Genomic DNA, 223,142 nt, shown 5'->3' on the forward strand with positions numbered 1-223,142 from the left:
TGTACACCGCGGACGCCTCCGCCTCCGCCTCTTCCTGACGGACGACGGTCCCGAAGCGCGCCGGTGATCCCGGCGCGCTTCGCCGTCCCCGCCATCCCCGCCGTGGCCGGCCGTACGCTCAGCCTGCCCGAGCAGGCGAGAGCCGCCCGGCCGCCGCAAATTGACCTATATAAGCGTGAGCTGCGAGCCTTGCGGCATGCACGCGTTCGACGTCCTCGGCGATCCGGTGCGCCGCCGCATCCTGGAGCTGCTCGCCGAGGGCGAGCGCTCCGCCGGGGAGATCGGCGCGATCGTGCAGGAGGAGTTCGGGATCTCCCAGCCGGGGGTGTCCCAGCACCTGCGCGTGCTGCGGGACAGCGGCTTCGCGACGGTCCGGGCCGAGGGCACCCGGCGCCTGTACGCCGTCGACCCCGCGCCGCTGCGCGAGGTCGACACCTGGCTCGACCACTTCCGCCGCTTCTGGAACCAGCGCCTGGACGCCCTGGGCACCGAACTCGCCCGCGGCAAGAGGGAGCGCCGACTGGGTGACGGCGCTCGCCCGTGAATCGTGGCGCACGTGACGTGCCGCGTCATGCGGACGAGGGTCCGTCACCGCGGTATCCCGGCACTGCCGCGTCACCGGCTCTCGGTCACACGTCCCAGGTGACGGGGAGGCTCTTGACCCCGTAGATGTCGGCGGTCTCCGGGCGCAGCACGACCTCCTCGGCCGGCACGGCCAGCCGTAGCGTGGGGAAGCGGTTGAGCAGTGCGGGGAGCGCGACGCGCATCTCGACGCGGGCCAGCTGCTGGCCCAGGCACTGGTGGATGCCGTGGCCGAAGGCCAGGTGCCCGCCGTCCTGCCTGCGCAGGTCGAGCACGTGGGGGTCGGTGAAGCGCTCCGGGTCGCGGTTGGCGGTGTTGTAGGACAGGATCAGCGTTGTGCCGGCCTTGATGGTGTGGCCGCCCAGCTCGACGTCCTCCAGCGCCGTTCTCATGAACGTCTTGGCGACGCTCAGATACCGCAGCAGCTCCTCCACGGCCCCGTCGGTGAGCGCGGGATCGGCGCGTAGCGCGGCCAGTTGCGCGGGATTTCGCAGCAGCGCGAAGGTGCCCAGGGCCAGCATGTTGGCGGTGGTGTCGAACCCGGCCGACAGCAGGATCAGGGCCATGCCCCGCAGCTCCTCGTCGGTCAGGTCGCTGTCGGTGAGATCGCCGAGCACGTCGTCGGTGGGGTTGGCACGCTTGGCGGCCACCAGCTCCGCGAGGTAGTTCTGGACCGCGGTGTAGGCCGCGATCAGGTCTTCGTCGCTGGTCTCCCCGCCGAGGAACTTGTCGATGTGCTCCTGGAAGGAGCCCCGGTCCTCGTACGGCACGCCGAGCAGCTCGCAGATGATGACGGCGGGGACGGGCCTGGCGAAGGCGGTCACCAGGTCGGTCGGCGGGCCGGCCTTCTCCATGGCGTCCAGGTGGTCGGCGGTGACCTGCTCGACGCGCTCGGTGAGCATGCGCATCCGCCGTACGGTGAACTTGCCCATCAGCGGTTTGCGATAGCGGCTGTGCTGCGGCTCGTCCATGAGGAGGAACTCGCCGGGCGGCGCCGGGGGGACCTCGATCTCGCCGTAGTCGACCAGCGGGTGGTGGCGCATGAGCTCCTTGCGTGAGCTGAACCGCGAGTCGGCCAGGACGGACCGGACCAGGTCGTAGCCGGTGACCAGCCAGCCCTGGTGTCCGTCGGGGAAGGGGAAGCGGCTGATCGGGCCGTGCTCGCGGGCCTGGATCAGCTCCTTGGGCGGGTCGAAGGGACAGCCGGGCTGACGCGCCGCCGGCATCGTCGTGACAGTGTGGAGAGATTCAGCCATGACCTTTCCTTGTCTCGCGATAGGACGTGTTTCATGGGGCCCGCAGCTCGTCAGGGAGGACGACCCGCCACGCTGAGCTGGCCTAGGAGATCTTGCGGCGGTAAGTGTTCATGGCGAAGACGTACGCGACGATGAGGATGCCGACACACCAGGCCAGGGCGATCCAGATGTCGGTGCCGACCGGCTGCTGGGTGAACAGGGCGCGGATGGCGTTGACGATGGACGTCACCGGCTGGTGCTCGGCGAAGGCGCGCACCAGGCCTGGCATGGTGTCGGTGGGCACGAACGCCGAGCTGAGGAACGGCAGGAAGATGAGCGGGTAGGAGAATGCGCTCGCGCCTTCCATGGTCTTCGCGGACAGGCCGGGGATGACGGCGATCCACGTCAACGCCAGGGTGAACAGGATCAGGATGCCGGCGACCGCGAGCCACGCCTGCGCTCCCGCCCCCGAGCGGAAGCCCATGAGCAGGGCGACGAGCACGACGACCACGAGCGAGATCAGATTGGCGACCAGCGAGGTCAGCACGTGCGCCCACAGCACCGACGACCGCGCGGTCGGCATGGACTGGAATCGCTCGAAGATGCCGCTCTTCATGTCCGTGAACAGCCGGTACGCGGTGTAGGCGATGCCCGAGGCGACCGTGATGAGCAGGATGCCGGGCAGCAGGTAGGTCACATACGAATCCGAACCTGTGTTGATCGCGCCGCCGAACACGTAGACGAACAGCAGCATCATGGCGATCGGCATGACCGCGGTCGTGACAACGGTGTCCACGCTACGCGTGACGTGGCGCAGGGATCGTCCCAGCAGGACGGCGGTGTCGCCGAAGAAATGCTTGGTCATCGTTGTTCCTTACGCGTCCGTGCCGACGTTGCGGTCAGGGCCGTTCTTGCCGTTGTCACCGACGAGCGCGAGGAAGACGTCCTCCAGGGTCGGCTGCTTCTCGACGTACTCGACCTTGGCGGGCGGGAGCAGCCGCTTGAGCTCGGCGAGGGTGCCGTTCACGAGGATCCGGCCCTCGTGGAGGATTGCGATCCGGTCGGCGAGTTGTTCGGCCTCGTCCAGATACTGGGTTGTGAGCAGCACCGTCGTACCCTGGGCGGCGAGTTCCCTGACGGCCTGCCACACCTCGATGCGCGCCTGCGGGTCGAGCCCGGTCGTCGGCTCGTCGAGGAAGATGACCGGCGGGTCCCCGATGAGGCTCATCGCGATGTCGAGGCGGCGGCGCATACCACCCGAATACGTCGACACCTTCCGGGCGCCCGCGTCGGTCAGCGAGAAACGATCGAGCAGTTCGTCCGCGATCTTGCCCGGGTTCTTGAGGTGTCGCAGCCGGGCGACCAGCACGAGGTTCTCCCGCCCGCTGAGGATCTCGTCGACGGCGGCGAACTGTCCGGTGAGGCTGATGGACTCCCGTACGTCCGCCGCCTGCGTGGCGACGTCGAAGCCGTTGACGCTGGCGGTGCCCGCGTCGGCCTTGAGCAGCGTGGAAAGGATCTTCACGGCCGTGGTCTTGCCCGCCCCGTTCGAGCCGAGCAGGGCGAAGATGCTGCCCCGCGCCACGGCGAAGTCCACGCCGCGCAGCACCCGCAGCTCCTTGTACGACTTCTCCAGGCCTCGCACATGGATCGCCGGGGCTTGCTGTGTCGTCATCAGACTGTCCTGTCTTCTCTTCCGGGCTCTTCGCCGACGGCGCGCTCGATGGCGCTGGTGAAGCGGTTCCGCTCCCGGCTTCTCCACTGTCCGACCGGGTAGTTGGCCACGAACGCCTCCACGAACTCCACGGGGTCTTTCCCGAAGAGGTCGCGGATCGGGGTTCCGTCCGCCGCGCTCTGTTCGAACAGATCGGCAAGGTCCTCGTACATTGAAATCGCGCCGGCGCCGTCCGCCGGCCCGAGGAGCATCAGGTAGCGCTCCATCGCCTCGGCCGCCGTGCGGTAGTTGAGGGGAAGCTGCTTGATGCGCGCCTTGTACTGCCGATAGCGGCGCTTGTCCTCCAGCGATCCTGTGACAATTTCCAGGTACTGCCGGTAGCGGCTCTTCGGCTCGTTCGTCCCTGTGGCCATGTCTAGTTACCTCCTTCGCGGAGCTGTTCGAGCCTCTCGGCCAGGAAGCTCCAGGTCCGCCAGAACTCTTCGAGGTACTCCCGCCCCTGAGCGTTGAGGGAGTACACCTTGCGCGGCGGCCCCTTCTCGGACGGGACCTTCTTCACGTCGACCAGGCCACGCTGCTCGACCCTGACCAGCAGCGCGTAGATGGTGCCCTCGGCGATGTCGGAAAAGCCCTGATCGCGTAGCCACGCCGTGATCTCGTAGCCGTAAGCGGGCCGGCCGGACAGGATCGCCAGGACGATGCCCTCCAGCGTTCCCTTGAGCATCTCCGTCACGAGCTTGCCCATGGAACACCTCTCCTCTCAGCTACTTCGTGACGCTAACTACCGGTACAAAGTAACACTGACTACCGGTACATAGCAACACCGAATAGCTGAGGCGCTAGCCGAGAGCGCAAGCGTGTGGGTGCCGGCGACCTGATCACTGCCGGGACCTCCGCCGGACTGGCACGCCGCCCGACCCGGTACCGGCTCACCCGCTTGACGCGAGCAAGGGCGCCGGCACTCGCCGCTCGCTGGGCATTGCTTCACTACTTTGTAGTACCGTGTAGTGGTACTTGGTAGTACGAAGTACCAGGAGCACCGAAGAGGACCCACGATGGACGACCTGACGGAGATGCTGAAGGGCACGCTTGAGGGCTGCGTGCTTGAAATCATCGGCAGCGAGGAGACCTACGGGTACGCCATCACGCGTCGGCTGAACGAACTCGGCTTCGCCGACGTCGTCGAGGGGACGGTTTACACCATCCTGCTGCGGCTGGAGAAGAACGGGCTCGTCCAGGCGACGAAACGACCGTCCGGGCTGGGCCCGCCGCGCAAGTTCTATGCGCTCAACGACGCGGGGCGCGAAGAACTCGCGACGTTCTGGGCTAAATGGGAGTACATCACATCACGGATCGACAAGCTCAAGGAGGGTGGGAGATGAACTTCTGGGAGACCATGACTGGCAGCGATCTCACCAGAGAATGGAAGGCGTTCGAAGCCCGGGCCGAGGCATTGCCGGCCGACTACCGGGCGGCGTGGGAAGAGATCAAGGGTCATCTTTCTCCCTACTCGGACTTCACAGGTCGAAACCTGATGCCGATTCTCGACAATGCTCTGGGACTGCTCGAAGAGACAGCGTCCGATGGGCAGAGCATTCACGAGGTGCTGGGTGACGACGTCGAGGGCTTCTGCGCGGCGCTGGCCGGCGGAGAAGGGGCTCGGAGCTATCGCGACCGGTGGCGCGAGCAGTTGAACAGGAACGTCGCAAAGAAATTGGGCCGGTTAGGAGGCTGACGTGGGCATCCAAGACATCATCGAAGGCAAGAAGCAGTGGCGGGCGCACATGGCGCGGGTCAAGGCGCTTCCGCCGGACTATCAGATCGTCTACAAGGAGATTCAGAAGTACGTCTTCAAGGTTGGACCGGTCGACTTGCTTGACGGGCCCCTGCTCTCAGGGATCGTCGATTTCTTCGAGGAGGGCGTCGCGGCCAACAGAGGAGTCCTGGAACTCATCGGCAACGATGTCGCTGCCTTCTGCGACGACCTGATCAAGGACTCGCGCACCTACGCGGACATCTATCTGGAGTCCATCAGCGGGAAACCCGGCACGGCCGAGAAGTAACACTGGTGCTGGCGGAGTTCTTCGATGGGTGAGCCGAAGGAGAACATCGGGCCCCTGACCGTCGACAGCCTTCTTGCCGCTGCGCGCGCCGAGTTGCATCGGTTGTCTCCCGCCGAAGCCACCGTCGCGGTCGCCCGCGGCGCTCGGCTGGTGGACACCCGCCCGCACTTCCAGCGGGCGGCCGACGATGAGATCCGGGCGCGATCGTCATCGAACGCAACCATCTGGAATGGCGTCTCGACCCTGCCAGCCTAGCTCGCATCCCCGAGGCGACCTGCCACGACGCCGGCATCACCTGGGACGAGCTCGCGCCGGTGCCGCGGGTCGGCGACCGCCGCGCCGCCCAGGGCCGCCACGCCCGCCTGCTGCTCCGGCCGCCGGCCGCCGCACTCCACGCACGTACGAACCGCGCTCACACGTTCGATATCCCCATGCCCAGCGACCTGGACAACCATCCCGAAAGGAAGATCGCGATACCTGCTCTCGGGCGCCAGGGAACACGAGATGATCCGCCTATGGCGGATGTGGTCTTCTTCGATCTGGATGGCACCCTGGTCGATCACCGAGGCGCAGTCCTGGAAGCGATCGGCCAGATCGTCCAGACCGCGCCGAACGCGACGGCACCACCGGACGAGCTGGTGACGTTGTGGTGGACGCTGGAGGGGCGGCACATGCAGGAATACCTGGCTGGCCAGTGCTCCTTCGCTGAGCAACGCCGACGCAGGCTCCGTTCCTTCCTGCCAATGCTCGGCGAGCCGGTTCCTGAAAGTCCCGGCTTATTGGACGCCTGGTTCGCCGAGCGCTACCTCACCGCGTTCGAGGAGTCCTGGCGGAGCTACCCCGATGTCCAGCCATGCCTGGAGACCCTGACACGGCTTCCCGGAGCACCGCGTCTGGCCGTTCTCACCAACGGGGACCCCGAGCAGCAGCGCGCCAAGCTCGCCCGCTTCGGCCTCCTCGAATACTTCGAAGCCGTCCTGACCCCGACCGAGCTCGGTGCGGCCAAGCCCGACCCCGTCGCCTTCGCCACCGCCTGCCTCCGGATGCGGACGGACCCCGTGCGGGCGGTCAACGTGGGCGACATGCTGGAAGGCGACGTGAACGCAGCCGCCCTCGCCGGGCTCACCGGCATCTGGCTGGACCGCGGCATCGACTTCATCACCGGTGGACCACCGCCAACGGCAGACGAGACGGTGCTCCGCATCGAACGGCTAACCGACCTCCCCGACCACCTATCACGCACGAGCGCCTGACCAGCTCTCACAGCCGTCGTAAGTGAGTGACCCGGATACCTTGATCCATAAGCAAGCGAAACGGGGCAGGAGCGTGGAGCGGGAGCAGCATTGGACGCGATCCGGGGTAAGGCTGCGTCAGGTCGGGTCCCGCAGCGGGCGCTGGAACTGGCTGCTCGTGTGCCCCGCCCACGGTCAGAGGGGAAGCGCGGCGGCCAACTGACGGATCACCTCGGCTTCGCCGGCATCGCGGGCGCCGTCGGGTGGCGCGTGTTCCGTGATGGCCGCGCCGACCACGTTGTCCAGGCGTGAGACCAGCTTGGCGAGCCGTTGCGGGTCCACTCCGTCCGGTTCGGGATAGCAGACGGAGCCAAACGCTCCGGGGTCGAGCACGTCGAGGTCGATGTGCACGTAGACGGGGCCGGTCAGACCGTCGAGCACTCTTTCGAGGTCGTCGACGCCGTACGTCCGAAGGGGGGCCTTCTCGATGTAATCGCGTTCGACGACGTCGCCCGCCCGGAGCCCCGCGATGATCACCTGCTCGGGCGCCAGCGGCTGCTCCGGGACGAGCGGCGCCGGTCCCTCGCCGAGCAGAGTGCGCAGCACCATCGCGTGGAAGGCGCCCGAGCGCAGGGAGTGCGGAAGGTACAGGTCCGGGTGCGCGTCGAACCACAGGAGCGTCAGGCGGTCGCCGTAGCGGGCGCGGGCGGCGGCGATCGGCGCCAGGTCCACCCCGCAGTCTCCACCTGTGGTGATCACGGCATCGTCGATGCCGTCCAGGGCCTGCTGAGTCAGCCGCAGGTTTTCGGTCAGCACGTCGAGCGCGCGTACGCCGGCCTGGAGATCCCCGTCCGCCTCGAGCACCGGCACGGTCACCAGAGAATCCGCCGAAATCAGCTCCGCGGTCCGCCGGGCGCCCGTCACGAGCCGCGGCGCGTCGCCGGAGCCCGATCCCTGCCACTGAGGTACGCACAGTACTGTCGTCACGTCTCGACGATACAAACGCGCGAACTCGTTCGCTGATCTTCGATACGAAACGTCCCTAACGAGCCGGGCCGCGAACGCCCGTCGTGCGGTCCCGACCGCAGGCCCTGCCAGCCGTGGCGGAGCTGGTGCAGGCGCAGTCCGTTGCCGTAGCCGGCGAGCAGGAGGCGGGCGCGGCCGCAGCCCAGCCGGGCCGGCCGGTCTCCCCAGGTTGACGCCGTCGCGCCCGAGTTCCAGCGCGATTGCGCCCCCGGTGCCGTAGCCGACGGCAGCGATCCGGTCGGGGTCGGTCCGCGGTTCGGCGCACAACACGTCGAGCGCCGCGTGGCCGATGCCCCGCATCCGGTCGGGGTCGGCGAGCAGGGGGGGTCGTGTGCGCCAGCATCTCCTCGGGGTCGGTGAACCAGCGCCCGCCGTTGATGTCGAAGGCCAGCGCCACGTACCCCAGCTCAGCCAGGGTGTCGGCCCGGCGGCGCTGGAAGTCGTTCAGCCCCGGCCCCTCGGGCCCGACCAGGACCGCGGGCCGGCGGTCGACACCGGTCGGGAGCGCGAGGTGCCCGATCATCGTCAGGCCGTCGGCCGGGTATTCGATGGGGTCCCGGTAGCAATGAAGAAATTTCCAACGAAGTAGTGCCTGACCTGCTCAAACGGATGCATTTGACTGTTTAGTGATCACTGCCGCTACGTTCGTTCCGGATTCGTCCGGTACGGCAGGTAGAGGTGGTGCGTTGTCCGAGAAGATGTTCTCCGATGAGCAGCTGGAGCAGCTGCGCTCGTACCCGGAGATCACCGGCGATGAGTTGATCCGGTATTTCACCCCGACGGCGGCGGACGTGGCGTTCGTGAGTCCCAGTGGTCGGGGCCCAGTTGATCGGCTAGGCATGCTCAGTTCGGCGGTGGTGTAGCTGCGGTAGAAGTGCTTGGGGTCGGCGAGCATGCGGCCGACCAGCCAGACCATGGCGTCGACGAAGGAGTCGGTGTCGCCGGGCCAGGCGGTGATGTCGAGCATCCAGTCGCGGATGCCGGGCGGCGGTGACACCTTGCCGTCGCGGATCAGCGACTTGGACAGCTTGGCGCCGGTGTCGGTAGAGCACCATCGGGGTGAAGACGCGCGGCGGCGGGGCCAGGCCGGGCAGCAGCGCGAAGGTCTCATCGACGAGCCGGCAGCCGTAGGCCCAGTCGCCGCCCTTGACCATGACCGACAGCGTGACCACATCGCGGATCGATGGCGAGGTGGGTGTTGGGCAGGGCCGGGGTAAGGGTGTCTTTTTCGTAGATCGAGGTGATTCGCGTGATGCGCCAGACGCCGTCGTGGCCGCGCTCGGCCCGGTACTGCGACTGGCAGGAGGAGGCGAGGTCGGCTTGGACGCCGTCGATGTCCACCGCCCCCCGATGACCAGGGGCACTTCGGCCAGCGCGCGGTCTGCGTTGAGGTGGACCGTCGGCGGGCTGAGACGGTGGACAGCGTAGTCGCCACGGCCGACCATGGCGCCTGTGGCGCCCACGAAGTCCGCGCCGCTGCCCTGAAACCAGCTCATCTCGACGACGGAGTCCTCGGCGAAGCAGTCGGCCATCCGGTCATACCGGCTGCGATCGCGGCTCTGCCGCTCACAGTGAGGCAACTCGGCCGGACTTTGAAGCGTGTCGTTGTCAGCGGGTGCCCGCCTCGGCGCGCGCGTCGAAGGCGGCGAGCTCGTGGGGGTTCTTGGTGTAGACGTCGATCTTGCGCACCGTGCCGTCCTCCACCTGGTGGATCTCGACCATGGTCAGCGGGAACTCCTCACCGGTGGTGTGGGCCGTGAGCGTTCCGATGACGCCGGCCGGGCCCTCAAACACCTCGGCATCGGTGATGGCGACGTTGGCGTAGCCCATCATCGCGCCCAGGATCGACTGCACGAACACCTCGCGGCCCTGGTGCACGCCGCCGTAGGGGAGCTGGTCCGGTTCGTCGACGATCACCTCGGGGTCGAGCTTGGCCAGGGCACCGGGCACGTCGCATCCATGCTCAGCGCATCATACAGCCCTCGCACGACATCCGCGGGGCTCTCCGGCACCGTCTCGATCTGGTTGCTCATCGTGTGCCCTCTGGTCCTGTTCAGGTACTCAAGCCCTCATGCGGAGCTCGGTTTCACGCTCCCAAGGGTGTGGGCACAGGGTACGGCGCCCAATTCATCCCTTGTGCGGTTCGACCGACGAGCCGGTTTGGTCGCTCGTCGTCGCGCTCCATAAATCTGTCAGACCGGGACTCGGCCGTGGTATCCGTCAGCCGACTGCACCTCGGCAGTCGTCAGCTTGCGGTCGTCCATAGTCGGCTCTCAGCCCTGAACGCCGGCACCCGACAGGGTGCCTTCGACCACGTCGCGGAGTTGTGACCGTGCGGTGATGCCCAGTTTGGGGAACACCCGGTAGAGGTGGGAGCCGACCGTACGCGGCGAGAGGAAAAGTCTCTCTCCGATCTCACGGTTCGTCAGGCCGCGGGCCGCGAGCTGGACGATCTGCTGCTGCTGGGGACTGAGTTCGATGAAGGCACTGGGCACTACGCTGCTGGCGGCCTCGATGCCGGCGGCTCGCAGTTCTGCCTTCGCCCGCTCGATCCATGGCCGCGCGCCAAGCCGCTGGAAGGTGTCGAGTGCCGTGGTCAGCAGCGGACGGGCCTCGGCGATACGACGTTGCCTCCTGAGCCACTCACCGTAGTCCAGCCGTGTCTGTGCCCGCTCGAACGGCCACTGCTCGCCCGTGTCGTCCGCCAGCGCCGCCTGGAAGTACGGTTCCGCGTGGTCCGGTTCAGCGAGCAGGGCGCGGCCTCGGTTGAGCAGTGCGGTGATCCGTGCCGACATGCCCGTGCCGAGGCGCCGCGCCGATCGCTCCAGCAGCTCGGCGGCGTCCTCCCGTCGCCCCCGGCGGACGGCCGCCGCGGCGAGTTCGGCCAGCACGGTGTAGGAGACGTGGTAGTGAACTGGATCGCCGTCGTCGGTGAAGGCGGAGCGGAACTGCGCGTACGCGGTGTCGTAGTCGCCCTCGGCCACTGCCGCCAGGCCCAGGGCCCGACGTGCGAAGACCGCGATGGAGCGGCTCTCCAGCGGGTCGACAAGGACCAGCGCCTGCTCGGCACCGCGTCGCGCTTCGGTCGCCTCGCCGAGCAGCGCGAGCACCGTCGCGTCGAGCGCGTGCGCACACGCCTCGGCGTGGTCCAGCCCGGCCGCTGACGCCACCGCCGAGATCTCGGCGGCCACCGAGCGGGCCTCGGCCCACCGGCCCTGCTCCAAATAGGCCCAGCCGACGGCGCATCCCAGGCCGTCCGGCAGTGAGCCACGGGCCTGCCACCGGTCGTACGCCTCGTCGAAGGTCCTGGCGGCCAGGGCGGTCTGGTCCAGGATCCAGGCCACGATGGCGAGCGCGGTCAGACTGCAGGCGTCGTCTTTGGCCTCGGCGATGAGTCCGGGCAGCGCCGGGGCGAGGGATGCTCCCGCGCCGTTGGGGTCGGAGACGGCCAGCACCCAGGCGCGCAGGGCGCCCGTGATGGTGGAGTCCGGTATGGCGGAGAGCAGGTTCTCGATCTGTTGTTGCTGGGACTCCTCGCCCGAGTAGTAGCGGACCGCCGCGGCTGCGGCGAGCGCATCCAGCACGCGGGGCGAGCGGGCGGCCGCCGCCTCGTCCGCGATGCGTGTCAGCAGGGCGAAGGCCGCCGCATGGTGCCGACGCAGGGTCATGAGCTGCCCGGTGGCCAGCGAGGCCCTGCTGATCAGTGCCGGGTCGTCACTGTGCTTGCGGACTTCGGCGGCCAGGCGTTCCACCCAGCCGAGCTGACCGGTGAAGACGGCCATGACGGCGGCCTCGGTCAGCAGCCGCGCCTGGTCCACGCGGTGCGGGCTCAGCTCCGCGGCGCGCTCCAGAGCGGCGGCAGCGGCAGCATAGCCACCCCGGCGCCGCGCTCGATCGGCCGTCTGCTGCAGGGCGGCCGACACGTCCTCGTCGGGACGCGTGGTCGCAGCGGCGAGATGCCAGGCACGGCGGTCGGGCTCCTCGCTCAGCTTCGCGAGAGCGAGATGTGCCTCCCTGCGTTCCTGGAAGGACGCGGCATGGTAGACGGCCGAGCGAATGAGCGGGTGGCGGAAGGAGATCCGGGGGCCGTCCTGGCGTACGAGACCGGCCCGCTCCGCGGGCGCCCACGCCTTGTCGTCGGTCTCGGGGAGTCCACGAGAGGCTGTCGGCGCGTCCGTCGCATCAGCGGCCGCGAGCAGCAGCAGGGGGCGACGGGTTGCCTGCGGCAGGAACTGCGCTTGTTCCGCGAAGATCCGCTCCAATCGGTCGGTGACGGGCAGCGGGCCCTCCACGCTGCTGCCGTCGGAGTGCCGGGTCGCGCTGGCGCGGGCGAGTTCAACCAGGGCCAACGGATTGCCGGCCGCCTCCTGCAGGATCCGCACACGGGTTCGGCCGGTGGGTGGCGTCGGCTGCTGGTCGAGCAACCGGTTCGCCGCCCCACCGCTCAGCGGACCGATCTCCAGGCGCTCGTATCCCTTGTCGAGCCCGGGCAGCGCAGCCGCGGCGCGCACACCCACCAGCAGCGTGACGGGTTCGCTGTCCATGCGCCGGGCCACGAAGGAGAGAACGTCCAGCGATGCGCGGTCGATCCACTGGGCGTCATCGACCACCACGAGCAGCGGCGCCGGCTCCGCCAGTTCCGACACCAAGGTGAGAACGGCCAGACCGACGAGCACGCCATCGGGGACCTCGGTGCATTCGCCCATCCCCAGGACGGTCCGGAGCGCGGAGCGCTGCCGCGGCGGCAGGCTGTCCAACTCGCCGAGCACCGGGCGGAGCATCTGATGAAGGCCCGCGAATCCAAGGTGCGCCTCGGACTCGCTGCCGACCGCTCGCAGCACCCGTCCGCCCTCGCGCCTCGCGCGGTCGGCCGCGAAGTCGAGCAGCACGCTCTTGCCGGCACCGGGGTCGCCCGTGAGGATCAACACCTCGCTGTGGGACCGGTCAGCGGCGACCCGCCGCATGATTTCCGCGATCTCGGTTTCCCGGCCCACCATCGAAAGATCAAGATCGCATATCGAGCCCTGGTTCCCTTGAGCCCTTCCACCATTTTCCACGGATGCTCCAGGAATTGAGATTTGCTCAGATAATAGCGTGGGTTTCGGTCCCGCCTATGGCGGCAGGGCACCGGTCCTGAACTGTGTGTTTGAACCGGCCTTCAACGTATGCGCCGCCCGGGACATTCCGGCCGTCCGATGTCTGTTCGGTACCGTGCCCGTCTCGTTCCCCCTGCCACACGGCCGGCCCCCGGCCTGGCCGACGTCGGCCACGGCAGCGAAGAACATCGGCGCGGCGGTAGCGGGTGGCGACGGGGCGCATGCATCCCGCCACCGTGGGCCACATCACGATGCTATGACAGCCGTAATACGGTCTGGGCCATTGCCTCATGACCGTCAGTAGGCGGTCGACTCCGCCGCGACTTCAACGGCGGCACTCTCAGTCGAGTGACTGATACCGGTCGGCGCTTGCAAAGCGCAGGATGGTGGGTATCCGGCCGTGGCCATCCAGAAAGCGGCCTATCACGGTCCTGGCCTTACTTGATCTCAGGCGACGCAGGACGTGATGAGTGATTCCATCGGAGTGCAAAAAATGGACAGCGTAAATCCTTCACGTTCCCTGAGCCGGCGCGGTTTTGTCGGAGTTACAGCGGGCATCGGCGCCACTGGGCTGCTGGGCAGCCTGTTGGCCCAGCCAGCCAATGCCTCCGCCGCGGCCTTCACCAAGGCCGAGAGCCGGACACGCGTCGAGACGATCCAGCTGGGCAAGGTCACCGTCACCCGCGTCCTGGAGTTCAGCGGCCCCGTCGGCCTGACGTCACGCCAGTTCTTCCCCGAGAGTCCGAAGGAACTGTGGGAGGAGAACAAGGACTGGCTGAGCCCGGACTTCTGGAAGCCGAGCACCGACATGGTCAACTCCGCTCTGCAGACCTGGGTCCTGCGCAGCGAGGGCAGGACGATCCTGATCGACACCGGCGCCGGGAACGACAAGTTCCGTCCGTACGCCAAGCAGTGGCAGTACATGGACACGGACTTCCTGCGCCGTCTGTCCCGCGCGGGAGTAAGGCCGCAGGACGTCGACGTCGTCGTCAACACTCACCTGCACAACGACCACGTCGGCTGGAACACCCGGCGCGAGGACCGTGACTGGGTGCCCACCTTTCCCAACGCCACCTACCTGATCCCGAAGGTCGAATTCGACTTCTGGAACCCTGAGAGCCCTGTGCGGCCGAAGTACTGGCAGGGCAACCAGAACGTCTGGGAGGACAGTGTGCTCCCGGTGCATGAGGCGGGCTTGGTGAAGCTGTGGGAGGGCTCGTACACCCTTGACTCCAGCCTGAAGCTGAACCTCGCCGCCGGGCACACGCCCGGCTCGTCCGTGATCCGGCTGGAGTCGGGAAGCGACAGAGCGGTGTTCATCGGCGACCTGCTCCACACCCCGCTGCAGCTCGAACACCCCGAGTTCAACAGCTGCTTCGAGGAGGACGAGAAGCAGGCGCTCACGACCCGGCGCCGCGAACTGGAGTGGGCCGCTGACCACAAGGCCCTCATTCTGCCCGCGCACCTTCCGGGCCACGGCGCTGCCGAGGTGGAGCGCAGCGGCAGCAACTTCAAGATCAAGGACTGGGCGGGTTTCAGCCGCAGCTGACCCGGCCGCAGGACGGCCCGGCCTCGCAAGCGCCCCGCCGTAGTCCGAGGACCTCTCGCTCGACCGCTCCACCGCACCCTCAGCGAGCCAGTCACCTGACGTATACCGGACGGATTGCCGAGCGCCGAGACTGGTACGCGGCATCGGCCCGTCGAGGGCCTCCGATGCCCCCTCCCCATCGGCATTCGGCTTGCCGCGGCGACGGAGGACCCCGGGCGGACACCACGGGGGCCGACGGCTCCACGCCGTCGGCCGGCGATCGCCTCGTTCGCTCACGGAAGGATGTACGGAGACCGTCATGGTGGCAAGGAAGACGGCGTTGCTGTGGGACCGCTTCGCCGCCGTCGACCCCGGGCTGATGCGTCTGGCCTCCGCGATGCGCGCCGTCCTCGGCGCCGCCGCGTCCCTGACTGTCCTGGCGGCCCTGGGGCAGTCCGACACGGCGTTGCTGGTCGGCGGGTTCACCGCGATGGTGACCTCGCTGGCCATCAGCGACCTGCACCCGCGCAACCAGCTCATCACGCTGGGACTCGGGGCTCCGCTGTCCCTCGCGGCCCTGGCCGCCGGAGCCGTGCTGACGCCGTACCCAGTCACGGCGGGGATCGTGTTCCTGCTGCTGATCTACCTCGCCGTCGACGCCCGCCGGTACGGCGCCAGAGGGCAGGGCGTGGGCGTCTTCGGCTTCATGGCCTTCTTCCTGGCGCAGTTCACCGGGGCACGAGCGGTCCAGCTGCCGCAGATGGGTACGGCTGTGCTCGTCGCGTTCGGTGCCGTCGTGGCCGTTTGCTACTGCCCGGGATTCATGACGTCGTCCCGTGTCCTCGCCCGGCTGCGGCGCACCTTCAACGGGCGGCTGCGCGACGTCCTGCGGGACACGGCCGCCCTGCTCACCGCCGGACAGGACGCCGACGCACTGAGTCTGTCGTTGGAGCGCCGTCTGGACAGGCTCCACGCGGCCGTGCTCCTGATCGAGGACTTTCTCGGTGAGCGCGCGGTCGACGAGGCCACCGACGGCCAGATCCTGCGGCACATCTCACGCGCGGAGGTGGCTGCCCAGCGGCTCACCGTACTCACGGTCCGCGCGGCCCGTACACCACCGGCCGCCGACGATCTCGCGGATCTGGCCGCACGGCAACGGCTCGCGGCACAGATCCGAGTTCTCCGCCACCAGCTCATCCTGGGAACGCCTACCGCCCCCCGGCAGCCGAAGCAGGAACGTGAAGACGACCCGGCGATCCTGCCGGCCGCATCCGCCTCGTTGCAGGACTGTCTCCAAGGGATGGACGAACTGGCCGCGGCCATGCGCCTTCTCGGTCCGTGCGTCAGCGCCCCGACGGCAACCGGGGCGGCTCCGCACGAGCCCGCCACACCGCAACCACGGGCGTTCAGTGTCAGGCGGTACCGCGAAGCGGACTCCGAAGACCGCAAGCGGGGAACGACCCGGCAGGCCCTCCAGGTGACCGCCGCCTCCGCGCTGTCCATCCTCGGCGGTCACCTGTTGTCCCCGGACCACTGGTACTGGGCCGTTATGGCCACGTGGGTCGTGTTCATCAACACCGAGAGCACCGGCGAAGTCCTGCTGCAAAGCGTGCGCCGACTGGCCGGCACAGTTCTCGGCGCGGTGTTCGGCTACGGCCTCGCCACCCTGGCCGGACCGTACGGCCCGCTGCTCCTGGTGCTGCTGCTGGTGTGCATGTTCGGGATGTTCTACACCCCGTCCGACGCCTACTGGGCGGTGACGTTCTTCATCACCGGCATGCTGAGCATGCTGCTCGCGCTGCTGGACACATTCTCGACGGACGTGCTCGTCCTGCGCGTGCAGGAGACCGCACTGGGAGTCTCCTGCGGCGTCCTTGCCACCGTAGTCGTACTGCCCATCACGGTCTGCCGGGCCAGCGACGAGGAACTGGTTCACTTCCTGCTGGTCCTCAGACGCCTCCTGTACGCGACGACGCGGAGCCTGAGCACAGACGCCACGACGAGCCTGATACGCGCGGCCCATGATCTCGACCAGGCACTGGAGTCCTTCCGCAAAGCCTGTCTGCCGCTCACCCACCCGTTCAATCCCCAGCGCGGCCGTCGTGATCGCGCCCGCTACCTGCTAGAACTGTTGGAAGCCGGTGCCTACCACGCACGGAGTCTGGCCGCCGTAGCCGGGCGTCTCGCGCAGGGCGACGACGCCGAGTATGCCACACGGGTCACCGCGGCGGCCGACCGCGCGCAGGAGAGGGTGACGCACCTGATCCGCCTCGCGAGTCGTCGGCCGGGCACCGCCTCCCAATCGGCACGCCCCAAGATCACCAGAGCACTGTCCCTGCTCTCCGGCGAACGGCGTATGCCTCGCGGGCGACCGTCGCCGCAGCAGCGCCTGCTGCTCCACATCGACCGTCTCGACATGACTTTAATGGCGCTCACACGAGCCTTGAACCCGCCAGTGCCGGCTGCTGCGCACCCGCGCCCGTCGGCCAGGACCTGCCCGGCCGATCGCGCGGTGGACGCCGCGGACCCCGCGCCCAGCCCGGGACGAGCAGCCGCCTGCTGAGCGGGTCGATGCCGGCCGGTAGTGATGAGTCCAGCTTTCGCGTTGCCTTCGGACCAGCGCGAGGACCGTTGCGGTCCAGATGCAGTCACGTGACTCATACCGCAGCACGCCCCGGCCGACGCACCATGGTTGAGCAGGGTCGTCCACGGAACGGACGCGTACCGGGCGGCCCTTTTTCCACCGGCGAAGACCCCACGGTCTGATGCCCGCATCCGACCTCGGCGGCGGGACCGCCCGAGGCCGAAAGACGCCGCGGCCGCGGTCACAGCGCCACCGGTGCTCTGCCCCCGCAGGGGCGTGGCACCCCCGTATCCGGCATGAGCGGCCGCTCATCCGTGTCTCGCCCGCGCCTGTGGCCCGAGCACGCAGAACCGATTTAACTGGAGAGAATCGTGGACACCATCACCCTGGGCGATGTCACGCTGACGCGTGTCTGGGAGTACTTCGGTCCTGTTGACATGACGCCCGAGGCGTTCTTCCCGGAGAGCCCGGCGGAGGCGTGGGAGGCCCACCGTTCTTGGCTGGTTCCGGACTTCCTGGACGCCGAGACCCGGATCGTCAACTCGGCGATCCAGACCTGGGTACTGCGCAGCGAGGGCAGGACCATCATGGTCGACACCGGCGTCGGCAATCACAAGGACCGCCCGTACGCGCCCGTGTGGAGCCGGCTGAACACCGACTTCCTGGGCAACCTCGCCCGCGCCGGGGTCCGCCCCGAGGATGTCGACATCGTGATCAACACGCACCTGCACATCGACCACGTCGGCTGGAACACCTACCTCGACGGCCGGACCTGGGTGCCGACGTTCCCCAACGCCACCTACCTCATGCCCAAGGCGGACTTCGACTTCTGGAACCCCGCCAACGAGCACAAGCCCCTGCTGGGCCGCGGCAACCAGAATGTCTTCGAGGACAGCGTCGCCCCCGTGCATGAGGCCGGCCAGACCCAGCTCTGGGAGGACAGCCACCGGATCGACGGCAATCTGCGCCTCGACCTCGCTCCCGGCCACACGCCGGGCTCGTCGGTGCTGACGCTGGAGTCCGGACCGGACCGGGCCCTCTTCGTCGGCGATCTGCTGCACAGCCCGGTCCAGATCCACGAGCCCGACACCAACAGCTGCTTCTGCGAGAACCCCGCCGAAGCCCGCGCCACCCGCCGCAAGCTCCTGGGCTGGGCGGTCGACAACAACGCCCTCGTCATCCCCGCGCACCTGGGCGGCCATGGCGCCGCCGAAGTCGTCCGCGAGGGAGACAAGTTCGCCATCAAGGGCTGGGCGCCCTTCGCCCCGTACACCGAGCAGGTCTGAGCCCCTGCGGAAAGGCACCGCCGTGAACCACCACCCCGACCCCGTCGTAACCACCGCTCAGGGAGCCGTCCGCGGTCTGCGCCAAGGCGCCACCCTCACCTTCCTGAACATCCCCTACGCCGCCCCGCCCCGCGGCGCCGGCCGGTTCGCGCCGCCGCAGCCGCACGAGCCGTGGGACGGCGTGCGGGACGCCACGGTGCCGGGGCCCAACGCGCCGCAGTCCGATCGCAAGCTCGGCAGTGTGGACATGTCCCCCTACTTCGGCGCCGGTTGGAGCCGCGGGGAGGACTACCTCACCGTCAACGTCTTCACGCCCGCCGTCGGCGGTGACGACCTGCCGGTCATGGTGTTCGTCCACGGCGGCGGATTCGTCGCAGGCTCGACGAGGTCCGCGATGTACGACGGCTCCGCGTTCGCCCGCGACGGCGTCGTCCTGGTCACCCTCAACTACCGGCTCGGCATCGCCGGGTTCCTCGACATCCCCGGCGCGCCCGCCAACCGCGGCCTGCTCGACGTCGTCGCCGCGCTGCGCTGGGTGCGGGAGAACATCTCCGCCTTCGGCGGTGACCCGCACAACGTCACCCTCTTCGGCCAGTCGGCCGGGGCGACCATCGTCGGCGGCGTCCTCGCCACCCCCGAAGCCGCCGGCCTCTTCCGCCGGGCGATCGTGCAGAGCGGCAGCGGCCTGGGCGCGTTCACCACCGAGCAGGCCGCCCGCGTCACCAAGGCGGCAGCCGAGGCCCTCGGCGTCGAGCCGCACGTGGACGCCTTCGCCGACATCTCCGACGAACGCCTGGTCGAGGCCGCCTCCCGGCTCGCGGGCATCGACCTGCGGACCGAGACCCACGGCGACCCGCTGATCGGACTCAGCCCCTTCAGCCTTGTCCTCGACACGCAGCCCGCCGAATCCGTCGCCGCCGGCCTCAGCACCGACATCGACCTGCTCATCGGCACCAACACCGAAGAGGGAAACCTCTACCTGGTCCCGGTGGGCAAGTACGCCACCTCGACCGCCGCCGACGTCGACGAGGCAGCGGCACGCTCGCACCCGAATCCGGCGCAACTCGTCGAGACCTATCGCAAGTCGCGCCCCGAGGCGTCCTTCGCGGAACTGCGCTCCGCCATCATGGCCGACGCCCTGTTCGGCGTGGGCAGCCGCGCTCTGGCCAGCGCACACGCCGCCCATCCCGAGTCTGCCACCTACGCCTACGAGTTCGCCTGGCGCTCCCAGGCCCTGGACGGAGAGCTCGGCGCCACCCACGCGGTCGAGCTGCCCTTCGTTTTCGACCTCGCGGACCGGCCCGAGCTGAACGGCCCCAACGCCCTGCTCGGCCCCGACAAGGCCCCAGCGGACCTCGCCACCCGCGTACACGAGACCTGGATCCGGTTCGCCAGGACCGGCGATCCCGGCTGGGACCCGTACGACACAGAGCGCAGGGCGACCATGCGCATCGACGCCGAGTGGACCCAGATCGACGACCCCCGCACCCAGGAACGCCAGGTCTGGAGCTGACCCCTCACCTGTGTTCCGCCTGCTCACTCCTTCAAGGAACACCATGACCAGAACCGTCATCACCACCGAGAACGCCCCCGTCCTGGCGGCCCCGCTGTCCCAGGGCATCCGCAAGGGCCCCGTCCTGCAGGTCTCCGGGCAGCTCCCCTTCGACCCGGACACCGGCGAGGTCGTCGGCACCACGGTCGCCGAGCAGACCGCGCAGACCCTGCGCAACGTGAATGCCGTGCTCAAGGGGGCCGGCGCGGGTTTGGAGGACGTCGTAATGCTGCGCGTGTACCTCACCGATCCCGCCCACCTGGCCGAGATGAACGAGGCGTACGCGGCGGCTGTTGGCGAGCCCTTCCCCGCCCGCACCACCGTCTACATGCAGCTTCCGCCGGGACTACTCGTCGAGGTCGACGCCCTGGCAGTGCTGGACGACTGATCAGAATGGCCGGTCGTCTGACACGGGCGTGCACCAGCCTGAGGGTTCCGCCGGCGCACCTGCTCGACGCCCTGTGCACACTGGTCGGACGACCGGCACCTCCCCGCGGGCCTCATCCCGTACGTCGCATCCACGAGCGGGTCCTCCAGGCAGCGGGGTCGGTGCCGACAGGCGTGCTGCAGCCAGGCGATGTGAGCGCCGCCACGGACGTGCGCGCGGGCCTCTTGAACGCCGAAATCCCGGCCCCCTCGGACACGGCAGTCCTCTGCATCCGGCGCACGGTCGACGACCTCGGACCGGCCGACCTGTGGGAACTGGCCCGCGGCACCGCGATGACCCGGGACGATCTCTCGCGAGGCGCTGCCGCCGTCCTGGCGGAAGGAGATCCCGGCGCCGGAGACCTGCTGGACGAACTCGCCGCGCATACCCTCGCGCAGGAGGTCGCCGAACGGACCCCGTGCCACTGGGGCCGAGACCACACCGAGGTGGTACGAGCCGCGCTGTACCGGATTCTGGCCGACCTCGCGGACGCCCTTCTGGAGGTGTCGGAGTCGACCCCGACACCCCTGGACTGGACCGTTCACGACAACGGCGGGAGGCATGCCGCCACCGCAGCGGGCGGCGGGGTGACATACGACGTACTGGTCCAGACAGCGCGGAACGCTCCCCCGACTGCGGCACCCGTCTGGCATCACCCCTCACGCCCCGCCGCACACACCGCCTGGCAGTGGCGGATCACCAGCGGACCGGCCGACCCCGCCTCTCGCAGCTGTGCACCCTTCCCCTCCGCACTCGCGGCACGGCACGCCGCCGAGTGCGCAATCACCGCACTCACCGCCGGGAGATGTGGCCTGTGAGCAGCGTCGGCACGTGGACCTGTGCCGAACACCGCGCTGTGTCGCCGACAGGGCGTTCCGGCCTTCTGGGATCTCCCTGGTATCCGCCGAACATTCAACACATTTGCCTGGCGAGTAGCCGGGGGCATCTCAGCCCCCGGATACTCGCCAGAAAGGTATTCTCACTTCAACTCACCGACACTCTCCTGCTCGTGCTCGCGCTGACCGTCGCCCGAGTGCGACCGGCGCAGCCCGTCCAGCACGAGGGTGATGACACCGTCGGCCTCGGCCCGCCAACCGGGGCGGTCATGGGCCGCACCGATGCCATGCAGCGCCATCATCACGGCACCGGCACCCACGTCGTCGCGAACGGCGCCGTCCCGCACGGCGGCGGCCACCAGGTCGGTGACAGCTTGCTCCAGCGCCCGGCTGCCCTCGGCGAGGGCAGCCGAGCGGCGTAGACCTGCTCATCGTCGAACTGGACGGCCGGGTGATCGGCGACCTGACACTGAAGGTCCAGGACGGTTGGGCCCAGGAAGAGGTCGCTGACCAGGCGGAAAGCGTCCAAGGAGAGCTCGGGTGGACGCTCGATCCCTCCTACGGCGGCAAGGGCTACGCCACCGAAGCGGTACGCGCCCTCATCGAGATCTCCTTCAAGAGTCTTGGCCTGCGCCGCCTGCACGCGGACTGCTTCTACGACAACGAATCCTCGTGGCGGCTGATGGAGCGGGTCGGGATGCGCCGCGAACAGCACACGGTGAGAGACTCACTCCACCGCACCAAGGGATGGCTCGACGGTCTCTCATACGCGCTCCTGGCCGAGGAATGCCCCGCCCACGAGTGATGACGGCGGAGACGCTTGGGAGCCCTCGCCGGGACGAAGATCACGCTGTCACTCATACACGCGGCCGCTCTCCTACCGGCGCTGCGGCTGGAACCCAAGGACGCCACCGCGCCGGCACGGCTCAGTGCGTGGGGTGAAGCGCGGTGAGAGGTGCCGGACTTGGATCTCGAAGAGTCCATGACCGGTCACAGGGTCAGGGGCCGGCCAAAGCAGTGATCAGCTTGCGGGCAGCGGCTCTCGACAAGCGCCGCAATGCCTGGCCGGTCCTTTCGTCGGCTCCGCGCGGCGCGATCTCAGTGCCGTGGACCACCGCGTTGTACGCGGTGTCGAATCGCTCGCGCCCGACCCTGCCGACCAGCGTGGTGAGGTACTTCACCTGCTTGTCGGTGGCCGGGCCGGGCTCCGCTTCGGGGCGACGTTCGCGCCGTTTGGCAGCGGTGGGGGGCGCCGGTCGTTGAGGGATCGCTGGGGTAGCCTCGCCCCGGTCGATGACCTTCACCGGCTCCGGCCAGCCCAGGCCGGGTTTGCCGGTGACGGCCTCCCAGAGGGCATCGGTGGTCAGCGCGGATTCGTCGACGTCCTCGGTCAGGCCCGGGCCGATCAGGGCAACCCAGCCGGTGCCGGAGCGCACCACGGTGAATCCGGCCGGTTCGGCGTGCTCGGTGACCCAGTTCAGGCCGCACCTGCAGTGGGTGTCGTGGTAGCGGCGCCACTTCGAGCCGAGCGCCTCGTACACGAGTTTGTCGCCGTAGCGCTTGGTGTCGCGCGTAAATCCCGACATCACAGCAGCGTTCCACGAGTTGCCGACAGTTTCGCCCTGCTCGACCGACGCTGTGCCTTGGACTGGCGATCGCCTTACCGTGATTGCACTGAGACATCGGTCGGACGGCGCTCCATTACCGCAGGTCAGGCACTACTTCGTTGGAAATTTCTTCATTGCTACCGGGACCCCTCGATCGTGCGCGTCGTAATCGTCGTCATGACTGGACCGTAATGATCACCGAGCTCCGGTCGGGCCGGCGTTCACCGCTGGCAGAACAGTGCGGGTGTGCCTCTGAAGTGCGGCGATGGCTCACAAGATCCGTCACAAACCCCGTTCCCGCGGCAGCGTTATCGGATCACCTGCCCTGGCCACGGTGCTGGAGGTGGACTTGCCGGGTCTTCCGCCGGGGGTACACCTCGCGCTGGACGAGCAGGTCAACGGCCCCACCACCACCGCCGAGCGACGACACACCAGCTCGCGGACCCGCGACTTCCCCTTAGCGGAATTTCCGGCCACATATCATCACGACCCCGGGCCGGTGGCTTCCAGGTCGGCGATGCGGGTGATCGCGGCGACCGACCGGTCCACGTCCGCCTCGGTCGTGGTGGCGTTCGACACCGAGATCCGCATCAGTCGCCGTCCCCGCCAGGTCGTGCCACCCGCCCAGCAGGTGCCGTCCGCCTGCACCGCCGCCACCACCCGGTCGGTGCGCGCGTCGTCGCCGAAGCCCACCAGCACCTGGTTGAGGACCACCTCGTTGACCACCTCGAACCCGGCCGAGGTCAGGCCCTCGGCGAACCGGCAGGCCAGCGAGCAGCAGCGGTCGACCAGTGCCGCGACCCCGTCGCGGCCCAGTTCCCGCAGTCCGGCCCACACGGCGAACCCGCGCGCGCGACGCGAGGATTCTGCGGTGAGATCCGCTCCCGCATGTGCGCCGCCCGAACCGGTCAGGTAGGGGGCGGCGTAGGACATCGCCGCCGCATGCACGGCGGGCCGTGCGCAGAACGCGAAGCCCGAGTCGTACGGAAGATTCAGCCATTTGTGGCCGTCGCAGGCCCAGGAGTCGGCCAGTTCCACCCCGTCCACCAGGTGCCGGGTCGTGGGGCTCGCCGCGGCCCACAGCCCGAACGCCCCGTCGACATGCACCCACCCACCGTGCCGGTGGACCAGTTCGCACGCCTCCCGCAGCGGGTCGCAGGCGCCGGTGTTCACGTTGCCGGCCTGGAGGCACACGATGGCGGGGCCCGGGGGGCCGGCTCGCAGCACATCCCGCAGCGCCCCGAGGTCGATGTCGCCGTTCGGCCCGGCGGGCACTGGATCCAGCACGTCCGTCCCGAGGCCGAGCAGACGCAGCGACCGGTCGATGGTCCCGTGTCGCTCCTCCCCCGCGATCACCCGGATCGGCGGCGCTCCGATCAGCCCGCGCCGTTCCACGTCCCAGCCCACGTCCGCCAGCACCTGGTGCCGGGCGGCGGCGAGCCCGACGGTGTTGGCCGCTTGGCCGCCTGTCACGAAACCGGCCGACGCCGACGGCGGGATCCCCAGCAGCTCCTTCAGCCAGGCGCCGGCGGCAGCCTCGGCCGCGATGGCCGCCGGCGACGTGACGGCGTTGGTCGCGATCTGGTCCCAACCGGCGGCGAGGATGTCGGCCGCGGTCGCGGCCGGCGACGCGCCGCCGACCACGAAGCCGAAGTATCGCGGGCCGGCGCTCGCGACCAGGCCGGGCTCGGCCGCGGCGAGCAGGTCCGCCAGCACCTGTTCCGGCGGGGAAGGGGCCGGGGGCAGCGGGCCGGAGAACGCGTCGGCCAACGCATCCTGGTCGATCGGCACTCCGACCGGCCGGTCGGGCAACGACCGCCGGTAAGCGGCCGCGTGGTCGGCGGCCGAGCGGAACAGACGACTCAGTTCCTCCACCGACGCACCCTATCTCCCGAGATTCTCCCGAGATCCTCCCAATCCCTCTGATCCCCCGGACCGCATAGCCCCGGGCCCCGCCTGCCAGGACCTCGGCGGCGGCCCGGACCGGCCCGTACGCCCGCCGAAGCGGGCCCGCGCCCGGTCTGCTGGGTCAGGCGCCGACGTAGGCCGCGAGGTGCTCGCCGGTGAGGGTGGAGCGGGCGGCGACGAGATCGGCCGGGGTGCCCTCGAAGACGATCCGGCCACCGTCGTGACCGGCGCCGGGACCGAGGTCGATGATCCAGTCGGCGTGCGCCATGACCGCCTGGTGGTGCTCGATGACGATGACCGACTTGCCGGAGTCGACCAGCCGGTCCAGCAGGCCGAGCAACTGCTCGACGTCGGCGAGGTGAAGGCCCGTGGTCGGCTCGTCGAGGACGTAGACGCCGCCGTTGGCGCCCATGTGCGTGGCCAGCTTGAGCCGCTGCCGCTCACCGCCGGACAGCGTGGTGAGCGGCTGGCCGAGGGTGAGGTAGCCGAGCCCGACGTCGGCGAGCCGCTTGAGGATGGCGTGCGCGGCCGGTGTGCGCGCCTCGCCGGCGCCGAAGAACTCCTCGGCCTCGGTCACCGGCATCGCGAGCACCTCGCTGATGTCGCGGCCGCCGAGGTGGTACTCCAGCACCGATGCCTGGAACCGCTTCCCCTCGCACTCCTCGCAGGTGGTGGCGACCCCCGCCATCATCGCCAGGTCGGTGTAGATGACGCCGGCGCCGTTGCAGGTGGGGCAGGCGCCCTCGGAGTTGGCGCTGAACAGCGCAGGCTTCACGCCGTTCGCCTTCGCGAACGCCTTGCGGATCGGGTCGAGCAGCCCGGTGTACGTCGCCGGGTTGCTGCGCCGCGAGCCCTTGATCCCGCCCTGGTCGATCGAGACCACATTCGCGCCGGCCGGGATCGAGCCGTGGATCAGCGAGCTCTTGCCGGAGCCGGCGACACCGGTCACGACGCACAGCACGCCGAGCGGGATGTCGACGTCGACGTCCTGGAGGTTGTTGGCCGTCGCACCGCGGATCTCCAGCGCACCGGTGGGCTTCCGCACGGTCTCCTTGAGGACGGCTCGGTCGTCGAAGTGCCGGCCGGTGACGGTGCCGCTTGTCCGCAACCCCTCGACGGTGCCCTCGAAGCAGACGGCGCCGCCCGCCGTGCCGGCGCCGGGGCCGAGGTCGACGACGTGGTCGGCGATCGCGATCATCTCCGGCTTGTGCTCCACGACGAGCACCGTGTTGCCCTTGTCCCGCAGGCGCAGCAGCAGGTCGTTCATCCGCTGGATGTCATGCGGGTGCAGGCCGGTGGTCGGCTCGTCGAAGACGTACGTCACGTCGGTGAGCGACGACCCGAGGTGGCGGATCATCTTGACGCGCTGCGCCTCACCGCCCGACAGCGTGCCCGACGGCCGGGCGAGGCTCAGATAGCCCAGCCCGATCTCCACGAACGAATCGAGGGTCTGCTGCAGTGTGGCGAGCAGCGGCGCGACCGACGGCTCGGCCAGGCCGCGCACCCACTCGGCCAGGTCGTTGATCTGCATCGCGCAGGCGTCGGCGATGCTGATCCCCTTGATCTTCGAGGACCGGGCGGGCTCGCTGAGCCGGGTGCCGTCGCACTCGGGACAGGTGGTGAACGTGACCGCCCGCTCCACGAACGCCCGGATGTGCGGCTGCAGCGTTTCGACGTCCTTGGACAGGAACGACTTCTGGATCCGCGGGATCAGCCCCTCGTAGGTGAGGTTGATGTTGTCGACCTTGATCTTGGTCGGCTCCTTGTGGAGCAGGTCGTGGAGCTCCTTCTTGGTGAACTCGCGAATCGGCTTGTCGGGATCGAAGAAGCCGCAGCCGCTGAAGATGCGGCCGTACCAGCCGTCGATGCTGTAGCCCGGGATCGTGAGCGCGCCCTCGTTGATCGACTTGCTGTCGTCGTACAGCTGGGACAGGTCGATGTCGGTCACCGATCCCATGCCCTCGCAGCGCGGGCACATGCCGCCGGTGATGTTGAACTCGCGCCGCTCCTTCACGGTCTTGCCGCCGCGCTCGAGTTTGACCGCGCCCGCTCCGCTGATCGAGGCGACGTTGAAGGAGAACGCCTGGGGCGAGCCGATGTGCGGCTCCCCGAGCCGGCTGAACAGGATGCGCAGCATCGCGTTGGCGTCGGTGGCGGTGCCGACCGTGGAGCGGGGGTTGGCGCCCATCCGCTGCTGGTCGACGATGATCGCCGTGGTCAGCCCGTCGAGCACGTCCACCTCGGGCCGCGCCAGCGTCGGCATGAACCCCTGCACGAAGGCGCTGTACGTCTCGTTGATCAGCCGCTGCGACTCCGCGGCGATCGTGTCGAACACCAGAGAGCTCTTACCCGAGCCGGAGACGCCGGTGAACACCGTCAGCCGGCGCTTCGGGATCTCGATGCTGACGTCCTTGAGGTTGTTCTCGCGCGCGCCGTACACGCGAATCAGGTCGTGGGTGTCGGCGACGTGCAGCTCAGGGGACTGCGCGTCCGTCCTCGTGGCCATGCTTATCGTGTTCTCCATGTGTTCAGGCGGGGGCCGCCTTCGCGGTCTTCGCCGGCGTCGCCAGGCTCGATTCAAACAGCTTCGAGCGGTACGTCTGGTCCTCTCGCCGGCACGGGGCAGACGCGGCACCAGCGGTGCGGCGTGGCGGTTCAGCGCAGTTCGTTGATGCGGATCATGTTGCCGGCGGGATCGCGGAAGGCGCAGTCGCGAACCCCGTACGGCTGCTCGGTCGGCTCCTGCACGACCTCGGCGCCGCGGGCCCGCAGCCGGTCGAAGAGGCCGTCGAGGTCCTCGGCGGCCAGGGTGATCATGGCGTAGGTGCCCTTGGCCATCATCTCGGCGATCGTGCGGCGCTCGTCGTCGGTGATGCCGGGGTTGCCGTCCGGCGGGTACAGGACGATGGACGTGCCGGGCTGGTTGACGGGGCCGACCGCGATCCAGCGCATCCCGCCGTAACCGACGTCGCTGCGGACCTCGAAGCCGAGGGCGTCACGGTAGAAGGCCAGGGCCGCGTCAGCGTCGTCGTGCGGGAGGAAGGTCGAGTGAATGGTGACGTCCATGGTAGTCACGCTAGCTGCGGCTCTGCGACTCGCGCTTCTCGATTCCTGACCGGCCTGGTCACCTGTTTCGCCACACACGGCGGCATCCCGGCCGTCGCGCTCGCCGCCTGGCGCCGGTAGGTGCTGGGCGGCACACCGACCAGCTCGGTGAAGCGGGTGCTGAAGGTGCCCAGCGACGAGCAGCCGACCGCGAAACAGACCTCGGTGACGCTCAGGTCGCCACGACGCAGCAGCGCCATCGCGCGCTCGATCCGCCGCGTCATCAGATAGCTGTACGGCGACTCGCCGTAGGCGAGCCGGAACTGGCGGCTGAGGTGCCCGGCGGACATGTTCACACCGCGGGCGAGCGCCTCGACGTCCAGCGGCTGGGCGTACTCCCGGTCGATCCGGTCACGGACGCGGCGCAGCAGCGCGAGATCGCGCAGGCGCTGTGCCGAGGCGGGTTTGCTGCTCACGCGGGAATCGTATGTCGCGCCACCGACAATACAGCATGCCGGTAACCCACACCCATCGCCTGACCTGCGGCGCGTCGGGGGCCGCCGTTCAGTCCCCCGTCCTGCGGTAACCGTCCAGGAAGGCCCGTACGCCTGCGGTCACCATGTCCGTGATCTGCTCGCCGGTGAGCGGTCCCTCGGCGGACCGGGTGGATGCCTCGAACGTCGCCAGAGCGATGAAGTGCAGCGCCGTGCGCTGCGGGTCGGCGATCCGGAGCAGGCCCTCGAAGGCCAGCTCCCCCAGGCGGCGGACGACCTCGCCCCGTACGCGCAGCGGTCCGGCCTCCTGCCACTCCTCCAGCAGGTGGCGGGGGAAGTGCGGCCCCTCCACGTTGATCATCTGGACGAGCGCGAAGTGCTCGGGAAAGTCGACCCGATGGGCGACCAGCGCGCGACCGACGGCGACGAGCCGCTCCTCAGGCCCGGTGGCCTCGCGCAGCCCGCGCTCGACGTACTCGGCGAAGCCGTCGGCGACCCGGGTCGCGCTCTCGGCGAGCACCACCGAGAACAACTGCTCCTTGCTGCCGAAATGCTTGTAGAGCGTGCGGGTCGAGACGCCCGCCTCGCGGGCGATGGCGTCGGTGGTGGTGCGGGCGTACCCGTCGCGGCCGAAGACGGTGCGGGCGGCCCGGGTGATGGCCTCGTTCTTGGCCGGCCGTCCACGCCTCGGACCGTCCGGCCGATCTGACCCGTCCACTTGCCCTCCATCGGGGTTACGCTAATTTTTGCCGTACACGGTTTACTTTACCCTCGGAGGGGACGTCATGCAGTCCGAACTCACCGTCGCCGTCATCATGGGAAGCGTCCGGCCGGGCCGCCGGGGCGAGGCCGTCGCACACTGGGTGCAGGGGCGTGCCGCGCACCGGAAGGGCCTCGCGGCCGAGGTCGTGGACATCGCCCACTACAACCTGCCGGTGCTGGACGAACCCTGGCCCGCCGCCCACGGACGGTACGACAGGCCGCACACCAAGGCGTGGGCGGACGCGATCGCGCGCTTCGACGCGTACGTCTTCGTGACCCCCGAGTACAACCGGTCGATCCCCGGCCCGTTGAAGAACGCGATCGACTACCTGTACCGGGAGTGGCACAACAAGGCCGCCGGTTTCGTCAGCTACGGCATCGACGCGGGCGGCGCCCGCGCGGTCGAGCACCTGCGTGTGGTCATGGGCGAGCTGCAGGTCGCCGACGTCCGGGCGCAGGTGGCGCTGTCGCTGTCGGCGGATTTCGACGGAGAGGCCTTCACCCCCGGCCCCCGGCGCGATCGGGAGCTGGACGTCCTGCTCGACCAGCTCACCGCCTGGGGCGGGGCGCTGCGGGCCCTCCGGCGTCCGGCGGCGGCGTGATGACCGCTCCCGCCGCCGCCGGCATGAGGGCCGGCGACGCGCCCATCCCCTGGCCCGTCTGGCGGCTCGCCCTGGTGATGGCGTTCGGCGCGTTCATGAGCCAGCTCGACACCTCGGTCGTCAACGTCGGCCTCGGCACCATCGCGACGGATCTGCGCGCCGGCCTCGGCGACGCCCAGTGGGTGGCGAACGCGTACCTGATCGCCCTGGGCCTGTCGCTGCCCGCGTGCGGCTGGCTCGGGCGGCGGTACGGCGCCGGGCCGGTCTGGCTCGCCTCGCTCGCCGGGTTCACCCTCACCTCCGGGTTGTGCGCCCTCGCGAGCGACATCGGCTGGCTGGTCGCGTTCCGCGTCGCGCAGGGGCTCACCGCCGGCCTGCTCCTGCCCGCCGGGCAGACCGTGCTCGGCCTGGCGGTCGGCACACACCGCCTCGGCCGCGTGATGGCGACCCTCGGCATCGCGGTCACGCTCGCGCCCGCGCTCGGCCCCGCCCTCGGCGGCCTCGTCCTGCACCTCGGCTCCTGGCCGTGGCTGTTCCTGGTCAACCTCCCCCTGGGCGCGCTCGGCCTGTATCTCGGCCTGCGTCACGTGCCGCGCGAGCGGCCACCCGTGCGGCCCGGCCGTCTCGACTGGCCGGGGCTGCTGCTCGTCGCCGCCGGCGTCCCGCTCCTGATCTACGGTCTGAGCGCCTGGGGCGAGCGCGGCGCCTCCTCCAACGGATTCGGCGGCGGACTGGGCCCGGTCGCCGCCGGCGCCCTCGCTCTCGCCGCGTTCGCCTGGCACGCGCGCCGCACCGCCCATCCGGTGCTCGACCTGCGACTGTTCGCCAATCCGGCGTACGCCGCCGCCACGGTGACCGCCGCGCTCACCGGGGCCGCGATGTTCGGCGCCACGCTGCTGTTCCCGCTCTACTTCCAGGTCGGCCGGGACACCGGGGTGACCGGGACCGGGCTGGCGCTGATTCCGCTCGGCCTCGGCACCGCCCTGCTCCTGCCGGTGAGCGGCCGGCTCGTGGACCGCTTCGGCGGTGGCATCGTCAGCGTGTACGGCGGCCTCGCCGCCGTGGCCACCACCGTGCCGTTCGCGCTGCTCGACTTGGACATGAACACGATCGCGGTGGAGGGCCTGCTGCTGCTGCGCGGCATGGCGCTCGCGGTCGCCGTGACGCCGGCCGGCATCGCGGCCTATCAGGCGGTCGCCCCCGAGCAGCTCGCGGACGCCACGACGCAGGTCAACATTCTGCAGCGGCTGGGCGGCGCGCTCGGCGGGACCGTGTTCGCCGTGGTGCTCACCGCCCGGCTGCCCCACGGGGTGGAGGGCGCTTTCCACGCCGCCTTCTGGTGGCTCACCGCCGCCTCCGTGCTCGGCCTCGCGGCGGCGGCCTGGCTCACCGCCGCGCAGCGCCGTGATCGGCGGGCGGAGGGAGGCTGACCGCCTCGGAGGCGGCGCTCGCGTACAGGATCTCGCGCATGCCGGGGAGGGCCTCGCGGTCTTCCCGCCACACCAGGCGCAGGCTCAGGCCGGGGACGTCGAGCGCGAGCCGGGCGAGGGCGCTGGCGGCGACCTGGTCGGCGACCGCGAACCACGGCAGCAGAGTGATCCCGAGCCCGCGCTCGGCCCACGCCCGCATGACGGGCACGCCGCCCGCCCGCACCCGCTCCACCCGGTCGCCCAGCAGGCGCTCCCCCGCCAGCCAGAACGAGCACGCGGGCACGTTGACCAGCAGCCGCTGGCCGTACAGGTCCTCCTCCCGCAGCCGGGACGAGGCGGCCAGCGGATGGTCCGGCGCGGAGACCAGCGCGAGCGGCACGGGATCGAGGTCGAGGAAGGCCAGCGGCGCGGCCGGCGCTCCGAAGCCGAGCCCGCCCAGATCATTCCCGGTGTCGAGCAGCAGCGCCGCGTCGAGGTCCGCGGCGGCGACCGCGTCCAGGAGCCGGTCGCGGACGCCGTCCGAACGCACCTCCACCACGAGGTCGGGACGGCGCTCGGCCAGCCGGGCCAGGACCGCGGGCACGTACACGGCCGCGATCGTCTCCAGCGCGCCGAGCCGCAGCACCGGGCGGGCCTCCACGACGTCGCGCCGGGCCTGGTCGGCCTGGTCCAGCAGGCGGCGCGCCCAGCCGCGCAGGCGCTCGCCCGCCGAGGTCAGGCGCATCCCCCGGGGACCCCGCTCGAACAGCGCGACTCCGAGGTCCCGTTCCAGCGTCCTGATCTGCTCCGACACCGACGACGGCGCGAGATCCAGTGCGACGGCGGCATCGGTGACGGTCCGATGTGTCACAACCGCCTCGAAGGTGCGCAACTGCCGCAGTTCCATGCCCCACCGAACGGGCCCGGAGCGTTCGGTTATTCCGAACTCTCCCTGCGGCCGGGCCGGTGGAGCCGCACAGTCGGGGGCTCCACAGTGAACCCAGGTCGTCTACCTCCTGGAGATTCCCTGATGACATCCCCCGTTTCCGCCCCGGCCGCGCCGCCCGTACGGCCCGCACCCGCCCGGGCCCGCGCGCTGGCCGGGATCGCTCTCGGCTATTTCATGGTGCTGCTCGACACCACCGTCCTGTCGGTCGCCGAGCCCGACCTCGCCCGGTCCTTCGGCGGCGCGGGCGTCGCCGGGCTGCAGTGGACCGTGACCGGCTACACCCTCGTGTTCGGCGCCGCGCTGCTGACGGCCGGGTCGGTGGCCGACAGGTACGGCGCGCACCGCGTGTTCCGGGTGGCCGTCGCCGCCTTCGGCCTCGGCAGCCTGCTGAGCGCGTTCGCGCCGTCGCTGTGGGCGCTCGTCGGGCTGCGGGCGCTGCTCGGCCTGGCCGCCGCGGGCTGCGTCCCCGCGTCGATGGCCATGATCGCCCGGTTGTACCCGGTGCCCGCCGAGCGGGCCAGGGCGGTGGCCGTCTGGGCGGCGACCAGTGGCGCAGCGCTCGTGGCCGGTCCGGTGGCCGGCGGGGCGCTGACCGACCTGGCGGGCTGGCGGGCGATCTTCCTGATCAACGTCCCTGTCGCCGCCGTCACCCTCGCGTTCACGGCCGGAGCGGCCGTACGCTGCCCGCGCGGCGACCGGCGTATCGACTGGGGCGCCCAGATTCTGGCCTGCGCGGCGGTGGCGCTGCTGACCGACACGCTGATCGCGCTCGGCGCCCACTCCTTCGTCCACGCCGCCTGGTCGGCGGGCGCCACTGCCGTGGCGGCGTGCGCCTTCGCCGTACGGGAGCGGCGCGGCCATGCACCGGTCCTGGCGCCCGCCGTGCTGCGGACACCCGGTGTCCCCGGCGCGCTGCTGGCGGGGGCGGCGGTCAACTTCGCGATGAGCGGGGTGTTGTTCGTGCTGCCGCTGCTCTTCCAGCAGGCGCTGGGCCTGACACCGGGACAGATTGGGGCGGCGCTCCTGCCCATGACGCTGCCCTTCGCCGTCAATCCGCTGCTGACCGGCAGGATCGTCGTCAAATCCGGGCCACTGCCGCCGGTGCTGGCGGGGCTCGGCCTGCTCGCGGCCGGCGGCGTCGCGTTCGGCGCGGCCGTCTGGGCGGGCGCCTCCTACCCGTTCCTGCTGGCCGGGCTGGTGGCCACCGGCTTCGGTGTGTCGTTCGCGCTGCCCGCCCTGGCGACCCTGGTCGTGACCGCGGCTCCCGAAGGCACCGCCGGCGCGGCCGGTGGACTGCTCAACGCGGCCCGGCAGTGCGGCGCCACGATCGGCGTCGCCGTGACGGGCGCGTTCGTGACCGTCGGCGTCCCCGATCAGGGACACCACGGCGCGGCGTACGCGCTGGTCGTGCCGTCCGTGGTCTGCGCCGCGGCGGCCGTCGCCGTCGCCCGTACGGCCCGGCGCCCGGCCGGATGAGGCACCGCCGACAGACGGTCGTCGTGATGGCCGCGGGCGCGTTCATCGCCATTTCCGTCGCCCGTTCGGGGGCTTATCCCGTTGACCCGCGGCCTCGCGGGAATGGGACACAGCACGGCCGCGGTACGGACGGCCGGGAGTCGTGCCGACTGCGGGGGCTGGAATACGGGGTGCGAGAAGGGCACCGTGGTCATGTGGTCAGAGATCGACTATGAGGCGGTGTTCAGGGCCGGCCAGGCCCCCTCGATGCTGCTGACCCCCGATTTCGTCGTGCTCGCCGCGAACGACGCCTGTCTCAACCTGGCCGGGCGCAGCGCGCGGGACGTGCTGGGCCGCAATCTGTTCGACGTCTTCCCGCCCAACCCCGCGGCGCCGCAGGACGCCGAGCAGCAGGGGGCGCGGATGCTGCGAGACTCCCTGGAGCAGGTGGTGACCACCCACCGCCGGGACTTCATGCCCCTGCAGAGGTACGACGTCGAGGCGGCGGGCCGGCCCGGCGTGTTCGAGGAGCGCTATTGGAGCACGGTCAACACTCCCGTGCTCGGCCCGGACGGCGAGGTCCGGTGGATCGTCCTCAGCAGCGAGGAGGTCACCGACTTCGTCCGCGTGCTGCGGCGCTCCGGCGTGGGTGGCGAGCAGGACTCCCTGACCATGCGCCTGCAGACCCTCAACGACCAGCTCAGGCAGGCGCACCGGGAGCAGCGCGAGACGACCTCCGCGCTGCGCGAGGCCATCGAACGGCAGCGCCGGCTGGTCCACGACGCCTCCCACGACCTGCGCAACCCCAGGACGGGCCTGCTGACCGAGTTGGAGGTCGCGCTGTCCGAACCCGGCATCGACCTGCAGCCGATCTTGCGCAAGCTGCTGCGCGACGCCGAACGGCTCAACGACATCGTGGCCGACCTGCTCGACCTCGCCCGGCCGGACAGCGAGACGCACGAGGACGAGCGCCTGATCGATCTCGGCGAGTTCGTCAGCGAGGAACTGGACCGCCGCACCCCGCGCGCCGCCGTCCTCACCCGCCTCGACCCGCACGTGTACGTACGCGCCGCGGCGATCCGCCTGGCCCGCCTGCTGGGCAACCTCATGGCCAACGCCGAGCGGCACGCTCAAACCAAGATCGAGGTCGTCGTCACCGCCGACCCTCCCGACGCCGTCCTGGAGGTCCTCGACGACGGACCGGGCATCCCGCCGGAGGACCGCGAACGCGTCTTCGAGCGCCACTACCGGCGGGAGGAGGCCCGCGTACGGGATCCCGGCGGGTGTGGGCTCGGCCTGCCCATCGCGCGGGAGATCGCCCAGGAGCACGGCGGCCGGCTGTACGTCGCCGAACACCACGACGGAGCCCGTCTCGTCCTGCGTCTTCCCCTCGCCAACGAGCGAAGCGCCTGAAAAGATGCCGCAGAAAAGACGCCGCTGAGGAGGCGTCGCGTCATCCGGGGGGCTTTCCGTCCGACCCAGACCTGCCAACCGGCCTGCTCAAGACGCGGCGAGCACCTGCTCGGCGCCCTTCGACAGACCCGAGCCCGGCTCCGAGGAGTACGCACCGCCCGATCTAGGATCGGGTCATGCCCTTGACCGTGGACCACGTCGACCGGTTCGAGGCCTCCAGGCCGCGCCTGGAGGCCATCGCCTACCGCCTCCTCGGCTCCGCCGGTGAGGCCGAGGACGCCGTGCAGGAGACGTTCCTGCGCTGGCAGGCCACCGACGTCGACCACGTCGAGGTCCCCGAGGCCTGGCTGACGAAGGTTCTCACCAACCTGTGCCTCAACCAGCTCACCTCCGCGCGGGCGCGCCGCGAGACCTACGTGGGCCAATGGCTTCCCGAGCCGCTGCTCGCCGGGGACCCGATGCTCGGTCCGGCCGACACCGCCGAGCAGCGCGAGTCGGTCTCGTACGCGGTCCTCACCCTCATGGAGCGCCTGTCCCCCAACGAGCGGGCGGTGTACGTGCTGCGGGAGGCCTTCGACTACCCGCACCGGGAGATCGCCGAGATCCTCGACATCACCGAGGCCGCCAGCCAGCAGATCTTCCACCGCGCCAAGAAGCACGTCGCGGACGGCAAGGCCCGCACCGAGATCGGCGAGGCCGTCACCCGGCGCGTCGTCGAGGAGTTCCTGGCGGCCGCCACCAGCGGCCAGATCGAGCCGCTTGTGCGCCTGCTCACCGAGGACGCCATCGCGATCGGCGACGGCGGCGGGAAGATCCCGGCCCGTGCCAAGGCGTTCGAGGGCGCCGTCGCGGTCGCGAAGTTCCTGCGGGGCCTGCTCAAACCCGCCGAGGTCAAGCGCGCCATGGTCGGCGGCACGCCCGAGATCTACATCTGGACCGCCAACGGCGACCCCGCCGTCGTGGCCGTCGTGGACGGCCGGGTCGTCGGCGTCATGTGCCTGGAGGTCACCGCCGAGGGCATCGCCGCCCTCCGCAATCAGGTCAACCCCGACAAGCTCGAACGCGCGACCGCGCACTGGGCGGCCGCCGACCACGGAGAGCCCCTGTTCAAGGCCTTCTGAGCGCTGTGTGAGGTGTTTCACATCGCGTTCCTGTCAGGAAACGGCGTGCTGCCCGGTTCAGGTGGCAAATCGCGCAAGACAGGAGCAAGGGCATGCAGCACCGCATCATCGTCCTCGGAGCGGGATACACCGGAGCCATCGCCGCCGGACGCCTCGCCAAGCGGCTCCACCGCGAGGACGTCGCCGTCACCCTCGTCAACGCCGAGCCCGACTTCGTCGAACGCGTCCGCATGCACCAGCTGGCGACCGGCCAGGACCTCAAGCCCCGGCCGTTCAGCGAGATGTTCGCGGGCACCGGCGTCGAACTGAGGCTCGCGAAGGTCACCGGTGTCGACGTCGACCGCAAGACGGTCGCCGTCGTCGACGCGAACGGCGCCGAAGAACTCGCCTATGACACGCTCGTCTACGCCCTCGGCAGCGGCTGGAACGCCCAGGACGTCCCCGGGGCCGCCGAGCACGCCTACGAGATCGCCAGCCGGCCCGGAGCACTCCGGCTGCGCGAGCGCCTCGCCCGCCTCGACGCCGGGCAGACCGTGGTCGTCGTCGGTGGCGGCCTCACCGGCCTGGAGGCCGCGACCGAGATCGCCGAGGCCCGCCCGGACCTCGACGTCGCCCTCGCCGTCGGCGGCGGCCTCGGCGACTGGCTGTCGCCCAAGGGCCGCGAGCACCTGCGGAAGGTCTTCCGCACGCTCGGGATCACCGTGCACGAGCACGCCGCCGTCACCGGCGTCGAAGCCGGCCGCGTCACCACCGCCGACGGCGCGGCCATCCCGGCCGCGGTCACCGTGTGGACCACCGGCTTCGCGGTCCACCCGATCGCGAAGGCGACCGCCCTGGAGGTCACCGGCACCGGCCAGATCGTGGTCGATGGGACCATGCGCTCGGTCTCGCACCCGGACGTGTACGCCATCGGCGACGCGGCCATGGCGATGGGGCCCGGGAACAAGCCGCTGCGCATGTCGTGCGCCTCGGGAACTCCGGCCGCGTGGCAGGCCGCCGGTGCGATCGCGGCGCGTCTGACCGGCGGGAAGCTCCCGAACGTGCCGATCCGCTACTTCAACCAGTGCATCTCGCTGGGCCGCAAGGAGGGTTTGATCCAGTACGTCACCGCCGACGACCGCAGCGTGCGGGCGGTCCTGACCGGGCGGCTGGCCGCGGTCTACAAGGAACTGGTCTGCAAGGGCGCCGCCTGGGGCGTCGCCAACCCGACGTTCGGGCTGCCGACCCGGCGCCGCCGCGTCACGCGGGAGCGGGCCGTGGCGGGTTCGGTCGTCAAGGAGCCGGCGTAGAGAGAAGCGCAGTGTCTCGGGGTCGAGGCCGTCGGGGGCCAGGGCGACGCGGGCGCGGGCCGGTGGCTGATCAACTCCGTGGTGATGGCGGCGACGTGGGGCAACGGCGACAAGGGCCTGCCCGCACAGGCAGCCGGCTGACCACGCATACCGCTACGCCGGGCGGCGGGCCCGCGCCGTCCGGCGTCCCCTCACTTCACCGCGCCAGAGTGCTCCCGCTACCAGCCGACAACCAGCGGTGCTCAATGCCGCCTACTACGGCGGGGTGTTCATCTTCAGCCTGTACCTGCAGCAGGAGCGCGGGCAGTCGGCGCTGCACGCGGGTCTGATGTTCATACCGATGACGGCGCTGGTCGCAGTGGTGAACCTCGCCTCGGCGAAGGTGGCCGGGCTGGTGGCGCTGCTCACCGTCGGCGCGCACACCAATGTGTGGGAGGTGGCGGCGCTGATGGTGCCGGTCGGCCTCGGCGGGGCGCTGACGGTGCCGGCGCTGGCGGGCCGCTGCCACCCGAGCAGATCGCGGCCCTGGCCCGTGACCTCGCCGGGCGCGCCGATCGCGCACCTGCTGCAGCTCTCGACCTGGCCCGACGGCATCTGCGTCGAGGCGCTGCCGCTGTCGACCCGCACGTACCACAGCCTGATACGCAAGGCCTGTTCACGATCGGCGACCTGCGCCGCACGAGCGACGACGAGCTCGCCGAGTTGCGCAACGTCGGCCGCACCCAGCTCGACGAGCTGCGCGCGGTGGCCGCAGCCGTACGGGACCTCGCCGGGCCCGCCGCCCAAGCCGCGGCTCACCCCACGTCAGGAGACGGCCGCCCGGATCGCCCCTGGACGGCCCGGGGCCGGTGAAAGCGGACCTGCAGGAAGGGGTCGCCGTAGTACTCGGCCGGGGATCTTCGGGCTCTGGCAGGAGGTTGCTGGGTGGTCGCTCCGGTGTTCACGGACGAGGAGCTGGGAGGCCTGCGGAGGTTCCCGGAGATCGGCAGGGAGGAGCTGTTCCGGTTCTTCACGGCGGTCGACTCGGTGTACCTGGAGTGGAGGCGCCTGCACCGCACCGGCATGCGCAAGGTCCAAGAAGGCTGGACGCTCTCCACGAGCGGAACCGCGTCTGCCGGGTCCACGTCTCCAACGTGCCGCCCGAGCGGCGCCGACGTTCACTGGTACAGTAATTGCAGCAGCGACAATCTGTTCGCTTACGGAGACGAAGGAGGTGAGTTGATGACTGTCGTGGAGACCACCGCTGTGCGCGGTGCCCGGACCATCCTCACTTCCCGGGCCTCGTCCTGACCTTCGCCTGCCTTCCTCCCTGTTGGGAGTAGTCCCGGCACGCCTGCCGTCCGGCGGGGCCCCCTTTCAAGGGTCTCCACGTTGTTTCATCAACGCACTTCACACCGATCTTCTCTCTCTTCTCCTGCGCGCGTTCTGACTCTGGCCGACTACGGCTGGGACGCCGAACGTGAGCGTTCCTTCACCCCGTCGGGGGCCGCCGGACTGGTTCCGGGCCGCGTGGTGCGGGCCGAGCGCGGCCTGTGCGACGTCGTCGTCGAGACCGGGCCCGTCCGCGCGGTGGTCGTCCCGGGCACCGGTGATCGGCTGACGCCGTGCACCGGTGACTGGGTGGCCGTCCGGCCGGCCACCGCGGCCGTCCCCGCCACCGTCGTCGAGGTACTGGAGCGCCGGACCGCCGTGGTCCGCTCCACCGCGTCGCGCGACTCCCAAGGCCAGGTACTGGCCGCGAACGTCGACACCGTGGCGGTGACCGTCTCGCTCGCCGACCCGCTCAAGCTCGGGCGGATCGAGCGGATGCTCGCCCTGGCCTGGGAGAGCGGCGCCACGCCCGTGGTGGTGCTCACCAAGGCCGACCGGTCCACCGATGCCGCGTCGGCGGCGTCCGAGGTGGCCGAGGTCGCACCGGGTGTGGAGGTGCTGGTCACCAGCGCCGCCACCGGCGAGGGCATGGACGCCCTCGCCGCCGACCTGTCGGGCACGGTCGTCCTGCTCGGACCCTCGGGCGCGGGCAAGTCCACCCTCGGCAACCGGCTGCTGGGCGAGAACCGCCTGGCCACCGGCGCGGTACGCGACAGCGACGGCAAGGGCCGGCACACCACCGCCTGGCGGGAGCTGCTGCCGCTGCCCCATGGCGGAGTCCTGCTGGACACCCCAGGCCTGCGCGGTGTGGGCCTGCACGATGCCGACGAGGGCCTGGACCAGACCTTCGCCGAGATCACCGAGCTGGCGCGGGACTGCCGCTTCGCGGACTGCGCCCACACCACCGAACCGGGCTGCGCCGTCCTGGCAGCCATCGACGACGGCCATCTCACCCGGCGGCGCCTCGACAGCTACCACCGGCTTCAGCGCGAGAACGCCCACGCCGCCTCCCGCACCGACGCCCGGCTGCGCGCCGAGCTGGAGCGGCCGAAGAAGCACGGCGCGCGCCTGCGACGCGCCATCAAGCAGTCCCCGAATTTCAAGGCATGACGGAAAGGAATCTGGTCATGGACCTTCCCCGCATCTTCACCATCCGCGAGAGCGGCCACCGCATCCACGACCCGCTGACTCCCGAGAAGCTCGCCGCCCTGGGCGAAGCGCTCCACCTCGCCCCCGGGACACGGGTGCTCGACCTGGCCAGCGGCTCGGGCGAGATGCTGTGCACCTGGGCACGCGACCTGGGCTTCACGGGCACCGGGGTGGACATCAGCACGGTCTTCACCGCCCAGGCCCAGGCCCGCGCCGCCGAACTCGGCGTCGCCGACCGGGTCGAGTTCGTCCACGGCGACGCCTCCGGCCATGTCGCGGACCAGCCGGTCGACCTGGCCTGCTGCGTCGGCGCCGCCTGGATCGGGAACGGCGTCGCCGGAACGGCCGAGCTGCTCAGCCGCAGCCTCCGCCCCGGAGGCCTGATGCTGATCGGCGAGCCCTACTGGCGGCGGACCCCTCCGGACGAGGAGACCGCCAAGGCCTGCCACGCCACCAGCATCGCCGACTTTACGACGTCGTGGAAATGATGCTGGCCGACCAGGACAGCTGGGACCGGTACGCCGCAGCCCAGTGGCTCACCATGCGCCGCTGGCTCGACCAGAACCCCGACGACGAACTGGCCCCCCAGGTACGCGCGGAGCTCACGACCGAGCCCGCGCGCTACGCGCGCTACACGCGTGAATACCTCGGCTGGGGAGTCTTCGCCCTCATGAAGCGCTGACGCTCCCGTCCCGTGCGGGACCGGACACCACACCATCCGGGCCCCGCACGGGGCACGTCGTCACCGCGGCATGGCGGGGGCGGCACGAGCGAGGCGACACTCGCTCCCCCTCCAGGCCCTGATCGGCCTTTGAGGAGTCTGAGTTAGAAATCGGCGCCAGCCGGTGGGCGCTCGGAGAGGCCCGCGAGGAGGATCGGACCGGATTCTGGCGGTAGCGGGGGCGGCTGAAAGACGTGGCGGACAGACTCCGAGGCTGCCGGTAGAAGGAGCAGTGGGGGACCAAATCCGGCGCTACGGAGCGATTGTGCTCCGAGCGCCGGATCCGGTTTCTGAGCGTCGACAGCAGCCTTGGCTTGGTCTCAGGGCCGGGTTTGTGTCACCGCGCGCTGCGGGCTTGCCATGACTGTGCCGCCGGGCCTTTGGCCATGTCCGTGAAGTAGCTGTCGTGTTGGACGAAGAAGGCGATCCGTTCCTTGTCGCTCATGCCGGCGAGGTGGCTGATCCCTCGAACGGTGTCATGGGGTCGGCCGGTGTGTCGGCGGAGCGGAAAAGTGCGCTGGTCTCTCCCTGGTCTCCGTCATAGCGAGGCGGTGCAGTGCGCGGTCAGCGGGTGTAGGTCACCTCGGGGAAGCCGGGGGTCGGCCCCTCAAGGAGCGGGCTCCTCTTCCCGCGCAGGTGCAGGTCGAAGAACGCCCGCGGGTAGGCCCTTTGGAAGGCCAGAGCGCGTGCGGTGGGGATGGTGCCGACCGACTCCGTGACCTCCTCGGGCGCCAGCTTGATCAGCGGCGCGATCAGCGGAATGAGCTGGACATCGTCGCCGAAGGAGTTGTGCGCGGCGCCCTTGACGGTCAGGTTGAGCCGCCACCCGCGCAGCTTCGACCAGAACGTCTGCAGGGCCGGGTTCGTGGCCATCCCGCCCTTGCCTGGCGTGTCCACCACCATGTACGGCCGGTCCAGCCCGGCCCCGGCGACGGGGCCGATCACCGCGCCATCCAGGCCGAGCCCGGCCTTGATCCGCCGATCGGCGTACATGGCCGAGGAGGTGGACGTGCCGCCCAGCGAATGGCCGAACATCCCGATCCGCTTCAGGTCCAGCGCGCCCCGCAGTCCGCTGGGCAGGGGCCTGGCCTCGGCGTCGGGATTGCGGCCCGCGTTGAGCGCGGTCAGCTCGTTCAGGACGAAGCGGACGTCCTCGGCGCGCACCCGGGCGGCCTTGGCGTAGTCGGTGATCTCGCCGCCGGGGTTCTTCGCGACCCTGCCGCCGGGGAACTCCACGACGGCGGCGTCGTAGGTGTGGTCGATGGTCACCACCAGGTAGCCGCGGCTGGCCAGCTCTTCGACCACGCCGGTGCCGTACGAGCGCGAGGCGTTGGCCCCGGGCGAATACAGCACTACGGGAAGGCGGCCGAGGCGACCGTCGAGCGGCGCGCCCTGGCGTCCGTGCGTCGTGCCCAGCAGTAGCCTGCCGGGCGGCACGCCGATGTCGCGCAGGTAGCGTTCGGCGGCGGACGCGGGCATCCAGGGGGCGAGCGGATGACGATCCGCCTTTCGCGCCGGATACCACAGGCTGACCATCAGTTCCCGCTTGCGGACCGTCGGCACCCAGGGGTCTCGCCGGGAGCCGTCCACCAGGTGCAGTGCCACCGTGCCGATCCGATGCGGCCCCGTCGGGGCGGGCAGAACCAGTCTCACCGGGGACGCCGCCGGTCCGGCCGATCCCGCGGTCTTGGGCGGCGCGTCCGCGTGGGCGGCGCCCGCCGTGGTGGTCACGACGGCGGCCAGCACCGCCATGACGCCGATCATGAGTCGTGATCTGTGCATGCCGTCAACGCTCGCGCACGTGTCGCCGCCCGGCATCGGACGCGGGCACGAGCCTCGCATCGGCCCAGGAGGGTACGCCTGGGCCGGTTCCCGCCGACGGGTCATCCTTCAGGAGGAACTTTCTTCCACCCAGTGACCTGCGCCCTTTACGGTCGAGGGGTGACTGATCGCGATTCGCGCCCCCTGCTCGCGCGCCGGCTGCGCCGCGTCCACTGGGTCGCCGTGGACGCGGTCGCCGCGCTGCTGCTCGCCTTCGCCTTCGGCTTCGCCGCGAGCGCCCGCACGGGCCCGCCGGTCCTGCCGCTACTGGCGGTGGCTGTCGCCGCCCTCCCCGTCGCGGCCCGGCGGTCGTGGCCTGCGCCAGGGCTCGCCATATCGCTGGCGGGGGCCGCGGCGGGGCTGCTCATGGGCGTGGAGGCGTTGTACGTCCCCGTTGCTGTCATCTTGTACGCCGTCGGGTCGCTGGAGCCGCGGCGGCGGGCGATCGCCTGCCTTGTCCCGTCCCTGGCCGGGGTCGCGGCGGCAATGGCATCGGCCGGGGGATTCCTGTGGCCGGGCGGCCTTTCGGAAATCGCGTTCGGCTGGCTGCTGATGGGCCTGGCGTGGACGGCCGGCCTGGCGGTCCGGGAGCAGCGGCTGCACGCCGTACGAGCGGCGGAGCAGTCGGCCGCGCGGGCGGTGACGGGCGAGCGCCTGCGGATCGCCAGGGATCTGCACGACGTCATCGGGCAGAGCATGAGCCTGATCACGCTCAAAGCCGGGGTCGCCGGCATGGTCGCCGAGGCCCGACCGCGGGAGGCGCGTGAGGCGCTGCGGGTCATCGAGGCCACCGGTAGGGCGACAATGACCGAGATACGGGCTGTGCTGGGCATGCTGCGCTCGGGGGCCACCGACCCCACGCCCGAGGTATCAGGGGTGGCGGAGACGGCGCCCGCGCCCGGGCTGCGGGACCTGCGTGCGCTTGCCGCCCGCGCCGGCGTCGAGGTGGACCTGACCGTGAACCTCGACGTCGAGCCGTCCGAAGGGGTGGGCCTGGCCGCCTACCGCATCGTGCAGGAGGCGCTGACGAACGTGGTCAAGCACGCGGGCGCGGCCCGCTGCCGGGTGCGGATCACCTCGCCGGAGCCGGATGTGATGGAGGTCGAGGTGGACGACGAGGGGCCAGGCCTCCCCACCGCCGGTGACGGGTATGGGCTGATCGGCATGCGCGAGAGGTGCCTGATGTACGGCGGGAGCCTCACCGTCGGGCCCCGCCCGGAAGGCGGCTTCCGGGTGCTGGCCCGCCTGCCCTACGTACGTGGGGCGGCGTCGTGACCGGCACGATCCGGGTGGTCGTCGCCGACGATCAGCCGCTGCTGCGGGCCACGCTTACCATGCTGGTCGGCACCGCCCCCGACATGGTCGCGGTTGGCGAGGCGGGCACCGGTGGGCAGGCGGTGGAGGCGGCCGTCCGGCTGCGGCCCGACGTCCTGGTGATGGACGTGCGCATGCCCGGCATGGACGGTCTGGAGGCGACCCGCCTCATCCGCTCCGACCCCGCGCTGGCCGCGGTCCGCATTGTCATCCTGACCACGTTCGACCTGGACGAGTACGTCTTCCGGGGGCTGCGCGCGGGGGCCGCCGGCTTCCTGCTCAAGGACATTCCGCCGGCCGATCTGCTCGCCGCGATCCGTGTCGTGGCCTCCGGCGAGGCTTTGCTCGCCCCCACCGTCACACGCCGCCTCATCGCCGAGTTCGCGCGTCGCGACGAGACCGACGCGTTGATCGCCCGCGAGCTGAGCCAGGTCACCGACAGGGAGCGGCAGGTCCTGGCTCTCATCGCCCGTGGCCTGACCAACCCCGAGATCGCCGACCGGCTGGGGGTCAGCGTCTCCACCGTCAAGACCCACGTCCGCCGCCTCCTCGCGAAGCTGTCCGTCCACGACCGGGCCCAGCTCGTCATCGTGGCCTACGAGACCGGCGTGGTCTCCCCGGCGCGACGGCCGGGGCTGACCCAGCCCACGGACGCGTTGTGACCAGCCGGTTAGCCACCGATGTCCCCGTCCTCGTCCTGGTCGGCGGCACCCACGTCGGCAAGACGTCCGCCGCCTGCGCCCTGGCCAACGGCCACACGAAGAAGGACCCGCAGCACGACATGAGCGCGTACTACTTCCGCTGCCTGGATCAGGTGAACCCAGATCACCCCATGTCGGCAACGCCTCGCCCGTACTTCGTGAAGGCCTCCTACGCGGAGAAGGCGAGTTCGGCGAAAGCTTCGAGCTGCTCCAGATAATGGGCGAGCGACTCGTGCTTCACCGTGAGGTTGATGCGGGTGCCGCCCGCGCCGGCGGCGGTCTCGAGGAGTTCGGCGACCCTGTCGGGGGCGTTCAGGGCGTCGATGCGCTGGCCGGGGGTGAAGACCACGTCGAAGTCTGAAGGGAGCTCCACGGAGTCGAGCATCTGGCGCAGCTTCTCCGGCGACGGGCCGTGGAACGCCTGGGGGGCGGGAGCCCAGCCGTCAGCGAGGCTGGTCGCGCGGCGCAGGGCGCGCATGCTGTGGCCACCGACCCATAGCGGGACCTTGTCCTGGACGGCGTGCGGGTCGATCACCACCTCCTTGAACGAGAAGTACGGGCCGTCGTAGGAGGCGATGCGGGTGGACAGGCACGCGCGCAGGGCACGCAGAGCGTCGTCGGCGCGGGCTCCGCGGTCTTCGAAGGGCTTGCCCAGCAAGTCGAACTCGGCGCGCAGGCTGCCCACGCCCAGGCCGAGGATCAGCCGGCCGCCGCTGAGGTAGTCAAGGGTTCCGAAGCGCTTGGCCAGCTCAAGCGGGTGGTAGAAGGGCAGGACCAGCACGTACGGCAGGAAGCGCAGCCGTTCGGTATGCCCCGCGAGGAACGAGAACGTCGCGAGCGGGTCGTAGAAGCGCTCGCGCTGGGGGACGCCCTGCGGCACGGCGACGTGGTCAGGGCCGGTCATGAAGTCGAACCCGAGGCGGTCGGCGGTCTTGGCGACCTGGAGCAGTTCGGGAACCCCGGCGTGCTCCTCCCATGCGGGGCGGTTGCCGGAGAGGGCGAGGATGGGGGAACTGATACCGACTTTCATGAGTCCGCCTCCCAGGAAATGATGCGCTGTTGAAGCTGGATGAGAGGGTCTTGGTCGTCATGCCGTCCCGAGGGGCCGTCGCCCTCCTTGGCCATGAAGCGGCCGACCTCGGATCTGGTCCACTCGCGGACCGCCCAGCGCTCGGAGATGGCCCACCGGCCGTCCCGGTAGGTCATGTGATCGACGAAGCGCACCCCGCTGGTGAAGTTGGCACGGGCGCTGTCGGCCGGCTCGCCCCAATGGACGGAAGTGCCGTAGGTCTCCGAGACCGCCGCGTCTCCGTACAGTTCGACCAGGTGGTTGCCCAGGATGTGCATGGTCCCGCCGGTCCGGGCGCGGGCCCGGAGCTTGGGTTCGACCCAGGCGAGGTACTCCTCGACGGGCCCCGTGAAACCGGTGTGGTGGTCGATCGCGTCGGAGTGGTACGCCGAGCGCACCAGATCCATGTCGAGCCGGTCGACGCCCCGGCAGTACCGCAGGACGACCTCGTGGATCTCCTGCCGATCCGACCACTCCGAACGCTGCTGCGCCACGGCTTCCCTTTCGGTCCGGTTCTTCTGCGCAGGTTAGAAAGCCTCGCCAGATATGGGCGGCGGAGTCCCATTGACCGGAACCGACCGGGAAACCGTCGTCATGGAACGGCGAAGAGCCCGGCACTGAATCCGTCTTCGCCGTGTTCGGAATGGACTATTGGAGGCCGATGCTGCGGATCCGCTTTCGGCCTGGATGACGAGAATCCCCCAGATCGCATGAAGCGACATTGGCCTTGGCGTTCGACGAGGACATGACCACGCTCATCTCCACCACCGCAGATGCGACCACGCAAACGTGGCGTCTTCGTCTGCCTGCCGATCCTTTTGCCGCCATGTGCGCTCTGGCCGGTCGTTCGCTGACGGCTCAGGAATACAGCCAGTACGTGCCCGCAGGCGAAGCTTTCGCGAAAACCTGCCCGTGAAGCGGTCCGTTCTGGCGGAAGGGCCCCGGGACGTCCCGGAGCCCTGTCCGGAGGGTGCGGCCCGCGGAGGGTCAGCCGGTCGGGCGGATGCAGGTGTCCCCGACCCGCACCGGCGACAGCTGCCCGAACGCCCACGACCACCCGAACAGCACCTGCTGCTGGTCCGCCACGCAGAAGCTGGAGCGGCCGATGACCTGACCCTGCTGGTCGAGCCGATCCACCTCGAAGGAGTGATACTTGCCGTCGTACGGCTGGCAGTTGGCGTACCCGACCGCCGCGAACTGCGGAGTGCCGGGAAGGCCGACGATCTTGACGAAGTGGCGGCCCCCTTGCGCGCAGATGGCCGGGTCCGCGGGCATCGCCGAGGCCGGCTGCGCCATGGCCAGGACGCTCGCGCCGGCCAAGGCCAGAGCCCCCAGTAAAGCGCCTGTTCGTTTCCTCATGTCTCTCCCCCGTACGTCGTGCCGGCCGGTTTCGGCCGGCTCTCGCGACCAGAGTCCCCATGGCCACTTGTCGACGTATTGGAGAACACTTGTAAAGCTCGGCGTCCGTATCCGGCGAAATTCGGCGACCACACGGTGAAGGTCGCCTGAGCCGGTCTGAACCTGGCCCTGGTCAAGGGCACTTTCAATCCGTAGGTTCCGGGGTCGAGTCCCGGGTGCCCTATCAGCGGGAACACCCTCGGAGCGAGCTTCGTCCGAGGGTGTTCCCTGACGGGTCTGTCACCAGGCGACGGTGCCGGGCCGGCCGGTTCTTCAGAACGTGGTCTTGTTGGTGATCTTTCCGAGGACGAGGAGATCGCCGGGAATGTAAGCCTGCTCCAAACTGATGACCTGGGCGGCGGGGAAGAGCAGGTTCTCCAAGGCGAACACCGAGACAGGCTTGAAGGTCACGTTGCCCACCTGGTCCTTGAGCGCAGCCGGGAGCTTTTCGCTGATGCCGTTCAGCGCTCGCGTTTTGAGGTCGTTGTCGTTGCAGGCGCATGGGCCGCCCGGAGTGAGGTTGCTGTTGCCGACTCTGACCTCCGGCGTGGTGTTCTGGATCTGGATGGTCTGGTTTGCGCCCGAGCCGGAGATCCCGATGGGGTAGGTGCCGCTCAGGTCGACGTTGACGGTGACGCTGTGACTTTCCCAGCCGCCCCAGGTGCAGATGGTGTGGGTGGGCAGGTCGGCGCATTCCATTTTCCGGAACTCGAAGTGCTGGTCGACGGTCTTGCTGAGGCTGAGGCCGATCCCCGAGGTCGCCGGCTGGAAGATCAGCCCGCTGATGTCGCAGGTGACGGTGTTGCCGGAGGAGTCGATACGGAATGATTTAGAATGTTCTTTGAAGTCGACCCAGGCGCTGACCGTGCCCTGTTTCACCTTCGCCGTCCACGTCTTGGCGTCGTTACCGGGGTCTACGGCCTCGAGGACGAAGCCGGTCTTTCCTTGGTTGAAGCCGCCGACGAAGATGTCCTGGAACATGATCTTGGTGTCGATCATCAGCGAGCAGTCATAGCCCTCGGGGATCGGTTCGTTGACATTGATGGCCAGGTCGTTCTTCTGGGCGCCGTTGGTCGTGATGAACAACTGCAGCATGTTCCCCCGGGAGTTGGACGAGTGCACGTTGAGCCGGAACCTGGTCGGCTGCAGCGACTCGATCGTGGTGAGGTTGCTGAAGTCAACGGTGTTGATGACGTATTTGATGTCGTGGGTCAAGAAGTAGCCGGTCAGTTTGTCGTTGAGTTCAGAGCGGGTGGTGAACTTTATGTTGCGGGCGGTGAAAGCGCCTTGCGTGAAGTCGAGCACGACCGAGTGCGTCGTCGAACCTGTCCTGGCCGCCGGCACCAGGCCCTCTACTTTGGCCAGCGGCACCGTGCCCTGCAGGGAGGCGTGCTTGCCGATGTCGATGGGATCGTCTTTGAACCACCGGATCGCGGGATCATTCTCCGCGCCGTCATCCGGCTTCCAGTCGGCCGGCACTAGCTTGGCGCCGTACCGGTAGCGGCCTTCGGTGATGTCCTGAAAGACGGTCACGTCGTTGTTGTTGTTGGTCTCGAACTGTACTTTCGGACTGGAGAGCCGCGCCTCGAGAATCTCGACGTGGGCGACGTACTTACCGGGGTTACTCAGGTCCGGCTCCAGCTCTTGCCAGGCGACCACGCTGATCGTCATCCCGGCGTCGCCTTGATGCTCTTTGTACTGTTTCTCAAGGAAGGCGTTAACCTGATCCTCCATCAGGTTGAACACCACGTCCCAGCCCTTGAGTACGGCCTGGCTGGTGTGCATCTGCTCGACCAGGTCCTGGACGTTCGCGCTCTTGACCACCGGCGCGGCGGCATCGGCGGTCCCCGTCAGCAGCTTCCGCCGCTCCTGCTCGGTCAGCAGCGCGGTGACGGTGAAGGTGAGCACCACGTCGACCGTCCGCCCCGCGAAGGTGAGACCGCGGTTGGCGGCGGTGTCCGGCAGGCTGATCTTCCAGGTGCTGAACGGGGTCACCTTGGTGATCTTCTCGTCGAACGGTCCAGGCTCACCGCCGTAGATGAGGTCCCCCGTGCTGATGTCGTACTCGTACGGGCCGAAGTGGCGCTCGACCGTGTTGAAGGTGAGCGAGCGGCGTCCGGTGTCGCGGTCCTCGAACGGGCTTCCGCCATAGGTGAGATCGAGCAGGTAGCGGCCGCCGTCCGAGCCCGCGATGCCGTCGATCCTGGCGACCACCTTGTCCACCCGGACCATGGCGTAGTCGAAGAACTCCGCCACGCCGGGCTGGATGATGAACTCGTACTCGGTCCCGCCGGCCAGCCGCCGGACCGGGACGCCGGTGATGCGGTACTCGATGGGATCCTTCACCCGCTGCGGCGGCGGGTTGAACCTGGTGATGGCGTTGACGATGTTGCCCTGCTGGTTCTCCATGACCGGGAGCAGCCCGGGCAGGTCCAGGCGGGTGATCGGCGTGGGCCGGCCGAGGTACTCGTACTGCACGGCGGAGTCCTGCAGGATCAGGGTACGGGCGAGCTTGGCGAGGACCTGCTTGAGCTGGAACTCCATGACCCCGGTCAAGCCCAGCAGGTCGATCCTGGCGTGGTCCGGCGGCGCGAGGTCGTCGAGGTGCAGCGACTCTGACAGGTCCGCGAGCCGCTTGCCCTGCTTGTCGTTGACGGCGGCCAGCCGCTGGTTGAAGTAGATGTCCTTGAGGAGCTGGGCCTGCTTGGCGCGGGCCTCGACCCATGCCTGGCCGCGCAGGACGAGGATGTCGAAGGCGGCGGTGACCTTCGCCTTGACGGCGCCGAGCTCGCTGGGCACCGCGGCGAGGGAGGCGTTCATGTTGATGCCGAACTCCTTCCACTCGGCGGCCGTGGGCAGTTCGAAGTCGGTGAGGGCGTCGAGTGTCCGGTTGGCGGCCTGCATCGCCTTGACCTGGTCCTGGATGTCGGCCTTGAGCTTGTCGAGCGCGCCCAGCACCGAGAAGATCTTCTGGATCTTCTGCACCTGCTGGCCGAGCGTGGCCACCGCCTTGATCTCGCTCGCCGGGATCAGGAACGTCGTACCGGCGGTGAAGAGGTCGGTGGCCACCTTGAGGGCGAACTCGAGGACCTTCTCCCTCTGCCAGTCGGCGATCGCGTTCTTCAGATCACCGACGGCCTTGTCCACCACGTCGCGCTGGTCGCTCAGCCGTTTCTCCAGCCTGCCGATGTCAGTGACGCTCTTGTCGAAGTCCTGGCGCTTCTGCTCGACGATCCCGTCGTAGAAGCCGGACACGTCTTGCTGGCCGGCGGACAGCGCCGCGAGGTAGCCGGTCAGCAGGCGGCCTGTGCTCTTGATGTTCTCGTTGATCTTCTCGGCGGTGTCGGCCTCCCGTTCCGCCTGCCTGCGCTGCCGGATCTGGCTCTGGTAGTCGCGGACGGTGTCGCTGAGGTCCCTGGCCACGTCCAGCATCGCGGCCACATGGTCCTGGTAGGTCGCGTACGTCAGGTACGGGACCGCGGCCCCCTCCGTCTGCAGTTCCTGAGCGACGCGCGCCAGGTAGCGGGCCTGGGTGCGTACGGCGAGAAGTTCCTCGTCGGAGGAGTCGGCGGGCACCAGGCCGGCGATCCACTCCAGCTCGTCGCGGCTGAGCTTGCGGACGATCTCGGACCGCGCGCCGCGCGAGTAGAGCATCGACTCGGCGGCCACCAGGGAGAACTGCAGGCTGGTCGTCAGTTCGGCGACGGTCGCCGGCTCGGGGACGGCGAACACGTCCGCGGCCATGCTGATCTTCGTCCGCCCCGTCTCCGGGTCGACGCCCCGCGTGGTGAAGCGGTACCCGTCGAGCACGACATGATGCACGTGGTCGTCGACGGCGTCCAGGCGTAGCGCGCCGTACATCCGCCCGCAGCACAGCACCAGCGAGTCCAGCGCCTCGCGCTTCATGCTCAGGACGGGCAGGTCGGCCTGGCCGGAGGTGTCGATGATGTGGCTCAGGATGCGCACCCTGGCACCGGGCACCGCGACCCTCCCGGCCGAGACCAGCACATGGCTCATCAGGGTGAAGGAGGTGACGTCGCCGGGATTGGCGAGTTCGACGCCGCTAAGGTCGGCCCTCTCCTGGCAGATGTCGACGGTCGGGGTGGCCAGGGTGGACAGCCAGCCGTCGGTGACCTGCGGATAGAGGGTGGCCCAGTCGTACTTCGGTTTGGACAGGACGGGAAGACGTACGGCGTCGCCGTGCTTCTGCAGCATCGCTCCCCGGTAGAACCGGTCCCAGCACCGCGCCCACGCCGGTTCGCGGTTCGGGATGAGCTCGCTGAGCTGGGTCAGCTCGAACCCGATCGGCACCTCCCGGTCGAACTGACGGAGGAACTCCGGCTGTTCGCCCATGTGCGCGGAGTAGGCGGTGAAGATGCTGGCGGGCACCTCGTAGCGTTCGTCGGCCCAGGCGCCGCTCCGGACGGTCTCGTCGATCCTGGGATCGTCGCTGGCGGCTCTGATGTGGCCGTGCTGGCTCACGTAGCCGTACCGCCGGCCGGTCTCCGTGCTCACCGCGGTGGTGTAGTAGCGGTAGCTCAGAGCGGCCGGTCCGGAAACCTCACCCCCGCTGTCCGCGTCATACGCGAAAGCGGCCGCCAGTTCGGCGAAGTCGTCCGGCTCGTAGGCGAACACCTGGTAGATCAGCTCTCCGTGGTCGATCCCGGAGACGAAATGGGTGCCGTAGGCGTAGAAGGAGTCGAGGTAGTCCTGAGCCTCCGAATGGCGCAGGTTACGGCGGCGTCGCTTACCGGTCGCCCGGTGATACCGGAGCTCGTGCGGCAGTTTCTCCAGCGCCATCCGGGCCTCGTCTGTAAGGTACTCCTCCCGGTTCCGATGTCCTGGACGAGCGATCACGTCGTGCACCGACGTACCCGTCGACCGCCGCAGCCGCACCAGCAGAAAGCAGAAGCCCCGGTCGAGGTCCACGCCCAGGTGCTCACCCAGATCGCGGTGGACCTGGTCTCTGTCGGCGTCGTTCAGGACCAGCGGCCCCGCCGGAACCGACGCCGTGCCGTCCTCCGGCACCCGGACCCGGTAGTCACAGAGCCGGCTGATGAGGCTCGGCGCGTCCTCGTGCAAGGTGAGCAGGGGCAGACTCCAGGACACGTCCGGGGGCGGTTGGATCACCGGGTCGAGAAGTTCGGTGGGCTGGTTCGGCGGGGCGAAGAACGGGGGGTCCGCCGGGTCGGCGTGGCGCGGGCGCGGGCGGTACCCGTACAGCAGGTTGGCGGCGCTCCCGAGGCGGATGGGGCCAGTGGCGGTGAACATGGCGTCTCCTTGCCGGATCACAGGGTGGGCCAGCAGCGAGAGCCAGAGAGCGGCCGAGCGACAGGCAGCGGATGCCACCACGGAGTTCCGGGAACCCCGCCAGGTCAGGGCGCCACAGCGCCTGCGGAGTCCTCGTCGTCCAGACGTTCATTCGCTGCTGATCGGTCATCACCCCGACCGGTGCCCGCGCAGAACTACGCGGATGGCCAAGGGAGATCAAACAGATCCCCTTCGCGGATGCCGGACCGCTGTGGTGGGTGTGTGAGGATCGCCTGCGGGGGCCATACGTGTCCTTGCCAGGGCGCTGCGGGTGCGGAACGGTGGTCACTTTTTCGGCGAACATTGATACGTTTGTGTCAGGTGTGCCGGGAAGCCTGGTCGGCGACGTCATGTCGTCGATCTCGAAAGAGGCTTGCGGATGCGTGCGCGCGATCTGGCCGCCGAACTCCCCACCATCGCTCTGGACTGGCAGGTAGGTGCCCACCTCGCCCTTCCACGACCTACGGTCGCCCCCTTCAGCCCGCTCCCGATGCAGCTGCGCTTCCGTCCGGAAGTAGACATACTGCGAGTCAGCTGACCACCTGGGGTCGATCCCTTCCCCCCAGTTTCCTCGATGGCGCATTCGCGTCCACCCCCGCCACCCAGACCGTCTTGCCCGGCATCACGCCATATGCCACCCACCGCCCATCCGGCGAAATCACCGGAACAACGGGCATCTGCGCGTCAACCACCATCTCTTCGTCGTGGTCCTCGGACGAGCACACTCCGCCTCGTCCGAGGTGGGCGTGAACGCCTCCCCAAGCTCCCGCGCCGACACCACCCTCTTGAACCGCGGATACGCGGTCCGATCAATCGACGCCGCCCAGAACCCTGGAAGATCACCCCATAGGACGTGATCATCACAGGCGCACGATCACCGGAGACGGTGCCAGTGCCGTTGACCAGCGGCTACCGGCCTTCGCGGCAGGTTTCTGGCGTATTCCGGTCCCACCCCTCCGGGACCGCGGTGAAGCTAAAGGGCGAACAGCAGGGCCAGACCGAGAGGCAGCCGCGCCGGCGTGCGGGCCGATTGCACTTACGGGCATCCGGACGGGCCCGTCCTGGCTCAGGTTGCCGGCCGCCTCACCGCCAGGGCGCTGCGCACCGAAATCCACCAGAGCTGCCGCTGGATCAGGCGGCCAAGGCTCACGAACTCGGCGAGCAGGGGCCCGCCGAAGGCGGCTTCTGCCAGATGTCACGTGACGGCAGGGCAAGGACCCGATAGCTCAGGCCCAGCCGACCGCCAGCACGGCGTAGCGCACATCTCGGTTGTCCTCGAAGTCGCCGGGCAGGTCCTCGTCCGGGTTCGCCGACATCCAGACGTTCGGCTTCGACATCACCGTCCCGACACGCACCAGGCGTGGGCGCGGCCGCATGCGCACCTGCGACGGCGTGGGCGCGACCTTGACCGACACCGAGGTCGCCGCCTTCGATGCCGATCTGGCCCGCCTGCTCCACGAGGATCTCCGCACTCGTGGCCCGCTGAAGGAACCGATCCGCACGCTCGTGCCGCGATTCGCGGCCGAATGCCCTGCTGGCTGCCGTGCCGAGCACCGGTGGTGGCGCGTCCATGCCGCCCGTGCCACACTCACTGTTATAGAACTGAGTGCAGAGTTATAGAACGATCGGAGAATGGCATGCGAGACGTGTTGCCTTGGCGTGAGCCAGTCCCGCTGGACGGGACGATGGGCGAGCCCCGAGCGCGGGGCCGATTCGGCGAGTACGGCGGACGGTATGCGCCGGAGTCCCTGGTGGAGGCGTGCCGCGAGGTGGACGAGGCGTTCCGGGAGGCCTGGGCGGATCCGGGGTTCCGCGGCGCCCTGGCGCGGCTGCTCGCCGTGCACGCCGGGCGGCCGACCCCGCTCACACCGGCCTGTCGGCTGTCGGAGGCGCTGGGCGTGCAGCTGTACCTCAAGCGCGAGGATCTCACCCACACCGGATCCCACAAGATCAACAATGTGCTGGGCCAGGCCCTGCTGGCCAGCCGGATGGGGCGGCGCAGGCTGATCGCCGAGACGGGAGCGGGCCAGCACGGGGTGGCCACCGCGACCGCCGCCGCGCTGCTCGGGCTGGAGGCCACGGTGTTCATGGGCGAGCGCGACATCGAGCGGCAGGCGCTGAACGTCTTCCGGATGCGCATGCTGGGCGCCGAGGTGGTTCCGGTGACCACGGGCAGCCGTACCCTCAAGGACGCGACCAGCGAGGCCATGCGGCACTGGGTGGGCGCGACCGGCGACTCCCACTACTGCATCGGCTCGGTCGTCGGCCCGGATCCGTACCCATGGATGGTCAGGGAGTTCCAGCGGGTCATCGGCGACGAGGCCCGCGCGCAGTGCGCCGCCGAGCTGCGGACCGGCGTCCCGGACTACGTGGTCGCGTGCGTCGGCGGCGGCTCCAACGCGGCCGGCACGTTCGCCGGATTCGCCGACACCCCGGCGCGCCTGGTCGGTGTCGAGGCGGAGGGCGGCGCCGGGGCGGCCCGCGGCCGGCTCGGCGTCCTGCACGGCTGCCGCTCGCTGTTCCTGCAGGACGACGACGGGCAGATCACCCAGGCGCACTCCATCGCCGCCGGGCTCGACTACCCGGGAGTCGGCCCGGAGCACGCCCACCTGCGCGACCTGGGCCGGGCCCGCTACGTCACGGTGACCGACGACGATGCGGTCGGCGCGGCGGTACGGCTGGCGCGTACCGAAGGCATCGTCCCGGCGCTCGAATCGGCGCACGCCCTCGCCTGGGTGATCCGCGCGGCGGACGGCGGCGACCTGCCCGCAGGATCGACGGTGCTGATGACGTTGTCCGGCCGGGGCGACAAGGACGTCTCAACCCTGAAGGAGCTGCTGTGACGAACCCCACCCTGGCCGCGGGCGCGGTCGAACGCCACCTGCGTGCCCGCCGGGACACCGGCCGTGGCCTGCTCATGCCGTACGTCACCGGGGGGATCACGCCCGGCTGGACGGAGTACCTGCGGGCGTTCGCCGCCGCCGGGGCGGATGCGATCGAGGTCGGCCTGCCCTTCTCCGACCCCACGCTGGACGGCGTCACCATCCAGCAGGCCAGCGAGACGGCACTGGCCCGCGGGGCGACCACCCGCCGGATCCTCGCCGACCTGTCCGGCATGCCGGACCTGGGCGTGCCGCTGGTCGCCAGCACCTACTACAACCTGGTGCTGCACGACGGCCCCGAGGCGTTCTGCGCCGCGCTCGGCCGGGCCGGCGTCGGCGGCCTGATCGTGCCCGACCTGCCGGTGCACGAGGCGGACGAGCTGACGGACGTGGCCGTCGCCGCCGGGATCGAGCTGGTCCTGCTGGCGTCGCCGGCGACGCCGCAGCCGCGGCTGGCCGAGATCTCGTGCCGCAGCCGCGGATTCGTCTACGCGGTGTCGCTGATGGGCACCACCGGTGAGCGGTCCGCCCTCGCCACTTCGGCGGCGGAGCTCACCGAGCGGATCAGGCGCGTCACCGACCGGCCGGTCTTGCTAGGATTTGGCATTTCCACCCCGGACCATGCACGCGAAGCCCGCCGGCACGCCGACGGCGTGGTGGTCGGCGCCGCGGTCATGCGGCGGGTGCTCGACGGGGTTGGGCCGGACGACCTGCGGGCCTTCCTCACGACTCTGCGGCAAGCCCTCGATCAGGAGTGTGACCGACCACGATGACCCCCGACGCCGGGCACGAGGCGAGATACCGCGCCATCGCCGCCGACCTCGCCGCGAAGATCCGGTCGGGACACTACGCCCCCGGTGAGGCCCTGCCGCCGCAACGGGAGCTGAGCGCCTCCTACGGGGTGACCCTCATGACGCTGCGCCAGGCGTTGCGGGAGCTCAGCGACGAGAGGCTGATCGTGCAGCAGCCCGGCAGGGGCACGTTCGTCGCCCCGCCCCACCTGGCGTACCAGCTCGACTTGCTCCGCAGTCTGGTCGACGACCTGCGTAAACAGGGCCACGACGTGCGCACCGCGGTGGCTGGGCGGGCGGTGCGCCGGGCCCCCGCCCGGATCGCCGCGGAGCTGCGGCTGCGTCCCGGCGACACCGCCCTGCGGCTGGAGCGGGTCCGCGAGTTCGCGGGACGTCCCGCCGTACACCAGGTGTCCTGGGTCCGCCGGCCGGTGGCCGACCAGATCCGCGACCGCGACTTCACCGCCGTCTCCCTCTACACGGCCCTCGCCGACGCGGGAGTGACGGTCGCCCGGGCGACCGAGGTGGTCCGGCCCGGTTTGCTCGACCCCGCCGCCGCCCGCCACCTCCACGAGCCGCAGGGCAGCCCGGTGCTCGTCAGCACCCGGATCACCTACACGCTCGACGCCACGCCCGTGGTGTCCGACCATGCCACCATCCTCGGCAGCATGATGGAGATCCGCACCGAACGCGCCGCCACCGGCCTCTCTGTCACCTGGGGCGCCACCAGCTGAGAACCTGTGTGCGGTCTATCCCACCGTGGCGAGGAGCAGGTTCTTGCGGACCTTACCCGTCGCGTTCCCGGGCAGCTCGCTCTCGATCTTGAAAGGCGTCGAAGGCGGCCTCATCGGCGACCACGACATGGGCGCGGACCGGTAGACCAGGGCGATGCCGATGGGCTGCTCCTTGGTGACATCAGGGCCCGGCCGGGCGGCGCGGCGGTCGGGAACCGCGCTTGTTTCGTGGCTCTTTGATCATGTGCTGGTCAGGTTGGGAGCTGTGCGGCGAGTTGCTCCCTGCGCAGTGCGGTCTCGACGCGGCGATTGCTGGTCATGGTCGCGGTGACGGCGGTCATGGCGAGCAGGAGGCCGGCGGCGGCGTACAGCGGGGTGCGCAGGTCGTAGGTGGTGGCCAGCCAGCCGCCGAGGAAGGCGCCGAAGGGGGCGGCGCACATGGCGAGCATGCGGGAGGTGGAGGCGACGCGGCCCATCAGGTGGGCCGGGACGATGGCCTGCCGGAGGGAAGGGCCGAGCACCATCGTGGCGCCCATGCCCGCCCCGCAGACAGCGAGCGCGAGCCCGGCCACATACGGGTTCGGGGCGGAGGCGAGCCCCAGGATGGCGAGGCCCTCGATTGCCGCGGTGCAGGTCAGCGCGGCGCCGGTGCCCAGGCGCCGGCCGAGGAAGGAGGCGATGCCCGCGCCGAGCAGGCCGCCGGTGGCCTCGGCGGTGAGGAGCAGACCGAAGCCGAAGGCGCCGACGCCGAGACGTTCCCGGGCGAACAGGGCCAGGATGGTCTCCACGGCGAGGAAGGCGACGTTCCCGACCGCCGGACGGAGCGCGAGCCCGAGCAGCAGTTGGTCCTGGAAGACGTAGGAGGCCCCGGCCCGCGCCTGCCGGAGCAGCGACTCGCGGGCGCTTGCGGCCAGGCGCGGCACGGCCGGCAGCGACCGGACGAGCAGTGCCGACAGCGCGAACGACACCGCGTCGGCGAGCAGCGGAACCGAACGTCCGAGCGCGAGCAGCGCACTGCCCGCAGGTGGCCCGGCGAAGCCGGACGCTGCGGTCTGGGCGCTGCGCAGGCGAGCGTTGGCGCGCTCCAGGAGCGCGGGGTCGCGGCCGAGCAGATCCGGCAGGTACGCCGTGGCGGCCGTGTCGAAGAACAGCCCGCCGAGGGCGAGCAGGAACGCGAGGGCCGTCAGCAGCGGGATGCTCAGCACGTCGAGCGCCGCCGCCGCGGCGGGTATGGCGAGCACAGCAGGTCAGTGAGCCCTTTTCATCCTGAGCAGCGCCCCTCTTCAATGAGCTGGGGAGGATGAGGATGACCTGCAGGCGCCCAGGTTCCCGATCTCGGCGACCCGGTCCAGCTGGTAGGCCAGCACCTTGCCCGACGCGCGCACCGGCGGCGTCCGCAGCCGCTCCAGCTCCGAGGCCCGCTTGCCGTCGGGCACCTGAAGCAGGCCCCGCAGCGCGATCGCCGTCTCCTCAGGGGTGCGCTGCGCGAGCAGGGCGTGCAGGCAGTCAGGATGGCTGAACTTCATCGAAGAGGGCGAGGGCTTCGGTGGGGTCCGGGCTCACGAGGCGTTCCAGACCGGCCGTCGTGATCTTCGCCCACCTGCCGGCCCGTGCCCACATCTGTTCCTCGAAGGTGCGGACGGCCTCGTCCAGATCGCCAGGGCCGGGGGCGGCGGCGACGGACTCGGCGAGTTCGGCGCCTTCCAGCATCGCAAGGTTCGCGCCCACCCCCAATGGGGGCATCAGGTGGGCGGCGTCGCCCAGTAGCGTCACCCCGGGGACGTGGGCCCAGGTGTGGGACACGGGCAGGACGTAGAGGGGGCGGTGGACGAAAGCGGTGCCGTGGCGGAGGAGGTCGAGGACGGGAGCGGCCCAGCCGTCGAACAGAGCCAGCAGGCTTGATCGCACGGCCTCGACGTCGGCCAGGTCCAGGCCTGCGCTCCGGTTCAGGCCCATATGCCGGTCCAGGTTCGTGTGCCAGTCCAGCGGCACGCGGAAGTGGGCGTACACCTTGACGTGGCCGCCGCTGTTGCGCTGGGCGACGAGGGCGCGGTTCACGCCGTACACAGCCATGGAACCGTCGCCGATCAGGCGGGCGAGGTCGGGGTGGCGGGTGTCGACGTCGTCCAGGGAGGTCTCGACCGAGGTTACGCCGGTGTAGTGCGGCGTCGCGGACGAGACTGCCGGGCGGACCCGGGACCAGGCGCCGTCCGCGCCGACCACGAGGTCGAACGTCTCCTGCCGCCCGTCCGCGAAACGGACCAGCACGCCGTCCCGGGTCCCCGGCACTACCTCCGTCACGCCCCGCCCCCACTGAACGTCCAGGGGGCCGAGCAGCAGGTCACGGAGTTGCCCGCGGTCGATCTCGGGATTGGCCCGGTCATCCGGACGGGGTTGCCAGTCGCGAAGCACGGTCCCATCCGTGTCCAGGATGCGCATGGCCTGCCCCTCGGGACGGGACAGCGCCTGGAACTCCGCCAGCAGCCCCGCCTTGCTCAGCGCGAGCTGGCCAAGCTTTTCGTGCAGGTCCAGCGTGCCGCCCGGGGGCCGGGCGTGGGGGGCGGGATCGCGTTCGAGGACGGTGACGGGGTGATCGTGGCGGTGCAGGACGCGCGCGAAGGTAAGGCCGGCGGGGCCGCCTCCAATCACGGCGATACGATGTCTCATGTCGATACACTGTATTTCGCTGAGTCGGTGTATCGCAACAGTACGATGTATCCATGACTGTGTGGGACCGGCCGGAGCCGCCGACTCGCCCCGCGCCGCTCGACCGGGAGCGCATCGTTGCCGCCGCCATCGCGCTGGCCGACGAGGGCGGGCTGGAGGCGGTGTCGTTGCGCAAGGTCGCCGCCCGGCTGGACGTCGGCCCGATGCGGCTGTACGGATACATCGCCACAAAGGAGGAGCTGTTCGACCTCATGGTGGACGAGGTCCACGCCGAGATCCTCCCCGAGGAGCAGCCCGCCGACTGGCGGGAGATGCTGCGCGTCCGCGCCCACCGCACCAGGCAGGCCACTCTCCGTCACGAATGGCTGGCCGACCTGCTCGGCGGCCGTCCGACCCTGGGCCCCAACGCCCTCGCCGTGACCGAGGCCACGCTGGCCGCCTTCGACGGCCTCGCCGACCTCGAGACCGTCATGCGTGCCGTGGAGACCGTCAGCGCCTACTTCACTGGCGCGATCAGGCGCGAGATCGCGAACCTGCGGGCCGAGCGCGCCACGGGCCTGTCCGAGCGCGACTGGCAGCGCGCCTCCGGCCCGCATGTGATGAGGATGCTGGCCACGGGCCGCTTCCCGGCGCTGGCCAAGTTCGTGCACGACGGCACGGACGTGGACGCCGAGGTATCCTTCGCGACCGGCCTGGACTGGGTCCTCGACGCCGTGGCCGCCAAACTCGCCCGGCCGCCGGCGTGACGCTCAGGATTTCCAGGTGACATCCGTGGCACCGCATGACGCCGCCGGACTGCGCACCCACCTGCTCGACTGGTTCAAAGGCAGGCTCTGACGCCGGACGACCGGGCGGCGCTGGAAGGGCTGCGCCATCTGCAGCGGTACGCGGGCTCCTACGCTCATGTCCGGCCCGTGAGGAACAAGTCCGCGAGATCCGGCGGTAAGGCCCTCGTTGTGGGCTATTCAGGCAGGTCTGCGATCATGTCGCCGTGATCAGCCAGGGGCTGGAGGGCTACGGCCGGTTCGGGTCGCTGTCGCGGGTGGAACTGGAGCGGTTCTTCCATCTCGATGACGAGGATCGGCGGCTGATCGGCAAACGACGTGGTGATCACTCGCGCCTGGGCTTCGCCCTCCAGGTCGTCACGGTTCGGCACCTGGGCATGTTCCTGGCCGATCCGTTGGACGTGCCGGTCGAGCTGGTGGACTACCTGGCCCATAGGGCTTGCCGCTGGCCGGCCGGGATCGGCCGCTGCACTGGGCGATCAGCCATACCAGTCATATCCGCCCGATCTTTCCCCAGTACTACTGGGGACCCCACCTCGACATCGAGGGTGTGCCCGACCCGAACACGTCCCCTGGATCGACCCGACCCATCCGGCCTGACGAACGGCCCGGTGTCAGCGGCTTCACCGCTCAGAAACCCTCCGCCACGTCGTCAGTTCTGGTAGCCCCTCGCCACCCGCGGAAGGATTGACGACCATGACCGACGCCAGACTGCTAGGCGACGACGAGGCCGCGTTCATCGCGGCGGCCCGCTCAAATGACGCAGCACAGTTCGCGCTCAACACGGAGCGCTACCGGCGTGAGCTGCAGGTGCACTGCTACCGGATGCTCGCGAACTACGAGGACGCCCAGGACATGACGCAGGAGACGTTCCTGCGAGCGTGGAACAAGCGGGAGTCGTTCAAGGGCCACGCCGCGCTGCGGACCTGGCTGTACCGGATCGCGACGAACGCCTGCCTCGACTTCCTGGAGAAGCGCAACGACCGCACACCCGTGCCTGCCGGGCTGCCGGGCGCGGGCTCGGAAGTGCGCTACCTGCAGCCCTACCCGGACCGGATGCTCCCGGAGGACCCGCAGGAATCGGTGGTGGCGCGGGAGACGATCGAGCTGGCGTTCATCGTCGCCGTCCAGCACCTGCCGCCGCGGCAGCGGGCGGTGTTCATCTTGCGCGACGTCCTCGGCTGGCCGGCGTCGAAGGCCGCCAACGCCCTCGAGCTGACCGTCGCATCGGTGACCAGCGCACTGCAGCGGGCGCGCGTGACGATGCGCGAGCAGCTGCCCGACCGCCGCCTCGACTGGCGGAGCCCTGCCACGCACGAGCTGTCGGATGACGAGCGCGGCGTGGTGAAGTCGTATATGGACGCCCATGAGCGCAACGACCTCAACGGGCTGACGGCCCTGCTGCGCGACGACCTGCGCTTCGCGATGCTGCCCGAGCCGGGCACCTTGATCGTCACGGCCAAGGACGCGGTGAACGGCTGGGTCTCCGGTGGGCTCTTCCAGCGCGGCCACGACGACTGGCGCTGCATCGCCACGACGGTCAACCGCATGCCTGCCGCCGTGCTGTACCTCCGCACCCCCGACGACCCGGAATACCGTTTGTTGAACATCGCGGTCCTGCACATCGTCGACGGGAAGGTCGCCGAGCTCACCGGATTCGACGCCACCGACAAACCATGGCTGAGCCTGCCCGCGACGCTGTGATCAGACAAGTCCCCATCGTCGACGAGTCCAGCGCACGGGCCGGCGTCACCGTCGTCCTCATCTTCAGCGAGTCGGTCAACAGCTCACGCGGAACGCAAGGAAGGGCCGGGAAAAGGTTCCCTCATCGCCGAGGGTCACGGTGAGCACGCCAGGAAGGATTTCGACCTGGCCTTACGAGCCGAGCATTTGGCCCGTGCTCATCGCCTCGTCTCGTATCGGGTCAGCACCACGCCGCCGGGAAATGCCCGCGTCTCGACCAGGTTCAGGTTCACCCAGCTGTCCAGCGCGGTGAAGAACGGCGTGCCGCCGCCCACCAGGACCGGCACGGTGACCAGCGCGTACTCGTCGATCAGCCCGGCTCGCATGGCCGCCCCGGCGAGCGTCGCGCCGCCGATGTCCATCGGGCCGCCGTCCTCGGCCCTGAGCCGGGCGATCTCGGCGACCGCGTCGCCGGTGACCAGGCGGGTGTTCCAGTCGACCTTGTCGATCGTCGATGAGAACACCACCTTCGGCATGTCCCGCCAGAGGCGCGCGAACTCGATCTCCGCCAAGGTTGCGTCGGGCTGCTGGTCGCCGGTCGGCCAGTGGGAGCTCATCGCCTCCCACAGCTTGCGCCCGTACAGCGACAGCTCGCTCGCCCGCATCTGGTCGTACCACCACTGGAACAGCTCGGCGCTCGGCGATGAGTCCGGTCCGTCCCCTCCACTCCAGCCGATGTCGTCGCCGGTCGCGGCGATGTAGCCGTCCAGGGTCACGTTCATGCCGAAGATCAGTTTCCGCATCGTGCCAGCCTCCCGTGAGTCGATCTCACATGTACAGACGGGCGCGGCGCGGAAACCTAATCGGTGCGCGATCTGCGTCGTGTCACTATCTGCGGTAGTCGCTTAACGCCGGATTTCTCGCGGATGTTCCTCACGGGCCTGTCCATGGCCGGCAGCCGCACACCCTCGGATTCGCGTCTACCGACTCGCCCGGTCGGCCTGCTCCCCTGGAACAACCGGGCCATGGGCGGTCTCGACGCCGAGACCCTCATACTGCTCATCGGTCACGGCCCGGCTGCCCCCGCCGCATGATCATGTCGTCCTTGCGGCCGACCAGGTACAGGTACGCCTCGTCCCGCCGGTAGGCCATGTCGCCGCCGCGATACCAACGTGAGACCACCTACCTCGCTACCTTGCGGCTCGCCGTAGCTTCAGGACTCCTGGGCCGGCTCGGGAGCCTCCTGGCGCAGCCGCAGCTCGGCGGCGACCGCGCGTTCGCGCAGCTGGGCCGCCTCGGCCCGAGCCACGTCGAGCTGCGCGCGCAGGTCGTCCAGCCGGGCCCGTTCCAGTGACAGCTCCGCCTGGATCCGCTCCCGCTCCGCGGCGGCGGCGCGGGCGTCCTGCTCCGCCTGGGCGGCCTCCGCGCCTGCCGCGCCGGCGCGCGCCTCGGCCTGCGCCGCCTCAGCGCGCAGCCGGGCGGCCTCCGCGACGGCCTGCTCACGGGCCGCCTCCGCCGCCTCGGCCCGGGCCAGCACCCGGTCACGCTCGTCGTGGGCCTGCGCCACGGCCCGGTCGCGTTCGGCCTCCGCCCGCGCGACCGCGCGGTCGCGTTCGGCCTCGGCCGCCTGGGCGCGGGCCAGCGCGGCGGCGCTGGACTGCTCGGCCTCACGATGCGCGCGGCGGGCCAGCTCCGCCTCCGCCCGCGCCGCCCGCGCGTCGGCCTGCGCCTCATCGCGTTCCCGAACGGCCTGCTCGGCCTGCTCCCTGGCCAGGCGGACCTCGGCCGCGGCCTGGTCCACCCGGTCGGCCAGTTCGCGTACGGCCTGCTCGCGGGCGGCCTCGGCGATATCGGCCCGGCGGACGGCCTGGTCGGCCTCCTGCCTGGACCGTCGTTCGGTGCTCGCCGCCTCCCGCAGCGCGGCCAGGGCCTGCTCGCGGGCGGTCTCCGCGTCGGCGAAGGCGGTGTCCCGCTCGGCGTAGGCCTCCTCCGTCCGGCGCCGGGCCTCCTCCGCCTCCCTGCGGGCTTCCTCGGCGGCCTCGCGGGCCAGTCGTACCTGCTCCAGCGCCTGCTCGCGCTCGGCGCGGGCGATGGCGACGCTCGTGTGCGCCTCGGCCTGGATCGCGCTCAGCTTCGCCTCGACTCCCGCCGGGCTCAGCTCCTGGGCGAGCACCTGCGCGAGCGGCTCGATCGCCGCCGCCAGGCCTTTCTCCATGCGCTCGTACAGGTCCTCCACGCGTGCGAGCGCACCCTCCAATCCCGGTGTGGCGCGGCGGAGTTCCCTCTCCCTCTTGGCCGCCGCCTGGCAGTCGCCGTCCGGGCAGTACTCCCGCGGCCTGCCCCGCCGGACCGGTTGCTCGATGGGCGCGCCGCAGTGCTTGCACGCGGTGATGGTCACGGAGGTCGTCACGGCGGCCTAGCGTACCGAATTTCTGTATTTCTGGAAATAGAAAATAGATAAGAGTCATCTGTTGCGTGCCGCTGCCACTCGGATCACTTGGGAGATGGGTAATTCTCGCAAGCTATCGAAACCGGGCAGTCTCCCCTCCTGGGGTCGGCCGCCCCCGGGGCCTGGTCTGCCCCGGGGGCGGCCGGAATGCGGCTGAAGGGAGCAGCGGGGCGGTCGTTGATCGTTAAGGTGGTCGCCGTCGTGCTTCGGCAGCTATGCGTGACGTCGGTCGATAGGACCGCCTATCCGCGACGGCACCCCCGCCACCGGCTGTGATCTCGAGCCCCGCGTGCTGTTCCCGCCCGCGCCCACCGGATACCCCAGCTGTTAGAGGATGTTCTGCGACAGTTCAGGTCGTTTCGAGGTCGAATGGGGCTGGGGTGTGGTTCTCCCAGATCTGGCGCGAGGCCTCTTCGGGGTAGGGAACGGTCTTTGACTCGGTGTCCAGGACACGGGTAAGCCGCTGGTCGGGGCGGTGTGCGACCCATCCGGCGTCGCCGGTGGCCACGAAGCGGGTCCACGCGTGCCGGAGCTCGTGCGAAACCCGGAGAGCTTCGGGGCTGGGCAGGTCGCCGAACACTTGCCTGCCGGTGGGGCTGTCCAGCGTGCCGAAAGCGAGGGGGACGTCGAGGCTGTGACAGGCGCCCAGGACCCCGCCGAAAGCCGGTGCGGCCAGGCATAGCTCGAAGAGGAACGAGGTGCCGCCTGCCACCGCGTTCGCCCGGGCCAGGTGCAGCGACGGCATTCGGAAGAGAGCGTCGGAGTACACGGTTTCCAGCAGTTCCTCCGGGGTGGCCCGTGGGTGCGCGGCGCGGTAGGCGTCCACGCCGTGCGGTTGCGGGGCGAACAGGTCAAGTGAGGTTTGGGCGTCGTGGTCGGTGAAAGTACCCATCCGCCGGGCCATGACGGTGAACAGCCGGAACTCGTCACGAGTGTGGCCGATGAGCAGTTCGACTCCGCTCGCGCGGCCACCGGTCAAGGCGGACCAGGGTGTTTCTGGCAGGACTTCTCCATCGATTACGGGGCAGACGGCCACACCCACCTGGGCGAGCCGTCCCCAGTGCTTGCGATTGGCGGAGAGGCCGGTGTTGAGTACGGTGAGCTCGTCGGCCAGACGCCAGGGATCGACGTCGCTCAGGGCCGCCGAGGTGGGGCTCGTCCCGAGCCGGTCCGCAAGTGTGGCTGCGACCTGCTCCGCGAGTGCGGGCGTGCAATGACTTCCCGGCACCGAGTGGGTGATGGCCCGGCGGAACAGTCCACGCGCCGCCCTCATCGTGAGCAGGGCGGCGATCGACCCCGCTCCGGCCGACTGCCCAGCCACCGTGACCTGGGCGGGATCGCCTCCGAAGCGCCCGATGTTGCGCTGCACCCACTCCAAAGCGGCTATTTGGTCCAAGAGCCCCCGGTTGGGTGGGGCGCCGTCCAGGAGGGCGAACCCCTCCACCCCCACTCGGTAGTTGAGACTCACCACGACGAGCCCCGCCTCGCACAGCCTCGCCGGGTCGTACGTCGGATCACTGCCCACAGCCGTGATGTAGGCGCCGCCGGGGATCCACACCAGCACCGGCAGCCCCGCTGCCCCGGGGTCCGGGGTACAGACGTTGAGTGTCAGCCAGTCCGTGTCCCGCGCCGATTCCGCCTGGACTGGCCCGGACTGCGGCGGCACAGGGCCGAACTTCGTTGCCCGCCTTGTCCCTTCCCATCGCGCCGGCGGAGCGGGCGCGGCGAAGCGGAACTCCCCCACCGGGGGCTCGGCGAATGAGATGCCGCGGAACTCCGCCAGCCCCGACCGCCACCGCCCCTCCACCATGCCCTCAGTCGTTCGCACCCGAGGCCCTTCGGCCATGTCAGGCATGCCGCCCCCTTCGCCGCTGTTCCAAGTCACATGTATTATGTCATGTGTATTGAAACGATCGAGGGGCCGGGATGCCGAAGAAAGTCGATCACCGGGAACGCCGCGAAACGATCGCTCGAGCTCTGTGGCGGGTGGTGGAGCAGCGCGGCGTCACCCATGCGACCATGCGTGAAGTCGCGCACGAGGCGAACATCTCCCTTGGGCAACTGCAGCACTACTTCTCTTCCCGGACGGCGATGCTCTCCTTCGCCATGGATTTCGCCTCCGAGCAGACCTCGCAACGGGTCGAGCAAGGACTCCACGACCTCGGCCACCGCCCGCACCCTCGCGACGTTCTGCGGCTGATGCTCATCGAGATGCTCCCTTTGCATCCCGATGCCCGGGCCACCAGCCGGATGAGCGCCGCCTACGTCCTGGAGGCGCTGCACGACCAAGGCCTCCACGCGCGGGCGCGCGAAGGCCTCCTCCACGGCCGGGCCATGGTCGAGGAGCTGGTCCGCCAGGCGATCGCCGATGGGCACATCGATCCGGATCGCGACGCGATGGTCGAGACCGACCTACTGCTCGCCCTCACCGGCTTCACCACCCTCCTCGAACTCAACGTCATCGAGCCCCGGGACGCGCTCGCCGCCATCGATCATCATCTGGACAGGCTGTTCGCTCGGGTGGGTTGACCATTCCATCCGAGGGCGTCCTGTGTGCCTCCGTCCGATCTGACTTTGGGCAGCGGCTTCTATGCGTCGCGACTCGGTCGGGGCAGCGTGAACAGGCCGGGTTCGGTTCGGTGAGGACGCCTCGGGCAACCATGCGTTCGAGCTTGGCGCGCGGGCTCTCGGTGTGCTTGTGATCCGCTTCGGTGTTCGGCATCCGGCAGATGTCCTTGACCCGCAGTCCGTCCGGCGCCTGCTCCACCACCCCCAGGATCTGCCGGTAGACGGGCGAGAGCGTCGGCGCGCAAGGGGTGGTCTCGGCCAGCTCGCCGGTCATCTCCAGGATCGTCTCGCGGGTGACGCGCAGCCGGGACAGCACCTGCTCGGCAGCGCTCACCCGGTGTGTCAGCTCGGTGATCTGCTCGCGCAGATGGTCGGCTTCGTCCTCGGGGTCGAGGAACCTGCGGCCGCCATTGGCGGTACTTGTCAGTAGCTTCAGGCGGTGCAGGTGCTGGGTGCCCAGAACACTGTCGTCCGCATCGGCCGCCGGGATGCCGGCGGGGCGTCGGCGATACTGTGGGCGTGGAGTACGTGTCCAGAGTGCCGCGACCGCCGCTGGACAGGCTGATCGACGACCTTTACTACCTGGAGGGTGCGCCGCCGTACGCCCGGCTGACGCTGCCGCCGATGCCGGCGGCGTTGCTCATCGTCAACCTCGGGGCGCCGTTCCGCATCCGCGCCGGCACCGACATCGAGACGGCCGAGTACGCCGACGGCTGCGTGGTCACCATGCCCACCCGCGCGTTGGAGTTCGGCTACCCACTCCGGACCCGGTCCGTCGGCGTGCACTTCAAGCCGTGGGGGCTGGCGCCGTTCCTCCCGATGCCCGCGGCCGAGCTCTGTGACCGGCCGGTGACGGTAGAGCAGGTTTGGGGCCGGCCCGCCATTGCTGAGCTGCGAGACCGGCTGGCCACGGCGGACGGACCGCACGAGATGCTGACGCTGCTCGAGGAGGAGCTAATGCGACGGCTGTGCGAGACCGCCGGCCTGGGGCTGGTCCGCCATACGAGCAGCGTCATCGCGGCGACCAGCGGGGCGGTGGCGATCGGCGACCTGAGCGTGGCAGCCGGTGTCAGCAGCACTCATCTGGCACAGCGGTTCAAGGAGCTCATCGGCGTCACGCCGAAGCGGCTGGCCCGCACCTACCGCTTCGCCGCCACCGTGTTCGCGATCAACCCCGCCGGACCGATCGACTGGGGCGACCTCGCCGGTGGCGCAGGCTACTTCGACCAGGCCCACTTCGGCCACGAGTTCCGGGCGTTCACCGGGCTCACGCCGACCCGGTACGTCGAAGTCCGGCGGCGGTTCCTGCGCGAACATCCCGGCCACGCGCTGGACGGCTGGCCGCTGCCGGCCGATTGATTTCTTACAAGAGCGACAGCTCACGACACGCTAATTTGGGGCACCCCAAAGCAGAGGAGAGCCCCGTGGGCAAGGTGGTCATGTACAGCTCGGTGTCGGTGGACGGCTTCGTCGCGGACGAGAATGACCAGCCCGGACCGCTGTTCGCCTGGTTGTCCAGCGGTGACGTCCCGTTGGACGAGAGCGGCGAGCTGAAGGTGTCGCAGACGTCCTACGACTACACCCGGGCGTACTGGGACCAGATCGGAGTCACGATCGTCGGCCGCCACGTCTTCGACCTGACGGACGGCTGGGACGGAAAGCCTCCGAGCGGGATCGACCACGTGGTCGTCGTGACGCACCGGCCGCAGCCCGAGGGCTGGGACCCCGAGGCGCCGTTTCACTTCGTCGACGGCGTCGAGGCAGCCGTGGCCAAGGCGCAGGAGCTTGCGGGTGACCGCATGGTCGAGGTCGCCGCTGGCGACGTCGGTGGCCAGGTGCTTGCCGCGGGCCTGATCGACGAGGTGCGCATGGACGTCGTACCCGTCGTGTTCGGGTCCGGCAAGCGCTACTTCGGGTCGGTCCACGCGCAGCACCTGTTGGAGGATCCTGACGTGGTGATTCAGGGCAACCGGGTGCTTCACCTGCGCTATCGGGTGCGCCGTTGACCGATCTGAGCGGGTACGCGAAGAAGCCCACTGCGAACGGTGACACAAGATCGGGCCTCCGGCTGGGTTTGCGCATCGCTGTCCCTGGTCGGGCAGCCGACGCCTGATCGTCCGTGTGGGAGAGTGACAGGCCGCACCAGCAAGGCCGCAGGGGCGACCGGCCCGCACAAGCCGAACGGTGCGGCACCCCAACAGCCTCTTCAGAAAACGCTCATTGATGAGAACCGAAGGGCGGCATCGTTCACGTGAGGTGGTGCGGCCTGGAGGTCATGTCCGAGAGGACGGAGCCGGCGAGAGGAGGTCGTGCCGGTCCAGCCAGCCGGCGATGGTTTGGCCGATGGCGTGCGACTGGTCCTCGGGGGCCTGCTGGAGACCTCAGGGGCCTGGTGGCCGGCGGGTCCGATCCCTTCGATTTCAAGGGCGGCGATGTTCTGGCGGGCCCACTCCACGATCTGCGGGGAGGCGATGCCGACACCGTCCTGCGTGGTCTTCCCGGCTGAGGCCGGTCTTGATGGCGAAGTGGTGGGGCAGGGCGTACTCGATGGCGGCGTTGTCCTCCAGTCGCAGGCCCTGGTCGAGACCCGGACAGCACGACTGGCTACCGACGCTGGCATGGCCATTTTCCGCCATGCCAGCGGGCGGTGGCTGTCCGACGAGAACGCCGACCACGTCTCGCCACGTATATGCGGGATGACCACTGCTCCGGCGAAATCAGTTGGCGGGCTTGCCGAACCAGCGGGAGAGGTGGTCGTCCAGGTCCTGCTGATCGTCGCCGATCCAGGCGACGTGGCCGTCGGGGCGTAGCAGGACGCACGGAACATCCAGTCCCGCAGTGGGATCCGCGAGGTGATCGACCCGGTCTGACCAGCCGCCGACGGTCAGGCGTTCGGTGCGGTCCAGCAGCAGGCCGCGGCCGCGATGCAGCAGACCGTAGAGGTGGCCCTGTTTCACGTCGATGTCGCGCAGGCGGCGGCCGAGCAGGTCGGGGCCTGCGCCGAAGTCGTAGCGGATGCCGATTGCGGTGATCTTCTCGATCAGATAGCGGTTCACCTCGTCGAAGTCCATCAGTTCGGTGAGCAGCCTGCGTACGGCCTGCGGGCCCGGTTCGGTGGACAGCAGTTCCATCTGGGCGCGGGTGTTGTCCAGCACGTCCTCGGCGACCGGATGACGTTCGGCCTGATAGGTGTCCAGCAGTGTTTCCGGCGCCCAGCCGCGGATCTGTGCGGCCAGTTTCCAGCCGAGGTTGAACGCGTCCTGAACGCCCAGGTTGAGGCCCTGTCCGCCGATAGGTGGATGGATGTGTGCCGCATCGCCGGCCAGCAGCACCCGCCCGACCCGATAACGTTCGGCCAGCCGGGTGGCATCCCCGAAGCGGGACAACCAGCGCGGGGAGTGCACGCCGAAATCGGTTCCGGCGATGGTGCGCAGCGCTTGTTTGAAATCCTCGAGGGTGGGCGGTTCCGCGCGATCGCTGAGTCCCGCGGCGGGGACGACGACGCTGTAGACCCCTTCGCCGAAGGGCCGGAGCCAGAATCGCTGATGGGTCTCGCGGGTTTCGGTCACCTTGGCGGTGATCTCCTCCTGCGGCACACCCACTTTCATCTCGCCCATCAGCGTCTCGGTCCGCGAGGGCTCGCCGGGGAAGCCGACGCCGAGCAGTTTGCGCACCGTACTGCGCCCGCCGTCACAGCCGACGAGGTAGCGCGACCGCAGTTGTTCCCCGTCGGCCAGCTCGACGGTCACACCCTCGTCGTCCTGCTCGAAACCGGTCACCGCACAACCGCGCCGGACCTGCGCACCCAGCGCGATCGCATGCTCTTCGAGCAGGCGTTCGATGAGCGGCTGCGGGATGCCCAGCAGATAGGCGTGTGCCGAATCCAGGCCCTCGGGCGCGGGCTTGTTGATGGCGGCGAAGAAACCGCCGGCCGGACGCTGTCTTCCATGCTGGAGAATGCGCTCCAGCAGTCCGCGCATCGCCATCAGCTCGAGACTGCGAATATGGAGACCGACTATGCGGACGAACGACTTGGGCTCGGTTTCCTTCTCCAGAACGAGTACCCGCACGTCGTGCAGCCGCAGTTCGGCGGCCAGCATCGCACCGGTCGGCCCGCACCCGGCAATGATCACATCGAAGACGAGGGGCGCGCGATCGGCGCCGGAGGCCGGCGACCAGAGAACTCTGGGGACGTCGCCCACCGTGGAGTCACGCTCGACCGTATTGTCCGACGACGGCTCGGCGCTGACCTGCTGAGAGTCCATAGGTGTTGCCTTTCGGGAGTGCCTTGTTGTCGAGGCGCTCCCGGCGACACCTACGTCAATCGCCCGACCGTGACGGGTAGGGGGAGCACCCACATCGATACAGCGTTCATGGGTCTCACCTCCTCGGGCGGTGTCACGGTCAGCTGCAAGCTACAAGCCCGAGCATCAGCCCGTCCAATCCTTTTCCAGTCACCTGATCACGACTCCGGCCGAGGTTGTGGAGTACGAGAGCACCGCCACTGGCGGCGTGACCGAAAAGCAGGACGTCAAGATCAACGTTGAGCTGACCGTGCCGGACAACGCCACCGCGGGGCAGCAGATGTCCATCGGCTGGCGCGGAAGGTACGTCGACGGCAGCGAACTGCGAGCGCCCGCCGCCGGACTGACCAGCGGGGTCGAGCTGTACGGATACGCGGCCCTCACCGGGATCGAGGGCTTGACATCCGCCACCGGCGTGAGCGAGCCCGTAAGCGTCGCCGCCGGGCAGACCATTCCGCTGCCGGGGACCGGAGTAAGCATGAAGACGACCTCGTCCAGGGCGGGCACGGCGACGGTGCGGCCGGCCGCCGTCAACATCGGACCCTCCCCCACCGCGCCGATGATCGAGTGCGAGGTGCGGAACACGGCCGCCCTGACCACCTCTACCCTGACCGTCGCCCAGGGCGGTCAGGCGAGCGCCTCTCCCACTCCGGACGACGCCACCACCAGCCCGAAGCCGACCCGGACCGTCACGGCCACCGTGACGGCCGCCTGCATCGGACGAAGCCGACCTCGACCAGGAGATCACGGCGCTGCAGGAGGTGGACGCGACCCCGGCAGGCGTGGCTGCGACCGGAGGCGGCGGGGGGGTCGGGCCGGACGGCGCGTCGGGCCAGCCGGGGCGCAGGCGGGCGACAACGGCCCGGCTCGCCGCGGCCACCACCGCCTCGTCAGCCGGCGCCGGCAGTGGCCCGATCGCGGCCCGGATCGCGGCCCGGATCGCGGCCGAAGACCGGGACGGCGCCCGCGCCGATGCACACGAAGCCGGCCGCTGCGGCGGCCGACCGCGGGTCGTTGCCCCGGACGGCCCGCTGGGCCTCGGCGAGGGCGGCGGCGGGCGGGCGCCCGGCGGCCAGCCGTTCGTGGAAGGCCACCATGACGGGGGTCGTCGCCGCGTCGGGGATCGGCAGCACCGAGGCGACAAGCTGGGACGTGCCGCGGGCGAGGAACGTCACGGCGAGGCCCATCAGCTCGTCGCCGGTGCGCACCACGGAACGGCCGCTGTCGCAGGCCGCGAGCACCAGCGTGTGCGGCACCCGCGGCAGCCGTTCCACGTCGTAGGCCATCAGCGGCCCGTCGGCGAGGGCGATGCCGGAGAACAGCGGGTTCTCCGGCGACAGGTGGCCGTGCGCGGCGAGATGCGCGAGCCCGGCCCGCGACAGGGCGGCCGAGACCGCCTCGACCGACGCCGCGGCTCCGGTGAGCACGGTGCCGTCGTGGATCGCGCCGACCGCCGCCGCCTCGGGCCCTGCGGACGGCAGCCGCGGGCCCGCCACCGCGACCACCTGTCCCCCGGCCGCGACGCCCGCGCGACCCAGGCCCGCGCCGCCCCTGCCGTCACCGTCCGTTCCGTCCGCCGACGCGAGGCGGGTCCGGGCGTGGTGCCACAGCGTCGCGGACGGCGCGACGGTCACGGGCCGTCCCGCGCAGGACGGCAGGAGGGACCACGGCAGGCTGTGCAGCGGTCCGGTGGGCACCACGACGAGCGGGCGGTCGCCGATTTCGGCCAGCGGCCCGAGCAGCAGGGCGTCGAGCCGGGCGGCCGCGGCGTCCAGCAGCGCGGCGGACGCGGCCAGCACCTCGGGCCGGGCGTCCGGGCGCGCGTTGCGCCGCACGGCGAACGTCAGCCGCTCGATCAGGTCGGCCGCCTCGGCCGTCGCCCCGAGGCGCCGGACGTTCACGCGGCCGTCCACCACGGTGAGCACGTGCAGGTCGGCGCCCCGGCGGACGTACTCGACCAGCGCCCACGAACCGAGCGAGGCGGCGAGGTCCCGGGGCGTGACCGGGGCCGCGGGCGCGTCGCCGGGAGTGCCGGCGAGCCGGCGGCTGTGGTCGCGGATGCGCCGTTCCAGGTCCGCCTGCCGGGCGAGCAGCGGGGCGGGCGCCGCCGCCTGACCGGCCAGGTCCCTCGTGACGGAGCGCAGCCGGGCCAGCAGCGCGGTCAGCACCGGGTCGTCCGGCGGACGGACCGGCGCGGCCGGCAGACGGCTGGCCCGGGCACGCTCCGACCATTCGAGGAGGCCGTCGGGGCGGCCGGCCTCGAAGGCCACCTCCAGTCCCAGCGCCACCAGGTCGGCCCGGTGCGCCGCCGCGTGCACCCGCAGGTCTGTGGCCCCCATTGCTGAGGCGTGCTCGTCCAGGACCCGCAGGCCCGTCCGTACGGCGGCGAGCACGCCGCGCGCCTCCCCCTCGGCCCGCCGTTGAAGCGCCCGCGCGTACCAGCCGCGCGCCCGGACGAGCGCCGGTCCCCGGGACCGGGACGCCGCCGCGGCCCGGCTCAGGTAGCCGGCGGCCACGTCCGCCGTCCGGGAGCGCCGCTCGGCGGTCGGCTCCACTCCCGCCCGCGCATCACCAGCGTCTCCGGAGCGGCCGGGCCCTTCTTCACCCCGCCGGACGCGGCGCTCAGCGGTCACCTGGGCGGCCACGATCGCGGCGTCCAGCGCCGCCGCGGGCCATCCCGCCGCGTCCAGGGTCGCGACCATGACGTCGATGACCGCCGCCGGGAGGCGCGGCAGGCGGCCGGCGGCGCGCTGGGCGGACAGGACGGACAGCCGGGCCAGTTCCGTCCATTCCCGCCGCCCCTGGGCGCGGAAGCGGCGCAGCGCCGCACGGGCGTGGCCCAGCGCGGCGGCCGGATCGCCGGACAGGATCTCGGCCTGCGCGAGCAGCACCTGCACCTCGGGCACCTTGAGCGAGCGGCGCTCGCGGCGGTAGGCGTCCACCGCGCGGGCGGCGGCCGCCTTCGCCTCGGCCGTAAGCCCCACCGACAGCAGCAACTCGGCCCGGTCCTGGTGCAGCGTGCCCAGCTGAGCGCCATGCGCGCCGATGATGCGCTCGGCCCGGTCGAGGTGGCGCAGCGCGGCCGGTACGTCGCCCCGCAGCGTCTCCATGAGACCGAGGTTGTTGGCGATCAGGCCGATCGTCAGCGGGCGGCCGAGCTCGCGCGCCAGCGTCTCCGCCTTCAGCAGGTCGCGTTCGGCCGCGACAAAGGCGTGGCGGTCGGAGTGGACGAGGGCCCGGTTGATCAGCATCCGCTGCACGCCGAGCAGGTCGGCGTGCTGGCGCAGCACCTGCAGCGCCACCTCGAACTCGGCAAGCGACTCGTCGAGGCGGCCGATCACGTGCAGCACGATCGCGCGCTGCGCGCGGGCGCGACCGGCCGCCATGCCGGTCAGATCCGGCAGGGCGGCGTCGATCTCGCGCAGCGCGGCCTGCGGCCTGCCCCGTTGCAGGACCGCGAAGGCGAGCTTGTAACGCGCCTCGGCGGCCAGGTCGGCGCGGCCGGCCCGCACGCCCCAGGCGGCGGCGCGGCTCAGGTGCCTGATGGCGTTGTCGAGCTCGCCCACGTGCAGGAGCGCGTGCCCCCAGGCGCGTTCGGCCGTGGACGCCGCCACGGCGTGGCCCGCGCGGGCCGCGCGCCGGGCGGCCCTCTCGGCCGTCGGGAGGCCAGAGACGGGGTCGCGGTCGACCGCGACCAGCGCCGCCTCGGCCTCGGCCAGCGGCTCATCCGCCGGCTCCGGCGACCCGTTCGCGCGCGCGCCCACTGCCTCTGCCCCGGCCGGAGACCCGGCCCCGGCCACCGAACCGGCCGCCGCCTCGGCTCCCGCCATCGGCTCGACCGTCGGCTCGGCCCCGGCCGGCGTCCCGGCCCTGACCACTAAGCCGTCCGGCGGGCCGCCGCTGTCGCCGTCGCCGGGAACGGCGGGGGCGCGTGCTGGAGCGTTCCCGTGGGCCCTTGCGCCCGGCGGCGTTTCCTGCGTTGGATGTATCACGGCCAGGCCCTCGTGGTTCCGTCTGAGGAAGTTCGCGTTCCGGACAAGTCACGACCCGGGAAGGACACTATCCAGATGCCAGTCGACGCGGGCACCACATCGCACCAACCGGACCAACTCATCGTCGACCTCCTGCACCTGGAGGTCGTCGAGCGCATGCTGAACGACTTCGGCGTCGTGCACGCCGCCCTCGCCCCCGACGACCGGGACGAGCTCCTCGGACTGGCCCGCCTGCGCGACCTCAAGGACGCCGACGACGATCCCGTCGAGGTCGGCGAGCTCCTCGCCCTGCTGCGGGAGAAGGCGGCCGCCGACCGCGGCGGCTGGGTGCCGACGATCGGCAAGAACCGGGTCGTGGACGCGGTCATCGGGGACGGCCACAAACCCATGTCCCTGCCGGACGGCGAGGTGCTGGCGAGCGGCCACAAGCCGATGCACCTGGTGAGCGGCGGGTTCTCCGCCCTCGGGCACAAGCCCATGTCCCTGGGCGAGTTCGACGTGCTGGGGCACAAGCCGATGGACGGCGGGCAGCCGGAGCCCGCCGGCCCCGCCGACGTGCCGCAGCCGCTCGCCGGGCACGAGGACGCCGGGCGCGGCGTGCGGGTCGGCGTCGTCGACACCCCGCTCGTGTCCACGGAACCGGGTACGGCGGAGCGCCCGCTTCCGTACCGCTCGGGGCACTCCGCGTTCGTGCGCAGCCTCATCCAGCGGGAGGCGCCGGCCGCGGAGCTCTCCGTCGAGGGGGTCCTCGACCCCGGCACGGGCCGGGCCGACTCCTGGGACACGGCCCGGGCCATGCTGCGGCTGGCGGCCTCCTTCCAGCCGGACATCCTCAACCTCTCCCTCGGCTGCTTCACGCTGTCCGGGGGGCCGCCGCTGGTCATCGCCCGCGCGATCGAGCGGCTCGCCCCGCGGGTGCTGGTCGTGGCCGCCGCGGGCAACCACGGCGCGCTCCCCCACCTCAGCTCCGGGCGCAGCCGGCGCTCGGCCTGCTGGCCGGCCGCCGTCCCGCCCGTCGTCGCGGTCGGCGCGTACGGCACGGTGGACGGGCACCCGGTCATGCCCGGCTGGAGCCCGGACCTCCCATGGGTGACGTGCCTGGCGCCCGGGGAGGGGGTCGTGGGCTCGTACCTCACCGGAGAGGTCGACATCAACGGCCGCCGCCAGACCTTCCAAGGCCACGCCCGGTGGAGCGGCACCTCCTTCTCGGCCGCCCTCGTCAGCGGCGCGGTCGCCGCCCGCACGGTTCCGGGCTCGGTGACGCCCCGGCAGGCGCTGGACAAGCTCCTGGCCGAGGCCGCCGAGGTCCGGCCGTACCCGCTTGAGGGCTGACGGGTCATGCGCGACGATCCGATCGTCGTCGACCTCGTGCTCCGGGCGCGCGAGGGCGACGCCGCGGCGTGGGACGCCATCGTCGAGCGGTACGCGCCGCTGGTCTGGGGGGTGTGCGGCCGCTACCGCGTGACCGGCAGCGACGCGGACGACGTCGCCGGCGGCGTCTGGCTGCGGCTCGTGGAGCGCCTCGACACGCTCCACGAGCCGGCCGCCCTTCCCGGCTGGCTCGTCCGCACCACCCAGCGACAGTGCCTGCAGCTGCTGCGCGCCCGTAAGCGGCAGGTTCCGGTGGACGACCCCGAGCCGGGCGCCCGCGGGGAGGAGGACGGCGTGGACGGCGAGATGCTGGTGGCGGAGCGGCGGCACGCCCTGCGCACGGCCTTCGCCGAGCTGCCGGCCCGGTGCCGGGAGCTGCTCAGCATGCTGTTCGCCGAGCCGCCGGCCTCCTACGCCGAGATCAGCGCCGCGCTCGGCGTCCCGGTGGGGGCGATCGGCCCCACCCGCGGGCGCTGCCTGGATAGGCTGCGCAGGAGCCGGGCGCTGGCCGCTCTCCAGCTGGCCTAGGTGGACTGACCATGGACGTTGGTGACGGCGTGACGGACGTACCGAGCTGGTGGGACGACGACGACCGGCTGCTCGAGGAGCTGGGGCACGCGGTGCGCGAGGCCCGGGTGCCCGAGTCCTTCATGCGTGCCGGGAAGGCGGCCTTCGCGTGGCGGACCGTCGACGCCGAGCTGGCCGAGCTGCAGCTCGACTCCCTGCTCCCGGCGCGGGAACCGGCGGGCCTGCGCGACGAGCCGCGGCCGGACGGCTCGGGGCCGCGCATGCTGAGCTTCGCCGCCGGCGAGCTGTCCATCGAGGCCGAGATCCATCCCGACGCGGTGCGCGGGCAGCTGGTGCCCGCGCAGCCCGGCGCGGTCCTCGTGCGGGACGACGACGGCCCCGTCCAGGAGGTCCCGGTCGACGAGGTCGGCTGGTTCGTGATCGAGCCGGTCCCAGCCCGGCGCTTCCGGCTGCACGTCCGCACGTCCGGCGGGGCCACCGTCATCACCGGCTGGATCGACGCCCGGCCGTAGACGACCGCGCCGGCTCCGACAGGGACGACCGCGCCCCCGGCCGGATCGGGCCCCGGGCCGTAGACCGACCGCGGCCCGCCGGAAAACTCGCGGAGATTCGCTGTATCACCGGTCCCCCCGCGCCATCCGTCGTGCGACAGGCCACCGCGTCAGCGGTGACGTATCGCACCGGAAGGACCAGGATCGTGAGTGATCCCGCACGCGCGATGAGCAAGGAAGACGCCTACGCCGAGCTGCTCGACCTGCAGTCGAGCGACGTGATCCGGCTGGAGGGGGAGGGCAGCGCGGACAGGGTGAGCCTGGACGGCTGGGACGGCGAGCAGCCCCAGGACGGCAACGTCGCCGGAGTCGTCGTCCGCTACCTGGCGTCGGGCACGGTGACGTTCGGGCAGCCCAGCCACCCGGGGGCGCCCGACCGGCTGGACCCCCGCAACGCGCTCGCCCTGGTGCGGCTGTGCCAGTGGCTGAAGGACACCTACAACGTCGTCGAGCTGTACCACCTCGGCATCTCCGGCGGCGGCGTCGACAACCAGGGCCGCCCGCGCACCGACTGCCACGGCCAGGGCCGCGCGGTCGACTTCGTCGGCGTCAAGGCGGTCGCCGAGGACGGCGAGGAGTGGACGCTCACCGTCAACGACGACTGGGGGACCGTGTCGACCGCCGCGACCCCCGGCGGGAACTGGCCGCCCGGGACCGGGTCCGACACGTCCTATCGGCTCGACGACGAGGACGCCGACCCGTTCACGCGCGACTTCTGGCGCGCCGTGTACGAGTTCGTCGCCTCGGAGTGGCAGGACCGCACCGACGGCCCCGACGGGCTGGACACGCCCACGTCCATCGGCGAGCGCAGCTTCATCATGCACCCCGATCACCCGGCCACCGCCCCGGGGACGCCGCACGGCCGAGAGGCCCACAAGAACCACATCCACATGCAGATCGGCGTCACCGGAACGGCGGCCTGAGCATGCGCAACCTCACCTTCTGCGACATCCGGCTGCATCCCTCGACGGTGGACTCCGCCTTCGAGGAGGCCATGACCGGCGACGTCATGCCGGGCGCGGGCAACCTGCCGCACCCGCCCGGCACCCTGTTCGTGCGCAGCCTGTACCGCGAGGCCGGCTACGGGTTCCCGCCGGCGTACCGCTGCGTCGTGAACTCGATCCTGGTGAGCGACACCGGGTTCTTCGGCATGCGCTCCCGGATCGCCCGGCTCGGCGCCGACTCCAAGGAGCCGCGCTTCCGGCTCGTCGCGGGCGCGGTGCCGGACGACGAGACGGCGCTGGACGTGCTGCGGACGCGGGACGGCCACTCGCTGGTGATGGCCGCCGTCCACCTCCCGCTGCGGATGATCCAGGAGACCTTCGAGAAGGAGCTGGTGGCCGCGCTGGAGGAGGAGGTCGCCGTGCCGTCCCGGTTCAGCGCGGTGTCCGGCGCGATCTGGACTCGCGACGACGAGGCCGTCCACGGCCGGGTCGAGTACCTCGTCGCCGCGACGGGCGACTTCGCCGAGCTGCGGCTGCGGCCCCGGACGGTCGAGCGGATCGAGGCGGCCGGCGGCACGCTGGTCGAGTCGCGCGGGTTCCGCCACGTCGGCACGGTGTCGGGCGAGCCCGCGCCTCAGGCCGGGGGGTGACGGCCGTGGACAAGCTCTGCGGGTTCGTCGCCCCGTCCGGGGCGAAGGCGTACTTCTTCACCGGTGAGCGCTACATCCGGTACGACGTCGAGGCCGACGGCGCCGACGAGGGCTACCCGCTGGCGATCGCCGACCAGTGGCCCGGCCTGTTCGAGGCGGACATCGACGCCGCCCTTCCGTGGAGCGACGGCTCGGTCTTCTTCTTCCGCGGCGACCAGTGCCTGTCGTACGACCTCGAGAACGGGATCGTGCTGGACGGCCCGCGGCCGATCGCCGAGATGTGGCCCGGGCTGTTCGAGTCCGGCATCGACGCCGCGATCCTGTGGGGCAGCGGCAACGCCTACTTCTTCTCCGGGGAGGAGTACCAGGAGTTCGACGGCGCGACCGGCCAGATCGACCCGGAGGCCAAGTCGGTCGCCGACGACTGGCCTGGAGCGTTCCCACGGATCGAGACGGCGCTGTGGTGGCCCAGCGGCAACCCGTACATCTTCTCCGGGAACGAGTACGCGAGGCTCGACCCGGACGACGGCTCCGTGGCCGAGGACTTCCCACGGCCCATCGAGGACTGGCCGGGGCTGCCGATCGGGCCGCTGGCCGAGGACGTTCCCGAACCTGTCGCACCGGACAGGCCGACTGGCTCGGCGCGCTCGGTCAGGGACTTCTTCCCCGAGTTCAGCGCCCCGTTGGAGGGCCGGCTCCCCTACCTGTACCAGGACGTCAAGGGCCTGGTCACCACGGGCGTCGGCAACCTCGTCGACTCCCCCGAGGAGGCGGCCGCCCTGCCGTTCGTGCACAAGGACACAGGGACGCCCGCCACCCGCGCGGAGATCGTGGCCGAGTGGCACCGGATCAAGGACGCGCCCGACCTCGCGAAGAAGGGCCACCTGGCGGCGAAGGCCATCCACACGCTGGAGCTGCCCGACGCCGCGATCGACGAGCTCGTCCGTAAGCGGTTCGACGTCAACGAGGCCCGGCTGTCGGCCTTCTTCCCCGGGTGGGCGGACTGGCCCGCCGACGCCCGGCTCGGGGCGCACAGCATCGCCTGGACGGGCTCGTTCTTCCCCACCCGATGGCCGGGCTTCAGCGCCGCCGCGAACGCGGGCCGGTGGGAGGACGCGGCCGACCAGTCCCACCTGCGGGAGGACGGCAACCCCGGCCTCGCCCCGCGGAACCGGGCGAACCTCCGGCTGTTCCGCAACGCGGCCGCCGTGGTCGGCCGGGGCCTCGACCGGTCCCTCATCTACTACCCCGCCGCCCTGTGAGCGGCCTCCCCACACAGTTCAGGAGCCAGCGATGGTGAACCCAGCAGGACCGATCATGGCCGGCGGCTTCGAGACCGTCACCCTCAACGACGCCGGCGTCGAATACTCCCTCGTCTTCCTCCCCGACAAGCACAACGACGAGCTCCAGGCCCAGGGGGCCAACCCCGTCTTCTACTGGCTGCCGGAGCGGATGCGCCTGGCGCGCAAGCCGAACGGCGACCTCAGGCTCAGCTTCCTGCATTTCCTCGGCGTGCAGGACGGCCAGACGAACCTCGGCGTGGCCCCCGGGCAGACCCGGGAGACCTCGGGCGGAGTGCTCAGCTTCGCGATGACCGGCGCGCCGCCCGAGGGCGTCCTGCAGGCCGCGCACAAGCAGATCCTGGAACGGATGCAGCAGGGCAGCCGGGACCGGTTCTGGCAGGTTAAGCCGGGCGTGGCCAATCGGTCCACGATCGCCGACATCCGGCCGATCCCGATCAGGAGCTCCACGCTGCGCCTGATGATCACCGACCAGGACGGTACGCAGGGCGGCAACGCGGGCGACCCGTTCTTCGTCACCGCCCAGGGCGCCGGGACCGGCAGCCTGATCCCCACCGCCGAGCACCCGTTCGTCGTCAACCTCGGCACGTTCGCGGCGGCGCAGGTGGAGCAGGGGCTGCTGGGCACCGAGGTGCCCATCGGGGTGACGGCCGACCTCACACTGCCGCTGTGGGCGCCGATCACGCGGCTGCACATGACCGCCGACTGGGAGCGGGTGTTCAGCCACTTCACGGCCCAGGCCAACGCCAGCTGGTGGTGGAGCTCGGGCGACATCAAGGCCACCTGGAACACGCTGCGGATGAACGGCGACATCAAGGTCGAGCTGGAGATGGACCGTACCATTCCCGGCGCGGACAACAAGGAGGCGATGGTCACCAAGTACATCGACATGCTCGTGGCGATGTGGCTGGACCAGGCGAAGCAAGTGATCTTCCAGCCGATGCCGGAGGTCCAGGACCCGGGCCCGCCCAAGCCCGGCGGGCTGCTCAACCTCTTCGGCTGGGGCTTCGGCGCGGGGTTCAACCTCAACTTCCGCCACGATCGGGTGGAGATCGCCAACTCCTTCACCTTCGAGGTCGACGAGATGTACGCGCAGCCGAGCACGATGGGCGGCAACGTGGACGGCGTGGCCGACCTGCTGGCCGCCCACCCGGAGCTCAAGAGCCGTTACATGCGCACGCTGTACCTGGACAACTGGGAGCGCAAGATCACCACGGTCTGCCGGCCCGTCATCAAGTGGCCCGACCCGGACCACGGCGTGAGCGGCGACCCGGTGAAGTTCGCCAGCGTCCAGATCGGCTATCCCAGCGTGAACGGCGAGATCGCGTGGTCCGCCCACGACTTCCTGCCGCCGCCGCACCCGCAGGAGGTCGACGCGACGACCGACGTGCACGGCGAGGGCGCCCCCGTCGGGGAGACCACTCCGCTCGCCCCCGCCTCCTCGCCGACCCTCGTCTACGCCAGCGGCGCGACCAGCGAGGTCTTCTTCGCCCGGCAGACCCAGAAGAAGGCGGAGGAGGTCGCCGGCGCGCCGGAGGGGTGGCGTCCGGACAAGGTGTTCGTCCGGCGCACCATCCAGTTCGACGAGGCGCCGTCCGCCCTCGACAACCGGTTCTCCCGGATCATCGTCGAGGCCAACGAGGTGGACCTCGACCCGGGCCCGTTCGGCACCCTCACCGACAGCCTGGACGTGGCCGTGCGCGCCGACAACGCCGGCGCACTCGTGCTCGCCCCGATCTCGATCAACCGGGACCTGACGGCGAGCAACCAGATCGTCGAGGTGCAGGTGCAGCCCAAGGGCGAGGGCCCCGACGGCGGCGAGCGCCCGATCGTGACGTTCACCTTCACCATGGCCGACACCGGGGAGAACTACAAGGAACGCCGGTTCGCCCTCTACACGGGACAGCCGGGACGGCCGCCGGCGTACCGCTACCGGGTGCGTGTGATCATCAAGGGCACGCTGTTCGAGGACGGGGACGAGTGGATCGGGCCCTGGACGGACGGCGAGGGCAGCGGCGACCTGCACGTGCGGGTGCCGAAGAAGACCGCTCCCGGCGTCACCGTCGTGAGCCAGGACTGATCGGGATGAACACGCCAGGAGTCCCGGCCGACGAGCCGGGCCCCCGCGTCGGAGCGGCCGACCGGAGCGAGCCCCTGCTGCCGGACTCGCAGCTGGGCTCGCCCTGGTGGGCGCCCGCGCCGGAGCTCGTGCCCGCCTCCGAGGGCACGTTCCGGTTCCTGTTCCGCGTCACCGGTCACGACGACGAGGGATCGCCCGTCCTCAGCGCGACGGTCACCGCCGTGCTGCGCTTCCCCCCGCCGCCCGCCGGCGCCCAGACCGTCTCGTGGACGGACGTGAGCGTACGGCTGCGCATCCCGTTCGTGGACGCCGACACCGGCCGGCCGACCTCCACCGAACTCCCGGTCGACGTGGACCGGCGCGACGACGTCGTCCACTGCCGGGCCGAGATCAGCGGAGCCGTGGCCAGGGCCGCGTACGGCGCGCTGAGCACGCCGGGCTTCCAGTCGGACGACGGGGCTGGGGTGATCGTCAGCACGAGCTTCGTCGGCGTGCAGGAGACGCTCGCCGCGTGGGCCACCTCCGTGGTGAACCACGACAGGCCAGGCCGTCTGGAGGTCGTGCCGGTCCGGGGATGGCCGTTCGAGGAGCCGCTCCGCGTGGAGCACCCGATCCCCGACGAGCATCCGAACTGGTCGGACGTGGTGACCACCGAGGTCCGCGTCCCCGGCGAGCTCACGACCGCCGGGCGGGGCGCCGTCCGGCTGACCCGGGTGTCGCCGCCGTTCAGGGAGTCGGTGCTCACGGACACGTCCGCGGCGGCGCGGGCCGCGGTGGAGGCGTCGCTCGCGGACTCGGCGGTGGCGGGGCCGGCCTTCCTGGCGGCGTCGCCGGCCGAGGCCCTGGTGGAGGTGCCGGTGGAGGCGCCGGTGGAGGCGCCGGCGGAGGACCTGTCGGCCCCGCTGACCCTCGCCCGGGTGCCGCTCCCCCTGCCGCGCGCCGGCCGGCGCCTGGTGCTCCGCGACGACCTCGGCGGACGGCGCGGCGGGATCCTCACCGGGCCCACGGGATCGGGCGGGCTCGACCCCGACGGGTTCGCCACGGACCCCCCGTCGTTCACCATCGACATGGGCGTGTCCGTGACCCGCTCGTACCGCCTGCCGCTGCTGGTGCCGTGCCGGGACAACCCCGGCCTGTACCGGCAGGACGTCGGGGGCGCAGAGCCCGTGATCGTCGGCTGCCAGGACGCCTTCCAGCTCGGCCGCGTCCCGGCCCGGCGGTTCGCGCCGGCTCCGCGCTTGGACCGCGACCACCGGTACTCGGTGTGGGAGTCGCTCCAGCAGCCGGCCACGTACCTCGTCGTGCCCGCCCACTACCGGGTGGCCCGCGACGTGGCCGGCCGCCCCCAGCTGGAGTGGCTGCAGGTGTTCGACGCCACCGTGGACGCGGGCCTGCCGTGCCGGCTGCAGGCCCGGTGCGTGCCCGACCTGTCGGCGGCCGAGCTCACCGAGCTGGAGTCGCTGCTGCGCGCGGACGCCGGCGGGCGCGACGTCCGCGTGCTGCTCCCGACGTCCCCCTCGGTGGGGTCGACCGGGGTGTCGGTGCGGTCGAGCACATTGGAGGGCGGCCTGCGCGCCGTCCTGGACGACGACGCGATCCGTCTGGCGCTGCACGTGGACTACGACGACGCTGTCGTGGCGGTCACCCAGTTGCGCGGCGGCGACGCGGTCTCGCAGGTCGTCTTCGACACCGGCGACTCCTCCACCTCGATCGCGACCACCGTGCACCTGGACGTGGACGAGCTGACCGGCCCGTACCCGGGCGGGCCGGTACGGGTCACTGCGACCGGGCTGCGCAACGACGCCGACACGGCGGCCACGGTGACGGCCCTCTGGGTGCGGCCGGCGGTCGGAGGGTGGGAGCGCGTCCCGCTCGACCCGCCGGCGCGCGTGCCCGCCCACGGGGACGTCGCGCTGCCCGCCGCCGTCCGGGACGGGGCCGTCGTGCCGCAGGCGCTGCTCGACCCCGCGGACCCCGCCCAGCTGGTCGTCCGCAACGTCTACCTGGAGAACCTGCACACGGCCGTCCTGATCCGGCGGGACGTGGACCTGCGGGCCGCGGGCATCGCCGGCGTGGGACTGGTCTTCGCGGTGTCCGGCATCGAGGTCGCGCGGGCCGTCCTCCCTGCGGACGCGCCCACGCTCGAGGTCACCCTGGTGCAGCCGCTGGTCGCCGACCGTTCGACGTTCGACCGGAAGGTCGCCGTGTCCGTCACGCTCACGCGGGACGACGGCACCGTACGGCCGGCGGCGTCCGGCCCGGTGGTCGTGGACCTCGCGGCCGGCGCGATCGTCCGGCTGTCCCGGCTCATGGGGGTGTGACGCGGCGACGGACGCACGAGCCCTGGTCACGCGGCCAGGGCTCATCGCTCCGGCCGCGGCCGGACGGCCTGGCAGCACCGGGCCGAACAGAAGCATGGGCCCGGCCAGGAACTCTCGCCGGACGGGCATCGGTGCTGGTTACGGGCCGGCACACCACCCCTTCCGAGCACGAGCTCAACCAGACGGCGTGGCCGAGGACCACACGCCGAACCATTGCTCGGCGCCGTACTCCTCAAACCGCTCCGCCTCGGTGAACCCCAGCTGCGATTGCGACTGCGCGTTCCTAGAGGAGGGTCACCGGGCTATAGGATCCCCCTCCACAAGACTGACGAAGGGGGCGTCGACATCTCCTGCTATCACTCATCTGAGTCGCCGATCGCCGAGGACGGTGCTCGGTGAGCGGAGGGGTGGCCCTGCAGGCGTTCCTGAGCGGGTTGGCTCTGGGTGCGGCCTACGGCTTGATCGCGATGGGGTTCAGCCTCGTCTACCGGCTCACCAGTGTGATCGCTTTCGCGCACGGCGATCTCGTGGTCGGCGGCGTGTTCATCGGTGTGCTGGTGGTGCTCGGGTCCACGCCGGTGGCGGCGGCCCTGGACCTGGTGCACTCCGTCTGGCTGGCTGTGCTGGTCGTCGCCGCGGGAGCCGCACTGTCGGCAGGCGTCTACCTCGTCGCCGTACGGCCCTTCCTGCCGGGAGTCGGGCACCGGTCCACCCGCGGGGACGTCCTGGGATGGGTGGCGGGCGGCCTGGCCGCCGGGCTGCTGATCCGGGAGGTTCTCGGGCTGGTGTTCACGCAGGACGCCTACGCGGTGCCGGATCCGTTGCGCCTGGGCAGCCTGACGCCTTCGGGGGTGCTGCAACTGCCCGGGGGCGAGACGGTGGCGGTGCGCACTCTCGGGGTCATAGGGATCGGGTTGGCCGTGGGGATCCTGGTCGAGCGGCTGCTTGTACTCACCCCGGTCGGCACGGCGATGAAAGCGGTCAGTGAGGACCCCACCGCCGCCGCGCTGCTCGGGCTCCCGGTGCGGCGGCTGGTTCTCGTCGCCTTCGTGGTGGCGGGCGCGCTGGCGGGTCTGGCGGGGCTTCTGATCTCCCCGGACCGTTCGCTCGGTGTCGACGACGGCGTCGTCCTCGGCCTCAAGGCGATGGCGGCCGCACTGTTGGGCGGACTGGGATCGGTGCGTGGCGCGCTGGCCGGAGGGCTGGCGCTCGGTGTGATCGAGTCGTTCGTCGTCGCATCGAGCGTTCTCGGCCCCCACTACGCCGACGTGGTGCCGCTGGCCATCCTGCTGATCGTGCTCGCCCTCGGACGGCGGGGCCTGCGATCAGCACTGCGTGAGGACCCGGAATGACGGTCGAGCTGGCACACCATCTGTACCTGTTGATCGCGGTGTTGGGGCTCTCGCTGTCCGTCTCGTACGGAGGGCAGCCCGTCCTGTGCCAGGGCGCGTTCCTGGCCGTGGGCGGTTTCGGTGTCGTGCATCTGGAACGCGCCGGATTGCCGCTCGTCGGGGCCGCGTTCGCCGCCGCCGTGCTCGCGGCGTGCGCCGGCTACCTGGTCGGCCTGCTCACGGCTCGCCTGCGCGGCGCGGCGGTCGCGCTGTCGACATGGGCGTTCGCCTGGCTCGTGTACGCGCTGCTCCATGCGTTTCCCGCGATGTCCGGCGGGAGCCAGGGGCTGGTCCGCCCGACACCGGCCCGTCTCCACTCACCGGCCTTCGACGTGACCATCACTCTCACCCCGCCGGTGCACGTCGCCGTGGCGGGAACGCTGTGCCTGCTGTCGCTGGCCGCCGTGGCCCGGCTGAACCGCGGGCCGGCCGGCCTGGACTTGGCGGCCCTTCGCGAGGCTCCCGCGCTGGCCACGTCCCTCGGGGTGCCGGTGCTTCGCCGCAGGGCTGCTCTCTTCGCCACGACCGCGGCCATCGCGGCGGTGTCCGGCGCGGGGATCACCGTGCTGCTCGGGGTCGCGGCCCCATCCGACGTCTCGCCGCTGCTGTCCCTCCAGTTGTTCGTGGCGGCGCTGATCGGGGGTACGGCACGGCTGTGGGGGCCGGTGCTCGGCCTGCTCGTGATCGCCGTGATTCCACCGCTGGCCGACGCGCTCGCCGGCGCGGTCGGTCTGCCGGCCGAGGCATCCGGTGGCGTGCTCACCGCCTTGGCGCTGGTCGCGGTTCCGTTCCTCCGCGGGCCGATCGAACGGCTGGCGGCCCGGTGGCCCGGGCGCGCGGAGCGCCCGCGTGAGCCGGTGGAACATACCGAGGAATTCGCCACTCCCCCCGCTTCCCGGGAGGGAGTGATGCTGGCCGTTCAGGGGCTGGATGTCGCTATCGGGGAGACGGACATCCTCACGGGCGTGGATCTGGAGGTGCGAGCCGGAGAGGTCCACGCGCTCATCGGACCCAACGGCAGCGGGAAGACGACGGCCCTACGCGCCCTCGCCGGCGCCCTGCGGCCCAAGGGCGGCCGGATTCTACTGGAGGAGACCGACGTCACCGGGGCCGGCCAGCTCGAGATGGTCAGGAGGGGAGTGACCCGGACGTTCCAGCGCACCGTCGGTCTGGAGCGGCTCTGTCCTCACCGTCAGGTGCTGCTCGGGGCGCGCGGAGGAACACCGGTGCGGTTCGCCGTCGTACGGCACCTTTTCGGAAGTGCGTCGATGCAGGACCACGCGGCCCTCGCCGACCGCGAGGCATGGAGGGCGCTGCATGTGACGGAACTCGCCCGGCGCGCGTTCGACCGCCCGGGGGCGCTCGGCGCCGGCGAACAGCGTCTCCTGCAGGTGGCCCGGGCCGTCGCGACCGGGGCGCGCGTGCTCCTGCTCGACGAACCGGCCGTCGGCATGACCGGGCCGGAACGAGCCGCCCTGGCCCGTGTCCTGCGTCGCCTCGCGGCGGGCGGCGTGGCCGTCCTGCTGGTCGAACATGACCTGGCGCTGGTGTACGGCGTCGCCGACAGGATCACCGTCCTGGATCGCGGCCGGGTTCTGGCCAGCGGAACCCCCGAGGCGACGGCCGCCGATCCCGCGGTTCGCCGGGTCTACCTCGGCGATGCCGATCCGTCGTCCACCCGCGCCTGACGTGTTGAGAGGAGACCGCGTGGCGCTGCTCGACGTTCGCGGACTGTGCGCCCGCCACGGCGCTGTACCGGTGCTGGACGACGTGTCCTTTCACGTCGAGCGCAGCGAGATCGTCGCGTTGCTCGGCGGCAACGGCGCGGGTAAGACGACCGTCGCCCGTGCGGTGTCGGGCCTGCATCGGCCGAGCTCGGGCGAGGTCGTGTTCGACGGCCGGGACATCACCCGGGGTGACCCTCGGCGGATCGTCCAGGGGGGACTGAGTCACGTGCCCGACGGCAGACGCGTCTTCCCCAGCCTCACCGTCGAGGAGAACCTGACCCTCGGGGCCTATCTCGACGGCCGCAGGAAGAACGTTGTCGCCGAGCGCCGAGCGGGCGTCTACCGGATCTTCCCGCGGCTGGCGGAGCGGCGCGCGCAGCGCGCCGGCAGCCTGTCCGGCGGAGAGCAGCAGATGCTCGTCATCGGCCGCGGCCTCATGTCGGACCCCTCACTGCTGGTCCTCGACGAACCGTCGGCCGGTCTGGCTCCCACGACCATCGCCGCGCTCGCCGAGGACATCGCCGCCATCCGGGCCGCGGGCACAGCCGTTCTGCTCATCGAGCAACACCTTCAGCTGGCTTTGCGGCTCGCCGATCGGCTCGTCGTGCTGCAGGAAGGTCACGTGATCCTCAGCGGGTCCACCGCGGCGGTGGCGGCCGACCCGCGGATCGGCCGGATGTACTTCGGCGACGGCCACCCCCTGAATTGAGCCGCTCCGCCTTCCCGGAGGCCGCTTGAGCCTCCCCCGGTGACGGGCGTCAGTCCTGCAGCTGGTTCACGGACGGGATGGTGTCGGAGAGCGGGTCGTCGCCGACGGGTTCGAAGACGAAGCCGTGGAACCGGGCGAAGTACATGTCGCTGGGGTTCACCCCCTCGTGCTGGTCGGCCGCGTAGCCGCGGTAGTCGCCGTTGGCGCCGGTGATGCTGACCTTGTTCAGGGCCTCCATGAGCGGCTCGCCCGGCCCGCCGCCCTCGCTGAGCGATGCGGCGACCAGGCGAACCGCGTCGTAGGAGAACATCGGCCAGTCCGGCGGCTGCACGACCTGCTTGCCGTCCTGGCGGACGCCGACCAGATCGACGCCCATCTTCGCCTCGTAGCCGGCGCGGAACTGCTCGAACGGCACCGGCCCGACCTCGCTGGTCATCCGGAACGAGACGAAGGTGACCTGGTCGAGCCATTCCGGATGCTCGGCGAGACGCCGGCGGACCAGCGGATCCTCACCGGTGGGCCCGGTGTAGACGGGCACCTTCCAGCCCAGCGCCTGGACGGCCTGGACCGCGGCGATCACGTCGCTCGCGCTCGCCCACACCACGAGCTTGTCGGCGCCCGCCTGCCGCGCGGCCAGCACCTGCGTCGTCAGATCGGGAGAGCGTGCCGGCGCCTTCTGATCCGCCACCACCTCCACCTCGTCGACCTTGAAGGCCTGTAGCAGCGCCTCCCGGCCCTGTTCCCCGTACGTCGAGTCGTCACTGATCACGCCTACCTTGGGGCGGCTGTTCGCGATGTAGTCGGCGAGCCGGCGCGCCATCGGCTTGTTGGCCGGCGCCATGCGGAAAAGGCTCGGCCAGCGGGACGGGTCGATCAGCGCCTCGCCGCCTTCGAAGCAGATGAAGACCGGCAGGTGCGCGGGGTCGGTGATCGGCGCGACGGACGCCGCGCCGGTCCCGTCGGTGAGCAGAACGGCCGCGTGGTCCTCGACCGCCTTGCGGGCGTTCGCCGCGGCCTTGGCCGGCGACCCCGCGTTGTCGAGCACAGTCAGCCTGACCCGGCGCGATCTGGACGCAGTGGTGATCCCGCCGTGCGCGTTGAGCTCGTCGATCGCGTGCCGTGCCCCTCGTTCGATGAAGGCGCCGATCCACGGCTCCGTGGACATCGGCGCGCTGACCACCACCAGTAGGTCGTCGGTGGACGCCCCCTGCGACCCGCCACCCGAGCAGGCGGAGATCAGCACGATGAGCGCGGCGAGCCACATTGGCACCATCCGTGGCCTGTGGCCACGCCGGCAAACCTGGTAGCGTCGCCGCCCACGGGCGTGATCGCCCGTTTTGAGGGATTCCTGCCCGATCATGCGCAGGACCTTATCTCACGTCCCGAGGAACCATTTCATGAACATCACACGACTGATCGCTGCGGCGAGCGTCGCCGTCGCCGTGGCTTCGCTCGCCGGTTGCGGGGAGACTTCGAACGGCGCTGCTCAGGAAACCGCCGTGAGCACGACTTCGGCGGCGGCGAGCCCTGAGGCGGCGGGCAACGGCATCCCCTGCTCGCAGGCCGGTGACCTGACCGGCAAGCCGGACCGGCAGCCGCCCGCGGACCTGCCGGTGCTGCCCGGCGGGCAGCTCTACCTCTCCAAGGGGCCCTTCGGCAAGACCGAGCTGTTCTTCTTGGCGATGGACGCGGACCCCACCAACCTCGACGCTGTTCGTGACGAGGCCGCCGACGTGCTCGCCAAGGCCGGGTACAAGATCGAGCGCAAGGACCAGGAAGAAGGCTCAGAGGCCGAAGCGCACCTGTCCGGCCCTCACGACGTGGCCATCCAGGTGATCCAGCTGTGCGAAGGAAAGGTCCGGGTCAAGTACACATTGTCGTAGGGCACGAACCGCCGGCCCGTGGCTTCCTACATTTGTCGCACGAGACCCTGGCGACCCCGGTCGACGGATACGTGCTGCTGGAGGCGGTGCACGGGCCGGCCCCTTACGACACCGGCGCCCCGTACGGCATCGAGCGGGCGCGGAGATCACGCCCGCGACGTCCCGAAAAGTAGCTACCTTCGACAAACGTCGCATTGACTCAATACTTCCGCTCTCTTTACCTTTTGTGCCCGGCTGTCCAACGGTGGGCGGGCGATTGGGAGGCGGAATGAGCAAGACACATAAGAGCCGGATGAGGCGCCATGCCCTGCCCGCGATCGGTACGGCGGGTGTGCTCGCACTCGCCGTGACGGCAGTGACGTTCCAGGGGCCCGCCTACTCGGATCAGGCGACCCTGTCCGCGGGAAGCCAGACGAGCGCCTCTCTCCAGATTCCCGGCGAGGAGGAGGACGGCGGTCCCGCCGAACCGGCGGACTACCTCACGCAGAAGTTCACCTCCGGCCAGCAGGTGACGGCGGCGCAGATCAAGCAGGCGGTCCAGCAGGCCAAGACGCTCAAGCCGGGCGACGGCACTTGGGATCTCGTCGGCCCCGCCAATATCGGAGGCCGTGTCACCGACCTGGTCGTCGACCCGGCCCACCCCGACACGTTGTACGTCGCGGCATCGGGCGGCGGTGTCTGGAGGAGCACGGATGCCGGCAACACCTTCGAGCCGGCCTGGCCGGCCGACTACACGCAGACCATCGGCGCGCTGGCCATCGGCTCCGACGGCACGCTGTGGGCCGGGACCGGTGAGGCGAACCCGTCCGGCGGCGGCCTGACCTACTTCGGCGACGGTGTCTACAAGTCGACCGACGGCGGCAGGCACTGGCAGCAGTGGGGCCTCACCGGGAGCGCGGCGATCGGCAGGATCGTCGTCGACCCCACGAACCCGCAGACGGTCTTCGTCGCGGCCGCGGGGAACCTCTCCGGGTCGGCGAGTGAGCGCGGTGTCTACCGGCTGACCAACGGCGGCAAGGACTGGAAGCTCGTCCTGCCGACGCCGAACAACACCACCGGCGGCGTGGACCTGGCGATCGACCCGACGAACCCCAAGAGGATCTTCGCGTCGCTGTGGGACCACCAGCGCAACAGCGGCCGCCGCCTCTACGGCGGTGTCGGCTCCGGTCTCTTCCGGTCCGTCGACGGTGGGGGCACGTGGAAGCGGCTGGAGAACGTGACCGGCAAGCACGTCGCTGACGCGACGGGCACCGGCCTGCAGAGCGACCCGGGCCTCGGCCGCATCGGCATCGCGATCGCGCCCAGCGACCCGAACCGGGTCTACGTGATCTCCGGGACGACGACGGGCGCCGACAAGGGCTTCTACGTCTCGGACGACGGCGGCGACACGTTGGTACCGAGCGGTCGTGCAGGTGGCAACAGCGGCTTCGAGTGGTGGTTCGGGCGCCTTTGGGTGGACCCGAAGGACAAGAACCACCTGTTCAACGCCGATGTGAATCTGCGCGAATCCAAGGACGGCGGCGCGACGTGGGCCACCTCCAGCGGACCGCACGCCGACCAGCACATCATGCAGTGGGACCCCAACGTCGCGGACCGGGTCTACCTCGGCAACGACGGCGGCGTCTACCGGTCCGACACCAACGGCGCGACCCGCTCGTGGATCCACGCGACGTACGAGCCGTTCAACCAGTCGTACCACCTCGCGGTGGCCATGGACGACCCGAACCGGCTCGCGAGCGGCCTGCAGGACAACGGCAGCAACCGTACCTGGACCGCCGCTGCCGGGCCTTCGGACCTGACGCAGTGGAACTCCTACGGCGGCGGTGACGGCCACTACGTGGTGATCGACCCGAGCGACCACAACATCTACTACCAGTGCTCTCAGGTCGGCTCGTGCTCCCGCCACGAGGACGCGAACGGCACCACCCGCACCATCCGGTTCGGAACGCGGCACTCCTCGCGGATCACGACGGACGCCCCGGTCGTCCTCGACCCGAACGACCCCTCGATCGTGTACTTCGGCGGCAACGTGCTCGACCGATCGACCGACCGGGGCACGACCTGGACGCAGATCAGCCCGCCCGGTGACTACCTGACCGGCCCTGTGCCGCCGGAGCAGGACGACAACGGTTCCTACGCGGGCCTCTACTCCACGATCACCGCGATCGGCGTGGCGAAGACCAACGGCAACACGATCTACGTCGGCACCGACACCGGCCGGCTCTGGAAGACGACCGACCTCGGCGCCAACTGGACCGAGTTCACCGGCAAGGGCCTGCCCGTCCGGTGGGTGAACTCGATCGTGGTCGACCCGGCCAACGCCGACCATGTGTTCGTGGCCTACTCGGGTTACCGGGAGGGCGACTACGCGGCGAACATCTGGGAGACGACCAACGGCGGGAACAGCTGGCAGAACATCGGCGGAAACCTGCCGAACGCGCCTGTCGAGATGCTCGCCTACGACCAGCCGAACGACCAGCTCTACGCGGCGACCGACTTCGGCGTCTTCTACAACAAGAACGGCAAGAAGAACTGGAAGCGGTTCGGCGGCGGTCTCCCCAACACGCCGGTGCTCGACATCAAGATCACCGGTGACGGCAAGACGCTCTACGCTGCGACGTTCGGCCGCAGCGTCTGGAAGATCGCGCTTCCTCAGCAGTAGCGAGTCACACCCTGAAGGTCGGGGAGGGCGGGCGCACAACGGGCCCGCCCTCCCTGCTTTTGGTCCCCGGTCATCTCCCCCGCGACAGAGCACCACGTCTCTGTCGGCTACGGGCGAGGAGCTCAGTAGTGCCACGGCCTTCGCGACCGGACTCTCGGCCCGGGAGCATTGTCGTCGCCGAGCCGGACCGCCCGTGATCGAACTCCTCCGGTCAGCGGTAGTCGTTCTCCTTCAGCTCGGTGACCCAGGCACGACGCTCTGCGATCTTGCCGTCGCGCATAACGAACACCTCCGCCATGGACATGCGCATCTCGCCGCCCGCGACTCGCTTCACCGTCCCGGTGAGTTCCGCCATGACGACGTTGTCCTGCTCGACCATCCGCACGACCTCCAGGTGAGGAGGGTCGATGAGTTCGGGCGGGCCATCGATGGCCCTGTCGTAGGCGTCTTTGCCGGTCAGATGGAAGGCGCCGAAAACGGTCCACTCGATGTCGTCGGTCAGGCAGGACAGGATCTGCTCGTGATCGTTCTTACGGAACCCGTCCAGGTAGGTGTTGACGGTCTCAATGTTCTGTGACATGTCTGCTCCTTCGAATCGGGTGTCGTCCGTGGGACGCCCGGCGGCTGCTCCCCCACCCCGCTCGGACCGTAGACCTCGGCGACGGACCTGAACCACGTCCTGCGTGAACATCCTGATTTATCTGTCGGGCATAGGGTTGGCGGCATGGCGCTGCGGCTTGTTCAGGTGAATTTCAAGGCTCGGGACGACTCGGCGCTCGGCCGGTTTTGGGCGGAGGCGCTCGGCTGGGGTGTTTCCAGCGAGGGACCCGGTGTGACCAACGTTGAACCCGTGGACTTCGTCTGGCCGGACCCCGTCGCCGTCTGCGTCGATGTCGTCACCGTCCCGGACCCCGAAACGGTGAAGTACCGCGTGCACCTCGATCTCGCCACCACCTCTGCGGCCCATCAGACGGAGTTGGTCGCGCGTCTGAAGGAGCTCGGTGCGACGCCCGCCGATGTGGGCCAGGGCGACGTCCCGTGGACGGTCCTGGCCGACCCGGAGGGCAACGTGTTCTGCGTGCTGGAGCCTCGGGAGATCTACCGGGACACCGGGCCGATCGCCGCGGTGGTGGTCGACTGCGCGGACCCGCGGGCCATGGCCGAGTTCTGGGGCGAGGCGATGGACTGGACCCTGCACGAGGTGACCGACGATCATGCGCGGCTGCGCTCCGCCAAAGGTGTCGGGCCGTATCTTGAGTTCCTCCGCACTCCCGACGTGAAAACCGTGTGGAACCGCGTCCATCTCGACCTGCTGCCGTACCGCGGTGATGATCAAGCGGCGGAGGTGGCCCGGCTGCAGACCCTTGGCGCGACGCTCGCCGACGTCGGCCAGGGCGACGTCCCGTGGATCGTCCTCGCCGACCCGGAGGGCAACGAGTTCTGCGTCCTCGCTCCGGCCTGACGCGGAACCTCCCCCGCCTGCGTGCCGGACAGCGGCAAGCCCGCTCGACGTATGTCAGGCGTGTGCGCTCTCACGTGACCAGGGATCTCATCGCGCCTTATGACGGATCGCGTGACGCGGGGCCGCAGGTCACCTCCGCCGCGGCCGCTGGGCACGGCATGGTCCAGTCGGGCGTCGTCACCAGCACGCCCACGCCGGGGGGTGCGCTCAAGGTGTAGACGGCGCGGCAGCCGGGATCCACCCGCCCCAGGTCCCGGGAGCACGTCACCTCGACCCGCAGCGTCTTCCCCGACTCCCAGGTCTCGCTCACCGAGGGTGACCCGCCGTGCCAGGTCGTCTCCCGCTTGACAGAGAGGCGTCCGGGAACCCCCGGAGCGACCCGCACATCGACGCTGCCCCGCACATCCACGATGATCTGAGGCGTCGTGACGGCGTACGTCACGGTCCTCGTCTCGGTCGACCTCTCATCGAGGACCGACGACTCGTAGGAACCGGGGAAGGAGAAGTCGTAGCTGTGGGGAACGCGGATCTCCGACCACGCCGCCAACGCCATCGCCACCACCGCGGACACGGTCAGCGCCGCTCCGGCGGCGATCCATCTGGTCCGCACCGCTCTTCGCATCATGTCGCCTCTCAAATCTTCAGGAATCGCAGTACGGCCAGCACCCGCCGATGATCCTTCTCGGCGCCGGAGAGCCCGAGCTTGGCGAAGATGTTGTTGATGTGCTTGCCGACCGCACTTTCGGAGACCACGAGTGCCTCGGCGATGCCGGCGTTGGACCGTCCCTCCGCGATCAGCGCGAGCACCTCGTACTCCCTGCGGGTCAGCAGGTCCAGCGGATCGCTGTGCCGGCGCACCAGCAACTGGGCGACCACCTCGGGGTCCAGGGCCGTGCCGCCCGCGGCGACCCGCCGCAGCGAGTCCAGGAACTCGGCGACGTCGGCCACCCGATCCTTGAGTAGATATCCGATGCCCGTCGTGGCCGTGGACAGCAGCCGGGTCGCGTAGCGTTCCTCGACGTACTGCGAGAGCACGAGGATGGGGAGCTTCGGCCGCCGGTGCCGCAGCAGCAGCGCGGCGCGCAGGCCCTCGTCGGTGTGCGTCGGCGGCATTCGCACGTCCGTGACGACGAGATCGGGCTCGTGGTCGTCCACCGCCCGTAGCAGCCCCTCGGCGTCTGACACCCCGGCCACGACTTTGATGCCGGCTGATCCGAGGACCCAGACGAGGCCCTCCCTGAGGAGGACGGAGTCCTCGGCGAGCACTACGCGCACGGCAGCTCCACCTCTATCGTCGTCGGGCCGCCACTCTGGCTGTCGATGCGCAGGGTCCCGTCCACCGAGCCCGCACGCTGTGCGAGGCCGCGCAGGCCCGACCCCTTGGCGGGATCAGCGCCCCCTTGGCCGCTGTCGCGTACGACGATGCGGAGCACGTCACCGTCGCGGCGCACGGTGACGTCGGCCTCGGAGGCCCGTGCGTGCTTGGCGACGTTGGTCAGCGCTTCGGAGACCACGAAGAACGCGACCGCCTCGATCACGGGAGCGGCCCGTTCCGGCACATCGACGCTGAGCCGTACGGGGAAGGGGGCGCGCGCGGCGAGGCCGGACAGCGCGGCGTCCAGGCCCTGGTCGTTGAGCACGGCCGGGTGCAGCCCCTGGACGACGTCGCGCAGTTCCTTCAACGCCTGCTTGGCCTCCTCATGCGAGCGCACGATCACCTGGCGGGCGGGCTCGGGCAGGTCGGTGAAGGCGGTGCGGGCCATGCCGAGGTTCAGGGCGAGCGAAACGAGCCGCTGCTGCGTGCCGTCGTGCAGGTCGCGTTCGATCCGGCGGCGTTCCGCGTCGGCGGCCTCGACGACCTCGGCCCGGCTCTCCCGCAGAGTCTCCACTCGCCGAGCCAGCTCGTCGTTGAGGCTGGGACCGAGCAGTGCCCGCGCCGCGACCGTGTCGAGAGCGGTGACCCCTCGGAGCAGCCAGGGCACCACCACGAACAGCGCGAGCGCGGCCGCGGCGGGCAGTGCGGTGGTCCAGCCGCCTCCGGCGATCAGGAGTTGCACGGTGATGACGGCCGCGACCAGGCACGCCGACCACGCCACGACCCCGCTCAGGAAGCCCACCGCGCCGATCAGGGGCCCGAGCACCAGGTGATAGGCGATCTGCCGCCACAGGCTGCCTGATCGCGCCTGCAGGAGAAGCCGTCTGAGCGGGCTCCCGTCCTGGGAGAGACGCGGCAGCGGGGGGATGTCGTGGTCGAGGAAGGCGGCGAACCGGGAGCGCTGCAGCCAGGTGAGCAGCGGCACCATCCGGGTGAGGATCAGCAGTGCTATCAGGGGGACGACGACCGTCCACGCCAGCACTATCGACAGCGCGCCCAGCCCCAGGATCGCTGCCAACGAGATGAGCGCGATCGGGACGCCCGTCGTCACGTGGATGGTACGGAGCCAGGTCGGCGACGACCAGTGGCCGCGAATCCGGTCCCAGGGGGTGGTCATGCGCCAACCCTAGAGAGCGGCACGGCTCGACGGCATGACCCGGATATCCCAGAAAAAGGTGAGGTAAACCCCACCTTTCTCCGAGCCGCGGCCTGATCAGGAGCACCGTATGGGCATCTTTTCCGCCGCGTCATCACGATCGGGGTGAGCAGAGGGTGCCTGCGGGAGCCGACGTCAGCTTCGTCAGATACCGATCGGCATGCCTCGTCACGCACGGGTCCTTCGCCCGCAGGTAGACGACGTGGACGGGGCCGTCATAGCGGACGGTGGCCGAGCCTGGGATCCTGCTCACCAGGAGCTCGGTGACCGGAAAGTCACGGTCGCCGCCGAGTCCCAGCGCAGGAGGCAGGCCGGTCGGCAGGGGGCGTAGTGGGTTCACCGGCCGGTGCCGCCAGCCGGAGCAGGCCAGGGCCTCCAGCCCGATGCCGACCCCGCCACCGAAGTCGCGGGAGATCCGCTCGCTGTAACGGCGGTCGCCGACAAGCGCGTCGTACCCCAGCCTCACCAGGCCGTCCGGGCACCGGGTCGCCGCCGCGCCGGGCGAGCTCCAACTCGCGGAGATGCCCAGGATCTGCTCGCCGAACCAGGCGAAGTCGCCCTTGCTCGCCTTGAGCAGCGCGTCGGAGAACTCCGGTGCCTTCTCCGGAATGGGGAGGACCATCCGGGCCAGCGCCTTGAGGTGCAGATCGGTCAGTCTGATCTCGCCCAGCCGGGCGGAGGCGTACGTGACGGGCCTGCGGCCGGTGCTCTTGATCAGCTCGCGCCAGAGCGTGCGCACGTTCCGCCCCCGCAGGGCGCACGCGTCGTCACCGGCGCACCACGTGGTGAACCGCTTGAACGCCGCCTCAGTGGCCCGAAGTTGCGCGCGTTCCATACCGCGCCAGCCCACCGTCGAGTCGGGTGTGCTGTCGAAGACCAGGGCACGGACGTGCCCAGAGTGAAGCCGCGCGTAGGCGGCGGCCGGAACCCCGCCGTAGGAGAAGGCCAGCATGTTGAGCCTGTCCTGGCCGAGAGCGATGCGGATCGCCTCCATGTCCCTGGCCACCGAGACCGAGTCCAGGTGGTCGGCCAGACCGGTCGTGTCGTCCTGGCGGCACCGATCGACCAGGCGTTCCAGGCCGGCGGCCTGGGCCTCGTACGCGGCGCGGTCACGCGGGTCGTTGAGCGGCAGCCCGGGAACCCCGCACGAGGGCGGCAGATAGCGCCCTGCCACGCTGGTGCGCGGGTTGTAGCCGACGACATCGAAGTGCTTGCGCAACTTCGTGAACGACTCCGGAGCCGAGGAGAGGACGCCCTGGATCCCCGGGCCGCCGTCGGACACAACGAGAACGCTGCCAAGGCGGAGCGACGACTCGGTGGCCGGCAGCCGGGCGAGGTCCAGCTTGATCGAGGCCTTACCCGGCGCGGACCAGTCCACCGGCACCTCGATCGTGGTGCATTCCATCTCCGCCGGGCCCTGGCCGGACGGGCACGCCCTCCAGGTGAGGGTCGGCGCGGCCTTAGCCGCTGCCGGCAGTACGGCCAGGCCCGGGAACGCGGACAGGGCCGACAGGGCGACCGGCACGATCTTCACCCGATATGCGGAGCGGACCGGTGCCGGTCTGACCGGCCGTTTCGTTCGGTTTGTCATGCGCTCACCGTAGAGATCACAACTGGCCCGGTGACATGGCCGAGGCATCCCAAAACAAGGTGAGGCACACCCCACCCTTCGCACGTGCGCCCAGCCCCACTGGAACCCCGACCAGAAGGCGGACCGCGGGGCATCCAGGAGAGGCGCGAGCCCCTCCCCCGCTCTCGGACCCGGTGGGTGATCGCTCGCGTCAGCTGCGGAGCGTACTTCGATCAGGCGGCGCGGCCGGGCCAACTCCCAGGTTGCGTCACTCTTCCCTCTGAACATCCGCCGGTGAGCCGGTGAGAAACGCACGCCGGTATTCGGAGGGGGACATGCCGTAAGCGGATCGGAAGGCACGAGAAAAGTGCGGCTGGACGGCGAAGCCCCACCGGCCGGCGATGGCCCGGATGGGCCAATCGGCCAGGGCCGGGTCGGTCAGGTCGTGTCGACAGCGATCCAAACGGCGCGTGCGGATCCACTCCGCGACGGTGCAACCGCTGGTTTCGAAGAGCCTGTGCAGGGTGCGGATGGAGATGTGATGGGCTTCGGCGATCCTCGCCGGTGTCAGGTCGGGGTCCCCGAGCCGTTGCTGAATGAATCTCTGGATCTGCAGGTACAGAGTCTGCCGGCCGGACTCGGGCGGCAGCGCGTCTGTCGTCTCCATCTCGTGGGCGATGAGAGCCGCCGTCAGGTCGACCAGTACGTTCGACACGCGGATGGCATCCGACGGTGTATAGCTGCTCAAATCGCGGGCGGTCTGAGCGGCACAGGTCCATAGCAGCGCACCGACCCCGCTGCGCCCGGACAGGCGGGCTCCGATGAGGTTGCCGGTGACGGCCGGTGGGACGGGGAGCAGATTTCGCGGAATATGAAGCGCCAGATAACGCCCGGCGCCTGGCTCATACCACCCCTCGTAGGGTCGGGAACTGTCGCCTATGGAGATGTCCCCGGGATGGAATTCCGTCTGACTGTCACCGTAGGCCAGCACGTCGGAAGCCTGCTCGTGAAACACCACATGATAAAGCTCCGGATCCGAACGGCGGATCAGATCGGCACCGCGATACATGGCCAGGCGAGCCGTACTGCGCGTGGCCGTCCGCTCCAAGCTCACCGCACCCAGGTCTCCTACGGCTATCCGTCCCCGGAAACCGGCGTTCGGATCGCCGCGCACTTCCGTCGGCGCGACCTCACGTAGTGCTGCCTCCCGGAAGTAGGCCAGCCCGTCGGAAGGCTCGACATCTTCCGTCGTCACCACCGTGTACAAGGTGGATCGTCCCCCGAACCACAACATAGTGGGATGAAACGCGTTTAGGTCATCATTACTTAGTGATCAAGGTTCTTGTCAAGGTTCACGCTGTAGTCGGCGTGGCCTTCCGGATTGTTCTCCGGCACACACCGCAGATCAGCGCCTTGCGCAGCCGGCGATCTGCTGGACGGTCTCCTGGCAGGCGTAGTACGCCCCCGCTCGGCGAACGCGGACTGCTGTGCTCCGCGTGCCTGTCAGACAGCTCAGACCCGGCAGCCGATCAACCATCAGCGTTCGCACGGGCCAGTAGCACGTGGCAGGCAGAGTCAAGCACAAGGCACGCGTTATCAACGACATACAGCCTCACCTTCGTAATGATCTGGTTTGCGCGAATTCGGTGTTCGAGAACAGGGGGATACGAGCCGGCCGATGTCGGAAGTGGCTGATCTTCGGAACGTGCGACTCGGCACTGAATGCACTGGCCGCTTTTGCTCTGATGCCACACAACCCGGAAGCGGTTAGACCTGCAAGCGCGTACGCCAGAGTCCCGACGGGGGGCTCCTGCAAAACGAAGAGGAGAGAAATGACGTTCGGTCGTAGGTTTATGTCGACCGCCACGGTGGGGGCGCTTGTCGTGGGCGGACTCTCGGTCACCCTGTCCGCGGGTCCGGCGAACGCGTCCGCGGCGAACTGCACCAACGGCGCCAACGGCTTCACCAGCATCCCGTACAACAAGTCCGGTACCGTCGAGACCAGCAAGGACCTCGGCGGCGGACGGCAGGCGGAACTACACATCGCATGGATCAACGGCGTCCCCCACAGATGGGCCAGGATCAGCGGAGCCACCAAGGCCGGAGATCTGGTCTGGATGGACTACAGCACGACCTATGGGGACGGCTGGATTCAGTGTGGTCCCTTCACCGTGCAGAGCAACGGGTCACCCAATACCAGCGCAGCGCACAAGGCGACCCGCGCGGCCGGCGAACAGTTCCGCGCCTGCGGGCGACGGGTCGATGGAGACTCCATATGCGGGCCCTGGTTGTAAGAGGTCCGGCCAAGGGAACTCTCGGCGCGCTGGTGCGGGGCGGCGCCGATGACCGTGGTCGCCTCCGCCTCCATGGGGGCCTGTAGCACGGCTTGCAGGGCTTGGCGGATGACGTCGCCGGCGTCGGCGGCATTCAAAGGCTCCAGCAACTCGAGCAGGGCGGACTGGTCCAGAGCCATCGTGTGATGTCCTTCGCGAGAACCATGGCGGGAACTCGCTGACCGTCACACGGTGGCTCCTCGCATGTCCGGGAGTTGCTTCACCAGCTTGGCGTTACACCACCCGAGGGGACGTCGCCCGGAGCCGCCGACTCCCGGTCCATCGGTCCGGCCCGCCGAGGCGGCGGCGTTCAGCGCGGGATCGCCCAGTCCGGCACCCAGGTCGCGGCGGCGTCGTGGCCGGCCGCCGTGGCGGCGAGGTGGGCGCGGAGGGTGGCCAGCGCGGGGTGGGGGTTGTCGCGGTGCCACAGGAGCGAGTGCGGGTAGACGGGCGTGGGGTCGGTCACCGGGATGCGGCGCAGGCCGTGGTCGGCGGGCCAGATCAGGCGGGTCTGCTCGCCCATGAAGGTGGCCAGGGCCGGAGTGTCGGCGACGGTGTCGAGGAGCGCGTCGGAGCCGAAGTTGGGGCCGGTCGCCTCGATGGTCAGGCCGAACTCGGCGACGAGGTCGTCGTAGTAGGCGGCCCATTCGGTACCGGGGACGAGGCCGGGCATCCAGATCCGATGCCCGGCGAGCTGAGCGACGGTCACCGACCGGGCGCCGGCCAGCGCGTGGGCGGGGCCGGTGAGGAGCTGGAGCGGCTCGTCGTGCACCCGGACCGACTCGATGCCCTCGGGAAGGGGCCGGCCGGGCATGGCGACGGCGCGGAAGGACGCGTCGATCGCGCCGGATCGGATGGCGGCGAGGGCCGTCTCGATATCGAACAGCATCACCACGTCGAGGTCGATCTCGGGGTGCGCGTCGTGGAAGCCGCGCATCAGGCCCGACGCCGCGCCGCGCGAGTTGAGCATGTCGACGCGCAGTGCACGGCTGCCCGTGCGCACGGACGCGACGGCCCGGTCGGCGGCGCGCAGCAGCTCCCGGGCGTGGGGCAGGAACGCCTGCCCGTCGATGGTGAGCTCGGCGCCGCGCGGCGTGCGGGTGAACAGCCGCACGCCGACGTTGCGCTCCAGCGCGGCGATGCGCTTGGAGACGGCCTGCTGGGTGACCGCCAGCTCGGCGGCGGCCTCCTGGAATTGCCCCGCGTCGGCGGCGACGACGAAGGTCCGGACGGTGTCGAGGTCCATGCGGACACCCTATGAGTACAACCGGTGGTTGTGGCCGGATGGCCCTGTGGTTGTTTGATCTCCAGGCACCGTGCTCGCTTTGATGCTTCCGATCGCACATCGGTTGTGCGGGTGAGTGACGAGGAGCGTCGGACATGAGGAACGGGCACCGGTTGGGGCGGCGGTTCGGGTGGCTCTGGGGAGCGTACGGGACCAGCGCGCTCGGCACATGGCTCGCCTTCGGCGCGTTCCCGCTTATCGCGATCCAGGTGCTGCACGCCGGGCCGGCGGAGGTCGCAGCGTTGTCCGCCGTGGGGGCGGCGGTGGGCGCGGCCGTGGCGGTGCCGCTCGGCCCGTGGGTGGAGTTCCGCCGCAAGCGGCCGGTGCTGATCGGGATGGACCTGGTGCGGTTCGCGGCGCTGCTGACGATCCCCGCCGCGTTCGCGCTCGGCGTGCTCTCCTTCGTCCAGCTCCTGCTGGTCTCGGTGGTTGTAGCGGCGGCCGACATCACCTTCCGCGCCGCCTCCGGCGCGTATCTGAAGACGCTGCTGCCGGCCGAGGACCTGCTCGTCGCCAACGCCCGATTCGAGTCCACGTCCTGGACGACCACGATCATCGGACCGCCGCTGGGCGGTGCCGCGATCGGGCTCCTCGGTCCGGTGGCGACGGTGGTGGCCGACGCGGTCAGCTACCTGCTCTCGGCTTTGGGCATCCGCGCGACGGGCGGCCAGGAGCCGCAGCCCGAGCGCCGGGAGACCGCGCGCATGCGGGCCGGGGACCTGCTCGACGGCTGGCGGTACATCCTCGCCGACCCCACACTGCGCCCCCTGTTCTTCAACACCGTTTTGTTCAACGGCCTGGTGATGGCCGCCGACGCGCTGCTGGCCGTCCTGATGTTGGGCTGGCTCGGGTTCGCACCGTGGCAGTACGGCCTCGCCTTCGCCGTACCCGCGATCGGCGGGCTGCTCGGTTCACGGCTGGCTCGACCGCTCGTCACCCGGTTCGGGCAGCACCAGGTCCTGGTCGTGGCCGGGGTGCTGCGCGCGCTCTGGCCCGTCGGCCTGGCCTTCGTGGGGCCGGGCACCGGAGGGCTGCTGCTGGTGATGGGCGTCGAACTCGGGCTCATCTTCTGCTGCGGGGTCTTCAACCCCGTCTACACCACCTACCGCCTCGAACGCACCGCGACCGACCGGATCACCCGCACGCTGTCCGCCTGGGCGGTGACGACCAAGGCCTCGACCGCGCTCCTGACGGCCGCATGGGGCGTGCTGGGCGGCCTGCTCGGCCCGCGCACGGCCATCGGCCTGGCCGGCGTGCTCCTGCTGGCGACCCCGCTGCTGCTCCCCCGCCGCGCCGCGGCGCCCCTCGCCGAACCGGAGCCGGCACCGAACCGCGTCTGACGGGCCGCCACGGCCGTCACGGTAGTCGACCCCGGCATGCGATCTCGCAGGTCAGGGCGCCCTCATCACCCAAGGAGAGAAAATGACCGTCACGACCCCGGCGCTGGACCCCCGGACGGCCGCACTGCTCGTCATGGATTACCAGCAGGGAATCCTGGCCGCGCTCCCTGGCCCGACCAACCCGGAGGCGCTGCTGTCACGGGTGGCCGGCGCCATCGCCGACATGCGGGCGCACGGCGCCGCCATCGCCTACGTGCGAGTCGGATTCACCGAAGCCGACTGGGCCGCGATCCCACCGGCCAACAGGACGTTCTCCTTCCTCGGCCGGCAGCGCCTCATGCACCACGAGGAGCCCGACACCACCATCCACCATCAGCTCGCTCCCGAGTCCGGCGACATCATCGTCCGCAAGACCCGCTACGGCGCGCTGTCCACGACAGACCTGGACCGGCAACTGCGGGATCGCGGAATCACCACCCTGGTCATCGCCGGCATCACCACCAGCGGCGTCGTACTGTCCACCGTCACCGATGCCGCCGACCGCGACTACCAGGTCTACGTCCTCTCCGACGGCGTCACCGACCCGGACCCGCAAGCCCACCAGACCCTGATGACCACCATTTTCCCGAGACTGGCCCACATCATCGACACCGCCGAACTGCGCTCGCTCCTGCACGAGAGCCATCCCGATCGGTCGAAGACCGGCAGGGCATAACCGGCAACTCGTCCCTCGGTCGCACGGTTCACCGCATCCTCGCCGAGAGTGAAGAGGCGCCGGTGAGGCCGGCGACCCGGCGGCCCAGCACGGCGAGCAGACACACCATGACCACGCCGACGGCCGCCAGGCAGGCGCGGTCGGCCGCCGTGTCGGTGTTGGAGATCAGGCCGAAGGCGGTGTGGGCGATCAGGGCGCCGGAGGCCAGGGCGAGGCTGTGCCGGTCGGTCCACAGGCCGTCGGCCGTCCAGCGGCGCAGGAGCCAGGCGGCGGTGACCGCCAGAACGGCGGCGGCCGACATGGGCACGACCACCCACCCGCCGTGGGTGAAGGCGGGCTGGGTCGCGCCGCCGAAGGGGAACAGCGACGCCAGGTATCCGAAGGCGGCCACGGCGCCGAACACCCCCGCCGCCGCCGGCGCGGGCGGCCTGATCGAGGGCATCCCCGGGCGGGGCTTCAGCCGCAGCCCCGCCGCCACCAGCAGGACCACGGCGGCCGCGCAGCCCGCCAGGATTACCGGTGGCGCCTCGTACCCGGGGTCGATGGCCGTCACCACCGTCACCCGCAGCAGCAGCACGCCGAGGACGAAGACCGTCCCGGCCAGCCAGGTGCCGAGCCTGCCCAGGTAGGGCCGGTCGCGCAGGGACGGGACGATCAGGTCGGTCAGGAGGATCGGGATCGCGGCGCTGAAGACCGCGTGGTAGGGGATCTGCAGCTCCGCGTAGGCACTGTTCAGGCCCAGGATCCGGGGCGCCCACCCGGCGGCGCCGTAGATCGTGGGGCTGCTCAGCGCCTGCAGCGCCAAGCCCTCCTCGACGATGCCGTAGGCGGCGCCGAGCAGCAGCACCCCGGTCCAGCCCGTCCCGGCCCGCCGCACCAGCTCGCGCACCAGGACGACGCCCGCGCCGTATATCGGGATCCACAGCAGCAGGAGCCAGGCCATGCGCAGCGGCGGGTTGCCGAGGGTGAACTCGGCCACGAGCGGTGTGATCACCGCGAGCAGCAGTGCGGCCAGGCGGCCGCGCGTCTTGTTCGCCGTCATGCGGCCAGCGTGTTCCGCGTACACCGCCCACGTCTGCCGTCCCGGGTCCTGCCCGTGGCAACCCAGGTGACAACCCGGCGTCGACTTTGGTTGCTGCCGTCGGCGGGCCCGCCGTCATTACGCTGGGCGTCCGTGACGGCAGACGTACGGCCGGGCCCGGCGAGGACCCGGCGGGACCGGGCGATCCGGGCCGGGGGCGTCGCCTGCGCGCTGGCCGCGGCGGCGGTCGTCGTGCGAGGCGACCTCGGCGCGGCTTCCGGCTGGTACCTGGTCGCGGACGTGGCCGGCGGCGCGGCGGCGAGCGGGGCGCTGTGGCTGTCGCGCCGGTGGCCGGCCACCACCGCGCTGGCGGCCGTGGCGCTGGCGGTGCCCGCGGCATCGGCGTCGGTCGCGGCCGGCATCGCCACGCTGATGACCGCCCTGTATCGGCGCTCGTTCGTCGCGATCGGGGTGGGCGCGGCCTGGGTGGCGGCGACGCTGGCCCGGTTCTGGCTGCGGCCGCCGGGGCTGGCGCCGTACCCGGTGTGGGCGCTGGTCGCGGTGCTGTTCGGGGTGGCGCTGACCGGATGGGGGATGCTGGCGCGGGCCCGCCGCCAACTGCTGCTGTCACTGGCGGAGCGGCTCCACAGGGCCGAGGAGGAGCAACGGCGGCGCGTCGAGCAGGCCCGCCACACCGAACGCCTGGCCATCGCCCGCGAGATGCACGACGTGCTGGCGCACCGGCTGTCGCTGCTGGCGTTGCACGCCGGTGCGCTGGAGTTCAACGCGCGGGCCGACCCCGCCGAGGTGGTCGAGGCGGCCACGGTGATGCGCTCCAGCGCGCACCAGGCGCTGCAGGAGCTGCGCCAGGTCATCTCGGTCCTGCGCGAGGCGCCCGTCCTGGCCGGGCTCGACCTGCCGGCCCTGGTCGAGGAGGTACGGCAGGCGGGCGTGAAGGTCGAGATGCACGACGGCGGCGTGCGCCTGCCCGACCTGCCGGGCGCGACGGCGCGGGCCGCCTACCGGATCGTCCAGGAGGGCCTCACCAACGCCCGCAAACACGCCCCCGGCCGGCCGGTGACCGTACGCCTCGACGGCGGTCCGGGCCGGGGGTTGACCATCGAGGTGCGCAACCCCGTCGCGGCGTCCACGGCTATTTCTGCGGCTATTTCCGCGGCGGGTTCCCTCGCGGGCGAAGGCGCCGGCCTGGCCGGGATGCGGGAGCGTGCCGAGCTGGCGGGCGGCCGGGTGGAGCAGGCCGGGGTGGAGAAGGGCGGGGTGGAGATGGGCGAGTTCCGCCTGGCCGTCTGGCTACCATGGCCGATGTGAGCGCCATACGCGTGCTGGTCGTGGACGACGACCCGCTCGTCAGGGCGGGTCTGACGCTGATGCTCAGGGGCGCCGACGAGCTCGTCGTGGTGGGCGGCGTGGCGGACGGCGCCGACGTCGGAGCCGCGGTCGACGCGCACGCGCCCGATGTGGTGCTCATGGACATCCGGATGCCGGGCCTGGACGGGATCGACGCCACCCGGCTGCTGCGGCGGCGGCCCGACCCTCCGCACGTCATCATGCTGACCACGTTCGACGCCGACGAGCACGTCTTCGGCGCGCTGCGCGCCGGGGCCAGCGGGTTCCTGCTCAAGGACACCCCGCCGGAGGGCATCGTGGACGCGGTCCTCCGGGTCGCGGCGGGCGAGCCGATCCTGTCCCCCGGCGTGACCCGGCGCCTGATCGCCCACCTGGCGCCGGAGGCGGAGGACCGCCGCCGCGACGACGCACGCAGGCTGCTGTCCAGACTCAGCGACCGCGAGCGCGAGGTCGCCGCCGCGGTCGGCCGGGGCAGGTCCAACGCAGAGATCGCGGCCGAGCTCCACATGAGCGTCGGCACGGTCAAGAGCTACATCTCCCGCATCCTCGCCAAGACCAACCTGGACAATCGCGTCCAACTCGCCCTCATCGCCCACGACAATCCGCTCTAGCCAGGCCCGTTTCCCGTACATGACCACCAAGTACGGCCGAGGCATGGCCATCTGCAGTGGCTGCGGACGGGTTGGCCTGTGGGCGTACGTCCCCGGGCCGATGCCGCGTGGGGGGCGGCCGGCGGAGGCCCGCGAGGCGCTGCGCACCATCGAGGCCACCAGCAGACAGACCCTGTCGAGCCTTCGGCGCACGCTTGTGGCGCTGCGTCAGGCCGACCGGGGCGCGAGCGCCCCGGATGCGGCGCCACCTGGAACGGATCGGCTCACGGCTTCGGCATCGTAGGCATGCGGGAGCGGGTCGGCCTGCTCAACGGCCACCTCAGCGCCGGGCCGCGCCCCGAGGGTGGTTTCGGGGTAGCGGCCCGGCTGCCGCTGCCCGAACCCGCCGGAGTCGCGGTGAAGGCCCGATGACCGTCCGGATCCTGCTCGCCGACGACCAGCCGCTGGTGCGGTCCGGGCTGCGCGTGCTCATAGCCGACCACCCCGACCTGGAAGTCGTCGGTGAGGCCGCCACGGGCTCCGAAGCGGTCCGGCTCGTCGGCGACCTCGTCCCCGACGTCGTGGTGATGGACATCAGGATGCCCGGCATGGACGGGATCGAGGCCACCCGCCGCATCACGGCCGGCCCGGCGACGACCCGCGTCCTCGTCCTGGCCACCTTCGACGAGGACGACCACGTTTACGGCGCGCTGCGTGTCGGCGCGAGCGGCTTCGTGGTCAAGGACATGGCGCTGGATGACATCCTCGTGGCGATCCGCGTGGTCGCCGCCGGCGACGCACTGATCGCGCCGAGTGTGACGCGCCGTCTGATCTCGGACTTCGTCGGGCGTCCCGGAGCTACCCCGGAGCGCTTCCCACGACCGATTGAGGGCATCACCGAGTGGGAACGGGGTCGAGGAACCGGCGGACAGCCGTTGGCGCTGAGAAGGATCTTGATTGCATTGAGCTGAGGCTGCTCCTGGTTGCGACGCTTCCTTAGCTCGTTGCCCGGTCCCGGCGTCGGCGTGCGGCGCGGATCTCGGCGTCGGCGACCTTGTCGTCCAGCAACGCGTACAGCTGGGTGGTTTCGGTGGAGGCGTGGCCGAGGCGGCGGCGGACGGCCTCGATGGAGACGCCAGCGTTGATGAGTTCGGTGGCGTGGGCGTGGCGCAGCTGGTGGATATCGATCTCGACGCCAGCCTGCGCGCAGTAGCCCTGCCAGCGGTGGTGAGCGGCGTCATACGACAGGGGTCCGCCCCGGCCGTTAATGGAGGCGCGGAACAGCGGCCCGGCGGTGTAGCCGGCGCGAGCCAGGTAGAGCTTGAGCAGGGTGACGTACCCGCGGTCGTCCAGCAAGACGGTGCGCACGCTGCCGCCCTTGCCGTGGATGCGGACGTGTTCGTCGTCCAGGCGCAGGTCGAGGTCCTCCACGTACAGGCCGCAGACTTCGGAGGCGCGGGCGCCGCACACGTAGGCGGTCTCGAACAGCACCCGATCCCGCAGCCGGTCCAGCGGCGTCTCCTTGCGCGGCCGCCGCGAACAGATCACCGCCCATTCAGCTGTCGCGAGTTGTCGGCTCCGCGTTGATGTGCTGAACATTCGTATGGCGAACGATACGTTTGTATAGACTCTTGGACGTGCGACCAATTTCTGAAGAGGACCTGACGACGCGCGCCCGCATCCGCGACGCTGCGATGGCGCTGTTCGCCGAGCAGGGGGTCAAGGCCACCACCATCCGTGGGATCGCCGAGGCCGCAAAAGTCTCGCCCGGCCTGGTGCAGCACCACTTCGGCACCAAGGAAGCGCTGAGACAGGCTTGCGACGAGTACGTCCTCAGCTACCTGCGCGAGCAGGTCACCGTAGGCGTCACCGACCACAACCTGGACAAGCCCGAATTCATCGAGAACGTCCATCGAACCGCGCCGCCCCTGATGAAATACCTCGGCCGCGCGCTTGTGGACGGTTCCCCCGCAGCCGCCGCCATGTTCGACGAACTCGTCAGCGTGACGGAGGAGCATCTCGCCGACGACGACCGCTCGGAGGCCGACCATCGCGCCCGCGCGACCGTGCTGACCGCGATGAAGCTCGGCATCACGGTGCTGCACGAGCACGTCTCCCGCGCGCTGGGCACGGACCTGTACGCCCCGCAAGGCGCAGTACGCGTCGGCAAGGCCCAGCTCGATCTGATCAGACCGGAATTCCTCGGCCGCGAGCTGTTCGACCAGGCGCGGACGGGCCTCGAGAAGGTCGAGGGACAACGATGAACGCCGCAGTGCACGTGGGCGGCCTGGTCAAGAGCTTCGGCCGGGCCAAGGCCCTGGACGGGCTCGACCTCACCGTCAAGACGGGCGAGGTGCACGGCTTTCTCGGGCCCAACGGTGCCGGCAAGACCACCACCATCCGTATCCTGCTCGGCCAGATGCGCGCCGACGGCGGCCAGGTCGCGTTACTCGGCGGCGACCCCTGGCGCGACGCCACCGAACTGCACCGAAGGCTCGCCTACGTGCCCGGCGACGTCACCCTGTGGCCCTCGCTGACCGGCGGCGAGGTCATCGACCTGATGGGCAGGGCCCGCGGCGGCCTGGACCCCAGGCAGCGCGCCGAGCTGCTGGAGCGCTTCGAGCTCGACCCGCGCAAGAAGTGCCGTACCTACTCCAAGGGCAACCGGCAGAAGGTGGCGCTGGTGGCCGCGTTCGCCTCCGACGCCGAACTGCTGATCCTCGACGAGCCGACCTCGGGTCTGGACCCGCTCATGGAGGCGGTCTTCAACGAGTGCGTCCTGCGGGAGAAGCGCAACGGCCGCACCGTGCTGCTGTCCAGCCACATCCTGTCGGAGGTGGAGACGCTGTGCGACCGCGTCAGCATCATCCGCGCCGGCCATACCGTCGAGTCCGGCAGCCTGGCCGACCTGCGCCACCTCACCCGCACGTCGGTGACCGCCGAGCTGATCGGGCCCGCTCCCGGGCTGGCCACCCTGCCCGGCGTACACGATCTGACCGTGGACGGCGCGCGGCTGCGCTGCCAGGTCGACGGTGACGCGCTCACCGCGGTGCTCGCCGAGCTCGCCAGAGCGGGCGTACGCACCTTGACCACGCAGCCGCCGACGCTGGAGGAACTGTTCCTGCGCCACTACGAGGGAGCCGCCAGATGACCGGCACCATGACCGGCACAGGGACACTGATCCGGCTCATCCTGCGCAGGGACCGCGTGCTGCTGCCGGTGTGGATCGTGATCAGCGCACTGCTGCCAGCGAGCATCGCCTCCGCCACCACCGACCTGTACGCCGACCAGGCCGCCCGCGACTCCTTCGCGGCCGCCTCGGCGGGCAACCCGGCGCAGCTGGCGATGCGCGGCCCCATCTACGACGCGAGCGTCGGCGGCCTAACCGCCTGGACGCTCGGCTCCTCCCTCGCGCTGATCGGCGGGCTCGTCAGCATCCTGCTGGTGATCAGGCACACCCGGGTCGAGGAGGAGACCGGCCGACGCGAGCTGCTGGCCTCGGGTGTCATCGGCCGTCATGCCCCGCTGGCCGCCGCGCTCGCGGCCGTGCTGGCCGCCAACCTGCTCCTGGGCCTGCTGTCGGTGCCCGCCCTGGTCGCGGGCGGCCTGCCCGCGGGTTCCTCGCTGCTGTTCGGGCTGTCCACGGCCGCGGGCGGCTGGGCGTTCGCGGCCGTGGCCGCCGTCACCGGGCAGCTCACCGCCTCCTCCGGGACGGCACGCGGCATCGCGATCGCGGCCGGCGGCCTGCTGTTCGCGCTGCGCTCGCTGGCCGACGCCGGTCACGTCGGCTGGCTGGCTTGGGTGTCGCCGTTCGGCTGGGTCCGGCTGACCAGACCCTACGCCGGGGACCAGTGGTGGGTGCTGGGGCTGATCGCGGTGTTCGTCGCCGCCCTGACGGCGGTCGCGTTCGCGCTGTCCACACGGCGTGACGTGGCCAGCGGCCTGATTCCCGCCCGCCCCGGACCCGCCGGCGGAACCCTGCCGGGCGCGTTCAGCCTGGCCGCTCGCCTGCACCGCAGCACGCTCGCGGGCTTCGCGATCGGATTCGGAGCGCTGGGCGCCCTGCTCGGCGTGGCGGCACGCGGGCTGAACACCCAGTTGGACACGCCGCAGTTCCGGGAGCTGGCCGCGACTCTCGGCGGCGCCGAGGCCCGGCTCTCGGACGTGTTCTTCACGTTCGTGATGTACGTGCTCAGCCAGCTCGTCGCGGGAGCGGCACTGGTGTCGGCGCTGCACGCCCGTACGGAGGAGGCGGCGGGCCGGGCCGAACTGCTGTTGTCCACCCCCGTCGGCCGGCTGCGCTGGGCGCTGAGCCACCTGGTACTCGCCGTCGTGAGCCCCGTGCTGCTGCTGACCGTGCTGGGCGCGGCGGCGGGGCTCACCTTCGACGGCGACGTGGCCCGCGTCACCGGGGCCACGCTGGCCTACCTCCCCGCGGTCTGGACCATGACCGGGATCGCGACGCTGATGTTCGGCCTGTTGCCACGGCTGGCGGCGGCCGTGAGCTGGACCGCGCTCGGCCTCTTCCTGGTCGTGGACCTGCTGGCGGAATTCAAACTGGCCACCGGGATCGTTCTGGACCTTTCGCCGTTCGTGCACGTGCCAGCGATGTTGCTGAGCGGCGCCTCGTCACCGGTTGTGTCGCTGCTGGGGCTGACCGTAGTAGCCATCACCCTGACCACGGCGGGGCTGGCGTTCCTGCGCCGCCGCGACCTGATGCCCTCCGCCTGAACAGCCCCAGAGAGGCGCTGATAGCCGACAGCCAGCGGTGTTCATCTTCTGGACGCAGGACGGCGGCGTCCGCGTGGTGAACCTGGCCACCGTTGCTCAGCCGTAGAACGCATCGACAACAAATAGATCACTGACCGCCAACTTCACCAGTGGCCCACTTGCCGTCCCGGGATTCGAACGGCCCGCGCTTCAGACGCCGTCCTCGTCCACGACAGTGGCACTGGCGGGGTTGGCCTTGGGTAACGTCGCCGTGCCGAGCGGCCGCAGACCCTTGTCCGGGGCCGAGGAGGCGATCGCGTAGCGGCCCAGGCAGTTGAGGTGGGCGTGGCCCAGCGGGGACAGCCGCGCCACGTCCTCGTCCTTGACCGGCACACCCTGGGCGTGTAACTGGTCCACGATCGCCGACAGATACCGTGAGTTCCACAACACGACGGCATTGACGACAAGTCCCAGAGCTGCCAGTTGGTCCTCCTGGCCTTCCCGATATGCCTGCCGGATCCGGCCGGAGTTGCCGTGGCAGATCTTGCGGGCCAGGCGATGCCGGGATTCCTGGACCGACAGCTGTTTGCCCAGCTCCGGCGGTAGCTGGAATCCATCGGGTCCAGCATGCTGAGCAGGTGCATCGTCTTGTCGATGCGGCCGTACTCGGCGAAGGCCTGCCCCAGCGGCGTCGGAGAACCCTGGCGGGCGAACATGCGCAGCAGGTCGTAGGCGCGCACTTGGTTGGTCACCAGCGATCCGGCGACGCGGAGCATGTCCGGCCACTGGTGATCACCTTCTTGGGGTTCAGTTTGTTGCGGGCGATCGCCTCCAGCACCCCGTAGTCGCCGGTGCTGCCGTCAGGCAGGTCGGCCCGCCAGAACCGCTGGTCGCCCAGGTCGGCGAAGCGGGGCGCGAACCGGTAGCCGAGCATGGAGAAGATCCCGAACACCATGTCGCTGTCCTGGTCCGTCGTGACCACCTCGGGTTTCGGTCCGGCGTCCAGGTTGATCAGGCAGTCCAGGATGTACAGGGAATCGCGGGGCGTGCCCGGCACGACCATCTGCCCGATCCCCGCTACTTGATCATTGACTGCGTTGAGCCAGGTCAGGCCCCTTTTGTAGCCGTAGTACTTAGGTGAGGGCCCGGCGTTGATCGTCTTGACCGGGACGACGAACCGCAGCCCGTCCACCGACGCCAGCAAGCCGCCGCCCCACGCCGCGACGATCGGCACCTTGCCCTGGTGCTCGATCAGGATCGCGTTGGCCGCGGCGTGCGTCTCGGCACGCACATAGTTCTGATCCACGTGCGAGAGCCGGCCCCGGGTCAGCGCCTCATCCCCGGCCTTGAGCACCGGCGTCAGCCCGACGTTGCACGCCTCGCTGATCAGCAGCGCCACCAGCGATCTCGGCAGGTCGTTCATGCGGGTGGAGATGTCGGCCAGGTGCACGTAGGCGTCCAGGAACCCGGTCCAGGCGTGCACCTCCAGTAGTAGCTCGGGCAGGTCGATGCGGGGCAGCATCGCCTGGCAGGCGGCCCGCAGCCATGCCAGCGACTCGCTCTCGCCGAGCGCGCCGAGCTTCTCCACCGACAGCCGGGCCCGCCCGCCGCCGGCCGGGGTCACCACCGAGACCAGCGCGTCCTCGCCCGCCTCCTCCAGCCGGGCGGCCATCTGCTTCCAGGCCGCGTCCAGGGCCAGGACCTTGTCGTTCAAATGCTTCTGGACGGGGTCGGTGAGCGACAGGGAGGCCAGCACGTCCTCGGCGATCGCCTCCCACTGCGGGCCGGCCAGCAGATGCGCGCGCGGGTCGGCCCAGCGCAGCGACGGTGAGGCGAACACGTCCCTGATCGTCAGGGCCCGCATCAGGTGCTCCAGCACGCACACGACGTACGCGTCACGATCCACCGCGCCCTGCGGCAGGTCCGGGTTGGCATACACCGCCCGCTTCCAGGACGCGGTCACCAGCGCGGCGTCGATCTCCTTGGGCAGCAGCGGCTTCTTGCTGACCTGCCGTCGCGACAGCTCCGGGAGTCGACGCACGGCGGCCAGAACGCGCCGCCCGCCCGGTGCCGCCGCCAGCGCCTTGGACTCGCCCAGCAGCCGCAGGAACGGGCGCACGGTGTGGTACTTCTCCACCAGCGCGGCGCGCATCGCCGCCTCGGCCGCGCCGTCGGACTCGGGGACCAGTTCCTCCACCACGCCCAGCGCCGCACGGACCTGCTCCTTGCTGGCGCCGGCGATCTCGGCCACCGCGGCCCACATCGCCGCCACATCGAGGTCGGCGCCCTCCTGGTCGACCAGGTCAAGCTGGTCGACCAGCACACGGCCGGCCTTGGCCACCAGCTTGGAGGCCCGCTCCAGCCGGGGCAGCATCCGCAGCCGTTCGTCGGCGGACTTGCGGCGGGCCGGGCTGATCAACCGGGTGGCCATCAGCAGCGCGAACAGATCGAGAGCGTCGTCGATCGCCTCGGCCTCCAGGCTCCGGGTGACCGCTAGCAGCGTCGCCGTCCGGCGCGGCTCGACCAGCCGGTCCAGCGCCGGCGCCTTGCTGCCCGCCCCGTACTTGGCCAGCGTCTTCATCCGCCGCACCGGCACCTTCGACACCGCAACCCGGCCCAGCCCGAAGCCGGCCAGGTTGTCCACCCGCTGCAGCGCCCGCACCATCTCCGTACCCGAGGTGCGCTTGGGCGCCTGCCGCAGCTTCTCCAACTCCGAGATGCGCGAGCCCTCCGGCACCACCAGCAGATCCGACAACGCGGTCGGCAGGCGCGGATCGGCACGGCGCACCTGCTTGGCCACCACGGTGTACATGCGGACATCGGCCCGTTCCCGCACGCTGCCTACCAGGCGTTCCAGCACGGTCACCCCGGGCAGCAGCACCCGATGCCGCCGTAGCCACGCCACCGACTGCTCGAACAGCGCCACCGGCCCCTCGGCGTGTGTCCAGGCCCGGCCATGCAGGAAGGTCCGGAACTGGCGCGTCAGCTGCCGTTCGCTCCAACTGCTGGTGTCATCGAAGGTGTGGTAACCGTAGGCGTCCCGGATCATCCAGGCGTGCTCGTACGTCGTCTTGGGCCGCTCGGCATACTTCTTGACCTGCGACGCGTCACCGATCCCCAGCTGCTCGGCCAGATAGTCCACCACCGGCCAGGGCACCGCCAGCGGATCCTCCAGGAACAACCCCTTGTACCGAACGGTCCCGATCTGGACGGCGACGCCCAGCCGGTGAGAATCGGCCCTCGACTGCGCGATCACATTCCGGCCGAAGCTGTCGAGGAAGAAGAACTTCTCCATGTCTGACAGCGATGGCACCTCGATGAACGAGGCGTAGCCCGCACGGTAGGGCTATATAGGTCGCGATCAACTCATAGTGATTGACCCGTTACAAGTGAGGATCTTTCAACCGTAAGTGCGCCTTGATCCTTCTCAGCGCCAACGGCTGTCCGCCGGTTCCTCGCCCCCGGGGAACGGGAAGTGCTGACCCTGGTCGGACGCGGCCGGTCGAACACCGAGATCGCGGAGGACCTCTTCATCACGGTGGCCACCACCAAGGCGCACGTGTCACGGCTGCTCACCAAACTGGGCGCCCGGGACCGGGTCCAGCTCGTGATCATCGCCTATGAGATGGGGCTCGTCACACTGCCGCGCTGATGGCGTCCCTGGACCCATGGCGAAGTCGGCGAACGCCTGCCCCAGGCCGATCAAGAGCGATCTCAGCGGGGAGTGCCGATCAGGCGGTCACCTTCTGGAGGAACTCGCTCACGTTGACCACGGTCCTGCTGATCTTCTCTTCGAGCGTGAGCGATTCGGGCATCCGTCCGCCGGGCCCGACGTCCTTCTTGCCCCGCAGGTAGAGGGAGCAGGCCAGGTCGGTGCAGATGTAGGCGCCCACGGAGTTGCCGCTGCCGCCGGAACGGCGGGCGGTCATCAGCGACACACCATCGCCGGTGTGCGTGGTCAGGCAGAGCGAGCACATGCTGCGCCGCACATGTCCGGCATTCGAGGTGGCCCGTCGTAGCGCCACCCCGACCAGACGGTCTCCCTGCTCGGCGACCAGGTACGCGCGGCCCGGCGAGGAGAGATCCTGCCAGCCCAGGAAGTCCAGGTCGTCCCAGGGCCGCACATCCAGATCCCTCGGCACGGCAAGGCGTTTGGCCTCGCCCTTGGTGCAGTTGACGAACGAGGCGCGGATCTCGCGCTCGGCAATTGGCTTCATAGGCACGAAGCTATCGTCCGGCGGTTTTAAGGGCAATTGATTATGTTTTCCCCTAGGAGTCCTAGGAAGGCAGGGAAGGCGGAACCGGCCGACGAGGTGGGGCTGGAGACCCTGAGGTCCCGAAGACGGCCGGCGTGCGGGACGGCAGCCTCTACTCGCACATCAGGCACCCCACGCCTCCCGCTGGCCCTGTTCGCGCCAGGCACGAACAGGGCATCCGCTCTCCGATCGCGTCACCGCACTGGTCCTCACCGCGGGCTTCGCCCACCCCGACCCGCGGTTCCCGCAAGGCGGCTTGGCGCCAGGACGCATGTGGTCAGAGGGGCTGAAGCCGGGTGTGCAGGAGGCAGAATTCGTTGCCTTCAGGGTCGGCCAGGACGTGCCAGTTCTCGGTGCCGGTCTGACCGACGTCGGCGGGCCTGGCGCCGAGAGCGAGCAGCCGCTCCAGCTCGGCGTCCTGGTCTCGGTCGGTGGCGTTGACGTCAATGTGCAGCCGGAGCTTCCCGGGCCGCGGGTCGCTGCTGGGGCTGAGGACGAGGGTGGGCTGCGGGCCGCCGAAGCCGGCGTCGGGCGGCCCGATCTCGATGCTTCCGTCGTCTTCCCGGCCGAGTTCGACGTAGCCGAGGACCTCGCTCCAGAACGCGGCGAGCCGATCGGGGTCGGCGGCGTCGATGACCAGCTCACTGATGCGGCATGCCATGCCCGACAGTGTACGTAGACAACCCCAGAGTCGATCATCGTCCGCGCGCTCTGCCGACGACCCGGATATGGCGCGACCTGCTCTCGACCAGCTCGCCACCCCGACAGAAGTGGCGACGCCGACCATCACCTGAGCTCCCGCCGCAAGCAGGGGGGGTGACGAAACGAACACTCTCCGTTACCATTCGATTACTCAAAGTAGGAGTTCGGCCTCGTCCAAGGAGCGTCATGAAAAGGTTCGTCCTCGTCCCCGCCCTGACGGCCGCGACAATCGCGATCAGCGCCGGTGCCGCCTACGCCTCACAGTACGTCGCCTATGAGGGGCCCGGCTTCAGCGGCAGGTCGGTGGTCATCGACCGCTGCGGCGTGTCCAACATCCCTTTCCACGGGTCGTACCGGTGGTATGGCGACGGCCAGAGCGGCCGGATGTACAACCAGCCCGACGCGCAGGGCGTCGCCCACTTCACGCTCGCCTCCGACAGGAACGCGGAGCAGAGGACTCCAGTCGGCTGGCAGAGCATCTTCATCGTCTGCTGACCCCGGCTCCGCCACGCCCCGTCCCCGGCACCCGCCGGGGGCGGGGCTTTCCGCATCGCGGGAGGACCGGCCGGGCTCGGCTCGGCGGCGGCGCAGGGAAATGCCGATGCGGGCTGCCGGCGCCGGCTGAGAGACTGCCCGGCATGACCGCACCGGAACCGAAGAAGGATCTGCAACGCTATCTGCAAGCCGCCCGCGACGCGCTGCTGTGGAAGCTCGACGGGCTCTCCGAGTATGAGATCCGCCGCCCGCTGACCCCCACCGGCACCAACCTCCTGGGGCTCGTCAAACACCTCGCCGGGGTGGAGGAGGGCTACTTCGGCGAGACCTTCGGGCGGCCGTTCGGCGAATCGCTGCCGTGGATGGCGGACGACGCCGAGGACAACGCGGACATGTGGGCCACGGCGGACGAGTCACGCGAAGAGATCGTCGGACTGTACCGCCGGGTATGGCAGCACGCGGACACCACGATCGCCACGCTGGCACTCGACGCGATCGGCCGTGTGCGGTGGTGGCCGGACGAGCGGAGCGAGGTGACGCTGCACCAGATCCTGGTGCACGTGATCGCCGAAACCAACCGGCACGCCGGCCACGCCGACATCGTCAGGGAGCTCATCGACGGAGCGACCGGAGTGCGGGACGGCAACCTCAACCTGCCCTCCGGCGATCAGGAGTGGTGGGAGAGTTACCGAAACCGGCTGGAGCGCACGGCGCGGCAAGCCGGCCAGGGCTGATCGCGCCCCGTGCCGCCCGGCTAGGGAGTGTCTGACCGGGCCCGGTGACGTACCGGGCGCCGGTCCTGGCAGGACGAGGGACGCCACACCACCTGCACCGCCGCGGCGCTGAGCCCGGCCTCCGGAATTGGCCGGAAGTACGGTCGCGGGCGGCGCGAATCATGCTTCCGGCCCATAACGGCAGGGGGCCGCCGCCCGCAGGATGAAGCCCCATGCACCGTGAGAACGTCACCTCCCCCGCCGCGCTCCCGCGGCCCGGCGGGACCGGCCAAGTCACCACCTCCGCGGGCCGCGCGCGCATCGCCGCGCTCGACGTCGTACGCGGGTTCGCGTTGTGCGGGATCCTGCTCGCCAACGTCCAGCCGATCGCCGCGACCGGCGCGTTCGTCGCCCCGTCCACTCCTGGGGGCAGCGAGGCCGCCTGGCTGGGCCTGCTCGTCGATCAGCGCTTCTTCCCGATCTTCTCCCTGCTCTTCGGCGTCGGGTTCTCGCTGCTGCTGGACTCCGCTGCCGCCCGCGCTGCCCGCCCGCGCGTGGTTCTGCTGCGCCGGCTGCTGGTGCTGCTCGCGCTCGGCGTGGCCCACTTCGTGCTGCTGTGGCACGGCGACATCTTGAGCACCTACGCCGTCGTCGGCCTGCTGGTGTTGCTGCCCTCGACCTGGTTGCCCCGCCTGGCGGTCGCCGTCCTCGCTCCCGTGTTCGTCGCGGTGTCGCTGCTCGTCGGAGGCGACCGGATCGCCCTGATCGCCGGACTGTTCCTGCTGGGCTCGGCGCTGGTCCGGTATGGCGTGATCGACCGGCTGGAGCAGTCGGCGCGCGTGCCGGCCACGCTGGGGCTGGTCCTGGCCGCCGCCGCGGCGCCCGTGCTGTGGCTCCAGACCCGGTTCGACCCGGCCGACCGCAGTTTCAGCATCTCACTGGCCGGGGCCGGGCTGCTGATCGCCGGGGTGTACGTCTGCGTCCTGCTGGTTGTGCTCAGGACCCCGCTGCGGCCGGTGCTGCTGGCCGTGTTCGCGCCGCTCGGACGGATGGCGCTGACCAACTATCTGTCCGCGACGGTCCTCGTGCTGGTGGCGAGCCGCGCGCTCGACGGCCCGCCGCACACCTGGCCGGCCTCGGCCGTGCCCCTGATCGCCGGCGTCATCCTCGCCGTCCAGTGGGTGTGGTCCACCCTGTGGCTGCGCCGCTACCGGCAGGGCCCGCTGGAGTGGCTGTGGCGCTGGGCCACCTGGGCCCACCGCCCGCCCCTCCGCCGCGAGTAGACGGTCTGGTGTAAGGTGCCGGTCACGGCGGCGACGACGCGAGGAGGTGAGCCCCATTACCGCTGAACAGATCGGGTGCTCCCCTCTCCCCGTACGTAGGGTCGCGTAGAGACAGGCGACCGCGGGAGCGCCCTCGGCACACCGAAAGGCTCTCCCTTGTCACTGTCCTTCTCCCCCGCTCTTCCCTCGATCGTGGCCCGGCTGCGGGCCGCCGGGTGCGTGTTCGCCGAAGATGAGGCCCGTCTGCTGGTCTCCGCCGCGCGTACGCCGGCCGAGCTCGACGACATGGTGGACCGGCGCGCCTGCGGCCTGCCCCTGGAACACGTCCTCGGGTGGGCTGAGTTCTGCGGACTGCGGCTGGTCGTCGACCCGGGGGTCTTCGTGCCCCGGCCGCGCAGCGAGTTCCTGGTCCGCCAGGCCGCCGCACTGGCCCGGCCGGGCGCCGTCGTCGTCGACCTGTGCTGCGGCTCGGGCGCGCTGGGCGCGGCGCTGGCCGCCGCCGTCGGGCCGATCGAGCTGCACTCCGTGGACGTCGACCCCGCCGCCGTACGCTGCGCCCGCCGCAACCTCGCCACGGCGGGTGGCAGGGTGTACGAGGGCGACCTGTACGCGGCCCTGCCCACCGCCCTGCGGGGCCGGGTGGACGTCCTCGTCGCCAGCCCGCCGTACGTGCCCACCGGCGCGATCGGGCTGCTGCCGCCGGAGGCGCGCGTCCACGAGCCGCAGGTCGCGCTCGACGGCGGCGCGGACGGGCTCGACCTCGTACGGCGGGTCGTCGCCGGGGCGGACGACTGGCTCACGCCGGACGGCCACCTGCTGGTGGAGACGAGCGAGAGCCAGGCCAGGGAGACCGCCGACGCCGTCGCCCGCGCCGGGCTCGCCGCACGCCTGACGCACGACGAGGAGCTGGACGCGACCACCGTGATAGGAACCAGGCCGCGCCCCGCTCGCAGGGCGGATCAGCGCGCGGCTGCGCCGGTGACGTAGTCACGCAGGCGGGCCGATCCTTCGAGCATGGCGACGGCCGTGGAGGCGAGGGCGGCGCCGCGTTCGGTGAGGGCGGCGCGCAGCGCGTCGGTGCTGCCGGTGCGGCGCAGGCCGTCGAGCACGTCCCCGATCCGCGCAAGCGGATACCGCCCCTGCCGGAGCATGTGGATCATGCGGGCGTCGCGGACCTCGGCCGGGCCGTACCACCGGTAGCCGGTGCCCGGCTCGCGCTGCGGCGTCAGCAGCCCGGCGGCCTCCCACACCCGCAGCGCCGAGGCGCGTACGCCGAGGAGGGCGGCCACCTCCCCGATACGCAGGACGGACTGCGGCGCCGCCGGGCCGCCGGGATCCTGCCCGGCCACCGCCTCGAGCGCCTCCCCCGTCGCCCGCAGGGCGAGCCGCTGCTGGTGCAGCGCGGCGTGGCAGGCGTCCACGAGTGCGAGCGCGCCCGCCAGGTCGCCGTCGTGCACCGCCAGCATGATCGAACGGGCGGCCTCCCAACCGTACCCCTTGGCCAGCGCCCGGTAGGCGAGCAGGGCCTCGCGGTGCCGCGTGTCGAACCTGCGGTAGCCGGCGGCCGTCCGCTCGGCGGGCGGGAGGATCCCCGCGTCGGCGTAGTTGCGGATCTGCTGGGTGGAGACCCCTGCCTCCCGCGCCAGATCGACCGGGCGCAGCGCCCTCCGGCTCACCGGGCTTGAGACTTCGGGTCGCATCCGCCCATGGTATTCCCCCGGGAGTCTCAAGCACCGCTCGTCAGGTGACGGCCCGGCGCAGGCCGTAAACGGCGGCGCCGGCGGCGAGCACGGCGGCCCCGGAGACCACCGAGGACAGCGGCAGGGCGAAGGCCAGGATCAGGCACCCGGCCAGGCCGACGGCGGGCACGACCCGCGGCGGCCGTCCCTCACCGGCGCCGAGGGTCCAGGCACTGGCGTTGGCGACGGCGTAGTAGACCAGCACGCCGAAGGAGGAGAACCCGATCGCGCCGCGCAGGTCCGCGGTCGCGGCCAGGATCGCCACGACCGCGCCCACGGCCAACTCGGCGCGGTGGGGCACGTTGAAACGGGGATGGACGGCGGCCAGCACGTGCGGCAGGTGCCGGTCGCGGGCCATGGCCAGCGTGGTGCGGGACACCCCGAGGATCAGCGCGAGCAGCGAGCCGGTCGCGGCGAGCGCGGCGCCCGCCCGTACGACCGGGGCCAGGCCGGGATGCCCGGCCTCCCGCACGACGGCGGCCAGGGGCGCGACCGCGTTCCCCAGTCCCGCGCCGCCAAGCACGGCGAGCGCGGACACCGCGACCGCCGCGTAGACGACCAGGGTGAGCCCGAGCGCGAGCGGAATCGCGCGGGGTATGGTCCGCGCCGGGTCGCGCACCTCCTCACCGAGGGTGGCGATGCGGGCGTAACCGGCGAAGGCGAAGAACAGCAGACCCGCAGCCTGCAGCACCCCGCCGGCGGTGGCGTCGGCCCCGACGTCCAGCCGCCCCGGGTCCGCGGCGCCGGAGGTCAGGCCCGCGACCACCACGGCGGCCAGCACCGCGAGGACCGCCCCGACGATGACCCGGGTGAGCCAGGCGCTCTTGTGGATTCCCGCGTAGTTCACCGCGGTCAGCGCCACCACGGCCGCCACCGCCACCGCGTGGGCCTGCTCCGGCCACACGTAGGAGCCGACGGTCAGCGCCATCGCCGCGCACGAGGCGATCTTGCCGATCACGAACGCCCACCCCGCCAGGTAGCCCCAGAAGTCCCCCAGCCGCTCCCGCCCGTACACATAGGTGCCGCCGGAGACGGGGTAGCGCGCGGCCAGCCGGGCCGAGGAGGTCGCGTTGCAGTAGGCCACCACCGCCGCCGCCGTCAGCCCGAGCAGCAGCCCAGACCCTGCCGCCCGCGCCGCGGGCGACAGGGCGGCGAAGATCCCAGCGCCGATCATCGAACCCAGCCCGATGACCACGGCGTCGGGCAGCCCCAGCCGGCGCTCCAGCGGCCCCTGACCCGCGCGTGCGGGCGTGCCCATGGCGACCTCCAGTGACACCGATCCCGACATCGATCACCGTACTGCCCCTCGGAGGGCGCGGGCCGGGCGGGCGAAGCGTTTACCCACGCCGCCGCGTGGCGTACGGCCGTGAGGGGGAGTCTCCGATCGCGAGCACGCGGGCGGAACCCGGCGACCGGGCGAGGACGGAGACGGCGTGGACGATCGTGATTCACCGGCGGTGCGCCGCCGCGACCTGCTTGGCCTGTCCACCGCCGCGCTGGCGGCGGTGACCGCAGCGGCCCCCTCGGCGGCGGCCGCGCCGCATACCCCTGAGCAGGAGGCGGAGGTGACGCCGCCCGAGGACCTCATGCGCGAGCACGGCGTGCTGAAGCGTCTCCTGCTCGTCTACCGGGAGGGCATCCGGCGGATCGAGGACGGCGAGCGGCCGCCCGCGCAGCCGCTGAACGCCGCCGCCCGCATCATCCGCGGCTTCATCGAGGACTACCACGAGCACCTGGAGGAGAAGTACGTCTTCCCCCGGCTGCGCGAGGCCGGCAGGCTCACCGGCACCGTCTCGGTCCTGGTGCTGCAACACCGCCGTGGCCGCGAGCTGACCGGGCGCATCCTCGCCGCCACCCGGCGCACCACGGGGGCCAGGGCCGCCCGCACCCTGGTCGCCGACATGGCGGCGTTCGTCCGCATGTACGAGCCCCACGAGGCGCGGGAGGACACGGTGGTGTTCCCCGCGTTCCGTGAGGTCGTCCCCGCCAAGGAGTTCCTCCGCCTGGGCGAGGTCTTCGAAGACGAAGAGCACCGTCGGTTCGGGCCGCGCGGCTTCGCGGGCGTGGTCGACCAGGTCGCCGACATCGAGAAGGCGCTCGGCATCTACGACCTGTCCCGCTTCACTCCCGCCGGGTGACGGACGGGTCCCGACCGGCTCTGCGCCTCCCGCGGCCGCTCGTCAACAGCGCCCCGCTTCGGCGGACGCGGCTTCGGCGACGGAGGCGGCCTCCGAGGCGGACGGCGCCGCGGGAGCGGCCTTCGCGGCGACCAGGTGAGCGCCGCTGCCCAGCACGGCGCTGACCACCAGCGTGACGCCCATCGGCAGGGCGGTCCCCTCCCCGCCCACGCCGACCAGCGGCGCCACCAGGGCGCCGAACCCGAACTGCAGCGCGCCCAGCACGGCGGCGGCCGTGCCGGTGGCGTACGGCGCCCGGCCGACGGCCAGCGCCGAGGAGTTGCCCATGACGAGCGAGAAGCAGCTGACCGTCAGGAACAACACCGGCAGCACGGCCGCGGCCGGCAGGCCGGCGGCCAGCGTCGCCAGCAGGACGGCCGACAGCAGCAGCACCGCGCCCTGAGCGGCGCGCAACAGCCGCTCCGGGGAGAACCGGCGCAGCAGGCGGGCACCGGCGATGCTGGCGGCCGTCAGGCCCAGCGCGTTGGCGGCGAAGGTCACGGTGTAGGCGGTGGTCGACAGGCCCAGCACGTTCTGCACGACGAAGGGCGAGGCCGAGATGTACCCCATCAGCCCGGCGAACCCGAAGCCGAAGGCGAAGGTGTAGCCGAGGTATCCGCGGTCGGCGAGCAGGCGCCGCGCCGCCCGGCCGGTCGCCGCGATCCCGCCTCCGTGCCGGCGTTCGGGCGCAAGCGTCTCCGGCACGACGAGGACCGCGCCGAGCAGCATGAGCGCCGAGACGGCGGCCAGCACCCAGAAGACGCTGCGCCAGCCCGTGGCGGCCAGCAGGCCGCCCGCCAGCGGAGCGATGACGGGCGCGACGCCGCCGATGGCGGCCAGCAGCGAGAACAGCCGGGCCGTCTCCCTGCCGCTCGTGCGGTCGGCGACCACGGCGCGGGCGACCACGACACCGGCGGCGCCGGCGAATCCGTGCGCGAACCGGAAGGCGATGAGCGTCCAGACGTTCGGCGCGACCGCGCACGCGACGCAGGCGGCCACGGCCACGGTGGTGGCCAGCAGGATCGGCCGCCGCCGCCCGAACCGGTCGGACAGCGGTCCGATGACGAGCTGTCCGGTGGCGATCCCGATGAAGAACGCGGTGAGCGTGAGCTGCACGCTGGAGGCGCTGGTCTGGAGGTCGGCGGCCATGTCGGTGAACGTCGGCAGGTACATGTCGGTGGCGAACGGCGCCACCGCCGACAGCAGGGCCAGCACGGCGAGCAGAGGCCGGGAGACCCCGGAGCCGGTCGGAGGCGGCGAAGCGGAGGACATGACACTCCCGAAGACAGATACTTATAAATGCATAAATATCCTACGATGTACGCGTGGACCGTCTCGCCGTGCTCCGGGACCTCATGCCCGCTCTCCGGGACACCTCCCGCACGCTGCTGCGCACGGGCGTCGTCCGGTCGGGCGTGGAGCCGTTGCCCGCCTCCGAGGCGGACATGATGCGTGTGATCGTCCGGGAGCCCGGCGTGAGCCCCGGCAGGCTCGCCGCCGAGTTGCAGATGAAGCCGAGCAACGTCAGCACGGCGCTGCGGCATCTGGCAGAGCTGGGACTGGTCCAGCGGGAGAACGACCCGGCAGACCGGCGCGCCGGCCGGGTGCTGCCCACGCCCAAGGCCGTGGCCGACTCCCGGCGCATCGAGGAGACCTGGGCCAAGGTCCTCGACGAGATCCTCGCCGAGCTTCCCGATCACCAGGCGCAGGCCCTGCTCGACGCGGTCCCCGCCCTGCGTGCGCTGGAGCGCGCGTTGCGCGCACGCGACACCGCCGCCCAAGACGGCTGACGCGTCCCGCTCCGGCAAACACCCCTTGGACTCCGGCCGGCTCGTCAGGCGTCGTCACCCAGGTGGGCGGCCCGGGCGTTGAGGTAGCGCCGGCGCGGCAGGCTCGCCGCCCGCCGGGCCGCCGTCAGGTAGGCCTCCCGCGCCGCCGCCCGCTGCCCGGCCATCTCCAGCAGGTGCGCGCGCACCGCGGGCAGGCGGTGGTCGCGGGCGAGCCGCTCGTCTCCCTCCAGGCCGTCGAGCAGATCCAGTCCCGCCCGCGGGCCCCGGCTCATCGCCACGGCGACCGCGTGGTTCAGCGTCGTCACGGGGTTGGCCGACATGGCCGTCAGCACCTCGTACAGCGCGGCGATCTGCGGCCAGTCGGTCGCCTCCGCGCTCAGCGCCTCGTCGTGCAGGGCGGCGATCGCCGCCTGGATCTGGTATGGCCCGGGCGCCCCCCGCGACAGGGCCGCGTCGACCAGTGTCACGCCCTCGTCGATGCGGGCGGCGTCCCACAGGGTCCGGTCCTGCTCGGCCATCGGGATCGGCGTGCCGTCCGGGGTGGCGCGCGCGGCGCGGCGGGCGTCGGTGAGCAGCATGAGAGCGAGCAGCCCGGCCGCCTCGCCGTCGTCCGGCAGCAGCCGGTGGACGACGCGGGCCAGCCGGATCGCCTCGGCCGTCAGGTCCTCCCGGCGAGGCCAGGCCTCCCCGGCGTACCCCTCGGTGAAGACCAGGTAGAGCACGTGGAGGACGGCGCGGAGCCGCGCGTCGCGGTCGGCTCCCGCGGGCATGCCGAACGGGAGGCCGCTGTCCCTGATGCGTTCCTTGGCCCGGGTGATGCGCCGGGCCATGGTCGCCTCCGGCACCAGGAACGCCCTGGCGATCTGCGCGGTGGTCAGGCCGCCGACCGCGCGGAGGGTGAGGGCGATCTGCGAGGCGGGCGACAGCACGGGATGGCAGCACATGAACAGCAGGACCAGCGTGTCGTCGGACTCGGCCGTCGACGTGTCCGCCGCGGGCGCGAGCCGCCAATCGGGAAGCGCCCGCCTGCCGGCGGCGTCCTCCCGGTCGCGCCGGGCCTGTTCCGCGCGCAGCAGGTCGGTGAGCCTTCGGGCGGCGACGGTGACGAGCCAGCCCAGCGGGTTGTCCGGCAGGCCGTCCTCCGGCCAGCGCACGGCGGCCGCGATCAGCGCCTCCTGCACGGCGTCCTCGGCGGTGTCGAAGTGGCCGTACCGTCGCACGACCGCGCCGAGGACCCGCGGCGCCAGGCGGCGCAGCAGGTCCTCGGCCTCGCCGCCGGGCGTCGTCACAGCTCCGGCTCGGCCGGTGACTCGGCGATCGGCCGGATGTCCACGTACCACTCGTGCGCCAGGGTCGCGCCCTCGGGATGCGGGGTGTGCGCCAGGCGCGCGGCGATCTGCGTCGCCCGGTCGAAGCTGTCGCACTCGACGATCGTGTAGCCCGCCAGGACCTCCTCGGTCTCGGCGTACGGGCCGTCGGTGACGACGGGGACGCCCTCACGCAGCCGGATCCTGCGGGCGTGGACGGGGGCGGTCAAGCCCTGGGCGTCGACGAACTCCCCCGACTTCACCAGGTCGTCGTTCCACTCCGTCATGAACGCGTGCATGGCCGCGACGTCCTCGGCCGACCAGGCGGGCCCGTGGCCCGGCCGTCCCTCCAGGACGTCGTGGTCCTGCTGCGAGCCGTACAGCATGATCATGTACTTCACGGTTCGTTCCTCTCCGGCGGGCACCTTCCGCACCGCTTCACCAAGGACGTCGGAGCCGGCCGCACGATCCGGACACACCCTTGAGCGCGAAAGACCGCCCGGCCACTGTGCCGGAGCGGCCGCGTGTCCTGTCAAGCCGGGAGAACACGGGCAAGTTTCACGCGCGGGGGTGGGGGCCGCGCCCGGCGAGGACCAGATCTCCTACCTCGGCGGATCGTACGCGGGGATGCTCCGAGCCACGGAGCCATCGGCGGGCCCGCACCAGGGCGTCGCCCTCCGCGGAAATAGGCTGAACACCGTGCAGCGTCGCAAGCGGACGTACTTGATCATGATGATCACGTGCCTCACGCTGTTCGTCCTGGCCGGAACGGTCGTGCGGGAGGTCTCGCCCCTGGCCGCCCTGGTGATGTCCGCGGTGGCGTTGGTGATCCCGCCGTTCGCTGTCATCATCGCCAACCGCAGTGATCGTCGCGACTGACGTGGGGCCGACCCCGCAGGCGCACCGGTGCCTCGATCAGCGGGTGAGAAGGGCGCGCAGGGCCCCGGCGACACCGGCCGGGTCCTCCTCGGCCATGAAATGCCCACAGGTGGCCGTCGCGTGCACCAGGTCGGGGGCCCAGGCGCCCCACAGCGCCTCGGCGTCGTACCCGAGCGCGGCCCCCCAGTCCTGCTGGAGCACGGTCACCGGCATCCGCAGCCGGTTCCCGGCCTCCCGGTCCGCGCGGTCGTGGTCCACGTCGATCCCCGCCGAAGCTCGATAGTCCGCCACGATCGAGGGCACCGCCGTGCGGCAGGCGTCCAGATAGGCGGCGCGTACGTCGGCGGGTATCGCCCCGCCGTCGAGGGTCCAGACGTCGAGGAAGTGGCCGAAGAAGGCGTCCGCGCTCGCGCCGATCATCCGCTCGGGCAGGCCCGGCGGCTGGGCCATCAGGTACAGGTGGAACCCGACGGCGGCGCCCGCGCCGTGCATCACCTCCCACATGTCCAGCGTGGGCAGCACGTCGAGGCAGGCCAGGTGACTGATCGCCGCCGAGTGGTCGAGCCCGGCGCGGAAGGCGACCAGCGCGCCGCGGTCGTGCCCGGCCAGCGCGAACCGCTCATGTCCGAGCGCCCGGGCCAGGGCGACGACGTCGGCGGCCATCGTGCGCTTGGAATAGGTGTCGCGACCGGCCTCGGCCGGCTTGTCGCTGGCGCCGTAGCCGCGCAGGTCGGGACAGATCACGGTGTGGTCGGCGGCCAGGTCGGCGGCGACGTGCCGCCACATCAGGTGGGTCTGGGGGAAGCCGTGCAGCAGCACGATCGGGCTCCCCGACCCGGCGACGGCCGCGTTCAGCGACACACCGTCGGCGACCGGCACGCGAAGGTAGTCGAAACCGGGAAGGACAGGCGCCATGACGCGCCCCCTTTCTGTGCGGGATCAGATGCCCCCAGGCTGCCGGGCGTGAATGAGCATCCGATCAGCGCGCTACCGTGACAGTTGCCGTGGCAGTCGCTTTGACCTGGGGGTACGCGCGGAAAGGGGGCCGCAGGTGGGCATCGCGTTCGGAGTGCTGGGGCCGGTGACGGCCTGGGACGGCACCGGCGGCGCGATCGCACTGAAGGGGCCGCGGCACCGCGCGGTGCTGGCCCGGCTGATCGTCGCCCGCGGCCGCGTCGTCCCGGTCACCCGCCTGATCGACGACCTGTGGGACGAACCGCCTGCCGGCGCGGTCGGGGCCGTACGGACGTTCGTGGCGGCGCTGCGCCGCGCGCTGGAACCCGACCGGCCGCCCCGCACCCCCGCGCGGCTGCTGGTCACCGAGGGACCGGGATACGCGCTGCGGGCCGGCGCCGACGCCGTGGACGCCTGGCGCTTCGAACACGCGGTGGCCACCGCCGCGGCGCTGCCACCCGAAGAGGGGCTCGGACGGCTGGAGGAGGCGCTGGGGTGGTGGCGCGGCCCCGCCTACGCGGAGTTCGCCGACCAGGACTGGGCCCGCGCCGAGCGCTCCCGCCTGGCCGAACTCCGGCTGCACGCGGTCGAGCGCAGGGCCGAAACGCGACTGACCCTGGGGCGGGCGGCCGAGGCGGTGCCCGACCTGGACGCGCACGCCGCCGGGCATCCCTGGCGGGAGGAGGCCTGGCGGTTGCTCGCGCTCGCGCTGTACCGCAGCGGGCGGCAGGGCGACGCGCTCGCCGTGCTGCGCCGGGCGCGGGCGCTGCTGGTGGACGAGCTGGGAGTGGACCCGGGCCCGGGACTGCGCCGCCTGGAGGCCGACATCCTGCGCCAGGCCGGCCATCTCGACCCCGCCTCGCCCGGTGCCGCCGGCGCGGCCGCGCGGGTGTGGGCCCAGGCGACCGCCGCGTACGACCGCGCGGTCGCATCCGGGGCGCGGGCCCGCCTTGAGACGACGGCAGGACTGCTGCGCGACCTCGCCGTGACCGGGGGCGGCGGCCTGCAGGCGGCGCGCGAGCACCGCGTGGCCGCGATCGAGGCGGCCGAGGAACTCGGCGACGCGGAGCTGACCGCCCGGGTGATCGGCGCCTTCGACGTCCCGGCCATCTGGACCCGGTCCGACGACCCCGGGCAGGCGGCGCGGATCGTGACGGCGGCCGGGCGCACGCTGGCCGCCCTGGCCGCCGGTCACGGAGCTGCCGGTCACGGAGCTGCCGGTCACGAGGCCGCCGGTCACGAGGCGGCCCGGGCCCGCCTGCTGGCCACGATCGCGCTGGAGTCGCGCGGCGACCGCTCCGGCCACGGGCTGCGGGCGGCGCGGCAGGCCGAGGAGATCGCCCGGCGCCTGAACGACCCCGCGCTGCTGGCGTTCGCGCTGAGCGGCCTGTTCATGCAGACCTTCCACCGCACGGGCCTGGCCGCCCGCCGCGCCGAGATCGGCGCCGAACTGGTGGATCTTTCCGCCCGGCACGGCCTGGTCACCTTCGAGGTGCTCGGGCATCTCATCCGGATGCAGGCCAGGTCGGCGCTCGCGGACTTCACGACCGCCGACGCCCACGCCGCCGAGGCCGAGCGCCTGGCCGTACGGCACGAGCGGCCCCTGGTGGGCGTGTTCACCGCCTGGTATCGGGCGCTGCGCCTGGACGCGACCGGCCGGGCGACGGTGGAGGAGGCCGAGGCCGCCTACCGGGAGGCCGCCGCCCGGCCGGACGGCGCCGGCATGCCCGGCATGGAGCGCGGCCTGCTGCCGCTCGCGTTGCTGTGCCTGCGCCTGCGGCACGGGCAGCCCCCACCCGACGTCGAACATGCCGATTGGGGGCCGTACGCGCCGTGGGCCCGGCCTCTGGTGCTGCTGGCGCGCGACCGCCGCGCCGAGGCGGCCGCAGCGCTGCGCGCCCTGCCCGAGCCGCCGCGCGACCTGCTGACGGAGGCCCTGTGGTGCCTCGCCGCCCGGGCGGCCCTCACACTCGGGGACCGCACGACGATGGAACGCGCCCACGCCGCGCTGCTGCCCGCCGCGGGCGAGCTGGCCGGGGCGGGCAGCGGCGTGCTGACGCTCGGCCCGGTGGCCGCGCACCTGGACGACCTCGCCGCCGCTCTCGGCCGACCAGCGGCCGAACACCGGCAAGGCGTCGCCACCGGCACCGTCGAAGACGGCGTGAGCCCTGATGCGTGAGCCGCCGGGCCGACGACCGGCCTGCCCTCCATGAGCCCGCACACCGGGCGTCGTTCAGCCCGCGGCGGCGACGGGCTCGTGCCGGAGGATGCACGTGTACAGGCGGTGGAATTGCCGGCTGGGAACGAGCCCGAGTTCCTCACCGAGCACCTCGCGGGCCCGATGGAGCGTGCCAAGTGCCGCCGCCGGGTCTCCCGACTCCCATAGCGCTTAAGCAAGGAGGAGGTAGGGGCGCTCCCACAATGGATGGGCCGTGATCAACCTCCGTAGGTCTCCGAGAAGATGACGGGCGGGTTCACGGTGGAGCCGGAGCTCACACAGATCCACCTCGGCTTCGGCTCTCAGCGCGTCCAGCCCGGCGAGATGCTCGCGAAGGAGCCGGGACCCTGTCACGTCTTCGCCGGCCCGCCCCTGCCACAGGGCTGACGCGGCGGCGAGCATACTGATCGCCCGGCTCTGATCGCCATCCCGGAGAGCGGCGCGGGCGTGCGCGAGGTGCGTAGTGAACACGGTGACATCGAGCTCATCAGCTTCAAGGATGAGTTCGTAAGCGCTGCTCCCTCCGCCTCCTCCCCCGCGGATTGTGATCAACCGCTCTGAGCAGCCGTGCTCGGCAAGACGAGTGCGCAGAATCGAAAGATGCTGTCGTAGGTTGGCTTCCGCGGACTTGGGTGGATCATCCCAGAGCAGGCCGATCAAATTCTCCCTGGCCGACCGTCGTCCCACCCTCAGAAGAAGTGCCGCCAGCAGTGTCCGCGCCGTGGGTGGCAAGGCAATCGCGCCCCCGCCATCCGCATTGACACCGACAGGACCAAGTAATACGAAGCGCAGCATCCACTACCCACTCGTATGCGATTGATTGCCGCGCCGATCTTCCCAGATGGGAACGACCGCGATTTCCCCGGGCGGCGCCGCCTATCTCGAAATCACCGGGCCGACCACGACCCAGAGTGTGCTCACGATGCATCTCACCCAGGCAAGCCCGGACGCGGACCTGCGGTATCTACTGGTGAGCTGGCCGACCGGCCCTGGCGGTCCGTCCGACACACCGTCTCACTGGAGCCGGTCCACCGGCGACGGCGACGTCAGCATCAGTCTGGAACCCGGCGAGGTCGCAACCTTGATAGCGGTGCGAACCGACCTGATGGGAAATGCCGGCGACGCCGACGACGCTCTGATCCCGATCAACTGGAGCGCCTCCGTCGCCCAGGGCGGACCCCGGCCCACCAGCACCCTGAACACCATGTGGTCCAACCGATCGGCCTCAGCCGGCTGCGCCGATTGGAGCGGCGGCGATGCCGTCCAATCGACCCCGCTACCCGAGGGAGGCCGGGCATGGTTCTTCTCCGACACCTTCCTCGGCGATCCGAGCAAACAGTCACCCGGCACCGAGGTCAGCTACCTCCGCAACTCCATCGTGGTCCAGCAGGGTTCCACCCTGCGCACGATCACCGGTGGGCGCACCTGCCAAGAGACGAACACCAACGCAGACGACTGGGATCGATACGCGAAAACGCCTGCGGGCGAAGGCGCACAATACTGGACCGGAGACGCCAAGCTCCTCACCGACGCCATCGGGGTTCCAGACTTGGTGAAGTTCTACTACGAGGGCGTCGGGGACGAGAACACCCGCGCCGCCTATGCCCGCTTCTCCCACACCGATCTGCTGAACACCAACACGGCGAACGTCGTACCGACAAGGCTCCAGGACTGCTTCGTCAGGCAGGGTTACCCCGTTATCTGGGGAGCCTCCTTACTGGATCAGGCCGGGATGACCTACATCTACGGATGGGAGGCGGATGCGGCGAGCGCGGACAAGAGGCTCTACCTCGCACGAACGGCGAGCACGGCGGATCCGGCCGACCAGACCCGCTGGCAGTACTTCGCGGGGACGGCCGCCGACGGATCGGCACAGTGGTCCCCGTCCTGCAGCGCTTCCACGCCACTCCAGCCCAAGTCCGAAGTCGACTTCAGTGTCATCTACCTCAACGAACGGTTCTGGCTGGTGCGTCACACACCCGCCTCACAGGCACCGGGAAAGATCGTCGCGATGCCCGCCACGACCCCATGGGGCTTCGGCTCGGACCAAGTGGACCTTTATACTCCTCCAGAGACCAAGACCAACCCCAGATATTCATCCGTGTACGGAGCACGCGTGCATGTCAACGCCCTTCCGGACAGGAGCAGGGTCGTCATCTCCTACACCGTGAGCACGAGCGCGACGGATCTGACCTGCTGGACCAGAGGATCCTCCTTCCCGGACAACTATCAGCCGCGGTTCTTCGACGTGCCCACATCAGCGTTCTTCTCCAAGAACACATAGCCGGCAGAGACGAGGACAAGTGGCATCACGCGCGAGCCGCTTGCGCATTCGGCCGCTGGCCGGGGCGGTGGTCCTGGTGACCTTCGCCCTGGCCGCGTGCCAGCCCTACCGGGACGAGATCTTCAACATCGTCAATGAAACCGGCGAGAACGTCGTGGTCACCTGGAACAGAGGCGACCTGTACGCCAACCTTCCTCCCGGCGGATCCATCGAGAAGATTCCGCCGCCAAACCGCTGCCGGGTCACTCCCCTGCCCGACGACCGGTTCACCGCGACGACGGAGACCGGGAAGCGCTACACCTACGGGCGGCCCATGTGCCCCGGAGAGACCTGGCACATCCGCGAGAAAACCCCGGGCTCGCCGCCCGCCTCGGCCGGCGACAGGAGGACACCCTAGCCGCCGGCAAGGAGTCTCTATCCGCGCCCGCGGCGGGGGCGCGGGCGGCGGGTGGAGGCCCGGCCCGCCGCGGCGGCCGGGCGGGCCGCCGGGCCCGACCAGTGCGCCGGACGGGTGAGGGCCGGGGGCAGCTTCGTGGCGTCGTCTCCCCTTGCCGCGTTCACCTGGACCTGGGTGAGGAAGACGCTCCCCGTGAGGTCGGCGCCGCCGAGGTCGGCCCCGCGCAGATCCGCCCCGATGAGATCCGCGCCGCGCAGATCGGCCTCGCGCAGATCCGCGCCGATGAGGTAGGCGCCCCTCAGGTTGGCTCCGCGCAGGTCGGCCTTCCTGAGCCGGGCGCCGATGAGGTCGGCTCCCCTGCGGTCGGCGGCGCGGCCTCCGGCCGACGCCCGCACCAGCTCGCTCGTCCGCAGCAGCAGCACGTTGACCTTCTCACGGTGGGCGGCGACGTCCACGCCCAGCAGGTCGTCGGGGGTGCCCGTGGTCAGGCGTTCGGTCTCCTCGAACGCGTCGCGCAGCTCGGCGTGGATCGGGCGGGTCACCGGCAGGGACATCGCCTCGTCCAGGTACCACAGCAGCTCGTGCAGGTGCCGTACGACGGGGAAGACCTCGAACATCCGCGCCGCGGTGTGCGGATCATCCCGCCAGCTGCGCCCGAAGGTGACCTGCGAGACCTTCTGCCCGGCGCCGAAGCAGTCGTAGACGGTGCAGCCGGGAAAGCCGCTGTCCCGCAGACGCGCGTGGATGCCGCAGCGGTAGTCGTCCCGCAGGTTGGGGCACGGCCGCCCGGCGTCCTTGCTGATCGCGAAGTCGGCCGAGGCGGCGAAGGGCAGCGCGACGCAGCACAGTCCGAAGCAGTTCGCGCAGTCGGCCCGCAGGTCGGTTCGCCGGTCGTGGCCGGAGCCGGCAGGGGCGTCCGCGCGGTCGTCCCCGTGGTCGTGCGTGTGGTCGTGCGTGTGGGGCAACGTGCCTGGTCTCCTCGTGTTCGATGGGCGCGGCCGGGACCACTCGCCGTCCGGCGCCCAGCTAGAACGTATCCCACCGGCCGAACGCAGGACGCCGGACCACCCGCCGACGGCCGGCCGCTCAGGCGTGCGGACACCCGTCTTCGGATGCGCTGTGGTCGATCTAGCCGTGGTTCGCTGCGCCGTAGCGCAACCCGTCATAGAGGATCGTGGCGATGCGCAGCGCATCGTCCTTCCAGCCTTTGGCGCGCATCCCGCAGATGCCGCCGAGGGCGCGCAGCACGACGCGCCCGCTGATGCCACTGCGGACGAGGCCGGCTGCGACACCTGCGGCGAGAAGTTCGTCGAGGGCGCGGGCCATCTCGTCGCGCGCGTCGTCGAAGACCGGCGAATCGGTTGCCATGATGCTCTCCAGCGCCTCACCCAGCCCTCTGCCTACTGCCGCGTGCTCCACGAGCAGCAGCAGGAAGGTGCGCAGTGCTTCGTCCGGGGCGTGTCGCGCGAGCAGCCGGGCGGGGGTTGCGCAGAGCTCGGCGACCTCCTGGCGGTACACCTCCGCGACGAGCGCCTCGCGCGTTTCGAAGTGGCGGTACAGCGTGCCGACGGCCACATCGGCTCGGCGGGCGATCTCCTCCACATGGGCGGCGTCGTCGGCGAGGAACGCCTCACGCGCCGCGGCCAGGAGCGCTTCGCGGTTGCGGCGGGCATCGGCGCGCAGTGGACGAGATGACGGCAACGGTCCTCCATAAGGTGAGTCCGACTCCGTTTGTGTGTACAGTTTCCGGAGCCGGGTTCACCTTACTGAAGGAGTACGCCCATGACGATCGAGCACGAACAGTTCGCCGGCCTGCGAGTGCTGGTGACCGGCGGTAGCCGAGGGCTCGGGGAGGCGACGGCTCGTCGCTTCGCCGCAGCCGGCGCCACCGTGCTGACGGCCTCGCGAACCGCTCCCCCGGAAGACCTGCCCGCCACCTTCATTCCCGCCGACCTGCGGTCGGAGGAGGGGGCGACGGAACTCGCCCGACGCGTGGTGGACAGCGTGGGAGGCATCGACGTTCTGGTCAACAACGCCGGAGCCGCAACCGGACCGATGCCGACCCTGGAGCGGTCGGACGCGTCCTGGCTCGCCGACCTGGAGATGAACCTGCTCAGCGCGGTCCGGCTCGACCGGGCCCTGGTTCCCGGGATGGTCGAGCGTGGCTCCGGCGTCGTGGTGCACGTCTCCTCCATCGCCAGCCACCTTCCCCAGCCTGCCGAGGCGTCGTACGCGGCATCGAAGGCGGCCCTCAACGCCTACAGCCGCGAGTTGGCGACGGCGGTGGGCGAGCACGGCGTACGCGTGGTGTGCGTTCTGCCGGGCTTCGTCGTCACCGAGGGAGCGGTCGACCATCTTCAGCAGATGGCCGACAGCCAGAACGTGGGCATCGACGAGGTCAAGCAGCAGATCGTGGACCACCTGAAGGTGCCGATGGGGCGCACCGGCGAACCCGAGGACGTCGCAGAGATGATCGCGTTCCTCGCTTCCGGCCGCGCCAAATGGCTCACCGGCGCCCAGTTCCGGGTCGACGGCGGCATCATCCCCGTGGTCTGAGCCGCACCCCCGCACGCGATTCGAGGAGAAACACCATGACCTTCAGCCTGACGTCACTGATCGTAGACGCCGCGGACCTGGACAGCGAGAGCCCGTTCTGACACGGGCTACTCGGCGGCTCGATCACGAGGACGGCGACGCACCGCTTTCTGCAGATCGACGGCTTCCCCATGATCGTGATCCAGCACGCTCCCGGGCATGCGCCGCCGCAGTGGCCCTACGGCGCCTCCCAGCAGATGCACTTCGACCTCAGCACGGACGACGCGGCGACCGCGGACAAGCGGGTGCTCGACGCCGGCGGTCGACGGCTGCGACCGACTGACGATGTCGTCGCCTCCACTCAGCCGGGCTCCCGTATTTACACCAGCCCGGCCGGACACCCCTTCTGCGTTCGCGCGGCCTGACCCCGAAACCGAGCACGGACAACCGCGCCAGCGCTGTTTCCGAGACCGGACCCTGGAACCTGATCTGGAGGCCCATGCATGAAGCTTTGGCCACAATCGCGAGGTTCGGTTCTCAAGCTTCACCGTGCATGCCAGCGCTGATCAGCCAGATATGTTCGCAGGTCGAAGATGCCTTCTGCAATTCCTCGCGGGACTCTTGTGAGGCGTGGTAGAAGGTCCGCTCGATCATCCAGCACAGGGTGCGTGCCATCGCCGACGCCTGGTCTGGTTCGGTGCCGGCCTGAACGCCGGCTCGTTCCAAGACGGCGGCGATGGCCGTGATGAACAAGTCAGCTGTACGGCTCCACAGCACGCCGATCTCCGGCACGGTCAACGACAGGTCGATCGCCGTGCGGAAGACCAGGCCGTGCTCGTTCCACAGCTCGACCGTGCGCCGCATGGCTGCTGCGATGGCCTGGCGCGGCTCCTCGGCCTGCGCGGTGGCCCGGGACCGCTCCCACAGGTGCTCGACGGTCCGGGCCACGAGTGCCGTAACCACTTCCTGCTTGGAGCCGAAGTAGAAGTACAGGGCACCGCGTGTGATGCCGGCGCCCTGGGCGATGTCGCCGACGGTCATGGCGTCGTAGCCCTTCTGCGCCAGCAGGGCTTCGCAGGCGTCCAGAATGGCGCGCTCCCGGACATCGCCCTTGCGTTCGGTGGTGCGCCGGCTCCGCGCGGGGTGGTGGCCGGGCATCAGAGCTGAGCGCCGTCGGCGAAGTCGGTCGTACGGGAAAGCGCCTCCCCTGCGCGGATGTCCTCGTCCACGACCGCGCGCGCGGCGGTGACCAGTCGCAGCGCGTCCGAACCCAGGACGAGATGGGCCGGCGGCCGGTCGACCGACGCGATGTGCACGACGGCCTCCCCGGCCTTGGCCGGATTGCCCAGTTGGTTCCCGCTTGCCTTCTGCCGCGCTTCACGGATGGGAGTGAACAGCTCGTCGTAGTCGTCGATAGTCCGCGCGGCGCGCGTCATGGACCGTCCGGCCCAGTCGGTACGGAAGGAGCCGGGCTCGATCGCCGTGACATGGATGCCGAACTGTGCGACCTCCTTGCCCAGTGCCTCGAGGATGCCTTCCAGCGCGAACTTGCTGCCGCAGTAGGCGGACATGCCGGGCACGGCCATGAGCCCGCCCATGGAGGTGACGGCCATCAGGTGCCCGCGACGGCGCCGGCGCATGTGGGGCAGAGCTGCCTGCAGGGTGGCCACTGCCCCGAATACGTTGACCTCGAACTGCCGCCGCACCTCGGCGAGCGGGGTTTCCTCGAAGGTGCCCTCCAGGCCGTAGCCGGCGTTGGCGACGACGACGTCCAGAGGGCCGAGGCTCTGCTCCACCTCCGCTACCACGCGCGAGACGGCGTCGTCGTCCGTCACGTCCAGGATTCGGCCGTGAGCGCGCCCGGGTTGGAGCCCTTCGAAGGCCCGCAGGTCCTCCTCGGAGCGGACCGTGCCGGCGACGGTGTGTCCGGCGGCCAGGGCGGCTTGGGCGAAGGCGCGTCCAAGGCCCTTGCTGACGCCGGTGATGAGCCACTTCTGCTTCTGCACTGCTCTCTCCAGAGAAGAACCGCAAGGAGCTGGACTGCCCCCCTTGGTTCAAATTCTACACAACGTCGATTTTTATCATCATCGTGTAGATTCTCGTGACGCCTTAAGGCTCCGTCGACCGCCCTACGACGGTCTTCCCGAGCCAGCTCAAGCCGCTGGCGTGGCCGGCTGCCGGCGGCCCCGGCGGTCAGCGGCCGTACGCCTCCAGCAGCCGCAGCCACACCTCGGTGACCGTGGGGAACGCCGGAACCGCATGCCACAGCCGGTCCAGCGGAACCTCGCCGACGACCGCGATCGTCGCGGCGTGCAGCAGTTCTGCGACGTCCGGGCCGGCGAGCGTGAAGCCGACGATCACTTTCCTGTCCTCGTCGACGACCATGCGGGCGTGCCCCCGGTAGCCGTCGGCGTGCAGGGCGGATCCGGCGACGGCGCCCAGGTCGTAGTCGACGACGCGGATCCGTACCCCGGCGGCCTCGGCTGCGGCGGCGGTCAGCCCCACCGACGCGATCTCCGGTTCGGTGAAGACCACCTGGGGCACCGCGCACTCGTCAGCCGTGGCGACGTGCCGGCCCCACCGGCCGTCGTCGACCGCTTCGCCCTTCGCACGCGCCACGATGACGTCGCCGACCGCGCGGGCCTGGTATTTACCCTGGTGGGTCAGCAGCGCTCGCCGGTTGACGTCACCGACGGCGTACAGCCACCCATCACCGATTGGCGCCCCGTCCTCCCCGACCACTCGCAGCGTGTCGTCCACCGTGAGCCAGGCACCCGGCGTCAGGCCGACGGCACCGAGACCGATGTCCTCGGTGTTCGGTATCCGGCCGATCGCCACCAGAAGCTCGTCGGCCTCGACCTGCTCGCCGTCGGTCGTCGTGATGTGCACCGTTCCGGCCTCGTCGCGGTGCACGGATGCGGCCTCCGCGCCGACGCGTACCGATACACCGGCCTCCCGCAACGACTCGGTGATGCGCTCGCCGGCGAACGGCTCGGCCAGCGGTAGCACACCGTCACGGGCCAGCATCGTCACCGAGGACCCCAGGGCGGCGAAGGCGGTTGCCATCTCCGACGCCACCACGCCACCACCGATGATCGCGAGCCGACCGGGGACCGCGCTCGCGGCGGCCGCCTCCCGGCTGGTCCACGGCGCGGCCTCGTGCAAACCGGGAATGTCCGGTATCAGCGCGCCGCTTCCGGTCGCGATAACCACCGCGTGCCGGGCCGTCAAGGTGACCGCGACGCCGTCGTCGCCGGTCACCTCGACCACGCCCGCGGACACGATCCGGCCCTGGCCGCGGAGCAGAGCGATCCCGGCCGAATCGAGCCAGCCGACCTGACCGTCGTCCTTCCAATGCGAGGCGAAGGAATCCCGGCGGGCCAGCACCGCGGCCACGTCGAGACCACCGGTCACCGTCTCGCGCGCCCCGGGCACCTGACGCGCCGCCCGCAACGCCGCCGCGCTGCGCAGCAACGCCTTGGTCGGCATACAGGCCCAGTAGGAACATTCCCCACCGACGAGCTCGCGCTCGACGACGACGGCGCTCAGCCCACCCTGCACCACCCGGTCGGCGACGTTCTCCCCGGCCGGACCGGCCCCGAGGACGACGATGTCGTAGGTGTTGCCGTCCATGTCAGTTGCCCTTCGCGGCGCGGCCGAGACGGAAGGCCGAGATGAGGAAGAAGATGCCGCCGGGGATGGCGTACCCGGCCGCGTTGATCAGCGTCGGGCTGGCCGCGGAGGCACCAGCGATGAACGACGCACCGGCGAATACGGAGATGCCGCCGCTGATGATCATCGGCCACTGGCCGCCCATCTTGCGGCGAGTGACACCCACGATCAGCTGGACCAGCCCGGCCACGACCGCCCAAGCACCCCACACCCGCAGCACCGCCGGGATACCAGACGCGCAGGCGATGGCCACGCCGATGGCGGTGATCAGACTGACCGCGATGTTCACGTACAGCAGGGCAGGCGATCCGGTGGTGCGCGACGCGCGGGCGTCGACGACGGCGGCGGCCACGTCGAACAGCGGGTAGAGCACGAGCAGAGCGACCGCGAGCGGACCCAGGTTCGAGGCGGTCGTGAACATCACGAGGGCCCAGACGATGGCGAACGCGAACCGGACGAAGTACAGCCGTCGCAGTGTGGACGCGGTCCCGGAAACATCGGGCGAAGCAGCGATAGTGCGCATGTTGATCCTTTGGTGGATGAGCGATGTGGAGAGCGGTTCAGAGCGGCCCGTGGTCGGCCTTCTCGATCGGGTGGGCGAGCAGCGATGGCCTGGTCCTGCCTGCTGACCAGGCACCAGGACGGGGTGGTCTGCCAGGCCCCCGCCTCACTCGTGCCGATGGAGGCGCTCCTGGCGGATGGCCCTGCCCGACGCCCCTGGTCGTGGCAGCCACTGGTGCGTACGTGAATACGACGAGCCGCTACTAGACATCCCTAACGAGACCGAACGTTCTGTCTCGTAAAAGCATGGCAACCTACGACACAGACTGTCAAGACCGAACGTTCTATCCGCTAGGATGGTGGCATGTCCAGCCAACCTGAAGGCCGGCCGTCCGAAGCGAGGTCCCGGCTGCTCAACACGGCCACCCGGCTCTTCTACGCGGAGGGCATCCACGCCGTCGGCATCGATCGCATCGTCGCCGAAGCACAGGTGACGCGGGCCACCCTCTACCGGCACTTCCCCGGCAAGGAAGACCTCGTCCTCGCCTACCTGAACGAGGTCGACCGAGCCATGCGGGGACAGGCGGACGAGGCTGTGACCGCCGGACCACCGGCCGACACCATCCGGGCCCTCAGCACGTCCATCACCCAAAGCATCCAGTCCCCCGGCTTCCGGGGATGCGCCTTCCTCAACGCTGCCGCCGAGTATCCCGACCCCGAGTCCCCGGTGCACAAGGCGGTGCTCGCCCACCGCCAATGGTTCCTGGAAACCGTCACGGAACTGCTGGCCAAGATCCAGGAGACCGGCGCCGAGCCCGCTGCCCGCCACTTCGTGATGATGCGCGACGGTGCCATGGCCGCCGGCTGCCTGTTCGACCCGGCGCTGATCTGCGAGACCTTCCTTCGCGGAGTCGACAGGCTCCTGCAGGTTTATGCCGTCACCGACTACAACGGACCGGCGGGCGTCTGAAGCCGCAGGCCTCCGCTCAGGAATGAAGCGGTCGAGCCCTGCCGGCGGTTGCCGGCCGGATCCCACGGCACGTCGGCGGTATTTTCCTCACAGCCGTTCTGGCTGACCTGCGAGTTCTTCACGCTGCTCGGCACCGAGCTCGCCCCCAGGGAGTTCACCGTTGGTGCCGCCGCCCTGCTCGGAAAAAATCTTGAAGAAAATCCTGGAGGCGTGTCGATCCGAGGGCGTCCCGTTCGAGGAGTGGGTGAAGGGCCGGTGAGGGACCGGCCCGGCCGAAGGGAGAACCACCCATGACCACCGTCACCGCCCACGCCGCCCGCACCTGCGACCGCGAGACCAGCGTCACCCGCAGCCTGCTCGGGTACGGCGTGATCGCCGGCCCGGTCTACGTCGGGGTGTCGCTGACCGAGGCCCTGACCCGGGACGGATTCGACCTGACCCGGCACGCCTGGAGCCTGCTCGCCAACGGCGACCTCGGCTGGATCCACATCGCGAACTTCGTGCTGGCCGGGGCGATGACCATCGCCTTCGCCGCCGGCCTGCGCCGGGCCCACGGCCGCGGCTGGGCCCCCCGCCTGCTGGCGGCGTACGGCCTGAGCCTGCTGGCGGCAGGGGCCTTCCGGGCCGACCCGGCCCAGGGCTTCCCCCGGGGCGTGCCGGCGGGCGAGGTGAGCTGGCACGGTGTCGCGCACCTGGCCTCCGGCGGCGTCGGGTTCGCCTGCCTGGTCGCGGCCTGTTTCGTCCTCGCCCGCCGTTTCGCCCGGCGCGGGCAGGCGGCCTGGGCGTGGAGCTCACGGGCGACCGGCGCGCTGTTCGCGGCCGGGTTCCTGGCCGTGGCCTCCGGCGCGGGCGCGGCCTGGGCCAACCTCGCCTTCACCGGCGCCGTGGTGCTCGGCTGGGCCTGGATCAGCGCCCTCGCCGTGCAGACCTACCGGAACGCCTGACCCGTCCCGCGTCCACCTGATAGATCATTGACCGGAAGGAGACGATCGATGCGTTACATGATCCTGCTCAGGGCCGCCCAGCCCGCCACCCCGCCGCCCGCCGACCTCATGGAGGCCATCGCCAAGCTCGGCCAGGAGGCGACCGTCGCCGGGGCGCTGCTCGACACCGCGGGGCTGGCCCCCAGCGCGTCCGCGGCGAGGGTGCGCATGGCCGAGGGCAGGCTCAGCGTGACCGACGGCCCGTTCACCGAGTCCAAGGAGCTGATCAGTTACGCCCTGTACGACGTGCGGTCGAAGGAGGAGGCGGTCGAGTGGGCCGCGCGCTTCATGCGCCTGCACCGCGACCTGTGGGAGGGCTGGGAGGGCGAGGCCGAGGTGGTCAAGGTGCTCGGCCCCGAGGACTTCGCCCCGCCGGCCTGAGCACGCCCCGCCTGAGACCCCCCGGCCTGAGCACCCCGTGACCGGCCCATGACGGATACCGAGGCGCCGCTCGCGGCGCACAGTGCAACTCAGACGCACAGTGCAACCCCGACGCACAGTGCAACCCCGACGCACAGTGCAACCCCGACGCACCGGGCGATCGAGGCGGTCTGGCGGATCGAGTCCGCCAGGCTCGTCGCGGGGCTGGCGCGCCTCGTCGACGACGTCGGCCTGGCCGAGGAACTCGCCCAGGACGCGCTGCTCATCGCGCTGGAGCAGTGGCCGGAGGCGGGCGTGCCGGACAATCCGGGCGCCTGGCTCATGGCCACCGCCAAGCACCGCGCGATCGACCACCTGCGGCGGCGCAGCCGCTACGAGCGCAAGCTCCAGGAGATCGGCCGCGACATCGAGAGCAGGCCGCAGCCGGACCCGGACGCGGGCATGGACGACCACATCCGCGACGACATGCTGCGGCTCGTCCTCACCGCCTGCCACCCCGCGCTGACCACCGAGGCGCGCGTCGCGCTCACGCTGCGCCTGCTCGGCGGCCTGACCACCGGGGAGATCGCCCGGGCCTTCCTGGCCACCGAGCCGGCGGTGGCACAGCGGATCGTCCGCGCCAAGCGCACCCTGGCCGCCAAAGGGGTCAGGTTCGAGATGCCGTCCCCGGACGACCTGGCCGAGCGGCTGGCCTCGGTGCTGGAAGTCGTCTACCTGATCTTCAACGAGGGCTATTCGGCCACGGCGGGCGACGACTGGACCCGTCCCGACCTCTGCCACGAGGCGCTGCGCCTGGGCCGCCTCCTGACGGGCCTGCTCCCCGGCGAACCTGAGGTGCACGGCCTGGCCGCGCTGATGGAACTGCAGGCCTCCCGCCTGCGCGCGCGCACCGGACCGGACGGGGCACCGGTCCTGCTCCCCGACCAGGACCGCCGCCTGTGGGATCGGCTGCTGATCCGCCGGGGGCTGGAGGCGCTGGAGCTGGCCGAGTCGCTCGGCGGCGCCTTCGGGCCGTACGCCCTGCAGGCGGCCATCGCCGCCTGCCACGCCCGGGCGGCCCGCCTCGAGGACACCGACTGGGAGCGCGTCGCCGCCCTCTATCGGGTGCTCGCCCACGTCGCGCCCTCCCCCGTGGTCGAGCTGAACCGCGCCGTCGCGGTCGCGATGGCCGGCGACCCCGCGCGCGGGCTGGAGATCGCCGACGCCGTCGCCGACGACAAGGCCCTGCGCGGCTACCCCCAGCTGCCCGCCGTACGCGGCGACCTGCTGGCCCGGCTGGGCCGTACGGACGAGGCGCGGCGGGAGTTCGAGCGCGCGGCGTCCCTGACCGCCAACGAGCGGGAGCGGGCCCTGTTCCTGGCCCGCGCCGCCGACTGCGGGTAGCCGACCCCTGCCGGGCGCCCCCTTTCTCCTTCCACGAGCGATTGACAAAGAGAGTTTTTACGTACAACATTGTTTTTGCGATGAGAGACGTCCTGTACCTGGAGCAGATCGAGCAGGCCGAGGCACTGCTCAAACCGCAGCGCATCGAGGTGCTGCGGCAACTGGCCGTGCCGCGCACGTGCACCGAGGTGGCGGCGGCGCTCGACCAGACGCCGCAGCGGGTCTACTACCACGTCAAACGCCTGGTGGAGGCGGGCCTGGTCGACCAGGTCTCCGAGCGGCGGGTGCGCGGCATCACCGAAGGCATCTACCAGGCGAGCGCCCGCTCCTACTGGCTGTCGCCGGGCCTGGTGGGCCGCATCGGCGGGCTGCGCCGGCGGCAGGACGAGCTCAGCCTGGGCTACCTGCTCGACCTCATGGAAGAGGTGCAGGCCGACATCGCCGGCCTCGACCGGACGGCGCCGGAGTTGCCGTCCATCGGCGTGTCCGGCGAGGTGCGCGTGCCGCCGGAACGGCGCCAGCAGTTCCTGGCCGACCTGCGCACCGCGCTGCAGGACCTGTTCACCCGCTACGGCGGCGACGAAGGCGACGCCTTCAAGCTCGCCGTGGCCTGCTATCCCCACTACCCCCCGGGAGACGACCGTGAGTGAACCGATGATCGTCCGTGTCCGCCTGGCGGCTCCGCTGAAGGAGGTGCGCCACGCGCTGACCGACTCCGCCGCGATGCGGGTGTGGCTGGCCGAGCACGCCGAGGCCGACCTGCCCGGCCGCTACGCGTTCTGGGGCCGCCGCACCCCCGAGGGCGACGCCCCCCACCAGCGCCCGCTGCACGCCGACGACCACACGCTGCGCTTCGCCTGGCTGCTGGACGGCGTGGAGACGACCACCGAGATCACGCTGGCGGAGGAGACTCCGGACACGACCGTCCTGACCCTGTCGCAGAGCCACTTCGACTTCCAGGACGTCATCACCGGGGCGAGCATCCGGGGCGTGCTGCAGACCTTCTGGTCGCTGGCGCTGTCCAACCTGGCCGACTACGTCGAGGGGCGGGAGATCGGCCCCCAGCCCGACTTCACCTCGGCCGACTTCCGCGGCGAGATGGTCGTCGACGCCCCAGTGGAGCAGGTCTTCGACTCCCTGGTCGACTCGGACAAGGCGAGCGACTGGTTCGGATACCCCATCGGCATCGAGCCGCACGTCGGCGGGCGCTTCGCCATGGGCGGCCTGGACGCCGACCCGCACCCCGCGAAGATCATCGACCTGGTTCCCGGCAAGACGATGTCGGCCGACTGGGGACCGGGCGGCGTCGTCACCTGGGAACTGGAGGACAGCGGCGGCAAGACCCACCTGACGTTCGTCCAGAGCGGCTTCGACACGGGCAATCCGCCGTACGCCGGCTGGACCGGCTGGCTCAGCGGCCTGGCCGCGCTGCGCCGTTACCATGAGGTGCCCGGCGGCCACCGGATCTGGCTCCCCGCCGAGCCGGCGGCCTAGACACGATCTAGGACCTGTTTCGAAGTCCGCTGACTGACGGCGTGTCGTGCCCGGACAAGCAGTGAGGTCTCCGGTAGAGGGTTCATCGACCAAGAAGAACCTGAACACCGGAGACCTCGTTGGCCACCTTAGCGGTGACGAGGCGGTTCGACCTGACCGATGCGCAGTGGGCCCGGCTGGAGCCGCTGCTGCCTGCGCCGAGCAGACCAGGGCGGCCGTCGAAGTGGACCAAGCGGCAGCTCATCGACGGGATCCGGTGGCGGGTACGGGTCGGGGCTCCCTGGCGGGACGTGCCGGAGTGCTACGGCTCCTGGCAGGCGGTGTACGCCCTGTTTCGACGCTGGCAGCGGGCCGGTGTCTGGCAGAAGATCCTCACCCGGCTGCAGGCCCTGGCTGATGCCGCCGAACTGATCGGCTGGCAGGTCGGGGTGGACTCCACCATCGTGCGGGCCCATCAGCACGCGGCAGGCGCGCGGCGCGATCCGCGTCTGCAGGCCGAACCGCCGGGTGGGGTGAGCACCGAGCCGGTCGACCACGCGCTGGGACGCTCACGCGGCGGCTTGTCGACCAAGCTGCACCTGGCCTGTGAGCAGGGCCAACGGCTGCTGTCGCTGGTGCTGACCGCCGGCCAGCGGGGCGATGCACCACAGTTCCAGGCGGTCATGGCCGGCATCCGCGTCCCCCGGCTCGGGCCCGGCCGGCCCCGTACCCGGCCTGAGGTCGTCCGCGCCGACAAGGCCTACTCCTCCCGGGCGATCCGCGCCTACCTGCGCCAGCGCGGGATCAGATGCACCATCCCCGAACCAGCCGATCGCATCGCCGCTCGCCTGCGGCGCGGCAGCCGCGGCGGTCGTCCCTTCACCTTCGACGCCCGCGACTACCGCGCCCGTCATGCTGTGGAATGTGGCATCAACCGGCTCAAACGCCACCGCGCCATCGCGACCAGGTACGACAAACTCGCCGTCCGCTACCAAGCCGCCATTCTCATAACCGCGATAGACGACTGGCTCACCAGGCTTTGAGACAGGCCCTAGCACCACACCGACGACGAGACGGAGTGTGATCGGTCCATGACGGTGACCCGGGAAGTGCTCGCCTACTACGAGCAGGACAAGGAAGACAGCAGGCTCCGTAGAGGACGGGGCCGGCTGGAGTTGTGGCGGACGCAGGACGTGCTGCGCCGGGCACTGCCGTCACCGCCCGCCCGGGTGATCGACGTCGGCGGCGGCACCGGCGTGCACGCCGAATGGCTGGTCGCCGACGGCTACGAGGTCGAACTGCTGGACCCGGTCCCGCTCCACGTCGAGCGGGCCGCGACGCTGCCGGGCTTGACCGCGCGACTGGGCGACGCACGCGATCTGCCCCTGCCGGACGCGAGCGCGGACGCGGTCCTGCTGCTGGGCCCGCTCTACCACCTGGCCGACCGCGCCGACCGGGTCGCCGCCCTGACCGAGGCGCGCCGCGTGGTGCGCCCCGGAGGACTGGTGGCCGCCGCCACCATCAACCGCTACGCGGCCGTGCACGACATGGTCTACCTGGGGGTCTACGACCAGGAACCACACCGCCGGGCCGCGCGCGAGGCCATGGAGGACGGCCGCCTGCTGGGTCCCGTGCAGGGTTTCTCCGCCTACCTGCACGACCCCGACGAGGTGCCCGGGGAGTTCGCCGACGCGGGGCTCCCGGACGCCGAGCGGTACGGCCTGGAGGGCGCCTTCTGGCTGTACGGCGACGTGAACGACTGGCTCGACGACCCCGAACGCCGCAGGCTCATGCTCGACGCACAGCGCACGTTGGAGCGCGTGCCGTCACTTCTCGGGGTCAGCGGCCACATGCTCACTCTCGCCCGCCGGCCCGCTTAGGCTCCTGCTTCGCTTTCGGGCGGGCGCGCAGATGGGCGCGCTCGCCCTGCTGGCCGAACAGGCTGAGGAACTCGACCGCTTCGGCGTCGGCGGCGCCGAACCAGTGCGGCAGCCGGGTGTCGAACTCGGCCGCCTCGCCCGGTGACAGCACCAGATCCTGCTCGCCGAGGACCACCCGCAGCCGCCCGTTGAGCACGTAGAGCCACTCGTACCCCTCGTGGGTCTTCGGCTCCGGCTGCCTCCTGGCGCTGCCCGCAGGGATCACCAGCTTGTACGCCTGGATGCCCCCGGCCCGGCGGGTCAGCGGCAGCATCGTCATGCCGAAGCGGACGACCGGCCGCAGGTGAATGCGCGGATCCCCCGTCTGCGGGGCGTCGACGAGCTCGTCCAGCGTGACCCCGTGTGCCTTGGCCAGGGGCAGCAACAGTTCGAGGGTCGGCCGGCGGGCACCCGACTCCAGCCGCGACAGCGTGCTCACCGAGATGCCGGTCGCCGCCGACAGGTCGGCCAGGGTCGTCTCGCGCTGCCGGCGCAACGCGCGCAGCCGGGGCCCTACCGAGACGAGAGCGTGTTCGAGGTCGTCGTCCACGCCGTCAGCTTGTCATACCCGCAACGACACCTGCGAAGACCGCGGAAATGAGACCTACGTCCATTATTGGTAGGTTCCTGGGCAAGTGTTGGCTTATCAGAACGGAGGAGCGGCGCCGTGGATGTCGAGCAGACGGTGTTGCCGGGGATCGGATTGCGGCACGAGTTCACCACGCGCTCGGGACGGCGGATCGGGGTCGTCTCCCACCGCACCGGGCGGCGCGACCTGGTGATCTACGATCCCGACGATCCCGATAGGGCCTGCGAGACGGTGAAACTCAACGACGAGGAGGCGGACGCGCTCGTCGAGCTGCTCGGCGCCCCTCGGATCGTCCAGCGGCTCAACGCCCTGCACCGTGAGGTCGAGGGACTCGTCAGCGTCCAGCTGCCGATCTCGCCGGGCTCCCCCTACGCCGGCCGGCCCATGGGCGAGGCGCAGGTGCGCACCCGCACCGGAGCCTCCATCGTGGCCGTCGCCCGCGCCGGGCACGTGTTCGCCAGCCCCGCCCCCGACTTCCTCCTCGCCGGGGAGGACATCGTGGTCGTGGTGGGCAGCGAGGACAGCACCGCCGCCGTCGCCGACATCTTCGCCAGCGGCTGAGGGCAGCGCGTGCACAATACGGCCATACTTTTCCTGGAATTCGGCGCCGTCGTCCTCGGACTCGGCATCCTCGGAGCACTGGCGCTGCGCGTCGGCATCTCCCCCATCCCTCTCTACCTCATCGCGGGCCTGGCCTTCGGCACCGGTGGCATCCTCCCGCTGGCCACCAGCGAGGACTTCACCGCCACCGGCGCCGAATTAGGCGTCATCCTGCTGCTGCTCACCCTCGGCCTGGAATACAACGCCGACGAGCTGATGACCAGCCTCAAGGGCAACGCCCGCGCCGGCCTGGTCGACCTCGTGCTCAACGCCGCCCCCGGCGCGATCTTGGCGCTGCTCCTCGGCTGGGGACCGGTCGCCGCCGTCGCCATGGCCGGCGTCACCTACGCCACCTCCTCGGGCATCACCGCCAAGGTCCTGTCCGACCTGGGCTGGATCGGCAACCGGGAGACCCCGGTCGTGCTGTCGCTGCTGGTGTTCGAGGACCTCACGATGGCGGTCTACCTCCCGGTCCTGACCGCCATGCTGGCGGGCCTGAGCCTGCTCGCCGGGGCGATCACCGTGGCCATCGCCCTCGTGGCGGTGAGCGTGGTCCTGCTGGTCGCGCTGCGCTTCGGCCGCTACATCGAGGCGTTCGTCGCCAGCCCCAACTCCGAAGTGCTCGTGCTCAAGGTGGTCGGGCTGGCGCTGCTGGTGGCCGGGCTGGCCCAGCAGCTGCAGGTGTCGGCCGCCGTCGGAGCGTTCCTCGTCGGGATCGCGCTGTCGGGCGAGCTGGCCGAAGACGCCCAGGCGCTGCTCGCGCCGCTGCGCGACCTGTTCGCCGCGGTCTTCTTCGTGTTCTTCGGCCTGCAGACCGACCCCACCAAGATCCTGCCCTCCGCCGGCCTGGCCGCGGGCCTGGCCCTCGTGACGATGATCACCAAGCTGATGACCGGCATCTACGCCGCCCGCCGCGCCGGCATCGCCCGCGCCGGACGGGTCCGCGCCGGCATCGCGCTCATCCCCCGCGGCGAGTTCAACATCGTCATCGCCGGGCTGGCGGTGGCCGCAGGCGCCCATCCCGACCTGGGCGCGCTGGCGGCGACGTACGTCCTGATCCTGGCGGCCTTCGGCCCCCTGGCGGCCCGCCTGGTCCAGCCGCTCCTGACGCGGATAGCCGCCCGCGCCTGAGGGTCGTCACTCCCCCCGCAACCGGCCTGCCCCGCACCGCGGCGGCAGGCCGGTGTGTTTCAGGCCCGTACGACCCGGCCGCTGACGGAGCGGATGCGGCGCTCGGGACGCCAGGTGGAGACGAGAGCGGCGGCGAGGAGGAGTTCGGCGATGTCGCCGCCGTAGTACATGATCTCCGCGCCGCCCTGGACCTCGGGAATGGGCGCGTGGATCTCCACCCAGAATCCGCCGTACATCAGCTGCGCGACGACCGCGTGCACGGCGATGGCACAGCCGAGGTAGACCAGACGGGCCCGGACGCCGGGCCGGGCGGGCGCGGGGTCGGGACCGGCGATGACGTGCGCGAACAGGCACCCCGACAGCAGGAAGTGCGCGTGCAGCAGCCCGTGCCCGGCGGGCTGGGCCGTCACGGCGCTGTAGAGCGGGGTGAAATACAGCACCACGAGGCTGCCGGTGGACAGCAGCAGGGCGGTCGCCGGATGGGTCAGCAGCCGGCCGGGACGGCTGTGCACGACGGCGCTCAGCCGCCGCGCGCCGCCGACGGGCAGGGTCCGCAGCAGCAGGGTGACCGGGGCCCCCAGCACCAATGCGAGCGGGGCGTACATGCCGATGAGCATGTGCTGGACCATGTGGCCGCGGAAGTCGGCGTGGGCGAAGGGCGCGACGGGCGGCAGGAGCGCCGCGGCCGACAGGACGACCCCGGTGGCGAAGCCCGCCGTACGCCACCGGCTCCAGCCCGCAACCGGGTTGCGGCGGCGCGCCCGCCGGGCCAGGTGCAGGTAGACGAGCAGGGCGAGGACCGGCAGCACCCCGGACAACCCCGCGAAGTGCGTGCCGTGATCCATCGTGCCGTGATCCATCGTGCCCTGGTTCATCATTCCGTGGTTCATCGTGCGGGGGTCTCGGCGGGGTCGAAGGACCGCCCGCTGCGCGCGAGCAGGTAGCCCCCGGCGAGCAGCAGCGCGCCCAGGACGAGGAAACCGATGTCCCACCAGAGCTGGTAGGGACCGCCGCGGACGTGGTGGATGGCCAGGATGTGGTGGTCCAGGACGCCTTCGACGAGGTTGAAGATCCCCCAACCGGCCAGGACCCAGCCCCACAGCACCCGCGAGGTCCACACCCGGCGCCGTTCGCGGGTGACCCTGGAGTACAGGATCGCGAGGCCGATGAGCACCGCGAGCCAGCACACGGCGTGGAAGACGCCGTCCCACACCGTGTTCATCTCCAGCCCGGAGACGGTGTGGGGGTTGTAGTACTTCACCCCGATGCGGTCGCTGTTGGTGCTGCTCAGCATGTGATGCCACTGCAGAAGCTGGTGCAGCAGGATGCCGTCGACGAACCCGCCGAGTCCCACCCCGAGCACGATCCCCGGCAGCCGCAGACTGACCGGCGTCACACCGGCCCGGGCCTCGCCCGCGGTGGTCGCCATCGCCCTGCCTCCGTCCCCTCCGCGCCGCTGCGCGGATCTCCGCCAGGGCAGGTTCCACGGACGAGAGGACGGAGTCACGCAGGCACGCGCGGATCCGCCGCCGGGCCTACCGACTCTTTATGGAGCGGCCGCGGTCGTTCCCGGACATCGGCCGGGAGGATCACACGCCGCTCTGGCCTGGGCTGACGAATTTGACAGTTTCTCTGCGAAGTCGGTAAAAATCTTGACAGCGTCGCGGTGTACCCGGCAGAGAGACCGCCGAGGGCATGGAGGCGCCGAACTCACGGAAACGACCTTTGGTGAGATCTGACCAGCGCCTGCTGGCGTTCGGCAACCAGTTGATTGACGTACACCTCTGGCTCCGCGAGGAGCTGGCAGGGCTGCGTGAAGACGTCGATGCCTATTTCGTCGGCGGTGCGCGACTGCGCGACCTGCGGGCCCACTGTCTGACCTTCTGCTCGGCGCTGACCCGGCACCACACCGGTGAGGACGACAGCGCGTTCCCCGAAGTCGCCGAGCAGTTCCCCGAACTGCGCCCGGTGCTGGAGGAGTTGCGCCGCGACCACCGGCTGGTGGAGGACTCCCTGCAACGGCTCGAGGCGCTTGTCGCCGGGCTGGACGAGGAGGCCGACCCGGCCGAAGTCCGGCGCGAGATGGACAGCCTGGCGGCGCTGATGGAGACGCACTTCGTCTACGAGGAGAAGCGCATCGTCTCGGCGCTCAACGCGTTGAACGTGCCGGGCTGGGACCGTTCGCTGCCCGCGTTCCTGCTCACTGACGACGTGGAGCGCTGACCGGCTCCGAACCCACCTCCCTCCACTGTCTCAGGCCAGGGCTGCGGCCTCGGTCATCTGACCGACCGTCACGCGGTGGGAACCAAGCCGCCGTTTCCGGGGCGCCACGCACGCGGCCACTGGTGCGCACCCACGGCCGGCATCGACCCATTCACTCCACATCCAAGGAGAAGGTTCGTTGACTCAGATCTCCATCGAAGAATTCGCAGTGACCGGCCGTGATGGCGGGCCGTACGCGCTCACAACGGGTCCGGACGGCGCGCTGTGGTTCACCTTGGCCCAGAGCGGCCAGATCGGCAGGCTGGTCCCCGGCGGCGAACCGGCGACTTATCAGCTCGACCCGGCCTGCAGGCCGACGATCATCGCCGCCGGACCGGACGGTGCCCTGTGGTTCACCGAATACCAGGCGAACCGCATCGGGCGGATCACGACCGACGGCGCCATCGGCGAGTTCACCCTGCCCACGGCCGGCTGCGGGCCGTTCGGCATCGCTCCCGGACCGGATGGCGCGCTGTGGTTCACCGAGACCACAGCCGACCGCATCGGCCGCATCACCACCGACGGCCAGATCACCGAGTTTCCGCTCACCGTGAGCGGCGCCTTCCCCTCCGCGATCACCGCCGGAGGCGACGGCGCGATGTGGTTCACCCTGAACCAGGCCAACGCGATCGGCAGGATCAGCACCGACGGCACGGTCGCCCTCCATCCCCTGCCGACCGAGGCCGCCGCACCGGTGGGGATCACCGCAGGCGAAGACGGCGATTTGTGGTTCGTCGAGATCGCCGCCGGCCAGGTCGGGCGCATCACCACCGACGGCCAGATCACCGAGTTCCCGTTGCCCGACCGCACCGCCCGGCCACATGCCATCACCACCGACGCCAACGGCACCGTGTGGTTCACCGAGTGGGGCGCCAATCGCGTCGGCTTGATCACCGACGGAGTCATCGAGGTGCACGACCTGCCCACCCCCGGCTGCGAGCCCCACGGCATCGCCCTGGGCCCGGACGGCGCGCTGTGGACCGCGCTGGAGATCGGCACACTCGCCCGCATCACCCGTGTCGGCAACGACCGGACGGCCCCGGCTTCTCGCCGCTGAAGGACCGCCTCCAGGCCATGTTCCGATACGGCTGGGAGGCCGGCAACGGACAGCTACACGCCTATGTCGAGGAGTGGGTGCGCGAGCCGACTGGCTCAACGCCGGAGCAGCCGGCCGCCCCCTGCCTCTCTTTGACCGGCACGTCTTCGGACGGTGCCTTATCCGGCGGTGCGGGCGGCGACGAACGCCTCGATGCCGTCGAGCACGCGCTGCAGGCCGAACTCGAAGGCCTGGTCGGGGTCGTAGGCCGCGTTGTACGCCTCGCCCGCCGCCGCGCCCACCCGGGCGGCGACCGGGTGACGCCGGGGGTCGAACACCTTGGCCAGGTAGGGCGCGTGCGCGTACCACCACTGCTCGTCGGTGACGCCGGTGGCCCCCGGCGCCTGCGCCGCCTCCACCGCGCCCCGCGCCGCGCCGCTCACGTAGCCGTTCAGCAGCGTGACGACCGAGTCCATCTCGAGGTCGTCCAGGCCGATGCCGTCGACCGCCCGCAACTCGTAGTCGTACTTGGCGATGAGGTTGGGGCCCAGCGGGGGCCGGGCGGCCGTCGACACCTGCAGCATCCACGGGTGCCGCCGGTAGAGCGCCAGGTTCTCCCGCGCGATCAGCTCCAGCCTGCCCCGCCAGCCGCCCGGCACCTCGGCGGGCGCGGGCAGTTCGCCGTACGCGGTGTCGAGCATGACGTCGATCAGCTCGGACTTGCCGGGGACGTAGGTGTAGAGGGACATCGTCCCCACGCCGAGCTGCTCGGCGACCTTGCGCATGGACAGCGCGGCCAGGCCCTCGGCGTCGACGACGTCGATCGCCGCGCGCACGATCCGGTCGACCCCGATCTCCGGCTTGCCCTTGCGCCCGGTCCGCTCACCCGTGCGCCACAGCAGGGCCAGACTCCGCGCCGGGTCTCCCTGCGAGCTGTACTCCGTCATCGCCTGCGAATTCTATGCACACCCTGATTCCGTAACAGGTACCGTACACCGTACGGAAGCTTGGAGGAATCATCATGACCTACGCGGTCGCGGCCGAAGGGCTACGCAAGCGATACGGGGACACCCCCGCCCTCGACGGCGTCGACCTGGCCGTCGGCGAGGGCACGGTGCACGGCCTGCTCGGGCCGAACGGCGCCGGCAAGACCACCGCCGTCCGGATACTCACCACGCTGCTGCGCCCCGACGGCGGCACCGCCCGCGTCGCGGGCTTCGACGTCGTACGGCAGGCCGCCGACGTACGCCGCAGCATCGGCCTGGTCGGCCAGCACGCCGCGCTGGACGAGGTGCTCAGCGGCAGGCAGAACCTCGTCATGTTCGGCCGCCTCCATCACCTGCGCCCGGCCGCGGCCCGTGCCCGCGCCGACGAACTGCTCGCCCGGTTCGGCCTCTCCGACACCGGGACCAAGCCCGTCGGGCACTACTCCGGCGGCATGCGCCGCCGCCTCGACCTGGCGGTCGGCATGATCTGCTCCCCGCCGGTGCTGTTCCTCGACGAGCCCACCACCGGGCTGGACCCGCGCGGCCGCACCGAGGTGTGGGACGCCGTCCGCACCCTCGTCGCCGCGGGCACCACCGTGCTCCTCACCACTCAATACCTGGAGGAGGCCGACCAGCTGGCCTCCCGCGTCTCGGTCGTCGACGCCGGCCGCATCGTCGCCGAGGGCAGCCCCGACGAGCTGAAGTCCGCGCTCGGCGGCGACCGCCTCGACGTCGTCGTGCGCCACACCGCCGACCTGCCCGCCGCCGCCGCGATCGCCGGCCGGGTGACGGGCTCCCCAGGCGGCACCGCCGTCGACGTGGACGCCGACTCCCGCCGCGTCAGCGCACCCGTACGCGACCGGTCCGCCGCGCTCCCCGAGGTCCTGCGCGCCCTGGACGCCGCGGGGATCGCCGTGGCGGACATCGCCGTACGACGACCCACCCTGGACGAGGTCTTCCTCCACCTGACTGGCACGGACGACAGTGCAGAAAGGGAAGCCGCGGCATGACCGTCACCACACCCGAGATCCCCCGCACCGCGGCCGCGCGGCTGCGCTGGGCCCTGGCCGACGGCTGGACCGTCACCCTGCGCGACCTCAGCCACTGGGCCCGCAAACCCGGCCAGGTCGTGGCGGGCCTGCTGTTCCCCGTCATGATCGTGCTGATGTTCGGCTACCTGTTCGGCGGTGGCATGGCCATACCGGGCGGCGGCGACTACCGCGAATACCTCATGCCCGGCATGTACGCCATGACCATGCTCTTCGGCATCGAAGCCACCTTCACCGCCGTCGCCCGCGACGCCGCCAAGGGCGTCACCGACCGCTTCCGCTCCCTGCCCATCGCCTCCTCCGCCGTCGTCCTCGGCCGCAGCGTCGCGGACATGCTCAACACCGTCCTCGGCCTCCTCGTCATGATCGCCTGCGGCCTGGCCGTGGGGTGGCGCTGGCACGAAGGCCCCGCCCGCGCCGCCCTCGCCGTCGGACTGCTGTTGCTGCTGCGCTTCGCGTTCCTGTGGGTCGGCATCTACCTCGGGCTGGCCCTCAACGGCCCGGAAGCCGTCATGGCCGTCCAGATCCTCGTCTGGCCCGTCGGCTTCCTGTCCAGCGCCTTCGCCTGGACCGGCACCATGCCGGGCTGGCTCGCCGCCGTCGCCGAGTGGAACCCCCTGTCGGCCACCATGGCCGCCACCCGCGCCCTGTTCGGCAACCCCGGAGCGGGCGGCACCACCTGGATCGCCGAGCACGCCGCGGTCATGGCCCTGGCCTGGCCGCTGCTGCTCATCGCGGTCTTCCTCCCGCTGTCGGTCCGCCGCTATCGCCGCCTCGACCGCTGACACCTCGACAGCGGCCGTGGGCGGAGAGCGGACCTCGTGGGCTGTTACAGGGGCAGGGGGCGGGGGGCGATGACGCGTTTCATGACGAGGGTGGACATGAGGCGGTCGACGTCGTCTGCCGCCCGTCCCTCTGGAGCTGCGCAAGAATCACGCGGTCGATGCCATCCATGAGCAAGCTTCTCCCACCAAAGCCCAGCAGCCAGCGAGAAAAAGCAAACACTTGGCCGGGCAGACCGCATACCCTTTTGCGGCATGAACGGCACGAACGGTGGTTTCTCCGGCCCGGTGAACCCTTTGCGGCAGGTCCCCCTCGACCGGCTCCGGCTGCGGACGAGTGAGAAGACGCGCCTACCCCGGTGACGTGCTGCCGTTGTCCGTCGCGGAGATGGATGTGCCGCTCGCCGAGCCGGTGGCCCGGGCGAGCACCGATGCGGTCGCGCTCGGCGACACCGGCTACCCGATCGGCACCGCCTATGCCGAGGCCCTCGCCGGCTTCGCCCGCCGCCGGTGGGGCTGGGACGGCGTCGCCGTGGAGCGCACCGCGATGATGCCGGACGTCATGCGGGGCGTGGTGGAACTCCTGGACGTGCTCTCCGCCCCGACCGACGCGGTGGTCCTCAACTGCCCCGTCTACCCGCCTTTCTACCACTTCGTGCAGCACACCGGACGGCGCGTCCAGGAGGCCCCGTTGGGCGAGGACGGCCGCATCGACTTCACCGTCCTGGAAGAGGCGTTCATCAGGGCCGGCCGGCACGGCCCTCGGCCGGTGTACCTGCTGTGCAACCCGAGGGCGGGACAGCGTCAACGTGGACCAAGACGAGGAGGAGGCGGCCGAGCGCGCGATGCTGAGCATGGTGCGCGCTGCGCTGCCGATCTGACGGGTCGCCGGGGCCGGAGCGGCCTTGAAGTCTCCCCACGGATAACACCCTGATAGCTGCGGCATCGGTCACGCTGAGCTGCGGTTACGCCGGGCTGAGAGTGCGCGAAGTGACCCTGTTATCTGCGGCAAGGGGCTTGCCGCCGGTTTTCGGTCTGTTGTTCCTCAGCCCCCCGCCCCGGACCCGCAGCCGGGACCCCGCCCCGTGCTCCTGGAACACGGCCCTGACGCCCTCGCCCGCACGGCAAGGGGCCGTCAGTCCGCGACTCTGCCGAACAGGTGGTTGGCGGGGGCGTCCGGGTCGTTGCCGTAGAAATACTCCGCGAGCGCCTGGTGGAACTCGGCGCGATCCAGCGCGCCTGAGCCGTCCAGGTCCAGGGCTGTGAAAACCTCGGCGCAGTGCTCGAAGGAGATGTTGCCGGCCAGGCCGAAGATCTGCTGGAACTCCTCTTGGTCGATCTTGTCGTTGCCATCGAGATCGATGAGGTCGAAATAGCAGTCGGCCACCAGCTGGATTTGCTGCGGGTACAGGCCGGGGTCAGTCAGGGCCCGCCGAAACCCTTCGGTCATCTCTCGCAGGTCGATCTTCCCGTCGCCGTCCTGATCCATCGGGGCGATCACGTGAGTCCAGAACGCGTCCAGCTCCTGGGTGAGGCGATGGGCGGTCGGGGACTGTGACGCGGCACGAGCGGCGATGTAGCGCTCGGCCATCAGCAGGACGTCCTGCCGGGTGATGACCCCGTCGCCGTCGACGTCGGCGCCCCTGAACCACTGGCGGTACTTGCGATCTTGAAGAGTGGTCATGTCTGCGTGAGCTGCGAACGAGTCCGACATGGTGTGGTTCCTTCCTGTTTGAGGATCATCACTGAGCCGCATCCGAAAGAAATCATGCAGTTACGTTCCGCGAGACGTCATGTGGGTGAGGGCGCGGTGACCGGCGACACGGATTCACGGCATGAGGTACGCCTCCTCCAGGAGACGGTCCCGTTGCAGGGCGTCCGGGGCCAGAGCTGTGACCAGGACGGCGGACCGACCAGGGCGTCAGTACGGCCCGGCCGGTCATCGGACGTTCCTGTTCATGCGGAGTTGGATGCAACCTTTACCACCTCGCCTTCGCCGTTTCGCGGGGATCGGATGATCAGCGCCAGGACGCTAGCCGACAGTAACGCAAGAGATACTCAGTGCGATGTGGCGTGGTGGTGAGGCATGAGTAACCTAGACACCCTGGCCTCCCTGACCACCGCCACCACCCGCTCCGGCTAAGCCGACACCCTCACTCGCCTGACCACCGTCACCGGCCCGGGCCACCCCGTCGTGGAGTTGACTCCCGAGCAGTACGCGACGGTGATGGAGCGCTGGCATCTCGCCGCGGCCGCCACCTGGAACCGGCACCTGTCCGCTCTGGTCTCCTTCACCACCTGGGCCCAGCGCCAGGACCTCCTGGCCACCAACCCGGCCCGCCGCCTGAGCCGGCGCAAGACCGCCCACCGCGGCGACCGCGCCATCCCCCTCGTCCGGCTGGAGAAACTGTTCATCGACGGCCGCCACCCGCTGCGGGAACGACTCCTGTGGCGTCTCCTGTACGACCGGCCGAGCCGAAGAGATCTTGTCCCTCAACGTCGATGACCTCGACACCGAGTTCCGCCGCGCCCGCGTCCGCTCCAAGGGCGGCGCCATCGAATACGTGCACTGGGGCCACCGCCACCGCCCGGCTGCTGCCGCGCCTGCTGAACGGCCGCACCACGGGGCCGGTCTTCCTCGCCGACCGGCGCGCTCCCGTCTCCGGGCCACGCGCGCCTGCGGCCGCCGACATCTGCCCGGTCACCGGCCGGGGCCGGCTGTCCTATCCGCGCGCCGAGTACCTGTTTAAGACCGCTTCCGCCGAGCTCGACCCGCACGGCCAGGGCTGGACGCTGCACCAGCTGCGCCACAGCGCGCTCCAACATCTGGCCCAGGCCGGGCGCACCGCGCCGGAATTGCAGGCCAAGAGCCGCCACCAGCACCTGGCCAGCCTCGGCCGCTACGTTCGCCTGGGCGAGGAGACCTCCGCCTATCACCGCCGAACACGATCCGGCAGCACGCCGACGCTCCCGCTGACGACCTCCTCCAGTCTCAATGCTCAAGGCTTGGGGGTGAAAAGGCGAGCACATCGGGAAGGGGGCTGTCGTAGCGCTCAACGTCGACCAGCGCACTGAGAGCACTCGGTCCTTGGGACAGGCGCGAGCACGGCCGATCCGCGGTGAGAACGTTCGGATTACCGTGGCGGTCCAACGTTCCGTTCAGGCCTGGCTGGACCGGATCCCACCACGCCCCTGTGGACAGTTGCACGACGCCCGGCATGACATCGTCCGACAGGACCGCGCCCGCGAGACAGCTACCTCGATCGTTGTAGACGCGCACGATCATGCCGCTCTCGATGCCGCGCGACGCAGCGTCCAACGGATTCATCGTCACGGGCTCACGACCACCGATCTTTGAACTGAGACTGCGGCCACCGTTGTCGTACTGACTGTGCAAGCGTGAGGCCGGCTGATTCGAGATCAGGTGCAGCGGGAATCGGTCCGACAGATCGGCACGAAGCCACTCCACTGGTTCAAACCACTTCGGATGCCCGGCGCAGTCGTCGTAGCCGAACGAGTCGATCTCCTCGGAGAAGATCTCGATCCGGCCCGACGGCGTCAGTAGGGGGAAACGCCGCGGATCTGAGCGGAGGTCCTCGAAACTGCCGGGGAACGGTCCGGTCGCCGCCGGCAGCTCAGCGGTGGAGCTGCGCCAGAAGTCGTCGAAGCTCGGCAAGGCGGCATCGCCGCCGAGCTTGGCCCTCGTCTGCTCGTAAAGGTGTCGGACCCACTCGGTCTCGGAGCGCGACTCCGTGAACTCCCGCTCGTACCCGAGCTGGGAGGCCAAGGCGGCGAAGATGTGGTGATCGGTGCGCGACTCGCCCGCCGGCTCGCGAACCTTCGGCATCGCGACGATGTGGGGGTCCGAAAATCCGGCGGCGAAGTCGTCGCGCTCCAGGCTGGTGGCGACGGGCAGCACGATGTCCGCGAACTTGGCCGTGGTGTTCCACCAGGCTTCGTGAACCACCACCGTGTCAGGGGTCTGCCAGGCGCGCGCCAACCGATGAAGATCTTGGTGGTGGTGGAACGGGTTCCCTCCACACCAGTAGATCAGGCGAAGCTCGGGCAACGTGAGGCGCTGGCCGTCGTAGTCGATGGTCTTGCCCGGATGCAGCAGGGCATCGGCGATCCTTGCCACTGGGATGAAATCCGGAAGAGGGTTGGACACCTCGGGTATCGTCCCCACGAAGGGGCGGTCTGGGGCAACGCCTGTCGCGTCCATCGTCGCGTACCCTGCGCCCCAGCCGCAGCCAGGCCGACCCATCGAGCCCGCCATGGCGGCCAGTACGACAGACATCCAGATCGGTTGTTCACCATGGTCTGCCCGTTGCACCGCGTAGTTGACCATGATGAGAGAACGCTGGGTGGTGAGGCGGCCAGCGAGGTCGGTGATCGCGTCGCGGCTGATGCCCGTGATCTTCGCTGCCCAGGCAGCATCCTTCGGGATGCCATCGAGCTCGCCGACCAGGTAGGAGGCGAAGCGATCGAACCCGACGCAGCACCGGCGAAGGAAGTCCTCATCGTGCCACCCGTTGACCAGCATCGTGTGTGCGATGCCGAGCATCGCGGCGGTGTCGGTGTTGGGGATGACGGGCAACCATTCGGCGTCGAGGAAGCCGGCGGTATCGCTGCGGATGGGGCTGATGTTCACGAACCGCACCCCAGCCTCACGGCACTGGCGTTGCAGGTTCTGCGTCTGGTGCCTGGCCAGCCCACCAGGGTTGATCTGGCTGTTCTTAAGGGCAAGCCCTCCAAACGCCACCACAAGCTCACAGTTCTCGGCTATCTCACCCCACATCGGCATCCGGGACTGGTAGCTCCACGGATGGCCGCCGATCACATGAGGGAGGATGACCTCCAACGCCGCGGTGCTGTAGGTGTTGCGAGAGTCGGTGTATCCCCCTCCCAGCGCCAGGAACCGGTGGAGTTGACCCTGCGCGTGGTGAAACCTGCCCGCACTCGCCCAGCCGTAGGACCCGCCGAACACCGCGCTGTCTCCGTGCTGTGAACGAACTCGACGGAGTTCATCGCTCACCAACGTGATCGCATCGTCCCAGCTCACCTCCACGAAGGCGTCCGTACCTCTGGCCGTGTCGTGGGCGCGCGGCTCGCCGTTCAGCCAGCCCTTGCGCACCGCGGGGCGCAACACGCGAGCGCTATCGTCGGCGGCTGTCACCATTCCGGAGCCAATCGGCGATGGAACGGGGTCATCGTGCCTCGGCTCGATTCGCACCAGCCGGCCGGAATCGACTACGGCGATATAACTACCCCAGTGCGTCGCAACCGACATACGTCGTTCCACCATGCATCAACTCCGACTCTGAAGTTTCCGCCTGATATTGGACAGCGGTTGCTAACGTCATACCCCGGGCACTACAAATTTACCGTTGCCGTAGAGAAGCGGATGGGCTACGGGACCCCAAAGCGGAACGCCAACGTCCCGGCAAACATCCTCGCAATCAGGGGCGACGTCCCCTGAACAGGCCGCGAGCGACGAGGCGTAGAGACCGAAGCCAGGGACCGGCCGTAGCGTGGCACCGGAGCCGATGTACACGATCGAGCCGCCGCTATTGACCTTGCGTGCTGCCTGCTGCAGCGTGAAGAACGCGCCTTTGGCATTGACGTTGAACATGCGGTCGTAATCAGCCTCCGTGACAGCACCGGCCGAGGCCCTCGTCGATGCCGGCGTTCGCCACGACGATGTCGAGGCCGCCGAACCGGCTCCACGCCGCGTCGAAGAGCGCCTCGATCTCGGCAGGATTTGACACGTCGGCGCGGATGTCGATCGCCCGGGAGCCCGCGGCCTTGATTGCCGCGACCGTTTCGGCGGCGCCTGATGAGTCCCGCGAGTAATTGACGACGACGCTTGCGCCGAGCCGACCCAGGCGAATTGCGATCGCCTGCCCGATGCCGCGGCTGGCGCCGGTGATGACTGCTACGGGGCTTGAGCAGCAACCGAACGGCCAGTGACGTTAAGGAGCCCGGTGGACGCCTCTTATCGTGACTGGCCGTTCTGATGCGGGTGGTCGTGGGATGGCTGGTAGAGCCCCGGTCAGCCGATGAGGTGCTGGTCAGCGGGGGTTGTTCGCGGCGGCCGCGGCGGTCTCGGTCTCGGTCCGGGCGGTTGTGAGGGTCTTGTGGACGACGCCGACGGAGACCTTGACGCCGGCGGCGATGGTGCGGATGGATTCGCCGCGTGCGTGGCGGACAAGGATGGCGGCGCGCTTGTCGTCGTCGACCACGGGTCGGCGGCCCCCGACCCGGCCGCGCTCGCGGGCGGCTTCCAGGCCGTTCTTGGTCTTGCGAACGATGTCGCGGCGACGGTCCTCGGCCAGGGCCAGGGCCAGGTCGAGGATCAGGGACCGTTCGGTGTGCTCGCCGGCGGCGATGCCCTCCAGCACCTTGACGCCGACGCCGCGCTGGAACAGATCGTTGAGGACGATCAGCCCTTCCAGGAGGTTGCGGCCGAGCCGGTCGACCTCCTGGACGGTCAGCAGGTCGCCGTCGCGGATATAGGACAGCGCGTTCAACAGGTCGGGGCGATCGTCGGTGGCGAGCTTGCCGCTGGTCTTCTCCTCGAAGACCTTCCAGCAGATGGGGTCGAGGGCGTCGTGCTGCCGCTGGGTGTTCTGCTTGTCGGTGCTGACAGATGGGCGAGCGATTCGATCGCGTCGAGGTCACGCAGCGCGAATCGCAGCTGTTCCCAACTTTCTTCGCGCGTCGCGAACGACACGCTCACCAGGCGCAGGACGACGAAGCACGAGGCGCCTGCCCCGATCCCTCGGGACCCTGCCCTTGACAGGACCTCACTCCATATCAGTTGGGCCGCGATGGTCAGACGGAGGCGAGAAATGCCCGCACCCGCTCCATTAGCAGCGCGGACGCCTCAGGGTCGTACGCGTCGAGCGAGGAGTCGGCGAAGAGGTGCTCGTCGCCGGCATAGACGAATAGCTCGGCGGCCGCCGTGGAGCCGGCGAGCTCGCGTGCGGCCGGCAGGTCCTCGTCGAAGAACTCGTCGCCCTCCTTGCCGTGGATCTGCACCGGCACGCCCTCGGGCCACGTCTCTCCGAATTCCGCGACCGGGAGGCAGGAGTCCATGAGGAGTGCCCCGCGGGCACCGGGTCGGGTCTGCGCGAGCCGCTGGGCGATCGTCACGCCGAAGGAGAATCCGGCGTAGACGAGCCCGGGGCCGAGTTCGTCGGCCTCGGCGGCGCCGCGCTCCCGGATCGCGTTGAGCCCCAATTCTCGAGCGAATCCGAACCCCTCCTCGATGCTGCCGAACGTGCGGCCGTCGAACAGGTCCGGCGTGTGCACGGTGTGCCCGGCCTGTCGCAGGCTGTCGGCGAAGCTCCGGACCCCGTCGGTCAGGCCTTGGATGTGGTGGTAAAGCAGCACGTCGGTCACGGCGTTGAATTCCTTGCGAACGATCGAAATTTCCGGAACGTTCCGCGATGCTAGTCTGTTACGCCATGGCAGACAACCACCCGGACTACGAGCTAGCCGATCGGATGGCGCTGACCAGACCGGACCAGGTGAAGGCCATCGGGCACCCGCTCCGCACGATGATCCTGCAGCTCCTCCACGAGCGGGCCGCGACCGTGACCGAGTTAGCGGAGGCAGTCGAGCGCCCCAAGAGCACTGTCGCGCACCACGTGGACGTGCTTACACGGAACGGCCTGCTCCAGGTGGTGCGCACGCGGAAGGTGCGGGCGATCGAGGAGCGCTTCTACGGGCGCACCGCGCGCATGTTCCACGTGGCAGCGGAGCCGTCACCCGCTGGCGAACAGATGCCGGGCGACTTCAACGACTTCGAGGTGGCTGCACGCGAGTCCGCGAAGGCGTTCGAGCAGGGAAAGCTCTGGGGCTTCATCCGGCATGCGCGCATCTCGCAGGATCAGGCCTCTCAGTTCTGGGACCAGATGGCGGAACTGGTTGATGAGTTCGACCGGATGCCGAGGTCCGGCGAAACCATGTACGGATTCGCGATCGGCATCTATCCCACCGACCACCCGACCCTGCCGACGGCGCAGTGATGCACCTACTCGAGAATCGCGGACGGCCTGATCTTGCACCTGGTCAAGCTGGCTGCTGCCGTCGTCACTGACGATCGATCCGCCCGCAGACCAAGTCAGGCCACCCACCGTGTTCAGCTCGACGTCCTCGGATAGCCGGACATCAGGTACGTGTCATCAAATGCTGCTGATCCTGTCGCATTGCCGTGGGCGGAGTGCCCGGATCTGCCGCAGACGACGCGCGGCCGGCCTCCCTTGGTTCGTCACTATGCGTGAGCGGAGATCCGTTCGACTCCTGGCGCGGCCGTCGCAACCGGCGTGGCGCCGAAACTCACGAACATCGAGAGCGGCGAGACCTCGCTGGCGCCCGAACTAAGCGACATTTGGCGCCGGAACTCAAAACCACGCCTGGAAGTAGCCGCCAGGCGGCGGGAGGGGTCACCCTGCTCGTCCAGATAGATCGCCTCAAAGTTCTCATCCGGTCCCAGGCAGCCCGATACTCCGCGTTCGATGCATCGGGACTATTCCTCGCCACTTCAGATGAGAATTCGCCACCCGTGCTGCAGGGCCTGGACCTAACCGGCTGAGGCGAACGCCATGGCGCTGATCAGCCCGCGCCCAGTCCCTTGCCGAGCAGCAGCCCGTGGCTACCAAATCCGGCCGAAGAGTAGAAGCCGACGGCGTCCTCGTTCGGCGCGAAGACCACCGCAAGGAGGAACTCGACGCCGCGGTCCCTGGCAGTCTGCTCAGCCGCGGCCAGCAATGCCCGACCGACGCCTCGACCGCGATGGCGGTCAAGAACCACAGTGTGGACCTCCGCAGTGCGGCGAGGAATCAGGATCTGATGGTCGGGAGGCGCCGATCGCAGGACGACCTCTGCCATACCCGCTGCCTCACCATCCACCTCGGCCAGGAGTAGCAGGTCATCCTGCCCGTCGCGCAGACGACTCTCGAAGTAGCCGCGCACCACATCGACGTCCGGTCGGCGATGGACGGACGGGCCAAGCCCAACGTGATGCTCCGCGTTCGCCATGCGTAGCTCGACGAGCGCGGAAACATCTTCCAACTTCGCACTTCGGATCGAAACGGCCACGTAGAACCCTCCATCAGCGATCTTGTAGGGAGACTGCCTGCGATCAACCTGTACGGCGCTGTCACGCACCACACGCCGCGAGATAGCAACGTATCGCTTCAGATCTCGTCGTCGTCTTCGGCGGCGTCGGGGTCGCGCAGGTCGCGGATGGCGCCGGGGGCCAGCTCGGGCAGGGCAAAGGTGTAGGTGCCGTGGACACCGAGGTGGGAGTGGACGAACGGGGACAGCCGGGCCATGTCCTCCTCCCGGACCGGATAGCCCTGGGCTTCGAGCTGACGCACGGCGGCATCCAGGTAGACGGTCGTCCAGAGGGTGACGCAGTTGAGGACGAGACCGAGGGCGCGGAGCTGATTCTCCAGGCCGCGCTCGTAGCGGTGGTAGAGCTCGCCCTTCTTGTCGTGGCAGATCTTCCGGGCGAGGGAGCGGCGGTTCTCCTGGAGGTTGCGGATGTCCTTGATGTCGCGGCGGTAGGTCTCATCCACGTCGATGAACTGGAGGATGTGCAGGGTCTTGAAGATCCGTCCGTAGGAGCGATCGCCTCGCCGAGCGCGGTGAGGTGGCTGTCGCGCTGGAGCATGGTGACGACGTCATAGGCCCGCACCGTGCCGGTGCAGATCGAAGCGACGACCCGGAGGATGTCTTCCCAGTTCCGGCGGATCTTCCGCAGGTCGATCTTGCCCCGGGCGAAGGTGTTCAAGGGACCGTAGTCGGCGGACGAGCTGATCCGCCAACCCTTCTGGTCGGGCAGGTCGGCCAGGGCCGGCCGGTAGGAGATGCCCAGCAGCTCCAGCAACCCGAACACCAGGTCGCTGTAGGAGCCGGTGTCGGAGACGACGATCTCGGGAAGGTCGCCGCCCTCCAGGCCGAAGATGACGTCGACCATGTGCAGCGAGTCGCGGATCGTTCCCGACGACCTTCGCGCCGCGGCCCATGCCGCGGTCGTTCATAGCGTTCAGCCAGGTCATGCCGCGTTTGGAGCCGAAGTACTTGCGGTTGGGGCGGGCGAACGCGGCGGGGACCGGGACGACGAACCGCATCCCGTCGACCGCGGCGACCAGGCCGCCGCCCCACGCCTGGGCGAGCGGCAGCCCGGCCTGCTTGTCGACCAGCGGCGCGTTCGCCAAGCTCAACGTCTCGGGCCGGAAGTAGTTCTGGTAGACGTGCGACAACCGCGACCGCTCCAAGGCCTCGACGCCCTTCTTGGCGATCGGCCGATATCCGACGTTGAGCGAGTGGGCCGTCAGGCAGGCCGCGATCGAGACCGGTAGGTCCTTCAGCCGGGACCGGCCGCCCGACACCGCGGTGAACGCGGTCGCGAGTTCCGGCACCCAGGACATGACCTCGTTCGCGCCGAAAGTGATCACCTCAGGCAGCATCTTCAAGAACCCCGACACCGTGGTGTACCGGCCCAGCAGCCCGGTCCGCCAGTCGTCAGGGTCGGCGGCGTCGGCCGGCGGCGCGTTCTCGTTCACAACCACCAGCGCGGCGCGCAGCTCGGCGCGGGACATGACCGTCTCGATCGCCTCTCACACCTCCGCCACCCGCGGCTCCTCCTCCGGGCCGCCCCAGCCGTCGGAGGCGAACAACGCCTCCACCGCGACCGCCAGCCCTGGCCGCGGACTTCGCCAGCTTCGGGTGCTTGCGGACCTTCTCCTTGGTTGGAGGCGTTCTGCGCCTTGTTCACCAACTCGGTCGCCATCAGCAGGTCCAGCGGCTCCAAGGTGTCGTCGACCGACTTGCCCTCCAGGTGCCGGACCGTGGCCAGCAGCGTGGCCAGTCGGCGGCCGTCCGGATGGCGGCGCAGCGCGGAGGCATCCGCCCGCATCCCGTACTTGGCGAGCTCCCCCAGTCGGCGCGGCGGCACCAGCGCCTCGGCGCCCAGGTCCGCAAGCTCCAGGCCCTCGATCTCCGACACCTGCTCCAGCGCCTTGGTGATCGTCGGACCGGACGCCCGGGGCGGCACGCCCTTGCGCCACCGCTCCAGATCCGACACCCGCGTCCCCGCCGGCACCTCCATCAGCTGGTCCAGGACATACCGCTGCCCGACCGTCAGCAGCCCCTCCAGCACACCCCACAGCCGCTTGGTCGTGTCGTCCCGGACCTTCGCCACCAGCCGGGCCGGCGTCGTCACGCCCGGCAGTAGCACCTTCCGCTCCCGCAGCCACCCGATCCCGTCGGTGAAGATCGCCTTCGGTCCGTCGCCCGACGTCCAGGAACGGGCCGCCACCCACGCCGCGAACTCGCCGTCAACGTCGGTGACGTCCTTCCACCCATATGCCCGCCGGATGTCCCGCTGGTGATCGAACGGCGTCTCGCGCCGCTCGGCGTACCGCTTCACCTGCGAGAGGTCTTCGACCTTCAGCTACTCGGCCACGAACTCCAGCACCGCACCCGGCACATCCAGCGGGTCCTCAAGGAACGTCCCCAGCCACCGCGCCGTCACCAGCTGGAGCGCGAACCCGAGCCTCATGTGCTGACCGCGCCGCTGCGCGACCTGCGCCCGGTCCTCGTCATCGAGGAAGAACACCCGCTCCAGATCCGCCCGCGACGGCGGCCCCGCGAACCGCCCGTACGCAGCAGCCTCATCATCCGTCAAGAACTCCACCGGCATGCCCGCAAAGTAGGGCCAACTGGCAGAGGTATCACCTACAGCGATCAAACCGTTACAAGATCCCCGCCTATTCGCCGTTCCATCCGGATTGCACCGGCGAGTGGCGGTAAGCCGCGCCCCGACGCCTCGCTAACGCCACTGGCCGTTCCATTGCTGCTCAACCCCCGTCACAGACAGCCGCAGCTGCCGCCGATGACCACCCGCGTCGGCAGCACGTACGACTTCGGATGGCCGAGCCCCGCGGCGGTGTCGGTCAGAATACGCACCGCCAGGCGCCCCATCGACGCGAACGGCTGACGGACCGTGGTCAGCGTGGGATTCGAGAGCCGACCGGCGATGATGCCGTCGAAGCCCGTGACCGCGACATCCCGCGGCACCCGGATGTCGTGCCGCGCCAGAAGATCGAGCACGGTGAGCGCGAGCTGATCGGTGGCGCACACCAGCGCGTCGGGCAGGTCGCCAGATGCGATGGCGTCCCGCAACGACCGCAGACTGTCCTGGGTGAGCACCGTGGTGTCGAAAGGCTCCTCGGGAACCGGCAGCCCATGCGCGGCCAGCGCGACCTGGAATCCCTTGAAACGCGCGCCGATGTCGGGGGCGGCCAGCTCACCCAGGAACGCGAGAGATCGATAGCCGTGGTAGCCGATCAGATGATCGACGAGGTCCTGTCCGGCTGGCGGAACGTGTAAGACACCGTCGCGATGGACACGCCCGCCCGCGCAGCGACGTCGTAGACGGTCGCCCTCTGCGCCACCGGACAATCCACCCGCCTCTTGGAACGACGCTGCCGCAATCGATCGTAACCGCTCAGATCAAGCCGGGAAAAAATCGGACGGACGCGGCCCTGACCCGCGAGCCGCCGCTACCACCGCCTCGACCGCCGGCACTCCGGGCCGGTGCGCTAGCGTGATCGCCATGCTGCGCCGATGGATGCTGCCGATCCTCTTCGTGGCCGTCGGGATCGCCGCGGCGGTCCGGCAGGTCACCAAGGGGTTGCCGGTCGCCGCCGTCACGCTGCTCCTGCTGTTCCTGTTGGCCGCCGTCCTGCTGTCCCCCCTCGTCTTCCCGAGATCCGTGAGCGCGGCGGAGGCGCTGCGCCGCAGCGAGGCCGACGGCCGCCCCATCGTCTACTGGCGCCCCGGCTGCCGCTACTGCCTGCGGCTGCGCATGCGGCTCGGCCGCCACGCCTACCGGCTGCACTGGGTCGACATCTGGAGCGACCCGGACGGCGCCGCGGCGGTCAGGGCCGCCACCGGCGGCGACGAGACGGTGCCGACCGTGGTCGTGGCGGGCAAGCCGCACGTCAATCCCGCCCCCCAATGGGTCCGCGCGCAACTGCCCTGACGAACCTCAGCGACCGCTCCGGACGCGCGACGTACCCTCCAAGCCCCGCAGCGTGCGCGCCGCACCCGCGAGCAGCGCGGCACGCGACAGGTCTCCGCCCCCGGCGCACCACTCCGCCACCGCCTCCAGCACCATCGCCCGCACCGTCTCGTCACCCGCGCGCCCCGACCACTCCAGCGCCGAGCGCAGCGACCGCCACGCCGCCTGGCGGTCACCGCGCTCCGCCCGCACCCGGGCCAGCTCGGCATGGACCGTGGCCAGGAACTGCGCGGGCACGCCCGCCTGCCCGCCGACCAGCTCCAGCGCCTCCACCAGCAGGCCCTCCGCCTCGCCGAACACCCCCCGCCGCCGCGCCACCTCCCCGGCGGCCTGCCGCACCCGCGCCGACGCCAGCCGATCCCCCGTACGGCCGGCCACCTCGCCGGCGTGCGCCAGCTCCAGTTCCGCCCCCGCCAGGTCACCCGTACGGGCACGCAACTGGGCAAGTCGCACCCGCAGCATCAACGGAACGGGAACCGCCTCCATCCCTCCGATCAGCCCCGCCAGCTCCGCCGCCTCCTCCAGCAGCGTCAGCGCCTCCCCCGCGTCACCCCGGTTCTCCGCCGCCAACGACAGCCAGTACAGCGTCAGGGACAGCCCCCACCGCTCCCCCAGCGCGCGGTAGCCCGCCAGCGCCTCACGCAACCACGCCTCGGCCGCCCGCGCCCCCGCCCTGCCGTACTCGAACTCCCCGATCCCGCCCATCAGCAGCGCCGTCGCCCGCGCCCACGGCTCCTCGTGATCTTCGAACGCCCGCATCGCCGCGAGCGCCCTGCGCCAGTGCTCCACCGCCCCGCCCGCGGGCCTGACCCCCGCGATCCAGGCCCACAACGCCACGGGATGACCCGACTCCTCGACCACCCGCAGCGCCTCCGGCGGCGCGTACGGCCCGTCGGACGCCAGCAGCACGCACACCATGTGCGGCAGCTCCAGCCCGGGCGGCGCGTCCTCACCCAGCGCCGCCCGGATCGCCCGCGCCCACCCGGCCGCCTCGTCGCCGCGTCCTCGCACCGTCCACGCCCACAACCTGGCCGTGAACAGCCGCAGCGCCGGCCGTTCCTGCCCGGTCCGTACGGCGTGGCCCAGCGCCGCGTCGAGATTTCCCCGCTCGGCGTCCAGCATCGCCAGCAGGCGAAGCTGATCGGCCGTACGCAACCCCGGCTCCGACTCCTCCGCCGACGCGAGGAAGAAGCCCAGATGCCGGTCGCGTACGGCCCGCGCCTCGCCCGCCTCCTCCAGCCGCTCGGCCGCGTACGCCCGGACGGTCTCCAGCAGCCGGTAACGCACCCGCGCCGCCCGGTCCGCGAGCCCGTCCGGCTCGACCACCACGACCAGCGACCTGTCCACCAGACCAGCCACCGTCTCCAGGTCTGCCCCGCACACCCGCAGCGCCGCCTCCGCCGTCGCCCCGCCCGCGAACACCGACAACCGGCGCAACGCCACGCGTTCCTCCGGCGACAGCAGACCCCAGCTCCAGTCGATCACCGCCCGCAGCGTCCGGTGCCGCGGCCCCGCCGTACGGCTGCCGCGCAGCGTCAGCCGTTCCCCCACCGCCTCCGCGAGCTGCCGCACCGTGAACGACCGCAGCCGGGCCGCCGCAAGCTCGATCGCAAGCGGCAGGCCGTCCAGCTCCCGGCACACGGCGACCACGTCGGCCACCACAGAATCGTCCACGGCGAACCCCGGCCGCGCCGCCGACGCCCGCTCCGCGAACAGCGTCACCGCGGGGAACTCCAGTGCCTGTGCCGCGGCCACCCCGTCGCCGGGCAGCGCCAGCGGCCGCACCGGATGGAGGTGCTCGCCGGGAACGTCCAGCGGCTCCCGGCTGGTGGCCAGGATCCGCAGCCCCGGCACCCCCGCCAGCAACCGCTCCGCCACCGCCGCGGCCCCGTCCACCACGTGCTCGCAGTTGTCGAGCACGAGCACGAGCTCCCGGCCTGCCAGCGCCTCCACCAGCGCGTCGAGCGGCGACGCCGCCGTCCGCTCGACGATGTCCCCGTCCGGCTCCGGCGCGGCCGGGGGCACGGTCGGGGGCACGGTCGCGCGGACGGCGGCGGCCACCTCCGCCGGATCCCCGGCAGCGGCCAGCTCGACCAGCCAGACACCCGAAGCGGCGGCGAGCCCGCCCGCGACCTCCACCGCCAGCCTGGTCTTGCCCGCGCCACCCGGCCCGGTCAGCGTGACCAGCCGCGCGGCCGACAGCAGGCTCCGCACCCGTGCCACGTCGTCGCGCCGCCCGACCAGGCTCGTCACCGGTGCCGGCACGTTCCCCCGTACGGTCCGTTCCGGCGAGGCCGGCGGTGCGGGCGGGTCGCGCAGCGCCTCCAGGTGCGCCGCGCGCAGTTCCTGCCCCGGATCGACGCCCAGTTCGTCCGCCAGCCGCCGCCTGACGCGTTCGAACGCCTCCAGCGCGTCCCCGCGCCGCCCCGCCGCGCACAGCGCTCGCATCAGCAGGGCGTGGAACGGCTCGCGCAGCGGGTGCGCGGCGACGATCTCCTCCAGCTCCGCCACCAGGGCTCCGCCGGCCGTCGCGTCTGCCACGGCGAGATCGGCCGTCACCCGGGACTCCAGCGCCGAAAGGCGCAGCTCCTCCAGGCGCGCCGCCGCCACCCGTGCGAACGGCAGGCCCGCCGCGTCGGCGAGCGCCGCACCGCGCCAGAGCGACAGGGCTGACCGCAGGAAGGCGGCGGCGCGCCGGGGATCGCGCTCGGCCCGGCCCGCGCGCACCAGGTGTTCGAACTCGGCGGCGTCGATCTCCCGCGGCGGGACGTCGAGCAGGTAACCGGCCGGATGCGACACCACGACACTCGGCAGTCCCTTGTGCAGCTCACGGCGCAGCCGCGAAACCAGGGAGTGCAGCGCCGCCACCGGGTTCGCCGGCGGCTCCTCCCAGAGGTCGTCGACAAGTCGCTCGGCGGTGACCACTTTGCCGGGCTCCAGAGCGAGCCGGATCAGCAGCACGCGCAGGCGCGCACCCCTGATGTGGGCGTCGGTCACCCGCAACGGCCCGAGAATCCCGATTCGCATGGCCCTCGTATTGTCGTGGAGGTTTTTGGTCGACGGCGAAAATGATCTTGAAACCCACCCGGCGCCTTTACAATGTAGATTCATAGTAGGATCAAGGCGATGAACACCCCCGCCGTCCCCGAGCGGAGCACCCCCGCACGGCCAGAGCGCGACCCCTACCAGGTGTATCTCGACGCGCTGCAGAGCCCCGAGTCCAAGCGCACGATGAAGGGCTGCCTCGACCGCATCGCCCGCCTCATCACCGGCGACCCGGAGGCGACCGGCGCCGGTCAGCCCTGGGAACTCCTCCGCTACGAGCACACGATCCGCCTGCGCACGCTGATGCGGGAGCAGGGCTGGTCGCCCGCCCACGTCAACAAGCACCTGGTCGCCCTGCGCCGCGTGCTGAAGGAGGCGTGGCGGCTCGGCCTGATGAGCGGCGAGGACTTCCAGCGCGCCGCCGACCTGCCCGCCTACAAGCACACTCGCGTCCCGGCCGGACGGCACGTCGAGACCGAGGCGCTGGCGGCCACCCTTGAGGTGTGCGACGACGACCACTCCCCCGCCGGCCGCCGCGACGGCGCGATGCTGGCGGCGCTCTACTCCACCGGCTGCCGCCGCGCCGAGATCGCCGGGCTCACCCTGGCCGACTTCGATCCCCACGCGCGCTCCCTGCGGGTACGCGGCAAGGGCGACAAGGAACGACTGGTCTACCTGACCGCGGAGGCCGTCGAACGCCTCGACCTCTGGCTCGCCGTACGCGGCCGCAAGACGGGCCCCCTGTTCTGCCCCATCAACAAGGGTGGGCGGCTGCGACTGGCCCACATGACCGGCCAGGCCATCGCCGACATCGTCTCCCGGCGCCTTGCCGCCGCCGGGGCGTCCCCCCGTACGCCCCACGACTTCCGGCGCACGTTCATCGGCGAACTGCTCGACGCCGGGGTCGACCTCGCCACCGCCCAGGCCCTGGTGGGCCACGCCTCCCCCGCCACCACCGCACGCTACGACCGGCGGCCCGAGCGGCGCCGCCGCGAAGCCGTCGACCGGCTCCGCGTCCCCGGCGCCGCCCGCTGACCGGATCAGTCGTTCCTCAGATGTCGTCGACGGTCATCGTGCCCTCGTGGGGACGCCGGGACAGGTCGATGCCGAGCTCCTCCGCCGCGCGGAAGACGTCCTCGTTGGTGTCCCTCATCTCGATCGACATGCCGTCGCTGGAGAGAACCTCGACGTTCAGACAGAGTGACTGCATCTCCTTGATGAGGACCTTGAAGGACTCGGGAATGCCCGCCTCGGGGATGTTCTCGCCCTTGACGATGGCCTCGTAGACCTTCACTCGGCCCTGCACGTCGTCGGACTTGATCGTCAGGAGCTCCTGCAGCGCGTAGGCCGCGCCGTAGGCCTCCAGCGCCCACACCTCCATCTCGCCGAAGCGCTGGCCGCCGAACTGCGCCTTACCACCCAGCGGCTGCTGGGTGATCATCGAGTACGGGCCGGTCGAGCGAGCGTGGATCTTGTCGTCGACCAGGTGCAGCAGCTTCAGGATGTAGATGTAACCCACCGCGATCGGGTGCGGGAACGGCTCCCCGGAGCGGCCGTCGAACAGCCGCGCCTTGCCACTGGGCATCACGATCCGGTCGCCGTCGCGATCGACGAGGGTGCTGCCCAGAAGACCGATGATCTCCTGTTCGCCGGCGCCGTCGAACACCGGGGTGGCGACGTTGGTCCAGGGCTCGACCCGGTCCATGTCCTTGTCGCGTAGCCGCTCGGCCCAGGCCTCCTCCACCCCGCTGATGTCCCAGCCCTGGGCGGCGATCCAGCCGAGATGTGTCTCCAGCACCTGGCCGACGTTCATCCGGCCGGGCACGCCCAGCGGGTTGAGCACGATGTCGACCGGCGTGCCGTCCTCCAGGAACGGCATGTCCTCCACCGGCAGGATCTTGGAGATGACGCCCTTGTTGCCGTGACGGCCGGCGAGCTTGTCACCATCGGTGATCTTTCGCTTCTGCGCCACATAGACACGGACCAGCTCGTTGACACCCGGAGGAAGCTCGTCGCCCTCCTCACGGCTGAACACCCGCACCCCGATGACCTTGCCGGACTCACCGTGCGGCACCTTCAACGAGGTGTCACGGACCTCACGCGCCTTCTCACCGAAGATCGCACGCAGCAGCCGCTCCTCAGGAGTCAGCTCCGTCTCACCCTTGGGAGTGACCTTGCCCACCAGGATGTCACCGGTCACCACCTCGGCACCGATCCGGATGATGCCACGCTCGTCCAGATCGGCCAGAGCGTCCTCGGAGGCGTTCGGGATGTCCCGCGTGATCTCCTCGGGGCCCAGCTTGGTGTCGCGGGCGTCGACCTCGTGCTCCTCGATGTGGATCGACGACAGCACGTCGTCCTGCACCAGACGCTGGGACAGGATGATCGCGTCCTCGTAGTTGTGACCCTCCCACGGCATGAACGCCACCAGCAGGTTCTTACCGAGCGCCATCTCACCGTTGTCGGTGCACGGACCGTCGGCGACGACCTGACCCCGCTCGACCCGGTCGCCCTCGGCCACGATCGGCTTCTGGTTGAAGCAGGTGCCCTGGTTCGACCGCTTGAACTTCGCCACCCGATACGTCGTCCGCGTGCCGTCGTCGTTCATCACCGTGACGTAGTCGGCCGAGACCTCCTCCACCACACCGGCCTTCTCGGCCGTGATGACGTCACCGGCGTCGGTCGCGGCACGATACTCCATGCCGGTGCCGACCAGCGGAGCCTCACTCTTCAGCAAAGGCACCGACTGACGCTGCATGTTCGAACCCATGAGCGCGCGGTTGGCGTCGTCGTGCTCCAGGAACGGAATCATCGCGGTCGCCACCGACACCATCTGACGCGGCGACACATCGATGTAGTCGACCTCCTCGGCACGCGCGAGCTCGGTCTCACCACCCTTGGTGCGCACCAGGACGCGAGGCTCGGCGAACGAGCCATCGAGATTGAGGGCCGTGTTGGCCTGCGCCTTGACGTACCGGTCCTCCTCGTCGGCGGTCAGGTAGTCGATCTCGTCGGTCACCTTGCCGTCGACGACCCTCCGATAGGGCGTCTCGACGAAGCCGAAGGCGTTGACCCGCCCGTAGGAGGCCAGCGAGCCGATCAGACCGATGTTCGGGCCTTCCGGCGACTCGATCGGACACATCCGGCCGTAGTGCGACGGGTGCACGTCGCGGACCTCGAAGCCGGCCCGCTCACGCGACAGACCACCCGGGCCCAGCGCGTTCAGACGCCGCTTCTGGGTCAGGGCGGCCAGCGGGTTGATGTGGTCCATGAACTGCGACAGCTGCGAGGTGCCGAAGAACTCCTTGATCGACGCCACGACCGGGCGGATGTTGATCAGGGTCTGCGGCGTGATCGCCTCGACGTCCTGCGTGGTCATACGCTCGCGGACGACGCGCTCCATGCGGGCCAGGCCCAGGCGGACCTGGTTCTGGATCAGCTCGCCGACACTGCGCAGACGGCGGTTGCCGAAGTGGTCGATGTCGTCGGTCTCGACGACCACCGAGCCGTCCGGGCCCATCGTCTCCTCACCGGCGTGCAGCCGGACGATGTACTCGATGGTGGACACGACGTCCTCGTCGGTCAGCGTGCCCTGGGTGATGTCGGACTGGACGCCCAGCTTCTTGTTGATCTTGTAACGGCCGACCTTGGCCAGGTCGTAGCGCTTCGGGTTGAAGTACAGGTTCTCCAGCAGCGCCTGCGCCGACTCCTTGGTCGGCGGCTCGCCCGGACGCAGCTTGCGGTAGATGTCCAGCAGCGCGTCGTCCTGGCCGGAGGTGTGGTCCTTCTCCAGGGTCGCCCGCATCGACTCGTACTGACCGAAACGCTCCAGAATCTGGTCGCTGGTCCAGCCGAGCGCCTTCAGCAGCACCGTGACGGGCTGCTTGCGCTTGCGGTCGACCCGCACGCCGACACTGTCACGCTTGTCGATCTCGAACTCCAGCCAGGCACCCCTGGAGGGGATGACCTTGCCGCCGTAGAGCTCCTTGTCCGACGTCTTGTCGATGCTGCGCTCGAAATAGACGCCCGGCGACCGGACGAGCTGGGAGACCACGACACGCTCGGTGCCGTTGACGATGAAGGTGCCCTTCGACGTCATGAGCGGGAAGTCGCCCATGAACACCGTCTGGCTCTTGATCTCACCTGTGGTGTTATTGATGAACTCCGCCGTGACGAACATCGGGGCGGAGTAGGTCATGTCCTTGTCTTTACACTCATCGACTGAGTACTTGGGCGGCTCGAACCTGTGATCCCGGAACGACAGGGACATGGTTCCGGAGAAGTCCTCAATGGGACTGATCTCCTCGAAGATCTCTTCGAGACCCGACTGGGCCGGGACGTCCTTGCGCCCGGCCTGGCGAGCCGCCTCAACCCGGCCCTTCCATCTCTCGTTGCCCACCAGCCAGTCGAAGGACTCGGTCTGCAGGGCGAGAAGGTCGGGCACTTCGAGCGGCTCCTCGATGCGCGCGAAAGAGACGCGGCGAGGACCGGGGGGTACGGCGAAAGCGTGGGGCGAGGCTGCCAACAGATGTCCTTCCGAGGGCTCACGGACTGACTACACGCACGCCAGACGACAGCTCAGCCGATATGAAGGAGTGGGATGCCGAAGGCGAGCGCAGAGGGGCAGCATAAAACAAAATGCAAACGAATGTCCACACATATCTGAATTGTCAACCTCTATCCCGCTATCAGGATCGCACGTCTGCGTGGAAATCGTCAAGCCGCACTCACACGAATCCAACCGCCGGCCCGCTCACCCGCGGCGCGCCGTCGTCCCCGGCCTGGGCAGGACGGTGAGCAGGGCCGCCGCGGCCAGCGCACCGGCCACCCACATGACCGGCGCGATCCCCAGCACCTCCGCCGTACGTCCGCCCACCAGCGCCCCGAACGCGATCGCGGCGTTGAACACCCCGACGAACAGGGCCGACGCCGCCTCACGGGCCTGGCGCGCGGCGGCCGACAGCCACGCCTGCGTGGTCACCGACACGCCCCCGTATGCCAGGCCCCACACCACCAGCAACGCCGCGCCGGACGCCGGCGAACGGCCGAGTTCCGGGAAGAGCAGGACGGCGGCCGCGAGTGCCGCACAGATGATCGGCAGCGTCCTGCGCGGCGACCGCGCCGCCCCCGCACCGCCAGCGAAGTTGCCGGCGACGCCCGCCAAGCCGTAGACGAGCAGCAGCGTGCCGATCAGACCGCCGTCCACGCTCGAGATCCGCTCAAGCACCGGCCGGACATAGGTGTAGGCGGCGAAGTGCCCGGTGACCAGCAGCGCCGTCGCGACCAGGCCCGTGCGGACGTCCCGCTCCCCCGCCAGCCGCGCCAGTGCGCCCAGACGCACCGCCCGCTCGGCGGGCAACCGGGGCAGCAGGGCCGCCAGCACGAAGGCCACGGCCACCGCCGCCAGCCCGGCCGCCGCGAACGCCGTACGCCACCCCGCGACCTGGCCCAGATACGTTCCGGCCGGGACGCCGAGGACCGACGCGACGGCGACTCCGCTGAAGACGAGCGCGGCGCCGGTCCCCGCCGACTTCGCGGGCAGCAGCCGGGGCGCCAGCGACGCGGCGACCGGCCAGACTCCGCCCATGGCCAGGCCGATCAGCACCCGTCCCGCCATCATGAGGATGAAATCGCCTGCCATCGCGGCCATGAGGTCGCCCACGGCGAGCAGCAGCATCAGCGCCCACAGCAGCACCCGCCGGTCCAGCCGTCCGGCGGCGGGGGTGATCAGCGGCGCCGACGCCGCGGCCACCAGCCCGGTGACCGTCAACGTCAGCCCGGCCGTCCCCTCGCTGATCTGCAACGTCCGGCCGATCGGGGTGAGCATTCCCACCGGCAGCATCTCGGAGGTCACGACCGTGAACGTGGCGGCGGCCACGGCGCAGACGCCCGCCCATCCGCGCAGCGCCGATCTCCCGGGGGAGGCGTCTCGTAATGTGTCCGTCATCGCTCCAGGCAATCGGGGAGGCTCACCGGGAACAACGGTCGTTCTCTCATCCTTCGATCAGCCGGGCTCATCGATGACCGGTCCGGCGTCCGGGGCCCTGATCGTGATGTCGCGAGAAGAGAGGCGGCCCGGCTATGAGCGGCCTGGAGATGCGCGAGCTGGAGTGTTTCCTCGTGCTCGCCGAGGAGTTGCACTTCGGGCGTACGGGGGAACGGCTGTACATCTCACAGAGCAGGGTCAGCCAGCTGCTGCGCGCGCTGGAGAGCCGGATCGGCGCCCGGCTGGTCGAGCGCACCAGCCGCCGGGTCCGGCTCACCCCACTCGGTGAGCGCTTCCTGGCAGGACTGCGACCCGCGTACGACGGCCTGCGCGCCGCTGTCGAGGACGCGCGCGCGAGCGCCCGCGATGTGGACGGCTCACTGCGCATCGGCTTCCAGGGCGCCGCCAACGACCACGTGATGAGCGCGGTTGCCCTGTTCGGGCGGCGGCACCCCCGCTGCGCGGCGGAGTTGGTAGAGGTGCCGCTGCGCGACCCGTTCGGTGCCCTGCGGCGGGGTGAGGCGGACCTGGCGGTCGTCCTGACGCCGGTCCTGGAGGACGACCTGGTGGTGGGCGCGGTCTTCTCGCGGCAGCCGCAGACGCTCGCGGTCTCGACGGGCCATGCCTTCGCGGGCCGCTCCTTCGTGCAGGCGGAGGAGCTGGCCGGGTGCGAGCTGATCGGAGTGGACAGGCCGGCGCCGGCCTACTGGCGTGCCGCCGTCGCGCCCGCCGTCACTCCGCGGGGACGTCCGATCGGTGCCGGTCCGAGGGTCGGCACGCTGCAGGAAGGGCTCACACTGGTCGCGGCGGGCCGGGGCGGGATGCTGCTGTGCGGGCCCACCGCGGAGTATCACGGCCGCCGCGCGCTGACCTTCGTTCCGGTGACCGGTCTCCGGGACTCCACCCTGGGGCTGGTCTGGCATCGCGACCACGAGACCGCCCGGGTACGCGCCTTCGCACGGGCCCTGGCCGAGACCGGCCCGGTCGAGGACTCAGACGGATGCGGCCTCCCATACGAACCCGTCCGGGTCGGTGAAGGGCCCGGCATCGGTGCCGATCACGATCCGGTGTGATCCGGCGCCCTCCTGGGAGACGCAGGTGTCCTTGGCGAGGGCACGGCGCGGGTAGAGCGCCAGCGTGACGGCCGACGACAGGGTGTCGAACTCGACGTACTTGCCGCCGAAGCTCTTCGCCACGGCCAGGCCGCGGTCGGCGTAGAACCGCCTGCTCGCCTTGACGTCCGCCACTCCCAAGAGGAGCGCGACCTGATCGATGTGCCGGGCGGCGGGGCCGGTGTCCTTCTTGTTCGAGGTCGCGATCTTGTAGATCGTCCCGTCCGGGGCGCGTACGACGCCGCCGTAGCCCCAGAACCCCTTCGTGGCCGGCTTCAGCGTCGTCGCGCCGGCGTCGAGGGCGGCCGCGATGAAGGCGTCGACGTTGCCCGGCTGGGACACCACGAGTGACAGCGCGAACCCGCGGAAGCCGGTCGTCGGCGCGTCCGAGGCGCGCACCTTCACGTACGGGCCCAGACCGAAGGCTTCGTAAAAGGCCTCCGCGGCCGTGGGGTCGGGAACTTCGAGGGTGACGGATTCGAAGGAGGTCATGGCAGGTCCTTTCGGGGGGTGGGTTCGTCGTCTTGTCGGCCGCCGCTCCACGGCGGATACGGCAGGGGCAGGCCTGCGCTCACCGGTCCTGCAGGAGGCCGAGCACGTTGCCGTCGGGATCGGTGACGGTGGCCACCAGGCGGCCGCCACCGACCTCGTGCGCCGCCTCCTTCACCGTGGCCCCCGCGGCGATCAGCTCGGCCAGCTTCGCCTCGATGTCGGGCACATGCCAGTAGGCCACCGGCGAGGTCATGCCCTGCGGTCCACCGCCCGGCACCAGCCCGATGTGCTGGCCCTCGGCCTCGTAGCCGACGTAGTAGGACGAGTCGGCCTGCGGCGGGACACCGAGCAGGGCCGTATACACGGCCTTGGCCCTCGCCAGGTCGGACACGGGGTGCAGCACGGTCTTGATTCCCTGGGTGGAAGAGCCGGTCATGGTCACTCCTGTAGTCGTGGGTCGCATCGACCCGCCGTTCGCGTGTTCACAGCATTTCTCCCGGCCTGCCCGGTCCACATCCGTGGCGACCACGGAATCGGCCACGGATTCGGCCACGGATTCGGCCACGGATCGACAGCACGATGGGGTGCGGAGGGGATGCGCCAAACTGGGGCAGTGGTGACAGGAGTGGAGATCTCGCCTCGGGAAGCCGGGGTGCTGGAACTGGTCGGAGCCCATCTCAGCAACGCCGAGATCGCGGCACGGCTGAGCATCTCGGTGCGTACCGTGGAGAGTCACGTCTCCTCCCTGCTGCGCAAGCTGGAGGTGCCGGATCGGCGGGCGCTCGCCCGGCGCGCGCATATGTCGGCCGACGCCGCTCCCTCTCATTCGGCACCGGTCCTGCCGGCCCCACTGACCTCGTTCATCGGCCGGGTGAGCGAGCGGACCGAGCTGACCGAGATGATCAAGGCGTACCGCCAGGTGACCGCGGTCGGTCCCGGTGGAGTGGGCAAGACCCGGCTCGCGCTGGCGGTGGCCGCGGAGACGGCCGGCGAGTACGCCGACGGGGTGTGGTTCGTCGACCTCGTCCCGGTCACCGATCCAGACATGATCGCGGCCACGGTCGCCGGGGCGCTCGGCCTCGGTGAGCAGCCCGGCCGCGCCATGACGGAGTCCCTGGTCACCGCGCTGGCCGACCGTCATGCGCTGCTGGTGCTGGACAACTGCGAGCAAGTGGTGCACGGGGTGGCGCTGTTTCTTGAACGACTGCTCGCGAGGTGCCCTCGATTGACGGTGCTGGTGACCAGCCGGGCACGGCTGATGGTGCCGTTCGAACGGGTGTATGCGGTCCCGCCGCTGTCGCTGGCCGTCGACGGCGGCTCGGACGCGGTCGCGTTGTTCATGGAGGGGGCGGCGGCGGTCGGCTGGCCGCTGGATCCTCCGCTGCACGACCAGATCGCCTCCATCTGTGAGCGGCTGGATGGAATGGCGCTGGCGATCGAGCTGGCCGCCGCCCGGTATCCCACGCTCGGGCTCGACGGCATCACCGCCGCCCTATCCCACCCGCTGCGGATGCTCACCGGCGGCTCCCGCGCCGATGAACGGCACCGATCGGTGCGGGCGGCGCTGGACTGGAGCCACGCCCTGCTGGAGCCGGGCAACCGGGCGCTGTTGCGCCGGATCTCGGTGTTCGCTGCGCCGTTCACCGCTGCCGCGGCGGCGGAGGTGGCCAGGTCCGAGGACGGCATGGTCGGGGACGGCATGGTCGAGGAAGGTCTCGTCGCCGACGGACTGGCCCGGCTCGCCGAACAGAGCCTGCTGGTGGTGACGGCGTCTTCGGGCGGTACGGAGTACCGGGCGCTGGAGACCATCCGCCAGTACGGGACGGAGCGGCTCGCCGAGGCGGGTGAGCTGGTCGACGCCCGATCCCGGCACCTTCGCTGGTGCCTGGCCGAGGCCGCCGGTCTGGCAGTGGTACGAAAGGACTGGCGGGCCCGGTTGGACCTGGTGGCGGACGACCTGCGCGCGGCCCTGGCGTGGGCGGCCGACCGGCCGGAGCAGCGCGCGGACGCGTACGAGCTGGCCCGGCACCTGGCGGAGCTGACCTTCACCCGCAACCTGACCGGCGAGTCCCAGCGGCGTTATGAGCAGGCGGCCGAGCTCGCGACGGACCCCGCCGCCACCGCATCGATGCTCCGGCAGGCCGCGGCCGTGGCCGGCTGCCGGACGATCGGCGACGACATGTACCGCCTCCGCCGCGCGGCCGCGGACGCCGCCCGCATGTCCGGCGACCCCGCCGGCGCCGCCGCCGACCTGGCGACCGCCGCCACCATCGCGTTCCGGTTCTCGGCCACGTTCGTGCGGGTCCCGTCCCGGGAGGAGGCGCTCGCGCTGATCGCCGAGGCGCGGGAACCGGCCGGCGACGATCCGGCCGCGCGGGCCGCGGTGGCACTGGCCGAGGCCGCGGTGCTCACCGACGCGTTCGGTGCCGTCCAGGGCCCGTCCGGCAACGCCGTGCCGGAGACGATCGCGCGCGCCGAGCGGGCGGTCGAGCTCGCCCGCCGGACCGGCGACCCGATCGCCGAGTCGGCCGCACTCGACGCGCTCACCTGCGCTCACATCTGGGCCGACGACACGTTCGCCACCGCCGCCATGTCCCGGCGCCGGATCACGATCCTGTCGTCCCTGCCGGTCTCGCCGGCCGGCACCCAGGAGCTGATCGACGCGCTCGGTATGGTCGTCGAGGCCGCCCTTGGTGCCGGAGACGTGCCGGGCGCCGTCCGATGGGCACGCCGGCTGACCGAGCATCCGTCACTGGCGGAGGTCGGTCACCGCGCTCCGCTGATGGCCGACGCGCTGGCGGGCAACGTCGACGAGGTACTCACCGGAAGCGTCCGGCTCCTGGACGCGTGGCGGCAGGCGGGCAGCCCCACCCGGTCGTACCTCGGCCCGGCGGTGGCCGCGGTGGCGATGATCCACGGCCTCCGCGACGACCACGACGCCCAGCGCGAATGGCAGGAGGTCCTGAATCAGCTCGGCACCCCACCGGACCGCACCTACGGCTACGGTGCGGTTTTCGACGCGATGCTCCTGCTTCACCGCGGGCAGGCGCCGGAGGCGCTGGAGCGGATGGCCCCCGAGGCCAGACAGGTGTGGAAGTGGGTCACCTGGATCTGGCACCACTGGTATGTCGCGCTGCGCGCCGAGGCCACCGTGCTCGCCGGGAGCCCCGACGCTCGCGACCGTCTGGCCGAGGCCCGGACCGTCGTGGCCGGCAACCCGGTCGCCGGCGCCATCGTGGAGCGAGCCGAGGCCCTGCTCCACGGCGACCGGGAGGCGCTGCTCGCCACGGCGGACGCGTTCGACGCCGCCGGCTGCCGCTACCAGTCCGCACGGACCATGGTGCTCGCCGGTGGCGACCATGCCGAGCGCGGCGCGGCCGCGCTCGCGGACCTCGGCCTCGCCCCGATGGCCCCTGCCCCGGCACGGCGGGAACCACGTACCTGAGGGCAAAACCAGTGAGGAACGGTGACGTCAGGACCCGTGCGGCGGCGGTCAGGCCGGGCACGAGGGCATCGCGGGCCAACCGGCGGGCGAGCGCGTTCGCGCGCGGCTGTTCGGCCGGCAGTGTCTGGCACGCCACCGCCGCACAGCCAGGCCGTTACGCTCCCAAAGGGGTGGGACCGGAATAGTCACACAGCGTTACTTTGCGGCTGGTGACGCGGGCCCGAGTGGGGGGCCGACAAGAGCGGGAACGGCAGTGGTACAACTGCCCCTGGTCGCGGTGCTAGGCTGCCGCTCGTTCGGTATTGGATCGGCGTGGGAGGGAGGTGAGGTTTGATGACCGCGGTGAAGACCGCTGCCATGCGCAGCGCCCGGACCAACCTCACGTCCCGGGCCCCGGTCTGACCCACTTCTTCCCCCAGCCTTGAGCCACCCGGCTCGCCAGGCGGGGTGATGCCCGCGTCTCGTCGGGGCCCCTTCTCCGCAAGGGTCTCACGTTGCCACACACGTACACCGATCCATCCGGCCTGTCCCGGTATGGGTGGACCGACGCACTCGACCAAACCTTCACCGAACATCACGAAGCGGGCCTCGTGCCGGCCCGGATCTCCTGGGTCGATCGCGGCCTGTGCACGGCGATCACCACGTCGGGCCCGATGCGGGCCACGTTCGCCGCGCCGCACCCACCCGACCCGCTCCTGACGCCCTGCACCGGCGACTGGGCCGCGCTGCGCCCGGGCGCCGAACCGCACCTGGTGGCGCTGCTGCCGCGGCACAGCGCGATCGTGCGCTCGTCGGCGTCCAGGTCCTCCCACGGGCAGGTGCTCGCCGCCAACGTCGACACGGTCGTCATCGCCCTGTCCCTGGCCACGCCCCTGGACGCGGCCAAGCTGGAGCGGCTGCTCGCCCTGGCCTGGGAGAGCGGGGCGCAGCCGGTGATCGTCTTGACCAAGGCGGACCTGGCCACCGATCCCGAGGCCGTCCACGCCGAGGCCGGCGCGCTGGCACCCGGCGTGGAGATCCTGGTCACCAGCGTCGCCACGGGTCACAACATCGACGCGCTGGCCGCGCTGCTGCACGGCACCACCGTGTTGCTCGGCCCCTCGGGTGCGGGCAAGTCCAGCCTCGGCAACACGCTGCTCGGCGGGGAGCTGCTGGCCACCGGCACGGTACGCGCGCAGGACGGCAAGGGCCGCCACACCACCGTCCGCCGCGAGCTGGTCCCCCTGCCCGGCGGCGGGGTCCTCATCGACACGCCCGGCCTGCGCGGGATCAGCCTGCACGACGCCGCCGACGGCCTGGAGCAGGTCTTCGCCGAGATCGAAGACCTCGCCGCGTATTGCCGCTTCGGCGATTGCGCCCACGACACCGAGCCAGGATGTGCGGTCCAGGCCGCCATCAGGGCGGGTGAGCTGCCCGAACGTCGCCTGCGCAGCTACCACAAGCTGCAACGGGAGAACGCCTGGGCGGCCTCACGTACCGATGCCCGGCTCCGCGACGAGCGCGTCAACCGGCAGAAGGCCATCACCAGTCACCTGCGCGCCACCTACAGGTTCCGGGACCAGCAGCCATGACCGGCCGCGTCCCACCGACCTCCCCGACCGCTCATCGTCCACCAGAAGCCCGCACCACCATGCCCGAAAGCCCGCACGACCCGATCAGCGACCCCACAGTGGCGGCATTCTTCGCCCTGCACGACAACCTGGCACGTCAAGGGTCCGGCTCCGACGCGACCACCCGCGACCTGCTGTCCCCGGCCGAGCCGCCGGCGCCGCGCCCGCGCGTGCTGGACATCGGCTGCGGGCCGGGCCGCTCTCCGCTCCTGCCCTTCCCGGACGAGAGCTTCGACCTGATCTGCGCCGAAGGATCCGCGTACATCATCGGCTTCGACACCGCGCTGCGCTCCTGGCGGCGACTGCTCGCCCCAGGTGGCCGGCTGGTCGTCACCGAATGCGAATGGAGCACCGACTCCCCATCCGCCGAAGCCCGCGCGTTCTGGGATCAGGCCTATCCGCTGCGCACCCGAGAGCGCAACATCGCCGCGGCGCACGCCGCAGGGTATGCCGTCGCCGCGCTGCATCCACTCCCCGACCGCGACTGGTTTGAGGAGTACTACACGCCGCTGTCACAGCGCGCCCACGCGGCAGACCTGGCCGTACCCGGGATGCGCGAGGCGGTCGCGGCCACCCTGCAAGAGATCACCATGCGCCGCGAGCACGGCGCGGACTACCAGTACACCGGCTATGTCCTGCATCCGCAGAAGAACAAGGAGATGAACCCGACCATGACCCCTTCCTGGGCCACCCGTCCCGAGAGCGCCGGCGACGTCGCCGCCATCCGCGACATCAACCTTGCCGCCTTCCCCAGCCCGCACGAGGCCGACCTCGTCGAGGCGCTGCGGGCCGACCCGCAGGCGTGGCTGCCCGGCCTGTCCTGGCTGGCAGAGGCCCCCGGCGGCGATCTCGCCGGATACGCGCTGCTCACCCGCTGCTACGTCGGCGACTCACCCGCCCTCGCCTTGGGCCCGTGCGCCGTCAGGCCCGAACATCAGCGGCGGGGCGCGGGTTCCGCCGCCATCCGCGCCGCTTTGCGCGCCGCCCGCGAGCAGGGCGAGAACCTGGTGGTCGTGCTCGGCCACGCCGAGTACTACCCGCGCTTCGGCTTCACCCCGGCCTCCGGATACGGCATCCGCCCGCCCTTCGACGTCGAGGACAAGTACATGATGGCGCTCGCCCTCGACCCTGAACGGCCGGTCCCGAGCGGCGTCATCCGCTACCCGGCGGCGTTCGGCGTCTGACCTCCCGCTCTTCGAATGCGTCGAACGGCCCCCAGCACGGCTGGGGGCCGTTCGACCGTCGCAAAGGTTGGCGGCCTTGCGGCCGAGCACCCGATCGGCGCCGGCCGGTGCGCGGATCGGCTCGGCGAGCGCCTTGGCCTGGACCTCGAGCCCGCCGACATCAGCACCCTCGCCGAGGCGGGCCACCTGGCCGTGGCCGACGTGTTCGGGAAGAAGGGCCGCTCCTATGACCTGTACGCACTGGCGGACATCGACGCCTTGACTCCCGGGCAGGTGCGGCCGGTGATCGAGAAGCGGGCCGCGTGGCTGGACCGGTCGCTGTCCCTCGGCGAAGCCGCGGGATCGCTGGGCCGGCACCACCGCGAGTTAGCCGGGCGTCCCGTCGCGCCCGCTTCGTCGGGCGAGGCGCTGGGCTTGCCCGTTGTGCGCATCGCTTACCCACTCCCAGCCGGGCTTGGCCGATGGGCCGACCCGCGGGTCACTGGGAACATGGCCCTCACGCAAGGCGAGCACGTACGCCCGATCCTGGTCGATCTGTGCGTGTACCTGATGAGCTCCGCCGATCGACCCGTGGCCGGGGACGAGGACATCGACGTCGTCCGCCACACCTTCCAGCAGCCGCAGCGCTGCGAGGTAGTCCTCGATCGGGTCAGCGGTGCCGTTCAAGTCGAGCATCGGAATCAGGACATCAGAGAGCATGTCGCCGGCGACGAGAACGCCGCGTTCTTCGATGAGCAGCGCCGCGTGGCCCGGTGCATGCGCTTGATGCTCGATGATCCGGACTTGAGGGCCATCCCATGGAATCCGCGCGGTGTCGGCGGGTAGGGCGGTGATGAGGCCGAGCAGGTCCAGCGGTACCTGCTCGACGATGTCCGGCGGTATCAGGTGGGCGGCGATGCGGGCCTTCGCACCGGCGTCCGACAGCCGATCTCGGACAGTGGCCGCGCAGCGGGCCGTGCCGTAGCGAGGCGCCGCGCCGAGCCCGGCGTGCCAGAGCAGGTGATCCCAATGCGGATGCGTCGAGAAACCCGCCACAACGGGCTGGCTCAATTCGCGAAGGTCGTTCGCGAGGCAGGCCATTTCGTGGCCCTGCACCCCGGGGTCGATGAGCAGCACGCCAGCGCGGCCTTGCACGACAACGGCATTGCTGTGGCAGAACTCGCTCTCGTGGGTCAGCACGCCCTCCGCGACCTGCCTCAGCACGGTGGCCCCTTCCGCTTGTGATTTGCAACCGCTCGCCGAGACGGTAGTACTGGGCGCTGGTAGTTTGCAAGCACGTACCGGCCTCGCCCCCTTCGTCGTCAAGCACACTTACGCCCCGGGGTCAGCTCGACAACATCTGTGATGGCCCGGACGGTTCGGCCGTATCGCGTCCGGGGGCGCCCTCGTCCCTGCCGGTCGCTCGTACGGCGAGGGCCTCGAGTTCGGCGACCGCTCGGTCGGTGGCTACCTCGGCGGCGATCTCGGCCGCCAGTCGCTGCGCTGCGCGCCGGTAGGAGGGCTCCTGGAGAACACGGTCGACCGCCCGGGCAATCATGCGGGGTGAGGCGTTCTTGCTCACGGTGATCCCGGCGCCGGCGAGTTCGACATGCCGTGCCACCTCGATCTGGTCGCGCCCGAGCGGCACGCAGACCAGGGGGACCCCGGCGGCCAGGGACTTGACGGCCGTCCCGTGGCCGGCGTGCGTGATCGTCACCGCGGCGTGGCGCAGCGCGGTGCCGTGCGGGGCGGCCGCGGTGACCAGGACGTTGCCGGGCGCGCGGACCGTCGCCGGGTCCACGGCCGGGCCGGTGGTCAGCAGCCCGCGCACCGGCGACGTGCCGAGAGCATCGGCGATGCGCTCGAGTTGGGCGCGCTGGTTCATGAACGACGAACTCAGGCCGGCCAGAACCAGCGGTGCGTCACCTTCCGGCAGCTCCAGCTCCCCGGCCGCCCAGGCCGGATCGTCGAGCCGTGGGCCGACGTGCCGCAGGTGGGCGGGAAAGCGCCTGCCGGGGTAGTCCAGCGCGCGCGGCGACAGCACGAGCACGCGGTCGACGCGATCGAACGCGTCGATCACCGAGTCCACCGGCGAGAGGCCGTGCGCGACGCGGGCGGCGTTCAGCGCCGGCAGTCCCTTCCCCCAGGGCTTGAGGATCAGCTGCGTCAGCACCCGATCGCGCAGGCGCCCCAGCATGCCCGAGGCGGGGGCGAGACCCGGACCGGGCGGTGGCGCCCCCGGAGTGGGGAACGGATAAAGGGTCGTCACCAGCGAGGCCACGGGGATCCCCGCGGCCTCGCCGCCGGTGGCCGCGCCAAGCAGCATGTGCTCGGCGACCAGCACGGCAGCCGGTCGGGCACGCAACTCGGCCAGCGTGTCCCGGGCGTAATCGGCCGCGGGGCCGCAGACAATGCGATCTCTCAGCCGCGCGAACGCGCCTATCGGCGTGCGGGCCTCGAAGTCCTTGATGACGTCCTTGGCCGGATCGGTGGCATCGCCCTGGGGCGCCGTGGTCCAGGCGATCGGTTCCACGCCGCCGGCGGCGACTTCCTCGTGCAGTGACCTGTCGGCCAGCACGCGGACGTCGTGGCCGCGTTCGCGCAGCGCGCGGGCGATCGACAGGACGGGTGGCACGGCTCCGCCGCCGGACCAGGTGGCGAACAGGAATTTCTTATGCATCGTGTGTCTTCCGGGGGTCGATCGAGGTCAACAGGTCGCGCATGGCACGTTCGGCGTCCTCGCGTGACAGGCCGAGGTCGCGCCGCCACAGCTTCCACAGGTAGATGTCCGTGGCGGCGTAGTGCAGGTTCAGCGCATGCTCGCGGGCGGGACCCGGGGCCGGGAGGCGATCGGCGAAGACCCGTTCCAGCCATGCCCGATGCTGGCCGCGCGCGTGAGCGGCCGCCCGGGCGATCGCCGGGACACGGTCCATCTGCGCGGTCCAGAGCACGTTGGCGTCGCCGTGCCGCTCGTAGTCCTCGAAGAGCACGGCCACGATCGCCGCTACATCCCCGGTCGGCGCCTGGCGGTCGGCCGCCGCTTGCGACGCCACCCAGTCGGCGACGGCGTCGGCCAGCCCGTCCTTGCCGCCGAAGTGGTTGACGATCGTCTGCACCGACACACCCGCCTCATCGGCGACGTGCTGCAGCGTGACGTCGTCGTACCAGCGCCGCATCCACAGCGCGGCCGCCGCCTCCAGCACGCGCGTGCGCGTGACCTCTACGGCCGCGGCCCGGGCACCCATGCGATACGGACGCCTGGTCTCACTTTCCATGGAGTTACACCTATATTCAATTTATCGATAAGTCAAGCGAAAGTCTGGCGGGGTCCGACATAATCGCGCGTATGGATCATGGTGCGGTGCGGGAGTTCGTGGGCAGCTGGGTGGCGGCATGGAACGCCCATGACGTGGACGGGGTGTTGGCTCACTTCGCGGAGGACGTGACGTTCCGTTCGCCGGTCGCGGCGCAGCTTGTCGGTGGCGATGGGACCATCCAGGGCAAGGCGGCGCTGCGCGCCTACTGGGCCGAGGGGCTGCGGCGCATCCCCGACCTCCGGTTCGAGGTGCTCAACTCCTACGTCGGCGTCGATTGCCTGGTCATCAACTACCGCAATCAAAAGGGCGGCCTGGTCAACGAGGTGCTGATCTTTGACGGCCCACTGGTGGTCGAAGGGTATGGGACGTATCTCGGCGACGACGCGAACCCCGCCGGTGCGACAGCGGGCTGAACGCGCCTGCGGTCATTCCTGCCTGCGTTCCCAGAGGATCTTGGCTCGCCGATGACCAGGTCCCACCCGACGCGCACGTCCGAGTCGGCGATCAGGCGCCCGGTGCGACCCACAGACGGACCGCCAGGCCGAGGCCGATCAGGGCGACCAGCCAGCGCAGCAGCCCGGCCGGCAGGCGCCGGGTGACCCGGGGGCCGAGCGTGGAGCCGGCGAACAGGCCCGCGGCGAGAGGGGCGACGGCGGCCCAGTCGACGGGCCCGAAGACGGCGAATCCGGCGGCGGAGACCAGGGCGCCGACGCCGAGGAGCATGTTCTTCAGGGCGTTGGCGGCGGGCAGTCGCGGCTCGGCGGTCACCAGGAGGAGGGCGAGGATCATCACCCCCGACCCCGCGCCGAAGTATCCGTTGTAGACCGACAGAGCGGTCAGCCCGAGCGGAAGAACGGCGTCAGGCGAACCGCCCCTCTCGTGGCGTACGGCGAGCCGGGGCTGCGCGAGCAGCGCCAGCGAACCCGCGGCCACGAGGAACGGCACGACGCGGGCGAAGACGCCGGGCGGGGTGGACAGCAGCAACGCCGCCCCCGCCGCTCCGCCGACCGCCGAGAGCGGCACCCACCGCCGCAGCCACGGCCCCTTTCCCCGCAGTTCGGGCTGCGAGGCCAGGGCCGAGCCGGGCCAGCAGGCGACGAGCGCGACGATGTTGGCCACGTTGGCCGCGAGGGCGGGCAGGCCCGCCGCGAGCAGGGCGGGATAGGAGATGAGGGACGTGATGCCGCCCGCGGTGCCGACCAGCCCGGCGAGCATCCCGGCGGCGGCCAGCAGCGCGACGTCCCCGAGGCCGGTCACGCCCCGGCGTCCGGCGGGGGCGTCTCGACCGGGAACAGGATCGGGCTGAGCAGGTGCCGCCTGCGGTGCGGCGCGGGCTCGTTCCTCATCCGCGCGACGATCACCGCGCGCAACTCCTCGATCATCTCGGCGCGTTCCTCCCGGCTCAGCCACAGCACGTGCTGCCGGTAGCCCACCTCGTCGGCCACCGGATCGGTGCCCTCCAGGCGGAGATAGGCGTCGAACTCGGAGATCAGCGCGGCCATCGCCGTGGCGAAGGTGCGCCGGTGGTCCTCCGGCGACATCGCCGCCACGGTGTCGGCGTCGATCACCACGCGCTCGCGCAGCCGGTAGCGCCGTTCCACCGCGCCGCGGACGCGGTGCTCGCCGTCCACCTCCAGCACGCCGGCGTCGGCGAGCGCGCCGACGTGGCGGTAGACGGTCGCCTTGTGCACGTCCGATATGCGCTCGCACAGCTGCGATGTCGTGAGAACCCGCCCACCGGCGAGAGCCTGCACGACGCGCAGCCGCACCGGGTGCGCGAGCACCTCCATCACGTCCATGGATCGAATGATCGCACGTGTGCTACCGTTCGCAGAAATGCGAACGATCAATGTGGGAGAGGGCGGCATGGGACGACCGTCATCGGAGACAACGGCCCCGCCACTGGGGCGTCTGCACGACGTCGGGGAACGGCGGCTGATGCTGCACCGCTCGGGCTCGGGCGGGCCGGGCGTGGTGTTCCTGCCGGGCGCGGGCCTGGTGGGCCCCGACTTCCTGAACGTGCAGGAAGGGGCCGCCGCGTTCACCACGAGCGTGCTGTACGACCGGGGCGGCACGGGCTGGAGCACCTCCGTGCCCCTCCCCCGCGGCGCGGCCGAGGTCGCCGTCGAACTGCGCGACCTCCTGCGGGCCGCGGCGGTTCCCGGTCCTGCGCCGGGCTGGCCGAGCGGATGCGGCCGGACCCGGCGCGGATGCCGGAGCTGACCGACGAGCAGCGCCGGGCCGCCCGCGAGGCGTACGCCCGCCTGTACGCCGAGTGGCCCGCGCCGGTGCGCGAGGCGCTGATCGACCACCACCTGGCGTCGTGGCGGACGAGCCTGCGCGAGACGGAGAACTTCGAGACCGAGGTCTACGGCGAGCTGCGCGACGGCGGACCGCTGCCCGACGTCCCGCTGATCGTGCTGAGCGCGGGAGGCGTCAACCCCTACTGGGCGCGGTTCATGCCGGAGGAGGTGATGCGTGAGGCGCACGACGGGGTGCGCGCCCTGCACGCGGCGATCGCCCGCTCGGTGCCCAGGGGCGAGCACCGTGTGCTCGACGGCGCCTCACACCAGCACCTGCACATCGAGCGGCCCGGCGAGGTGCTGCGGGCGATCCGCGACCTGACGGCCGCCGTCTGAGCGTCACACGGCGGCGCGGATCTCTTCCAGCAGGACCGCGAGGTCGGCCTCGGTCGTGTCCCGGTGAAGCAGCGCAGGCACGCGGGGCCGCCGCGCAGCTCCGCTTCAGCAGCCCTTTCGTGCCACCTCGCGCAGGTCGTCCGTCATGGCGTCAGGACGCCGACCGCCGCCAGGCGTCGATCACGGCGCGCTCCTCGGCGGGGTCGAGCCCGGGCGGGAACGCGGGGCTCTCGCCGGACCCGGTCAGCCACGCCCAAGTGTCGGCGACGGTCTCCACCACCGGACGGCACCGCAGCCCGGTGGCCAGGGCCCGGCCGACGTCGGTCCGGATGAGCCCGGCCTGCTCCGGACCGGGCGGGATCCATCCCGGCAGTGCCGCCCACCGGTCGATCCCTGCGGCCTCGATCGCCTCGGGCTCGATCCAGACCAGCTCCGCCGGCCCGCCGGCGACGGCGACCGCGGACTCCAGCAGGTCCCGGGTCGTGGCGTGCCCCTCCGGGTTGACCAGGTTGACCGGGCCCGGCACGCCGCGCTCGGCCGCGTCGAGGAGCCAGGCCGCGAGGTCCCGTACGTCCACGTAGCGGAACGGCTGGTCGGCCGGGCCGGGGGCGAGGATCTCCCCGCCTCGCGCGGCCCGCAGCAGCCAGTGCGGCAGCCGTCCCGGGAGCTCGTACGGCCCGAGGATCAACCCGGCCCTGGCCAGTACGGCGCGGTCGCCGAAGGCCTCCTCCACGGCGAGCTCGCCGCCCCGCTTGTTGGGGGCGTAGTCGATGTCCTCGGCGTCCGCGGACGCCTCCACCGTGGGCCAGTCCTCGTTCAGGCCGGCCGGCGTCGGGGACGCGTACACCGCCCTGCTGGAGACGTACACATACCTGTCCGCGCACCCGGCCAGCGCGCGGGCGCTGTCGCGCACGACCCGGGGCGCGCCGGCCCAGGTGTCCACCACGGCGTCCCACCGGCCCTCGGCGAGCGGGGCCAGGTCGGCCGGGCGGAGCCGGTCGCCGGTCACCGCCTCGGCCTCGGGATGGGCCCACCCGGCGAGCCCGCGGGTGAACGTGGTGACGTGCCAGCCGCGCTCCACGGCGGCCGTGACCACCCACCGGCCGACGAACGTCGTGCCGCCCAGCACCAGCAACCGCATGCCGCTCACCCCTGCCTCCGGATCCGGTACAGAACGTGGCGGCGCAGCGGGTGACCCTCGGGAAGCACCGGATGGTCGAAGTCCCCGGCGACGTCGTGAATCATCCCGAGCCGCCGCATGACCGCCTGCGAGCGGACGTTCGGCACCGCCGTGAACGAGACGACCTCGGTCAGGCCGACCCGGCCGAACCCGTCCTCCAGGGACGCCCGCGCCGCCTCCGTGGCGTACCCCCGCCCCCAGGCGGAGCAGGCGAGCCGCCAGCCGATCTCCACGCACGGCGTGAAGTGCGCGGTGAACCTGGGGACCTGCAGTCCGGTGAAGCCGATGAACTTCCCGTCCGCCTCGACCGCCCACCAGCCGAACCCGCGCTCGTCGAAACCTGCCTCGATGCGCTCGACCAGCGCGTCGCTCTCCTCCCGGGAGAGCGTGGCCGGGAAGTGCTCCATGACGACAGGATCGCTGTTCAGGGCGGCGAAGGGCTCCTTGTCCTCCTCCCGCCAGCGCCGCAGCACGAGCCGTTCTGTTTTGATCAAATTCGCCACTCGCCGACGATAGTGCACACAGGCTTGGGCCGCTGATGACGGACCCTGATGCGGGGGGCGGGAGAAAGCAGGGGCGGAAGTCGGCTAAAGTCGTTCTTGGCCGATGTGGTTTGTGTCCCCCGGGCCGCAATCACTGCCTTCACGGAATACCGTTCGGCTGGAGCCGTGTTGTGCATCTCGCCGAGGAGGCGACCGCCACATCGGCCCTCGACGTGGGCGCCCCGCGAGACTCGTTCTCGCGGGGCGCCGTGTCGTTTCACCAGGCCCGGCCTCGGGGCAGGCTCGCCAGGCCGGGCGCGGACAGGTGCCGCACCTCGTAGCGTTCGGCGCCGGCATGGGCGGCGGACGCCTCCCGCTCCCACAGCGCGAACGTCAGCAGCCGCCCTCGACGGCCAGCCCCGTCCAGTGCTGCACGACCGGCCGGCCGAAGTCGCCGACGATGCCCTGGAAGCCGCCCCCGCCGACCAGGAACTCGCCCATCCGCCCCGGATCGTGCCAGAGGTAGAACGGCGCGTACTGGTTGACCGGCGACCCGGCGACGCCCCGCTCGCGGATCAGGTAGGCCTTGAGGCCGAGTCCGGCCCGGTCGTCGAGGGCGTGGCCGCGGGTGGCCACCCGCTCCCGGATGATCGTCATGTCGTGGTCGGCGGGCAGGGTGATCTCGTACTGCATCGCGTACACGGCGGCCTCTTCCTGCGGGTCAGGGGCGGGACAGCAGGGCGAGCACCCCGTCGACGGCCTGGTGGAACGGCTCGGGCGAGCCGGCCGCGCGGGCCAGGACGTATCCGCCCTGCAGCACCGCCACGACCGTCGCGGCGGTCGGTGCGGGATCGAGACCGGCGTCGAGTTCGCCCCTTTCACGCCCCTCGGCCAGCACCGCCGCGAGCCGGTCGCGCAGCCACGCGAACGTCTCCTCCACGGGCCGCCGCAGCACCGGATCGGCCATGACGTCGGGGTCCTGTGTGAGCCGGCCGATCGGGCAGCCCCGCAGCACCTCCCGCTCGCGCCGCAGGTAGGCCGACACGCGCTCGACGGCCGTGCCAGGGCCGTTCAGGATCTCCTCCACGCCTGCGCGCATCTCCTCCGCCGTACGGCCGATCGCGGCCAGCGCGAGGTCGGGCTTGCCGGAGAAGTGGTGATACATGCTGCCCTGCCCGGCTCCCGCCCGCTGCTGGATGGCCCGCGGGCTGGTCCCGACGTAGCCACGCTCCCACAGCAGTTCGCGGGTGCTCTCGATCAGGCGGTCCGGCGTGCTCATGCCGTACATACTAGTAGGTACAGCAGAGTATTGGTGAAGCCGCACAAAACACGAGGGAGTGTGTTGCAGGGGTCATACACCTGAACGGTGGTCCGGGCGGCCTAGGGTATGTCCGTCGGACCGGAGAAGGAGAGGCCGTGCTCTACCCCGCCCTGAAGCTCATCAGCGTTCCCGTCATGCACGCGCTGTGGCGGCCGCGGCTGGAAGGCCTCGAGCACGTCCCCGCGCACGGGCCCGCGATCCTCGCCTCCAACCACCTGTCCGTGCTCGACTCGTTCTTCATGCCGGCCGTGGTGCCGCGGATGGTGCGGTTCGTGGCGAAGAAGGAGTACTTCACCGGCAACCCCCTCGTCGCGGCGTGGATGCGCGCGATGGGGGCGATGGAGATCGACCGGGAGAACGTCTCCGCCGCCCAGGACATGCTCGACGCCGCGGTGGAGGTGCTGAAGGCGGGCGAGTTGTTCGGCATCTACCCCGAGGGCACCCGCTCCCCCGACGGCCGGCTGTACCGGGGGAAGGTCGGCGTGGCCTGGCTCTCGCTGACCACCGGCGCCCCGGTCGTTCCCGTCGCCATGCTCGGCACCGAGAAGGTGCTGCCGCCCGGCACGTCGGTGCCGCGCCTGCACAGCATCGGCGTGCGGTTCGGCGAGCCGATGACCTTCACCGGCGACCCGGGCAGCGCCAGGGACCGGCGGCGGGTGACCGACGAGGTCATGGCCGCGATCCAGCGCCTGTCCGGCCAGGAGTACGTCTCCCGGTACGGCGCCAGCGTCAAGGGCGCCGGCGAAGCAGGAGTGTAAATAACGATTTGGCCCCGCTAGGCTCTGGTCCCGACCGCAGGGCCGTCATTGGGGGTGCGCGTGCCGCGAGGACGTACTGTCGCGATCTCGGCCGCCGTGGCCGTTGTACTGGCCGGGGCGGCCGCCGGTGGCGCCTACTACGTGCTGCACACACGCGGCACGCCGCAGGAGACCGCGGCGCGGTTCACCGCGGCCTGGTCGAGGGGCGACCTCGCGGCGATGAAGGCCGAGCTCGCCTCACCCGCCGCCAGCTTCGACGCGGCGTACGCCGAGCTCACCAAGAACCTCGGGGTGGCGAAGGTCGCCGTCCGCGACGTGCGGGCGGGCGGGGCGAAGGACGACCGGGCGACCGCCTCCTACACCGCCACGGCCACGGTGAAGAGCGTCGGCGACTGGACCTACAAGGGCTCGCTCAAGCTCGTGGTCAAGGACCACTACTGGAAGGTCGACTGGTCGCCGTCCGCGGTCCACCCCGCGCTCGACGGGACCAACCATCTGGCGCTGAAGACGTCGTGGCCGCAGCGGGCGCGCGTCACCGACGCCGACGGCGACCGCATCGACGGCGGCGACGTGGGCGGCTCGGTGCAGCAGCTCGTCGGCTACCTGGACAAGGCGAAGGACGAGGACGTCGAGAAACTCGGCACCGCCTACAAGAAGGGCGACGCCGTGGGCCGCGGCGGCCTGCAGGAGACGTTCCAGAAGCAGCTCGCCGGCACCCCCACCACCGAGATCCAGGCGGTGGGTCAGAGCCGGAAGACCCTGCACACCGTCAAGGGCTCCCCTGGCAAGGACCTGCGGACCAGCCTCGACCTGAAGGTGCAGAAGGCCGCCGCCGACGCGGTGCGCGACCTGGACAAACCCACCTCGCTCGTCGCCGTCAAACCCTCGACGGGCGAGATCCTCGCCGTCGTGAACAACAGGGGCGGCTTCAACCGCGCGCTGGACGGCAAGTACGCCCCCGGGTCCACGTTCAAGACGGTCACGGCCGCCGGGCTGCTGGCCGAGGGACTGACCCCGTCGAGCCGGGTGACCTGCCCCAAGGAGGCGGTCGTCGGCGGGCTGAAGATCCGCAACTCCGACCACGAGGCGTTCGGGTCGCTGTCGTTCCTCGACTCCTACGCCCACTCGTGCAACACGACGTTCGCCCCGCTCGCCGCCCAGAAGCTGGGCGCGCGCAAGCTGTACGACCTGGCGACGGACCTGGGCTTCAACCGGCCGCTGCGCATCGGCGTCCCGGCGACCCCCGGCAGCATGCCGAAGGCCACCAGCGACGCCGAGCTCGCCGCGGAGTCGTTCGGGCAGGCCAGGATCACCGCCAGCCCGCTGGTGATCGCGACCGTGGCGGCGGCGGTGGCCGACGGCTCCTGGCGGCCGCCCACCCTGGTGCCCTCGCTGGAGCAGAAGACCGCTCCCAAGGAACTTCCGGAGGAGGTCGTCAAGAGCCTGCGGTCGATGATGCGGGCGGTCGTCAGCAAGGGCACCGCCCACGCCGCCGGACTGCCCGCGGGGACGGCGGGCAAGACCGGGACCGCCGAGTTCGGCACCGGACCCAAACTCGACTCGCACGCCTGGTTCATGGGATTCCGCGGCGACCTGGCCTTCGCCGTCGTCGTGGAGGCCGGCGGCATGGGCGGCGAGGTGGCCGCCCCGATCGCCGCGCACTTCCTCAAGTCCCTGTCCTGACGTCAGGTCAGGGCGAGCCCGTCCCCGCGCTGCGCGCCGCGCTCCCCCGGCCCGTCCTTCACATGGTGCGGCGGCTGATCGCGGCCTCGAGGTTGTCGAGCTCGTTGCCGCGATGGGCGCGGTGCTGCCGCGTCCGGGTTTCGTCGTGGAGGGGATCGACCGTCATGAGCAGATTCGTGCGGTCGCCCGCGGGCTCGATGTCGATGGTCGTCAGGTGCTCGTACCGCTCGTGGCCGGGCACGAAGTCGATCAGTGACAGGTAGGCGAGGCGGGTCGGCGGTGGGACCTCGGTGAACGTCTTACGAAACTCGGCTTCCTTGCCGACCGACTGGCCGAAACCACGCCCTTCGTCCGGACAGAGCCCGGCTGCGCCGGCACATGACGGGCGCCGTCACCGGCCGCGTAGCGCCGCTAGACGGGGAGCGCGGCGGCGTCGTGCCGCAGAGCCATGACCAGCAGGGTCGCGATCAACGTGGCGATGAGCAGCCAGCTCACCGCGATGATCACGGTGGAGCGGCCCGGCCGGTGGCGGCCCGCGCCCCGCCCCTGTCGCCCTCGCCCCGCACGGCCGTTGAACGACTCGAGTCTGGCCGCAAGCTTCGGGTCCTCGTCGGTGAGATGCTGCTCGATCATCGCCAGCATCCGCTCTTCGTCCTGCGACCAGGCCATCGCGCAACTCTCCCAGAACGCAAGGTATGTGCCGACGTTCTGCCCAACGATGAAGATCGTTAGCCGTTTCCAGGGCCGCGATTTACGACGCATTGCACGTTGCGATCTCCATCGAACCTCTGTTCTAATCGAAAGGTGCGATGGGACGGGCTGCGCCTCGACGTAGGTACGGACACGGGGGACAGCGGGCATGACAGCAGGCGTGGCGAGACGACGCCCCTGTTCGCCCGGTCGGCCGTGGCGCGGACCTTCGACACCCCGGAGTTCCGTGGCGTCACCTTCTACGAGATCCAGGCGCGGTCGATCATCAACCGGGTTCCCTCGGCCAGCCGGGTTCCGTTCGAATGGACGATCAACCCCTACCGTGGCTGCACCCACGCGTGCACGTACTGCTTCGCCCGCAGGACGCACGAATACCTCGACCTGGACTCCGGGCGGGACTTCGACTCGAAGATCGTCGTGAAGGTCAACGCCCCCGACCTCGTACGCAGGGAGCTGGCGGCGCCCCGGTGGGGCGGGCACCCCGTCGCGATGGGGACCAACGTCGACTGCTACCAGCGGGCCGAGGGTCGCTACCGGCTGATGCCGGGCATCCTCGCGGCCCTGCGGGACGCCCGCAACCCGTTCTCGATCCTCACCAAGGGCTCGCTGATCCTGCGCGACCTCGGGCTGCTCGCCGAGGCGGCAGAGGTGACCGACGTCAGCACGGCCGTCTCGGTCGGATTCACCGACGAGTCGCTGTGGCGGGCCGTCGAGCCGGGGACGCCCTCGCCGCGCAAGCGGCTGGAGGTGTGCGCCACCCTGAACGAGCACGGCATCCCGTGCGGCGTGCTCATGGCGCCGATCCTCCCCTATCTCTGCGACTCCCCGCGGGCGCTGGAGACCACCGTGCGCAGCATCGCCGAGACCGGCGCGACACACATCACACCGATCGTGCTCCACCTGCGGCCGGGCGCGCGCGAGTGGTTCATGGCCTGGCTGTCGCGCGAGCACCCCCGGCTCGTCCCCCGCTACCTGGAGCTGTACGGCCGGGGCGCCTACGCCCCCAAGGCGTACCAGGAACGGATCGGTCAGGCCGTGCGCGCGCTCGCCCGCGAGCACGGCATCGGCCGGTCGGCCCCGCGCGGCGATCGAGCAGCAGGGGCTCGCGGCGCCCGTGGGCACCGGCCCGGCGAGCGCCCCCTCCCCCCGCCCGCACCGGCCACGACGCCCGAACAGCTCACGCTCCTTTAGGTGGCCGCGCTTTCACCCGCGCGCGGAGATCTTCTCTGAGGAGATCCGCGTGCACCCGGCGCGCACAACGCCACCGAGCGGCTTTCCGGCTCCTGGTCCGTGGTCGAGCAGCGCGCGTACCGATGCGGATCGGCCGGGCGGCCGGACCGGGCCCGTCAGGTGTCGCCGACCGGCGGGGGCTCGGCGAAGGCGCCGGCGGATGCGGCGAGGGCCGCGGTTCTGGCCGCCTGGCCGGGCAGGTCCGGATCGGGTGGCGTGCGGAGAAGCACCAGCTGGTGATACAGGGGCGCGGTGGCGGCGATGAGCAGTCGCCGAGCGCCGGTGCGCGGCGGGAGTTCGGCGCGCTCGACTGCCCGGCGGACGATGACCTCGCAGCGGGCGTACCGGTCCTCCCAGAGCCGCCGTTGGGCGTGGTCGGCCTGCTCGGAGCGGAACGAGGCGGCGATCAGGGCCGCCATGATCGGCGGCTGCGCGGTCAGCGCGTCCTGGATCTCGTGGTTCAGCGCCGCCAGGTCACCCTCCAGGGAGCCGGTGTCCGGGGGTTGCCAGGCGTCGTCGCCCGCCGCGTCCAGGACGTCGGCGAGCAGGCCGCCGACGTCTCCCCAGCGCCGGTACACCGTCGCGCGGTGCACACCCGAGCGGGCGGCGACGGCGTCCATGGTGAGCCCGTCATAACCGTGCTCTCCGAGCTCCGCGAGGACCGCGTCGAGCACCTGCCTGCGGATACGGGCGGTGCGGCCGCCGGGACGGCGCCGGTGCGGTGGCACGGGCCGGGCGCTGCCCGGTTGTGGTGCTGAAGAAGTCATGGCTGGTGGTCCGGTTGCTCGGTGAGACGACGGCGTGGCAGGATCTTAACGCACCAACTGTCGCAATAGTGGAGTAATCAATGTTGTTCCCAAGCGTTCGCCGGGAAGGAGACGACTGGTGATGCCGACTGTGCCGGCCGACCCGACCGTGCTGCATCCGATGCCCGGGCAACCGCGGGTGGTGCTGCTGAAGCCGCTGATCACCTCACCGCTGATCGAGGTCGGAGAGTTCTCCTACTACGACGACCCGGATGATCCGACCGCCTTCGAGACCCGCAACGTGCTGTACCACTACGGGCCGGAGAAACTGGTCATCGGGAAGTTCTGCGCGCTGGGCGAGGGCGTGCGGTTCATCATGAACGGCGCCAACCATCGCATGGACGGCCCCTCGACGTTCCCCTTCCCCATCATGGGCGGTTCCTGGGCGGAGCACTTCGACCTCATCACCGGCCTGCCCGGACGGGGCGACACCGTGGTGGGCAACGACGTGTGGTTCGGATACCGGTCCATGGTGATGCCGGGCGTACGGATCGGCCACGGAGCGATCATCGCCTCCGGGTCCGTCGTCGTCGACGACGTCCCCGACTACGGCATCGTGGGCGGCAACCCGGCCAGGCTCATCCGCCGCCGCTACAGCGACGCGGACGTCGAGCGCCTCCTGGCCCTGGCCTGGTGGGACTGGCCGCTCCAGCACATCACCGAACATCTGCGCACGATCATGTCCGGAAGCATCGACGACCTGGAGAAGGCGGCGCCGGCGTCTTCTCACTCATAATCCAGCCGCTTCAGAGTTCCAGCACTTCGTTCGGAATCGAGTCATCAGAATGCCCGCCTCGTCCCCCCACAACCCGTTCGCCGGCTGGCTTCGCGCCCATGCCGTCCCGCTCACTCACCTCGACCCGGCAGCGCCGCTCGACGACCTCGAGCCGCTGCGCGAGGTCATCGGCGGCGCGCGCGTCGTCGCGATCGGTGAGAACTCCCACTTCATCACCGAGTTCTCGCTGCTGCGCCAGCGCCTCCTGCGCTTCCTGGCCGAACGCTGCGGCTTCACCGTCCTGGCCTTCGAGTACGGCTTCAGCGAAGGCTTCCCCCTCGACGCCTGGGCCCAGGGCCAGGGGACGGACGACGACCTGGCGGCCCAGCTCGCCGCGGCCATTCCCGTGGGAGTCGAAGAGCCGCTGCGCTGGATACGCCGGCACAACGCCACCGCCGAGGCGCCGTTGCGCTTCGCCGGGATCGACATCCCCGCGGCCGGTGGCTCCCTGCTGCCCGCCCTGGCCCCCGTCGCCGACTACCTGCGCCAGATCGACCCCGAGGCCCTCCCGCTGGTCCAGCAGGCCATGCGGATCGCCGAGTCGTTCGCCGGGGCGTCCGCAGCCTCGGCCGCGCCGGCCTGGACCCGCTTGGCCGCCGCTGAACAGGACGCTCTCAGCGCGATCCTGATGCGCCTGCTCATCCGGTTCCGCGCCGTCGAGGTGCTGTACGTCTCCCGCGGCGACCGGCACAGTTACGACATCGCCCTGCGCCGGCTCGAGGCCGCCTGCCACGCCGACTACGGCTTCCGTGCCATGGCCGGCCTGTACGCCGGCACCGGCCTGACCGCCGACACCTCGGCCCGGGACGTCTACATGGCCGGGTCGGTCCTGTGGCACCTGGAGCGCTTCGGACCAGGGACCCGCATCGTGCTGGCGGCCCACAACGCCCACATCCAGAAAACGCCGGTCTCCTTCAACGGCCACCTCACCGGGCTCCCCATGGGACAGCACCTCTACCACTCCCTGGGTGATGACTACGTCGCCCTCGCCCTGAGCAGCATCACCGGACACACTGCCGACATGCGTCCTGACGAGAACGCACGCTTCGGGTTCGCCGTCGACAACACCAAGCTGGAGCCGCCCGAGCAGGGCAGCATCGAGGCCGCCTTCGCCGATGCCGGGCTCGGGCTGAGCATCGCCGATCTCCGCCGGGCGCGCCACGAGGTCCCCGGCCCCGACCGCATCCGGATACAGAGCGCCTACGTGCACACCCCCGTCCTCGAGGCGTTCGACGGCATCCTCACCACCCCGGCCTCCACTGTCTCCGGCGACATCCAGATGTGAGGACCCGGTCTTCCGGGGGGCTGGACGGGGCCGCGAGCGCGCCGGACCTATGACGTGCGCCCCTTTCCGACGGCGCGTTCCGGCCCTCCTTGCGGTTGTAGCCCCGGACGCGTGTCCGTGCGGATACGATCGGCGGCCGTGGAGGACGACGCCCAGGACGCCGAGGACGCCGAGGACGCCGAGGACTTCGTCCGCGCGCACACCAGGCTCGCGGCCGTGCCGTACGTGCCGGAGGTCCGGCTGCGTCTGATCACGCCGGGCGCCGTTCCGGGTGCCGTGCCGGACGCGGGCGGCGACGACCGCATGTACGAGTTGTGGGAGCGCGCCGGGCGGCTGCCCTTCTGGGCCTGTCCCTGGGCCGGTGGGCAGGCGCTGGCCCGTCACGTGCTCGATCACCCCGAGATCGTGCGGGGTCGCACCGTCCTCGACCTCGCCACCGGCTCGGGGCTGGTCGCGGTCGCCGCCGCGCTGGCCGGTGCCGCCCTGGTCGTCGCCAACGACGTCGACCCCTACGCGCTGGCGGCGGTCAGGGTGAACGCCCGCGCCAACGGCGTCGCGGTGCGGGTCGCCGGGGGCGACCTGCTCGACGGGACGCCGCCCCAGCAGGTCGTGCTGGCCGGGGACGTCTACTACGAGGAGCCGCTGGCCCGGCGGGTCACCCCGTTCCTGTCCCGGGCCGGCGGCGATGTCCTTATCGGGGTTCCGGACCGCGCCTGCTCCTATCTCCCTGAAGGCGTGTTCGAGCAGGTCGGCGTGCACCAGGTGCCCACCTTTCTGGAGGACGCCCCCAGCAAACGGACAGCCATATATCGGCTTTCCAAGCACTGTGTGACCTAGTTCACAACAACGCGGACACTGCCGATTACGTCATAGGGAAGGGGATCTTCGTCTGACACGAACGGGGCGTGACTGTGTCTTCTCTTCACCGCAGGGTGGCAAGGAAAGCGGCCAGGGCGGTCGTACGGGCGCTGGAGGCCCGTGACCGGCAGCGTGCCCGGTCGGCGCCGCCGCCCGACGGTCACGAGGTCCGCATCCTGCTGCTGCACGCCAACGGCATGGGCGGCACGATCCGGACGGTCTTCAACCTCGCCGGCTATCTGGCGCGCACCCACGACGTCGAGATCGTGAGCGTCGTACGGGAACGCGAGGAGCCCTTCCTCCCCGTCCCTCCCGGAGTGCGCGTCCGCTACCTCGACGACCGGCTGCCCCGCCGCAAGGGCCTGCTGTCGCGGTTCCCGAGCAGGCTGGTGCCGAAGGACGAGGCGGCCTACCACTGGTTCACCCTGCGCACCGACCTCAAGCTGGTCCGCTACATCCGCTCCCGCCGCCGGGGCATCCTCATCGGGACCCGGCCCGGCCTGAACCTGATCGCCGCGCGCTTCGCGCCCCCGGAGATCATCACGGTCGCGCAGGAGCACGGGAACCTGTCCTCGCACCAGCCGCTGGTGCGCAAGCAGATCACCCGCAGGTACGGCAGGCACGACGCGGTCGTCACCCTCACGCAGGCCGACCTGCGCACCTACGAGCGGTCCTTCGAGAAGACGCGCAGGGACCGCCCCGCCGTGCTGGCGCAGGTGCCCAACGCGACGCCGCGCCTGAACGGCGGCGTCTCTCCGCTCACCGCGAAGACCGTCGTCACCGTGGGCCGCCTGACCTGGGGCAAGGGCTACGACCTGCTCATCCGGGCGTGGGCGCACGTGGCGGCGCGGCACCCGGACTGGACGCTGCGGATCTACGGCGGCGGCCCCCGGCAGGAGAAGCTCCAGGCGTCGATCGACAAGCGCGGGCTCTCCGAACGGGTGTTCCTCGAAGGCCCGGCCGAGGACGTCGGCGCCGTCCTCGATGACGCGTCGATGCTCGTGCTGAGCTCCCGCCACGAGGGCATGCCGATGGTCATCCTGGAGGCGATGAGCAAGGGCGTCCCGGTCGTCAGCTACGACTGCCCGACCGGCCCCAAGGAGATGATCAGCCACGGCCACGACGGGCTGCTGGTGAAGCCGGAGAAGATCCACGCGATGGCGGACGCCATCTGCACGCTCATCGAGGACGAGGACCTGCGCCGCCGGATGGGCGCCAACGCGCTGAAGACGGCCGCGCGCTACGACCTCGACGTCATCGGCGCCCGGTGGGAGGACCTGCTGTCCGGTCTGGTGGCCCGGCGGCGCGGTCTCCCGCCCGGCGACCCGCTCACGCACGGACCGGCCGGGACGGGCGAGCACGACGCCGGGGAACGGCCGGGGCCTCTCGACGCCGCCGCGCTCGACGTCAGCCGTACGCCGGACGGACTGACGGCACGCCTCGGCCAGAACGGGTGAACCACAGGCGGGCGACCGCGTCACGGGCGATCAGGAGCACCGTCCGGAGCACCGCCGGCGGCTCCAGGGCCACGGTCACAGGAAGATGCCGCCGGAGACCTCGACGCGCTGACCGGTGATCCAGCCGCTCTCATCGGCGAGCAGGGCGCCGATCGCGCCCCCGACGTCGGCGGGCTCCCCCACCCGCCCCAGCGCGGTCTGCGACGCGAGGATGGCGCGGAACCCCGCGTCGTCCCGCATGACGCCGCCCGCGAAGTCGGTGCCGACCGGGCCGGGGGCGACGGTGTTGACCGTGATGCCGCGCGGCCCGAGTTCCTTGGCGAGGTATCGCGTCAGCACCTCCACCGCGCCCTTCACCGACGCGTACGCCGCCTGCCCCACGCTCGCGAACCTGGTCAGCCCGGTCGACAGGTTGACGATCCGGCCGCCGTCCGCGATGAGGGGCAGCAGCTTCTGCGTGAGGAAGAAGACGCCCTTGAAGTGCACGTCGGTCAGGGCGTCGAACTCACTCTCGGTCGTGTCGGCGAACGCCGCGGTGACCGCGATGCCGGCGTTGTTGACGAGGTAGTCGAACTCGTCCCGGTCCCACCGCTCGCGCAGGGTGCGGCGCAACTCGTCGGCGAAGCCGTCGAATCCGGCCACCACCGCGGTGTCCAGCGACAGCGCCGCCGCGGTGCGGCCGAGCCGGGTCACGGACTCGACGACCTCCTCGGCCTGGTCCTTGCCGGCCCGATAGGTGACGACGACGTCGACGCCGCGCTCGGCGAGGGCGAGGGCCGTGGCACGCCCGAGGCCCCGGTTGCCACCGGTGATGAGGGCGATTCGCTGAGAGGTCATGATGGAAGCTCCTGGTCATCGGGGACACGGCCCCCGGCGGGGCCGTCGCGCTCAGTTCACCGGGCCGCGCGCCGGGCTGCCACGGCCCACATGTCCACGGCTCACATGTCCACGGCCCACGCAGCCTCGGCCCACGCAGCCGGGGCCCGCGTATCCGGGGATCGGCAGGCCGTGGATACGCGGCGACCGGCACGGAAGGATGAGCGGGGACGGGAGAGGCAAGGAGACCGAGGGTGGACCGCGAGGGACTGGCGGACTTCCTGCGCAGGCGCAGGGAGGCCCTGCAGCCCGAGGACGTCGGGATGGTCCGCGGGCCGCGCCGGCGCACCGACGGGCTCCGCCGCGAGGAGGTGGCCGCCCTCTGTGGCATGTCCAGCGACTACTACAGCCGGTTGGAACGCCGGAGAGGGCCGCAGCCGTCGGAGCAGATGCTCGCCGCGATCGCCCGCGGGCTGCGCCTGACCCTCGCCGAGCGCGACCACCTCTTCCGGCTCGCCGGGCACAACGCACCTCAGCGGGCGCTGCGGGGCGACCACGTGAACCCGGGGATCATGCGGGTGCTCGACCGGCTCTGCGACACACCCGCCCTGGTCACGACCGCACTCGGCGAGACGCTCCGGCAGACCCCGGCCGCCGTCGCCCTGTTCGGCGACCAGACCGTCTTCAGCGGTCTGGCGCGCAGCGTCTTCTATCGGTGGTTCACCGACCCGGCCGAACGGCGCCTTTACCTGGAGGACGACCATCCCCGGTACGGACGCGTGTTCACCGCCCTGCTGCGGGAGGTCTCCACGCGCGAGGGGCCCCGCTCCCGCGCCGCCGCTCTCACCCGCGACCTCCTCGGCCGCAGCCCCGAGTTCGCCGCGCTCTGGGACAGGCACGAGGTCGGTCTCGGGCACCCGGACACCAAGCGGCTGCTGCACCCGGAGCTCGGCGTGCTGGAACTGCAGTGCCAGACGCTGCTCGACCCGGACCAGTCGCAGTCGCTGCTCGTCTACACGGCCACGCCGGGCACCGAGAGCCACGACAAGCTGCGTCTGCTCGCCGTCATCGGCAGTCAGCGCCTCGGGGCCTGACCGGCCCACTCCTGCAGACGACGGGCGAACGCCCGCACCTCCTCGCGCAGCTCCGGCGGCCCGACCACGGTGAACGGCACGCCGAGGCCCGCCAGCAGCTGGGCCATGCCGTCCAGCCGTTCGGCGCGGCCGGTCACCCGCACGCCGCCGTCCGCCGGGGTGAGCGCCGCCACCGTCGGCGGGATCCGCCGCCGCGCATCCTCCATCGTCGTGGCCAGCACCACCTCGACCTCGTACCGGTACGGGACGCCGGCCAGCGACTCCATGACGTGGGCGACCGCGTCGAACTCCCCCGGGGCGGGAAACTCCTCCTCCGTCGTCTCCGCCCGGCCGATCCGGTCGAGCCGGAACGTCCGCACCTCACCCCTGCGGTGGTCGTGGCCGGTCAGATACCAGCGGCCCGAGTGGAACACCAGCCCGTAGGGATCGACCGTCCGCTCGCTGTCCTGTCCCCGGTACGACCGGTAGGCCAGCCGTACGCGGAGACGACGGCGGGCCGCGTCGGCCAGCGTCAGCAGCGTGGCGCCGCTCGGCCGGGAGGTCGTGGCGGAGCGGGCGGTCAGGCCGACCATGTCCTCGACGGCGCCGACCCGGTCGCGCAGGGCGTCGGGCAGCACCCGCTGGATCTTCGCGAGCGCGCTCTCTGCCGCCCCCTCGCCCACCGTCAGGCCCACGCGGCGGCCCGCGAGCAGCCCGAGCACGACGGCGGTGGCCTCGTCGCCGGTCAGCATGAGCGGCGGCAGCCGGTATCCCGGCATGAGCCGGTAGCCGCCGTAGCGTCCCCGCTCGGCCTGCACCGGGATGCCGAGATCCTCCAGCCTGCGCACGTAGCGGCGCACGCTCCGCACGTCCACCTCCAGGCGCTCGGCCAGCTCGGGACCGGTGAGCCCCGGCCGGGCCTGCAGCAACTCCAGGAAGGCGAGAACGCGATTGGTCGACATAACAGGACCGATTCTGCCCTGATTCGGCTCTAGCGTCGACGCATGACGACATACGTACTTGTCCCTGGTTTCTGGCTCGGCGCGTGGGCGTGGCGGGACGTCACCGCCGCCCTCCGGGGAATGGGGCACGAGGTCCACCCCCTGACCCTCACCGGCCTCGCCGACCGCGCCCACCTCGCCTCCCCCGCCCTGGATCTGGACACCCACATCCGCGACATCACCGGCCTCGTCGAGGCCGAGGATCTGCGCGACGTCGTGCTCGTCGGCCACAGCGGGAGCGGCGCCGCGGTCACCGGGGCCGCCGCCCGTGCGGCCGGCCGCGTGAGCCGGGTCGTGTACGTCGAGAGCGGCCCGGTGCCGGACGGCATGGCCCAGCTCGACCTGACCGGGCGGGAGTTCGTCGAGAAGCGCGTCGTGGACGGCTGGCGCTACCCCATGCCCTCCTGGGACGAACTGCAGGAGTCGGGAGCGAGCCTGGAGGGGCTGGGCGAGCGCGAGCGTGGGCTGATGGCCGCCCGGGCCACCGACCAGCCGCTCGGCACGATCACCCGGCCCCTCGCCCTGGGCGACGCCGCCGCCGCGTTCGCCGCGCTGCCGAAGACGCTGGTGAGCTGCTCGTTCCCGCTCGCGCAGGTCAAGGAGCTGATCGCGACCGGGCATCCGGCGTTCGCGCCGCTCAGCAAGCCGGAGTGGGAGCTGCGTGAGCTGCCCACCGGCCACTGGCCGATGCTCTCCCGTCCCGGCGAGCTGGCCGTGCTCCTCGCCGAGATGGCCTGACCAGCCGACGCCTTTACATTGTAGATTCCCTGGGTGGGACATTTGTCCTGCCCAGGGCCGTATCGATCGATCTACCTGGGCCGGAGGCGCCCGCCTACCGTCGTCCCCGTGACCACGAAAACCTCCGACGCCGTGGCCCTGACCTCGGCGACCAAGCGCTTCGGCCCCGTACGGGCCGTGGACGGGCTCACGCTCGCCATCCCCCGCGGCCAGACGGTGGCCCTCCTCGGCCCCAACGGCGCGGGCAAGTCGACCGCCATCGCGCTGCTGCTCGGGCTCCTGCCGCCCGACTCCGGGCGGGCCGCGCTGTTCGGGCTCGACCCCGAGCAGGCCGTACGGCAGGGCCTGGTGGGCGCGATGCCGCAGGAGGGCGGCCTGATCCCCCGGGTCACGGTCCGCGAACTGCTGGCCTTCGTGGCCGGGACCTACACCGCTCCCCTCCCCCTCGACCGGGTGCTCGCGCTCGCCCGGATCGCAGACCTGTGCGACCGCCGGGTGGACCGGCTGTCCGGCGGGCAGGCGCAGCGCGTGCGGTTCGCCATGGCGGTGTGCGGCGACCCCGACCTGATCGTCCTGGACGAGCCCACCGCCGCGCTGGACGTGGAGGCCCGGCGCGAGTTCTGGGACGGCATGCGCGGGCTGGCCAGCCAGGGCAAGACCATCCTGTTCAGCACCCATTACCTGGACGAGGCCGACGAGCACGCCGACCGCGTCGTCGTGCTCGGCCACGGCAGGGTGATCGCCGACGGCACCAGCGCGGAGATCAAGCGGGCGGCGGCGCTGACCACGGTGAGCGTGTCCGCCGACGGCGAGTCCGCCTGGCTCGCGGCCCTGCCGGGCGTGCGCCACATGGAGATCAGGGGCGGCCGGGTCCATCTGCGCAGCGGCGACTCCGACGCCACCGTCATGGCCCTCGCCCGCGCGGGCGCCGTACGCGACCTGGAGGTGGTCCCCGCGGACCTGGAGGACGCCTTCGTCGCGCTGACCAGCGAAACGGAGAGTGTGTGATGCTCGGATACGTACGGCTCGAACTGATCAGGACCATGCGCGACGGCGGCTACGTGATCTTCGGGATCGTGATGCCGGTCGTCATGTACCTCGTCTTCACCAACCTCGGCCTGGCCCCCGGCGACCGGCACGACGCCGCGATCTACACGATGGTCAGCATGGCCGCGTACGGCGCGCTCGGCAGTGCGTTCAACAACGGCAGCGGCATCGCCGACGACCGGGCGGCCGGATGGCTGCGCCAGTTGCGCCTCACCCCGCTGACCCCCGCCCAGGTCGTGGCAGGGAAGGTCGTCAGCGGCGCCGTCGGCGTCGTGCCGAGCATCGCGGCCGTGCTGCTCGCCGGCGTGCTGGTCAACCACGTCACGCTCGCGCCGCAGCGGTGGCTGGCCATCGTCGTGCTCCTGTGGGCGGGGACCGTGCCGTTCTCCCTGCTCGGCCTCGGCAACGGCTACCGCCTGTCGGCCCAGTCGGCGGCGATGGCCAACATCGCGACCATGCTGACGCTGGCCATCCTCGGCGGCCTGTGGGTGCCGGTCGAGAAGTTCCCGTCCTGGCTGCGGGCGATCGCCGAGTGGACCCCGTCGAACAGTTACGCCGGCCTGTCCTGGCGGATCGCGTTCGGCGACGTCCCCACCCTCCGCCAGGGCGCCCTCCTGTCGGCGTGGCTGCTCGTCTTCGCCGTCTACGCGGTGTACGGCTACCGCCGCGCCGGGCGCCGGGCCTGACCGGTGTGACATCCTCTGTGCCGATGACGAGCGAACGCGACACCTGGATGGACCCGCTGAGGGAGGGCGAGCGCGGCCCCGACGCCAAGGGCATGTACCTGTGGGCGGCCGCGACGGCGGCGCCCGTGTGGGACATCGCGCACGGCCGGTCCCATCCCCTCTGGCTGGCCTGGCCGGCCGCGCTGGCCGCCGCCGGGCTCTACGTGGTCACCACGCACTTCGCCTTCGCCGACCGGCGGCGCGCCCTGCCGGTGCTCGGGCTGCTCGCGGTGGTGGTCCTGGCGTCCGCCGCCGGGTTCCGCCACAACTGGCTCTACCTGATCGTCATGCTGGCCGTCGCCACCGGGATCGCCGTGCGCGGCAAGATCCTGCCGGTGATGCTGATGGCCGAGTGCGCCGCCGCACTGGCCGTGGCCGTAGGGGCCGACGCATCCCTCACCGGCGTCCTCTCTTTGATCTGGGGCACGTTCACCGCGGGCCTCATCCCGGCGATCATCATCCGGCTGTGGGAGGCCATCCGCGAACTCCAGGCCACCCGCGAGGAACTCGCCCGGGCCGCGGTGACCGAGGAGCGGCTGCGTTTCTCCCGCGACCTGCACGACCTGCTTGGACACACCCTCTCGGTCATGGTCGTCAAGGCCGAGGCCGTACGCCGGCTGTCGCGGGTGGACGCGGACGCGGCGGCCGGGCAGGCGGCCGACATCGAGCAGATCGGACGGCAGGCGCTGACCGAGGTGCGGGCCGCCGTCACTGGCTACCGCGGCAGGGGACTCACCGCCGAGCTCGACTCCGCCCGCGCCGCGCTCGCGGACGCCGGCATCGAGGCGACCGTCCGCACCTCCTCCGTACGGCCCGATCCCGAGACCGACGCCCTGCTCGGCTGGGCCGTGCGCGAGGGCGTGACCAACGTCGTACGGCACAGCCGTGCGTCGGCGTGCGAGATCGGCCTGCGCGACGACGACGGGCTCCTGGTGCTGGAGATCCGCGACGACGGCCCGCCGAAGAAGGCCCACGGGCACGGCAACGGGCTGATCGGCCTGCGCGAGCGGGTGAAGGCCGCCGCCGGCACCGTGGAGACCACGGCCCCGTCGGACGGAGGATTCCTGCTCCGGGTGGCCGTGCCGTACGCGAAGGAGGACGGTCAGTGATCAAGGTGCTGCTGGCCGAGGACCAGGGCATGATGCGCGGCGCGCTGGCCCTGCTCCTCGGCCTGGAGGAGGACATCGAGGTCGTCGCCCAGGTCGGCCACGGCGACGAGGTGGTGGACACCGCCCTGCGCACCCGGCCCGACGTGGCCCTGCTCGACATCGAGATGCCGGGCCGCGGCGGGCTGGAGACCGCCGCCGACCTGCGCGAGCGCCTGCCCGGCTGCGCCGTGCTCATCCTCACGACGTTCGGGCGGCCCGGCTACCTGCGCCGCGCCATGGAAGCCGGGGCGCGCGGGTTCCTGGTCAAGGACGGCCCGGTCGAGGATCTCGCCGACGCCGTCCGCCGCGTGCTGCGCGGCGAGCGGGTCATCGACCCCGTCCTCGCGGCGGCCGCGCTCAGCACCGGCCCGAGCCCGCTGACCGACCGGGAGCGGGACGTCCTCGCCGCGGCGGCCGACGGCTCGACGATCTCCGACATCTCGGCCCGTCTCCACCTGTCGGAGAGCACCGTGCGCAACTACCTGTCGTCGGCCATCGGCAAGACCGGCACCAGGAACCGGATCGAGGCCGCCCGCCTGGCCCGCCACAACGGCTGGCTGTAGAGGTTCACTGCACGTCGAACTCGTTGCCCTCAGGGTCGGCCATGGTCACGTGGTGGCCCCCGGGCTCCTGGACGGTGCGCAGCACGGTGGCGCCGAGCGCCTTGAGCCGGTCCACCTCGGCGTCCCTGCGCTCGGGGCCCGCGTGCAGGTCGATGTGCAGGCGGTTCTTGCCGGCCTTCGGCTCGGGGACCGCCTGGAAGAGGATCCTGCGGCCCAGGCCGGTGCCGCTGTCCGGATCGACCGGGTCGTCCGGGTGCCGAACGGCCCGCAGCGTCCGAAAGGCCATGTGGTCGGGGGTCACCGCCTCCTCCCCCACGATGCCGGCGGCCAGGAGCCGGCCGACCACCGCGCTGTTGTCCTCCACCTCATAGCCCAGGGCCTCCGCCCAGAACGCGGCCTGCGCGTGCGGGTCGGCACAGTCGATGACGAGCTTCCATTCGAGAGTCATGTAACCCTTTATACTGGTTACATGAGCCTGACGCTACATCCACGCCACGGGGCCTCCTTCCGCTTCGATCCGGGAGCCCTCTGCCTGGAGTTCCTGGTCAGCGGCGGCGTGGGCGTCTACGCCCACTACGAGACGCTGCACGAGCCGGCCGACCTGGCCCGATGGGCCGCCGTGTCCCGGCTCGGCCTGCAGGATCTGGACACGACGGCTGTCGACCTCGCCGGAGCGAAAGCCCTGCGCACCGCCCTGTGGGGGCTGGCCGGCGACCGCGTCCACGGACGCGCACCGCGGCAGGCGGACGTGGACGCGGTCAACCTGGCGGCGTCGGCGCCCCCGTTGACACCCGTGATGACGGCGGACGGGCTGCGGTCCTGGGCCGTCCCGGCGACCGGAGGCCAGGTGGTCGCGACCGCCGCGAGGGACGCGATCGAGCTGTTCACCGGCCCGTACGCGGACCGCGTGCGGGAGTGCGCGGGGGACAACTGCGCCCTCATCTTCGTCGACACCTCACGCCCTGGAAGCAGGCGCTGGTGCTCCATGGAGCGGTGCGGCAACCGCCACAAGGTCCGCGCGCACCGCTCCCGCGAGGGTTGATGCGGCACCCGACATCCAGGTCCGCGAGCTCAACGACCTCGTGCAGAGCTACCAGCAAGTGTGCGAGCTCGGCTTCGACATTGCCCTGTCCGTCGGCCGGCACACCGACGACAGGGAACTGTCCTACTACGCCCGCACCCCCTCCGGCTCCGTAGCCGCCACCAACCCAGGCCGTCGAGACGGTCGGATGCGCCTGGTGGTCGGGGACCAGCAGCGCCGCCATGTAGCAGCGGTCATGGGTGTCGCCAAAGGCGCGCTCTCCTGCTGCCCCGATCACCGGTTGCGCATTCTTACGCAGGCACGGCGAAAGTCGGGCGGGGTGCGGCAGACGAAACCGGTGCCATGCCCGTCGACGGCGGGCGGACGGTCCTCGCCCACGACTCGGAGTCGCGGGCGAGGCCATCGCCGCCGGCAGACGGGACGGAGGCTCAGGTGAGAGCAGGCTCGGGACCCGACGCGGGACGAACCGCGGCGGGGGCTTCGTCCAGAGGCTGCGGTGGGGCGTTGAACACTACCTCGTCGAGACGACCCTCGGAACGGGCGACCAGGACGGGCACCACCATCTGCCCCGCGACGTTGGTCGCGGTACGGATCATGTCGAGGATCGGGTCGATCGCCAGGAGCAACCCGACGCCCTCCAGGGGCAGGCCCAGCGTGCTCAGGGTCAGAGTGAGCATCACGATCGCGCCAGTCAAACCGGCGGTCGCGGCCGAGCCGACCACGGAGACGAACGCGATCAGCAGGTAGTGCCCCACGCCGAGATGGACGCCGAACACCTGGGAGACGAAGATCGCCGCGAGCGCGGGATAGATGGCGGCGCAGCCGTCCATCTTGGTGGTCGCCCCGAAAGGCACCGCAAAGGCGGCGTAGTCGCGGTCCACGCCCAGGCGCTCGGTGGTGACCCGCTGGGTGAGCGGCATGGTCCCGACTGAGGAGCGGGAGACGAAGGCCAGCTCGATCGCGGGCCAGGCGTTGCGATAGAAGGTGAGCGGGCTGACCTTGCCGACGAAGGCGAGCAGCAGCGGGTAGCTCACCAAGAGCACCAGCAGGCAGCCGATGTACACGCCCGCGCTGAGCTTGGCGAGCGGGGCGAGCAGGTCCCAGCCGTAGCTGGCCACCGACTTGCCGATCAGACCGGCGGTGCCGATCGGGGCCAGCCTGATGATCCACCACAGAGCCTTCTGGACCAGCTCGAGGACGGACCGGCTGAAGCCGAGGAACGGCTCGGCCTTCTCGCCGATCGCCAGGGCGGCGGCGCCGAGGACGACCCCCAGGAAGACGATCTGGAGGACGTTGAGCTCGGTGAAGGCGGTGACGATGTTGGTCGGGATGATGCCGGTCAGGAAGTCCAGCCAGGTTCCCGCACCCTCCAGGTCGACGGCCTTCGCCCCCGCGGTGGAGATGGTGACGCCCTGGCCCGGGTTGAGGATCAGGCCGAGACCGATGCCGAAGACCACCGCGATCAGCGAGGTGATCAGGAACCATAGCAGCGTCTTGCCCGCGAGCCTGGCGGCGCCGCTGACGTTGCGCAGGTTGGCCACGCTGACGATGACCGCTGTAAAGACCAGCGGCGCGACCGCGAGCTTGAGGAGCTGGACGAAGATCTTGCCGACTTCGGTCAGGGTGGTGGTGAGCCAGGTGATGTCACCGGCGCGGGCGACGAACCCGAGGGCGGCGCCTATCACCAGACCGAGCAGCAACTGCAGGGAGAAGGAGAGTTTCTTCACGAACGAGACTCCGGCAGAAGGGCATGCTGACGCCGAGGCGGCATGCGAGGTGAGGGGAAGGGAGTGGTGACTGCGTTCAGAGACAGAGGTGACTGTTCAGGCGGCACAGGTCGACGTGCAGTCGCTCGACGAGCCACACGATCACCGGGAAGAACCTCACGAGGTGACGAAACCTCCTCAACCGGCAGTAAATTCCGGTTTCCTCTATGATCCATATCACGTTCCCTTGCGCGGGAGAAGCCTCAACCTCACCGAAAAATCTGACCGCCCAGGCGCGCGTCGGTAGACGTCCCCTCGGGTGGTGTGACGAGGTTGGCGACCCCGTGGCCGCCAGCTGTACGCCGGCCCGCAGCAGCTGCAGCGGCACCCGCATGTCGAGGCGGAGACCCTGAACGCGCCGGCGGTCGCGGCTCGCGGCGTACAGAACGCCACCGACGACGTTTGGACGGAAATCCCAGCTCAGAGTAGGTTTGGCGGCTCATCTCAGGGTTCTCGACGGCACCCCCTACCTAGGAGCAGCTGAGTAGTCCGGCGCATGGCGACGATGATCGGGGTACGGGATCCTCCTGTAATGCAACCCGGTGCACATCCCTGTTGTCCGGACTGCGGTGAGCCTCTCACCGGTCCCCACGTGGCCTTCCCGGCCTGCGCGCTGCCGCTGCGCGGCGCTGTCGCCGGCGAACTATGGCGGGTCGAGCTGGCACTCTCCGACCTCAGGACGCGTGAGGCGCAGCTAGCGGCCAGGCGGAACGAGCTTGTCGCGGCGTTGCGGGCCACCCGTACCAGGACCAACCAGGCCGAGGGCTCCTCCGGCGCCGTGCCGCCACCTGCGCCCAGCCCCGGACGGCCGAGGGATCTGTCGGTGAAAGCAGTACAGAACCTGCTACTGGCACTCGGCGGGATCCTGCTGGTCGTCTCGGCGATCGTGTTCACGGCGGTGAGCTGGGGGCACCTCGGCTTCGGTGGCCGGGCGGCGATTCTGCTCGGGTTGACCGGGCTCGTCCTCGCGGCCCCGATCCCGTTACAGCGACGTGGCCTGGCCACGACGGCGGAGACCCTGGCCATGCTCGGCCTGGCGCTGCTGTTCCTGGATGGTTACGCTGCCTGGCAGGTCGGGCTGGCTGGTCTCGACGCGATTCGTCCTCAGCCTTACACGGCCGGGCTCACCGGGGTCGTTGCCGTGGCTCTCGCGACCTATGGTCGGCTTGCCCGGCTCAGGTTGCCGATCCCCGTGGCTGTCGGGCTGGCGCAGTTTCCGCTCGCGGTGCTGGCGTTCGACGAGGGCACCTTCTGGATCGTCGCGGCCTTGCTCGCCACCGCTTGCGCCGACGCGACGGCCTGGCTGGTCGGGTGGCGGAGGATGTTCGCTGTCTGCTTCGGGTGTACGTGGTCGCTCGGGGTGGCGATCGGGCTCGCGGAATCGCTGGAAACGTACGAACCGCGTAGTGCCTGGCCGCTGTCCGGCGCGCTGATCGTCGCCGTGGCGGCAGGGCTGGTCATCGCCGTTCGCGCGACCAGGCCATGGTCGGTAGCGCTCGCCGCGGTTTCGGCGATCACGCTGATCACGGCACTCACGGTTCCCACTCGCATGGTTCTGGAGAGCCCTTGGGCGGTCGCGCCCGCGCCTCTCGCCGGGCTGTCCGTGACCGTGCTTGCCGTTCTGGCCTCCCGTACGGCTTCAGCGGTCAAGGCGGCCCCGCTCAGGGCGGCGGTCGTCGAGGCTGCGGTCACGGCCACTGTCACGGCTGCGATCGCGACAGCTCTGCTCTCGACGCCGGTGGCAACGCCGGTGCTCGTCGCACTGACTGGGCCACTGGACCAGGGCGAGGTCTGGAGCGGCATCGGGACGATGGGAGTCCGTGAAGCACTGGGTGCGCCGTCAGTCGCCGGGCCGCCCGACCTGGTCGTGCTCGCGGCGCTCGCACTCGTTTACGCGGTCCTCACGCTCTTCCTCGTGCGGCGTGGCAGGACGGACGACGCCGTTTCGCGCGCCCGGCCTCATATGCTGATCGTCGTCGCGCTGGCTTTCGCCTCGGTGACCGTGGTCGTCTGCCCTGTCGCGCTCGACCTGCCGTATCCGGCGGCGATAGCCGTACAACTGGTGCTGGCGGTCGGTCTCGCCGCGATCTCGGCCAGGACCGCCCTGGCGAGCGTTCTGGCGCTCGCGGCGGCGCTGGAAGTATGCGCATGGGCGCTCGTGTCCGAGCCGGCCACGTTGATCGTGCTGGGGGTCCTCGCCGTCACGGCCGCGGTGACTGTCCCCGTCGCCCGTACGACGGCCGTACGCACCGGTGCCGCCGCGACGGCGACGCTCCTGATCGGTGGTGAAGCGGTCGCGCTGTGGGTCGCTGCCGACCTCCAGCCGCGATTCGTCACCTTCGTCCTCCTCGGAGTGGCCGGCGTAGCCGTGATCGTCGCGGCGCTGCTCAAGGCGAGGCCGCGGGTGACGGTGGAGATTGCGGGATACGCCCTCGGGTCGGCCGGTCTGTTTCTGGCTGTGGATCTGCCGATGTTCAGCCTGGCCTGCGCTGTGGCCGGCGTCCTGGCTATCGGTACGGCTCTACGGCCGGACCGGCGGGTGGCCGGGTACGTCGGAACCGCCTTTCTGCTGTTGGCCGGCTGGACTCGGCTCCTGGCGGAGCGGGTCGAGCTGGTGGAGGCCTACACGGTGCCGTTCTCCCTGGTGCTGCTCGCGATCGGCTGGCGGCGGGCACGAGAGTCGTCGTCGTGGCCGGCCTACGGCGCGTGCCTGTCCTTCTCCTTGTTTCCGAGCCTCCTGGCGGTCTATGCGCAGCCCGGGGGCTGGCTCCGCCCTTTGACACTTGGAGTCGCGTCGTTCGTGGTCTTGTTGCTTGGTGCGAGGTCACGGCTCCAGGCGCCCGTAGCGCTCGGAGGGTTCACGCTGGCCGCGGTCGCCGTGCACGAGCTCGCGCCATGGATCGCGCAACTTGTGACGACCGTGCCTCGCTGGGTTCCGGTGGCGGCGGGAGGCACGGCGCTGGTCCTGATCGGGGCGACCTACGAGGCTCGGCTGAAGGACGTCCGCCGGATGCGCGACGGCTTCCGAGGTCTGCGATAGACAGAGTTGTGTCGCCGTGGTTCGGCGCCGGGCGGTCTGGCGAGCGCCGTCGGCATGGTCGGGCAAGCGGGAGAGGATTCCGTGAGGGTCGCCGTCGCCTTGCCCTAGCGGGCCAGTCCCGCCATCCGGGCCGCCGGGACCGGCGTCACATCCACCGCCTCGGCGCCCAGCCCCGCACCTGCCGGGCCCGCTTCGCCGAACGCTTCCAGGTCGCGGTCACTACCGCCCGGCGCTGGGCCGGCCGCTACCGGCGATAGGGAGCGGCGGGCATGGCCGACCGCGAACTCGATGAGTCGCCACTCAATCTGTCTGATGGACCGCTGCAGACTCCGACGGTCATCGACGGCCTCCTTTGGGCTCCCAAGAAGCCCAAGTGCGTCCCGGGCGTGGGACTGATCTTCGAGTAACCGCCGCCTCATCACAGTCACGGGCCGCCATCCCGACCCTGTTCAGTCGGGGCGGCGGCCGGCGACGTAGGGGGTGGATTAGGGAACCAATTGCTCGTCCGAAAATCGGGTCGTTCATGTGCAGGCGGCCCCACCCGCACCGACCAGCACACCGAGCGGCGGATCGTGAAGCTGCGGGTGACCCGCCGGTGGGGGCCGGCCCGGATCGCCGCCCGGCCCACTTGATCCCTGGCTGCACATGTACAACCATCACCGCGGACACACCGCCCTGAAAGGCCAGCCACCCATCAGCCGCGTCACCAACCTCCCTGGGGAGTACACCTAGAGCGTTGACTCCCGCCCGCGGGCGGTTCGCGGCAGGCCGTGCACGCCGCCGCCCTGACCACGATCGGCGACCTGTTCGGCCCGGTCGCCGCCCGGGTGGCCGACCTGCCTGCCTGATCGCTGATGCCTCGGCGGGCCGGGCGAGCGCGCGCCACCGGCCTGGTGCCGGGACGACTTGAACGTGACTCAGGCCATCTACAACCGGCGCAGCACCTGCATGGCGTCCTTCTCGATGCGCGAAAGATCGTGGAGGATGACGCCGGCCTGCTCGAGGCACCCCACGTCGCCGCTCTCTCCAGCCTTCGCGATCAGGGTGGACACGTGCGTCCACAGGACGGCGGCCTCGGCGTACAACCGGTGGCCGGTGCGGAGGTCGCCGTCGTCGATCAGCCGGGTGCACTCGTCGAGGAAGTCTCGATAGAGGGCGCGGAACAGGGCACCTCCGGTGCCGCCCTTCTCCATGAGGAGGGCGGCCTGCGGCAGGTCCTGCCGCGGGTCGCCGGCGCGTAGCAGCCATCTGGGGACCTGTTTGCCGGCTTTCTCGATGCCGCGATGGCCCAGATTCGCGATGGGAGCGGCGAGGAAGGCGTCGGCGCAGTCCTTGATGGCGGGGATGATCTGGTCCTGCCAGGAAAGCGGGTCGGGCGGCAGGGTGATGGTGAAGGATCGGTTCCTGGCGGTCATCGGGCCGCGTGCGGCCCGTGCCGTGGCGAGGCCGGCCCGGCTGGTGCGCACCGCTCCTCCCTGCTGCTCGGTGTCCACGAGGTAGACGTCGTGCTCGTCGTAGCCGTACATCGCGACGACATGACCACCGAAGTGCACCTTGGAGCGGAAATAGTCCAGGTGGTAGCAGTCAAGCTGCAGGCCGACCGGCCGACCGGCGTCGATGGGGGCGGCCACGTTCTCCCACGCCTTGCGGGGTGAGGTGGTCTCCTCGGCCGTCAACGTCAGCCCCAGCCTGGCGGCCAGGTTCCTGGTGAGGGCGAAAGGCTTGACGCGGCCTCCGAGAAAGGGGAACGCCATGCCCTTGCTGTCCCAGTAGATGAAGGACAGGCCCGAGCCCAGCCCGAAAAGCATGGGCTCGGACAGATCAAGTCCCTCATGCCGCAACAGCACCCCCAGCGCCGTCGTCTCGCAGTGGTGCGTGCCGCGGACCTCGACGTCCTTCACGATAGCCATGTGTCGCTCTCCTTTCCGTGAGGAGCATGAGGCCTCCCACAGTGGGAGAGTCCAGCCGCACGACCGGGCAGCGGCGGCTTCGGCGGCCAGGATCGACGGCAGGCCTGCGACAAAGCCGCGAGCCTCTCGTGGTCACTACAGCCGCCCGGCCAGGGAGCGGTTGACGGCGGCGAGCACCGCCCGGGCGGACGCCGTCATGGCGTCGGCGTCCTCGCCCGTCCCCCACACGGACGTGTCGCCCACGAGGCACCGGGCGTAGGCGACGGCGCGGCCCTCCACGGGATGCCCGCCCTGCCAGAGCACCTCCACCGCGATCCCGGACGCCTCCAGCGCGGCGGTGAGGGCCGTCTCCGGCTCCGCGCCGGTGCCCTCGCTTTCGCGCCCGTCCCGCCGGACCAGGCAGTGGAAGCCGTCGCCGCCGGCGGTCCAGGACGACAGCGTGATGGGCCCGTCCTCCGCCGTGTACGCGGCGCGGAACAACTCGAGCAGTTCCTTCGGCGTGGCCTCCCGCCCGCTGCGGTCCGTCACGTCCTGGACGACGCGGGAGAACTCGGCGCGCAGCGCCTTCGGCAGGTCGAGCCCGTGGTGCGCCTGGAGGAGGTGGGCGATGCCGCCCTTGCCCGACTGGCTGTTGACCCGGATGACCGCCTCGTACGTGCGGCCGACGTCGGCCGGGTCGATCGGCAGGTAGGGCACCGACCAGGGCGCCTCCCCCACCGGCACGCCCCGCTCGGCCGCCGCGCGCTCGTGATGGGCGAGACCCTTGCTGATCGCGTCCTGGTGTGTGCCGGAGAAGGCCGTGTAGACCAGGTCTCCTCCGTACGGATGCCGTACGTGGACCGGCAGGCGGTTGCACTCCTCGACGGTCCGCCGGATGACGTCGACGTCGGAGAAGTCGACCATCGGGTCGACGCCCTGCGCGTACAGGTTGAGCGCGAGGGTGACGAGGTCGACGTTCCCGGTGCGCTCGCCGTTCCCGAACAGGCAGCCCTCGACGCGCTGCGCCCCGGCCAGGACGGCGAGCTCCGCGCAGGCCACCCCCGTGCCCCTGTCGTTGTGCGGGTGGACCGAGAGGATGACCGCGTCACGCCGTTCGAGGTGGCGGTGCATGTACTCGATCTGGTCGGCGTACAGGTTCGGCGTGGCGATCTCGACGGTGGCGGGCAGGTTGTGGATCACCGGCCGGTCGGGCGAGGCGTCCCACAGGCGGGTGAGGCCGTTGCAGACCTCCAGGACGAAGTCGGGCTCGGTGCAGTTGAACACCTCCGGGGAGAACTCGAACCGCACCGCCGTTCCCGGCATGGCGTCGGCGAGCCGCGCGAGATGACCGGCGGCCTCCCGGATGAGCGCGTGCAGCCCGGCCCGGTCCTGTCCGAGCACGACGTCGCGCCAGACCGGCGCGGTCGCGGTGTACAGGTGCACCACCGCCCGCGGCATGCCCTGGATGGAGGCGAAGGTCTGCTCGATGAGGTCGCGGCGGGCCGCCGTGAACACCACCGGGGTCACGTCGTCCGGCACCGCGCCGCTCGCGGCCAGGTGACGGACGAAGTCGAAGTCGGTCCGGCTCGACGACGGGTAGCCGACCTCGATCTCCTTGAACCCCATCGCGACGAGGAGGTCGAACATGCGGCGCTTGCGCGGCGTGTCCATCGGCTCGGCCAGCGCCTGGTTGCCGTCGCGCAGGTCCACGGGCACCCACAGCGGGGCCCGCTCGATCCTGCGCCCCGGCCAGGCGCGCGGGATCTCGGGAATCTCGACCCGCTCGTGCGCGGGCCGGTAGCGGTGGTACGGCATCGCGCTGCCCCGCTGGGGATTCCAGGCGGGGGCATCGGAGGGCACCGGGCCGTCCGGGGTGCGAAGCGTGGGGAAAGGCGTGCGGATCGCGGGGAAGGGAGTGGAGACGGTGGTCACGGAGATGATCCTTCGATCGGTCTGCGGCGACCGGCGGCACGGCACCCCGCGGCGGGGCGCCGGTCTCGGATCAAACCCCGCCGCGGCGGCCGAGAAGCAGGCCGGAAAGAAGGCCGAAGGACCGGTGCGGCGTCATGGCGGTTAGACTAACCACAAGACAACTCCTCAGACAACCTGAGAGGTGAAGCTCGATGGCGCTCGGTGCGCTCCACCGCAGTCCCCTCGTCGACCAGGCCGTCGAGAGCCTGCGCGAGCAGATCGCGGAGGGCCGCTGGCCGGTCGGCACCCGGCTGCCCGGCGAGACGACCCTGGCCAAGACCCTGGGCGTGGGCCGTTCCACCGTCCGCGAGGCCCTGCGCGCGCTGGCCGGAGCCGGGCTGGTCCAGGCACGGCAGGGCGCCGGGGTCTTCGTCATCGCCACCAGTCCCGCCGAGGACTGGACGGCCCGCCTGCGCCGGGCCGCCGTGGCCGACGTCTACGAGGTGCGCATGCTGGTCGAGGTGCAGGCCGCCCGGCTGGCGGCGCTGCGCCGTACGCCGGACGACGTGACGGCGTTGCACGCGGCGCTGGAGGCCCGGCGGGCCGCCGCGCGGGAGAGTGACGCCGCCTTCGTCGACGCCGACATCGCCCTGCACGCGGCCGTCGTCGCCGCCGCGCACAACCCGGTGCTGACGGATCTGTTCGCCGAGTTCGTCCCGCGGCTGCGAGAGGGCCTGGTCGCCCTGGTGGACCTGCTCGACCTGCGGGCGGGCGACCCGAACCCGGGAGACGACGCCCACGCGGCGTTCGTCGGCGCCGTCAAGAGCGGTGACGCCGACGGCGCGGGCCGCGTGCTGCAGGACGAACTGGAGCAGACCCTCGACCGCCTCCGCCGCGCGGGCTCAGGATCGGGCTGAGCGCGGGATCAGGGCTCGACGTCGGAGAAGAAGCCCGCGTCGAAGGTGATCTTGGCGAGGGCCTTCTGCCCGTCGGCATTGGGGTGGAAGTAGTCCCACGCGCTCACCTGCTTCAAGGTGAAGGGATAGGAGAAGACCGCGCCCCCGTCGTAGCGGCAGGCCGAGCCGTAGCTCTCGCATGCCTGCCTGAGCTGCTCGTTGTAGTCCATCACCCGCTCGCGCACCCGGTCGCGCCTGGCCTCGTCCTTCTTCGCGGTGGACTTCGCATTGGCCAGCATCGACTGGCAGATGTGGCCGATTCCCCAGAAGATCCGCGCCCAGCCGTTTTCCTTACCGACCCGCCACAGGCGCTTGACGTCCGGGATGCTCGCGACGTAGACCCGCGCGCCGGTGGGCCGCAGCACGTCGAAGGCCTCGTCGATGTTGCGCCGGAACGTCCCCACGGGGGTCATCTCCTTCTCGGAACCCACGCAGGCGTCCTGCGCGCCGATCAGGACGGTGACGTAGCCGGCTCCGGCCTGAACGGCCTGCCGCGCCTGCCCGGCCAGGTCGGCGCTGGTCGCCCCCGGGACGGCGAAGTTCAGATTGTGCCCCTTGATCGCGCTCCCCATGGCGAGCAGGCGCAGGTAGTGGCTGTTCACCGACGGGAAGTCGCCCGCGGACCACGAGCGGGACGTGCAGGCGACGTACCAGCCGCAGGCGTTGAACCCCGCGCTGATCGAGTCGCCCAGCGCCGCCATCACGGCGGGCGTCGTGCGGGCGTGGGCGACGGTCGGCACGAGCAGGACGCTCACGGCCAGGACCGGCGTGATCTTCTTGATCATGGGCACCTCCGGGAGATCAAAGGTAGGGATCGCGTGGAGGTGCGCTCTATCGCCACCAGGGAAGGCGAGCCTTCCATGACCAAGTTCCTATCGCGGCTTGACAGAGGGAGCCCGAGGCCGCAAGGGGGGCCTCTTGTCGAACATGTTCAGATCCTGCGTAGAGTGAGTCGGGTGAGTGTCGCTCTTATCCGGCCCCTCGTGGTTCGCACGGTCGCGGTGAGCGACCCTGACGATCTGCTGGCGCGTCTGCCCGACGCCGCGCCGTACGCCTGGATCAGACACGGTGAGGGACTCGTGGGCTGGGGGGAGGCGGCACGGGCCGCCGTGCCGCCCGGCCCCGGCCGGTTCGACTGGGCGCGCGGGTGGCTCTCGTCGCTGTTCGCCGGGGCGCTCATCGAGGACGAGGTCGGCGTGCCGGGCTCGGGACCGGTCGCCTTCGGCTCCTTCACCTTCGACGGCGACGCACAGGGGACCGTGCTGGTCGTCCCCCGCGTGGTGCTCGCCCGCAGGGACGGCCGCGCCTGGCTCACCACGATCGGCGACGACGCCTTCGACCTGGTCACCCCACCGAGAGAGCCAGGCCGCATCCGGTACGCCGACGGCTCACTGACCGCGGCCCAGTGGGAGCACCGGGTCGCGCGAGCCGTACGGCGGATCAGGGACGGCGCGCTGGACAAGGTCGTGCTCGCCCGCGACCTGACGGCCGTCGCCGAGCGGGACATCGACCCCCGCGTGCTGCTGGGACGGCTGGCCGAGCGCTACCCCGAGTGCTACACGTTCTCCGTGGACGGGCTGGTCGGCGCGACGCCGGAAC

The 223,142-nt window shown here is 70.8% G+C and carries 213 protein-coding genes and 10 pseudogenes (2 of these 223 running past the window's edge); 120 read left to right on the forward strand and 103 right to left on the reverse strand.

Translation table 11 applies throughout. The features are described 5' to 3' along the window. Both ACQEVJ_RS22250 and ACQEVJ_RS22255 read left to right on the forward strand, forming a co-directional pair. Positions 1–38: the 3' end of a CHAP domain-containing protein gene (locus ACQEVJ_RS22250; RefSeq protein ID WP_433103961.1), read on the forward strand. The gene continues 643 nt to the left of window position 1, outside the view; 38 of the gene's 681 nt are visible here — the last part of the coding sequence; the start codon falls outside the window, past its left edge; it ends in the stop codon at positions 36–38. A 158-nt stretch (positions 39–196) separates the two neighbouring features. Beyond that, the gene (locus ACQEVJ_RS22255; protein ID WP_433103964.1) at positions 197–544 is read left to right on the forward strand and encodes an ArsR/SmtB family transcription factor; all 348 of its coding nucleotides are present in this window, start codon (positions 197–199) and stop codon (positions 542–544) included. Positions 545–629: 85 nt separating this feature from the next. On the opposite strand, the gene ACQEVJ_RS22260 is transcribed toward ACQEVJ_RS22255, so the two are convergent. The 5 genes from ACQEVJ_RS22260 to ACQEVJ_RS22280 all read right to left on the reverse strand — a co-directional run bounded on the left by ACQEVJ_RS22260 (position 630) and on the right by ACQEVJ_RS22280 (position 4,237). Beyond that, positions 630–1,838 (reverse strand): cytochrome P450, encoded by a 1,209-nt coding sequence (locus ACQEVJ_RS22260; protein ID WP_433103966.1) that lies wholly within the window; start codon positions 1,836–1,838, stop codon positions 630–632. Between the two features lie 82 nt (positions 1,839–1,920). Next, a complete protein-coding gene (locus ACQEVJ_RS22265) occupies positions 1,921–2,682 on the reverse strand; it encodes an ABC transporter permease (RefSeq protein ID WP_433103968.1) in 762 nt (253 codons plus the stop codon). 9 nt (positions 2,683–2,691) lie between these two features. Further along, positions 2,692–3,492 (reverse strand): ABC transporter ATP-binding protein, encoded by an 801-nt coding sequence (locus ACQEVJ_RS22270; RefSeq protein WP_433103970.1) that lies wholly within the window; start codon positions 3,490–3,492, stop codon positions 2,692–2,694. Next, on the reverse strand, positions 3,492–3,905 hold the full coding sequence (locus ACQEVJ_RS22275) for a DUF1048 domain-containing protein (protein ID WP_433103972.1): 414 nt from the start codon (positions 3,903–3,905) through the stop codon (positions 3,492–3,494). The genes ACQEVJ_RS22270 and ACQEVJ_RS22275 overlap by 1 nt, the downstream gene beginning before the upstream one ends. Before the next feature lie 2 nt (positions 3,906–3,907). Next, positions 3,908–4,237, reverse strand: coding sequence for a PadR family transcriptional regulator (locus ACQEVJ_RS22280; protein WP_433103974.1), 330 nt, complete (start codon positions 4,235–4,237; stop codon positions 3,908–3,910). A gap of 310 nt (positions 4,238–4,547) precedes the next feature. Here ACQEVJ_RS22280 and ACQEVJ_RS22285 point away from each other — a divergent pair, with 310 nt between their 5' ends. From ACQEVJ_RS22285 to ACQEVJ_RS22300, 4 genes are read left to right on the forward strand one after another with little or no spacing between them, the layout of a single operon-like run. Further along, complete coding sequence (locus tag ACQEVJ_RS22285; protein WP_155350237.1) at positions 4,548–4,874, forward strand: PadR family transcriptional regulator; 327 nt, start codon at positions 4,548–4,550, stop codon at positions 4,872–4,874. Continuing rightward, complete coding sequence (locus ACQEVJ_RS22290; RefSeq protein WP_433103977.1) at positions 4,871–5,227, forward strand: DUF1048 domain-containing protein; 357 nt, start codon at positions 4,871–4,873, stop codon at positions 5,225–5,227. The genes ACQEVJ_RS22285 and ACQEVJ_RS22290 overlap by 4 nt, the downstream gene beginning before the upstream one ends. Before the next feature lies 1 nt (position 5,228). Then, positions 5,229–5,555, forward strand: a complete 327-nt coding sequence (locus ACQEVJ_RS22295) for a DUF1048 domain-containing protein (RefSeq protein WP_433103978.1) — start codon at positions 5,229–5,231, stop codon at positions 5,553–5,555. A 24-nt stretch (positions 5,556–5,579) separates the two neighbouring features. Further along, positions 5,580–5,810, forward strand: a complete 231-nt coding sequence (locus tag ACQEVJ_RS22300; RefSeq protein WP_433103980.1) for a hypothetical protein — start codon at positions 5,580–5,582, stop codon at positions 5,808–5,810. Here ACQEVJ_RS22300 and ACQEVJ_RS22305 read toward each other — a convergent pair. Further along, entirely contained in the window at positions 5,807–5,971 is a 165-nt protein-coding gene (locus ACQEVJ_RS22305) for a hypothetical protein (protein WP_433103982.1), read from the reverse strand. The two genes, ACQEVJ_RS22300 and ACQEVJ_RS22305, sit on opposite strands and share 4 nt — an antisense overlap. Before the next feature lie 99 nt (positions 5,972–6,070). Between ACQEVJ_RS22305 and ACQEVJ_RS22310 the strand changes: the two genes are divergently transcribed. Beyond that, positions 6,071–6,808: an HAD family hydrolase gene (locus ACQEVJ_RS22310; protein ID WP_433103984.1), complete on the forward strand. Its 738-nt coding sequence runs from the start codon at positions 6,071–6,073 to the stop codon at positions 6,806–6,808. A gap of 174 nt (positions 6,809–6,982) precedes the next feature. Here ACQEVJ_RS22310 and ACQEVJ_RS22315 read toward each other — a convergent pair whose 3' ends face one another. Both ACQEVJ_RS22315 and ACQEVJ_RS22320 read right to left on the reverse strand, forming a co-directional pair. Further along, positions 6,983–7,774: an arginase family protein gene (locus tag ACQEVJ_RS22315; protein WP_433103986.1), complete on the reverse strand. Its 792-nt coding sequence runs from the start codon at positions 7,772–7,774 to the stop codon at positions 6,983–6,985. A 55-nt stretch (positions 7,775–7,829) separates the two neighbouring features. Beyond that, positions 7,830–8,336, reverse strand: a complete 507-nt coding sequence (locus ACQEVJ_RS22320; RefSeq protein ID WP_433103988.1) for a dienelactone hydrolase family protein — start codon at positions 8,334–8,336, stop codon at positions 7,830–7,832. Between the two features lie 175 nt (positions 8,337–8,511). Here ACQEVJ_RS22320 and ACQEVJ_RS22325 point away from each other — a divergent pair, with 175 nt between their 5' ends. Further along, on the forward strand, positions 8,512–8,676 hold the full coding sequence (locus ACQEVJ_RS22325; RefSeq protein ID WP_433112887.1) for a DUF4158 domain-containing protein: 165 nt from the start codon (positions 8,512–8,514) through the stop codon (positions 8,674–8,676). 244 nt (positions 8,677–8,920) lie between these two features. On the opposite strand, the gene ACQEVJ_RS22330 is transcribed toward ACQEVJ_RS22325, so the two are convergent. The 4 genes and pseudogenes from ACQEVJ_RS22330 to ACQEVJ_RS22345 all read right to left on the reverse strand — a co-directional run bounded on the left by ACQEVJ_RS22330 (position 8,921) and on the right by ACQEVJ_RS22345 (position 12,810). Continuing rightward, complete coding sequence (locus tag ACQEVJ_RS22330; protein WP_433113361.1) at positions 8,921–9,154, reverse strand: hypothetical protein; 234 nt, start codon at positions 9,152–9,154, stop codon at positions 8,921–8,923. Between the two features lie 56 nt (positions 9,155–9,210). Continuing rightward, positions 9,211–9,345 (reverse strand): annotated as a pseudogene (locus ACQEVJ_RS22335) (hypothetical protein); the annotation flags it as partial. 76 nt (positions 9,346–9,421) lie between these two features. Next, positions 9,422–9,763: a hypothetical protein gene (locus ACQEVJ_RS22340; protein WP_433103990.1), complete on the reverse strand. Its 342-nt coding sequence runs from the start codon at positions 9,761–9,763 to the stop codon at positions 9,422–9,424. Positions 9,764–10,086: 323 nt separating this feature from the next. Next, positions 10,087–12,810, reverse strand: a complete 2,724-nt coding sequence (locus ACQEVJ_RS22345; protein WP_433103992.1) for a helix-turn-helix transcriptional regulator — start codon at positions 12,808–12,810, stop codon at positions 10,087–10,089. 592 nt (positions 12,811–13,402) lie between these two features. Between ACQEVJ_RS22345 and ACQEVJ_RS22350 the strand changes: the two genes are divergently transcribed. The 6 genes from ACQEVJ_RS22350 (at position 13,403) to ACQEVJ_RS22375 (ending at position 21,104) form a co-directional block, all read left to right on the forward strand. Then, positions 13,403–14,458: an MBL fold metallo-hydrolase gene (locus tag ACQEVJ_RS22350; protein ID WP_433103994.1), complete on the forward strand. Its 1,056-nt coding sequence runs from the start codon at positions 13,403–13,405 to the stop codon at positions 14,456–14,458. A gap of 298 nt (positions 14,459–14,756) precedes the next feature. Next, the gene (locus ACQEVJ_RS22355) at positions 14,757–17,000 is read left to right on the forward strand and encodes an FUSC family protein (RefSeq protein ID WP_433103996.1); all 2,244 of its coding nucleotides are present in this window, start codon (positions 14,757–14,759) and stop codon (positions 16,998–17,000) included. Positions 17,001–17,392: 392 nt separating this feature from the next. Further along, positions 17,393–18,307, forward strand: a complete 915-nt coding sequence (locus tag ACQEVJ_RS22360; protein WP_433103998.1) for an MBL fold metallo-hydrolase — start codon at positions 17,393–17,395, stop codon at positions 18,305–18,307. Between the two features lie 22 nt (positions 18,308–18,329). Then, positions 18,330–19,820: a carboxylesterase/lipase family protein gene (locus ACQEVJ_RS22365; protein WP_433103999.1), complete on the forward strand. Its 1,491-nt coding sequence runs from the start codon at positions 18,330–18,332 to the stop codon at positions 19,818–19,820. Positions 19,821–19,863: 43 nt separating this feature from the next. Next, positions 19,864–20,247, forward strand: a complete 384-nt coding sequence (locus ACQEVJ_RS22370; RefSeq protein WP_433104001.1) for a RidA family protein — start codon at positions 19,864–19,866, stop codon at positions 20,245–20,247. A 191-nt stretch (positions 20,248–20,438) separates the two neighbouring features. Further along, a complete protein-coding gene (locus ACQEVJ_RS22375; RefSeq protein WP_433104003.1) occupies positions 20,439–21,104 on the forward strand; it encodes a hypothetical protein in 666 nt (221 codons plus the stop codon). Positions 21,105–21,265: 161 nt separating this feature from the next. On the opposite strand, the pseudogene ACQEVJ_RS22380 reads toward ACQEVJ_RS22375, so the two are convergent. Next, positions 21,266–21,535 (reverse strand): annotated as a pseudogene (locus tag ACQEVJ_RS22380) (hypothetical protein); the annotation flags it as partial. A gap of 11 nt (positions 21,536–21,546) precedes the next feature. Between ACQEVJ_RS22380 and ACQEVJ_RS22385 the strand changes: the two are divergent. Then, the gene (locus tag ACQEVJ_RS22385; RefSeq protein ID WP_433112890.1) at positions 21,547–21,927 is read left to right on the forward strand and encodes a GNAT family N-acetyltransferase; all 381 of its coding nucleotides are present in this window, start codon (positions 21,547–21,549) and stop codon (positions 21,925–21,927) included. 193 nt (positions 21,928–22,120) lie between these two features. Here ACQEVJ_RS22385 and ACQEVJ_RS22390 read toward each other — a convergent pair whose 3' ends face one another. From ACQEVJ_RS22390 to ACQEVJ_RS22415, 6 genes are all read right to left on the reverse strand, one after another. Next, a complete protein-coding gene (locus ACQEVJ_RS22390; protein ID WP_433104005.1) occupies positions 22,121–22,708 on the reverse strand; it encodes a hypothetical protein in 588 nt (195 codons plus the stop codon). A 504-nt stretch (positions 22,709–23,212) separates the two neighbouring features. Continuing rightward, positions 23,213–24,604: a pyridoxal phosphate-dependent decarboxylase family protein gene (locus ACQEVJ_RS22395; protein ID WP_433104007.1), complete on the reverse strand. Its 1,392-nt coding sequence runs from the start codon at positions 24,602–24,604 to the stop codon at positions 23,213–23,215. A 154-nt stretch (positions 24,605–24,758) separates the two neighbouring features. Continuing rightward, entirely contained in the window at positions 24,759–27,143 is a 2,385-nt protein-coding gene (locus ACQEVJ_RS22400) for an ATP-binding cassette domain-containing protein (RefSeq protein ID WP_433104009.1), read from the reverse strand. A 149-nt stretch (positions 27,144–27,292) separates the two neighbouring features. Continuing rightward, positions 27,293–27,703, reverse strand: a complete 411-nt coding sequence (locus ACQEVJ_RS22405) for a VOC family protein (protein WP_433104011.1) — start codon at positions 27,701–27,703, stop codon at positions 27,293–27,295. A gap of 5 nt (positions 27,704–27,708) precedes the next feature. Next, entirely contained in the window at positions 27,709–28,158 is a 450-nt protein-coding gene (locus ACQEVJ_RS22410; RefSeq protein WP_433104013.1) for a helix-turn-helix transcriptional regulator, read from the reverse strand. Between the two features lie 88 nt (positions 28,159–28,246). After that, positions 28,247–28,894 carry a TetR/AcrR family transcriptional regulator gene (locus tag ACQEVJ_RS22415; RefSeq protein ID WP_433104015.1) on the reverse strand — a complete coding sequence of 216 codons (648 nt, stop codon included), beginning with the start codon at positions 28,892–28,894 and terminating at the stop codon, positions 28,247–28,249. A gap of 67 nt (positions 28,895–28,961) precedes the next feature. On the opposite strand from ACQEVJ_RS22415, the gene ACQEVJ_RS22420 reads away from it, so the two are divergent. Continuing rightward, positions 28,962–29,540 carry an NADPH-dependent FMN reductase gene (locus tag ACQEVJ_RS22420; protein WP_433104017.1) on the forward strand — a complete coding sequence of 193 codons (579 nt, stop codon included), beginning with the start codon at positions 28,962–28,964 and terminating at the stop codon, positions 29,538–29,540. Then, entirely contained in the window at positions 29,540–30,970 is a 1,431-nt protein-coding gene (locus tag ACQEVJ_RS22425; protein ID WP_433104019.1) for a DHA2 family efflux MFS transporter permease subunit, read from the forward strand. Before ACQEVJ_RS22420 ends, ACQEVJ_RS22425 begins: the two co-directional genes overlap by 1 nt. On the opposite strand, the gene ACQEVJ_RS22430 is transcribed toward ACQEVJ_RS22425, so the two are convergent. Continuing rightward, complete coding sequence (locus tag ACQEVJ_RS22430; RefSeq protein WP_433104021.1) at positions 30,927–31,856, reverse strand: LysR family transcriptional regulator; 930 nt, start codon at positions 31,854–31,856, stop codon at positions 30,927–30,929. The two genes, ACQEVJ_RS22425 and ACQEVJ_RS22430, sit on opposite strands and share 44 nt — an antisense overlap. 123 nt (positions 31,857–31,979) lie before the next feature. Between ACQEVJ_RS22430 and ACQEVJ_RS22435 the strand changes: the two genes are divergently transcribed. From ACQEVJ_RS22435 to ACQEVJ_RS22450, 4 genes are all read left to right on the forward strand, one after another. Beyond that, a complete protein-coding gene (locus tag ACQEVJ_RS22435) occupies positions 31,980–33,374 on the forward strand; it encodes an MFS transporter (protein WP_433104023.1) in 1,395 nt (464 codons plus the stop codon). A 192-nt stretch (positions 33,375–33,566) separates the two neighbouring features. Then, positions 33,567–34,766, forward strand: a complete 1,200-nt coding sequence (locus ACQEVJ_RS22440) for an ATP-binding protein (RefSeq protein WP_433112892.1) — start codon at positions 33,567–33,569, stop codon at positions 34,764–34,766. A gap of 176 nt (positions 34,767–34,942) precedes the next feature. After that, positions 34,943–35,887, forward strand: coding sequence for an RNA polymerase sigma-70 factor (locus ACQEVJ_RS22445; RefSeq protein ID WP_433104025.1), 945 nt, complete (start codon positions 34,943–34,945; stop codon positions 35,885–35,887). Positions 35,888–35,979: 92 nt separating this feature from the next. Next, entirely contained in the window at positions 35,980–37,176 is a 1,197-nt protein-coding gene (locus ACQEVJ_RS22450; RefSeq protein WP_433104027.1) for an NAD(P)/FAD-dependent oxidoreductase, read from the forward strand. A gap of 255 nt (positions 37,177–37,431) precedes the next feature. Here ACQEVJ_RS22450 and ACQEVJ_RS22455 read toward each other — a convergent pair whose 3' ends face one another. After that, positions 37,432–37,974 (reverse strand): hypothetical protein, encoded by a 543-nt coding sequence (locus ACQEVJ_RS22455; protein ID WP_433104029.1) that lies wholly within the window; start codon positions 37,972–37,974, stop codon positions 37,432–37,434. 126 nt (positions 37,975–38,100) lie between these two features. Here ACQEVJ_RS22455 and ACQEVJ_RS22460 point away from each other — a divergent pair, with 126 nt between their 5' ends. From ACQEVJ_RS22460 to ACQEVJ_RS22475, 4 genes are all read left to right on the forward strand, one after another. Further along, positions 38,101–38,466 carry a hypothetical protein gene (locus ACQEVJ_RS22460; RefSeq protein ID WP_433104031.1) on the forward strand — a complete coding sequence of 122 codons (366 nt, stop codon included), beginning with the start codon at positions 38,101–38,103 and terminating at the stop codon, positions 38,464–38,466. Positions 38,467–38,685: 219 nt separating this feature from the next. Next, positions 38,686–39,657, forward strand: coding sequence for a ribosome small subunit-dependent GTPase A (gene rsgA, locus ACQEVJ_RS22465; RefSeq protein ID WP_433104033.1), 972 nt, complete (start codon positions 38,686–38,688; stop codon positions 39,655–39,657). Further along, positions 39,654–40,184, forward strand: a complete 531-nt coding sequence (locus tag ACQEVJ_RS22470; protein ID WP_433104035.1) for an SAM-dependent methyltransferase — start codon at positions 39,654–39,656, stop codon at positions 40,182–40,184. Before rsgA (ACQEVJ_RS22465) ends, ACQEVJ_RS22470 begins: the two co-directional genes overlap by 4 nt. Continuing rightward, the gene (locus tag ACQEVJ_RS22475; RefSeq protein ID WP_433104037.1) at positions 40,175–40,378 is read left to right on the forward strand and encodes a hypothetical protein; all 204 of its coding nucleotides are present in this window, start codon (positions 40,175–40,177) and stop codon (positions 40,376–40,378) included. The genes ACQEVJ_RS22470 and ACQEVJ_RS22475 overlap by 10 nt, the downstream gene beginning before the upstream one ends. Before the next feature lie 603 nt (positions 40,379–40,981). Here ACQEVJ_RS22475 and ACQEVJ_RS22480 read toward each other — a convergent pair. Further along, the gene (locus ACQEVJ_RS22480; RefSeq protein ID WP_433104039.1) at positions 40,982–42,199 is read right to left on the reverse strand and encodes an alpha/beta hydrolase family protein; all 1,218 of its coding nucleotides are present in this window, start codon (positions 42,197–42,199) and stop codon (positions 40,982–40,984) included. A 159-nt stretch (positions 42,200–42,358) separates the two neighbouring features. Between ACQEVJ_RS22480 and ACQEVJ_RS22485 the strand changes: the two genes are divergently transcribed. From ACQEVJ_RS22485 to ACQEVJ_RS22495, 3 genes are read left to right on the forward strand one after another with little or no spacing between them, the layout of a single operon-like run. Further along, on the forward strand, positions 42,359–43,513 hold the full coding sequence (locus ACQEVJ_RS22485) for a sensor histidine kinase (RefSeq protein WP_433104041.1): 1,155 nt from the start codon (positions 42,359–42,361) through the stop codon (positions 43,511–43,513). Beyond that, on the forward strand, positions 43,510–44,214 hold the full coding sequence (locus tag ACQEVJ_RS22490; RefSeq protein WP_433104043.1) for a response regulator: 705 nt from the start codon (positions 43,510–43,512) through the stop codon (positions 44,212–44,214). Before ACQEVJ_RS22485 ends, ACQEVJ_RS22490 begins: the two co-directional genes overlap by 4 nt. Beyond that, a complete protein-coding gene (locus ACQEVJ_RS22495; RefSeq protein ID WP_433104045.1) occupies positions 44,211–44,471 on the forward strand; it encodes a hypothetical protein in 261 nt (86 codons plus the stop codon). Before ACQEVJ_RS22490 ends, ACQEVJ_RS22495 begins: the two co-directional genes overlap by 4 nt. On the opposite strand, the gene ACQEVJ_RS22500 is transcribed toward ACQEVJ_RS22495, so the two are convergent. Both ACQEVJ_RS22500 and ACQEVJ_RS22505 read right to left on the reverse strand, forming a co-directional pair. Beyond that, the gene (locus ACQEVJ_RS22500; protein ID WP_433104047.1) at positions 44,423–45,283 is read right to left on the reverse strand and encodes a TIGR03619 family F420-dependent LLM class oxidoreductase; all 861 of its coding nucleotides are present in this window, start codon (positions 45,281–45,283) and stop codon (positions 44,423–44,425) included. The genes ACQEVJ_RS22495 and ACQEVJ_RS22500 overlap by 49 nt on opposite strands. Then, positions 45,280–45,816: a nuclear transport factor 2 family protein gene (locus tag ACQEVJ_RS22505; RefSeq protein WP_433104049.1), complete on the reverse strand. Its 537-nt coding sequence runs from the start codon at positions 45,814–45,816 to the stop codon at positions 45,280–45,282. Before ACQEVJ_RS22505 ends, ACQEVJ_RS22500 begins: the two co-directional genes overlap by 4 nt. Positions 45,817–46,049: 233 nt before the next feature. Here ACQEVJ_RS22505 and ACQEVJ_RS22510 point away from each other — a divergent pair, with 233 nt between their 5' ends. Further along, entirely contained in the window at positions 46,050–46,238 is a 189-nt protein-coding gene (locus tag ACQEVJ_RS22510) for a hypothetical protein (protein WP_433104051.1), read from the forward strand. Between the two features lie 71 nt (positions 46,239–46,309). On the opposite strand, the gene ACQEVJ_RS22515 is transcribed toward ACQEVJ_RS22510, so the two are convergent. From ACQEVJ_RS22515 to ACQEVJ_RS22525, 3 genes are all read right to left on the reverse strand, one after another. Beyond that, positions 46,310–46,681, reverse strand: a complete 372-nt coding sequence (locus ACQEVJ_RS22515) for a hypothetical protein (RefSeq protein ID WP_433104053.1) — start codon at positions 46,679–46,681, stop codon at positions 46,310–46,312. 312 nt (positions 46,682–46,993) lie between these two features. Continuing rightward, positions 46,994–51,991, reverse strand: a complete 4,998-nt coding sequence (locus ACQEVJ_RS22520; protein WP_433104055.1) for a hypothetical protein — start codon at positions 51,989–51,991, stop codon at positions 46,994–46,996. Positions 51,992–53,256: 1,265 nt separating this feature from the next. Continuing rightward, a complete protein-coding gene (locus ACQEVJ_RS22525) occupies positions 53,257–53,445 on the reverse strand; it encodes a hypothetical protein (RefSeq protein ID WP_433104057.1) in 189 nt (62 codons plus the stop codon). 270 nt (positions 53,446–53,715) lie between these two features. Here ACQEVJ_RS22525 and trpB point away from each other — a divergent pair, with 270 nt between their 5' ends. The 3 genes from trpB to ACQEVJ_RS22540 are packed head-to-tail and all read left to right on the forward strand — an operon-like array spanning position 53,716 to position 56,437. Beyond that, positions 53,716–54,873 carry a tryptophan synthase subunit beta gene (gene trpB, locus ACQEVJ_RS22530; protein ID WP_433104059.1) on the forward strand — a complete coding sequence of 386 codons (1,158 nt, stop codon included), beginning with the start codon at positions 53,716–53,718 and terminating at the stop codon, positions 54,871–54,873. Beyond that, a complete protein-coding gene (gene trpA / locus ACQEVJ_RS22535) occupies positions 54,870–55,685 on the forward strand; it encodes a tryptophan synthase subunit alpha (protein WP_433104061.1) in 816 nt (271 codons plus the stop codon). Before trpB ends, trpA begins: the two co-directional genes overlap by 4 nt. Next, positions 55,682–56,437, forward strand: coding sequence for a GntR family transcriptional regulator (locus ACQEVJ_RS22540; protein WP_433104062.1), 756 nt, complete (start codon positions 55,682–55,684; stop codon positions 56,435–56,437). The genes trpA and ACQEVJ_RS22540 overlap by 4 nt, the downstream gene beginning before the upstream one ends. Before the next feature lie 251 nt (positions 56,438–56,688). Here ACQEVJ_RS22540 and ACQEVJ_RS22545 read toward each other — a convergent pair whose 3' ends face one another. From ACQEVJ_RS22545 to ACQEVJ_RS22555, 3 genes are read right to left on the reverse strand one after another with little or no spacing between them, the layout of a single operon-like run. Continuing rightward, positions 56,689–57,678 carry an MFS transporter gene (locus ACQEVJ_RS22545; RefSeq protein WP_433104064.1) on the reverse strand — a complete coding sequence of 330 codons (990 nt, stop codon included), beginning with the start codon at positions 57,676–57,678 and terminating at the stop codon, positions 56,689–56,691. A 42-nt stretch (positions 57,679–57,720) separates the two neighbouring features. Continuing rightward, positions 57,721–57,963, reverse strand: a complete 243-nt coding sequence (locus ACQEVJ_RS22550; protein ID WP_433104066.1) for a hypothetical protein — start codon at positions 57,961–57,963, stop codon at positions 57,721–57,723. Then, complete coding sequence (locus tag ACQEVJ_RS22555) at positions 57,944–59,104, reverse strand: FAD-dependent oxidoreductase (protein WP_433104068.1); 1,161 nt, start codon at positions 59,102–59,104, stop codon at positions 57,944–57,946. The genes ACQEVJ_RS22550 and ACQEVJ_RS22555 overlap by 20 nt, the downstream gene beginning before the upstream one ends. A 53-nt stretch (positions 59,105–59,157) precedes the next feature. Between ACQEVJ_RS22555 and ACQEVJ_RS22560 the strand changes: the two genes are divergently transcribed. The 3 genes and pseudogenes from ACQEVJ_RS22560 (at position 59,158) to ACQEVJ_RS22570 (ending at position 61,593) form a co-directional block, all read left to right on the forward strand. After that, positions 59,158–59,850 carry a TetR/AcrR family transcriptional regulator gene (locus tag ACQEVJ_RS22560; protein WP_433104070.1) on the forward strand — a complete coding sequence of 231 codons (693 nt, stop codon included), beginning with the start codon at positions 59,158–59,160 and terminating at the stop codon, positions 59,848–59,850. 245 nt (positions 59,851–60,095) lie between these two features. Then, positions 60,096–60,326: pseudogene (locus tag ACQEVJ_RS22565) on the forward strand (DUF4158 domain-containing protein); the annotation flags it as partial. Between the two features lie 259 nt (positions 60,327–60,585). Continuing rightward, positions 60,586–61,593, forward strand: coding sequence for an RNA polymerase subunit sigma-70 (locus ACQEVJ_RS22570; protein ID WP_433104072.1), 1,008 nt, complete (start codon positions 60,586–60,588; stop codon positions 61,591–61,593). 197 nt (positions 61,594–61,790) lie between these two features. Here the strand turns inward: ACQEVJ_RS22570 and ACQEVJ_RS22575 are convergent, their stop codons facing one another. The 4 genes from ACQEVJ_RS22575 to ACQEVJ_RS22590 all read right to left on the reverse strand — a co-directional run bounded on the left by ACQEVJ_RS22575 (position 61,791) and on the right by ACQEVJ_RS22590 (position 65,849). Continuing rightward, a complete protein-coding gene (locus tag ACQEVJ_RS22575) occupies positions 61,791–62,375 on the reverse strand; it encodes a dihydrofolate reductase family protein (RefSeq protein WP_433104074.1) in 585 nt (194 codons plus the stop codon). 256 nt (positions 62,376–62,631) lie between these two features. Continuing rightward, the gene (locus ACQEVJ_RS22580; RefSeq protein ID WP_433104076.1) at positions 62,632–62,754 is read right to left on the reverse strand and encodes a hypothetical protein; all 123 of its coding nucleotides are present in this window, start codon (positions 62,752–62,754) and stop codon (positions 62,632–62,634) included. 31 nt (positions 62,755–62,785) lie between these two features. Beyond that, positions 62,786–63,982, reverse strand: a complete 1,197-nt coding sequence (locus ACQEVJ_RS22585) for a hypothetical protein (RefSeq protein ID WP_433104078.1) — start codon at positions 63,980–63,982, stop codon at positions 62,786–62,788. 388 nt (positions 63,983–64,370) lie between these two features. Then, entirely contained in the window at positions 64,371–65,849 is a 1,479-nt protein-coding gene (locus ACQEVJ_RS22590) for a carboxylesterase/lipase family protein (RefSeq protein WP_433104080.1), read from the reverse strand. 98 nt (positions 65,850–65,947) lie between these two features. Between ACQEVJ_RS22590 and ACQEVJ_RS22595 the strand changes: the two genes are divergently transcribed. The 3 genes from ACQEVJ_RS22595 (at position 65,948) to ACQEVJ_RS22605 (ending at position 68,595) form a co-directional block, all read left to right on the forward strand. Further along, positions 65,948–66,550: a TetR/AcrR family transcriptional regulator gene (locus ACQEVJ_RS22595; protein WP_433104082.1), complete on the forward strand. Its 603-nt coding sequence runs from the start codon at positions 65,948–65,950 to the stop codon at positions 66,548–66,550. Between the two features lie 558 nt (positions 66,551–67,108). Beyond that, positions 67,109–67,948 (forward strand): helix-turn-helix domain-containing protein, encoded by an 840-nt coding sequence (locus tag ACQEVJ_RS22600; RefSeq protein ID WP_433104084.1) that lies wholly within the window; start codon positions 67,109–67,111, stop codon positions 67,946–67,948. A 65-nt stretch (positions 67,949–68,013) separates the two neighbouring features. Further along, positions 68,014–68,595 (forward strand): dihydrofolate reductase family protein, encoded by a 582-nt coding sequence (locus ACQEVJ_RS22605; RefSeq protein ID WP_433104086.1) that lies wholly within the window; start codon positions 68,014–68,016, stop codon positions 68,593–68,595. A gap of 711 nt (positions 68,596–69,306) precedes the next feature. On the opposite strand, the gene rox is transcribed toward ACQEVJ_RS22605, so the two are convergent. The 3 genes from rox to ACQEVJ_RS22620 form a co-directional block, all read right to left on the reverse strand. After that, positions 69,307–70,854, reverse strand: a complete 1,548-nt coding sequence (gene rox / locus ACQEVJ_RS22610) for a rifampin monooxygenase (RefSeq protein ID WP_433104087.1) — start codon at positions 70,852–70,854, stop codon at positions 69,307–69,309. Between the two features lie 189 nt (positions 70,855–71,043). Next, positions 71,044–71,478: a hypothetical protein gene (locus tag ACQEVJ_RS22615; protein ID WP_433104089.1), complete on the reverse strand. Its 435-nt coding sequence runs from the start codon at positions 71,476–71,478 to the stop codon at positions 71,044–71,046. Positions 71,479–71,783: 305 nt separating this feature from the next. Then, positions 71,784–74,723, reverse strand: coding sequence for a CHAT domain-containing protein (locus ACQEVJ_RS22620; RefSeq protein WP_433104091.1), 2,940 nt, complete (start codon positions 74,721–74,723; stop codon positions 71,784–71,786). Positions 74,724–74,960: 237 nt separating this feature from the next. Here ACQEVJ_RS22620 and ACQEVJ_RS22625 point away from each other — a divergent pair, with 237 nt between their 5' ends. The 11 genes from ACQEVJ_RS22625 to ACQEVJ_RS22675 all read left to right on the forward strand — a co-directional run bounded on the left by ACQEVJ_RS22625 (position 74,961) and on the right by ACQEVJ_RS22675 (position 88,458). Continuing rightward, entirely contained in the window at positions 74,961–76,217 is a 1,257-nt protein-coding gene (locus ACQEVJ_RS22625; RefSeq protein ID WP_433104093.1) for a S8/S53 family peptidase, read from the forward strand. Between the two features lie 6 nt (positions 76,218–76,223). Continuing rightward, positions 76,224–76,784 carry an RNA polymerase sigma factor gene (locus tag ACQEVJ_RS22630; protein ID WP_433104094.1) on the forward strand — a complete coding sequence of 187 codons (561 nt, stop codon included), beginning with the start codon at positions 76,224–76,226 and terminating at the stop codon, positions 76,782–76,784. 11 nt (positions 76,785–76,795) lie between these two features. Continuing rightward, positions 76,796–77,296, forward strand: a complete 501-nt coding sequence (locus ACQEVJ_RS22635) for a hypothetical protein (RefSeq protein WP_433104095.1) — start codon at positions 76,796–76,798, stop codon at positions 77,294–77,296. Between the two features lie 185 nt (positions 77,297–77,481). Continuing rightward, a complete protein-coding gene (locus ACQEVJ_RS22640; protein WP_433104096.1) occupies positions 77,482–78,258 on the forward strand; it encodes a hypothetical protein in 777 nt (258 codons plus the stop codon). A gap of 2 nt (positions 78,259–78,260) precedes the next feature. Then, on the forward strand, positions 78,261–78,929 hold the full coding sequence (locus ACQEVJ_RS22645; protein WP_433104097.1) for a hypothetical protein: 669 nt from the start codon (positions 78,261–78,263) through the stop codon (positions 78,927–78,929). 5 nt (positions 78,930–78,934) lie between these two features. Next, positions 78,935–80,191, forward strand: a complete 1,257-nt coding sequence (locus tag ACQEVJ_RS22650; protein ID WP_433104098.1) for a hemopexin repeat-containing protein — start codon at positions 78,935–78,937, stop codon at positions 80,189–80,191. 31 nt (positions 80,192–80,222) lie between these two features. Further along, positions 80,223–82,310: a hypothetical protein gene (locus ACQEVJ_RS22655; RefSeq protein ID WP_433104099.1), complete on the forward strand. Its 2,088-nt coding sequence runs from the start codon at positions 80,223–80,225 to the stop codon at positions 82,308–82,310. A 5-nt stretch (positions 82,311–82,315) separates the two neighbouring features. Next, positions 82,316–84,631, forward strand: a complete 2,316-nt coding sequence (locus ACQEVJ_RS22660) for a hypothetical protein (protein WP_433104100.1) — start codon at positions 82,316–82,318, stop codon at positions 84,629–84,631. Between the two features lie 395 nt (positions 84,632–85,026). Next, the gene (locus tag ACQEVJ_RS22665) at positions 85,027–85,983 is read left to right on the forward strand and encodes a branched-chain amino acid ABC transporter permease (protein WP_433104101.1); all 957 of its coding nucleotides are present in this window, start codon (positions 85,027–85,029) and stop codon (positions 85,981–85,983) included. Beyond that, complete coding sequence (locus ACQEVJ_RS22670; RefSeq protein WP_433104102.1) at positions 85,980–87,710, forward strand: branched-chain amino acid ABC transporter ATP-binding protein/permease; 1,731 nt, start codon at positions 85,980–85,982, stop codon at positions 87,708–87,710. The genes ACQEVJ_RS22665 and ACQEVJ_RS22670 overlap by 4 nt, the downstream gene beginning before the upstream one ends. Positions 87,711–87,729: 19 nt before the next feature. Next, positions 87,730–88,458, forward strand: coding sequence for an ABC transporter ATP-binding protein (locus tag ACQEVJ_RS22675; RefSeq protein ID WP_433104103.1), 729 nt, complete (start codon positions 87,730–87,732; stop codon positions 88,456–88,458). A gap of 49 nt (positions 88,459–88,507) precedes the next feature. Here the strand turns inward: ACQEVJ_RS22675 and ACQEVJ_RS22680 are convergent, their stop codons facing one another. Beyond that, positions 88,508–89,731: an ABC transporter substrate-binding protein gene (locus ACQEVJ_RS22680; RefSeq protein ID WP_433104104.1), complete on the reverse strand. Its 1,224-nt coding sequence runs from the start codon at positions 89,729–89,731 to the stop codon at positions 88,508–88,510. A 226-nt stretch (positions 89,732–89,957) separates the two neighbouring features. Here ACQEVJ_RS22680 and ACQEVJ_RS22685 point away from each other — a divergent pair, with 226 nt between their 5' ends. The 3 genes from ACQEVJ_RS22685 to ACQEVJ_RS22695 all read left to right on the forward strand — a co-directional run bounded on the left by ACQEVJ_RS22685 (position 89,958) and on the right by ACQEVJ_RS22695 (position 93,003). After that, positions 89,958–90,341: a hypothetical protein gene (locus tag ACQEVJ_RS22685; protein ID WP_433104106.1), complete on the forward strand. Its 384-nt coding sequence runs from the start codon at positions 89,958–89,960 to the stop codon at positions 90,339–90,341. A gap of 32 nt (positions 90,342–90,373) precedes the next feature. Continuing rightward, positions 90,374–90,514, forward strand: coding sequence for a hypothetical protein (locus ACQEVJ_RS22690; protein WP_433104108.1), 141 nt, complete (start codon positions 90,374–90,376; stop codon positions 90,512–90,514). Between the two features lie 95 nt (positions 90,515–90,609). After that, the gene (locus tag ACQEVJ_RS22695) at positions 90,610–93,003 is read left to right on the forward strand and encodes a WD40/YVTN/BNR-like repeat-containing protein (protein WP_433104110.1); all 2,394 of its coding nucleotides are present in this window, start codon (positions 90,610–90,612) and stop codon (positions 93,001–93,003) included. A 211-nt stretch (positions 93,004–93,214) separates the two neighbouring features. Here ACQEVJ_RS22695 and ACQEVJ_RS22700 read toward each other — a convergent pair whose 3' ends face one another. After that, on the reverse strand, positions 93,215–93,583 hold the full coding sequence (locus ACQEVJ_RS22700) for a nuclear transport factor 2 family protein (protein ID WP_433104112.1): 369 nt from the start codon (positions 93,581–93,583) through the stop codon (positions 93,215–93,217). A gap of 144 nt (positions 93,584–93,727) precedes the next feature. Here ACQEVJ_RS22700 and ACQEVJ_RS22705 point away from each other — a divergent pair, with 144 nt between their 5' ends. Next, on the forward strand, positions 93,728–94,465 hold the full coding sequence (locus tag ACQEVJ_RS22705; RefSeq protein ID WP_433104114.1) for a VOC family protein: 738 nt from the start codon (positions 93,728–93,730) through the stop codon (positions 94,463–94,465). A gap of 97 nt (positions 94,466–94,562) precedes the next feature. Here ACQEVJ_RS22705 and ACQEVJ_RS22710 read toward each other — a convergent pair whose 3' ends face one another. The 5 genes from ACQEVJ_RS22710 to ACQEVJ_RS22730 all read right to left on the reverse strand — a co-directional run bounded on the left by ACQEVJ_RS22710 (position 94,563) and on the right by ACQEVJ_RS22730 (position 99,824). Beyond that, positions 94,563–95,075 (reverse strand): hypothetical protein, encoded by a 513-nt coding sequence (locus ACQEVJ_RS22710; RefSeq protein WP_433104116.1) that lies wholly within the window; start codon positions 95,073–95,075, stop codon positions 94,563–94,565. A gap of 23 nt (positions 95,076–95,098) precedes the next feature. Beyond that, positions 95,099–95,740, reverse strand: a complete 642-nt coding sequence (locus ACQEVJ_RS22715; RefSeq protein ID WP_433104118.1) for a response regulator — start codon at positions 95,738–95,740, stop codon at positions 95,099–95,101. Then, entirely contained in the window at positions 95,731–96,957 is a 1,227-nt protein-coding gene (locus tag ACQEVJ_RS22720; RefSeq protein WP_433104120.1) for a histidine kinase, read from the reverse strand. The genes ACQEVJ_RS22715 and ACQEVJ_RS22720 overlap by 10 nt, the downstream gene beginning before the upstream one ends. A 133-nt stretch (positions 96,958–97,090) precedes the next feature. Beyond that, complete coding sequence (locus tag ACQEVJ_RS22725) at positions 97,091–98,587, reverse strand: alpha/beta fold hydrolase (protein WP_433104122.1); 1,497 nt, start codon at positions 98,585–98,587, stop codon at positions 97,091–97,093. Positions 98,588–98,834: 247 nt separating this feature from the next. After that, entirely contained in the window at positions 98,835–99,824 is a 990-nt protein-coding gene (locus ACQEVJ_RS22730; RefSeq protein ID WP_433104124.1) for a helix-turn-helix domain-containing protein, read from the reverse strand. A gap of 574 nt (positions 99,825–100,398) precedes the next feature. Between ACQEVJ_RS22730 and ACQEVJ_RS22735 the strand changes: the two genes are divergently transcribed. Then, on the forward strand, positions 100,399–100,860 hold the full coding sequence (locus ACQEVJ_RS22735; protein ID WP_433113364.1) for a hypothetical protein: 462 nt from the start codon (positions 100,399–100,401) through the stop codon (positions 100,858–100,860). Here the strand turns inward: ACQEVJ_RS22735 and ACQEVJ_RS22740 are convergent. Both ACQEVJ_RS22740 and ACQEVJ_RS22745 read right to left on the reverse strand, forming a co-directional pair. Next, positions 100,824–101,039, reverse strand: a pseudogene (locus ACQEVJ_RS22740) (IS256 family transposase); the annotation flags it as partial. The gene ACQEVJ_RS22735 and the pseudogene ACQEVJ_RS22740 overlap by 37 nt on opposite strands. Positions 101,040–101,209: 170 nt before the next feature. Continuing rightward, the gene (locus tag ACQEVJ_RS22745; protein WP_433104126.1) at positions 101,210–102,145 is read right to left on the reverse strand and encodes a LysR family transcriptional regulator; all 936 of its coding nucleotides are present in this window, start codon (positions 102,143–102,145) and stop codon (positions 101,210–101,212) included. A gap of 134 nt (positions 102,146–102,279) precedes the next feature. Here ACQEVJ_RS22745 and ACQEVJ_RS22750 point away from each other — a divergent pair, with 134 nt between their 5' ends. Beyond that, positions 102,280–103,524: an MFS transporter gene (locus tag ACQEVJ_RS22750; RefSeq protein ID WP_433104128.1), complete on the forward strand. Its 1,245-nt coding sequence runs from the start codon at positions 102,280–102,282 to the stop codon at positions 103,522–103,524. Positions 103,525–103,606: 82 nt separating this feature from the next. Beyond that, the gene (locus ACQEVJ_RS22755; protein ID WP_433104130.1) at positions 103,607–104,239 is read left to right on the forward strand and encodes a cysteine hydrolase family protein; all 633 of its coding nucleotides are present in this window, start codon (positions 103,607–103,609) and stop codon (positions 104,237–104,239) included. A gap of 28 nt (positions 104,240–104,267) precedes the next feature. Here ACQEVJ_RS22755 and ACQEVJ_RS22760 read toward each other — a convergent pair whose 3' ends face one another. After that, positions 104,268–105,281, reverse strand: a complete 1,014-nt coding sequence (locus ACQEVJ_RS22760) for a hypothetical protein (protein WP_433104132.1) — start codon at positions 105,279–105,281, stop codon at positions 104,268–104,270. Positions 105,282–105,413: 132 nt separating this feature from the next. On the opposite strand from ACQEVJ_RS22760, the gene ACQEVJ_RS22765 reads away from it, so the two are divergent. The 4 genes from ACQEVJ_RS22765 (at position 105,414) to ACQEVJ_RS22780 (ending at position 108,189) form a co-directional block, all read left to right on the forward strand. Beyond that, positions 105,414–106,589 (forward strand): sensor histidine kinase, encoded by a 1,176-nt coding sequence (locus ACQEVJ_RS22765; RefSeq protein ID WP_433104134.1) that lies wholly within the window; start codon positions 105,414–105,416, stop codon positions 106,587–106,589. Then, positions 106,577–107,239, forward strand: coding sequence for a response regulator transcription factor (locus ACQEVJ_RS22770; protein WP_433104136.1), 663 nt, complete (start codon positions 106,577–106,579; stop codon positions 107,237–107,239). The genes ACQEVJ_RS22765 and ACQEVJ_RS22770 overlap by 13 nt, the downstream gene beginning before the upstream one ends. Before the next feature lie 285 nt (positions 107,240–107,524). Continuing rightward, complete coding sequence (locus tag ACQEVJ_RS22775) at positions 107,525–107,650, forward strand: hypothetical protein (protein WP_433104138.1); 126 nt, start codon at positions 107,525–107,527, stop codon at positions 107,648–107,650. Beyond that, positions 107,647–108,189, forward strand: coding sequence for a response regulator (locus tag ACQEVJ_RS22780; protein WP_433104140.1), 543 nt, complete (start codon positions 107,647–107,649; stop codon positions 108,187–108,189). The genes ACQEVJ_RS22775 and ACQEVJ_RS22780 overlap by 4 nt, the downstream gene beginning before the upstream one ends. Before the next feature lie 25 nt (positions 108,190–108,214). Here ACQEVJ_RS22780 and ACQEVJ_RS22785 read toward each other — a convergent pair whose 3' ends face one another. After that, the gene (locus ACQEVJ_RS22785) at positions 108,215–108,766 is read right to left on the reverse strand and encodes a tyrosine-type recombinase/integrase (protein WP_433104142.1); all 552 of its coding nucleotides are present in this window, start codon (positions 108,764–108,766) and stop codon (positions 108,215–108,217) included. 89 nt (positions 108,767–108,855) lie between these two features. Between ACQEVJ_RS22785 and ACQEVJ_RS22790 the strand changes: the two genes are divergently transcribed. The 3 genes from ACQEVJ_RS22790 to ACQEVJ_RS22800 are packed head-to-tail and all read left to right on the forward strand — an operon-like array spanning position 108,856 to position 111,949. Further along, on the forward strand, positions 108,856–109,482 hold the full coding sequence (locus ACQEVJ_RS22790) for a TetR/AcrR family transcriptional regulator (RefSeq protein WP_319019180.1): 627 nt from the start codon (positions 108,856–108,858) through the stop codon (positions 109,480–109,482). Next, positions 109,479–110,369 carry an ABC transporter ATP-binding protein gene (locus ACQEVJ_RS22795; protein WP_193208928.1) on the forward strand — a complete coding sequence of 297 codons (891 nt, stop codon included), beginning with the start codon at positions 109,479–109,481 and terminating at the stop codon, positions 110,367–110,369. The genes ACQEVJ_RS22790 and ACQEVJ_RS22795 overlap by 4 nt, the downstream gene beginning before the upstream one ends. Continuing rightward, complete coding sequence (locus ACQEVJ_RS22800; protein ID WP_433104144.1) at positions 110,366–111,949, forward strand: ABC transporter permease; 1,584 nt, start codon at positions 110,366–110,368, stop codon at positions 111,947–111,949. Before ACQEVJ_RS22795 ends, ACQEVJ_RS22800 begins: the two co-directional genes overlap by 4 nt. Before the next feature lie 189 nt (positions 111,950–112,138). On the opposite strand, the pseudogene ACQEVJ_RS22805 reads toward ACQEVJ_RS22800, so the two are convergent. Beyond that, positions 112,139–115,247: pseudogene (locus ACQEVJ_RS22805) on the reverse strand (Tn3 family transposase). 135 nt (positions 115,248–115,382) lie between these two features. On the opposite strand from ACQEVJ_RS22805, the pseudogene ACQEVJ_RS22810 reads away from it, so the two are divergent. Next, a pseudogene (locus tag ACQEVJ_RS22810) lies at positions 115,383–115,580 on the forward strand (response regulator transcription factor); the annotation flags it as partial. A gap of 79 nt (positions 115,581–115,659) precedes the next feature. Here the strand turns inward: ACQEVJ_RS22810 and ACQEVJ_RS22815 are convergent. Next, complete coding sequence (locus tag ACQEVJ_RS22815) at positions 115,660–116,145, reverse strand: FBP domain-containing protein (RefSeq protein WP_433104146.1); 486 nt, start codon at positions 116,143–116,145, stop codon at positions 115,660–115,662. Between the two features lie 316 nt (positions 116,146–116,461). After that, positions 116,462–116,845: a VOC family protein gene (locus tag ACQEVJ_RS22820; RefSeq protein WP_433104148.1), complete on the reverse strand. Its 384-nt coding sequence runs from the start codon at positions 116,843–116,845 to the stop codon at positions 116,462–116,464. A 227-nt stretch (positions 116,846–117,072) separates the two neighbouring features. Here ACQEVJ_RS22820 and ACQEVJ_RS22825 point away from each other — a divergent pair, with 227 nt between their 5' ends. The 4 genes from ACQEVJ_RS22825 to ACQEVJ_RS22840 all read left to right on the forward strand — a co-directional run bounded on the left by ACQEVJ_RS22825 (position 117,073) and on the right by ACQEVJ_RS22840 (position 120,364). Beyond that, positions 117,073–117,381 carry a MiAMP1 family antimicrobial peptide gene (locus ACQEVJ_RS22825; protein WP_433104150.1) on the forward strand — a complete coding sequence of 103 codons (309 nt, stop codon included), beginning with the start codon at positions 117,073–117,075 and terminating at the stop codon, positions 117,379–117,381. A gap of 143 nt (positions 117,382–117,524) precedes the next feature. Next, on the forward strand, positions 117,525–118,115 hold the full coding sequence (locus ACQEVJ_RS22830) for a DinB family protein (RefSeq protein ID WP_433104152.1): 591 nt from the start codon (positions 117,525–117,527) through the stop codon (positions 118,113–118,115). A gap of 212 nt (positions 118,116–118,327) precedes the next feature. Beyond that, positions 118,328–119,377 carry a DUF418 domain-containing protein gene (locus ACQEVJ_RS22835; protein WP_433104154.1) on the forward strand — a complete coding sequence of 350 codons (1,050 nt, stop codon included), beginning with the start codon at positions 118,328–118,330 and terminating at the stop codon, positions 119,375–119,377. A 156-nt stretch (positions 119,378–119,533) separates the two neighbouring features. Beyond that, on the forward strand, positions 119,534–120,364 hold the full coding sequence (locus ACQEVJ_RS22840; RefSeq protein WP_433104156.1) for a putative protein N(5)-glutamine methyltransferase: 831 nt from the start codon (positions 119,534–119,536) through the stop codon (positions 120,362–120,364). On the opposite strand, the gene ACQEVJ_RS22845 is transcribed toward ACQEVJ_RS22840, so the two are convergent. After that, positions 120,337–121,077 (reverse strand): MerR family transcriptional regulator, encoded by a 741-nt coding sequence (locus tag ACQEVJ_RS22845; RefSeq protein WP_433104157.1) that lies wholly within the window; start codon positions 121,075–121,077, stop codon positions 120,337–120,339. The two genes, ACQEVJ_RS22840 and ACQEVJ_RS22845, sit on opposite strands and share 28 nt — an antisense overlap. A 40-nt stretch (positions 121,078–121,117) precedes the next feature. Then, positions 121,118–122,374 carry an APC family permease gene (locus tag ACQEVJ_RS22850; RefSeq protein ID WP_433112896.1) on the reverse strand — a complete coding sequence of 419 codons (1,257 nt, stop codon included), beginning with the start codon at positions 122,372–122,374 and terminating at the stop codon, positions 121,118–121,120. Between the two features lie 175 nt (positions 122,375–122,549). Here ACQEVJ_RS22850 and ACQEVJ_RS22855 point away from each other — a divergent pair, with 175 nt between their 5' ends. Continuing rightward, positions 122,550–123,254, forward strand: a complete 705-nt coding sequence (locus tag ACQEVJ_RS22855; RefSeq protein ID WP_433104159.1) for a hemerythrin domain-containing protein — start codon at positions 122,550–122,552, stop codon at positions 123,252–123,254. A 42-nt stretch (positions 123,255–123,296) separates the two neighbouring features. Here the strand turns inward: ACQEVJ_RS22855 and ACQEVJ_RS22860 are convergent, their stop codons facing one another. Further along, positions 123,297–124,565 (reverse strand): multidrug effflux MFS transporter, encoded by a 1,269-nt coding sequence (locus ACQEVJ_RS22860; RefSeq protein WP_433104161.1) that lies wholly within the window; start codon positions 124,563–124,565, stop codon positions 123,297–123,299. A 53-nt stretch (positions 124,566–124,618) separates the two neighbouring features. Between ACQEVJ_RS22860 and ACQEVJ_RS22865 the strand changes: the two genes are divergently transcribed. Further along, positions 124,619–125,083: a MarR family winged helix-turn-helix transcriptional regulator gene (locus tag ACQEVJ_RS22865; RefSeq protein WP_433104163.1), complete on the forward strand. Its 465-nt coding sequence runs from the start codon at positions 124,619–124,621 to the stop codon at positions 125,081–125,083. Between the two features lie 44 nt (positions 125,084–125,127). On the opposite strand, the gene ACQEVJ_RS22870 is transcribed toward ACQEVJ_RS22865, so the two are convergent. Together ACQEVJ_RS22870 and ACQEVJ_RS22875 are read right to left on the reverse strand one after the other, a co-directional pair. Further along, positions 125,128–126,372 (reverse strand): RNA polymerase sigma factor, encoded by a 1,245-nt coding sequence (locus ACQEVJ_RS22870; protein WP_433104165.1) that lies wholly within the window; start codon positions 126,370–126,372, stop codon positions 125,128–125,130. Then, on the reverse strand, positions 126,369–126,782 hold the full coding sequence (locus ACQEVJ_RS22875) for a YciI family protein (RefSeq protein ID WP_433112899.1): 414 nt from the start codon (positions 126,780–126,782) through the stop codon (positions 126,369–126,371). The genes ACQEVJ_RS22870 and ACQEVJ_RS22875 overlap by 4 nt, the downstream gene beginning before the upstream one ends. Before the next feature lie 307 nt (positions 126,783–127,089). Here ACQEVJ_RS22875 and ACQEVJ_RS22880 point away from each other — a divergent pair, with 307 nt between their 5' ends. Continuing rightward, a complete protein-coding gene (locus ACQEVJ_RS22880) occupies positions 127,090–127,269 on the forward strand; it encodes a DUF3099 domain-containing protein (protein WP_433104167.1) in 180 nt (59 codons plus the stop codon). 36 nt (positions 127,270–127,305) lie between these two features. Here ACQEVJ_RS22880 and ACQEVJ_RS22885 read toward each other — a convergent pair whose 3' ends face one another. Then, positions 127,306–128,184, reverse strand: coding sequence for an alpha/beta fold hydrolase (locus tag ACQEVJ_RS22885; protein ID WP_433104169.1), 879 nt, complete (start codon positions 128,182–128,184; stop codon positions 127,306–127,308). A gap of 136 nt (positions 128,185–128,320) precedes the next feature. Here ACQEVJ_RS22885 and ACQEVJ_RS22890 point away from each other — a divergent pair, with 136 nt between their 5' ends. Then, positions 128,321–130,402: a BTAD domain-containing putative transcriptional regulator gene (locus tag ACQEVJ_RS22890; RefSeq protein ID WP_433104171.1), complete on the forward strand. Its 2,082-nt coding sequence runs from the start codon at positions 128,321–128,323 to the stop codon at positions 130,400–130,402. Positions 130,403–130,456: 54 nt separating this feature from the next. Here ACQEVJ_RS22890 and ACQEVJ_RS22895 read toward each other — a convergent pair. Beyond that, a pseudogene (locus tag ACQEVJ_RS22895) lies at positions 130,457–131,236 on the reverse strand (AfsR/SARP family transcriptional regulator). Positions 131,237–131,282: 46 nt separating this feature from the next. Between ACQEVJ_RS22895 and ACQEVJ_RS22900 the strand changes: the two are divergent. Continuing rightward, complete coding sequence (locus tag ACQEVJ_RS22900) at positions 131,283–132,725, forward strand: hypothetical protein (protein ID WP_433104173.1); 1,443 nt, start codon at positions 131,283–131,285, stop codon at positions 132,723–132,725. Positions 132,726–132,744: 19 nt separating this feature from the next. Next, complete coding sequence (locus ACQEVJ_RS22905; protein WP_433104175.1) at positions 132,745–133,122, forward strand: hypothetical protein; 378 nt, start codon at positions 132,745–132,747, stop codon at positions 133,120–133,122. 17 nt (positions 133,123–133,139) lie between these two features. Here the strand turns inward: ACQEVJ_RS22905 and ACQEVJ_RS22910 are convergent, their stop codons facing one another. Next, positions 133,140–134,000: a pentapeptide repeat-containing protein gene (locus ACQEVJ_RS22910; RefSeq protein ID WP_433112902.1), complete on the reverse strand. Its 861-nt coding sequence runs from the start codon at positions 133,998–134,000 to the stop codon at positions 133,140–133,142. A gap of 250 nt (positions 134,001–134,250) precedes the next feature. Next, positions 134,251–134,823, reverse strand: a complete 573-nt coding sequence (locus ACQEVJ_RS22915; protein WP_433104177.1) for a TetR/AcrR family transcriptional regulator — start codon at positions 134,821–134,823, stop codon at positions 134,251–134,253. Between the two features lie 81 nt (positions 134,824–134,904). Between ACQEVJ_RS22915 and ACQEVJ_RS22920 the strand changes: the two genes are divergently transcribed. Together ACQEVJ_RS22920 and ACQEVJ_RS22925 are read left to right on the forward strand one after the other, a co-directional pair. Further along, the gene (locus ACQEVJ_RS22920; protein WP_433104179.1) at positions 134,905–135,678 is read left to right on the forward strand and encodes an oxidoreductase; all 774 of its coding nucleotides are present in this window, start codon (positions 134,905–134,907) and stop codon (positions 135,676–135,678) included. Positions 135,679–135,800: 122 nt separating this feature from the next. After that, entirely contained in the window at positions 135,801–136,082 is a 282-nt protein-coding gene (locus ACQEVJ_RS22925) for a VOC family protein (protein ID WP_433112905.1), read from the forward strand. 112 nt (positions 136,083–136,194) lie between these two features. Here the strand turns inward: ACQEVJ_RS22925 and ACQEVJ_RS22930 are convergent, their stop codons facing one another. The 4 genes from ACQEVJ_RS22930 to ACQEVJ_RS22945 form a co-directional block, all read right to left on the reverse strand. After that, positions 136,195–136,815, reverse strand: coding sequence for a TetR/AcrR family transcriptional regulator (locus ACQEVJ_RS22930; protein ID WP_433104181.1), 621 nt, complete (start codon positions 136,813–136,815; stop codon positions 136,195–136,197). Next, positions 136,815–137,663 (reverse strand): oxidoreductase, encoded by an 849-nt coding sequence (locus tag ACQEVJ_RS22935; RefSeq protein ID WP_433104183.1) that lies wholly within the window; start codon positions 137,661–137,663, stop codon positions 136,815–136,817. Before ACQEVJ_RS22935 ends, ACQEVJ_RS22930 begins: the two co-directional genes overlap by 1 nt. Before the next feature lie 187 nt (positions 137,664–137,850). Further along, positions 137,851–139,290 (reverse strand): dihydrolipoyl dehydrogenase family protein, encoded by a 1,440-nt coding sequence (locus ACQEVJ_RS22940; protein ID WP_433104185.1) that lies wholly within the window; start codon positions 139,288–139,290, stop codon positions 137,851–137,853. A 1-nt stretch (position 139,291) separates the two neighbouring features. Further along, positions 139,292–139,852, reverse strand: a complete 561-nt coding sequence (locus ACQEVJ_RS22945) for a hypothetical protein (RefSeq protein ID WP_433104187.1) — start codon at positions 139,850–139,852, stop codon at positions 139,292–139,294. A 342-nt stretch (positions 139,853–140,194) separates the two neighbouring features. On the opposite strand from ACQEVJ_RS22945, the gene ACQEVJ_RS22950 reads away from it, so the two are divergent. The 8 genes from ACQEVJ_RS22950 to ACQEVJ_RS22985 all read left to right on the forward strand — a co-directional run bounded on the left by ACQEVJ_RS22950 (position 140,195) and on the right by ACQEVJ_RS22985 (position 146,900). Beyond that, positions 140,195–140,800 carry a TetR/AcrR family transcriptional regulator gene (locus ACQEVJ_RS22950; protein WP_433104189.1) on the forward strand — a complete coding sequence of 202 codons (606 nt, stop codon included), beginning with the start codon at positions 140,195–140,197 and terminating at the stop codon, positions 140,798–140,800. Between the two features lie 290 nt (positions 140,801–141,090). Next, positions 141,091–141,744: a DUF998 domain-containing protein gene (locus tag ACQEVJ_RS22955; RefSeq protein WP_433104191.1), complete on the forward strand. Its 654-nt coding sequence runs from the start codon at positions 141,091–141,093 to the stop codon at positions 141,742–141,744. A 48-nt stretch (positions 141,745–141,792) separates the two neighbouring features. Beyond that, positions 141,793–142,164, forward strand: coding sequence for a YciI family protein (locus ACQEVJ_RS22960; protein ID WP_433104193.1), 372 nt, complete (start codon positions 141,793–141,795; stop codon positions 142,162–142,164). A gap of 48 nt (positions 142,165–142,212) precedes the next feature. Then, entirely contained in the window at positions 142,213–143,547 is a 1,335-nt protein-coding gene (locus tag ACQEVJ_RS22965; RefSeq protein WP_433104195.1) for an RNA polymerase sigma factor, read from the forward strand. A gap of 80 nt (positions 143,548–143,627) precedes the next feature. After that, positions 143,628–144,197, forward strand: a complete 570-nt coding sequence (locus tag ACQEVJ_RS22970) for an ArsR/SmtB family transcription factor (protein WP_433104197.1) — start codon at positions 143,628–143,630, stop codon at positions 144,195–144,197. Then, positions 144,190–145,041 (forward strand): SRPBCC domain-containing protein, encoded by an 852-nt coding sequence (locus ACQEVJ_RS22975; protein ID WP_433104199.1) that lies wholly within the window; start codon positions 144,190–144,192, stop codon positions 145,039–145,041. Before ACQEVJ_RS22970 ends, ACQEVJ_RS22975 begins: the two co-directional genes overlap by 8 nt. Before the next feature lie 119 nt (positions 145,042–145,160). Continuing rightward, entirely contained in the window at positions 145,161–146,063 is a 903-nt protein-coding gene (locus tag ACQEVJ_RS22980) for an IS5 family transposase (RefSeq protein WP_433101433.1), read from the forward strand. Positions 146,064–146,111: 48 nt separating this feature from the next. Continuing rightward, on the forward strand, positions 146,112–146,900 hold the full coding sequence (locus tag ACQEVJ_RS22985; protein WP_433104201.1) for a class I SAM-dependent methyltransferase: 789 nt from the start codon (positions 146,112–146,114) through the stop codon (positions 146,898–146,900). On the opposite strand, the gene ACQEVJ_RS22990 is transcribed toward ACQEVJ_RS22985, so the two are convergent. Beyond that, positions 146,875–147,489, reverse strand: a complete 615-nt coding sequence (locus tag ACQEVJ_RS22990) for a helix-turn-helix domain-containing protein (protein WP_433104203.1) — start codon at positions 147,487–147,489, stop codon at positions 146,875–146,877. The genes ACQEVJ_RS22985 and ACQEVJ_RS22990 overlap by 26 nt on opposite strands. A gap of 117 nt (positions 147,490–147,606) precedes the next feature. Between ACQEVJ_RS22990 and ACQEVJ_RS22995 the strand changes: the two genes are divergently transcribed. Further along, positions 147,607–148,089, forward strand: a complete 483-nt coding sequence (locus tag ACQEVJ_RS22995) for a cation:proton antiporter regulatory subunit (RefSeq protein WP_433104205.1) — start codon at positions 147,607–147,609, stop codon at positions 148,087–148,089. Positions 148,090–148,098: 9 nt separating this feature from the next. Then, positions 148,099–149,259, forward strand: a complete 1,161-nt coding sequence (locus ACQEVJ_RS23000) for a cation:proton antiporter (RefSeq protein ID WP_433104206.1) — start codon at positions 148,099–148,101, stop codon at positions 149,257–149,259. 59 nt (positions 149,260–149,318) lie between these two features. Here the strand turns inward: ACQEVJ_RS23000 and ACQEVJ_RS23005 are convergent, their stop codons facing one another. Next, positions 149,319–150,149 carry a cytochrome c oxidase assembly protein gene (locus ACQEVJ_RS23005; RefSeq protein ID WP_433104208.1) on the reverse strand — a complete coding sequence of 277 codons (831 nt, stop codon included), beginning with the start codon at positions 150,147–150,149 and terminating at the stop codon, positions 149,319–149,321. Next, positions 150,146–150,688, reverse strand: coding sequence for a DUF2243 domain-containing protein (locus ACQEVJ_RS23010; RefSeq protein ID WP_433104210.1), 543 nt, complete (start codon positions 150,686–150,688; stop codon positions 150,146–150,148). The genes ACQEVJ_RS23005 and ACQEVJ_RS23010 overlap by 4 nt, the downstream gene beginning before the upstream one ends. Positions 150,689–150,987: 299 nt before the next feature. Here ACQEVJ_RS23010 and ACQEVJ_RS23015 point away from each other — a divergent pair, with 299 nt between their 5' ends. Both ACQEVJ_RS23015 and ACQEVJ_RS23020 read left to right on the forward strand, forming a co-directional pair. Beyond that, positions 150,988–151,482, forward strand: a complete 495-nt coding sequence (locus ACQEVJ_RS23015; protein ID WP_433104212.1) for a hemerythrin domain-containing protein — start codon at positions 150,988–150,990, stop codon at positions 151,480–151,482. A 193-nt stretch (positions 151,483–151,675) separates the two neighbouring features. After that, a complete protein-coding gene (locus tag ACQEVJ_RS23020; RefSeq protein WP_433112907.1) occupies positions 151,676–152,578 on the forward strand; it encodes a Vgb family protein in 903 nt (300 codons plus the stop codon). A gap of 158 nt (positions 152,579–152,736) precedes the next feature. Here ACQEVJ_RS23020 and ACQEVJ_RS23025 read toward each other — a convergent pair whose 3' ends face one another. Next, on the reverse strand, positions 152,737–153,504 hold the full coding sequence (locus ACQEVJ_RS23025; protein ID WP_433104214.1) for a TetR/AcrR family transcriptional regulator: 768 nt from the start codon (positions 153,502–153,504) through the stop codon (positions 152,737–152,739). A gap of 74 nt (positions 153,505–153,578) precedes the next feature. Here ACQEVJ_RS23025 and ACQEVJ_RS23030 point away from each other — a divergent pair, with 74 nt between their 5' ends. From ACQEVJ_RS23030 to ACQEVJ_RS23040, 3 genes are all read left to right on the forward strand, one after another. Next, a complete protein-coding gene (locus tag ACQEVJ_RS23030; protein WP_433104216.1) occupies positions 153,579–154,553 on the forward strand; it encodes an ATP-binding cassette domain-containing protein in 975 nt (324 codons plus the stop codon). Beyond that, positions 154,550–155,377, forward strand: a complete 828-nt coding sequence (locus tag ACQEVJ_RS23035) for an ABC transporter permease (protein ID WP_433104218.1) — start codon at positions 154,550–154,552, stop codon at positions 155,375–155,377. The genes ACQEVJ_RS23030 and ACQEVJ_RS23035 overlap by 4 nt, the downstream gene beginning before the upstream one ends. Positions 155,378–155,711: 334 nt before the next feature. Continuing rightward, positions 155,712–156,308, forward strand: coding sequence for a hypothetical protein (locus ACQEVJ_RS23040; protein ID WP_433104220.1), 597 nt, complete (start codon positions 155,712–155,714; stop codon positions 156,306–156,308). Positions 156,309–156,509: 201 nt separating this feature from the next. On the opposite strand, the gene ACQEVJ_RS23045 is transcribed toward ACQEVJ_RS23040, so the two are convergent. After that, positions 156,510–157,130 carry an EF-hand domain-containing protein gene (locus ACQEVJ_RS23045; protein ID WP_433104221.1) on the reverse strand — a complete coding sequence of 207 codons (621 nt, stop codon included), beginning with the start codon at positions 157,128–157,130 and terminating at the stop codon, positions 156,510–156,512. 438 nt (positions 157,131–157,568) lie between these two features. On the opposite strand from ACQEVJ_RS23045, the gene ACQEVJ_RS23050 reads away from it, so the two are divergent. After that, the gene (locus ACQEVJ_RS23050) at positions 157,569–157,880 is read left to right on the forward strand and encodes a hypothetical protein (protein ID WP_433104223.1); all 312 of its coding nucleotides are present in this window, start codon (positions 157,569–157,571) and stop codon (positions 157,878–157,880) included. 486 nt (positions 157,881–158,366) lie between these two features. Here the strand turns inward: ACQEVJ_RS23050 and ACQEVJ_RS23055 are convergent, their stop codons facing one another. From ACQEVJ_RS23055 to ACQEVJ_RS23075, 5 genes are all read right to left on the reverse strand, one after another. Beyond that, a complete protein-coding gene (locus tag ACQEVJ_RS23055; protein ID WP_433104225.1) occupies positions 158,367–160,664 on the reverse strand; it encodes a molybdopterin-dependent oxidoreductase in 2,298 nt (765 codons plus the stop codon). Positions 160,665–160,733: 69 nt separating this feature from the next. Continuing rightward, positions 160,734–161,006 (reverse strand): SDR family NAD(P)-dependent oxidoreductase, encoded by a 273-nt coding sequence (locus tag ACQEVJ_RS23060; RefSeq protein WP_433104227.1) that lies wholly within the window; start codon positions 161,004–161,006, stop codon positions 160,734–160,736. A gap of 10 nt (positions 161,007–161,016) precedes the next feature. Beyond that, on the reverse strand, positions 161,017–161,304 hold the full coding sequence (locus tag ACQEVJ_RS23065; RefSeq protein ID WP_433112910.1) for an SDR family NAD(P)-dependent oxidoreductase: 288 nt from the start codon (positions 161,302–161,304) through the stop codon (positions 161,017–161,019). A gap of 141 nt (positions 161,305–161,445) precedes the next feature. After that, positions 161,446–162,036 carry a recombinase family protein gene (locus ACQEVJ_RS23070; protein ID WP_433112913.1) on the reverse strand — a complete coding sequence of 197 codons (591 nt, stop codon included), beginning with the start codon at positions 162,034–162,036 and terminating at the stop codon, positions 161,446–161,448. Between the two features lie 172 nt (positions 162,037–162,208). After that, entirely contained in the window at positions 162,209–162,778 is a 570-nt protein-coding gene (locus tag ACQEVJ_RS23075; protein ID WP_433104229.1) for a dienelactone hydrolase family protein, read from the reverse strand. Positions 162,779–162,843: 65 nt separating this feature from the next. Between ACQEVJ_RS23075 and ACQEVJ_RS23080 the strand changes: the two genes are divergently transcribed. Beyond that, entirely contained in the window at positions 162,844–163,407 is a 564-nt protein-coding gene (locus ACQEVJ_RS23080) for an ArsR/SmtB family transcription factor (protein ID WP_433104231.1), read from the forward strand. Between the two features lie 586 nt (positions 163,408–163,993). Here ACQEVJ_RS23080 and ACQEVJ_RS23085 read toward each other — a convergent pair. The 5 genes and pseudogenes from ACQEVJ_RS23085 to ACQEVJ_RS23105 all read right to left on the reverse strand — a co-directional run bounded on the left by ACQEVJ_RS23085 (position 163,994) and on the right by ACQEVJ_RS23105 (position 167,856). Further along, positions 163,994–164,479 (reverse strand): N-acetyltransferase family protein, encoded by a 486-nt coding sequence (locus tag ACQEVJ_RS23085; protein ID WP_433104233.1) that lies wholly within the window; start codon positions 164,477–164,479, stop codon positions 163,994–163,996. A gap of 98 nt (positions 164,480–164,577) precedes the next feature. Continuing rightward, positions 164,578–165,987, reverse strand: a pseudogene (locus ACQEVJ_RS23090) (transposase). Then, positions 165,948–167,090, reverse strand: a pseudogene (locus ACQEVJ_RS23095) (DUF4158 domain-containing protein). The pseudogenes ACQEVJ_RS23090 and ACQEVJ_RS23095 overlap by 40 nt, the downstream one beginning before the upstream one ends. A gap of 167 nt (positions 167,091–167,257) precedes the next feature. Then, positions 167,258–167,740, reverse strand: a complete 483-nt coding sequence (locus ACQEVJ_RS23100) for a LacI family DNA-binding transcriptional regulator (protein ID WP_433112916.1) — start codon at positions 167,738–167,740, stop codon at positions 167,258–167,260. Then, a complete protein-coding gene (locus tag ACQEVJ_RS23105; protein WP_433112919.1) occupies positions 167,737–167,856 on the reverse strand; it encodes a LacI family DNA-binding transcriptional regulator in 120 nt (39 codons plus the stop codon). Before ACQEVJ_RS23105 ends, ACQEVJ_RS23100 begins: the two co-directional genes overlap by 4 nt. Before the next feature lie 149 nt (positions 167,857–168,005). On the opposite strand from ACQEVJ_RS23105, the gene ACQEVJ_RS23110 reads away from it, so the two are divergent. Further along, on the forward strand, positions 168,006–168,434 hold the full coding sequence (locus ACQEVJ_RS23110) for a glutaredoxin domain-containing protein (protein WP_433104235.1): 429 nt from the start codon (positions 168,006–168,008) through the stop codon (positions 168,432–168,434). Positions 168,435–168,440: 6 nt separating this feature from the next. Here ACQEVJ_RS23110 and ACQEVJ_RS23115 read toward each other — a convergent pair whose 3' ends face one another. Further along, on the reverse strand, positions 168,441–171,500 hold the full coding sequence (locus ACQEVJ_RS23115; protein ID WP_433104237.1) for a BTAD domain-containing putative transcriptional regulator: 3,060 nt from the start codon (positions 171,498–171,500) through the stop codon (positions 168,441–168,443). A 99-nt stretch (positions 171,501–171,599) separates the two neighbouring features. Between ACQEVJ_RS23115 and ACQEVJ_RS23120 the strand changes: the two genes are divergently transcribed. After that, entirely contained in the window at positions 171,600–172,553 is a 954-nt protein-coding gene (locus ACQEVJ_RS23120; RefSeq protein ID WP_433104239.1) for a tyrosine-type recombinase/integrase, read from the forward strand. A 16-nt stretch (positions 172,554–172,569) separates the two neighbouring features. On the opposite strand, the gene rpoB is transcribed toward ACQEVJ_RS23120, so the two are convergent. Together rpoB and ACQEVJ_RS23130 are read right to left on the reverse strand one after the other, a co-directional pair. Continuing rightward, a complete protein-coding gene (gene rpoB, locus ACQEVJ_RS23125; protein WP_433104241.1) occupies positions 172,570–176,043 on the reverse strand; it encodes a DNA-directed RNA polymerase subunit beta in 3,474 nt (1,157 codons plus the stop codon). A gap of 228 nt (positions 176,044–176,271) precedes the next feature. After that, positions 176,272–177,465, reverse strand: a complete 1,194-nt coding sequence (locus tag ACQEVJ_RS23130) for an MFS transporter (RefSeq protein ID WP_433104243.1) — start codon at positions 177,463–177,465, stop codon at positions 176,272–176,274. 134 nt (positions 177,466–177,599) lie between these two features. Between ACQEVJ_RS23130 and ACQEVJ_RS23135 the strand changes: the two genes are divergently transcribed. After that, a complete protein-coding gene (locus tag ACQEVJ_RS23135; RefSeq protein WP_433104245.1) occupies positions 177,600–178,577 on the forward strand; it encodes a LysR family transcriptional regulator in 978 nt (325 codons plus the stop codon). On the opposite strand, the gene ACQEVJ_RS23140 is transcribed toward ACQEVJ_RS23135, so the two are convergent. Continuing rightward, complete coding sequence (locus ACQEVJ_RS23140) at positions 178,497–179,108, reverse strand: glyoxalase (RefSeq protein WP_433104247.1); 612 nt, start codon at positions 179,106–179,108, stop codon at positions 178,497–178,499. The two genes, ACQEVJ_RS23135 and ACQEVJ_RS23140, sit on opposite strands and share 81 nt — an antisense overlap. A 79-nt stretch (positions 179,109–179,187) precedes the next feature. Beyond that, positions 179,188–179,544 carry a VOC family protein gene (locus ACQEVJ_RS23145; protein ID WP_433104249.1) on the reverse strand — a complete coding sequence of 119 codons (357 nt, stop codon included), beginning with the start codon at positions 179,542–179,544 and terminating at the stop codon, positions 179,188–179,190. A gap of 189 nt (positions 179,545–179,733) precedes the next feature. Between ACQEVJ_RS23145 and ACQEVJ_RS23150 the strand changes: the two genes are divergently transcribed. The 4 genes and pseudogenes from ACQEVJ_RS23150 to ACQEVJ_RS23165 all read left to right on the forward strand — a co-directional run bounded on the left by ACQEVJ_RS23150 (position 179,734) and on the right by ACQEVJ_RS23165 (position 185,347). After that, complete coding sequence (locus tag ACQEVJ_RS23150; protein WP_433104251.1) at positions 179,734–182,553, forward strand: ATP-binding protein; 2,820 nt, start codon at positions 179,734–179,736, stop codon at positions 182,551–182,553. A gap of 494 nt (positions 182,554–183,047) precedes the next feature. Next, entirely contained in the window at positions 183,048–184,124 is a 1,077-nt protein-coding gene (gene rsgA / locus ACQEVJ_RS23155) for a ribosome small subunit-dependent GTPase A (RefSeq protein WP_433104253.1), read from the forward strand. Positions 184,125–184,183: 59 nt separating this feature from the next. Then, positions 184,184–184,483 (forward strand): annotated as a pseudogene (locus ACQEVJ_RS23160) (class I SAM-dependent methyltransferase); the annotation flags it as partial. Positions 184,484–184,822: 339 nt separating this feature from the next. Further along, a complete protein-coding gene (locus ACQEVJ_RS23165; protein WP_433112922.1) occupies positions 184,823–185,347 on the forward strand; it encodes a GNAT family N-acetyltransferase in 525 nt (174 codons plus the stop codon). A gap of 366 nt (positions 185,348–185,713) precedes the next feature. On the opposite strand, the gene ACQEVJ_RS23170 is transcribed toward ACQEVJ_RS23165, so the two are convergent. From ACQEVJ_RS23170 to ACQEVJ_RS23180, 3 genes are all read right to left on the reverse strand, one after another. Continuing rightward, a complete protein-coding gene (locus tag ACQEVJ_RS23170) occupies positions 185,714–186,550 on the reverse strand; it encodes an MBL fold metallo-hydrolase (RefSeq protein WP_433104255.1) in 837 nt (278 codons plus the stop codon). Between the two features lie 121 nt (positions 186,551–186,671). Beyond that, on the reverse strand, positions 186,672–188,006 hold the full coding sequence (locus tag ACQEVJ_RS23175; RefSeq protein WP_433104257.1) for a glycosyltransferase: 1,335 nt from the start codon (positions 188,004–188,006) through the stop codon (positions 186,672–186,674). After that, positions 187,999–188,601 carry a TetR/AcrR family transcriptional regulator gene (locus ACQEVJ_RS23180; protein WP_433104259.1) on the reverse strand — a complete coding sequence of 201 codons (603 nt, stop codon included), beginning with the start codon at positions 188,599–188,601 and terminating at the stop codon, positions 187,999–188,001. Before ACQEVJ_RS23180 ends, ACQEVJ_RS23175 begins: the two co-directional genes overlap by 8 nt. A gap of 71 nt (positions 188,602–188,672) precedes the next feature. Here ACQEVJ_RS23180 and ACQEVJ_RS23185 point away from each other — a divergent pair, with 71 nt between their 5' ends. Further along, entirely contained in the window at positions 188,673–189,056 is a 384-nt protein-coding gene (locus ACQEVJ_RS23185) for a nuclear transport factor 2 family protein (RefSeq protein ID WP_433104261.1), read from the forward strand. A gap of 91 nt (positions 189,057–189,147) precedes the next feature. Here ACQEVJ_RS23185 and ACQEVJ_RS23190 read toward each other — a convergent pair whose 3' ends face one another. Together ACQEVJ_RS23190 and ACQEVJ_RS23195 are read right to left on the reverse strand one after the other, a co-directional pair. Then, the gene (locus ACQEVJ_RS23190) at positions 189,148–189,900 is read right to left on the reverse strand and encodes a sulfite exporter TauE/SafE family protein (protein WP_433104263.1); all 753 of its coding nucleotides are present in this window, start codon (positions 189,898–189,900) and stop codon (positions 189,148–189,150) included. Then, positions 189,897–190,442 carry a helix-turn-helix domain-containing protein gene (locus ACQEVJ_RS23195; protein WP_433104265.1) on the reverse strand — a complete coding sequence of 182 codons (546 nt, stop codon included), beginning with the start codon at positions 190,440–190,442 and terminating at the stop codon, positions 189,897–189,899. Before ACQEVJ_RS23195 ends, ACQEVJ_RS23190 begins: the two co-directional genes overlap by 4 nt. A gap of 37 nt (positions 190,443–190,479) precedes the next feature. On the opposite strand from ACQEVJ_RS23195, the gene ACQEVJ_RS23200 reads away from it, so the two are divergent. Both ACQEVJ_RS23200 and ACQEVJ_RS23205 read left to right on the forward strand, forming a co-directional pair. Beyond that, complete coding sequence (locus tag ACQEVJ_RS23200; RefSeq protein WP_433104267.1) at positions 190,480–190,866, forward strand: alpha/beta fold hydrolase; 387 nt, start codon at positions 190,480–190,482, stop codon at positions 190,864–190,866. After that, positions 190,854–191,282, forward strand: coding sequence for an alpha/beta fold hydrolase (locus tag ACQEVJ_RS23205; protein WP_433104269.1), 429 nt, complete (start codon positions 190,854–190,856; stop codon positions 191,280–191,282). The genes ACQEVJ_RS23200 and ACQEVJ_RS23205 overlap by 13 nt, the downstream gene beginning before the upstream one ends. A gap of 151 nt (positions 191,283–191,433) precedes the next feature. Here ACQEVJ_RS23205 and ACQEVJ_RS23210 read toward each other — a convergent pair whose 3' ends face one another. The 4 genes from ACQEVJ_RS23210 to ACQEVJ_RS23225 form a co-directional block, all read right to left on the reverse strand. Continuing rightward, positions 191,434–192,423 carry an NAD-dependent epimerase/dehydratase family protein gene (locus ACQEVJ_RS23210; RefSeq protein ID WP_433104271.1) on the reverse strand — a complete coding sequence of 330 codons (990 nt, stop codon included), beginning with the start codon at positions 192,421–192,423 and terminating at the stop codon, positions 191,434–191,436. Between the two features lie 5 nt (positions 192,424–192,428). After that, on the reverse strand, positions 192,429–192,965 hold the full coding sequence (locus ACQEVJ_RS23215; protein ID WP_433104273.1) for a GNAT family N-acetyltransferase: 537 nt from the start codon (positions 192,963–192,965) through the stop codon (positions 192,429–192,431). A 372-nt stretch (positions 192,966–193,337) separates the two neighbouring features. Further along, positions 193,338–193,637 (reverse strand): DUF4865 family protein, encoded by a 300-nt coding sequence (locus ACQEVJ_RS23220; RefSeq protein WP_433112925.1) that lies wholly within the window; start codon positions 193,635–193,637, stop codon positions 193,338–193,340. A gap of 28 nt (positions 193,638–193,665) precedes the next feature. Then, positions 193,666–194,223, reverse strand: coding sequence for a TetR/AcrR family transcriptional regulator (locus tag ACQEVJ_RS23225; RefSeq protein ID WP_433104275.1), 558 nt, complete (start codon positions 194,221–194,223; stop codon positions 193,666–193,668). 137 nt (positions 194,224–194,360) lie between these two features. On the opposite strand from ACQEVJ_RS23225, the gene ACQEVJ_RS23230 reads away from it, so the two are divergent. Next, positions 194,361–195,023 (forward strand): lysophospholipid acyltransferase family protein, encoded by a 663-nt coding sequence (locus ACQEVJ_RS23230; protein WP_433104277.1) that lies wholly within the window; start codon positions 194,361–194,363, stop codon positions 195,021–195,023. Positions 195,024–195,119: 96 nt separating this feature from the next. Then, the gene (locus tag ACQEVJ_RS23235) at positions 195,120–196,706 is read left to right on the forward strand and encodes a penicillin-binding transpeptidase domain-containing protein (RefSeq protein ID WP_433104279.1); all 1,587 of its coding nucleotides are present in this window, start codon (positions 195,120–195,122) and stop codon (positions 196,704–196,706) included. Positions 196,707–196,764: 58 nt separating this feature from the next. Here ACQEVJ_RS23235 and ACQEVJ_RS23240 read toward each other — a convergent pair whose 3' ends face one another. Continuing rightward, positions 196,765–196,947 (reverse strand): hypothetical protein, encoded by a 183-nt coding sequence (locus tag ACQEVJ_RS23240; RefSeq protein ID WP_433104281.1) that lies wholly within the window; start codon positions 196,945–196,947, stop codon positions 196,765–196,767. A gap of 170 nt (positions 196,948–197,117) precedes the next feature. Beyond that, the gene (locus ACQEVJ_RS23245; RefSeq protein WP_433104283.1) at positions 197,118–197,375 is read right to left on the reverse strand and encodes a DUF3040 domain-containing protein; all 258 of its coding nucleotides are present in this window, start codon (positions 197,373–197,375) and stop codon (positions 197,118–197,120) included. 135 nt (positions 197,376–197,510) lie between these two features. On the opposite strand from ACQEVJ_RS23245, the gene ACQEVJ_RS23250 reads away from it, so the two are divergent. Next, positions 197,511–198,608 carry an Rv2578c family radical SAM protein gene (locus ACQEVJ_RS23250; protein ID WP_433104285.1) on the forward strand — a complete coding sequence of 366 codons (1,098 nt, stop codon included), beginning with the start codon at positions 197,511–197,513 and terminating at the stop codon, positions 198,606–198,608. Positions 198,609–198,763: 155 nt separating this feature from the next. On the opposite strand, the gene ACQEVJ_RS23255 is transcribed toward ACQEVJ_RS23250, so the two are convergent. Continuing rightward, the gene (locus tag ACQEVJ_RS23255; RefSeq protein ID WP_433104287.1) at positions 198,764–199,375 is read right to left on the reverse strand and encodes a TetR/AcrR family transcriptional regulator; all 612 of its coding nucleotides are present in this window, start codon (positions 199,373–199,375) and stop codon (positions 198,764–198,766) included. Between the two features lie 160 nt (positions 199,376–199,535). On the opposite strand from ACQEVJ_RS23255, the gene ACQEVJ_RS23260 reads away from it, so the two are divergent. The 4 genes from ACQEVJ_RS23260 (at position 199,536) to ACQEVJ_RS23275 (ending at position 203,828) form a co-directional block, all read left to right on the forward strand. Then, positions 199,536–200,189 carry a CatB-related O-acetyltransferase gene (locus ACQEVJ_RS23260; RefSeq protein ID WP_433104289.1) on the forward strand — a complete coding sequence of 218 codons (654 nt, stop codon included), beginning with the start codon at positions 199,536–199,538 and terminating at the stop codon, positions 200,187–200,189. Between the two features lie 49 nt (positions 200,190–200,238). After that, entirely contained in the window at positions 200,239–201,513 is a 1,275-nt protein-coding gene (locus ACQEVJ_RS23265) for an erythromycin esterase family protein (RefSeq protein ID WP_433104291.1), read from the forward strand. Positions 201,514–201,624: 111 nt separating this feature from the next. Next, positions 201,625–202,350, forward strand: a complete 726-nt coding sequence (locus ACQEVJ_RS23270; protein WP_433104293.1) for a class I SAM-dependent methyltransferase — start codon at positions 201,625–201,627, stop codon at positions 202,348–202,350. Positions 202,351–202,445: 95 nt separating this feature from the next. After that, the gene (locus ACQEVJ_RS23275; protein ID WP_433104295.1) at positions 202,446–203,828 is read left to right on the forward strand and encodes a glycosyltransferase family 4 protein; all 1,383 of its coding nucleotides are present in this window, start codon (positions 202,446–202,448) and stop codon (positions 203,826–203,828) included. A 75-nt stretch (positions 203,829–203,903) separates the two neighbouring features. Here the strand turns inward: ACQEVJ_RS23275 and ACQEVJ_RS23280 are convergent, their stop codons facing one another. Continuing rightward, positions 203,904–204,665 carry an SDR family NAD(P)-dependent oxidoreductase gene (locus ACQEVJ_RS23280; protein WP_433104297.1) on the reverse strand — a complete coding sequence of 254 codons (762 nt, stop codon included), beginning with the start codon at positions 204,663–204,665 and terminating at the stop codon, positions 203,904–203,906. Positions 204,666–204,898: 233 nt separating this feature from the next. Between ACQEVJ_RS23280 and ACQEVJ_RS23285 the strand changes: the two genes are divergently transcribed. After that, positions 204,899–205,738, forward strand: coding sequence for a helix-turn-helix transcriptional regulator (locus ACQEVJ_RS23285; RefSeq protein ID WP_433104299.1), 840 nt, complete (start codon positions 204,899–204,901; stop codon positions 205,736–205,738). Here the strand turns inward: ACQEVJ_RS23285 and ACQEVJ_RS23290 are convergent. After that, entirely contained in the window at positions 205,720–206,679 is a 960-nt protein-coding gene (locus tag ACQEVJ_RS23290) for a helix-turn-helix transcriptional regulator (protein WP_433104301.1), read from the reverse strand. The genes ACQEVJ_RS23285 and ACQEVJ_RS23290 overlap by 19 nt on opposite strands. Positions 206,680–206,721: 42 nt before the next feature. Here ACQEVJ_RS23290 and ACQEVJ_RS23295 point away from each other — a divergent pair, with 42 nt between their 5' ends. The 5 genes from ACQEVJ_RS23295 (at position 206,722) to ACQEVJ_RS23315 (ending at position 210,939) form a co-directional block, all read left to right on the forward strand. Beyond that, entirely contained in the window at positions 206,722–207,456 is a 735-nt protein-coding gene (locus tag ACQEVJ_RS23295) for an alpha/beta fold hydrolase (protein ID WP_433104302.1), read from the forward strand. Positions 207,457–207,564: 108 nt separating this feature from the next. Next, on the forward strand, positions 207,565–208,464 hold the full coding sequence (locus ACQEVJ_RS23300; RefSeq protein ID WP_433104304.1) for an ABC transporter ATP-binding protein: 900 nt from the start codon (positions 207,565–207,567) through the stop codon (positions 208,462–208,464). Then, complete coding sequence (locus ACQEVJ_RS23305) at positions 208,464–209,189, forward strand: ABC transporter permease (RefSeq protein WP_433112928.1); 726 nt, start codon at positions 208,464–208,466, stop codon at positions 209,187–209,189. The genes ACQEVJ_RS23300 and ACQEVJ_RS23305 overlap by 1 nt, the downstream gene beginning before the upstream one ends. Positions 209,190–209,212: 23 nt before the next feature. Then, entirely contained in the window at positions 209,213–210,337 is a 1,125-nt protein-coding gene (locus ACQEVJ_RS23310; protein ID WP_433104306.1) for a sensor histidine kinase, read from the forward strand. Further along, positions 210,334–210,939: a response regulator gene (locus ACQEVJ_RS23315; protein WP_433104308.1), complete on the forward strand. Its 606-nt coding sequence runs from the start codon at positions 210,334–210,336 to the stop codon at positions 210,937–210,939. Before ACQEVJ_RS23310 ends, ACQEVJ_RS23315 begins: the two co-directional genes overlap by 4 nt. A 4-nt stretch (positions 210,940–210,943) precedes the next feature. Here ACQEVJ_RS23315 and ACQEVJ_RS23320 read toward each other — a convergent pair whose 3' ends face one another. Beyond that, on the reverse strand, positions 210,944–211,387 hold the full coding sequence (locus ACQEVJ_RS23320) for a VOC family protein (RefSeq protein WP_433104310.1): 444 nt from the start codon (positions 211,385–211,387) through the stop codon (positions 210,944–210,946). Positions 211,388–211,408: 21 nt separating this feature from the next. On the opposite strand from ACQEVJ_RS23320, the gene ACQEVJ_RS23325 reads away from it, so the two are divergent. Beyond that, a complete protein-coding gene (locus ACQEVJ_RS23325) occupies positions 211,409–211,981 on the forward strand; it encodes a CGNR zinc finger domain-containing protein (RefSeq protein WP_433104312.1) in 573 nt (190 codons plus the stop codon). A 428-nt stretch (positions 211,982–212,409) separates the two neighbouring features. On the opposite strand, the gene ACQEVJ_RS23330 is transcribed toward ACQEVJ_RS23325, so the two are convergent. After that, positions 212,410–213,708: a dicarboxylate/amino acid:cation symporter gene (locus ACQEVJ_RS23330; RefSeq protein ID WP_433104314.1), complete on the reverse strand. Its 1,299-nt coding sequence runs from the start codon at positions 213,706–213,708 to the stop codon at positions 212,410–212,412. A 631-nt stretch (positions 213,709–214,339) separates the two neighbouring features. Here ACQEVJ_RS23330 and ACQEVJ_RS23335 point away from each other — a divergent pair. Then, on the forward strand, positions 214,340–216,787 hold the full coding sequence (locus tag ACQEVJ_RS23335) for an SCO7613 C-terminal domain-containing membrane protein (RefSeq protein WP_433104316.1): 2,448 nt from the start codon (positions 214,340–214,342) through the stop codon (positions 216,785–216,787). 926 nt (positions 216,788–217,713) lie between these two features. Here ACQEVJ_RS23335 and ACQEVJ_RS23340 read toward each other — a convergent pair. Further along, complete coding sequence (locus ACQEVJ_RS23340; protein WP_433104318.1) at positions 217,714–218,697, reverse strand: BtrH N-terminal domain-containing protein; 984 nt, start codon at positions 218,695–218,697, stop codon at positions 217,714–217,716. A 135-nt stretch (positions 218,698–218,832) separates the two neighbouring features. Then, positions 218,833–220,491 (reverse strand): 2-isopropylmalate synthase, encoded by a 1,659-nt coding sequence (locus ACQEVJ_RS23345; RefSeq protein ID WP_433112931.1) that lies wholly within the window; start codon positions 220,489–220,491, stop codon positions 218,833–218,835. Between the two features lie 308 nt (positions 220,492–220,799). On the opposite strand from ACQEVJ_RS23345, the gene ACQEVJ_RS23350 reads away from it, so the two are divergent. Next, positions 220,800–221,504: a FadR/GntR family transcriptional regulator gene (locus ACQEVJ_RS23350; protein WP_433104320.1), complete on the forward strand. Its 705-nt coding sequence runs from the start codon at positions 220,800–220,802 to the stop codon at positions 221,502–221,504. An 8-nt stretch (positions 221,505–221,512) separates the two neighbouring features. Here ACQEVJ_RS23350 and ACQEVJ_RS23355 read toward each other — a convergent pair whose 3' ends face one another. Further along, positions 221,513–222,328 carry an SGNH/GDSL hydrolase family protein gene (locus ACQEVJ_RS23355; RefSeq protein ID WP_433104322.1) on the reverse strand — a complete coding sequence of 272 codons (816 nt, stop codon included), beginning with the start codon at positions 222,326–222,328 and terminating at the stop codon, positions 221,513–221,515. 171 nt (positions 222,329–222,499) lie between these two features. Between ACQEVJ_RS23355 and ACQEVJ_RS23360 the strand changes: the two genes are divergently transcribed. Beyond that, positions 222,500–223,142: the 5' portion of an isochorismate synthase gene (locus tag ACQEVJ_RS23360; protein ID WP_433104324.1), read on the forward strand. It continues 581 nt past the right edge of the window; 643 of the gene's 1,224 nt are visible here — the first part of the coding sequence; it begins with the start codon at positions 222,500–222,502; the stop codon falls past the right edge of the window.

The sequence above is a fragment of the Microbispora sp. CA-102843 genome, from assembly GCF_050936215.1.
Taxonomy (GTDB): Bacteria; Actinomycetota; Actinomycetes; order Streptosporangiales; family Streptosporangiaceae; genus Microbispora.

What these genes read in the sequence shown, in the direction of transcription:
- ACQEVJ_RS22655 (WP_433104099.1), top strand. Translation starts at nt 80,223, where the DNA reads ATGGTGAACCCAGCAGGACCGATCATGGCCGGCGGCTTCGAGACCGTC.
- ACQEVJ_RS23340 (WP_433104318.1), bottom strand. Translation starts at nt 218,697, where the DNA reads ATGGCTATCGTGAAGGACGTCGAGGTCCGCGGCACGCACCACTGCGAG.
- ACQEVJ_RS22355 (WP_433103996.1), top strand. Translation starts at nt 14,757, where the DNA reads ATGGTGGCAAGGAAGACGGCGTTGCTGTGGGACCGCTTCGCCGCCGTC.
- ACQEVJ_RS22575 (WP_433104074.1), bottom strand. Translation starts at nt 62,375, where the DNA reads ATGCGGAAACTGATCTTCGGCATGAACGTGACCCTGGACGGCTACATC.
- ACQEVJ_RS22705 (WP_433104114.1), top strand. Translation starts at nt 93,728, where the DNA reads ATGGCGCTGCGGCTTGTTCAGGTGAATTTCAAGGCTCGGGACGACTCG.
- ACQEVJ_RS22285 (WP_155350237.1), top strand. Translation starts at nt 4,548, where the DNA reads ATGGACGACCTGACGGAGATGCTGAAGGGCACGCTTGAGGGCTGCGTG.
- ACQEVJ_RS23010 (WP_433104210.1), bottom strand. Translation starts at nt 150,688, where the DNA reads ATGGCGACCACCGCGGGCGAGGCCCGGGCCGGTGTGACGCCGGTCAGT.
- ACQEVJ_RS22775 (WP_433104138.1), top strand. Translation starts at nt 107,525, where the DNA reads ATGCGGGAGCGGGTCGGCCTGCTCAACGGCCACCTCAGCGCCGGGCCG.
- ACQEVJ_RS22350 (WP_433103994.1), top strand. Translation starts at nt 13,403, where the DNA reads ATGGACAGCGTAAATCCTTCACGTTCCCTGAGCCGGCGCGGTTTTGTC.
- ACQEVJ_RS23195 (WP_433104265.1), bottom strand. Translation starts at nt 190,442, where the DNA reads ATGGACGTGATGGAGGTGCTCGCGCACCCGGTGCGGCTGCGCGTCGTG.
- ACQEVJ_RS22520 (WP_433104055.1), bottom strand. Translation starts at nt 51,991, where the DNA reads ATGTTCACCGCCACTGGCCCCATCCGCCTCGGGAGCGCCGCCAACCTG.
- ACQEVJ_RS22985 (WP_433104201.1), top strand. Translation starts at nt 146,112, where the DNA reads ATGACGGTGACCCGGGAAGTGCTCGCCTACTACGAGCAGGACAAGGAA.
- ACQEVJ_RS22595 (WP_433104082.1), top strand. Translation starts at nt 65,948, where the DNA reads ATGCCGAAGAAAGTCGATCACCGGGAACGCCGCGAAACGATCGCTCGA.
- ACQEVJ_RS23140 (WP_433104247.1), bottom strand. Translation starts at nt 179,108, where the DNA reads ATGACCTCCTTCGAATCCGTCACCCTCGAAGTTCCCGACCCCACGGCC.
- ACQEVJ_RS23165 (WP_433112922.1), top strand. Translation starts at nt 184,823, where the DNA reads ATGAACCCGACCATGACCCCTTCCTGGGCCACCCGTCCCGAGAGCGCC.
- ACQEVJ_RS23245 (WP_433104283.1), bottom strand. Translation starts at nt 197,375, where the DNA reads ATGGCCTGGTCGCAGGACGAAGAGCGGATGCTGGCGATGATCGAGCAG.
- ACQEVJ_RS23120 (WP_433104239.1), top strand. Translation starts at nt 171,600, where the DNA reads ATGAACACCCCCGCCGTCCCCGAGCGGAGCACCCCCGCACGGCCAGAG.
- ACQEVJ_RS23280 (WP_433104297.1), bottom strand. Translation starts at nt 204,665, where the DNA reads ATGACCTCTCAGCGAATCGCCCTCATCACCGGTGGCAACCGGGGCCTC.
- ACQEVJ_RS22755 (WP_433104130.1), top strand. Translation starts at nt 103,607, where the DNA reads ATGACCGTCACGACCCCGGCGCTGGACCCCCGGACGGCCGCACTGCTC.
- ACQEVJ_RS22570 (WP_433104072.1), top strand. Translation starts at nt 60,586, where the DNA reads ATGACCGACGCCAGACTGCTAGGCGACGACGAGGCCGCGTTCATCGCG.
- ACQEVJ_RS22825 (WP_433104150.1), top strand. Translation starts at nt 117,073, where the DNA reads ATGAAAAGGTTCGTCCTCGTCCCCGCCCTGACGGCCGCGACAATCGCG.
- ACQEVJ_RS22445 (WP_433104025.1), top strand. Translation starts at nt 34,943, where the DNA reads ATGCCCTTGACCGTGGACCACGTCGACCGGTTCGAGGCCTCCAGGCCG.
- ACQEVJ_RS22670 (WP_433104102.1), top strand. Translation starts at nt 85,980, where the DNA reads ATGACGGTCGAGCTGGCACACCATCTGTACCTGTTGATCGCGGTGTTG.
- ACQEVJ_RS23225 (WP_433104275.1), bottom strand. Translation starts at nt 194,223, where the DNA reads ATGAGCACGCCGGACCGCCTGATCGAGAGCACCCGCGAACTGCTGTGG.
- ACQEVJ_RS22795 (WP_193208928.1), top strand. Translation starts at nt 109,479, where the DNA reads ATGAACGCCGCAGTGCACGTGGGCGGCCTGGTCAAGAGCTTCGGCCGG.
- ACQEVJ_RS22725 (WP_433104122.1), bottom strand. Translation starts at nt 98,587, where the DNA reads ATGACAAACCGAACGAAACGGCCGGTCAGACCGGCACCGGTCCGCTCC.
- ACQEVJ_RS23325 (WP_433104312.1), top strand. Translation starts at nt 211,409, where the DNA reads ATGAGCCTGACGCTACATCCACGCCACGGGGCCTCCTTCCGCTTCGAT.
- ACQEVJ_RS23145 (WP_433104249.1), bottom strand. Translation starts at nt 179,544, where the DNA reads ATGACCGGCTCTTCCACCCAGGGAATCAAGACCGTGCTGCACCCCGTG.
- ACQEVJ_RS22920 (WP_433104179.1), top strand. Translation starts at nt 134,905, where the DNA reads ATGACGATCGAGCACGAACAGTTCGCCGGCCTGCGAGTGCTGGTGACC.
- ACQEVJ_RS23130 (WP_433104243.1), bottom strand. Translation starts at nt 177,465, where the DNA reads ATGACGGACACATTACGAGACGCCTCCCCCGGGAGATCGGCGCTGCGC.
- ACQEVJ_RS23355 (WP_433104322.1), bottom strand. Translation starts at nt 222,328, where the DNA reads ATGATCAAGAAGATCACGCCGGTCCTGGCCGTGAGCGTCCTGCTCGTG.
- ACQEVJ_RS22885 (WP_433104169.1), bottom strand. Translation starts at nt 128,184, where the DNA reads ATGGCGCCTGTCCTTCCCGGTTTCGACTACCTTCGCGTGCCGGTCGCC.
- ACQEVJ_RS23260 (WP_433104289.1), top strand. Translation starts at nt 199,536, where the DNA reads ATGCCGACTGTGCCGGCCGACCCGACCGTGCTGCATCCGATGCCCGGG.
- ACQEVJ_RS22550 (WP_433104066.1), bottom strand. Translation starts at nt 57,963, where the DNA reads ATGAAGTTCAGCCATCCTGACTGCCTGCACGCCCTGCTCGCGCAGCGC.
- ACQEVJ_RS23345 (WP_433112931.1), bottom strand. Translation starts at nt 220,491, where the DNA reads ATGCCGTACCACCGCTACCGGCCCGCGCACGAGCGGGTCGAGATTCCC.
- ACQEVJ_RS22450 (WP_433104027.1), top strand. Translation starts at nt 35,980, where the DNA reads ATGCAGCACCGCATCATCGTCCTCGGAGCGGGATACACCGGAGCCATC.
- ACQEVJ_RS22435 (WP_433104023.1), top strand. Translation starts at nt 31,980, where the DNA reads ATGACATCCCCCGTTTCCGCCCCGGCCGCGCCGCCCGTACGGCCCGCA.
- ACQEVJ_RS23110 (WP_433104235.1), top strand. Translation starts at nt 168,006, where the DNA reads ATGCTGCGCCGATGGATGCTGCCGATCCTCTTCGTGGCCGTCGGGATC.
- ACQEVJ_RS22745 (WP_433104126.1), bottom strand. Translation starts at nt 102,145, where the DNA reads ATGGACCTCGACACCGTCCGGACCTTCGTCGTCGCCGCCGACGCGGGG.
- ACQEVJ_RS22815 (WP_433104146.1), bottom strand. Translation starts at nt 116,145, where the DNA reads ATGAAGCCAATTGCCGAGCGCGAGATCCGCGCCTCGTTCGTCAACTGC.
- ACQEVJ_RS23200 (WP_433104267.1), top strand. Translation starts at nt 190,480, where the DNA reads ATGCGAACGATCAATGTGGGAGAGGGCGGCATGGGACGACCGTCATCG.
- ACQEVJ_RS22635 (WP_433104095.1), top strand. Translation starts at nt 76,796, where the DNA reads ATGGACGTTGGTGACGGCGTGACGGACGTACCGAGCTGGTGGGACGAC.
- ACQEVJ_RS22290 (WP_433103977.1), top strand. Translation starts at nt 4,871, where the DNA reads ATGAACTTCTGGGAGACCATGACTGGCAGCGATCTCACCAGAGAATGG.
- ACQEVJ_RS22900 (WP_433104173.1), top strand. Translation starts at nt 131,283, where the DNA reads ATGGGAACGACCGCGATTTCCCCGGGCGGCGCCGCCTATCTCGAAATC.
- ACQEVJ_RS23180 (WP_433104259.1), bottom strand. Translation starts at nt 188,601, where the DNA reads ATGGAAAGTGAGACCAGGCGTCCGTATCGCATGGGTGCCCGGGCCGCG.
- ACQEVJ_RS22680 (WP_433104104.1), bottom strand. Translation starts at nt 89,731, where the DNA reads ATGGTGCCAATGTGGCTCGCCGCGCTCATCGTGCTGATCTCCGCCTGC.
- ACQEVJ_RS22945 (WP_433104187.1), bottom strand. Translation starts at nt 139,852, where the DNA reads ATGCGCACTATCGCTGCTTCGCCCGATGTTTCCGGGACCGCGTCCACA.
- ACQEVJ_RS22405 (WP_433104011.1), bottom strand. Translation starts at nt 27,703, where the DNA reads ATGGACGTCACCATTCACTCGACCTTCCTCCCGCACGACGACGCTGAC.
- ACQEVJ_RS22270 (WP_433103970.1), bottom strand. Translation starts at nt 3,492, where the DNA reads ATGACGACACAGCAAGCCCCGGCGATCCATGTGCGAGGCCTGGAGAAG.
- ACQEVJ_RS22630 (WP_433104094.1), top strand. Translation starts at nt 76,224, where the DNA reads ATGCGCGACGATCCGATCGTCGTCGACCTCGTGCTCCGGGCGCGCGAG.
- ACQEVJ_RS22940 (WP_433104185.1), bottom strand. Translation starts at nt 139,290, where the DNA reads ATGGACGGCAACACCTACGACATCGTCGTCCTCGGGGCCGGTCCGGCC.
- ACQEVJ_RS23185 (WP_433104261.1), top strand. Translation starts at nt 188,673, where the DNA reads ATGGATCATGGTGCGGTGCGGGAGTTCGTGGGCAGCTGGGTGGCGGCA.
- ACQEVJ_RS23290 (WP_433104301.1), bottom strand. Translation starts at nt 206,679, where the DNA reads ATGTCGACCAATCGCGTTCTCGCCTTCCTGGAGTTGCTGCAGGCCCGG.
- ACQEVJ_RS23025 (WP_433104214.1), bottom strand. Translation starts at nt 153,504, where the DNA reads ATGACGGAGTACAGCTCGCAGGGAGACCCGGCGCGGAGTCTGGCCCTG.
- ACQEVJ_RS22780 (WP_433104140.1), top strand. Translation starts at nt 107,647, where the DNA reads ATGACCGTCCGGATCCTGCTCGCCGACGACCAGCCGCTGGTGCGGTCC.
- ACQEVJ_RS22440 (WP_433112892.1), top strand. Translation starts at nt 33,567, where the DNA reads ATGTGGTCAGAGATCGACTATGAGGCGGTGTTCAGGGCCGGCCAGGCC.
- ACQEVJ_RS22695 (WP_433104110.1), top strand. Translation starts at nt 90,610, where the DNA reads ATGAGCAAGACACATAAGAGCCGGATGAGGCGCCATGCCCTGCCCGCG.
- ACQEVJ_RS22750 (WP_433104128.1), top strand. Translation starts at nt 102,280, where the DNA reads ATGAGGAACGGGCACCGGTTGGGGCGGCGGTTCGGGTGGCTCTGGGGA.
- ACQEVJ_RS22965 (WP_433104195.1), top strand. Translation starts at nt 142,213, where the DNA reads ATGACGGATACCGAGGCGCCGCTCGCGGCGCACAGTGCAACTCAGACG.
- ACQEVJ_RS23055 (WP_433104225.1), bottom strand. Translation starts at nt 160,664, where the DNA reads ATGTCGGTTGCGACGCACTGGGGTAGTTATATCGCCGTAGTCGATTCC.
- ACQEVJ_RS23030 (WP_433104216.1), top strand. Translation starts at nt 153,579, where the DNA reads ATGACCTACGCGGTCGCGGCCGAAGGGCTACGCAAGCGATACGGGGAC.
- ACQEVJ_RS22970 (WP_433104197.1), top strand. Translation starts at nt 143,628, where the DNA reads ATGAGAGACGTCCTGTACCTGGAGCAGATCGAGCAGGCCGAGGCACTG.
- ACQEVJ_RS22820 (WP_433104148.1), bottom strand. Translation starts at nt 116,845, where the DNA reads ATGGCATGCCGCATCAGTGAGCTGGTCATCGACGCCGCCGACCCCGAT.
- ACQEVJ_RS22560 (WP_433104070.1), top strand. Translation starts at nt 59,158, where the DNA reads ATGACTGTGTGGGACCGGCCGGAGCCGCCGACTCGCCCCGCGCCGCTC.
- ACQEVJ_RS22320 (WP_433103988.1), bottom strand. Translation starts at nt 8,336, where the DNA reads ATGATCGGGCACCTCGCGCTCCCGACCGGTGTCGACCGCCGGCCCGCG.
- trpB (WP_433104059.1), top strand. Translation starts at nt 53,716, where the DNA reads ATGGGCGAGCCCCGAGCGCGGGGCCGATTCGGCGAGTACGGCGGACGG.
- ACQEVJ_RS22875 (WP_433112899.1), bottom strand. Translation starts at nt 126,782, where the DNA reads ATGATCATGCTGTACGGCTCGCAGCAGGACCACGACGTCCTGGAGGGA.
- ACQEVJ_RS22515 (WP_433104053.1), bottom strand. Translation starts at nt 46,681, where the DNA reads ATGAGGAAACGAACAGGCGCTTTACTGGGGGCTCTGGCCTTGGCCGGC.
- ACQEVJ_RS23220 (WP_433112925.1), bottom strand. Translation starts at nt 193,637, where the DNA reads ATGCAGTACGAGATCACCCTGCCCGCCGACCACGACATGACGATCATC.
- ACQEVJ_RS22265 (WP_433103968.1), bottom strand. Translation starts at nt 2,682, where the DNA reads ATGACCAAGCATTTCTTCGGCGACACCGCCGTCCTGCTGGGACGATCC.
- ACQEVJ_RS22390 (WP_433104005.1), bottom strand. Translation starts at nt 22,708, where the DNA reads ATGTCGGGATTTACGCGCGACACCAAGCGCTACGGCGACAAACTCGTG.
- ACQEVJ_RS22955 (WP_433104191.1), top strand. Translation starts at nt 141,091, where the DNA reads ATGACCACCGTCACCGCCCACGCCGCCCGCACCTGCGACCGCGAGACC.
- ACQEVJ_RS22430 (WP_433104021.1), bottom strand. Translation starts at nt 31,856, where the DNA reads ATGGAACTGCGGCAGTTGCGCACCTTCGAGGCGGTTGTGACACATCGG.
- ACQEVJ_RS22480 (WP_433104039.1), bottom strand. Translation starts at nt 42,199, where the DNA reads ATGCACAGATCACGACTCATGATCGGCGTCATGGCGGTGCTGGCCGCC.
- ACQEVJ_RS23305 (WP_433112928.1), top strand. Translation starts at nt 208,464, where the DNA reads ATGCTCGGATACGTACGGCTCGAACTGATCAGGACCATGCGCGACGGC.
- ACQEVJ_RS22500 (WP_433104047.1), bottom strand. Translation starts at nt 45,283, where the DNA reads ATGAAAGTCGGTATCAGTTCCCCCATCCTCGCCCTCTCCGGCAACCGC.
- ACQEVJ_RS23175 (WP_433104257.1), bottom strand. Translation starts at nt 188,006, where the DNA reads ATGCATAAGAAATTCCTGTTCGCCACCTGGTCCGGCGGCGGAGCCGTG.
- ACQEVJ_RS23060 (WP_433104227.1), bottom strand. Translation starts at nt 161,006, where the DNA reads ATGTTCAACGTCAATGCCAAAGGCGCGTTCTTCACGCTGCAGCAGGCA.
- ACQEVJ_RS22325 (WP_433112887.1), top strand. Translation starts at nt 8,512, where the DNA reads ATGTTCTCCGATGAGCAGCTGGAGCAGCTGCGCTCGTACCCGGAGATC.
- ACQEVJ_RS22960 (WP_433104193.1), top strand. Translation starts at nt 141,793, where the DNA reads ATGCGTTACATGATCCTGCTCAGGGCCGCCCAGCCCGCCACCCCGCCG.
- ACQEVJ_RS23210 (WP_433104271.1), bottom strand. Translation starts at nt 192,423, where the DNA reads ATGCGGTTGCTGGTGCTGGGCGGCACGACGTTCGTCGGCCGGTGGGTG.
- ACQEVJ_RS22950 (WP_433104189.1), top strand. Translation starts at nt 140,195, where the DNA reads ATGTCCAGCCAACCTGAAGGCCGGCCGTCCGAAGCGAGGTCCCGGCTG.
- ACQEVJ_RS22620 (WP_433104091.1), bottom strand. Translation starts at nt 74,723, where the DNA reads ATGGCGGGAGCCGAGGCGGCGGCCGGTTCGGTGGCCGGGGCCGGGTCT.
- ACQEVJ_RS23115 (WP_433104237.1), bottom strand. Translation starts at nt 171,500, where the DNA reads ATGCGAATCGGGATTCTCGGGCCGTTGCGGGTGACCGACGCCCACATC.
- ACQEVJ_RS22660 (WP_433104100.1), top strand. Translation starts at nt 82,316, where the DNA reads ATGAACACGCCAGGAGTCCCGGCCGACGAGCCGGGCCCCCGCGTCGGA.
- ACQEVJ_RS22835 (WP_433104154.1), top strand. Translation starts at nt 118,328, where the DNA reads ATGCACCGTGAGAACGTCACCTCCCCCGCCGCGCTCCCGCGGCCCGGC.
- ACQEVJ_RS22645 (WP_433104097.1), top strand. Translation starts at nt 78,261, where the DNA reads ATGCGCAACCTCACCTTCTGCGACATCCGGCTGCATCCCTCGACGGTG.
- ACQEVJ_RS23005 (WP_433104208.1), bottom strand. Translation starts at nt 150,149, where the DNA reads ATGAACCACGGAATGATGAACCAGGGCACGATGGATCACGGCACGATG.
- ACQEVJ_RS22280 (WP_433103974.1), bottom strand. Translation starts at nt 4,237, where the DNA reads ATGGGCAAGCTCGTGACGGAGATGCTCAAGGGAACGCTGGAGGGCATC.
- ACQEVJ_RS22700 (WP_433104112.1), bottom strand. Translation starts at nt 93,583, where the DNA reads ATGTCACAGAACATTGAGACCGTCAACACCTACCTGGACGGGTTCCGT.
- ACQEVJ_RS23080 (WP_433104231.1), top strand. Translation starts at nt 162,844, where the DNA reads ATGGCAGACAACCACCCGGACTACGAGCTAGCCGATCGGATGGCGCTG.
- ACQEVJ_RS22300 (WP_433103980.1), top strand. Translation starts at nt 5,580, where the DNA reads ATGGGTGAGCCGAAGGAGAACATCGGGCCCCTGACCGTCGACAGCCTT.
- ACQEVJ_RS22720 (WP_433104120.1), bottom strand. Translation starts at nt 96,957, where the DNA reads ATGACCACCCCCTGGGACCGGATTCGCGGCCACTGGTCGTCGCCGACC.
- ACQEVJ_RS22370 (WP_433104001.1), top strand. Translation starts at nt 19,864, where the DNA reads ATGACCAGAACCGTCATCACCACCGAGAACGCCCCCGTCCTGGCGGCC.
- ACQEVJ_RS22735 (WP_433113364.1), top strand. Translation starts at nt 100,399, where the DNA reads ATGACGTTCGGTCGTAGGTTTATGTCGACCGCCACGGTGGGGGCGCTT.
- ACQEVJ_RS22255 (WP_433103964.1), top strand. Translation starts at nt 197, where the DNA reads ATGCACGCGTTCGACGTCCTCGGCGATCCGGTGCGCCGCCGCATCCTG.
- ACQEVJ_RS22540 (WP_433104062.1), top strand. Translation starts at nt 55,682, where the DNA reads ATGACCCCCGACGCCGGGCACGAGGCGAGATACCGCGCCATCGCCGCC.
- rox (WP_433104087.1), bottom strand. Translation starts at nt 70,854, where the DNA reads ATGGACTCTCAGCAGGTCAGCGCCGAGCCGTCGTCGGACAATACGGTC.
- ACQEVJ_RS23135 (WP_433104245.1), top strand. Translation starts at nt 177,600, where the DNA reads ATGAGCGGCCTGGAGATGCGCGAGCTGGAGTGTTTCCTCGTGCTCGCC.
- ACQEVJ_RS22420 (WP_433104017.1), top strand. Translation starts at nt 28,962, where the DNA reads ATGCAGTCCGAACTCACCGTCGCCGTCATCATGGGAAGCGTCCGGCCG.
- ACQEVJ_RS22275 (WP_433103972.1), bottom strand. Translation starts at nt 3,905, where the DNA reads ATGGCCACAGGGACGAACGAGCCGAAGAGCCGCTACCGGCAGTACCTG.
- ACQEVJ_RS22830 (WP_433104152.1), top strand. Translation starts at nt 117,525, where the DNA reads ATGACCGCACCGGAACCGAAGAAGGATCTGCAACGCTATCTGCAAGCC.
- ACQEVJ_RS23310 (WP_433104306.1), top strand. Translation starts at nt 209,213, where the DNA reads ATGACGAGCGAACGCGACACCTGGATGGACCCGCTGAGGGAGGGCGAG.
- ACQEVJ_RS23295 (WP_433104302.1), top strand. Translation starts at nt 206,722, where the DNA reads ATGACGACATACGTACTTGTCCCTGGTTTCTGGCTCGGCGCGTGGGCG.
- ACQEVJ_RS22860 (WP_433104161.1), bottom strand. Translation starts at nt 124,565, where the DNA reads ATGTCCTCCGCTTCGCCGCCTCCGACCGGCTCCGGGGTCTCCCGGCCT.
- ACQEVJ_RS22555 (WP_433104068.1), bottom strand. Translation starts at nt 59,104, where the DNA reads ATGAGACATCGTATCGCCGTGATTGGAGGCGGCCCCGCCGGCCTTACC.
- ACQEVJ_RS22930 (WP_433104181.1), bottom strand. Translation starts at nt 136,815, where the DNA reads ATGCCCGGCCACCACCCCGCGCGGAGCCGGCGCACCACCGAACGCAAG.
- ACQEVJ_RS23265 (WP_433104291.1), top strand. Translation starts at nt 200,239, where the DNA reads ATGCCCGCCTCGTCCCCCCACAACCCGTTCGCCGGCTGGCTTCGCGCC.
- ACQEVJ_RS22845 (WP_433104157.1), bottom strand. Translation starts at nt 121,077, where the DNA reads ATGCGACCCGAAGTCTCAAGCCCGGTGAGCCGGAGGGCGCTGCGCCCG.
- ACQEVJ_RS23035 (WP_433104218.1), top strand. Translation starts at nt 154,550, where the DNA reads ATGACCGTCACCACACCCGAGATCCCCCGCACCGCGGCCGCGCGGCTG.
- ACQEVJ_RS23350 (WP_433104320.1), top strand. Translation starts at nt 220,800, where the DNA reads ATGGCGCTCGGTGCGCTCCACCGCAGTCCCCTCGTCGACCAGGCCGTC.
- ACQEVJ_RS23045 (WP_433104221.1), bottom strand. Translation starts at nt 157,130, where the DNA reads ATGCGGCTCAGTGATGATCCTCAAACAGGAAGGAACCACACCATGTCG.
- ACQEVJ_RS22345 (WP_433103992.1), bottom strand. Translation starts at nt 12,810, where the DNA reads ATGGTGGGCCGGGAAACCGAGATCGCGGAAATCATGCGGCGGGTCGCC.
- ACQEVJ_RS23320 (WP_433104310.1), bottom strand. Translation starts at nt 211,387, where the DNA reads ATGACTCTCGAATGGAAGCTCGTCATCGACTGTGCCGACCCGCACGCG.
- ACQEVJ_RS22470 (WP_433104035.1), top strand. Translation starts at nt 39,654, where the DNA reads ATGACGGAAAGGAATCTGGTCATGGACCTTCCCCGCATCTTCACCATC.
- ACQEVJ_RS22310 (WP_433103984.1), top strand. Translation starts at nt 6,071, where the DNA reads ATGGCGGATGTGGTCTTCTTCGATCTGGATGGCACCCTGGTCGATCAC.
- ACQEVJ_RS22425 (WP_433104019.1), top strand. Translation starts at nt 29,540, where the DNA reads ATGACCGCTCCCGCCGCCGCCGGCATGAGGGCCGGCGACGCGCCCATC.
- ACQEVJ_RS22770 (WP_433104136.1), top strand. Translation starts at nt 106,577, where the DNA reads ATGGCCGATGTGAGCGCCATACGCGTGCTGGTCGTGGACGACGACCCG.
- ACQEVJ_RS22760 (WP_433104132.1), bottom strand. Translation starts at nt 105,281, where the DNA reads ATGACGGCGAACAAGACGCGCGGCCGCCTGGCCGCACTGCTGCTCGCG.
- ACQEVJ_RS23205 (WP_433104269.1), top strand. Translation starts at nt 190,854, where the DNA reads ATGCCGGAGCTGACCGACGAGCAGCGCCGGGCCGCCCGCGAGGCGTAC.
- ACQEVJ_RS22800 (WP_433104144.1), top strand. Translation starts at nt 110,366, where the DNA reads ATGACCGGCACCATGACCGGCACAGGGACACTGATCCGGCTCATCCTG.
- ACQEVJ_RS22400 (WP_433104009.1), bottom strand. Translation starts at nt 27,143, where the DNA reads ATGGCCACGAGGACGGACGCGCAGTCCCCTGAGCTGCACGTCGCCGAC.
- ACQEVJ_RS22850 (WP_433112896.1), bottom strand. Translation starts at nt 122,374, where the DNA reads ATGGGCACGCCCGCACGCGCGGGTCAGGGGCCGCTGGAGCGCCGGCTG.
- ACQEVJ_RS22625 (WP_433104093.1), top strand. Translation starts at nt 74,961, where the DNA reads ATGCCAGTCGACGCGGGCACCACATCGCACCAACCGGACCAACTCATC.
- ACQEVJ_RS22260 (WP_433103966.1), bottom strand. Translation starts at nt 1,838, where the DNA reads ATGGCTGAATCTCTCCACACTGTCACGACGATGCCGGCGGCGCGTCAG.